The following is a 230,686-nucleotide window of genomic DNA, read 5'->3' on the forward strand; positions in this document are numbered from 1 at the left end:
AACTGGCTCGAAGTTCATACCCGACTCGTTGACATCCGGCGGCAGAACCTTGATACCCAGGTGGCGGCAGTCCGACAAGTAAATGGCCAGCTTATTCTTGTCATCCGCGACAGAGGTCAGCAGCGCGGCCATGTACTCCGCGGTGTAGTTCGCCTTCAAGTAGGCAGTCCAGTAGGACACCAGACCATAGCCTGCCGCGTGGGACTTGTTAAACGCGTAGGACGCGAACGGCAAAATGATGTCCCACAGCGTCTGAACGGCCTCCTTGGAGTAGCCGTTTTCCAGCATGCCGCCTTCGAAGTGCTCGAACTGCTTAGCCAGCACCTCGGGCTTCTTCTTACCCATGGCTTTACGGAAACCATCTGCCTGACCAGCGGTGTAGTTAGCCAGCTTCTGCGAGATCTTCATGATCTGCTCCTGGTACACGATTAGGCCGTGCGTTTCTTCCAGGATTTCCTTCAGCTGCTCATCCAACTCCGGGTGGATGGTGTTGTAGGGCTTGCGGCCGTTCTTAATATCCGCGTAGTCGAAGTGCGCGTTCACACCCATCGGGCCCGGACGGTAGAGCGCCAGGGACGCGACAATATCTTCAAAGCCCGTCGGCTGCATACGCTTTAGCAGCTCACGCATGCCGCCACCATCGAGCTGGAACACACCGAGGGTGTCACCGCGCGAGAGCAGCTCGTAGACCTTCGGGTCGTTGGTCTCCAGATCGTCGAGAAGCACTTCTTCGCCACGGTTGGACTTGATGTGCTCAATGCAGTCACCAATCACCGTCAGGTTTCGAAGACCCAGGAAGTCCATCTTCAACAGGCCGATGGCCTCACATGCCGGGTAGTCCCAGCCGGTGATAATCGCGCCGTCAGCCTGGCGCTTCCACATCGGGATGTGGTCCATCAGCGGCACCGATGCCATGACCACCGCACAGGCGTGCACGCCGGTCTGCCTGACCACGCCCTCGAGGCCGCGAGCGGTTTCGTAAATACGAGCCACATCGGGGTCGGTCTCAATGAGCTGGCGAACCTCAGCGGCCTCACCGTAGCGTGGGTGCTCCGGGTCGACGATGCCGCCCAGCGGAATATCCTTGGCCATAATCGCAGGTGGCAGGGCCTTAGTAATACGGTCCGCGATCTGGTAGCCCGGCTGGCCAAACTGCACGCGAGCAGAGTCCTTCAGAGCCTGCTTGGTTTTCACCGTACCGAAGGTGACCACCTGTGCGACCTTGTCCTCGCCCCAGCGGTCAGCGGCGTAGCGGATCATTTCATCGCGGCGACGGTCGTCGAAGTCAATATCAATATCCGGTGCGGACGGACGCTCTGGGTTCAAGAATCGCTCGAACAGTAGGCCGTGCTCAATCGGATCAATATTGGTAATCCACGTGGCATAGGCCACCAGCGAGCCGGCAGCCGAACCACGACCTGGGCCGACCTTGATGCCCACCTCACGGGCGTGGCGAATCAGCTCAGCGACGATGAGGAAGTACGACGGGTAGCCCTTACCATCAATGACCTCAATCTCATACTCTGCGCGACGGAGGTACTCCTCCGGCACCTCACGGCCCTCAAAGCGCTTACGCAGCCCCTCCATGACGTTGTGACGCAGCCACGTCGTCGGTGTCTCTCCCTCCGGCACATCGGCCTTCGGCATACGGTCGTGCGGGTGTTCCTCCCACAGCTCGTCGTAGTCCTCCACGCGCTCTGCAATCAGCAGCGTGTTATCGCACGCGCCCGGCACCAAATGATCCCAGGTAGCACGCATTTCCTCGGCCGACTTAATAAAGTAGCCGTCACCGTCGAACTTAAAGCGATCCGGATCATTGAGCGTCTTACCGGTCTGCACACACAGCATGGCCTCGTGCGCCTTGGCCTGATCCCGGGTGACGTAGTGGCAGTCATTAGTCACCAGCGGCGGAAGGTTCAGCTTCCGGCCAATCTCCAACAGCTCACTTCGCACACGGGTCTCAATATCGAGCCCGTGATCCATGAGCTCGAGGAAGTAATTTTCCTTGCCGTAGATGTCCTGCCACATGCCGGCAGCCTGCAGTGCTTCATCAAACTGCCCCAGGCGCAGGCGCGTCTGCACATCACCAGATGGGCAGCCGGTGGTGGCAATAATGCCTTCGGCACGCTCCGCCACCAGCTCTGCATCCATACGAGGGTACTTACTAATCTGGCCTTCATAGGATGCCATCGACGACAGATAAAACAGGTTCCGCAGTCCCTGCGCATTGGCCGCGAGCATCGTCTGATGCAGATAGGAACCACGGCCCGAAACATCATCCCGGCGCTGGTGCGGCTCACCCCACTGAATGCGCTTTTTATTAAAGCGGCTCTCCGGCGCCATATAGGCCTCAATACCGATAATCGGCTTGATGCCCTTGGACTTCATCTGCCGATAAAACGCGTTCGAGCCGAACATATTGCCGTGGTCAGTAACACCGACCGCAGGCATCCCCTGACGCGCAGCTTCATCAGCCAGCAAATCAATCTTCGCCATGCCGTCGAGCATTGAGTACTCAGTGTGGTTATGAAGGTGCACGAAGGAGGAGTTAGCCATGAACCCAGATTGTAGACAATCCCCCGGACTGAACAAGATTCCTTCGAACACCGCTGGTCAGAGAGGATCCACCGCCCACGCCGTCGTCACGCTTGACGACGATGACCTCGCCGCGCCCTCTATCCCCCAGCAAACGGCGGCAACACGTCAAGAGTTTCGACCCCGCTGACACTCGCAGAGGCATCGATGCGCTTGCCGTCGGCGAGGAACGAACACTGCTCCGCGACCTGGCTAAGAGTTAGCCCTGAGTCCGTGGTTCCCGGGTAGCGCTGAGATAGCTCGTCGATGACGTCAGCAACAGTGGAATAGTTATCTTCCAGCTGCACGGACTCTTTTCCAACTGCGGCCATTGCGGCGGCGTACAAGCGAACTTGGATCATTGGACTCCACTGCCTTACACAATCAGCGACGAAATATTGCGTATATTAAATACTAGTAAACTTGCGGTGGCGATGCTCCCTTTCGGCAGCCACCTTACTTGGCAGCATATAGGTAGTCTCGAAAGCGTAATTTTATCCGGATTGGCGTGAAGGACTCTGATGACAAACTCGCATGTTCCCTGTTCCTCGTCGAGCTCATCGGCGAAGAATACGGATGCGGAAAAGCGCTCAGCAATTGTCGTTGTCGCTTCTACCCGCGCCGCTGCCGGAGAATACGAAGATAAGACGGGAACCGTGCTGGTGGATTTCCTTCGAGGCGAAGGTTTTTCCACGCCAATGCCAGTGGTTGTCGCCGATGCTGACGTTTCGGATACTGTGGCTGAACTGCTGCAATCCGCCGATACTGTGCCAGATGTGTTGCTTACCACTGGTGGCACGGGTATTACCCCGGACGATCAGACAGTGGAGGCCGTTGCGCCTCATATCACGAAAGAAATGCCGGGAATTTCCTACGCTTTTTGGGCGCGCGGATTGGAATCGACACCAACTGCGATTCTTTCCCGCTGCGTGGCAGGAATTGCCGGCTCCACATTTGTCATGACATTGCCGGGCTCTTCGGGAGCAGTAAAAGACGGAATTGCGGTGCTGAGCCCCATTGTCCACCACATTGTTGACCTTGCTCACCGAGGAAACGGATAGCGCTATGAACACCCACAATTCTGGCTATATTCTCGACGTTGTGTTACACGACGATGCCCTGGAACCACTTGCAGCAGCTGCCAAAAAACAGATTGTCACTGATGAAATGGGCGCGCTGGTTACTTTCGATGGCATTGTTCGCAATCATGACAATGGTCATAGCGTGGAATCGCTGACTTATACCGCACACCCAGACGCACAGAAATTTATGGCTGAAGTCGTCCAATTCGTCGCTGATGATTTCCCCGACGTGCACCTGTGGGTCGCTCATCGCACCGGCAAATTGGCAATTGGCGAATTGGCATTCTGCGTGCTGGCCGCATCTGCACACCGAGAGAATGCATTCCGCGCGTGCAGTCGAATTGCTGACCGCGTTAAGGCCAAGGTTCCCATTTGGAAGGAGCAAGTGCTTGTCGACGGACGCTCCACCTGGGTCGGCCTCGACGAGAACATCAATTCAAATAATGCGGATTCTCAGTGAATTGATATGACTAATTCTGAAATTTCCAGCTCTGGTCTGGCACTTTCTGACAGATACCGCCGCCAGGTCTCACTGCCCGGTTTCGGGCTACGCGCCCAAAAGGCCTTGGCCAAAGCGCATGTGCTGTGCATTGGCGCAGGTGGCCTGGGTTCACCCGCGCTGCAATATCTCGCAGCTGCGGGAATTGGTCACATCACAATTGTGGACGATGACGTGGTGGAACTGAGTAATCTGCATCGCCAGATTATTCACACCACCGACGATATTGGGAAAAACAAGGTCGATTCCGCCGGCGCACATATTGCGGCAATTAATCCGGACACTGTGGTAGAAACGCATGCCCGCCGCCTGGACTGGGAATTTGCCAGGGAATTGTGCGCTCGCGCAGATGTGGTTTTTGATGGCAGCGATAATTTCGCAACCCGTCATATTGTCTCCACCGCGTGCGCACAGGCTGAGATTCCACATGTATGGGGCTCGATTCTCGGATTCGATGCACAAATGTCTGTTTTCTGGGCGGGGCATGGCCCCATTTATGAAGACCTCTATCCTCATCCACCGGCGGCAGGACAAGTTCCCAACTGCGCTCAAGCCGGTGTTTTGGGTCCGATTGTGGGAATTGTCGGCACAGCAATGGCCCTGGAGATTATCAAAATTACCAGCGGTGTTGGTACACCGATGATTGGAAAAGTCGGCTATTTCGATGGCTTACATTCGAACTGGCGGTACTTCCCTCTTGCGGCTAATCCAGAGGTCACAACCAAGGTGAAAAGCTCAGGGCCGGTAGCAAACGAAATTCCCAGTGTTCGAGACGCAGCCGAGGCGCGGGCCACGGGTCTGCCACTAATCGATGTCCGTGAACCAGAGGAATTTGCCGAAGGGCACCTCGAAGGTGCGCGCAATATTCCGCTCAGCGCAATTCGTGCAGATCAAGATTACAAATTGCCAAGCCCCGCGATTGTCTATTGCGCATCGGGGATGCGGTCGGCAGTGGCAATTGAACTTATGACGCAACGTGGAGTTACCGGAATACTCAATGTGAGAGGAGGAATACTGTGACGGAATCTGCAAATGCATCCGCCTCAGCAAATACAGTCGAACCGATGATGGATAAATTCGGGCGGACTATTCGTGACCTTCGCTTCTCGTTGACCGATCGCTGTAATTTGCGCTGTGTTTATTGCATGCCCGAAGAAGGCGCCGATTGGATTAACCGAGACGATATCCTCACCGACGAGGAAATTATCCGTCTCATTCGAATTGCCACCTCGCGGCTCGGCATCACCATGGTGCGGTTTACCGGCGGTGAACCGCTACTTCGCAAATCGCTGGAAAAGCTCATCGCAGCGACACCAGTCTCCACCGCCATTACCACTAACGGGCTCGGCCTGGTGCACCGAGCGCAGTCGCTGAAAGATGCTGGCCTGGATCGCGTCACAGTATCGCTGGACTCGGTAAATCCAGCGGTATTTTCTTCGCTGACCAGGCGTAATCGGCTTGACGACGTTCTCGCAGGCCTCGATGCCGCAGTTACAGCCGGGTTGCAGCCCGTGAAGGTAAATTCCGTCGTCATGCCCGGCGTTAATGATGGCGCTGAGCTTAACGAACTGGCCAATTATTGCCTGGCTAAGGGGTTAGAGCTGCGTTTTATTGAGCAAATGCCGCTTGGCCCACCGGCGCAGTGGAATCGCGACATTATGGTCAAGCGCGAAGATATTTTGGCGACGCTGGAAGAGGAATTTGAGCTTGCCCCAGCGGAAACTCCACGGGGTTCTGCGCCAGCGGAAGTGTGGCAGGCAACCAGCCGCAAGAATTCCGAGCTCAACGGAAAAATCGGTGTCATCGCATCTGTGACGCAGCCATTTTGTGGAAATTGTGACCGCACACGCATCACTGCGGATGGCGCTGTTCGAAATTGTCTTTTTGCCAATTCGGAGGTGTCGCTGCGCAATGTCATGCGCGCTGGCGGCACGGATGATGAGGTTATTGCCGCATGGCGCCAGAATACGTGGGCAAAACTGCCAGGTCATGGCATTGATGAGCCCGGGTTCTTGCAGCCGAAGCGAAATATGTCAGCAATCGGAGGTTAATCAGTGAAGCCCATCGAAGAGTATTTGCGCGACGTGGTCTCCCATTGTCGGCCACGTGCAACTGTCACACTCCCCATTGCTGATGCGGCCGGATTGGTGTTGGCCGAAGATGCCGTCGCCGGCCTTCCGGTTCCGCCATTTTCCAATTCGGCGATGGACGGCTACCTGGTGAATAAAGCCGATTTGGCCGGCGAGGGGCCGTGGACTCTGCCCGTATCGGGTGATACTCCCGCAGGTGATTCGCCCAAGCCGGTTGCTGCCGGCACTGCGCAGCGCATCATGACTGGTGCCCCCGTCATTGATGGCGCTGACCTTGCTGTAATTCCGGTGGAAGACACCAATATTGCACCAGGTCCGGTACCACTGCCGAGCGAAATTACCGTTCATTCTTATAATCCCGAGCGCGATCATATTCGTCGTCGGGGCACGAATATTGCTCCGGGCGCGATGACTGCTCCCGCCGGTACCGTCATCGATGCCGGAACTACAGCTGCTCTTATTTCTACAGGCGTGAAGAAGGTACAGGTTGTCGCACCGCTTCGCATTGCCGTGATCAGCACTGGTGATGAGGTGGTTTCACCAACGGCGGATCTACAAGCTGGTCAGTTGCCGGATTCCAACTTGCCGATGATCGCGCAGTTGTGCACCCAGTACATTGCTTCCCCTCTGACGCCGACTGTCGCACACTGCTCGGATAATCCCGAGGCTTTCGCCGAGCTGCTCGACCGACTGTCAGCCGACCACGACCTCATCATTACAACTGGTGGTGTCTCAGTGGGCGCTTTTGATGTCACTCGTGATGCCGGTGAAAAGCGCGATATTTGGTTTGGGCCTATCAATATGAAGCCGGGCAAACCGCAAGGTGTCGGAAAGTGGAATGACGCTGTGCTGCTCTGTCTGCCAGGTAATCCCGTTGCCGCTTGGGTGAGTTTTCAGCTTTTCTGCAAGCCCGCAATCGATGCCCTGCGCGGATTGACTCCGGCAACTTCGCTGTTCGATCGCCCATTTGTGGACGCCATCGCCAGCGCAGACTTCCCTATCCCACGCCCATTCGGCCGCAATGTCGCAATCCCAATTCGCATGAGCTACTCCGCTGACGGTGCCCTGGCGACACCATATTCCGGCACGACTCTCGGGTCTCACTTCGTCGGCTCGCTTGTCGCACTCGATGGGCTCTGCCTCATTAACCAGGAAGACCAGCTGCACACTGGCGATACCGTCCGCGTCCTCCTCGCCTAAACCTTTTACGATTTTTCTGACAGGAATTCCTCACCATGACCGACAGCACTAAATCCACCGCCCCCGCTCTCACCCACCTCGACTCCCGCGGTGAGGCACACATGGTCGATGTCACAGAGAAGAAGCCGACCATCCGAACCGCCACCGCCATCGGCGAAGTCGCCTGCTCGCCGGAAATTCTCCGTGCGCTTAACGACGGCTCCGTTCCCAAGGGAGACGTTCTGGCAGTTGCCCGCATTGCGGGCATTTCCGGCGCAAAAAAGGTACCCGAATTGCTGCCGCTGGCACACACCATCGGTGTTCATGGTTGCTCCGTGGACCTAGAAATTTGCGAAGACCATGTCGCTATCAAGGCCACGGTTCGCACGGCCGATCGCACCGGCGTGGAGATGGAAGCGCTGACGGCTGTCTCCATTGCCGCGCTCAATGTCATTGACATGGTCAAGGGCGTTGACCGATCGGCGTACATCCGCAAGTGTGGCATTGTCGCCAAGTCCGGTGGCCGCTCCGGCGACTGGTCGCGGACGCTATAGCGAGAGCACCATGCCAGGCACCGAATCATTCGCGACACCGAACTCGGGTTTTCGTTGTGATGCCATTGTCCTTGCCGGTGGTGAGAGCCGTCGCATGGGCGCAGATAAGGCGCAAGTTCGCATTGGCGAGCACACGATGACTGACCTCTGCCTGGCTGAACTTCGGACTCAGCCCACCGTAGGCCGTGTTGTGGTGGTTACGCCAAAGGATTTATCCGTTCCGCCTTCTGTGCGAGTAACGTGTGAAAACCCACCATTTGGTGGCCCGGTTGCAGGCATTGAAGCTGGCCTGGCATCCCTGCGAGCTGCGGGCGCTGGCACCGCGAGTGCTGAATGCGACTTTGTGTTTGTCACCGCTGTGGACGCGCCATTTACCTCACGGCTGTTAGAGGTGCTGTGGCACAACTGGCAACAAGTTGACTTAGAGGCAGAAACGACGTCGCAAAGCACTGGCGTCGTTGTCGTTGACGGCGAACCACTTTGTGCGCTGTGGCGAAAGAGTGCGCTGAGGCGTGCCCTTCGGTTGCTTTCGAGTACTCGCGATGTGTCGGTTCGACGGCTGATTCGTGGCGCGTCGGCAAAATATATCCAGCTGACCAGCGCCGAGCAGCACTGGTGCGCACAAGACTACGACACGCCAGCGGATGTGGCGCAGTTGCGCGCAAGACTACTTGGTGCTGGGTCAGCTGATCAGTAGATTTGCGGCGAGCTAGTCAGTTTCATCGAGCTGATCGAAAATTGGCTCCAGCAGCGGAATAACTACGCCGAGCGTGTCCTTGATACCGCCGCTGCTGCTGGGGCAATTGACAATGAGTTTTCCGGTATCGGTGGTGCCGATGACTGCACGCGAAAGGCCCGCGCGAGAAGTGTTTTCCAGTCCGACCAGCAGAATCTGTGTTTCCAGTCCGGTCAGCTCTTTGTCGATAAATTCCTCCGTGACATCAGGGACTCGATTGGCAGCGCGCAGTCCTGTTCCGCCAAGGGTGAGGATGATGCGAGCCTGTGAGCTAAGCGCCTCAGTCAATGCTGCACGGAACTTTTCCTCGTCTTCTTCTATGACTGTGTAGCTCACGGCATTGAGAGGATAGTCCGATATACGCAAGGCGAATTTATCTGTTCTTTCCCCGCTTTTAATACGATCGTCATAGACAATTACGGCGGTGTTGAATTGCTCTCCACTCAGACCTGCTGCACTGGACTTATGCATCGTTAACCCTTTCGAACATTGTTCAATGACTCCGACAGTTCTTTATTGTGCTCAATAAAGAACCTCAACACATAGACCGACATAAACACACACCCCCGTTCGTAGGCAGAAAACCTTTCCTGAACAGGTGATTTAGTGCCATACTTAAGCGTGTAGGCAAATTGCAGCCCACCGGCTATAATAATTATCCTAGATACGCATTACATTATTTTTCTATTTTCACATCTAGATTCCCTACGTTTCTCAATATAAAAACGATGCATTTACACAACAACTTTGTTGCTTAATTCCCTATATTTCTCAATTCTTCACTTCGCAAGGAAGAGGTAAGGAAAATTTCTACACCAAATGCGGCCGCAAAGCTGGAGCCTCTGGACACAAGCGGCAAAGTCATCAAGGGTTGGGATCCCGAAGATCCGGCACACTGGGATTCCAAAATTGCGTGGAAGACGCTGACAATCTCCACCATCGCCCTGATCATCGGGTTCGCAACCTGGTATTTGGTCTCCGCGATTGCACCGATGCTCAACCGGATCGGCTTCGATCTCACTGCTGGCCAGCTGTATTGGTTGACCTCCATCGCCGGCCTATCCTGCGGTCTTTTCCGCCTGGTATTCATGTTCTTGCCACCGATTATCGGTACCCGCAAATTGGTCACACTGTCATCGTTCCTATTCGTTATTCCAATGCTGGGCTGGTACTTCGCAGTCCAGAACACTGACACTCCGTACTGGTGGCTGCTGACACTGTCCTTCCTCTCCGGTATCGGTGGCGGTGTCTTCTCCGGCTTCATGCCGTCAACCGGTTACTTCTTCCCCAAGCACATGTCCGGTACCGCACTGGGCATCCAGGCTGGTATTGGTAACTTCGGTATTTCCCTGATTCAGCTGGTCGGCCCATGGCTGATGGGCTTCAGCCTGCTTGGCCTGGGCTTTGTCGCACCGATGCGCACGGATGAAGGCCACGACATCTTCGTCTACAACCCAGCCATCGTGCTTGTTCCGTGGACCATCATCATGGGAATTGTCGCGTGGACCATGCTGAAGGATGTGCCGATTCGCGCGAACTTCCGCGAACAGATTGACATCTTCGGCAATAAGAACACCTGGATTCTCACCATTGTTTACCTGGTGACCTTCGGTGCCTTCTCCGGTTTTGCCGCACAGCTTGCACTGCTGACCAATGATGTCTTCGGTGCTAACTCCAAGTTCGCTGAGACCTACGCTCTCGCCGATCTGCCGCAGGGCGCCAAGTACGCCTTCCTCGGCCCGCTGATTGGTGCATTGGTCCGCGCTCTCTGGGGTCCGCTGTGTGACAAGTACGGCGGCGCAATCTGGACCTTCATCGGTTGTGCAGGCATGACCGTCTTCACCGGTGTCGCTGCTATCTTCCTGACTCCGGACAGCCCGGAAGAGTACGGCTGGTTCCTGGGCTCGATGCTAATCATGTTCTTCTTCACCGGTCTCGGTAACGCCGGCACCTTCAAGCAGATGCCGATGATTCTGCCGAAGCGTCAGGCTGGCGGCGTCATTGGATGGACCGGCGCAATCGGCGCCTTTGGCCCGTTCATCGTCGGTGTGCTGCTCTCTGCAATGGCTCCGGTGGCTTTCTTCTGGGGCTGCGTGGTCTTCTTCGCCTTCACCACAGTGCTGGTGTGGATTTACTACGCCCGCCCGAACGCTCCGTTCCCCGGTTAATTACTAATTAGGAAAATTCCCATGGCACAAGATTCCTCCCCATCTCACGCTGGTTCGGGCTCTAACCAGGCCAACTCGCTGCTGCGTTTTGGCAGCTTTCTCCGCAAGGGCGAAGTCTCTGAGTCCGGTCAGCAACTCTTTCTCCAAGGTGGCCGCGGCGCCGATGAGTTCTACCGCAACCGCTGGTCCTTCGACAAGATGGTCCGTTCCACCCACGGTGTGAACTGCACGGGTTCCTGCTCGTGGAAGGTCTATGTCAAGGACGGCGTTATTACGTGGGAGTCACAGGCAGTCGACTACCCCACCACCGGTCCAGATATGCCGGAGTACGAGCCCCGCGGCTGCCCGCGTGGTGCGTCGTTTTCCTGGTACACCTACTCTCCGACGCGCATTCGTTACCCATACGCGCGCGGTGTGCTGGTAGAGATGTTCCGCGATGCAAAGGAAAAGCTCGGCGACCCGGTGCTGGCCTGGCGTTCCATTGTGGAAGACCCGATGAAGCGCAAGAGCTACGTCAGCCAACGCGGCAAGGGCGGCCTCATCCGCATTCCGTATGAGGAAGCAATCGAGATGGCCGCCGCTGCCCACGTCTACACCATTCGTCAGTACGGCCCCGACCGCATTGCCGGATTCACCGTTATTCCGGCTATGTCGCAGGTTTCCTACGGCGCAGGTACTCGCTTCCTGCAGATGATTGGCGGTGTCGCACTGTCCTTCTACGACTGGTACGCCGACCTGCCACCAGCTTCGCCGCAGACTTTTGGTGATCAGACCGACGTTCCAGAATCCGGTGACTGGTTCAACTCCAGCTACCTGATGATGTGGGGTTCGAACATTCCGGTTACCCGTACTCCGGATAGCCACTTCATGGTCGAGACTCGCTACAACGGCACCAAGGTTGTTGTCGTCAGCCCTGACTTCGCCGACAACACAAAGTTCGCCGACGAGTGGATGCGCATCAACCCAGGTACCGACGGCGCACTGGCCTTCGCCATGGGACATGTCATTTTGAAGTCCTTCCACGTCGAGCAGAAGACACCGTACTTCCTCGACTACATGCGCAAGTACACCGATGCCCCGTTCCTGGTTGAGCTCGACGCGCGTGACGACGGCACCTTCGTGCCCGGTAAATTCCTCACTGCATCCAATATCGAGGACGCGGCACTGCACGATTCGCAGAATGCAACACACCGTCTGCTGATGATGGAAGTCGACGGCAAGGTCGTTGACCCAGGCGGAACTCTCGCTGACCGCTACGGCGAGGACGGCGAGGGCAAGTGGAACCTCCGCCTGGACAACGTCGACCCAGTGATGTCCGTGGCAGACGTGACTGACGGCTTCGAGCCAGTCGAAGTGGTCTTCCCGCGCTTTGACCTGCCGGGTCTGGGCGAATCTGAGGAAAACGGCCCAATCGGTGCCGGAATCGTCCATCGAGGTGTCCCCGCCCGGCGCGTCGGCAAGCGTCTTGTCACCACGGTCTACGACATCATGCTGGCGCACTACGCCGTCAACCGCGAGGAGCTGAATCTGCCTGGTCAGTGGCCGGCGGACTTCAAGGATGCCTCCGTGCCGGGCACCCCGGCATGGCAGGAGGAGCTCACTGGCGTACCAGCCAACGCCGCGATTCGTATTGCGCGTGAGTTTGCACAAAATGCTGCTGACTCTGGCGGCCGTAGCCAAATCATCATGGGCGCGGGTGTCAACCACTTCTTCCACGCCGACAGCATCTACCGCACCTTCCTGGCGCTGACCTCCATGTGTGGCACGCAGGGCATCAACGGTGGCGGTTGGGCTCACTACGTCGGCCAGGAAAAGCTGCGTCCGATGAATGGCTGGGCGCAGTACGCATTCGCTCTGGACTGGCAGCGCCCACCGCGCCAGATGATTACCACGGGCTTCTACTACCTGACAACCGACCAGTGGCGTTATGACAACACTCGCGCCAACCGCCTGGCCTCGCCGCTGGCCAGCCATGGCGCCGTGGACGACAAGTTCACCTCAGAGACCCTGGTCGAAGCCATGAAGCGCGGTTGGATGCCCGCATTCCCGCAGTTCGACCGCAATCCGCTGCTGCTTGCCGACGAGGCGGAGGCCAAGGGCATGGCCGTTTCGGATTACATCGTCGATGAATTGCAGTCCGGCCGGATGAAGTTTGCGGCTGAGGACCCGGATAACCCGGTGAACTTCCCGCGTATCCTGCTCAACTGGCGTACCAACCTCATGGGCTCTTCAGCAAAGGGCACGGAGTTCTTCCTGCGCCACATGCTCGGTGTGGATTCCGATGCCACCGCAACGGAGCTACCAGAGGGCGAGCGTCCAGCCTCAATTGTCTGGCGTGATCAGGCACCTGAGGGCAAGCTCGATCTGATGCTGACCACGGATTTCCGCAATACCTCAACTACGCTGGTCTCCGACATTATTCTCCCGGCGGCTACTTGGTATGAGAAGCACGATCTGTCAACAACAGATATGCACCCGTTTATCCACTCCTTCAATGCGGCAATCAATCCACCGTGGGAGGCACGCAGTGACTTCGAGGTCTTCCGCGACCTGTCGGCTTCGCTATCCGCAATGTCGGAAAAGTGGTTGGGTACGCAGACCGATGTCATCACTGCCCCACTCGGCCACGACAGCCCTGATGAGCTGAACATGCCAAACGGCATTGTCCCAGACGTGGATGCTGAGGGGCTTGTGCCGGGCAAGACAATGGCTAAGCTCATTCCAGTTGAGCGCGACTACACCAAGGTCTACGAGAAGTGGACACACTTTGGCCCACTGACGGAAAAGGCCGGTACAGGCACGCACGGCACGGCCTACGACGTATCCAAGCAGGCCAAGGAATTGGCCATCATCAACGGCACGTCGATGACGGAGTCAGCTGGTAAGCGACCGAGGCTCGACTCGGCCATCAAGGCTGCGGAGATGATTCTGCATCTCTCCGGTGTCTCCAACGGTGAGGTCGCCCTCGAGGGTTTCCGCAACCAGGGCAAGCGCGTCGGTGCAGATATGACCGATCTGGTCAGTGGCTCCGAGCAGACCCACATTAAGTGGGACTCGGTGAAGGAGCGCCCAACTGAGGTCATCACGTCTCCGGAGTGGACTGGCATCAAGAAGGACGGCAAGCGCTACACCGCGTTTTCCATCAACTTGGCCTACGACAAGCCGTGGCACACGCTGTCCGGTCGTATGCACTACTACCTCGACCACGATTGGTTCCTGGACTACGGCGAGGCGCTGCCGATTTACCGCCCGCCGCTCGACCGACTCCACCTCAATGGTGAGGTTGGCCCAGGTGAGCTGCTGAAAGGCGAATCCGGCGATCCGGAGGTTACAGTTCGCTACCTGACGCCACACAATAAGTGGTCGATTCACTCGCAGTACTTCGACAACCTGCACATGCTGTCGATTTCGCGTGGTGGCCAGGTGGTCTGGATGTCCGCCAAGGATGCCGAGAAGATCGGTGTGGCTGACAATGACTGGATTGAGCTCTACAACCGCAATGGTGTGGTCTCAGCACGCGCGATTGTCACGCACCGTATCCCTGAGGGAACGGCGATTATGAACCACGCGCAGGAACGCACCACTGGTACACCGCTTAATGAGCGCACGGGGCGCCGCGGTGGTACTCATAACTCGCTTACTCGAATCATGATCAAGCCTTTGCATGTGGCCGGCGGCTACGGGCACATCACCTACGGCTTCAACTACATCGGCCCAACCGGTAATAACCGCGATGAGGTAACCCGCATTCGTCGTCGCAGCCAGGAGGTTAAGTTCTAATGCGCGTCATGGCACAAATCGCGATGGTCATGAACCTGGACAAGTGCATCGGCTGTCACACTTGTTCTGTGACCTGTAAGCAGGCATGGACCAACCGCGAGGGCACTGAATACATTTGGTTTAACAATGTGGAGACCCGCCCTGGCGTCGGCTACCCACGCACCTGGGAAGACCAGGAAAAGTGGAAGGGCGGCTGGGAACGCACCAGCAGCGGCAAGCTCAAGCCCAAGGCCGGTGGTCGTTTGAAGAAGCTGGCCACTATCTTCCACAACCCGCTGCTGCCGGGCATCGAAGATTACTACGAGCCTTGGTCCTACGAGTACGACAAGTTGCTGTCAGCACCGCGTGGGCAGAAGACTCAGCCAACTGCTCGCCCAGTCTCGCAGCTGGACGGTCGTCCCATCGACACCGTCAAGTGGTCATCGAACTGGGATGACAACCTCGGTGGTTCGACTGCAACGATGGACAGTGACCCAACGCTGCAGCAGATGAACTTGGAGGTCAAGAAGGACATCGAAGATACCTTCATGTTCTACTTGCCTCGCATCTGTGAGCACTGCTTGAACCCGACGTGTGTGTCTTCCTGCCCATCGGGCGCGATGTACAAGCGCACGGAGGACGGCATTGTTCTGGTTGATCAGGACCGCTGCCGCGGTTGGCGCATGTGCGTCTCCGGTTGCCCATATAAGAAGGTCTATTTCAACCACAAGACCGGCAAGGCGGAAAAGTGCACGCTGTGCTACCCGCGTATTGAGGTCGGTCAACCAACCGTGTGCTCGGAAACCTGCGTCGGCAGGCTGCGTTACCTCGGTGTCATCTTCTACGATGCTGACCGCGTGGCTGAGGCCGCATCGGTGGAAGACCCACAGGATCTGTATGAAGCACAGCGCAGTCTGCTGCTCGACCCACACGATCCAGAGGTCATCGAGGCTGCTCATAAGCAGGAAATCCCAGCATCGTGGATTGCTGCCGCGCAGGAGTCGCCGATTTATGACCTGATCTTTACCTACGGTCTAGCACTGCCACTGCATCCGGAGTACCGCACCCTGCCAATGGTCTGGTACGTCCCGCCGCTGTCCCCGATTGTCGACACCATTACCGCGTCCGGCATCGATGGCGAAGACCACAAGGTGCTGCTGACCACCCTGGCAAATATGCGAATTCCGCTGGAATACCTGGCGGGAATCTTCACAGCTGGCGATACCCGACCGGTGGAACTCTCGTTGCGTCGTCTAGCGGCGATGCGCAGTTACATGCGAGACATCAACCTCGGGCGCGAACCGCAAGAGGAGATTGCTCAGGCCGTCGGCATGACGGGTGAGGACCTGTACAACATGTACCGCCTGCTCGCGATTGCCAAATACGACGACCGCTACGTCATTCCGACGACCTCGCCGGAGACGCCTCGTGGCATTGCTTCGCTCGATCCATTCGGCGACAGCACGCCGGAGAAGCTGATGAATCAGTTCCGCGATTTGGGGCCGGGCGAAGGTGCACCGGAGGCATGTGGTTCCGGTTGCGGCACGGGCAGTGGCGATACGCGCAAGGTTTCGCTGGTGTCGTGGGGCGATGAAGGCCCGCAGGCCATGTTTAAGAAACCGAACGGATAGACCATGGCCAAACGTAGTTTTCTCGGACGTATTCCGGACCACTTTGTGGAGTCCGTGTCGCTGACCAAACAACAACGCCAACTGCTGTACATGGCGTGCTCGCTGCTGTTGGATTACCCGCACGAGGATGCCGACCAGCGGTGGGAGGCAGTCGCACGAGAATTGCCCGCACTTCCGGCAGCAGTCGGCGACGAACTCGGAGCGTTTTTGACTGAGGCTGCCCAGATGCCACTGCAGAAGCTGCAGTCTCACTATGTGGAGACCTTCGACCAGCGCCGTCGGTGCTCGATGAACCTGTCCTACTACTCGGTCGGTGATACGCGTCAGCGCGGTGTAGCTCTCCTTGCTTTCAAGGAGCAACTGGCTGCACTGGGCTTTGAGCAAGAGCGCGAAGAGCTCCCAGACCACCTCTGCGTGGTGTTGGAGGCCGGCGCGCTTGCCGACGACGTTGGCCACCGCATCGTGACAGAAATGCTCGCTTCCCATCGAGACGGCCTGGAGGTTCTGCGAACCGCGCTGAATGATATCTCCCCCATGTACGCGCACGTGGTCACCGCGTTGTGCATGTCATTGCCAGAAATCGATCAGGAAACTATCGACGCCTACATCAATCTCATCCGCACAGGTCCCCCGGCTGAACTCGTTGGTCTTGGGACTCCGCTGCCGCACGTCGGCATGCAAGAAACTCAAAGGATTTAGGTCATGAATAACTTCGAGCTGTTCCTCTGGACAGCCTTTCCATGGCTGGCCGTCAGCGCGTTCGTCATCGGCATTATCTGGCGTTGGCGCACAGACCAATTTGGTTGGACCAGTCACTCATCGCAGATTTATGAATCAAAGATGCTGCGGCTGTCTTCGCCGCTGTTCCACTGGGGCATGATGTTCGTCATCATTGGTCACCTGATGGGCTTGGCAATTCCGAAGTCATGGACTCGCGCCATGGGCATCTCAGATGGTTTCTACCACCTGATTGCTACAATCCCAGGCACGATTGCCGCAGTTGCCGTCGTGTTGGGGCTTGCAGGTCTTATCTACCGACGCGTGGTCAACCGCACGGTTTTCCTGGCGACATCCACGTCGGACAAGGTGATGTACTTACTGCTGGCGCTGGCAATTCTGTCGGGCACCATTGCGACTGTGTCGCTGCAGGTATTCGGTGGTCCGCATGGTTATGACTACCGCGAAACCATTTCGCCGTGGCTGCGTGGAATTATGATTTTCAACGCACAGCCTGAGCTGATGGCCGATGTGCCATGGCAGTTTAAGCTGCACGTCTTGGCTGGCTTCACCATCATCGCCGTGTGGCCGTTTACCCGCTTGGTCCACGCATTTTCTGCGCCAATTGGCTACACCAACCGCCCCTATGTGGTCTACCGTTCTCGCGATGTCCGCACTCGCCCGGCACGTCGAGAGGTAGCCTGGGAACCAATCCGTTCCCACGCGGAGCAGTTGGATCGCCACAGCCACTAATTCGACGCTGATGGCCTGATTAAGAAAGTCTGTGTGATGAGCTCGAAGAAAGTTCTGGTGGCCGCTGCCACCGTACTGGTCACTGGCGCGGCCTGTGCCCCTGAGACGAGCTCATCACAGACTGCTGCGACGGACACTCTTACGGTTTTCGGGGCTGCTTCCACTAGGGTTCTCAATGCTGACCTGCCGCAATCGGCCAACATTGATACCCACATGACATTCATCAACGGCGGCTCCGGCTCACTGCTACAGCAGTTGGCAGACGGTGCTCCCGGGGACGTGCTCATTACGGCCGATCGCGAGACCATGGACGAGGCCGTCGAACGTGGTGTGGTAAGCAATCCAGCCAACGTCGCTACCAATTCGATGGTGCTCATCGTGCCTAAGGGAAACCCCGCCCACGTCACAGGGGCAGACGCATCCCTGTCCACAGCGAGGGTTGTCACCTGTGACCTGAAGGTTCCGTGTGGACGGGTCGCCGCAGAACTCATTTCCTCTCTTGGACTAGATTTCGTTCCCGTTAGCCGTGAGAATTCTGTCAGCGATGTCGCTGGCAAGGTGCTGTCCGGTGTCGCGGATGCTGGCTGGGTATATCGCACCGATGCACAGGCTCTCGCGGATTCTGTCGACGTCATTGACATCCCGGGCGCAGATAGCCACTCTAATGAGATTATGGCCGCTGTTGTCAACAACAGTGACACCAAAGAAGCTGCTGAGGAGTTGGTGAAGTATCTCTCCTCCGCCGATTCTGCACAGCTGTGGTCACGTCACGGTTTCACCCCAGCCACAGGCACAACGGAGGATTCCACGACTCAATAGTCGAGTTTTCACCATTATGCCCACCTCTTTTCGCCCATCTTCTCGCCCGCTGCCAGCCATTGTGTGGCTTATTGCGCTGCTGTGCCCCGTATTTTTGCTGTTTCCCGTCGCAGCGTTGCTCTTCGAAGTGCCGTGGTCTCAGTTCGTCGACATCCTCATCGAGTCCGAGACCATCGATGCGCTGAAGATTTCCCTGTGGGCTGGCATACAGGCGACCCTCATTGCGGTTATCCTGGCGGTCCCCCTCGGCGCAGTCATTCATGCCATTCCGAAGGGGCAATGGATTGTCCGTCTCCTGGTTTTTCTGCCGCTGGCACTGCCCCCAGTTGTCGCAGGCCTTGCACTCACCAGTGCCACGCGAGCCCTCAATCTTCCGCTGCCTTTTACATTTCCAGCAGTCGTCATCGCCCATGTTTTTGTCATTCTCCCCTACGCCGCCATCGCGATTGATACGTCCCTGAGCGGTCTCAAACAATCAGTTCTGATTTCTGCGGAGAGCCTCGGAATTCCAACGACCACAGTTTTTCGCCGCATCATTCTGCCGGCCATTGCTCCTGGAATTCTGTCTGCAGCAGCGTTGTCGTTTGCCCGTTCGCTTGGCGAGTTCGGCACTACCGTCACATTCGCAGGCACCTACCCCGGCATTACCCGCACACTGACCTCGAGTATCTATTTGGAGCGCGAGCTCCATCCCGATCGCGCATTTGTGCTCGCCGCATTACTAATCGGTATTTCGCTGATTTCCCTTGTCATCGCGCTACTGCCCTACGCTTTACGACGGCACCCTGCGCCCAAGCCCGTACGGCTGGAACCGATGGCCGGCCAGCGCATGAACCAACTTTGTCTACCTTCTCGCTGCCCGGAAGACCTCGAGGTGCGGTGGCAGAACCAGACCTACCAGTTCCCCGCGGGGAAAGTAACAGCTGTCATTGGGCCAAATGGGTGTGGAAAGTCGACTCTTGCCGGTCTCATTGCCGGAGCTTTAGAAGGCGCTGATGTCTACGCGGGCACGACCGAGCTTTCTGCGCTTCCACTTCGCCAGCGCGGAATCGTGATAGTGCCACAGGAACAATCGCTTCCTCCGACGACAACGCCGGTAGAAGCAATCACCATGGCACTGCCTTCTCGGTTACATTCCGCATCCTCATCGGCCACCGATAACCGCGACCGTGCCCAGGAGATTCTGGCGTCGGCGGGTCTTCGGCCGATCTCCGCCACCCCGGTACCGTCCCTTTCCGGTGGGCAGAATGCGCAGGTAGCACTTGCCCGCGCACTGGCGGTGCAGTCAGAGTTTTTGGTACTCGATGAGCCTTTTGCACCGCTGGATTCGACCAGCCGACAGTCCTGGCAGAGCCTCATCGCTGATGGCATTGGCACGCGAACCGTCGTATTCATCACGCACAGTGCTGCCGACGTGGAAAAGCTGGCTGACTGGGTTATCGTGATGAAAGATGGTGCGCTTACCGCGCAGGGCCATCCCTCGGAGGCGGAGATTCGTCGCCACATTGATGGTTTGCGTTAGCGCTATAGACACCTTTATTTCGGCATTTATATAGCAACAGACGTGTTTAACATCACTGCGGCATGTCCTTTACTTTTCAAAAGCAGTTAGAAATACTGGGCTTCACAGTTCATGAGGAAGTGCTCATGTTCTCAACTTTCCCCCACACCACCACAAAGGAGGACTGCGCAATGTTTGCACCACTGCCAGAAGATACCTACACACCTTTCCCCAAACCTGAGCTCGACCGAGTTCTCTCCGAACTCGATTGCCGCCCAGTCGCCGCCGGTTACCTCGCAGACGGCGACATCATCACCGCAGACATGGATGCCGCCCGCTACAGCTGGTTGGTATAAAAAACCACCCCTAGCAGCATTTTTTAGTAATTTCAGTTTTCTTTCTCAAACTAAAGACAATCTCCTGCGGCGCATATTATGTTTTAGAACATGAAACTTTCAGGAGGATCATCCTCGGGGTCAACAGGCACATCCCCCCTCGCCCCGCAGCCGCCACTTGCAGCCGCGACTTTGCTCGACCACACGTCGCTTCCCGCAGTCGTCATTGACCTCGACGCGGTCGAGTCCAATGCTCTCGATATGCTTCGTCGCGCAGATGGCATGCCTATCCGCGTGGCCTCTAAGTCCATTCGCATTCCGCAACTTATCTCCCACGCCCTGGCCTTCCCCGGTTTCCAGGGCGTGCTGGCATATTCGCTGGCGGAAGCCCTCTGGCTTTTCCGTGAAGGCATTAGCGACGACATTGTCGTTGCCTACCCCACCATGGACTCCCACGCTATCGCTGAGCTTGCCAGCGATGATGCAGCGCGTGCCGCCATTTGCGTCATGGTTGACCGTCGCGAGCATGTAGCGGCGCTGGTGACGTCGGCAAGCGAAGATAAGCCGATTCGCGTGTGCATGGACGTCGATGCGTCGTTTCGCCCAGTGCCGGGTGTGCATATAGGCACGCTGCGCTCCAGCTTGTTCTCGCCGAAGCAAGCGGCGGCGTTTGCACGTGAGATTGTTGCGCAGCCGGAGCTGCGCCTGGCCGGAATCATGATGTACGAAGGCCATATTGCCGGTGTTGGTGATGCCGGAAAGTCCCTGCGTGCTCGGGCAATTCGGGTGATGCAGGCAGTGTCAAAGAAAGAGCTGGCAACGCGGCGCGCCAAGGTCGTGGCAGCGGTGGAAAGAGTCGCTGGGCCCCTGGAATTTGTCAATGGTGGCGGCACTGGCTCGCTGGAGTCGACATGCGCGGAAGAAGCAGTAACTGAAGCGGCAGCCGGTTCGGGTTTTTTGGCGCCCACACTTTTTGACAGCTATCGCGCATTCACGCTGCGGCCGGCGTCGTGGTTTGTTCTTCCTGCTACGCGGCGCCCGAAGAAACACGTGGTGACGGTCTCCGGTGGTGGTCGAATTGCCTCCGGCCCTGCTGGCGAGGACCGATTACCAACTCCGTGGTATCCGACGGGGTTGCGCTATGCCGCCGAAGAAGGCCCAGGTGAGGTGCAAACTCCGCTGGTCGGAAAAGCTGCGGATTCGATTGCGCTCGGCGAACCGGTGTGGTTCCGCCACGCGAAGGCGGGCGAAACCGCTGAACATGCAAACGAGGTCATTGTCGTCCGCGGTGGCGACATTATTGCCCACTGGCCCACTTATCGAGGAAAGGGATTGATCTTCACATGACCAATTCAGCCAACACTGCTCGCAGTACGGTGTCGACGACTGAGGCTCGCGCGCCTCGGACTCGTCGTCACGCACAAGCGAAGGCGGCCAGCCAGATGCAATGGAGCAACTGGGCTCGCACACAATCGTGCACCCCGTCGTGCACGCACCAGCCACAGGACGCGGAGGGCATTGCCTCTGTGATTAGAACTGCCGCCGCGGAGGGAAGCACCGTGCGCCCGATGGGTGCCGGGCACTCTTTTACCTCGGTGGCAACAACCGATGGTCACCGCGTTCAGCTCGACCGCTGCGCTGGATTGGTGAGCCTGGATACGGACAACCAGACAGCAACTCTTCGTGCAGGCACTCGTCTGCGCGATACACCCAGCATTCTGCGCCCAATGGGATGGGCGCTACCGAACCAGGGCGATGTAGACCCGCAATCGTTGGCAGGCGCCATCTCAACCGGTACGCACGGCACGGGGTTGGGCTTCACAGGTTTTGCAGGTACTGTCAAGGGCTTCAAGATTGTCACCGCAGATGGCGTCGAAAGGCACTGCCACCCCGGCGCGGAGGGAATCGACGGTGAGCTCTACCGCCTGGGCCGCCTGGGACTGGGCATCTTCGGTGTGCTGTCGGAGGTCACGATGTCGGTTGTCCCTGCCTTTGACCTGCGCGCGGACGAGCACCGAGAGGACTTCGAATTCCTGCGCAACAGCTTCGCCGAGCGCTGTAAGTCCGCCGACCACCTGGAGTTTTTCTGGTTCCCGGGTCAGAGGGAAGCACTGGTCAAACACAACACCCGAATCCCGCCGCAGCAGCGCCGCCGCCCCAGCCGCAGTGGGCTTCGCCGTCGCATTGGCAAACTGCGCACCTACTTCAATGACGAAGTAGTCAACAACATGGGGCTTATGGCCTGCTGCGAGGTGGCCAAGGCCATCCCGGCAACCACCGATGCCATCAATCGCCTGGCCACCAACACCGTGCCCGAGCGACAGTATGAGGATGAGGCACACAAGGTTTTCGTCTCTCCCCGCCGCGTTCGCTTCGCCGAGATGGAGTACTCCGTCCCACTCGAGGCAGTCGGCGAGGTCTTGGGCGAAATTCGCTCAGCGCTGGAGCGCAAGAAGATGAAGATTTCCTTCCCCGTCGAGGTGCGTTCCGCCAGCGCCGACGATGTGCCCCTATCCACCGCTTTTGGCCGCGACAGCGCGTACATTGCAGTGCACCGCTACTGGAAGGAGAATTTCCGCGAGTACTTCCAGCTCATCGAAGATATTGTTAAAGCCCACGAAGGCCGCCCGCACTGGGGCAAGCTGCACACGCTGACCAGCGCGGACTTCGCCGAGCGTTACCCGCTCTTCGACGAAGTCGTAAGTCTGCGCGAGAAGCTCGACCCGAAGGGAATGTTCCTCAACGATCACCTTCGCGGTATCTTCACTTAATATTCAGCACGCTTGACGACGTCCGCTGCGTCTTGTTGCGCTACACCGCGTCATCGGTGACCACTGCCGGTTCAATACCTGCAGCGCGCAGCTTCTTACGACGGCGCTGCTGACGGACGAGGTTGACAACCAAGTCGCAGATAAACAGTGCCACGGCACCCCAGATGATGAAGTAGCCAATCCATCGTTCCGGCGACAGCTCTTCACCGAGGATGGTCACGGCCAGTGTCATCTGAATAATTGGCGTGATGTACTGCATCAATCCGATGGTGGCCAGCGGCAGTCGCTTTGCCCCTTCACCAAAGAGCAGCAGCGGCACGGCCGTAGCAATACCCGCACTCATCATCAGCAGCGTGTGGCCGGTGCCCTCCGCGGTGAAAGTGCTCTCACCGGTGTAGGCCAGCCATGCGATGTAAGCCAACGCAATCGGTGTAATGACAGCGGACTCCGCGGTCAGCGAGGCCGCCGACGACAGCGAGACGCGCTTTTTCATCATGCCGTAGAAACCGAAGCTAAAGGCCAGAGCCAGCGCCCACACCGGCGGATGACCAACGCCAATGGTCAGCACAATGACCGCAACGATAGCCAAAATGACACTGCCGAGCTGCAGCTTGGAGATGCTCTCACGGAAGAAAATCATCGCCAGCAGCACGCTGACCAGCGGGTTAATGAAGTAGCCCAGTGCGGCTTCGGCTACCTGTCCGGAGTTGACCAAGTAGACATAGACACCCCAATTGACGGAAATAAGCAGCGCCGCAATAAAGATTGTGCCCCAGGTTTTTGCGCTTGCTGCTTTGAGTTCTGGCCATGCGCGCATGAAACTCAGCGCAATAGCCATAAAGACAAGAGTCCAGACAAATCGGTGCGCGAGAATTTCTACCGGTCCTGCCGGTTCCAAAAGTGGGAAGTAGAGCGGGAATACCGCCCACAACAGGTATGCACCGAACGCCTGAATCACTGTCGTCCTGCTCCTAACACTTTATTTTTCTATGCTGTGCGTTGTTTATCCCTCAACAATATTCCGTATGGAGTGTGCGCATAATAGAGAACGGGAAAATTAGCCCCACCCACTAGCCCCGCACCGAAACAATAGTCGAAACCTAATTCTGGCTCAGGCCAGGAGCGAGTAGCGGATTGTAATCTGTAAATTCCGCACCGATGTACGGCCGAATGCCAAATCGCCCCCGCGCCGCATCCGAGGGCAGCGCCTGCACTGCGGCGACATATGGCAATTCACGAACCGCCACCAAAGTCTCAGAGTTGCTGTAGACAATAAAACCGTTGATTTTCAGGCTGTCGTCATCGAGCGGAACCTCGGCATACTTCGCTGACAACTCTTGCTGCTTTTTAATCAGCTCCACCTCACTGGCAGCCGGGCTCGGCTGCGGCAAATGACGAGTGACAATTCCGCCTAGAACCATCGACGCAATGCGAAGCGATGGTGCCGCCTCCGCCAACTCCGCCGCCTGACTCGCGTCCTTGGGCTCATCGAAAGTCACCAGCGCCCAAAACTTAGCATCCTCAACAATCGGTTGCTCATTTTCCAGGTCAAAGGCCTCTTTTTGGATGCGCACCAACGATTCGTCGGCACGCGTCCTATACGCATCGAAGGTTTCCCACGACTCCGGGCCGAGCGAATCGCCATTGAGGTTCTGCGGCTTACTCACACGGTCCGACGTTGCGGCGAGCGCGAAAAGCACAACTAACAAAACGACGCTGACCGCCGAGATAATCGCCATTACCGGCGAGATACTGCCGTCATTTCCAGTTTTTGTACGTGCTTGACGACGTTGCGGAGTGCCAGACTCCGGTTGTGACGATGTCATGCGCCCTGCCTTAAGACATCTAATGCGTGATTCAAATCATCCGGGTATGGACACTCGATTTCCATCCAACGCCCATCGGCCGGGTGATGGAAGCCCAGCGAGACCGCATGCAGCCACTGCCTGGTCAGCCCCAGACGCTTGGCCAATTCTGGATCGGAGCCGTACATCGGATCGCCGCAGCACGGGTGGTTGAGTGCGGAAAAATGCACACGAATCTGGTGCGTACGTCCTGTTTCCAAGTTGACCTTGAGCAGCGTGGCAGGCGCGAAAGCCTCCAGCGTTTCATAGTGCGTCACAGCATGCTTGCCATCCTGGCGCACGGCAAAACGCCAGCCTGCCGATGGGTGGCGGCCGATCGGAGCATCAATCGTGCCCGACAACGGATCTGGATGTCCTTGCACCAGTGCGTGATAGGTCTTGGTTACCTCGCGGTTTTTAAAAGCGCGCTTGAGCACGGAATAACCGCGCTCGGAGCAGGCAACAATCATGACACCGGAAGTGCCGACGTCAAGACGGTGCACAATGCCCTGGCGCTCCGGCGGACCAGAGGTGGAAATACGGAAACCAGCAGCAGCCAGCCCACCGATAACGGTGGGGCCTTCCCAACCAACAGATGGGTGTGCTGCCACCCCCACCGGCTTGTGCACTGCTACCAAATCGGAGTCGTAGTAGAGCACATCCATGCCTTCTACCAGCTCTTCCTTAGGAACCAGCGGTGTTTCCACAGGCGGCAACAGCACAGAGAGGAATGCGTTTTCCTCAAGCCGATCTGACTTTCCGGCAGTCACACCATCGAGCGTGATATCCCCCGCGACAGCCAGATCCGCCACTGCGGTGCGAGAAAGGCCCAGCAGCTTGGCCACTCCGGCATCCACACGCATACCCGCAAGTCCCGGGGGTACCGGCATCTGACGCGTCTCACGATTCGGTTGTACTGCACCGGTTGCTCCACCGGTCGTTGCATTCGATGCTGAGTTGTCCATCTCTACTGTCCTCCCTCCGTGTCGTCTACAGCGACTGAGTCGTCTACTGAGGCTGCGTCATCGCCTGCGACGTGTTCTCCTGCGGCTGCGGTATCCGCTGCACCAGCGGTTGTGTTCTGTTTGTCTGAGTTCTGCTTTTCCGATTCAATCTGTTCGGCGAAGAGATCAGGTTCTTTAGAAAAGATCATCCAGATAACGAGGAGAATAACGCCAATTGTAATAGCTGAATCGGCAATGTTAAATACGGCAAATCCCTTAACAGACAAAAAGTCAACGACGTGACCAACATAAAATCCAGGCTCGCGGAATAGCCGGTCAATGAGATTGCCCAATGCGCCACCGGCGATAAGACCTGCAGAAACTGCCGATACCGGGCTGCGCAACCAATTGGAGAAATACGCTACTGCCAAAATATAGACCAGCTGCAGCGTAGTAAATACCCACGTTGCATTTGTTCCGAAGGAGAATGCGGCACCTGGATTAAAAACGAGCCGCAGCTCGAACAGGTCACCGATTACCTGCACAGGAGGTCGACCATCGAGCGTTTTCAGCGCGATAATCTTTGAAATTTGGTCGACGACAGCGACCAGCACAATAACCGCCGCGAGCAGGCCTCGTCGCGGAAAATACTTCCTCGTTTCCTTCTTAGTCACTGTCCCATAATGACCTAATAACCACTGATTGAGCCAACTGAGAGTAAAAAGTCAACCATCGGTGGCATGCAATGGATCCTACCGGCAGGCTCGCACACCAAGCCCGGCCGCCGACCGGATGCGCCTTATTGGTCAGCAACCCGGTACGCTAACCGATGTGACTCGACGCATTTTTACCCTGCAACATACAGTCTCCTCCGCCCCGCAGCGTTCAGGACACAAGCTGTTTGCTCGGCTCGGCACCACAGCGGTTGCCGCAGCCGCTGCAGTGTCCCTGGCCGCGTGCTCGTCGGAAAGCGCGGTAGATACACAACCTGTGGATGTCGCAGCTACGACTGTTGAACTGACTGATGCCGGACATGGCGAGATGGCCAGTGTGCGCTGGAAGGACGATGGAGCCGAGCAGAACTCCACAGTCGTTATTACTCAGGGATTCGCGCAGCGCGGCGGCGATGCTGGCACCGAGCAGACATTCCCGGATACCCGGCTAGAGGTGCCGCTGACCAGCACGACTGCGGGCGACGCTGATACCCGCGCCGTGACTGCTGAAGTTGGCGAGCCGCATGGTTCCAATGCGGAACTCAATGCGGACATCGCAACTGCACAGGGATTTTTGTCCGAGTGGACAGCCAAGAACACTGGCGAGGTAACTGAGCTGCGCCTCGGTGCGCCAGAAAAGGCTACCGACACTGCTCGCGCTGGCGTTGAAACCGCGCTTCAGCAGCTGCATTCGATGCCGATAATCTTCCCCACCGAGGACATTGGTACCGATGCGACCTGGACTGTGGAGAGCAAGGTCGAAGGCCAAACTCAGATGACACAGAAGGTGACCTACACCCTGCTGAACCGCACTGGGGACATCGTCAATCTCAAGGTCGATGTCAAGCAGGTTCCCACGGTAACGGAACTTGATACCGGCGGTGACTCGCCGTTAAAGGTCATCGAGTCAACGACGGAAATGCTCTCTGACCGAGTAACCGTGGACCTGACCAAGCCGTTGCCGGTTAAGGGAAACATCGACTATGTCACCGCTGTGACCTATGGCGACGGCACCTCTGACGTGCGTATTACCCAGCAGACGCATCGCGGTGTGCAGTTCAAGGAAGATCGCGACGCTGACAAGTAACACGACTTCAACAGCGGATTAAAGCCAGCGGCTTAGGCCGGTGGCGGCGGAGGGGGTGGCGGCGGCGCGTCACCGGGTGGTGGCGGAGGCGGCGGTGGAGCCTCACCCTCTGCCGGTGGCGGAGGCGGTGGCGGCGGCACCTCACCCTCAGCTGGCGGCGGTGGTGGCGGAGGTGGTGCTTCCCCTTCAGCCGGCGCTGGAGCCGGTTCTGGCGCCGGCTCAGGTGCGGGCTCCGGTGCCGGTTCCTGCTGCGGCTCTTCTGCCGGTGCTTCCTCCGTCTCAGATTCTTCCTCTGGCGGAGGCGGCGGAGTTTCCCCTGGCTTCATACAGAAGCCCGGCTTGTGCTCCCCATCGATCATGGCTGCCAAGTTGCAGGCCCATTCCTTGCTCAGCATCCAGCGGCCGTCACGGTAAATGAAGTCAACCTGCTCAACCAGCATCGGATCTTGCTCCGGACGGTTGACGTGCACACCAGCGACAGCTTCCTTGCTGTTAAAGCCCGGTGTCACCGGATCAATAACGTCGAAGCTAATCTCCTGGTTCTCGGCACCGCCGGTGACAATGTCAAAGAAATCTCCAGCCTTGTCACCATCTTCGATGGTCTTTGCCTTTTCTTCGACTGGCAGCTCGGGGTCGATCAAGCGCGCAAGGACATCGTTGAGCTCGGCGCGCGTCGGCAGTACGATGACCGGTTCCGCCGACTTCGACGTCGATGTCTCGGATGTTGGTGCTGCGGATTCACCGCCACCGCAGGCGGCAAGTCCAAGCGCCGCGACCGTAGTCATCGCTGCGACTGTCACACCTCGCGCTGTACGCCAGCCAGTGGCGCGCGCACGCTGGTTGCAGGGGACTTTCATGTGTGTACTACTCCAATAAAATCTGCGCGAAATTTCACCGCTTTCACGCCTGTTTTAATCCTACACAAGGGCAAAACTACGCCTGGGTAAGATGGTCACCATGTCACAACAGGGTTCTTCCTCCGCTAACTCGTCTACGGCTGAAAGCGCCGTCAATCCACGCCGCATCGTCGTCATCACCACCGGCGGCACGATCGCCTGCACCACTGACCGAAATGGTGCACTGACACCGAGCATTTCGGGCACGGAATTGGTCGCAACCGTCGCACAGCGCTACCCCGAGGGCATGATGGATCTTGAGGTCCGCGAGCTTGGCACGCTGGAATCATCGACGCTGCAGTTGGACGATGTCGATCGCATCATTGCCGCTATTCACGAGGCGCTTGACGACGACTCCGTGGACGGTGTCGTTGTTACTCATGGCACGGACACGATGGAGGAAACAGCCATGGCTGCCGATGTCTTCCACGCCGACTCGCGTCCGGTTGTCTTCACCGGTGCGCAGCTGCCCTACGACCACCCGGAAACCGATGGCCCTGGAAACCTCTTTGAAGCCATCACCATCGCCTCCGATGCCTCCGCACAGGGCATCGGTGTCCTCATCGTCTTTGGCCACGCAGTGCTGCCAGTGCGCGGTGCCACCAAGTGGCACACCACCGATCCGCTGGCGTTTGCCACCAACGCACCGGAGGAGCCGCTGCGTCCGGAGCCGCTGCCAGTAAAGGCCCTGGCAGGTTCCAAGGTTGAGATTATTCCCGCCTACCTCGGTGCCGATGGCTCGCTGCTTGATGCAGCGGTTGCCGCTGGTGCGCGTGGCATTGTTGTCGAAGGCCTGGGTGCGGGCAATGTCTCTGAGTCCTTCGCCGCGGCCATTGACCGAGCCATTGCCGCAGATGTGCCCGTCGTCATGGCAACGCGCGTACCGCGCGGCGATGTCCACGCCTCCTACGGCGGCGCTGGCGGTGGCGCCACGCTTGCCCGCCACGGCGTAATTAGTGCTGGTTGCGTGCACGCTCCACAGGCCCGCATTATCTTGGCTGCGGCTCTGGCAGCCGATGTCCACCCGCAGACCCTGTTCTAGGGTTCGAGGACGCTCTTTGGCGGTATTGGCTCAGAGGGCCTAGCTAGTCAGCGGCTAGCCTGCTACTGGCCTGCTGCTAGTCAGCGTCAATAATGCGGATGATTTTCGCTGGGTTTCCGGCAACAACCACGCCCGGCGGAACATCCTTAGTCACCACAGCACCTGCGGCCACAACGGAGTTCTCGCCGATGCGAACACCGCCGAGGATGATAGCGCCGCCACCAATCCAGGCGTTGCGGCCAATTTCAATTTCATCGCCGGCCTCCAAGTAGGCCGCACGTGCCTTGGCACTGAGTGGATGCACCGGCGGCAGCAGCTGAGTATTTGGGCCCAGTTGCGCGTAATCCTCAATGGTGACCTTCACAACGTCGAGCACCGTCAGACCGAAGTTAATGAAGACATCATTGCCAATGTGCAGGTTATCGCCATAATCCAGGTGAATTGGCGGGCGCACAATGCTGTCGGCACCAAAGGAACCGAGCACACCGGCAAGAAGCTCCTGAGCTTTTTGCTGGTCTTCGTGAAATGCCCGCTCAAACTCGCCTGCAACCTGCCCAATGCGCTTATTGAGTGCCTGCGACTCCGGGTGGTCAGCGATGTACCACTGCCCCATCAGCATGCGTTGTCGGTTATCCAGGCCGTCGTCGGGAAGCGTTGTCGGCGGATTCGGATCTCGGTCTGTGTTGCGCAAGGAAGCGCGGCGTGCGGCCTCGAGCTCAGCAATACGGGATTCGGTACTCATGAGGCTCAAGTCTACGTTTTACCGGGTGCGTGCGGTGCTGTCTCCTGCAGGCCCATCAATGTCGGGGCCATCGATGTCTTCGCTTTCACGCTCGGGATTGGGCAGGTCAAGTGCGGCTTCTTCATTGGAAGCCAACCATTCGGGCCAATCCAAACTGCACACGGCAGAACACGGACGCAGGTGCTCGTCGTCTTCCTTGAGGGTAATCATGCGTCCCGGGCCACTAGTGCGGCTTTCAAAACGTACAGTCACAATACCGTGGCCAGAGCCCTGTACCCACCCATGGCCATATTCGCTGTGATGAACATCCGAGGTGGGCACCCACTTGGAATCGGAAAGCCGCACAGTTGGCAGCGCGCCGGTTCCCGCCAGCTCGACGAGGCCTGCGGGAGCGTCGGAAAGCATGGGCGACTCAGTGCGATCTTCGACGGCGATTTCGCGATCGAGCTCGGGGAAAAGTACTTCCTGCATATGCGAGTCCAGGCCCGAAAAGCCGACGCCGACCAGGCGCACCGGACCGACCTCGGCGGGTGTGAACGCAATGCGATGTGCCACGGCCATGAGAGTGTCAAAATTCTGCGTAGCATATGGCAGGGTCTCCGAGCGCGTGTGAATGCTCAAGTCCGCCAGGCGCACCTTGCATGTGATTGTGCGAGCACCGCGGCCATCTTTTTCGAGCCGTCGAAAAGCAGCCTCACCTGCGCGGTCGATGGCGGCGTGAAGCTGGGCTTGCGAATCCAAGTCCTCTGGATAGGTGTATTCCGCCGAGACGGACTTGGCGACATCGCGCTCCTTGACCGGGCGGTCATCAATCCCCTGCGCCAGCTGCCACAGCGCCACGGACGTCTTCGACGACAACGACACCTCAACATCGCGCAGAGACATCGCAGCGAAATCGCCGATGGTCTCCACACCCATGCCGTGCAGTTTTGCCGCGGTCACAGGGCCAATGCCCCACAGCTTCTCCACGGGCAACGGATGCAGCAGCTCATGATTGCGCTCGGGGTCGAGCACGTAGACACCATTTGGTTTAGCCAGGCCAGAGGCAATTTTGGCGTACTGTTTGCCGGCACCGGCGCCTATCGACGACGGCAACCCGGTCTCCTGGCGAATCTGCGCGCGCAAATCCTCCGCCCAGGCAATGACCTCGTCTTTCGTCGCACCTTGGAGCTCAGCCGGCTCCATGAACGCCTCATCAACGCTGAGTTGTTCGACGACCGGGACGCGGTCGCGAATCACAGAAAAGACGCGACGTGACACTGGACCGTAAATACCCTTGCGAGGGCTAACGGTCACGGCAGTCGGTGGCATGAGGCGGCGCGCACGCGCCATTGGCATGGCGGAGTGAGCACCGTAGGCGCGGGCTTCGTAGGAAGCACCGGCGACTACGCCGCGTCCGCCGAGCCCACCGACGAGGACAGGGCGACCTCGTAGGGTGGGACGAGTTAGCTGCTCGACGGACGCGAAAAATGCGTCCATGTCGATGTGCAGCACCCACCTCTGAGACCGCGGAGACCTCGTCGATGCGTAATCAGCCACTGACGCGCAACTACCTACTGCTTAGCAATGTCTGCCGAGCAGTCATCGGCGACATCGTAGGTCAGCGGCTCCTCGTCGGTAACAACCTCGAAGGAGGTGGCGAGCACCTCATGGGCGATGAGATCCGCATGGCGGTTAGCCCAGTCCTCGCGCTCGGCCGGAACCTGCAGCTTCACCGAGATACGGTCGGTGACCTCCAGGCCAGCGTTCTTGCGGGCATCCTGTAGACCGCGAATGCGGTCAGCTGCCCAGCCGCGGGACTCCAGGTCCTCGTCGAGCTCGGTGTCCAGAACAACCAGGCCGTTGACGCCGTCGACCTCTGCGGTGGAATCCGGGGAGATCGCCACGAGGTTTCGGGTGTACTCGCCATCCTGCAGAGCAATGCCGTCGGCCACGACAACGCCGTCGACGACCTCATAGTTGCCGGACTTCACGGCCTTGATGACCTTCTGGACATCCTTACCCAGGCGCGGACCCGCCACGCGAGCGTTAACGGAGACCTCGAAACGACCCACCGAATCAACATCGGAGGTGAACTCGACGTTGTCGACGTTGACCTCAGAGGAGATGATGTCGGTGTACTCACGCAGGCGCTCTGCATCCGGGAATGCAAGGGTCAGCTTCTTCAGCGGCAGGCGGTTGCGCAGGTGGTTGGCCTTGCGGATACGCGAAGTTGCCGAGCAGACATTGCGGACAATATCCATGGACTCGACGAGCTGATCATCGGTTGGCAGCTTGTCGACGTCCGGCCAATCCTCCAGGTGCACGGAGCGACCGCCAGTCAGCGAACGCCAGATGACCTCGGTAGCCATCGGCAGCAGCGGGGCTGCCACGCGGGTGAGAACCTCCAGCACGGTGTAGAGGGTGTTGAAGGCCTCTGGGTGCTTGACATCGCCCGCCCAGAAGCGGTCGCGGGAGCGGCGCACGTACCAGTTAGTCAGAGCGTCACAGAACTGACGCACCTCATCGGTTGCCGCAGCAATGTCCGTGTTGTCCAGATCCTCGGTGACAGCGCGGACGGTGGCTGCGAGCTTGGCCAGGATGTACTTGTCCAGGATGTTGTCGGAATCCACCGACCACTCTGCCGGCTTGGAAGCGTAGAGCTGCAGGAAGGAGTACGCGTTCCACATCGGCAGCAGCGCCTGACGAACGCCTTCGCGAATGCCCTGCTCAGTGACAATCAGGTTGCCACCGCGCAGAATCGGGCTGGACATGAGGAACCAGCGCATTGCGTCAGAGCCATCGCGGTCGAAGACCTCGTTGACATCCGGGTAGTTGCGCTTGGACTTACTCATCTTGTTGCCGTCATCACCCAGCACGATGCCGTGGGCGACAACCTTCTTGAACGCCGGGCGGTCAAACAGTGCCACGGACAAAACGTGGAGCAGGTAGAACCAACCGCGCGTCTGGCCGATGTACTCCACAATGAAGTCGGCCGGTGCGTGGTTTTCGAACCACTCCTTGTTCTCAAATGGATAGTGGAACTGCGCAAACGGCATGGAACCGGAGTCGAACCAGACATCCAGGACATCCGGGACGCGGCGCATCATGGACTTGCCGGTCGGGTCATCCGGGTTTGGACGCACCAGTTCGTCGATCTCCGGGCGGTGCAGCGTGGTGGGGCGAACGCCGAAGTCCGCTTCCAGCTCATCGAGAGAACCGTAGACGTCGACACGCGGGTACTCGTCGTTATCCGATACCCACACCGGAATCGGCGAGCCCCAGTAGCGCGTACGGGAGATGTTCCAGTCGCGTGCGCCTTCCAGCCACTTGCCGAACTGGCCGTCGCGGACGTGCTCCGGCATCCACTCAATACCTTCGTGGTTGAGCTCGACCATCCGGTCGCGGATCTTGGTGACAGAGACAAACCAGCTGGGCAGCGCCATGTAGATCAGCGGCTCGCCCGAGCGCCAGGAGTGCGGGTAGGAGTGCTCGATGGTGCGGTGCTGGACGACGCGACCAGCGGCCTTCAGGTCCCGGATGATGCCCTTGTTCGCATCAAAGACCAACTTGCCCTGGTACTCCGGCACCTGAGAGGTGAACTTGCCGTCCATGTCCACTGGAATGATGACGTCGATGCCGTACTCATTGCAGGTGTTCATATCGTCCTCACCAAAGGCCGGAGCCTGGTGGACGACACCGGTGCCGTCCTCGGTGGTGACGTAGTCGGCGACCATAATCTGGAAGGCATTCGGGTGGTCGGCAAAGTAATCGAAGATTGGCTGGTAGGTCAGGCCCTCGAGCTCAGCACCGGCGAAGGTTGCCAGCACCTCATGGCCCTTGCCCAGCTCCTTGGCATAGGAACCAATCAGAGCCTCTGCCAGCAGGAAGTTCTTGCCAGCAAACTCTGCGACCGAGCTGTCCTCGCCGACCTTGACCACGGCGTAGGTGACCTTCGGGTTGACTGCCAGACCCAAGTTAGACGGCAGGGTCCACGGCGTGGTGGTCCAGGCAATCGCCGAGGTTTCTGCGAGCACTGGGTTATCCGCCAGCGTCTTCTCGGCAGCGGAGCCCTCCTTGGCGCCGGTGAGTGGGAAGGTCACCGTCAGCGTCGGGTCCTGGCGCATCTTGTAGGAGTCATCCAGGCGGGTTTCCTGGTTGGACAGCGGGGTGTGCTCTGCCCAGGAGTACGGCAACACACGGAAGCCCTGGTAGACCAGACCCTTCTTATAGAGCTCCTTGAAAGCCCAGATTACGGACTCCATGTAGCTCATATCCATGGTCTTGTAGCCGCCGTCGAAATCAACCCAGCGTGCCTGACGAGTGACGTAATCCTTCCACTCGCCCGCATACCGCAGCACAGACTCAGCGCAGTACTTGTTGAAGTTGGCCAGACCCATTTCCTCGATCTGCCCCTTGTCCTTAATACCGAGCTGCTTTTCAGCTTCCAGCTCAGCCGGCAGACCGTGGCAGTCCCAACCAAAAACTCGGCCAACCTGGTAGCCACGCATGGTCTTGTAACGGGGGACAATGTCCTTGACGTAGCCAGTCAGTAGGTGGCCGTAGTGCGGCAGACCATTAGCAAACGGCGGACCATCGTAGAACACGTATTCATCAGCGCCATCGCGCTGATCAATCGAGGCCTGGAAAGTGTCATCCTTCTCCCAGTAGGACAGGACCTTTTCCTCCAGCTCCGGGAACTTCGGGCTCGAGGTGTACTTACCAAAATCAGCAGTGCGCGGATACGCGCCACCTGCCGGAGTGGCCTCACCAGAGGCAGTTACGTCTTTCGAGTCAGTCACCGTTTTTACGTCACTTCCGTGGTCGAACATCATGGGTACTCACCACGGGGACGCTTACCTCTACCTCGGCGCCACATACTCAGCGCCGTCACGAAAGGCTCGCGCGGTACCACCCCGCTTGGCTATCCGCTTGACGACGGCCCCTGCGACAGAAACCCTTCGACGCTACACGCGATAGCCCGCTTATTTATTACAGCTGATGACGGTGCCAAACCGTTCGGTTCTACTGAGACCAACTCACTGCCCAACAGCTAGTTAGACCGTTCTTCCGAAACGCTCCCCCGGTGATGGCCGGATCATTGCGCACATGGCAGTCAGTATAGCAGTGTCGAGCGCAATGTCGGGATCTAGACAGCCAAGAACTCCAGAAAGCAAAAACCACCGCGACGACCATCAACTGTCGATGGCCAGCGCGGTGGCTGATAATGCTTTCTAGCTACGAACTAGACGCTCTAAAGGTTTCTAGTTGTTGTAGCCGTCGGCCGGGGCAGCCGATTCGCGGGAGTTCAAGTCGTCGAGCTGAGACTCCAGGAAAGTCTTCAGGCGAGTGCGGTACTCGCGCTCGAAGATGTGCAGCTCCTCGATGCGACCCTCCAGAGCGGTCTGCTGCTCCTTGACGGTAGTCATGATCTCGTGGTGCTTACGCTCTGCGTCTTCCTGCAGGGCGGTTGCCTTCTCCTGTGCCGCGGTGATAGTGGCGTTGGAGCGGGCATCTGCATCGCTAATCATCTGCTCGCTGCGCTGCTGAGCATCGGTGATAGTGGTCTCGGACTCGTTGCGGGCGTCTGCCAGCATCTGCTCGCTGCGCTGCTTAGCGTCAGTGAGGGTGGCGTTGGCCTCGTTGCGAGCGTTGGTGACGGTGCGCTCAGCCTCAGCGTTGGCCTCGGAAACAGTGCGCTCAGCGTTTTCGCGAGCCTCGGTGACCAGCTTGGTGGCCTCTGCCTCAGCGTCGGCGGTGACGCGCTCAGCGGTGTCCTGCGCTGCCTGCAGCAAGCGGGCTGCGTGAACGCTGACTTCCTGCGGAGCAACATTGGTGTCAGCGACAGCTGCCTTCGGCTGCTCAGAGGAGGAAGTGGAAGCCTGCTGTGCAGCAGCCTCAGCCTCAGATGCGCGACGCTCCAGAGCGTCCATGCGCTCCTGGTACTGAGCCTCAATCTCCTTCTGCTGGGAGTTCAAGCGCTCGTTGTACTCAGCGCGCAGCTCCTGCTCAATCTCATTGCGGAGCTTGTCCTCATCAACGGCCGGAGCAGCGGCGGCAGCAACAGCACCGGACTCGGTGCCGTCCTGAGCCTGACCACCCTGTGCCAGCTGGTTCTCGAGCTCCTCCACACGCTGGTGCAGCTCGGCGTTTTCATCCTGGAGCTCACCCAGTGCGTCCTCTACGAGGTCGAGGAACTGATCGACCTCATCCTCGTTGTAACCACGCTTGCCAATCGGAGGCTTGCTGAAAGCCACATTATGCACATCAGCCGGAGTCAACGGCATGGTGAGTTCCCCTAACACTTTGAGCGGACAGTTCTTAAGAAATCTTAAGCGAATTATTTCCAGTAGTACTGTTTACTCGGTCAATGCTACCCGGTCTTGCCACACTACTCACCCCAATATTGTTTGGTTTTGTTGTGTTTCACGCGTTTTACTCCACCAAAATGGGCACGTAAAACATTAAACCTCGCCCTTACCCTGCACCTTTGGTCACAGAACTTTAATCCAGAAACAGGAAAAACCTGTTGGAGAATCCAATCTCCAACAGGCCTTAAAAATTGCCCCCATTTGTTACCCCCGGCGAGTATTTAACTCCGGGGAAGGACAGCGTCGGCGATGAAATCTTCTCCGACTTACGCCACCGCACCGAGAAGCATCTGCAGCACCATTCGCAGAATCATCAGGATGAAGAAAAGGACAAGCACAGACATGTCCACCATCACGTTGCCCATTGGCATGGGCGGGATGAGTCGACGCAACAGCTTCACCGGCGGGTCGGTGATGACAAAAATAACCTCACCAACTGAAGAGAACACCTTGCCTGGGCGCCAGGACCGCGAAAATGACTGAATCATCTCAATCACGATGCGTGCCAGCAGCAGGTAGGTGAAAAGCTTCAGCAGGATTAGCAGAACTAGCAAAAGTGAAGACACGATTAGACAGTCTAGCTAACTGGTAGAAATACGAAGCATTAACTAACCGAGATGCCGAGCGGGACTAGCCGGACATCCGGTCGTACTGGTTCTCATCGACTTCGCAGCCGTGCGGGTAGAGAGTAAATACCGAGCCATCGGCCTTGATACGACCGCGCAGGCCGAAAACCAGACCAGCGACGAAGTCAACGTAGCGCTTAGCCTCAGACGGATCGAGCTCGCTCAGGTCGAAGGTGACAATGTCACCGTCGCGGAAGTGCGATCCAATGTCCGGCGCCTTGGAGTACTTGTCCTGGAAACCGCTCTCCGGCTTGATGAAGACATGCTCTGGCTCCTTCGGCTCTGCAACAGAGTGCAGGCTGCCGTAGCGAGCGCCCTCTACCCCGCGATCCTCCATCGAGTCGCGGGAATCCATTGTCGGAGCCTCACGCGGGTCATCCTCGCGCAGCTCGTAGCGGCGTCGATCAGAGCGACGAGAACCTGCGTAAGTGTCCTCGTAGCGCCCCTCATCACGACGGTCGAAGTCATCGTAGTGCTCGCCGTATGCAACGTCATCATCAGTGGGGGTCAGGCCGAAGAAATTGGAAACCCCGCGGAAGAAATCAGCCATCTTCTGCTACATCCTTCTAGGTGAATGGAAAATTTGTCTGTGCTACCCACAACCTACCGGGTCGTTAAGCGTTAGGGCATAGACACGCGGAAATTAGCCACAGCAAAATTACAACTTTGAAATTTAATCCCGTTCCGGCAGCACCACGACCCCAGCCTGTCGGCCTGTTTTACCCTCGCGACGGTATGAGAAATACTGCTCGCTTTCAATCGTGCAACTCGGCTCAACGTTGACATGCGTCACACCGAGGTCATAGAGCTGCCGCATCAACCCCGCACGCACATCCACACCCGTCGTGCCCTTCTTCGTCCGGGTCTTCGCACCGGGCAAGTGCTTTTCGACGTCATCGGCCATCGACTCTGGCACCTCATAATTGTGGCCAGATGCTGCCGCCCCAAGAAGGGCATGAATATTTTCCGGGGTGGACCCAAACTCAATCATTTTCTCTACGGCCTTGGCCACGATGCCATTCCGCGCACCGGTACGGCCGGCATGCACAGCGGCGGCTACCCCCGCGTAATCGTCGGAAAGCAAAACTGGCACGCAATCGGCGACGAGGACGACGAGCGCCAGCCCAGGCGTGGTGGTGACGATGGCGTCGGTGGCTTCAACTGGCTCACTCTGCGGCTCGTTGACAACGGTGACCGTATTCGTGTGGAGCTGTTCCATATAGACGAAGCGAGCGCGGTCGATTCCCAGAGAATCTGCCAGGCGCTGACGATTGCGCTCAACTGCGGACGGGTCATCGCCGACGTGATCGCCAAGATTGAAGGAATCGTATGGCGGCAGCGAAAACCCGCCGCGCCGATTCGTCAGAATTTTACGGCTGCGGCGGGATTCAGTCATGGTTTCTTAGAAGCCCCACTCCGGAAGATCGTTGGAAGCCTGGTAGCCTCCACGGCGATCGTCGCGGTCATCGCGGTCGTCGTAACGGTGCGCACCGCGGTAGTTGCGGTTTTCCTGCGTGCGCGGGGTCGGGTTGTCGGTGAACAGCCCGCCGCTGCTCGGTGTCGTGCGCGGGACGAAGCGGTCGCGATCATCCTGCTCACGGGACACGGCGGGACGTTCTTCCTGCGTCGAAGCGTTCGTCGACGGTGCGCCGAGGTTGTCGCCACCTGGCAGGGAGCTGCTCGGGCGAGCGGTGGTGTCTGCGGCCGGACGGGATGCCGCCTGTTCTGCAGCCGAGCGGTTGCCAGCGTCTGCCCCCTGCTTATCCAGCGGGTTGCCATTGCCCTGCTCGAAGCCGGTTGCGATGACGGTCACGCGCACTTCATCACCGAGATTGTCGTCGATGATGGTACCGAAGATGATGTTGGCGTCTGGGTCAGCCTTTTCTTCGACGATGGAAGCCGCAGCGTGGACTTCCATCAGACCGAGGTCGGAGCCACCGGCGACGGAAATCAGCACACCCTGCGCACCGTCCATGGTGGATTCCAATAGCGGCGAGTTAATTGCCTGGGTCGCGGCATCCATCACACGGTCATCGCCGCGAGCGGAGCCGACACCCATTAGAGCCGAACCGGCATCTGCCATAACCGAGCGGACGTCGGCGAAGTCGACGTTAATCATGCCCGGAATGGTGATCAGATCGGTAATGCCCTGGACACCGTTGTAAAGAATCTCATCGGCGAAGCGGAATGCGTCCATCATGGACAGATCCTGCTCACCAATCTGCAGCAGACGCTGGTTTGGAATGGTAATCAGCGTGTCACAGACATCCTTGAGAGCTTCGATTCCCTCAGCGGCCTGGCGAGCGCGACGCTTGCCCTCGAAGTCGAACGGCTTGGTAACAACACCGACGGTCAGTGCACCGGACTTCTTGGCGATACTCGCCACAACCGGTGCCGCACCGGTACCGGTTCCGCCACCCTCACCTGCGGTGACGAACACCATATCGGCACCCTTGAGGGTCTCTTCAATCTCATCCTTGTGGTCTTCTGCCGAGGTGCGGCCAACCTCCGGGTTAGCACCCGCACCCAGACCGCGAGTTGCCTCGCGTCCGATGTCGAGCTTGACATCAGCGTCAGAGAACATCAGGGCCTGCGAGTCAGTGTTGACTGCAATAAATTCGACACCCTTCAGCCCCTCCTCGATCATGCGGTTTACTGCATTGACGCCACCGCCGCCGACACCGACGACTTTGATAACGGCGAGGTAGTTATTCGGGGAGGTCATTGCGCGTTTCTCGCCCTTTCCTGTAGGTCCTAAAATTTTTTATCTAGCCACGTTGCACACAAACTGTGTGGCGGCTTATGCCACCGTACTCAGCTCATCTCCCACGACAACGTACGAAAGTGTGCATCGCGGCGAAAAGCTGTTGACACCATTGTTGTCGAAAACTGGGAATAATTCAGCGACCTTTTTAGCGCGTGTCGCTACCTTAAACTTGCACTTGAGGGATAGTGTTTGGGCTCAAGAGTCGCCCACATCACTACTCTCCCTTGGTAGTTGGCATACGCGGATTCGATACGTCCCAGTTCTTCTCTCCACGGCTCAGCACAATCTCTGTCGCGCGAGCCTTTTCCGCAGCGTTGTCGGAAGAACCGAAGTACACCTGGTAGTCGTCGGTCAAGAACAAGCGCACCTCTGCAGCAGACGGTGCACTGACGCGCTCAATACGTCCGGCAATCGGCTCGGGCAATGCCTTGACGACGTCCAAAACCGCCTTGATGACAGCTGGCTCCGGGTCAATCTTGCCGTCCGCTGGCTGCTCCGTCCGTGGCGCGTCCACAACCTCAATCACGCCCTCAGGCGGCGCAGCCGTGACAAAATCTCGCCCCTGGTCGGATATGAGGTGCTCACCGTCAGTGGCGCGGATGAACAACATCGGGCGAAATTCCTTCACCTCGATGTTGACTCCCTGCGGCCAGGTACGGCTCACAGTCACGCTGTCTACCCACGGCTGACCCGCCACGGAACGTGCGGCCGCATCTGTATCCAGGCGCGCTAGCCGCTGGCCTTCGGTAATGCCGCTGGCTTCGATAATTCCGGCTTTATCACCGTGGACGACACCTTCGACTTCGATGTTCTTGACCACCAGCCACGGGGAAAACCAGACCACACCGACCACGATGGCGATAATGGCCACCAAGCCGCCGCCAATGAGCCAGCCACGGCGCGGCTTGGGTGCGGACGCAGCCGGCTTGTCGGTCGAAAGTTTTTGCTTTCCTCGGGAACTCACAGTGTTACTGCTCCGCTTGCTCATCGTTGTCACCGCTGAGCTCGCGCACGATTTCGTCGGCAAGCATCGTCACTGAGCCTGCACCGATGGTGAGAATGACATCGTGAGCGTCGGCGATTTCACGCACGCGCGCCGGCGCGCTGGTGAAATGCGGCTCATAGGTCACGGGGACGGTCATCTTGTTGGCAATCAGCGCGCCGTCGACACCCGGAATCGGTTCCTCACGGGCACCGTAAACGTCGAGGACAACGGCCTTGTCCGCCAGCGACAGTGCGGCAGCGAACTCGTCGGCAAAGTTGCGGGTGCGCGAGTACAGGTGCGGCTGGAAGACGGCGATGACGTTGCCTCGCCCGGCTTCGGTAACCAGCTCCCGGGCAGCGCCGAGGACTGCGGATACCTCGGTCGGGTGGTGCGCGTAATCGTCATAGACGCGTGCCCCTTCGAACTGACCGGTGGCGATAGTGCCGTGGTAGTCGAAACGACGGCGCACACCGGTGAACTCACCAAGACCGCGAGCCATGCGGGCAAGATCTGCACCGACGCAGTTACCGCCAACCATCGCGGCCAGAGCGTTCAGCGCCATGTGGCGCCCCGGCTGATGCAGCTCGAAGGTCACAATGGTCGAGTCGATGGTGGCCTCAACACGAGCTCCACCGCCCGACGGTGTCCAGCCGTGGAGCACGGCACCGACAGGCAGGGTCGGGTGCGCAGCCAGCGCATCTTCCCCACCGTAGGCCAGCACGTTGATACCGCGGTCAACTGCGCGCTCGCCGAGCGCAGCAGCATGCGGATCCTCCGCGCAGACCACCAGGTGGCCACCCGGCTTAATACGCTCAGCGAAGGCGTCAAAGACGGCATAGTAGGTCTCGTCATCGCCGAAGAAGTCCAGGTGATCGGGCTCAATATTGGTGATTACTGCGACCTCTGGCTGATAGGTCAGAAGCGAAGCGTCGGACTCATCTGCTTCGGCGACAAAGACATCACCACTGCCCTGGTGCGCATTGACACCGGCCTTGCTCATCAGACCGCCCACAGCAAACGACGGATCCATCCCGGCCGCCTGGAGAGCTGCAACAGTCATCGATGTCGTCGAGGTCTTGCCGTGCGTACCAGCCACCAGCAGAGCCTTGGAATCCTGCATTAACAGTGCCAGGACGTCAGAGCGCTTGAGCACTGGAATGCCCAATTCGTGGGCACCGGCCAACTCTGGGTTGGACTTCGGAATAGCCGCAAACGAAATCACCACTGCCTCAGGCAGCTGGCCGTCACCAGCAAGCTCCAAGTTGGCGCGGTCATGACCAATCGCAATAGTCGCCCCCATGGCACGCAGACCGACCACAGCGCGGGATTCCTTCACGTCCGAACCGGTGACGCGCACTCCGCGAGCCAGCAAGATGCGGGCAATGCCAGACATGCCAGCACCACCGATACCAATCATGTGGACACTGGCAGGCAGCTGTCCGGTCACCGGCTGAAAGTCATCAAAATTAACATTCATATTTTGCTCGCTTTACTGGTTAGACATCTAGTTCACGGCGTAGGACAGCACCCGGCGGGCGATGTTCTCCGCTGGATTACCGTGACCAATGTTGGCCAGGGCGCGGCGACCGTCGTCAAGCCTCTGCTTCGACGTGACAAACGGAATCACAATATCCGAGATGGAGGCTACGGTCAGTGACTCATCGGCGATGAGCACGCCGCCGCCGGCCTCGATGACATCGGTGGCGTTCAGCGCCTGCTCACCGTTGCCGTGCGGCAGCGGAACGTAGACAGCTGGCAGTCCCACAGCGGAGACCTCCGCGACGGTCATCGCGCCCGAGCGGCACAGAATCAGGTCAGCTGCCGAGTATGCCAAATCCATACGGTCGATATATGGCACAGCGACATATGGTGCATCCTCACGGGTGGATTCGACCTCCACCGTGTTCTTCTTGCCATAGGCGTGAAGAACCGACACACCAGCAGCTGCCAGCTGCGGCGCGGCCTTGCTGACGGCCTCGTTGATAGAACGAGCCCCCTGGGAGCCACCGGTGACGAAAAGCACCGGTCCCTCCTGTGGCAGGCCGAAGAATTCGCGCGCTTCAGCACGCTTGGCATCGCGATTGAGCCCCGCCAGGCTCTCACGAACTGGATTGCCGACGACTTCGCCTCTAAGGCCCGAACCAGACACCGCCGCCAAGCCAGTACCGCCGAGGGCGATGCCGAGTTTGTTAGCCAAACCAGCACGAGCATTTGCCTCATGGACAAGGAACGGAATCTTCTTACCCGCACGACATGCCAGATACGCAGGTGCGGAAACGTAGCCGCCGAAACCGATGACGGCATCGGCACCAATGCGGTTATAAATCTTGCGGGTCTCCCGCACCGCACGGGCGACACGGAACGGCAGCTTGGCCAAGTCCATTGTGGGCTTGCGCGGCACCGGCACCGGTGGAATCAACTCGAGCTCATAACCGCGAGCTGGAACCAGCGTGGACTCCAATCCCCTGCTGGTGCCCAGCGCAACGACGCGCGCTTCGGGCTGCAGCTTCTTGATGGCATCGGCAACTGCCATTGCCGGCTCGATATGACCAGCAGTACCGCCGCCAGCCACCACGATGGTCGGAGCTGAGCCATCCTTCTTCACAAACTGCTCGGCCTCCGAGGCACCATGTGCCCCAGAAGCTGCGCCCAGATTCGTCTCCGCCATGGTGTTATCGATTCCTCCTCCGCGGTGCAGGACCGCCGTACCTATCATCTCGGCCGGAGCGGCTACGACGACGTGCGTCCCCACTGCGACTCTCGCTCCGAATCCTACTGCTTCTGCTCTGGCTTACCGATGACCGGGAGGCCTGTGGCCGCCCGGACCTCGGGGCGCGCTCATGGAACTCGCGGCTACGCGATGGTTCTTCGCCACGGTATGGGTACCGCGCCTGTGGCCCCTCACCCCGCGAGGTACGAGCGCCACTGGTCACCACTGGTGGGCCAAAGCGCTGCGGATCGCGGTGGGCGCGCACCTTGAGCGCGTGACGACGGGATTCATCGTACGGAATCGGCTCTGGAATGCCCAGGAACCTATCAATTGCCGGTCGACCCGACGTCTGCATAGCGGAAACGGCTTCGGATTCGTGGCGAGCACATGTGGCAAGCAAGCCCATCGACAGCAGCGTCACCAATGCGGAGGTACCACCTGCGGAAATCAGTGGCAACTGCAGACCGGTCACCGGCAGCGCACCGACGACGTAACCGATGTTGATAAACGCCTGCACCACAGTAGCGGTAGTCAACGTACCGGCGAGCAGACGCAGGAACGGATCATGCTGCCGCCCCGCAATGCGAAGGCCAACCCACCCCAGCGCCGCGTACAGCAGAATGACTGTCAGGGCACCGAGGAAACCAGTTTCCTCACCGATAATGGCGAAGATGAAGTCATTTTTCGCCTCCGGGAGGTATCCCCACTTCGCGCTTGACTGACCGAGACCGACACCGGTCATCGATCCGTCGGCAAGCGAAAGGAAACCCTGATAGGACTGGTACGCATCGCCCTGGACGTCATTGAAATTGCCTAGCAGCGAATCCAGGTACACGCGGATTCGCGCGGAACGGAATCCTGCGGTGGCGGTGAAAACCACCATAGCCAGCGCTGAAATGCCAATCAGGCCCGTGACGATGACTCGTGGCAGACCGGCGAACCACGCCAGCGCCACGACCACGAAAGCCATCGAGCCGACCATGCCGAGGTCACGCTGCAGCATCACCAAAGTCAGCATGAGGAAGCTGACGATGCCAAAGGCCAAAAACAAGTCTTTATAGGAAACGGCGGTGCGAACCTTTTCCGCCAGCACCTTCGAACCCCACAGCGCCAACGCAATCTTGGCCAACTCCGATGGCTGCATGGTGATGCCACCAATGCTCAACCACGAGCGTGCACCCGTTTCCTCCAAGCCAATACCGATGCCTGGGATGACCACCAAAATCAGCAGCACAAAAGACAAAATCAGCGCAGGAGTCGCAAGCGATCTAATCAGCTCCACGCGCATGCGTAGCACTATCCACATCGCAATTAGTCCTGCGACCACCATAATGAGCTGACGGATAAACACCGACCACACGCTGCCCGACGTGGTACCGGAGCTGGCCATGGATGCCGAGAGCACCATAACCAGGCCTATCGACGTCAGCAGCGCGACAATAATCATCAACAAGTGGTAGTCGAACAGCGGGCGCGACTTCCAGTCATTGAAGCGCTCCACCCACACCGGTCGCCGGCGCGAGCTAGCGTTGGCGGACCGACGTGAAGCCGTGGCGTTTTCTTCCTGCTTGGCCTTCACCGCGCTTGCGCTTAAGTTTCGAGCCTTACGGGAATTATCCATCGGTGGAAGTCACCTTCTTCGCCCACTGTGCAAACAGGTCACCGCGCTCGGCCATGCCGGAGTACATATCCAGGCTGGCCGCCGCAGGTGCAAGCAGCACCACGTCGCCGGAGGAAGCGTACTCAGTCGCAGCCATGCAGGCCTTGGCCATGGCGTCGGCCTTGTCGGTGTCATCAATCTGCACCACCGGGACAGCCGGTGCTATGCGGGATAGCGCCTCGGTGACCAACGCGCGGTCAGCACCGAGGACGATTGCAGCCTGCAGACGATGGGCGTGCTTGGCCACCAACGGCGCGATATCAGCACCCTTGAGCTGACCGCCAGCAATCCATACCACGCGCTCATGACCGGACAGCGCGGCATCGGCTGCATGCGGATTGGTGGCCTTGGAATCATCGATCCAAGCAATGCCGTCGGACTCATGCACAATCTGGCCGCGGTGTGCGCGGACTTCGAAGCTGCTTAATGCCTCGGCGATATCCTCCGCGGAGGTACCGATGCTGCGAGCAAGTGCCGTGGCGGCCACCGCATCGAGAATGCCGGCACGCCCCGGAGGGGAAATGCCCGCTGCCGGTGCGATGACAATGCCCGGGCCGGACTCCCCCTGCGCGGTGTCGCCGCCGCCGAAAGCGCGGTCAACAATCATGCCGTCGCGAACACCAACCTGATGATCTTCAGGGGCGGAGTCGGTGAACCCAACAAGGTAATTGTTCAGCTCATCGTTCTTTCGCATCTCCTCGATGTAGGCGACAACATCGGCATCATCCGCGCCGTAGACCGCAACTTCGCCGCGCAGCGCGCGAGTCTTATCGCGGCCGTAGTTCTCATAGGAGCCGTGCCAGTCGATGTGGTCTTCAGCCAGGTTCAACAGCACACCGGCATCTGGGCGCAAGTTCGGAGCCCAGTGAAGTTGGAAACTGGACAGCTCTGCTGCCAGGACATCGATGCGGGGTTCTGCGGTCAATGCGTCGTAGAGAGCCACACCAATGTTGCCCACGGCGCTACCACGGTCCCCGAGCATGGCGGCCAGCATCGAGGTGGTTGTGGTTTTGCCATTAGTGCCTGTGACCACAAGCCAGGTGCGCTTCGGCCCCCACAGCTGCGCACAGTCGCCGGCAAATGCCAGCGCGACATCGCCAAAGACTGGCACGCCAGCGCTGGCGGCGCTGGTAAATAGCGGACTGGTCGGACGCCAGCCGGGTGAGGTGACGACCGCAACTGCGTCGTCAAGCAAATCGGGTGCGTCGGCGGTCGTGACATGCGAAATGGAAAAGTCCGCTGCGACCAACTCGCCGAGCGTGGAATCATCGACAACAATAATTTCCGGGCAACCAATATCCTGGAGCATCGCGATGGCACCCCGACCGGACACGCCAGCTCCAGCCACCAGAACCCGACCAGAGCGCACCGTAGCGACTAAGTCGAGGTTTCGGATATCGGTGGGATTGGTCGGATCTGGTGAGTTAATCATTGAAATACGCCTACCTGAGAGAGCCAGTCACTATAGAAGATTGCTGCGCCGATCATGTTGAAGATGCCGGCTAGCAGCCAGAAGCGGACAACAACGGTCGTCTCTGCCCAACCGCCGTTTTCAAAGTGGTGATGCAGCGGCGCCATGCGGAATACTCGCTTGCCGGTGGTCTGGAATACAGCAATCTGAATTGCCACGGATGCAACTTCCATCACGAAGATGAAGCCGATGATAACCATCAGCAGCTCGGTCTTGGTGACAAACGACAGACCAGCGACGAGGCCGCCCAGTGCGAGCGAACCGGTGTCGCCCATGAAGATCTTTGCCGGAGCGGCATTCCACCACAAAAAGCCCAAGCAGGCGCCGAGACCAGCCACTGCGATAACCGCGACATCGAGTGGGTCACGGACGTCGTAGCAGCCGCTGCCCAGCGAGGCCTCGCAAGAGTTGCGGAACTGCCAGAAGGAAATCAGCGTGTAGGTCGCCAGCAACAGCGCGGTTGCACCGGCTGCCAGACCGTCGAGCCCGTCGGTGAGATTAACCGCATTGGTCCATGCGGCAATCACAATGAACACGAAGACCAGGAACACGATCATGCCGAACCACACAGGCCCCGGCGCAAGGTTCAAGAACTGGATATCGCGAATCAGCGACAGATTGGTCGAGCCCGGGGTGAGACCGGATGCGTCCGGGAACTGCAGGAGCAGCACACCGAAGATCAGCGCGGCAGCCAGCTGACCGAGCAGCTTGGCGGTCTTATTCAGACCGAGGTTGCGACCCTTGTACAGCTTGATGAAGTCATCGGCAAAGCCCAATGCTCCCATCGACAAAACCAGGAACATCACCAGCAAACCGGAGGCCGACGGCCCCACACCGGTCTGAATGAAAGCGATTAGGTGCGAGCCAAAGTAGCCCACCACGATAGCCGTGATGATGGCGATGCCGCCCATCGTCGGCGTACCACGTTTACGCTGGTGACTCTTCGGTCCTTCTTCACGGATTTCCTGGCCCAGGCCTTCAGCGGAGAACTTGCGAATAAGCACCGGCGTCATAAAGACGCTCACCAGGAATGCAATCGCACCACTGAGAATAAGTTGAATCACTTACTTTTCCTCTTCGCTTTCACCGTCTGACATCGACCCCACCATGCTGGCCAGCGCATCTGCGACACGCCACATGCCATCTGCGTAGGAGGCCTTCACCAACACACAATCGGCCGGATTAACTTCTGCGGCCACCAGTTCGGCGGCCTCGGATGTACCCGACACTCTAGAAGTATTTAACCCCAACTCTTCCGCTTTGTCGGCAAGGGCATGCACATTGACGCTTTGTCCCACCGCAACGAGTCGGTCAATACCACGCTGGACGAGATACTCCGCCAGTGCCTCATGTTCAGACTCAGCGGAATCGCCGAGTTCACCCATCTGCCCCAGCACCGCCCACGAGGAGGCTTCCTGGTGCTTCGGGCCTGACGCGGTCCGCGCCAGCGCATCGATGCCGGCACGCATCGAATCCGGGTTTGCGTTATAGGAGTCATTAATAACCACCACATTGCCCGACAGCTGTTGGACATCCATGCGGCGCTCAGACGCAGCCACGTGAGTGTTCATTGCTTCGGCCACCTGTGCTGCATCAATGCCGGATTCAACGGCTACTGAAATAGCCGCCAACGCATTTGCCACCTGATGCGCACCGTAGACCTGCAACTGAATTGGGAAGGTTCGCCCATCCGGCACATGCAGGACAAACGATGCGCGAGCCAAGTCATCGAGCTTGACATCGCTGGCTCGGTAATCCGCGCTTGCATGACGAGGCGCAGCCTCATCCGCCGAGAAGTACACCACCTTGGCCTGCGTGCGCGGTGTCATCCCGTAGACGTAGTCATCATCGGCATTGAGCACGGCCACGCCACCCTGCTCAGCAGATGGGAGGGCTTCAACCAGCTCGCCCTTGGCCTGTGCAATGGCCTCACGAGAGCCGAACTCACCCAGGTGCGCAGTACCGACATTGAGCACCGCACCGATAGTCGGCGGAGCAATTCGCGCCAGATGAGCAATGTGCCCAATTCCACGCGCACTCATCTCCGCAACCAGGTACTTCGTCTCCGGCGTGCACTGCAAGACCGTGTACGGATGCCCAATCTCGTTGTTGAAGGATCCCTTCGGCGCCACCGTGGGACCATCAATCCGCAACAGCGTCGCCATCATGTCCTTCGTCGACGTCTTACCCGCCGAACCGGTCACGCCGACCACATGCAGGTTGTCCTTGGACAACTCATCGACGACGTACCGCGCCAGCTTGCCCAGTGCCTCAAGCACCGCCGCTCCGGACCCGTCCGGGTCATGCGCAAAGGCATCGGCGTTCGACTCCTGCTTGCCCAGGGGCTTGACGACGACCGCAGGTTGTCCAACATCACGTGCCGCCAGTGCCATAGTCGCACCTGCCTGCACGGCCTGGCCAATGAAATCGTGACCATCGACCCGTGCACCAGGCAGGGCCAAAAACAGAGAGCCGTCGCTGACCTTGCGCGAGTCAAACTCCGCAGGCTTGGTGACTTGGGCTTCCGGGTCTACATGGACGAGTTCACCTCCCACAATCTGGGAGATCTCCGCAGCGGTCAGGGCAATCATGATGTCTAAAGTCCTTGTATTAGTCGAGGTGCAGACACAAAGTAAAGTGTGAGCTCTTGTTTTTAACTACTGTTTGCAAGTTAACCGCCTCAAGGCGAATCGACGCTGTCAGGCATTGCCCTCCAACCGCGCCGACAGTGCCTCAGCCAGCTGCTCGCGATCGTCGAAGGGATGAATCACGCCCCCGACATCCTGGCCGGTCTCATGCCCCTTGCCGGCGACAACGATGCTGTCACCGCTTTCGGCCAATTCGACCACGCGCCGGATTGCCTGGCCACGATCGCCGACTTCCTCCACCAGCGTCTCCGCCGCGGCCTCGCCCTTGGCTATAGCCTCCTTGGCTCCGGCCACCACTGCTGCGCGAATTTCAGCGGGTACCTCAGAGCGAGGGTTGTCATCGGTAATGATGACCACATCGGCGCCGCGAGCTGCCTCCGCTCCCATGATGGGACGCTTGGTGGCATCGCGGTCACCACCGGCTCCAACTACGACCAGCACGCGCCCCTTGGTCTGTGCGCGCAGAGTAGCCAAAACCTCGGCCACCGCAGCGGGCTTGTGCGCGTAATCGACCACTGCGAGGAAATCCTGGCCACGGTCAATACGTTCCATGCGGCCCGGGACGCGAACCTTGGCCAAGCCAGCCTTCGCATCACAATTTGCATGACCAATCACATCTAGGACAGCCCAAGCAACAGCGGCGTTGGCCACGTTGAAGGCACCTGGCAGTGGAACATCCAGTTCAACAGGTGCGTCCTGGTTGCGAGTCAGCGTGACATGCTGCATTCCATTAGGCGTCACAGTCGCAGTGTCCGCAGACCAATCAGCGTGCATTTTCGCCTTCGGGCTGGCATCGGTGACTCGGTGCTGAGTATGCACCGTGGTAACGCGAACTTCTGGGTCACCGGCGGCAATATCCGCCATGCGGACTCCCCAGTCGTCGTCAATGCATACAACAGCCTGCGGTGCGTGCAGTGGCCTCTTTGGATCGAACAGCGTGGCCTTGGCCTGGAAGTACTCTTCCAGGGTGTTGTGGAAGTCGAGGTGATCCTGCGAGAGGTTCAGGAAGCAGCCGACATCAAAGCGGACCCCGGCCACGCGTCCCAGCGACAGCGCGTGAGAAGAAACCTCCATCACAACGTGTGTCACGCCTTCAGTCAGCATCTCGCGGAAGAGACGCTGCAGCGCAGGTGCCTCGGGCGTTGTCAGGCTAGAGGGAACCTTGCGGCCATTGATGCGGGTGCCGGTAGTGCCGATGATGCCGGTGGAGCAACCAGCGGCAAGAAGTGCGCCTTCCAGCATGTACGTAGTTGTGGTTTTACCCGAAGTGCCAGTGACACCGATGACGGTCAGCGACTCCGAAGGGTGCTCATAAATTTCTGCGGCAACGTGACCGAGAACCGCGCGGACGTCATCGACTACTACGACCGGGCGCTGCTTGTCGGTCGCACGAATAATCTCTAGACCTTCAGCATCTGTCAGGATGGCTACGGCATCGGACTGCTCGGCGTAGCGGGCACCGTGGGTGCGCGTTCCCGGCAGAGCCGCGAACATACCGCCTGCTGGAACGTCGGCGGCGTTGAGCTCGATTGCAGCAATATCCACTGATTCTGCGTCGGCGGCGGTCATGCCATCGAGGCGGCCGTGGGCGAGGTTGCACAATTTCGCAAGGGTGGCGGTCATTGGCGGTTTCCTCTTTTCAGTCAGTTGTTGGTGGACAACAAATTTTTCAAGATTCTTGGTGAAGTAACTACGGCTGAAGCAGCAGCTTGCCATCGCGCGGTGGTGACGGTGGCACGTTGTAGTGGTTCAGCGCCCAGGCGGCAATGTCCTTAAACAGTGGCGCTGCCGACTGTCCGCCTTCGCCGTGGACACCGCGCTGAGGTTCATCCAGCATGATGCCAATGACGAAACGGGGATCGTCGGCAGGCGCGATGCCCGCGAACGTGATGAAGTACTTCGAATTTGAGTATGCACCCGTGTCCGGATCGACCTTCTGTGCGGTACCGGTCTTACCAGTCAAACGGTAACCCTCGATATCGCTACCAGCGGCGGTACCAGACTGCTGCCCCGTCGAATCGGACTGCATCACGCCCTCAAACATGGCGCGTACCGTCTTGGCAGTCTCCGGGCTGATAACGCGCACTGGCTCAGGGCGCTGAGCAGCAGTCTTCACACCATCCGGGGACACGGTCGAACGCACAATACGAGGCGGAATACGCTCACCGTCATTGGCCACGGTCTGGTAAATACCCGTCATCTGCAGCAGAGTCATCGCCATACCCTGACCGATAGGAAGGTTTGCGAAAGTACCACCTGACCACTGCGGACGCTGTGGCACCAGACCAGCGGACTCGCCCGGCAACTCGATACCAGTGGACTGCCCCAGCCCAAAGAGGTGCAGCATCTCTGCAAAGCGGTCCTGGCCCAGTCGCTCAGCCAACATCAGCGTGCCAACGTTGGAGGACTTACCGAACACGCCTGTGGTAGTAAACGCCTCAGTTCCGTGCTCCCATGCATCGCGCACGGTGACTCCGGCCATATCAATACTGCCCGGAACCTGCAGAACCTCATCTGGCGTAGTCACACCATCTTCAATGGCAGCGGACGCCGTAATAATCTTCGCTACCGATCCCGGCTCAAACGGATTGGACACCGCAGAGTTGCTGATGGTGCGTCCCTCTTCGACTTCCTTGCCAATATCCTTGTTTGGGTTGGCAGTATCAGCCTGCGCCATCGCCAGCACTTCGCCGGTCTTGGCATCGAGAACCACCGCGGAGGCATCCTCAGCACCCGAGTTGGCCTTGGCCTGATTGACCTGCTGTTGGACAAAGTACTGCATGTCCAAATCCAGCGTCAGTTCATACGTCGTGCCATCGACTGCTGGGTGAACGTCACGAGTCGACCCCGGAATAGCCACACCATTAGAGGCAATATCGATGGTCTTACCACCGTTAATACCCTGCAACGTGGCATCACGGGAGGCTTCAAAGCCGAACTGGCCAACGCCGTCCATGCCGATCTTGCCAATGACATTCGCGCCCGTCGCGCCATTGGGGTACTGACGAATATCCTGTCGCTCCGACACCAGCTCCGGGTACTTTTCCACCACGGCAGCTGCCTTATCCGGGTCGACATTGCGGATAAGCACTTCATACGTGCTTTCCTCATCGCGCAGCTTGTCCAAAATCTCCTTCGAGCTCACGCGCGACGGCGCGCTCATCACCGAAGACTCGTCGGTTTCGGGTTCGGCTTGACGACGGCCGTTGGACTTAGACCCATCAGCGTCAATGTCTTCGACACCGAGAAGCTTGGGCAGGTCCTTCGCAATTTGCTCAGTGCGCTCGTCGTATTCTGCAACCTCATCCGGGCGCTGCTTGTGCGCCTCGCCGATCCACTTTCGCAATGTGGATGGATGAACAGTAATACTGCGGGCCTCCATGGTGAAAGCCATCTGAGCCCCGTTGCGGTCCAAGATGGCACCTCGACGTGCGGCATCAACAATTTCTACTGTGCGCTGATTTTGTGCGGCTGCCGACAAGTCGGGGCCGACGATGAGCTGTACCCATGCAAGCCTGGCCACCAGGACGACAACGGCGATTGCGCCGATGAACTGCAGCCAGTTGCGGCGGCGCAAAAAATCCTTGTTGGTGATGCGCATCTTTTCGCGCGGCGGCAGGCTGCGATTAGCTGCAGCGCTGCGACCTCGATGACTGTCACGACGCGAGCGATCTTCACCACGCTCACGGGGTTTAATCCTGTAAGCACGTTCGCCGAAGTCATACCCCCCTCCACGGTTGGGGTAGTCGTCTCCAGATCGAATCATGCGCTAGTGCTTTCTACTAAGTCGATTCGCCGGTGGGCGAAAACTTCTGCCGTATCGTCTGTCATCGCGACTGATGAGTATATAAGTCTACAGTCGCCTGCCTACAATGACTGGTTTTACCAGGTGGGCGACTAAATTGGCAGCACTTCCTACTCTGCAGCTGGGGCAGGTGCTGGGGCCGGAGCGCCCTCAGGTGTCGGAGCCGGAGCTGGTGCAGGAGCCGGGGCTTCAGCCTCGGGGGCAGGCGCTGGCGCTGGTGCCGGTGCAGGAGCTGGTGCCGGGGCACGATGCTGAGGTGCGTACGGAGCGGTAGCTGGCAGCCCCTCCGGACGCGGGTGCGCCTCTTCAATAGCCGGAGCCTGCATACCCGGCACGTCCTCAGTGTCCTCCGGGTTCGAGGACGGTACGTGAGGATTCGTCGGAGATGCACCATTCAAGTCGACAAGCTTGTTCTGCTTGTCATCGCCCGGGCGAACTTCGACAACCTTGCCTTCTGGGTCAGTGGTCAACACGGCCGGCTGCTCCGGGCTCACCATGCCCTCTTCAACGGCTCGCTGTGCGATTGCACCGGTGGACTTCAGATATGCGACGTCTCGCTCAAGCACCTCGAGCTCATTGCGCAGTTCTTTCTCCTTCGTCTGGGCTGCATCCAGCTCCAGCGAAGTCGAAGTCGAAATACCAGAGAGGAACATCGCGATCACAATGCCGCCTACCACCAAGAAAATCATGACGGCCGCACCGACAAACTTGCGGTTATCTCGCGTGTCCGTCGTAACGCGACGTCCACGCACTGAGATGACCTGACGAGAGCCCGTCCGCCCAAACCGCCTGCGCTGGTAGAGATCCTGCTCGGTGCGGGTGCTGCGCCCGCGCTGACGTGTTTTCGTCCTGGCGCCGGCGGTGGCGGTCGAGGTCGCACCGCGGGAGGTGCGCCGGTCGGGGGCGTGCTCCGTGATTGTCGTTGCCATTATCGAAAGTTCTCCCAGTACTTAATGTGTGAAGGTGCAGTCAGGAAAAGTGCGGTGTCAATCGGCTCGGATCCGCTCGATACAGCGGACCCTGACCGGTGCGGCTCGTGGGTTGTCTTCGATTTCGCTTGCCGACGCTTTCTCCGCGCCTCGAGTTACAAGTGCGAAGTGCGGCTCATGCCCCGGCAGTTCCATCGGCAAATCCGGTGGTGTTGTCGACTTCACGCGTTCGGCAAAGTCCTTCTTGACAATGCGATCTTCCAAGCTCTGGTAGCTCATGAACACCGCGCGGCCACCGACGGCCAATGCGCCGCAGACCTGAGGCAGGACGTTTTCGAGAGCCTCGAGCTCACGATTGACCTCAACACGCAGTGCCTGGAACGTACGCTTTGCCGGGTGACCGCCCTTGCGTCGAGAAGCTGCCGGAATGGTCTCGTAGAGCAGCTCCACGAGACGACCCGAAGTGGTGAACGGCTCCTTGTCTCGCTCCCGCAGGATTGCGGAGGCGATTTTGCCGGCGAATCGCTCATCACCGTAGGTCGACAGAATGCGTGCGATATCGCCATGTGAATAGGTATTCAAAACATCAGCCGCAGTGATCCCCTGACTGGGATCCATGCGCATATCCAGGGGCGCATCGACGCGATATGCGAAACCACGCGCCACCTGATCGAGCTGCATCGAGGAAACACCGAGATCAAACAGTGCTCCGGCAATGCCGGTCTGCGCTGCCCGATTTACGATGTCAGCACTCCGAGCACCACCGGCTGCAGCTTCAATCTCGCCACGCAGAACCTCGTCGAGCGCGTCGAAGCGCACTCGGAACCCTGCAAAGCGATCACCGAAGCGAGCCAGGCGCTCTTCTGCCCCACGCATCGCGACCTCATCGCGATCAAGCCCAATTACACACAGCTGCGGGAACTGCTCGAGCAAATACTCAGTGTGGCCACCTGCGCCGAGAGTGCCGTCAACGACCACGGCATCGTCGCCAAGCGCCTCAATGCCCGGGCGCAGCAGCTCAGTGACTCGATGAAGCAGAACGGGGACATGACCAAATTCACCGGACTTACGGTCTTCCGCAGATGCCGATTCGTTCATTTCCCCCTCCTCACCGGGACTATGTGTGCTGGTTAGCAAATTTTTTAAAGATCTTGTCCCGATTCGCTTGACGACGGTTCTCCGCGTCAGCAACCGGTCTGCGCCAATTTGTGCACTACTGGGGAATGCAAAAGTGGTACAGAAACAAAAAGCGGGGATGTTCACAGGGCCCCGCCCGACAGAACCTGGTATCGGGGAAGTACACCAGGGGCTATCAGGCAGAGTCCGTGCGGACATTCCCTCTTTTTCTTTATCCCAAGCGGTTTATAAAACGCCTTATAGAACACCGAACAGTGAGTCATCCTCACCATCGGAGAAGTCTGCTTCATGCTCCGCCTGGTAGGCCTCCCAGGACTCCTTGTCCCAGATCTCCAGAAAGTCAATCGAGCCGATAACCACGCACTCCTTGGACAAATTCGCGTACCGGCGGTGATCCTGAGACAACGTAATTCGTCCCGAACCATCCGGACGCTGCTCATCCGTGCTCGCCGCGAGATTTCGAATGAAAGCTCGCGCCTTGGCATTCGTACGAGAAGCCTTGGTGGCTCGCTGAGCTAGTTTGACGAACTCCTCTTTCGGATAAACCGCAAGTGAGTGGTCCTGCCCCTTCGTGACCATCAGGCCACCTGCGAGGTCCTCACGAAACTTAGCCGGCAAGGTCAAACGCCCTTTGTCATCGAGCTTTGGAGTGTAGGTGCCCAGAAACATGCGTTACTGGCCTCCTATCCCCGTATTCAACCTCGATGTCAACGCATCAAACGCGTCCCGGTTTAAGTCAGTGCCGAAACTCAGCGCTATCGGATATTCACTTCTGCAATGCTGACAACCTGAATCAACATCACGGCCCACTTTACCCCACTATCCCCCACTATCAACACTCAAAGGCGAAAATCTTGGCACCCCAGTCTCACTTCAACCCCGCTTCACTTGTACGTTCACACCTCTGACCTCGCATTATAAGAAATCGTCGAGGTGGAAAAATTGTGGCAGAAAAGTGGGGCGCGTTCCCGCGAGAACCCTCAAAATCCCATCACCTGCGCCGCTTTAGCCTCAATCGCCACTTTAAGTAGCTTAAATATCAGTTTGCTTCCTAAAGAAATGGACCACGAGCGCCGCTACCCTAAAACATTGCCCCCTATCAGGCCTTTTACCAATAATCGCGACAGATTCGTGCCACTTTTATAAGGCCACTCACAACAGCACAGCGCGAAATAGCGGCTAACAAACAGCAGAGTGGGAGAAAGTGGGGACTTTCGGTGGGGCGAAGTGGGTGGAATGTCGTGGGCAGGTATAGGGCGATGACGGGGCGAACTTCGTATCCCTACTCCGCACCCCACACGCGTTAAATAGGCAGCAAAAAGGGCAAGCCAGTAAATGGCTTGCCCTTTTTATCATTCTGAAGTTTTTTTAACGCCCCTCAAAGCGGCCACGGAAACGAGACTCCAAAGTGGAATCCCCAGAAGTTCCACGTCCACCAGATGCACCGCGACGCCCCTTCGGCGACCCGGACTTACCAAATCCGAAGCCCGAAGAAGAAGCAGTCTTGGAAGTTCTTCCCTTCTTACCCGCTCCCGTCAGCGCCCAAACGCCTGAGCCAAACATGAGGATGAATCCGGCCACTGAAAGAGCAATAAACCAGGCACTCACAGAAAACAGAGCCACGCCGCCGATTAGCATCAGCAGCCCTAGGAGCATGAGTGCAATCACCTGAAGGGAAAAACCACGCGGCGCACTGTTTTCCTCCGGAAAGCTGAATGCATTTCCGGCCATCGTCGAACTAAATTTAGGATCCTCAGCGTAGAGTGCAGACTCGATTTCGTCGAGCATCCGCTGTTCGTGCTCAGATAGTCCCACAATTCCTCCATCGCCTACTTAAGCATTGCCCACCGTAAAAACTGGTAAACAAAAGCCCGCCCGAAACCAGGTCAACCAAATCAACCTGCGCTACTCACGGACTAGGTGCTGCTAACACGGCTACCGTTAGCTTCATTCTTACCCTCTTAACGAGCAATCCACCTATATTGTTCCATGAATTTACGCAATTCCCCATTTCTTTGGGAAAGCTCACAATTTCTAGACGAAGTTTCTGCACTAACCGGGACTTTAAGCAACTGCAGGCAGGACACCCAACTCCACCCGAACGACCTCCAGGAACTCACAGCTGAGCTCCCACAAATCAAGCGCACGCTGAGGATCAATGCGTCGCTCAATGCCAAGACGAACACTTTCACGCAGCACACCAAACTGCTCAAACCGTGCCGCCCAACCGCTGAACTCCGGCTGCGACTTCTTCAGCCCCACCCACGCACTCTGCGGCGCAGAGCGACGCCGCTTGAGCCCCACACCGGCCCCCGACGAAGCATCGCGGTTAAGCAACGCACCAGCACAGCGCAGTGCAGCGCGATAGGACAGCTCCAGCATCTCATCAGCATCAGCCTGACGAGCACCCGCAAGAAGCGCCTCCGCTCGACCCAGCAGCGTCAGCGACTCCTTAGAGACACCAGCTGGCGCAACCGAGCTCGACTGAGAAATTGCCCTAAATTCCACCACATTCGAACCTGCCACCGCACTGCCCTCCTTCTCACTGTGAGCGCGGACCAACACACTGCCTCGTGCGTTGCTGCCCGCAATGTATCCCCGCCTCCGGATTCTTTTGGATTACCAATAGCCCTAATTTCGCACTAATGTTCGAATATGTTAGTCACGACATTTACCTGCCACCGCATCCCCGCGCGTCCGCTTTCCAGCCTGATGCCCCGTTTATCGAACCAATTCACCAACCGCTTCCAATGCAGTCGCTAGTGTTGATTGTGTGAAATACAGCGTGGTTCCGATGACGACAGGAGACTTCGATCTCCGCCTGCACGAAGCAGTGGCGCTCTACATAACCGCGATGAAGTACAACCCGGCAATTCTGCCTGGTCGCATCCGTGAATGGCAGAAACAAACAACGCAGCCCGGCTTCGCAGCGGTGGCCGCGATCGCTCATCCTGAGGGGATGTCCCCCACTGCAGCACTGAGAGATCCTCGTTGCCAGCTCGTCGGAATCGGCTACTGTCGCACAGGCACGGATACGCACTGGTGGCATCAGCAGGTCAGAGCTGGTCTCCGCGATGCGGGTGTACCACTTCCGACCGTCGTAAAGCTGCTGGGAAACTATGCGGAACTGTCCGAAATCCACATTCACCCGAGCTTTCAGGGACGGGGAATCGGCAAACGGTTGCTGCGCGAGCTGGTGGATTCAAGGGATGAGTCTCACGTGCTGCTGTCCACTCCGGAGGTTCCGCACGAGGCCAATCGAGCCTGGCAGCTCTACCGCCAATTTGGATTCCAAGACGTTTTGAGAAATTTTTATTTCACAGGGGATTCCCGCCCCTTTGCAGTTCTAGGAGTAAAGCTTCCTCGTGAAAACGCCGCCGCCTGAGACATCGACACGCCGACCGACGCGTTTGCGCATTGCCGCAGCACTGGCAAGCCTCGCCGCCATTACGCCGCTGAGCGGCTGTTTTGACGCGCAAGCGGGAATCACTATTTCCGGCGATGACAGGGTTTCCGGCGTCGTTCAGATTACGCCGACAGAGGCTTCGCGGTCGCAATTTGCCGACTGGCAAATCCCCGACGACCTCACCGACCGCGTCTCGCAGGGCATCGTCGACTCATCCACCGGCAAAATGGAGGTCGAGTTCAACAATCTGCACTTCATGGAAGTCACGGATACGCTCCGACAGCTTTCCGACGATCGCATCGATATCGACCTCGATCGCACTGGCGGTGGCCAGATTTCCATGAATGGCCACATGGATCTCTCGCACCTGCCCGGCGCGAATATTGACCTGCTCGTTGCTTTTCCGGAGGCAGTGACGGACTCCAATGGCCGTCAGACCGAACCCACCAAGGTGGAATGGCAACTTGCCAGCGGTGAAAATCACGCAGTGTGGGCCTCATCGCCGGCGGGCTCGACAAAGCGGAATCAGTTCCTTGTGTTCACCGGCGTAACGGCGGCGGCTGGTGTGCTGGCTTCCCTCCTCGGCGTGCTGTGGGCACGTCGTGTGCGAGACATGAACGATTTCTAGGCTCTAGTTTTTACAACCTCTAAAAGCCGCCGCGCAGCATGTCCTGACCAGTTCCCCATGCCGGGGCCATGCCCAGATTGTGCAGGACCTCCTGGGAGGCGCGTGCGAAGTTCATGGTCATAAAGTGCAGCCCCGGCACGCCCTCGGCGATGAGCCGCTCGGCCATATTGGTGGAAAACTCAATGCCAATCTTGCGGATATCATCCTTATTGGCCTGCTCATCGCCATTAGCAGCCTTAATCAGGCGCTCTTCCAAATCAGCAGGAAGGTGCGCGCCGGACAGCTCCACCTGCTTGCGCACAGACCGCAGCGAGGTAATCGGCATCAGGCCCGGGATGATTGGCTTTGTACCGTGCACGGAATCTGCAGCCGCCAGGCGGTCACGAAGACGCAGGTAGTGCTCGACGTCGAAGAACATCTGAGTAATCGAGTACTCCGCGCCGGCGCGCAGCTTGGCCAGCGTGTACTTCGTATCGTGCTCCAGATCTGGTGAGCGATAATGCCCCTCCGGGAAAGAGGCGATACCAATTTCGAACTTTTCAAACTCCGGCTCGGCCTTGATTAATTCAATCAACTCGCTGGCGTAGTGCAAGCCCCCTTCGGTCTCCACCCACGGTCCCAGTGGATTACCCGGCGGGTCACCGCGCAGCACCAGCAGGTTGGTCAGACCAGACTCCAGGTAGGAGCGCAGGATTGTCCGCAGCTCGTCGACGGTGTGCTCCACCAACGTCAAGTGCACCAGGGTGGTCAGCGGCTGCTTCGACACGCGCTGCGCAATGCGCAGGGTGCGGTTGCGGCTTGACCCACCCGCGCCATATGTCACTGATGCGAAGGAAGCTCCAAGATCGTGGAAGGCTTCGGCGGCGCGGAGAAGTCGAGTCTCCGCAGCGTCGTCACGCGGCGGCATGAACTCGACAGAAAACGGAATACTGCCGGCGCTCGGCATCGAGAGGGCCTGTCGAATAGTGACTTGGCGGCCCGGCGATGGTGACGTAGTTGAGGACATAGTCACTCATATTAAGTGGTGACCTATCCTTAAGGCAGCATTACCCGTCGTCGACGAGAGACCCAGATGAGCGAAAAGAAGAATTTGGCCGAGATGCAGCCCCGCGAAGTACCGGCGGCAGTGACTAAGACTCTGGAGGTTTACCTCAACAGCCGCGGTGCGGATGTCGCTGCTGTCGATGCGGTCTACACCGAGGCCATGGACTCGCTGCACGCTTTCGTCGTGAACGGCGGAAAGCGCGTGCGTCCTTCGTTTGCGTGGCAGGGCTGGCTCGGTGCCGGCGGTGCGGAGGGCAAATTTGCACCGGCCGAGGATGTAGAAGCTGTGCTCAATGCGGTCAGCTCACTGGAGCTGATTCAGGCCTGCGCTCTTATTCACGACGACATCATTGATGATGCCGACACCCGCCGCGGAGCCCCGACCGTCCACAAGGTGTTCGAGGCCAAGCACGCGGCCAATGATTGGCATGGCTCCGCGGAGCGCTTTGGTATCTCTGCGGCAATCCTCGTTGGCGATGTTGCCCTGACCTGGGCTGATGACATGTTCCACTCCTCTGGCTTGAGCACTGAAGCCCTCTCACGCGCAATCGTTCCCTGGCGGGCAATGCGTACGGAGGTACTCGGCGGACAGCTGCTGGACATCACTGCAGAGGCCAGCCGCGACTCCCGCGTCGGCACGGCAGAGAAAATCAATCGCTTCAAAACCGCTGCCTACACCATCGAGCGCCCACTGCACATCGGTGCTGCCCTCGCAGGCGCCAACGAACAGCTCATTGCCGCATACCGCAGCTTCGGCCGCGATATCGGTGTCGCATTCCAGCTTCGCGACGATCAGCTGGGTGTCTTCGGCGATCCTGCAGTCACCGGCAAGCCGGCTGGCGATGACCTGCGCGAAGGCAAGCGCACGGTCCTGGTCGGAGAGGCACTCGGCCTGTACAAGGACTCCGCTCCGGAAAAGGCCCGCTTCATCGAAGAGCATCTGGGCAAGGTCAAGTCCGCAGATGACATCGCCGAGCTGCGCGATTTGATTGCCGAGTCCGGTGCCGCCGATGCCGTCGAACGCGAAATTAATCGCCTTACTAAGCGCGCTTTTACCACTATCGAAGCTGCCAACCTGCCGGCAATCTACCGCGACAATCTCATCGAAATGGGCGTCCGCGCGACCGCCCGCCAGCACTAGATCAAGGTTTTTAAGTAGTCATGGCCGCTGCTGTCCCCGCTCATCGCCCGACAAATTCCTCTCGCCAGCGCAAAGCTCAGGCAATTTCGCCCAGCACTCACGCAGCCGACAATTCGGCTGCCCCGCATCTGACCATTGTCGGCGCAGGTCTATCAGGACTCACCGCCGCGCTCTACGCGCTCGGCGCCGGCTTTCGCGTCACCGTCCTCGACCGCGAATCATTCGTCGGCGGGCGCTGCGCCAGCGAGCCGGTCACCGTTGACGTCAACGGCCAACCGCTCACTGCCGTCTTCGACACCGGCGCAACCGTGTGGACCATGCCCTCGCTTGTCGACGACGCTCTTGCCGCCGTCGGCCTCTACACACGCGATATCGACCCGAGTTTTTCGGCCTGCCCAATCACGCCGACCTACCGCGCGGAATTTGCCACTCGCGGTGGCCTGGACGTGTACTCCGATGAAGACACCATGAGCAGCGAGCTGGAACGCTTCGGCGCTGACCGCACTGCCATTACTGGTTACCGCAAGCTGCGTGTATGGCTTCAACGACTCTTCGATGCCGCCTTTGACAACTTCATGTCCCGCAGCTTCGACCGCGTCACCGACCTCTTTACTGGGCCCGGCGCGCTGCGCGACCTCACCACGCTGGCTCGCCTCGGTGCCTTCGGCGCGTTGCAGCCAAAGATTCAGGCTTTCCTCGGAGATGACGAGCTCAGCCGCGTCTTCAGCTTCCAGGCGCTCTACGCCGGTGTCCCTCCCGCCAAGGCACGCGCGGTCTACGGCTGCATTGCACACATGGATACCTCCATGGGCGTCTACTACCCCACGTCCACCAAGTTCGGCTCCGAGATGGGCGCCATCCCAGAGCTCCTCGCTGAGGCTGTCCGCCGAGCTGGCGGCACTATTGAGCTAGGTGTCAACGTCACTGGCCTCAAGCTCGACGCCGAGGGACGTGTGCGGGAGATTGCCACCGACACCGGCGACCGCGCCACCGACGCGATTATCTGTACGACCGACTTGCCAGTGGTCAAGGATTGGCTTAACGACGCACTCCCCGCCACCGGTAACACTGCGAATAGTCGCGGTCTCCTGGACGTCGTCAAGCGGAAGTGGAAGCAGCGGCGTCTGGTTCCGTTGCGCTTTTCGCCATCGGCGGTTGTGGCCCACGGGTTGATTCCGGCATCCGCGACGGAGTCCTGGCCGAAGCGTCATCACCTGATTTCGTTTGGGGACAAGTGGGATGAGACATTCCAGGAGATATCTGCGTCGTCCGGCGGAAAATTGATGTCCGACCCGTCTCTGCTAATTACCCGCCCAGCGGTAAGCAGTCCGGAGCGACTGGTCCGGGATGAAAATGGGCAGCTCTGGGAGCCGGTCAGTGTGCTGGCACCATGTCCAAATTTGGCCTCGGCGGAGTTGGATTGGCCGACGATGGCGGAAAGCTATGTCGACCAGCTTGCAGGCGAGCTGGAACGCCGCGGGCTAACAGGCATTTCAACACAGTGGCACGTTGGGCGTATCGATACGCCGAAGCAGTGGCTGGACCGTGGGATGGGCGTTGGCTCACCATTTGGATTGGCACACCTGTTCCGCCAGACCGGCCCGTTCCGGCCACGGAATTTCTCGCCGGCAATGCCAGAGAACTTGGTGCTGGCCGGATCGACGACGGTACCAGGTGTCGGCGTGCCCACTGTGATGATTTCGGGTCGGCTGGCCGCGCAGCGGTTTGCGGACCCCACGGCATCGACGGATGCGGGTCGCTGAATGCTGACCAACTAGAATCAATGCATCAGCAATTTTTCGATTGTTTAGGTTGAGATGAAATTATCGCGGAGTGCTCTGCAGGGTGTCTACGGTGGCATCCTTATCGCTCTGGGATCGTATGGTTCCGGTGCGACTCGCTATCGTGACGGTTTGGTTCACGCCCTTGGGCTGGACTGGATTACCTACGGTCATGGTCAGATCTTCTTTGAGATCATCATCTGGGTAGGTATCGCTCTGCTGCTTACTTCCTGGCTGCGCGTTGGCCGTGAGCTGCTGTTTTCCCGGCGCTCTGTGGCCAAGTGCGTGACAAGCGCCCCGGGCGATGCCACTGACCTGCAGAAATTTAATTCGATTCTGCTTGCCTGGGCGATTCCGCTCGCGCTGTCGGGACCGCTGTTTTCCCGGGACGTCTACTCCTATCTGATGCAGGGCGCGATGGTGCGCGACGGGTTTGATCCCTACACCGAAGGCGCTGCAATCAATCCGGGACCAATGCTGCTGGAGGTCTCTGCCGACTGGCGCAATACCACCACCCCGTATGGCCCGTTGCACCTCGGCATCGGTGAGCTCATCACCAGCATCGTCGGCGACCATGTCGCACTCGGTGTCATTTTCTACCGCATTGTCTGCCTTGTTGGTTTTGCCGGCATCGTCTGGTCAATCCCGCGCATTGCCCAGGCACTGGGAGCGAATCCGGCATTTGCGCAGTGGCTCGGTGTTCTCAACCCACTGGTGCTGCTGCACTTGATTGCAGGCATGCACAATGAGGCCCTCATGGTGGGCCTGGTCAGCGTGGCGCTGGTTGCCGCACTGCAAATGCAGCGATTAACTGGCGGCATTGTCGCTGCCGTGTTGCTGGGTGTCGGCGTGGCGCTGAAGGCCACTGCAGTGATTGCACTGCCGTTTGTGGTGTGGATTGTGCTGACTCGACGTGAGCCAATCCCCTCGGTTAAGGACATGCTGCGCAAGCTTCCCGCGATTGTCGGTATCGGAATTGGGCTGGTTGCGGTATGCGTCGGCACGCTCGCACTTGTGACATGGTTGACCGGTTCGACCTGGGGCTGGATCTCCGAGATCAGTGGCAATACCAAGGTCATCAATCCCCTGGCTGCCCCTTCCGCAGTCGCTGGTGTCATTGCTGCCATCATGGGCTGGATTAACGATGAAATCGCCTTCAACATCATCGTCCACTACACCCGTATCGTCTCGTCGGTAATCATGCTCGTTGGCCTGGTGGCGACGTGGTTTTACTTCCGCGCCACCCCACGCCGCAATGTCGCGGGCATGATTGCCGCCTACACCGTAGCCTGCGTATTCAACGCCGTGGCACTGCCGTGGTACTACGCCAGCTTGCTGACTCCCATGGGCACCATCCGCCCACCGAAGTGGCTGGTGCAGGGCACTGTCCTGTTTACGTTCATCCTATCGCTGTCGTTTGCCGGTGGCGGTAATCACCGCTTCTACGACGCACCGTGGATGATCATCGTCACGGCAATCGGTTGGCTCGCCACCGGTTGGTTGGTCAACGGCACATTCGCGTGGAAGTACTCCTGGCGCGACGAGGATGAAGCGTCCGCCATCTCCACCGAGCCCGCCAAGGTTGGGTGACCTACTGTGACGTCCCCGCAAGCCTTTGAACTCTGCCATGAAATCATGGCCTCCCACGGTCATACATATGCCCTGGCCACACGTCTGCTCGCCCCGCGTCAACAGCGCGCGGTGTGGTCACTCTACGCCTGGGCACGCATCGTCGACGACTACGTCGACTGCCCCACCGTGCAGACCAGCTCCCCCGCCAAGCTCGAGGCAACAGTCGAACGCCTCAATCGACTATTTCGCACCGCTGTGGTCACCGGTTCGCTAGACGACGTCGATTGCGACCGCGACCGCGCCGTCATTTCGGCGGCAGCGCAAACTTTCCGCGACTACGACATTGATCCCCAGCTTTCAGCAGACTTCATTGATTCCATGCTGATGGATGTGCCGAATACGCCTGGACACATTGCGCACTTTGAGACTTGGGAACAACTAGATGACTACATGTGGGGCTCCGCTGCCGTCATCGGCTTGGAGATGCTCCCAGTCTTGGGCACTCGCCACGGCGTCACTCGCGCCGAGGCAGCTCCGCATGCCGAATACTTGGGCAGAGCGTTCCAGGTGACCAACTTCTTGCGTGATATCGCAGAGGATTTCCGTCGCGGACGCATCTATCTTCCCCTGGATCAGTGGGATGCCTTTGGCGTGGATACAGAGGAACTCGGCTACTGCGTGAAAAGTGGAAAAACCACAGGACCGATACGCCGCGCTGTGGCCTACTTTGTGGCGCGCAATCGAGCTTTGTATGCACAGGCCCGCCCTGGCATCGATATGCTGGATGTCCCCGGCCGCCAGGCTATTCGTGCCGCTGAGGTGCTCTATTCCGATATTCTGGGAGAGATTGAGCGCGCTAACTACAATGTGTTTGCACAGCGTGCGCATGTGGGGCGCGCCCGAAAAGCAAAAATCGCCCTGCCACTGCTGGTGACAGCAGTACCGGGGCGAGCGCGACAGCAGTTTAGCTAACGCGGGGCTAGAAGGCCGCTAAAAGGCCATAGCCTGAGCGCGGCGCATGACTTCACGAGCTAAATGACCATGGAGGGCGTCCACCGGACGCCCTGGCAGAGAATCATCCTCGGTGAAGAGCCACTCCAGAGTTTCCTCTCGCGAGTAGCCTCCGTCGCCAAGCAGCGCGAGCGCGCCGGGGACGAAACGCGCGACCTCGCTGCCCTCAAAGAAGCGCTCGGGAATTTGCGCGATGCCATCGCGGTTGATTGCAATGAGGCGTCCTTCCTGCAACAACGCATGAATGCGCGTCACGGGCACACCGATGCGGTCAGCGGCATCGGGCAGCGGGAGCGTGGGTTCATCGGAGCTCAGGACATCTGTGCACGTTGGAATCTTTCTCACACTGGTCACTTTAGCGCGTTAGGGCCCTAGGGTTTAAGTCCCCATATACTAAGTAAAGGCTGGCGCCAGGTATCGGCCGACGCGATGGTTGAGTCGACGTAATAGTTGAGCCAACGCGATGGCTGAGCCGTGGGTGCTGATTTTTAGTTACGTACTTGTGAAGTTAGAGATTGTAGAAAATAAGGAAGGCTGATTTATGTCGCAGCTTGTCGAGGGGCAGATTCTCGATGGCCGCTACCGAATTGGTGCGACCATCGCACACGGTGGCATGAGCACCGTGTACTGCGCCACCGATCTGCGACTCGATCGTGTGGTGGCGGCCAAGGTCATGGACCCGCGCTTTGTCGACGATGAATCCTTCCGTATCCGCTTTGAACGCGAGGCTCGCGCAGTTGCGCACCTCAATGATGAGTCGTTGGTCAACGTTTATGACCAGGGCACTGACCCGGCTGGGCACGTCTTCCTAATTATGGAATTCGTCGACGGCGGCACGCTGCGCGAGCTGCTGCGTCAGCGCGGCCCCATGCCACCTCATGCGGCTGCAGCGGTGATGCGCTCGGTGCTTCGCGCACTCTCCGTTGCGCATTCACGGGGCATGGTCCACCGCGATATCAAGCCGGAAAATGTGCTGATTTCCTCCGATGGGCGCGTGAAATTAGCCGACTTCGGCCTGGTGCGCGCAGCCGCTGATGCGAAGGTCACATCGAATTCGGTCATTGTGGGCACGGTGGCATACCTATCTCCGGAACAAGTCACCGGTGAGCCAATTTCCCCGGCCTCTGATGTCTACTCTGCCGGTGTGCTCCTCTTTGAGCTGCTCACTGGCACGACCCCGTTTATTGCCGACTCCTCTTTGGGAGTGGCCATGAAACGCCTCAACGAGGAGGTGCCACTTCCCTCAGACCTCATTGATGGTGTGCCAGCGGAGTTCGATGAACTGGTACTTCATGCTTGTTCCCGCAGGCCAGAGGACAGGTTTTCGACTGCGAAGGAATTCGCCCAAGCGCTGGAGGAAGTTTCCGAGGAATTGGCGCTGCCACCGTTTAAGGTTCCCTCGCCGTCTCATTCAGCAGCCGCAAATGCCGCTGTTGCAGAGGGCCTGACGGAAAACTTCCAGCGAGATCCTGGCTCACGCGCACCGCGTCCGGGAATTGCAGAGACCGCGCCTGAGCGATTCGACAACCCGGAGGCGGGGCACACTCGCACCTTCGACCGCAATGACGGCTATGACAACGCCAGCTGGGAAATGCCAGCTGCCGCACCCACGTCTACGCCTGGACAGGCACCCGGATCTGTGCCATTTGCACAGCCGGAGCCTCCGCGGGCAATGCCCTACCCATCGCCACAGACTCAGCCGCAACCAGAGCCGCAGTATCCGCCAGCTCGGACTGACTCTCCACAGCATCCCCAGCCCAGATCCGAGAGCGCACAAAAGCGCCCGAACCGTCGAGCATCACGACAGCGCACTCGCCGCGGCTGTGCGCTCTGGCTGGTCATTGCGCTTATTGCTACCCTGGGCATGGGTTTGGGTGCCTGGTGGCTGGGATCTGGTCGTTATGGCGAGGTGCCGTCAATCACCGGCCTTTCTCAGCCACAGGCAATGTCAGCAATAAGCGATGCGGGCTTTGAGCCAGTCGTTGACGAGCGCTACCACAACACGGTGGCGGCATCGAAGATCATCGGTTCGGAACCGCTGGCCGGGGAGCGCGTTGTGCGTGGCGACGATGTCCTCGTGCTAGTCAGCCTTGGTCGGCCGACTGTGCCCGCCTATCCGGCGAATCATTCGCCACAGGTGTATAGTGAGGAACTTTCCAAGCGCACCTTAAAGGAAAAGGTCGGTGAACCCGTATTCTCCGATGATGTATCTCCTGGTGATTTGGTATTCGCCAAGCCATCTCCAGGCCAGGCAGTCAATGTCGGTGCAACCGTGACGGTGCATTACTCCATAGGACCTGCTCCAGTAAAGGTTCCGCACATCGTGGGGCTTACCGAAAAGCAGGCGCGTCAGCAGCTGCGTGAAGCCGGCCTGGAGGTCGGCGATACCGTCGAGGAGTTCTCTGCATCTGCTGATGAGGACGAAGTTATCGCTGTCTCCCCCGACGAAGGTACGGGCTTGGAACGCGGTAGTTCTGTGACGTTGACCGTCAACAATGGCATCGAGGTGCCGAAGGTGGTTGGACGTACCGAAGCCGATGCGCGCAAGATCCTGCAACGCGCAGGAATTGAGGTTGCCAAGGTGCGTACCTCGGACTCCTCATCAAGCAGTTACGGCCGTGTGGATTCGGTGTCTCCGGCAGCAGGCGAAGTCATTGATCCCGATAACGCTACCGTCACACTGACGGTGTCACGTTCGGTAAAGGTGCCACAGCTGATGGGCAAGACGGTCAAGCAAGCACGTCGTGAAGCGGAAAAGCAGAACCTTGAACTAGAGGTATCTGGCTCTGCCAGCGAAAATGACCGCGTTTTGGTGCAGTCCCCGCTCCCCGGCTCACGGGCCAAGGCGGGCGACAGCATTAAGGTCAGCACTCTGTAGCTGGTCGAGTTGGTCTCCAGCTGCACAGTGCTGACCTGCGGAATACTGACCTTTGCGGCCATGGCACGCGTGGCGTAATACGTGGCCGCGCTCGTGCTAGGCCTCGCTTAGTTACGCAGCATCTCAGCGACCAGGAAGGCCAGCTCCAGGGACTGCTGAGTGTTTAGACGCGGGTCACAGGCAGATGCGTAGCGATCCGGCAGGTCGACATCGGAAATGTCCTGGGCACCGCCGAGGCACTCAGTAGCATCCTCGCCGGTGAGCTCGACGTGGATACCGCCTGGGTGTGAGCCCAAGGAGCGGTGCACTTCGAAAAAGCCCTGTACTTCGTCGACGATGCGGTCGAAGTGGCGGGTCTTGTAGCCATTGGAGGCAGCGTAGGTGTTGCCGTGCATTGGATCGCACTGCCAAATGACCTTGTGGCCCGAGGCCTCCACGGCCTCCACAATCGGAGGCAAAACGGAGCGAACCTTGTCATTGCCCAGACGGGACGTCAGGGTCAGGCGGCCTGGCTGGAAGAACGGGTCGAGCTTGTCAGCGTAGGCGACGGCTTCTTCCGGCGTGGTAGTCGGGCCAATCTTGACGCCCACTGGGTTGCCGATCATTGCGGCCAGATTGACGTGGAAGTCCTCCATGCCACGAGTACGCTCACCAATCCACAGCTGGTGTGCGGAGAGGTTGAACAGCTCCTGGCCATCTTCGTTTTCAGACAGACGCAGCATGGCGCGCTCGTAGTCAACGACCAGTGCCTCATGCGAGCAGTAAATCTGTGCGGTCTGCAGATTGGAGTCGGCAACACCGCAAGCTGCCATGAATCGCAGAGCATGATCGATTTCGCTAGCCAGGTCCTCGTATCGAGCACCTGCTGGTGAGTTGCTGACGAACTCACGGTTCCACTCGTGTAGACGATGCAGGTCAGCGGTGCCGGAACCGGTCAGTGCACGCACGAGATTCATCGCAGCCGATGCGTTTGCATAGGCGCGAACCATTCGAGCTGGGTCATGAACACGGGCTTCTTCGGTCGGTTCAACGCCATTGACCATGTCACCACGGTAGCTCAGCAGACCATCGCCATCGATGTCCTTCGAGCGCGGTTTGGCATACTGACCTGCGATACGGGCCATCTTCACCACTGGGGTGGATGCGCCGTAAGTCAGCACGACGGCCATTTGCAGCAAGGTCTTCACATTCGCGCGAATGTGTGGCTCAGTATTGGACTCAAAGGTCTCCGCGCAGTCACCGCCCTGCAGCAGGAAGGCCTTGCCATTGGCGACGTCGGCAAGCTCCTGCCGAAGCTTACGCACCTCTGGTGCGACGACAATTGGCGGAACCGTCTCAAGAATACGACGGACATTTGCGGCGGCCCGGGTGTCCCAGCTTGGCTGCTGGAGGGCGCGGCGGGAAACTACATCAGCAAAGCGCTCCGCCATCTCACCGGGAAGCGGCGGCAGATCGGGCAGGTCATCTACAGGAAGGTCAATAGTCCAACTCACAAGAGTTCATTGTAACTACCCCGCACCTCGGGTGTTAGTCAGGTCACCTAATAGCCGTAGTTTCACCGCTTACTTATCCAGTGGCATAGCCTGGGCGATGCGGTTGAACTTCACCAGATTGTGCTGGGCATCCGCCAACGCATCGTGCTTACCGGCGGTCTGACGCGGCAGCTTGGGCTTGCCCGCCATCTCCCAGTACTGCTTGAGCTCACGGGTAAAACGCGGAATGACCTGTGGCAACTTAGTCATGTCCCCCCAAAGCTGCGCTAGTGCAATGTGGTCATAGGCCCCCACCCAGGCCCACAGCTCGGGCCGTCCGGTGCCGGACTCTGTAAGAAATGCGAGGAGTTCCTTGCGAATAGTCTCGCGGTTTTTCCACAGCGGCGAAGAGGGACTGGGCAGCTGATTGAGCACATTGGCTCGTACCCACGGTCCTGCTTTGCTCGCATCAAACTCGGTTGACACCGCGTAGTACTCACGGCCGTCCTCGGCCACGACACCGATGGAGACAAGGTCAATGGTCTTGCCGTCCTCAATGAACTCGGTGTCATAGAAATAACGCACGGTGTGGAATCCTCTCCAGCTTTGACTCCAAGCAGGCAAACCGCGGCTGACAGTCAGCTTTCCCCACGGGCACAAGCATCACTGCAGCCGCAAAAACTATCTGCGTTTTATTCTAGCGACCGAGTCGGAACCACCGACGAGGGGTCGGCTTCGGGCCCGGCGCTGGTACCGTCAGTTCGCCGCCCGGCTCGGTGCCCTCTGGGTATCCGTGGCCCGCTTCCAAGGACTTCCTAACATCGCCGGCATATGCCCTGACATACTCCTGACCAGACAGTTTCTGAATTTCCTTCATCAGATCATCGGTCAGTGCCCTGGCTGCTTCACGCTCATCGGTGTACTTGCCCTTGTACTCCGCCGGATCCAGCGGATCGCCAATAATGATGCCCACGCGAACCGGACGCGGAATCCAGCTGCCAATTGGGTTCGCCTTTTCCGTATCAATCATGGCCATCGGGAACACCGGCACGCCGGTCTTCAGCGCAACGCGGGCCGCACCGGTCTTGCCGCGGTAGAGACGACCATCCGGACTACGAGTACCTTCTGGCGAGATTCCCAGCAGGTCACCGCGAGCAAGCACCTTTACGCCCGCATTCAGTGCGTCGCGAGCAGCATCGCTGGAAGTGCGGTCAATCGGCACCTGGCCGACCGAGGAGAAGAAGAACTTCTGAATACCACCCACAAAACCGGGGGTGTTGAAGTACTCGGCCTTGGCCAAGAACGTCAACTGACGATGACACACCAGCGGGAAGTAGAAGTGATCCATGACGGCCAGGTGGTTCGACACCATCAGAGCCGGCCCCTCAACCGGAATCTTGTCACCGCCGATGTAATAAGGACGGTTGTAAATCCGCAGCCACGGCCCAATGAGGATGTACTTGAAGAACTTGTACCAGCGATTATTCACGGTTTAAAACTATACAGGGTCGCATCGAAGCCAGCGCCAGGCATCGCCGGTATCCCCCACTTTCTGGGCGAGGGACAGCACTTGATACGTAAGCGCGCTTTACGACGGATCCCTGACCTCAGCAACCACGAAGCTGCGAGCAATATCTGCCACACCAATAAGGCCAGCATCAGCTCCGAGTTCTGCAACCTTCACCTCAGCCACGGGACGGTAGCCAGAACCAGTGATATTGCGCGCGAATTCCGCCTGCGCCTTTTCCAAGTACAGGTCCGATGCCGTGGCGACTCCCCCGCCGATGACCACAAGCTCCGGGTCAAAGACATCCCCGACGATGGACAGGCCACGCCCCAGCCAGGTGGCGAAATCATCCAATGCCGCCTCAGCCAGTTCATCGCCCTGACGCGCTGCTGCGACAACATCTGTACCAGTGACGGTGCCGGCAACCAGACCGTCGGTAAGCCGGGAGTAGTACTGACCGGATTCAGCGAGCTCGGCTGCGGTGGTGACCAGTGCCGTGCCCGAGCAGTAGCGCTCGAAACAACCGCGCTTGCCGCATGCGCACGCGCGTCCCTCTGGCACCACGGTCAAGTGGCCGAATTCCGGTGCGGTGCCGTACGCGCCGCGGTAGATTTTTCCGCCTTGCATCATCGCGCCGCCGATGCCGGTGCCGAGCGCGAAGAGCACCCAGTTATCCGCACCGCGCGCCGCGCCAAATCGGAACTCGCCCCACGCCGCAGAGTTGGCGTCATGCTCAAGCTGCAGCGGACGCGGAAGAAGCAAGGACAAACGCTTGACGACGTTCGCATCGCGCCACGGCAAATGCGGAGCAAAGCGAACCGTTTGGCGATCCGAATCTAGGAAACCTGCAATCGCCAAGCCAATGGCGCTGACCTCTGGAAACTTCTCAACCAATCGCTCGGATGTCTGGACAATACCGCGCTCGATGGCATCGACGCTGCCATCCGAGCTGGTTTGGACTCGGTAGAGAACTTTGCCGTCCGCACTGACAACTGCGGCCCGCAGGTTGGTACCACCGATGTCGAACCCGATGGCCGGGCTGTCTGCGACAACAGAGGCATCTACGCCAGAGGAATGCGCGATATCGGTGGACATAACAGTTAATTATAAAGGGGCTGGGCTAGTTTCCCAGAATTCGCCGAGCACGCGCAGCCATTACTTCCCAGGTCCAGTTGGCAGTCACGTGCTGACGGCCACGAATACCCATCGCGGCAGCACGCTCAGGATCGCCCAGGACAGTAAGTACACCTGCCATAACACTGTCGACTGATGCGCCGTTGACTACGATGCCGGTCTCTCCATCAATTACAGTCTCCGGAGCGCCACCGGAATTTCCAGCGACAACGGGTATGCCACAGGCTTGCGCCTCCAAGTAGACAATGCCCAAGCCCTCAACGTCGAGTCCACCGCCGCGTGTTCGCGCTGGCATTGCAAATACGGTCGCCGCATTGTAGTAGGCAGGCAGCTCATCAAAGGACACCTTACCTGCGAAAATGGTCTGATCCGCGACTCCGCACTCCTGCGCTAGCTGCTGCAATGCCTCGCCACGGGGACCGACACCGACGATGAGAAGTCGGGCATCGGGGTGCCTTGCAAGAATCTGCGGCATGCTGCGGATCAGCATGTCCTGGCCTTTTCGTCGCACCAGCCGAGAAATACAGACAATGAGCGGTTGCTCGGCCCCAATGCCATAGCGCTGGCGAATATCCTGCCCCGCCTGCGAGTTTGGTGAAAATCGTTCGATATCCACACCCGACGGAAGGCGCTCAAACGCCGCACGGGGGCCAAAAGCTGCAGCAAATCGACCTCGCGTATAGCGCGAGATGTAAGTAACTACATCAGAGCTATTGCCAATCCGGCGAAGCATCTGCCGAGCTACCGGCAGCATGGACCAGCCCACCTCATGCCCATGTGTGGTCGATACAATGCGGCTGGCGCCAGCACGACGGCATGCGTCGGCAAGCAAACCCAACGGTGCAGCGGCGCCGAACCATACTGTGTCGATGCGCTCGTCCTTGATGATTCGTGCGGCTCGGCCGGCGACGTGCGGTAGCGGCAGTAGAACCTTGTCGCGCATACGGTAGACGCGAAATGGCAGTGACTCGTCGTAGGCGCGTAAGCGTTCTGCAGACGCACGAGAGGAGGCTAAAACGACCAGGTTGGCGGGGTCGAGGCGCGCACAGAAATCTCGCAAGTAGGACTCAATACCACCGTCGCGAGGTGGAAAATCATTGGTGATAAGCAGTACGCGCGCAGACATAATGGCCGAATTGTTAACCTTCGTCGAGTTTCTTTACATACAAAACCACAGGCGGAGGCATCGACCTACCAGGGGAAAGCTCCCCTAGTAACGAACCGCACCCTGGTAAGGGCCGCCCTGGTCAATCGAGACTACCTGAACCGGGATGCCATAGTCGGAGGCGTGAATAATCTGGCCATTACCGATGTACATGCCAACGTGGGAAATGCCTGGGTAGTAGCCAATAATGTCGCCTGGCTGCAGCTGATCACGGCTGACCGGCGTGCCACCGGCAAGCTGTGCCTGTGAGGTGCGCGGAATGGACTTGCCAATCTGCTGATAGGCCCAGTACATCAAGCCCGAGCAGTCGAATTCAGACGGACCGGCAGCGCCCCAAGAATACGGGGAACCTAACTTCGACATGGCTGCGTCCACTGCGGCAGAGGAACCCAACAGTTTATCCAGCCCTTCAGTGACCGGGTTATTCTTGGTCATCCAAATGGCACGTTGCTCTGGGCTTAGTGCCTCTACCATCGACTTCACATGTTCACTGCGACCATCGAGGTCTGCGCTGCGCTTGTCCAGTTCGGCGCGGCGCTTGCCCAGGTCATCGAGCTGCTTGCGAATATCATCCTGCAGACGCAGGGCATCGGCCTTGCCGCGTTCCGCATCCTTGCGGGCAGCGACAGCTCGTGCGACAACCTCATCATTATCGCGGAACATCTTGTTGATGTAACCGGTGCGGTCAATTGCATCCTGAGCGCTGGTCGAGCCCAGTGCTGCAGACAGCGGGTCAACAATTTCACCGCGCATACGCTTCTTTGCGAAGTAAGAGATGTCCGCGGAGAGCGCCTTTAAGTCATTTTGTGCGTGGACGACTCGGTCTTCCGACACCTTGAGCTCATCTTGCGCATGCTGGAGCTCCTTTTCCTTGTCCTTAACCTGGACATCGAGGTCATTGACCTCCTCCGACACCGCTTCGGTGTCACGGGAAATCTGCTCCAACTCAGCAATGATGCCATCGGCGGTAGCAAGATCCGGAGCCGGGGCTGGGGCTGGCTCGTCCTGAGCGGCTGCTACCGGCGCGAGGCCTGCGGAGCCAAAAACTAGACCAGTTGCCACTGTCATACCAACGATGCTGCGACGTGATGCCGAAACGCAACGCGTAGCGCGAGCGTGCGAAACTACGCATCGATTTGAAACTGCCGGAAAAGCTGACAAATCAACACACTCTTTAGACTTATTCACAAGTATTTCCCCGAACATCAAGAACTTGACGCAATCGAGCAGATTGTATCACTGCCCTGCAAGAACTAACTATTCAAAAGAAAGAGACGAGCGCTACAGTGTCGAACATCATAAAAAGTCGACACAGTGGCACTCGCCTCTTTGACCCCAAAAGTTTGGGAACTGCGGGAGCTACCTCCTCCCGCGGACTTCACCCAATTAGAAACGGACGAAGTTGTGAACCGGCATGTAGTTCATCGGAGCTTCCTTGACGACATCGCCAGTCTGCGGAGCGTGAATCACGTTGCCGTTACCGGAGAAGATGCCGACGTGGGTTGCACCGGAGTAGAAGGAGACGATGTCACCGAGACCCGGGCTAGCAACCGGGGTACCCTGGGAAGCCTGTGCCTGAGAGGTGCGCGGGATGGACTTACCAACCTGCTGGTAAGCCCAGGAGGTCAGACCAGAGCAGTCGAAAGAGTTCGGACCAGTAGCGCCCCAGACGTACGGGGAACCAATCTTGGAACGAGCTGCATCGACGATTGCGGCGCCAGTGGACGGTGCGCCGACGTTAGCGAGCTTGCCGCTAACGAGGTTGCCGCCAGTGAACTTGCCGCTGAGATCGTTGATCTTGCCAGCAACATCCTGCAGACCTGCAACCTGCGGGGAATCAAAGCCGTTCAGAGCGCCCTGAATATCGGTCAGCGGATTGGCGTTTGCAGCCGGGACGGTCAGTGCTGTGACGCCAACGACGGTGGCGCCGAATGCGGCTGCGTTACGTGCGATGTTAGAACGGCGGTGGTGCTTGCCCATTGTGTAAAACTCCAAAATCTTCCTGCTTAGCCGACCGGGTTAGCTGACGGGTTCGGAAGAATGGAAGACTTCCTACCCTCCGGGATTTTCCCTTTGGGATTCACCCCAAGTTTTGAGGTGGGTCCCCGGCTCGAATTTCTTCGAAGTTCACTGTGCGTGACGCTCGAAGTTCTTCGATTAGGCTCTGTGTTTTCTTATCAATGATCGGCACCAATTCGATGGCCCCGTTTCAATGTCTCGATAAGATTACGAAACGGCATCAAGTTTTGTCTAGCCATTCGGCAAAAAATCCCCCGGGAACCGGCTTGTTACCGTTCATATACCCATTTTGTTACCAAGCCGTTATAACTGAACGATTCCCCCATAAAGAAATAATAACGGTTTGATAAATACGCATCTACCTGGCGTTTTAATCTCCGCGACGAACTTTACACTCCCGCTCAACTCTGCGCCGAAATCTCGCCAAAATTCTCAATTGTGTTTTGCATCACAGCTTCGGAAAAATGAGCACTTCCAGCCCAAAAGTCACAGCTTTAACACCCTAGTGTCTGCTCCGCATAGGATTATTGACGTGGATTTCGAACAACAGCACCTCCCTCTCGATGGCGCGAACGATGCTCCGTTGTTCAACACCACCTTCGTCGTGGTCGACCTTGAAACAACGGGCCTCAACCCGCAAGGCGATCACATTATTGAAATTGGAGCGGTCAAGACTCGCGCCGGCGAGATTGTCGAGACGTTCTCCACTTTCATCGATCCCGGCATGGAAATCCCGTCCCACATCACCAAGCTCACTGGTATCACCACGGCAGACGTCGAAAACGCGCCACAGCTTGGCACAGCTATGAACCGCTTCCTCGAATTCGCCCGGGGCACCGTCTGGGTCGCACATAACGCCAAGTTCGACATGGGGTTCCTTCGTCAGGCCTGTATAGATTTAAGGCTCGAATGGCCCAGCCCTACCACCGTCGACACGCTCACACTCGCACGGCGCACGATAAACCGCGCGCAGGTCGGCAGCTACCGACTCTCAAATCTGGCGCGCTTCGTAGGCTCCGCGCAACGCCCCACGCACCGCGCGCTTGACGACGCCCGCGCAACCGTCGATGTCCTTTATTACTTAGTGGAGAATCTAGCCGGGGAAAATGTCGAAACAGCCGCCCAGCTAGTTCATTACTCTCCCACAGTCGACCCCGAAATTCGCGCCAAGCGGCACCTCGCAGAGGACGCACCGCACGCCCCCGGCGTATATGTTTTTCGGTCTCGAAATGGCGACCCCTTATATATAGGAACGGCTCTCGATTTGCGACGTAGACTCCTGCAGTATTTCAACGGTTCGGACTCGCGCCGCAAAATTACTGAAATGGTCAAACTCGCCGACCATATTGACATCATTGAATGTCCACATGGCTTCGCCGCCGAAGTCCGCGAGGCACGACTAATCTCCGCACTTCGCCCGCCCTACAACAGGCAGCGAACGGAACCCACCCGCGGTTGGTACATCGTCCCCACCACCGCCACTCGCCCACCAAAAATCAGCCGAGTCGCATCTAGCGCCAGCAGCCTAGGCCCCTTCCGCACGCGCGACACCGCCACTGCCATTCGCGATAGGTTTTCTGCACTTAACGACGACTTTGCGATTACAACCGCACAGATTGCCAGCAGTGGCGCCGACCAGATTTCCGACATGATTGCGGAAATCTCCGCTCTCGCCGAGGCACACCGCTTCCAGCGTGCCGCTCTTCAACGCGACCGCACTGCCGAGTTTATTTTCAGCCTGGATAAACAACAGCGCCTGAGCATGCTTGCATCTATCCCGTCACTGCAAGCCGCTTTTCCCGACGGTCATGGCGGCTGGCACCTCGCCGAGATTCGTTTCGGCCGGCTAGCCGGAGCCGCCACAGCCCCACGTGGCGCAGATATGGGCTACATAATTGACCTGATGGAAAACTCCGCCCAAACGGTTAAACCCGATGACTCCTTATATAAAGGAGCATCGATTGATGAACTCAGCATCATCTGGAAGTGGCTGCAACGCCCTGAGGTACGAATAAAGCCCACTGGCGGAGAATTTTCCTATCCCAGACTAGGGGCGGGAAAATTCCTGCAGTGGGCAGTTGATGCGCAAGATGCACGTCGTCAAGCGCGACGCGAACCTTAACCCTTGACCGCAGCTGCGACGATTTCCATACACAGTCCCGACTTCAGCGTCGTCTCTACCTCGTTGATGGCATCGGCGAGTGCGTCTTTCAGCGGACGACCATCCAGACCGCGCGAAATTGCGATGGCGGCGGCGGAGTTGAGAATTACCGCGTCGCGGATCGGGCCTTCGAGTTCACCAGACCAGATGCGGCGGGCGACATCGGCGTTGTAAGCCGGATCGCCGCCACGCAATGCACCGGCTTCCGAGTACTCCATGCCGAAGTCATGCGGATCGATGACGTCTTCGGTGACTGCACCGTTTTCCACAATGAAAACCTTGGTTGGGCCAGTAACGGTGATTTCATCCAACCCGTCGCTACCACGGACGACCAACGCGCGCTGACCGCGGCGAGCAAAGGTGCCAGCCATGGTTTCCATCAAGTCTTCAAAAGCACAGCCAATCAGACTTGCCTGCGGGCGCGCCGGATTGGTCAGCGGACCGAGGAGATTGAAGACAGTGGGAACTGCGAGTTCCTTGCGAACCGGACCCGCAAACCGCATGGCCGGATGGTAGCGAGCGGCGAAAAGGAAGCGGAGGTAGAACTCCGGGTGCTCCGGAGAGGCCACTACGCCGTCCTCAATATCAATGCCGCAGGCCTCCAACATGTCGGCACCGCCGGACTTCGACGATGCCGCACGGTTGCCATGCTTGAGAACCGGCACACCACACGCCGCGATTGCCACCATAGACATAGTGGAGATATTTACAGTGTGCGCACCGTCACCACCGGTACCGACAATGTCGACCGCGCCACGCGAAATCGCGTCGGCGAGCTTCGGATCATCTACCGGACGGGCGAAGGACAACATACCTTCTGCTGCGGCTTCGAGTTCTGCGGGCGTAATGCCCTTTGCCAGCAGACCAAACGCAAAGGTTGCGGTGTGCACGTCGCCAGAGGCACCGGACATAATCTGATCCATTGCAAAACGAATGCCCTCAGGCGAGACTTCCTCGCCCGCACCAATGGTGGAGAGAACATGGCGCCAGCTCTCGGCTGCCCTCTTGTTGCCGATCATGCTCATCGCCACTCCCTTCCGATAGATAGTCAAGTCTGTATCCGTACTTCATATATATTGCGACACTTTCATATCGTCGCAGGCGGATATACCAACATTGCTGCTGTGATGTACGTAATACAACAAGATACCCACCGAGTTTGCACCGTGCATGACCAGGTCCGCTTTTAGCTCCCCGCTTTTCTGCTCACCCCCGCAGGGGCGGTGAATCGAGGGGTAGCCCTTAAAACATACGAATTACTACGCTAAACTTGCCAAAAGTAGCCGCTGGTTATGGGGGATAACCTGAGACGCAGATGCCACCAGGCTGAGAGCACGCTTGCTCGCCAGTGGTAGCGCGGGAAACAAAAACCGGGATTTTCACTCGCGTCGGAAACGACATCGAAAAGTTCCCAACAGGGGGAAAAATTAGTGAAATTCTCAGAAACCCTTGTTCACGACCTGGGATTTTAGGAATTTATTCACAAAAACGGGGGTTGCAACGTGACTACTCCTTAAGAACAGGCCATACTGTTACATGTGACGAGCGCAGTTGATAATCAAGGTATGACAGCACCACGTCGTGCTGCGACACTGAACCGACCAAATATGGTCAGTGTCGGCACGATTGTGTTCCTGTCTCAGGAATTAATGTTCTTCGCCGGCCTGTTCGCGATGTACTTCGTGTCGCGCGCGAACGGTCAGGGCGAATCGTGGGATTGGGGTACCGGCCACCTCAACGTCCCGTACGCACTGGTGATCACCGTGATCCTGGTGTCGTCTTCGTTCACTGCCCAGTGGGGCGTGTTCGCGGCCGAGCGTGGCGACGTTTTCGCACTCCGTAAGTGGTACGCACTGTCGACCGCCCTGGGTGCGATCTTCCTCGTTGGCCAGGCTTACGAGTACTACACCCTGGTCAGCCACGGTCTGACCATTCAGAACTCCATTTACGGTTCGGTCTTCTTCATCACCACCGGTTTCCACGCAGCCCACGTTCTCGCGGGTGTGCTGGCATTCGTTGTGGTGCTGATCCGTACCTCTAAGGCGAAGTTCACCCCGGCACAGGCCACTGCTGCCATTGTGGTCTCGTACTACTGGCACTTCGTCGACGTCGTGTGGATTGGCCTGTTCATCACCATCTACTTCATCCAGTAGGCCGTATCGGCCGTCCTTTGTTGAGCACGGCCTACAGCCCATCCACTTTCCACGAACAGTCTCAAAGGGAAAAAGATGGAAAACACTACCTCCGAAACCAAGGACACCACGTCCTTGGCTGCGGCCCCGAAGTCGAAGGGCCGCCGCAAGATGCGCCGTACTGCCTCCGGCATTATGGCTATGGCCCTCGCCCTCACCGGCGCGGGTTTCCTCGCGAATGCTCTGACCCCTGATGCACAGACGGCTACTGCCCAGCAGGATGAAGCCGCACTGATTCAGCAGGGCAAGGAACTCTACGACGTTGCCTGCATCACTTGCCACGGCGCCAACCTTCAGGGCGTTAAGGACCGCGGTAAGTCCCTGATTGGCGTCGGCGAGGGCTCGGTTTACTTCCAGGTTCACTCCGGTCGTATGCCGATGCTCCGCAACGAGGCTCAGGCAGCCCGTAAGACCCCGCGTTACTCCGAAGAGCAGACGCTGGCTATCGCAGCCTACGTCCAGGCAAACGGTGGCGGCGCTGGCATTGTCCGCGACGAAGACGGCTCCATTGCAATGGAGTCCCTCCGTGGCAAGAACGCTGGCCCGAACGGCGAGCTGGACAAGGCTGACGTTGCCCGCGGTTCCGAACTGTTCCGTCTGAACTGTGCTTCCTGCCACAACTTCACTGGTCGTGGTGGCGCACTGTCCGGCGGTAAGTACGCACCGGTTCTGGATCCTGCAAATGAGCAGGAGATTTACCAGGCAATGCTGACCGGCCCGCAGAATATGCCGAAGTTCTCTGACCGCCAGCTCTCCGCTGACGAGAAGAAGGACATCATCGCCTACATCAAGAACGCTAAGGAAACTCCGACCCCAGGCGGTTGGGGCCTTGGTGGCATCGGCCCGGTTACTGAGGGTCTTGCTATGTGGATTGTAGGCATCGTCGCTCTCGTAGCGGCCGCTCTTTGGATTGGATCCCGCCGATGAGTAATAACAACAACAAGAAGTACAGCTCCGAAGAGCTGTCGAAGATGAGCAATGCGGATCTCGCTCGTCTGGGTGCTGAACTCGATGACGTGACCATTGCTTACCGCAAGGAACGCTTCCCGATTGCCAACGACCCGGCTGAAAAGCGCGCGGCACGTGGCGTCGCTATCTGGCTTTCGCTGTCGGTCATTCTTGGCCTGGCATTCATCGCCATCTACCTCTTCTACCCATGGCACTACAAGGGCCACGGCGAAGAGGGTCTGTGGCTGTACACCATGTACACCCCGCTGCTGGGTATCACCCTCGGTGGCTGCATTGTCACCCTGGGTATCGGTGCAGTTAAGTTCACCAAGCGTTTCATTCCGGAAGAGATTTCGGTTCAGCGCCGCCACGACGGCCCGTCCGAAGAGGTCGACCAGAAGACCATCGTCGCTCTGTTGAACGACTCTTGGCAGACCTCCACCCTGGGGCGCCGCTCCGCTATCAAGGGCCTCCTGGGCACCGGTGCGGTTCTGGCTGGTATCGGCATGATTCTGCCGATTGGTGGCATGATTAAGAACCCGTGGAAGCCACGCCACGACGTGGACGTCACTGGTGACGGCACCCTGTGGACCACCGGTTGGACCCTCGTCGAAAAGGGCGAGAAGGTTTACCTGGGTCGCGACACTGGTGCTATCGCTGAAGAGGGTGCAGAGGGTTACACCACCAAGGGTGTCTCTCGCCTGGTTCGCCTGCGTCCGGAGGACCTGTCCGCTGGCGCAATGGAGACCGTCTTCCCGCTGCCGGAGAAGGACGTCAACGACGGCGACCGCTACAGCAAGGACGCCGATGTCTACGAGCACCATATGCACTCGATTCACGGTTCCCGCAACTCGGTCATGCTGATTCGTCTGCGTTCTCAGGATGCTGCTAAGGCAGTCCTGCGCAAGGGTCAGGAAGACTTCCACTACGGCGATTACTTCGCATACTCGAAGATTTGTACGCACATCGGTTGCCCGACTTCTCTGTACGAGCAGCAGACCAACCGCATTCTGTGCCCATGCCACCAGTCGCAGTTCGATGCACTGCACTACGGCAAGCCGGTCTTCGGCCCCGCTGCCCGCGCTCTTCCGGAGCTGCCAATCAGCGTTGACGAAGAAGGCTACATGTACGCAAAGGGCAACTTCGTTGAGCCCGTCGGTCCGGCATTCTGGGAGCGTCAGTCATGAGCAATCCAACAAAACTAGCAACCGCTGCTAAGAATATGGATGACCGCTACACCCTGTCTGGCGGCATGCGTAAGCAGCTCAACAAGGTATTCCCTACCCACTGGTCCTTCCTGCTGGGTGAGATCGCACTCTACTCCTTCGTAGTGCTGCTCTTCTCGGGTGTTTACCTGACTCTGTTCTTCGACCCGTCCATGTCGAAGGTCATCTACGACGGTGCATACGCACCGCTTAACGGCGTCGAGATGTCTCGCGCCTACGAGACCGCACTGCAGATCTCCTTCGAGGTCCGCGGTGGTCTGTTCATCCGCCAGGTCCACCACTGGGGTGCTCTCCTGTTCGCCGTGTCGATCATGGCGCACATGTTCCGCATCTTCTTCACCGGCGCATTCCGCAAGCCGCGTGAAGCTAACTGGGTCATCGGTTCGATCCTGCTGCTGCTGTCTGTGGCAGAGGGCTTCATGGGTTACTCCCTGCCGGACGACCTGCTTTCCGGTGTTGGTCTGCGTATTATGTCCGCCATCATCATCGGCCTGCCGATCATCGGTACCTGGCTGCACTGGATGATGTTCAATGGCGACTTCCCGGGTGACCTGATCATCCCGCGTCTGTACATCGCACACGTGCTGATTCTCCCGGCTCTGCTGCTGGGTCTAATCGCCGCTCACCTGGCTCTGGTCTGGTACCAGAAGCACACCCAGTTCCCTGGCGCCGGTCGTACCGAGAACAACGTTGTCGGTGTCCGTATTCTGCCGATCTTCGCGGTTAAGTCCGTTTCCTTCGGCCTGATTACCTTCGGCTTCCTGGCACTGTTCGCTGGTATCTTCCAGATCAACGCAATTTGGAACCTGGGTCCGTACAACCCGTCGCAGGTCTCCGCTGGTTCCCAGCCGGATATTTACATGCTGTGGACTGACGGTGCTGCCCGTGTCATGCCGCCGTGGGAGCTCTACCTGGGCAACTACACCATCCCGGCAGTCTTCTGGGTTGCACTTCTGTGTGGCATCCTGGTCGTCCTGCTGTTCGCTTACCCGTTCATCGAGGCTAAGATCACGGGCGACACTGCTCACCACAACCTGCTGCAGCGTCCGCGCGACGTTCCGGTCCGCTCCGGCCTGGGTGCCATGGCTCTGGTGTTCTACACCCTGCTGACCCTGTCCGGTGGTAACGACCTGATTGCTTACCACTTCCAGATCTCGCTGAACGCTATGACCTGGATTGGCCGCATCGGTCTGATCATCCTGCCTCCGATTGCATACTTCATCACCTACCGAATCTGCATCGGCCTGCAGCGCTCCGACCGCGCTGTGCTGGAGCACGGCATCGAGACCGGTGTTATCAACCAGCTGCCTGATGGTTCCTTCATCGAGGTCCACCAGCCGCTGGGCCCGGTCGACGAGCACGGCCACGCCGTTCCGCTCGAGTACCAGGGTGCTTACGTTCCGAAGCAGATGAACGAGCTGGGCGCCGCTGGCCGTCCGGGTCGTGGTAGCTTCTTCTCCCCGGATTCCCCGGAGATTACTGAAGAGGCAAACCGCATCGAGCAGGAGAACCACGAGCAGCAGACTCAGATGTTCCGCGACCTCGAGGCTCAGAACGCCGAAGAGCGTCGCCAGCTTGAGAACTAAATCGTCGCGGTAGATATCTACTGCGCTCTCAGTTAAGGCCACCCCGCCGACATCCACTTAAAAGGAATGTTGACGGGGTGGTTTTTTATGCCTTAAAACTCGCGCCACAATCCTTGCAATTTTCTCCGTCGCTTCCCGACCCCTTTGCTCCCCTCATCTGCTCATCGCGGATAGCAGAGCTGCTGGCCATCGGTAGTAAAATAGATACATGTCTACTAGCCCCTCCCCCACTAGCGACGTCTCAGGCAAGGCCACGCAGCTTGTCGCCAACGGTGTCAATTTCGATTACGAGGCAACGCCGATTCTCCGCGATGTCTCGCTCACGCTTTCCGACGGCGATGTCCTCGGCCTCGTCGGAGACAATGGGGCCGGCAAGTCCACCTTGCTCTGGGTGCTCTCGGGTCGTCGGAAGCCCACCAGCGGTACTGTCACGCACGTGGGCACCCGTGTCATTGGCTCTCAGGAGTTGGAGGCACCGTATGACTCGACGGTGCAAATGCTTATCGATGAAGCGTTAGGCCCTTCCAAGCGCCGTTTGGCGGATCTGGAGGAGGCTGCGGAGGCCTTGTCTACCGCGGATACTCCAGAGGCGTCAGCAGCCGCCGAGAAGGAGTATTCCAAGATCTTCTCCGATGTCATGGCACACGATGACTGGAACGCCGAGCACAACGCTGAGATTGTTCTTGACCATCTCGGTCTGACTGGTACCGCACCCGATGGCGCTCCCCTCACCGAGCAGCTGACGACGGAAATCTCCGGCGGTCAGCGCGCGAGGTTGGGGCTGGCAATTACGCTCATCCGCAAGCCGGAAATTCTGCTTCTCGACGAACCGACTAACCACCTCGATGAGAGAGGTCGCCAGCTTGTGATTGACACGATTGTCAACCACCCCGGCGTTGTCGTGGTCGCAACGCACGACCGTGATTTTCTCGACGCAGTATGCACCGTCATCGGCGACCTTGTCCCCGGGCGTCCCGGCATCGGTCTGTTCCGCGGCAACTACTCCGACTACGCGAAGCATCGTCGCCATGAACGCGACCTGTGGGAGCACCAGTGGCGCACAGAAGAGCATGAGCGTAATCGTCTGGAAGACACCATTGAAACCGGTGCTCGTCAGGTCTCCCCCGGCCGCGACATGACCGATAACAACAAGATGGCCTATGACCGCCGTGGTGGTCGCGTGGAGCGCCAAATTGCCCGTCGTGTGCGCTCTGCTAAGCAGCGGCTCGAAGAGCTCCAGGAAGAGGGCGTCGAAAAGCCCCCAGCGCTCCTTGGCTTTGATGCGCCACTGACGGCGCCGCTGCCGACGAAGCGCGCGGCGTCGGGAAGCGATGAGGACTTCCACATCAAGATGCGCGGCGTTGTGGTTCCCGATCGGATCCGCGTGGGTTCTTTGACTATTCGCCCGGGTGACAAGGTTGTGATTACCGGTCCGAACGGTGCGGGTAAATCGACGCTGTTTAAGACGATTATGGGGCAGATTGAGCCTCAGGCCGGCGAGGTTCGTGTCAACGAGGATGCGCGCATCGCAATGTTGGCGCAGGAACAGAATTGGGCTAATCCCAAGAAGTCCGCTCGCCAGCTCTACGATATGGCGCCTAATCCGCGTGTGCCGCTGGATGATCTCGGTCTGTTGAGTCCTGAGGATGCTAATAGGCCCGTAGGCGACCTCTCCGTCGGTCAGCAGCGCCGTGTAGCACTCGCGCTAGTTGTGGCGAATCCGCCGGAGATTCTGCTTCTTGACGAGCCGACGAACCATCTGAGCGTGGATCTCATTGAGCAGGTTCAAGATGCAATTGCCGCAGCAGAGGGCACTATTTTGGTGATTACGCACGATCATCGCATGGTCAATTCGCTAGAGGCCCGACACCTGCAGGTCAATGAAGGCGAAGTCATTGAGTTGCCCAAGGGCCAGAAGCCAGTGGAATTTGTCTAGCGTCTGCTCAGTAGGTACCTACACAAAAAGGTCTCTCCCACCAACTGCGTTGTTGGTGGGAGAGACCTTTCGGTTATCTACGACTGTGTCTCAGCCAGATTGCACTTAGATTAGTGCTTCTCCGGCGGAGTGATGTACTGAGTGTTGAGCTTCGTGGTAGCCAGGATCAGGATGACAGCACCGAGGACAATCAGCCAGTAGGCCATGAATGCGATGCCGTAGCCCATGAGCAGGATGCCCATGGTCATCACGAACGGCCAGATCGAGCTAGCGGAGAAGAAGCCGAGGGTACCAGCGCCGTCAGCGATCTCTGCTTCTTCGAAGTCCGACGGAGTGATGTCGGAGCGACGCTCAGTGAAGTGGAAGTAACCACCGAGCATCAGGGTCATGAGGGCTGCGATAACCAGACCGGTTGCGCCAGCCCACTCGAGGCGACCGTGGCTTTCGTTGATGACGTTACCGGTGTCCTGGAGGTACTGCGTGCCGAAAATGTAGACGACAGCCATGAACGCCAGGAACACGGTAAGTCCGTAGAAGAGCTTTGCTGCAGACTTCATTTGAGAACTTCCTTAAGTTACGAAACTTGGTGTGTTTACTTTGCGGTAGCGTTCAGGTCAACCGTGTTAGCACCGCGGTCACCCATATCGCGGGTGTCGGTACGACCGGAGTTGAACGGCGAAGTGGAGACTGCGAATGCCGGCTCACCGATGTGCTTCAGCGCATCAGCGTTGGTGGCCTCCGGGTTCTCCTGGCGGAACTTGATGTACTCGGTGAATGCCTCGCGGGAGACAGCACGAATCTCGAAGTTCATCATTGCGTGGTAGGTACCACACATCTCGGCGCAACGACCAACGAAGGCGTTCTTAACCTTGGAGCTCGGGTTGTCCTCCGGACGGTTAGCAATCTTGTCCGAGTCAATCTTCTCAATCTGGAAGACGCGGTTGGACTTGTTAGCTTCCGGGTGCGGGAAAGCATCGCGCTTGAAGAGGAACTCCGGGACCCAGAAGGAGTGGATCACGTCAGCGGAAGCGAGGTCGAACTGGATTGCGGTGTCTTCCGGAACAACGAGAACCGGAACCTCTTCGGTGGTACCGAGAGTCTCAATCTCGTCGTAGTGGAGGTAAGACAGGCTCTCCTTGGAGAAGCCGTGAACCGGGTGCTGCTTCTGCAGTGCGCGGTCTTCCTCGGACGGAACGTGGTGGCCGCCCTCGGTGAAGAACTGCTCATCCTTCGGCTTGTCAATACGACCGTTGTACTCTTCGCCGCCCATCAGGTCAGCGGAGATCTTGCCGTAACCGAACTTCCAGTTCCACTGGAAACCGGTGACGTCAACGGTAACCTCTGGCTCCTTATCCAGAGCCGTGACCTTGTCCTGAGTCTGAACGGTGAAGAAGAACAGAGTCATCACGATCAGAATCGGGATAATGGTCAGGACCAGCTCAACTGGGACGTTGTAAGCGGTCTGACGTGGGAACTCACCCTTACCCTTCTTCTCAGCCTTCTTGGCCGTGAAGTTGGTCATCGAGTAAATGGTCAAGCCCCAAACGATGATGCCGATAATCCAGGCGGCAACCCAGACCCAAACCCAGAAGTTCCCCATAGCCTGGGCCTCCGGGGTCACGCCTTCTGGCCAACCAAAGCGGAGCAGCTTGAAAAAGCCATTCTCCGGCGGATTAACGTCACAGCCTGCAAGCAGGGCTGCGCTACCGGCGGCAACGCCGAGGACGCCGAGCTTACGGGCGACTCCGAACTTTCTACGCTGATTCACGTGTGTCTGCCTTCCTGATCCACACAATTTTCGATAACCGATTAAGGTTTCGTCCTACCCAAGCAGAGTAGTCGATTCTTAAGCTTTCTCCACAATAAATATGGTTGTGGGGTGCTCTTGAGTATATCTGCCCTAATAAAATACTGAGAAAGACCCGCCTATCGGGGGTGGTAATAACAGTACTCACTCCTAGATAGTGTCCTCAACCCTTTGAATTTTTAATCTCACGAGCCCCGCGCACTGTGCTTCACGACGACTCCCGGCAACAGTATCCCACCCGTGCGATGACCTTGCTGCCCGCAACTTATCTCGGACACTGATGGTGTCGGCATTCCTCCTTTGCCTCATTAGGCATTAAAGTAGGTGCAGCATTTGATGGTGGCGCTATCCCAGTGGCGCTACCTGCTAGCGCTACTACCGCCAACTAGAAAGGTGCGCACACGAAGCATGTGTGGTCTTCTCGGAATCCTGACTGCCAATTCTGACGCTGCGGAGCTGGTCCCGGTCGTCGAAAGGGCTCTGCCATGCATGCGGCACCGCGGCCCGGACGATGCAGGCACGTGGCACGACGCGGATGCCGTATTCGGCTTCAACCGACTGTCCATTATTGATATTGCGCACAGCCACCAGCCACTGCAGTGGGGACCTGAAGGACAGCCAGATCGCTACGCAATGACCTTCAATGGCGAAATCTACAACTTCGTCGAACTTCGCAAGGAGCTGAAGAAGGAAGGCTACACCTTCAATACCTCCGGCGATGGTGAACCTATTCTCGTTGGGTTCCACCACTGGGGTGCTGACGTCGTAAAGCATCTGCGCGGCATGTTCGCCATTGCTATTTGGGACACGGTCGAGCGCAAGCTGTTCCTGGCGCGCGATCCGTTCGGCATTAAGCCGCTGTACTACGCCACTACCCCGCGCGGGACCATTTTCGGCTCCGAGAAGAAGTCGCTGCTGGAAGCTGCGCCGGAGATGGGTATTGATGACAAGAGTCTCGACAAGCGCGCGCTGGAGCACTACGTCGACTTGCAGTACGTTCCGGAACCGGAGTCGCTGCACACCGATATCCGTCGTATTGAGTCCGGCTGCAGCGCCTTTGTTACTCCGGGCGGCGAGGTCACACAGACTCGCTACTTCAAGCCGACCTTCCCTATCCAGCCAGTCGCTAAGGGCGCCGAACAGGACGTTTTCGATCGCATCGCCCGTGCGCTGGAAGACAGCGTGGAAAAGCACATGCGTGCCGACGTCACGGTGGGCTCGTTCCTGTCGGGCGGTATCGACTCCACTGCGATTGCGACCTTGGCAAAGCGCCACAATCCGAATCTTCTGACCTTCACCACCGGCTTCGAACGCGAGGGCTTCTCGGAGGTCGATGTGGCAGCCGAGTCCGCGGCCGCCATTGGTGTCGAGCACATTGTCAAGGTGGTCTCCCCGGAGGAGTTCGCCGGTGCTATCCCGAAGATCATGTGGTACCTCGATGACCCAGTGGCTGACCCAGCGCTGGTTCCGCTGTACTTCGTGGCGGCGGAGGCTCGCAAGCACGTCAAGGTCGTGCTGTCTGGCGAGGGCGCTGATGAACTCTTTGGCGGCTACACCATTTACAAGGAGCCGCTGTCACTGAAGCCGTTTGAGAAGGTCCCCTCTCCCCTGCTGCGCGGTCTGGCCAAGCTCGGCGAGGCACTGCCGGAGGGCATGCGGGGTAAGTCGCTGCTGCAGCGTGGCACCACTCCGCTGGAGCAGCGTTACTACGGCAACGCGCGGTCCTTTAATTTCGAGCAGCTGCAGGAAGTTCTGCCGTGGGCAAAGAAGGAATGGGACCACAGCGATGTCACTGCGCCGATTTACGCGCAGTCTGAGGGCTGGGATCCGGTAACGCGCATGCAGCACCTGGATTTGTTTACCTGGCTGCGTGGCGACATTCTGGTCAAGGCCGACAAGATCACCATGGCCAACTCCCTGGAGCTGCGCGTGCCTTTCCTCGACCGCGTGGTCTTCGATGTCGCGCAGACGCTGCCGGTGGACATGCGTGTCTCGCACGGCACCACCAAGTACGCACTGCGTCGCGCAATGGAGCAGATTGTTCCGGCTCACGTGCTCAACCGCCGCAAGCTGGGCTTCCCGGTGCCGATTCGCCACTGGCTGGCAGGCGACGAGCTCCACGGTTGGGCCGAGGACATCATTCGCGAGTCCCAGACCGACCACCTCATTAATAAGGATGCCGTACTGAAGATGCTTGCCGAGCATCACCCAACCGAGCGCGACCACTCCCGCCGCCTCTGGACCATCCTGGCCTTCATGGTCTGGCACGGCATCTTCATCGAAAAGCGCATTACACCAGACATCGAGGAGCGCGACTACCCAGTCGAGCTCTAAGGCGCTTTACGACGGCCCCTGCGACCGGTGGCCTCAACCTGGCTGTGGTTGTCGTTCAGTCCAGGGCAGCTATGGCTCAAAACTGACATATGGCTCAAAATTCAACATATGGTCGCGTATATGCGACCAAACGTTAGTCTCGAGCCATACGTCATCTTTGAGCCATAAGTCGCCCATGGCCATTCGCCCCATCAGCTCCAACCGACCCACCAGCCCCACTGATTCCGCCAGGCCTACAAGGCTCCACTGAGCCCCACCAAGGTGACCACCAAAACTGAGGCAACAAACAAAAAGTCGCGGGCCCCGCTCCATTAATAAGGAGCGGGGCCCGAGACTTTTACTATCCGGCGCTTTAACGCGACTGCCAAACCTCCGACTTAGTTGAAGGAGTCACCGCAGGCGCAGGAACCAGTTGCATTCGGGTTATCGATGGTGAAACCCTGCTGCTCAATGGTGTCAGCGAAGTCAATGGTGGCACCGGACAGGTACGGAACCGACTGACGGTCGACGACCAGCTTGACGCCGCCGAATTCCTCGGAGACATCGCCATCGAGGCTGCGGTCATCGAAGTAGAGCTGGTAGCGCAGGCCGACACAGCCGCCCGGAGCAACGGAAATACGCAGCGACAGGTCAGTAGCGCCTTCCTGGTCCAGAAGTGCCTTTGCCTTGGCGGCCGCAGCTTCGGTCAGGGTAACGCCAGTGCTCTGAGCAGTAGTCATAGCGCGTGTCCTCCTTGTTGAAGTATTAAGTCTTGCGAGTCGACCCCAAGGTCGGCTACGTCATTACTTATCACAACCTTACCGGCCAAACTTTAATTCCCAATCTTTGGTTCCTCTTTTTTAAATTTCAGTCACTGCTACTCCGAACCGCCCCCACCCAAGACTCCCAAATACCACCACCCCACATCACGGCCCCGCCCAAACGAAATCACGGCCGTCACGCAACCTAATTAGGGAAGCGAACTTAACCCCCTATAATCTGGGGTCGTGGATCTACCGTGGAAAAAGAATGACAAGAAGTCCAAGGCCGCAGCTAGCGCGGACACATCGACAGCTGAGGCAGCCAAGGAATCTGCAGCACACGCAGATAACGCTGCAGGCTCAGCCGACAAGGCCGCAGAGCCGAAGCACGGCAGCGCTTACACCCCGAAGAAGGGCCGCCCAACGCCTAAGCGCAACGAGGTCGAGCGTGAGCGCGGCATCCGCCGTGGCCCCGTCGAGGCACCCCTGACTGCGAAGGAAGCTCGCCAGCGCCGCAAGGAGCTCAAGGCTTCCATGTCCAAGGAGGAGCTCAAGGAGGCCAAGGCCCGCGAGCGTAAGGAGCGCCGCGAGCAGCGTCGTATAGCAGACGAGCGCATGGCAGCTGGCGACCCGCGCTACATGCTGCCGCGTGACCAGGGGCAGGAGCGCAAGTTCGTCCGTGACTGGGTGGACTCCCGCCGCTTCATTGCCAATATCTTCCTGCCGTTCGCGCTGGTTTTGCTGTTCATCATGATGATCGGCACTTCCCTGCCACGACTGGCCAACATTGCCTCGCTCATTGCGATGGTCCTGATTATCGCCCTGGTCATTGAGGGCATCTACATTGGCCGTCGCGCAAACAAGCTGGTCCGCGAGAAGTTCCCGAAGACCAACGAGGGCAAGTGGGGTCTGGGCTTCTACGCCTACTCGCGTGCATCCCAGCCTCGTCGCCTGCGCACTCCGCGTCCGCAGGTCAATATTGGCGACGAGATTAAGTAGTCGCTAGGCAGAGTCATGCGCACTCTCGTCTTAGGCGGCGCTCGCTCCGGCAAGTCTTCGTGGGCAGAGCGCGAGTTGCTGGCCACCGCTGGGCACGATTCCGTGCTGCATTACATCGCGACAGCACGGCCATGGCCCGGTGATACCGACTTTGAAGACCGCGTGGCCGAGCATCGGAGCCGTCGTCAAGCGCAGGGCGTGCAGTGGCGCACGATTGATGATGTCGACGCCGCCATCGTCCTCGCCGCCCCGGAGCAGCTCGACGCGCACCCAAGGGTGCTGCTCGATGATGTCGGCACGTGGCTGACGCATCAATTCGACGCGCAGGGTCTGTGGGAGGCGCCGCGCGGCAGTGTCGCGCCGTGGACGCGCCCGCTTGTCGACGCCGTGAGCAACTGGCCCGCGAGCGCTGACCTTTTTATTGTGTCGCCCGAAGTGGGCTTCGGTGTCATTCCCGAACACCGCTCGGGGCGGCTCTTTCGCGATGAAATTGGACTGCTGAATCAGCAGCTCGCCGCCGAATGTGACCGCGTTGTCCTTGTCGTTGCGGGATGCCCGCTTGAGGTCAAGGCGGCTTCCTAGACGGGCGCAAGTAAGCGGGGGCATTCAGCCTATCCCAATGGCTAATCGATATCGCGTTTCGGGTAGCGTTTGAGGTTATGAACGCGGATTTTTTTGCACCGGTAGCACGCCCCGATGAGCAGTCTGAACAGGCCGCTCGTGCGCGCCATGAACAGTTGACAAAGCCTGCCGGTTCGCTGGGCCGGTTGGAAGAACTTGGCATTTGGGTCTCTGCTTGCCAGGGCGAATGCCCTCCTCGGGAACTCAATGATTGCCGAGTCTTTGTTTTTGCCGGTGACCACGGTGTTGCGCAAAATGGCGTGTCCGCGTATCCATCTGAGGTTTCCATTCAGATGCTTGCCAATATCGAGGCCAAGGGCGCAGGTGTCAATGCCATCGCCGAGGTGTCCGGCGCCAGTGTTACGGCTGTTGATATCTCGCTTGACCACGAGGCCGAAGGTCCGTACCACGTGCGCCGCAGTTGTGGCTCCATTGACCGCGAGGACGCCATGAGCGAGGAGGAGCTGGACCAGGCAATTCGCGCTGGTATCACCATTGCTGATACCGCCGTCGACGAAGGCGCCGACCTGCTCATCGCTGGTGACCTCGGCATTGGTAACACCACTCCGGCCGCAGCTCTGATTGGCGCTGTGACTAACTCCGAGCCAGTTGTCGTGGTCGGTCGCGGTACCGGTATCGACGACGAGGGCTGGAAGCTCAAGGTCGCCGCTGTGCGCGATGCCATGTTCCGCGTCCGCCGCCTGCGCAATGAGCCGTTGGAGGTTTTGCGTCGCATTTCCTCGCCTGACCTGACTGCGATGGCTGCATTCCTGGCGCAGGCCGCTGTTCGTCGCACGCCGGTTATCTTGGACGGCGTTGTGGTGACTTCCGCTGCCCTGCTGGCAGATCAGCTCGCCCCGGGCGCGCGTGACTGGTGGGTCGCCGGTCACCAGTCCGCAGAGCCTGCGCATGCGATTGCGTTGCGCCACCTGGACAAGCAGCCGCTTTTAGAATACGGCATGCGCCTCGGCGAAGGCTCCGGCGCCGTTGCTGCACTCCCGCTGGTCAAGTCCGGTGTTTCCATCCTGCGCAACATGGCGACCTTCGCTGATGCAGGCGTGAGCACCAAGGACTAATCGCATTGTCCGACAAGGCCGGCCCCACTCACCAGAACAACCTCGACGGCGACCTCTCCGCCCACGGCAATGCCATCATCGAAGCGGTCAGCACCGCCCTGTCCTGGCTTACCGTCGTGCCTCTAAAAGGCGCACAAGTCTTTGACCGCATCACCGGCCGCCGCGCCATCGCAGCCGTGCCCATCGCCGGTCTCGTCCCGGCCGCCGGGGCCGTCCTGATCACCGCTGTCGTGTATTGGACGGCGTCGTTACGCACGTCCACGCTTTACGACGTCACTCCGTTGCTCGGCGGCGCCCTGATTATGGTGGCAGCGCAAATGCTGACCCGCGCGATGCACCTGGACGGACTGTCCGACGTGGCCGATGCGCTGGGTTCCTATAAGCCGCCGGAGGGGGCTCGGGAGGTGCTGCGCGACCCGAATGTGGGGCCTATGGGCGTCGGCGCGATTGCCCTGTCGTTGCTATCGTCGGCGGCTGCGTTCGGTGCACTTTCAGCGACTGCTGTGGACTTATGGGCCGACGGCCAGCTGTGGCGTGGCATTGTGGCGCTGGCCTTGCCTTTTGTCATTTCTCGAGCTGGTGCTGTCCTTGCTTGCTGGCGCGTCTTTCCGCCGTTTTCGCAAACTGGCTTTGGTGCGTTGGTTGCTGGCACGCAGTCCATTGGGACAGCAGCTTGCTGGTGGATTGGGCTGATTGCTGTGGCTGGCTGGGCAATTGGGCTGGTGGGAGTGATTGCTTGTCTGCTGAGTCTGATAGTTGCACTTCTGCTGACGAGGCACTGTGTGAGGAGGCTCGGCGGCGTTAATGGCGATGTTTTGGGAGCCGTCATTGAGACGACTTGTGCCGTGTCCGCTGTAGTGCTGGCACTGGGTTTCTGATGGCCTCTGAACTGCAGTTTTGACACTATTGCCCCCATTAGGGCTGTCTATAAAAAGAACTATTGACGGGGCTTTGAAAGCGGACGTATTCTGAGGTCACACCGCCGGGAAGGCGGAGTACAGGAGGCTCGTTTCGGGGCTCGCCCAAATTATTTTGCGTCGACCGTTTGCCGGGGCGCCATTAACGAGCACACCTTCTAGCCTCCCGCTAATTAAAAAAGCGCGTCTCGCTGCACCCTATGCGCGGGGCGCGCTTTTCTGTGTTGTGGGTTATTGCTGTGCTGGTGGTTTGCGAGGCGGCTGATTTTGAGTTCGATGGCCTGCATCGGAGATGAGCAACCGGACGAGCAACAAAAAAACTCACTGAGCGGTGTGCGATTGCTGACCACTCAGTGAGTTCTTGTTATGTGGTTGCGGCGGAGGGTGACGCAGCGAAAAACGTAACCGCTCCCCTGCCCGGCGCGAATTTCACGAGGTCCTAGTTGGTGCTAGGAATCCTGTGAGTGCTTGCCCTTTTTGTTCTGGTACACGATTGCACCGGCGACTCCGATAAACACCAGAATCACTACGACAACTGTGCCGATGACCAGCGGGCTCATTCCGTCTTCCGAGGAGTCAACAGCCTGCTGAGTGGAGTCTGCTCGGCTTTCGGAAGATTCCGCGCTCTGTTCTGAACTCTCGTCTGCGGACTTCGAATCATCCTTCTTCGGAGCCCCCTTTGCCAGAATTGGCTTATCCGACGGGGTCGGGCCATTCTTTTCAGTCGGACGCCAGGCAGGCCCCTTTGTAGGTTTGCCGTCAAGGAAGAAAGCCAACTCGAATGGCTGATCAATGCCGTGGTTTTGCTCATCAGAACGGTAGTTAGCCATTCGGACTGACACGTAGTAATAGCCAGCGTTAGCTTCGTCTCCGCCGGTTTTTTCTCGATTGTTGTATTCAATCGGGCGTGATGTCGACATGTTGAAGTCATCTGAATCCCGCCAGAAGCTTAGCTGCCCACTTTCGACTCTCATCTGGAACGGGTTCATGATGATGGCACCAATTGTGTCCACATCATCGCGCTCCGAATTACCAGTGCGTCCTGCAACGACCGGTCGCTGACCCCACTCGACTGGAATCTTGTAGAACTTCTGTTCACCAGGAACGATAGAATCGGAAATCGTGTCCCCGGACTTAACCTCTGGTGCCTGGGCGGCATTGGCACCGCCACTTACTGGCTTGGCTTCACCAAATGCTGCCTTCTTGTAGGAGTCTTCTCCTCCCGTGGAGTTCCAGCCCTCGTGGAGATTTTCCGCGTCGAGCTTTTTCAGCACCGGCTCGAATTGAACTTCGACTTCGACTTTGACAGGTGTATCGCGGAATTCTGCTTTTTGGTCACTTTGATAGACCCATACATTGTTGTTGACAAGCCACTTGGTCTGATCACAGCTTGAGTCGATACGATCACTTTCCCACGGGAGAAAACCTCCGGCGGCTGCTGTCGGATTCCAGGACTCTGCACTTGCCTCGCCACCGAATAGCGACCCCATAGATTTATCATCCTGGCACTGCCCGCCAGATTCATTTTGGATTTCCTCAACTGTCGCTCGGACATCCTGCTGGCCTTTACCGTCAGCGCTAATATTCGGCAGCACCTTAGTAGTAACGATTGCATTATGCCCTTCCGGTACCGCAATGCGGTAGTACAGCGGGGTGCGATCATCGCTGGCCACCTCAGGTACCAATGTGGTCTGGTAGCGCCCGGCGCCTAACCACTTAGCGTCTTCCTTGGTTTTAGAGAATTCGAACGGGGTGCCTGTGGTCTCATATCCCTTAACCGAACGCTGCGTCAAAAACTTCATATGATCTGCCAGCTGGGCAGAATCGTCCGCGGTCATGCTCTGGCCGCCGGTCGCCTGTGCAACACATTCCAACTCGGCACGAGCTTCATCGTCGACCTTGAAACCAACGGTGTGAATAGTCAGGCCAAGCCCCTGGCCAGCCAGTTCCTTGGCAACCTCACACACCGGAGGAGGCGCACAGGTATCGATGCCATCGGACACCAGGATGATTGACCGCTCACCGTTAGGCCCCAGCTCTTCAGCGGCCTTGCGCAGTGCGTTACCAATTGGCGTGTAGCCCTTGGCCTGCAGGCCAGCAATCTTGCTCTTCAGCCCTTCCTTATCAACCGGCTGAACCGGTGAGAGGACCTCAATGTCCTGACAACCTCGCTCACGGTTGGCCTCATCATTGGACTCACGCTGGCCGTACACCAGCATGCCCAACAGCGCATCATCCGGGAGGGAGTCAATGAGCTCCGTCGATGCCCGCTTCGCCGCATCCAGGCGGGTGCCATCGGCATCGTCGTTAAGCATTGAGCCTGACAGATCCATGATTAGTTCTGCCTTGGCCTCCCCGGAACCGCCTTCAGCGGGCGCGGGAGCGGGAGCGGGCGGGGCGTCGCCCTCTACCGGATTCGGCGCTGGGGCAGGCGCCGGAGCTTCCTGCGCGGCAGCCGTTGGCGTAGGAATGGCGGCAAAACCAATGGTCCATGCAGCAATCAGAAGTGCAGCAATGACTCCTGCTGCGGTGCGCTTAATTTCGACTCGCTCTTCCCCACTTGCTCCTGCGGGCTCATGGGGAATCCGACCTTTATAAAATAAATAATTTGTGAACATTACAGCGCCTCAAACTAATTTTCCATGAAAAAGAAACTTAATCGACACTGAATACATTGGCACACTGTGATTTAGGCGACAATAGAATATTTCGTCCGGTAAACGAACGTTATATGAACGATTGATGAACAATCCTGCTGCTGCCGGCTCGCAAGTGCCGTCGTAACGCCCCGCCACCAGCAAAAACAAAACCCCGGCCAGGAAAACTGACCGGGGTTAAAACCATATTTAATTCTTCAGCGCAACCACGCTCACGCCGATTGCGTCATCGTCAACCTTCTAGGCGCCGACTTCTTAGGCCTCAACCAGCTTGTAGATCCAGCCGTGAGTGTCCTCGACCTCGCCGTGCTGGATGCCGGTCAGGCGCTCGCGCAGCTTCATGGTCCACTCGCCGGTCTCGCCACCGTTGATTTCGAACTCGCCCTCAGCGGACTTCACAAAACCAACCGGAGTAATCACAGCAGCGGTACCGCAGGCAAAGGCCTCGCTCATAGCGCCGGACTCAGCATCGTTCTTCCAGTCCGCGGTAGAAATACGACGCTCTTCGACATTCATGCCCATATCCTCAGCAGCCTGCAGCAGCGACTTGCGGGTAATGCCCGGCAGCAGCGAACCGGACAGCGCCGGGGTAACCAGGCGAACGCCGGCGTCTGCGGTCTCATCCGGGTAAATGAACGCCAGGTTCATGCCGCCCATTTCCTCGATGTAGGTGCGCTCGACAGCATCCAGCCACACGACCTGGTCGCAGCCCTTTTCCTCCGCCTGCTGCTGAGCGGCCAGGGAGGCAGCGTAGTTACCGGCGAACTTCGCAGCACCGGTACCACCTGGTGCGGCGCGCACGTACTCGTGGGAAATCCACACGGTCACCGGGTTGATGCCACCGGAGAAGTAAGCGCCTGCCGGCGAAGCCATCAGCAGGAAGGTGTAGGAATTCGACGGGTGAACGCCCAGGGTGCTCTCGGTGGAGAACATCAGCGGGCGCAGGTACAGCGACTCCTCGCCACCGGCTGGCGGAACCCAATCGGCATCTGCCTCGACCAGCAGGCGGATAGCCTCCAAGAAGGTGTCTTCCGGCAGCTTCGGCATGGCAATGCGCTCTGCGGAGTCCTGAAAACGGCGAGCGTTCTGCTCCGGGCGGAAGGTAACAATCGAGCCGTCCGGCATGCGGTAGGCCTTCAGGCCCTCGAAGATTGCCTGGCCGTAGTGAAGCACGGAGGTCGACGGCTGGAGCTCAATCGAACCGTAAGGCTGCAGCTTGGCGTTGTGCCAGCCCTTGTCTACCGACCAATCAATTCGGACCATGTGGTCAGTGAAGTACTTACCAAATCCCGGGTTAGCAAGAATTTCTTCACGCTCAGCATCAGAGAGTGGATTCGGGTTACGTTCGATTGCAAATTCCAAAGCAGACATGTATTTCATCCTAAACCGTCTAGGAGCGCGCTGTAATGCAGTACGCCCCCATAAGGCCGTGGTTAGCGGGCCTTAAAAAGAAGCGTCACAGGCGCATGTCGCATGGTGACGGCATAAGTCGCGGCGCTGTATGAAGTCGATGCGCTATCCAGGGGTGTCGGACACGAACCAACAAATGGGGATACGGTGGTGTACCACATACTACGACTACAAGGAGATGCAATTTCATGTCAGTCCCCGCTAACTCCGATTCGGCGCAGCTGGCTCAGTCGCCCAACGCCGCAATTTTGACCGACCACCTCCCGGCGATCGGCACGCGCGTCCTCATCGAGGGCGCAGAGTCGCTGCCCGCCGACGCGGACTCGGTGCTGGTCGCGCTTATCGACGGCGAAGATGGCCTCGAGCTTGTCGCTCCTGAGGCGATCGGTTCGGTTGCTGAGGAATTGCTCACCGCTTTTGAAGCAGTCTCGGCCAGCGCTAAGGCTGAGTCCGTCACCACCATCCCAGCCCCGGCTGGAATCAACGCCGCAAGCGTTACCGGCGTTGGCGTTGGTTCCGAGGATCTGGACGCGGAGGACATTCGTCGCGCTTCCGGTGCCGCTGCCCGCCGCCTGTCCAAGGCAGAGGTCGTCTTTAACACGCTCGGCGCCATCGATCCGCAGGCGGCAGCTGAGGGCTTCGCACTGGGCGCTTACTCCTACTCCGGCCAGAAGAGTGCTGAGGACTCCGATAAGGCCGCCCAAAAGGTGGTCGTGTTGGGCGCTGACGAAGACGTCGTAAAGCGCGCTGCGGCGATTGTCGATGCCGTCAATACCGCACGCGACCTCGTCAATACGGCGTCGTCGCACCTCTACCCCGAGACATTCGCCGACGTCGCTGCCGCATTGGGCCGCGACGCTGGACTTGAAGTCGAGGTGCTTGACGACGAAGCCCTGCGCGCCGGCGGTTTCGGTGGACTCAATGCCGTTGGTGGTGGATCTTCGCGCGGGCCGCGCCTGGTGCGCCTGGCCTGGAAGGGCGATGAGAAGGCCGAGAAGTCGCTGGGCCTGGTCGGCAAGGGCATCACTTTTGATACCGGCGGCATTTCGCTGAAGCCGGGCGCAAACATGGAAAACATGATTTCGGACATGGGCGGCGCTGCAGCAGTTGTGGCAACCACCGTTCTGGCCGCTCGCCTGGGCGTTTCCACACCGGTGACGGCAACCGTGCCGATGGCCGAGAACATGCCGGGTGGCAAGGCATACCGTCCGGGTGATGTCATTGAGCAGTACGGCGGTAAGACCATTGAGATTCTCAACACCGATGCCGAGGGTCGCCTGGTACTGGCTGATGCAATTGTTCGCGCTTGCGAAGACAAGCCAACTCATTTGATTGACACCGCCACCCTGACCGGCGCACAACTGGTTGCACTTGGTGAGCGCACTCCTGGTGTACTGGGCACAGATGAGTTCCGCGACCGTGTTGCTGAGCTGTCCCAGGGCATTGGCGAAAATGGTTGGGCAATGCCGATTCCAGAGGAATTGGCCAAGGCTCTGCAGTCGCCAGTTGCCGACCTTCGCAATGTCACTGGCTCCCGTTTCGGTGGCATGAGCGTTGCTGCGGCATACCTGCGCGAGTTTGTCGCCGATGATGTTGAGTGGGTGCACATTGACGTTGCCGGCCCGGCCTTCAATACGACTGGGGAGTATGGTTATACCCCGAAGCGGGGCACCGGCGTTCCTGTTCGAACCATGTTCTCCGTGATTGAGGATTTGGCAACGAATTAGCCGGTCACACTACCGGGGGATTCGCTTTGTCGGCGAGGTGCATAGCGCGCCTCGCCGACAGCGGAAACTGCCCACGCGCAAGCTAAGTTTTCAACCTGTAAGCTTGTTTGTAATAACCGTCTTATAACGAGATTTCTTACTTTCGAGGAGTGCACAAACATGGCGACCTCTATTGAGATGCCCGAGCTCGGTGAATCAGTAACCGAAGGCACCATTACTACCTGGCTGAAGAAGGTCGGCGACACCGTCGAGGTCGACGAACCTTTGCTCGAGGTTTCCACCGACAAGGTCGACACTGAAATTCCATCTCCGGTCGCCGGTGTTCTCACCGAGATTCTCTTTGAAGAAGACGACACCGTAGATGTCGGCGAGGTCATCGCCAAGGTCGGCGAACCTGGTGAGGCCAAGGATTCCGGTGACTCTGATGACTCCGCGGAGGAAGCTCCAAAGGAAGAGTCTGAAGAGCCGAAGAAGGAAGAGGCCCCAAAGAAGGCCGCTTCCGGTTCCGCTACCGATGTTGAGATGCCGGAACTCGGCGAGTCCGTCACCGAGGGCACCATTACTACCTGGCTGAAGAAGGTCGGCGACACCGTCGAGGTCGACGAGCCTCTGCTGGAGGTCTCCACCGACAAGGTCGACACCGAAATTCCTTCCCCAGTCGCAGGCACCCTGCTTGAGGTCCTCTACGACGAGGACGACACCGTTGACGTCGGCGAGGTCATCGCCCGCGTTGGTGACGCTGACGCTGCACCGGCTGCTGAGGATGCCACTGAGAAGGACGAGGCTCCGACTGAGAAGGCTGAAGAGCCGGCAGCTGAGGCTGACGACGCTGATGAGACTGCTGACTCTAGCGATGCCACCGATGTTGAGATGCCGGAACTCGGCGAGTCCGTCACCGAGGGCACCATTACTACCTGGCTGAAGAAGGTCGGCGACACCGTCGAGGTCGACGAGCCTCTGCTGGAGGTCTCCACCGACAAGGTCGACACCGAAATTCCTTCCCCAGTCGCAGGCACCCTGCTTGAGGTCCTCTACGACGAGGACGACACCGTTGACGTCGGCGAGGTCATCGCCCGCGTTGGCAGCGGCAAGCCAAAGGCTGCGAAGAAGAAGGAAGAGCCGAAGGCCGAGGCTAAGCCGGAACCGAAGAAGGAAGCTCCGAAGAAGGAGGAGCCGAAGGCTGAGGCTAAGCCAGAGCCGAAGAAGGAAGCTCCGAAGGCACAGCCTAAGAAGTCCGCAAACCAGGATGTTCCGTACGTCACCCCGCTGGTTCGCAAGCTGGCTGAAAAGTACGGCGTTGACCTGACCAAGGTCGAGGGCTCGGGAATCGGTGGCCGCATCCGCAAGCAGGACGTTCTGCGTGCTGCTGAAGGTGGCCAGGACGCTGGTTCTGAGAAGTCTGGCTCCAACTGGTCCACCAAGGGCGTTCGCCCAGAGCTCGCTGAGCTGCGTGGCACCACCAAGCGTGTCAACCGCATCCGTGAGATTACCGCCGCCAAGACCCTTGAGTCGCTGCAGACCTCTGCACAGCTGACCCAGGTCCACGAGGCAGACATGACTGAGATCTGGGACCTGCGCGCTGCTAAGAAGGCAGAGTTCGAGCGCAAGCACGGCGCTAAGCTGACTTTCCTGCCGTTCTTCGCCAAGGCAATTGTTGAGGCTCTGGTTAACCACCCGAACGTCAACGCTTCCTGGAACGAAGAGACCAAGGAGATCACCTACCACGACGAGGTCAATCTGGGCATCGCCGTCGACACCGAGCGTGGCCTCCTCTCCCCGGTCATCCACAACGCACAGGACATGTCTCTGCCGGAGCTGGCTAATGCAATCGCGGACATCGCAGACCGCGCTCGCAACAACAAGCTGACTCCGAACGATCTGTCCGGTGGCACCTTCACCATCACCAACATTGGTTCTGAAGGCGCCCTGACCGACACTCCGATTCTGGTTCCGCCGCAGGCTGCAATGGTCGGCACCGGCGCAATCAAGAAGCGTGCTGTTGTCATCACCGATGACGGCTCGGATGCAATTGCAGTCCGCGCAATGGTCTACCTGCCGATGACTTACGATCACCGCCTGATTGACGGCGCCGATGCGGGTCGCTTCATGACGACCGTTGTTGACCGTCTCCAGGTCGCTGACTTCGAGTCTGATCTGCAGCTCTAAGGTCGCCCCGCCCCGCCTATCGGTAAATCCCCCATACCGGGGATATTGATTGGGAAGGACAGCGGTACGGCAGCTACTTCGGCTAGCTCCTGCTCAATAAACCGCCCTTATCGCACAGAGCGATTTGGGCGGTTTATGCTTTTCTATGGGCGTTTTACGGTTCAGCAACAGAATTCTCAGATTCACAAACTGCCAATCTGTAAATTCATTTCCTGTTAACCTTTTGGCTACTTTCTTTGAGGTTTCACGTTACCAATCTAAGAAACCATGAGAAAGCAGGCTCATTTTGTGCGCCTAATTTTGCCCTCAGTACGTAAATTAGAAAGGTGGAGCATGTCCTCGGCTCCAGCAGATTCGAGTACGTCGACAGGGGCCACAAATACTGAGCAATCACAAGCTCAGGACAAGTGGTGGCATCTGTTCTTCGGCGGCCTACTCGCAATCAACATCGTCATCTTTGTCTTCTGGGCGTACGACTTCGTCGGCCCACAGGCAAACACAGCAATTTTGCTAATCACCATCGCATTCGCCATCTTTATGGCGTTCAATATCGGTGGTAATGACGTCGCTAACTCCTTCGGTACCTCGGTCGGTGCTGGCACTTTGAGCATGAAGCAGGCGCTTGTTGTGGCTGCAGTGTTCGAGGTCTCTGGTGCCGTTCTGGCCGGTGGCGAAGTTACCGACACTGTCCGTTCCGGCATTGTGGACCTCGACGCTATTGAGGGCCTCAATCCCATGGAATTCGCCTTCATCATGATGTCCGCACTGCTTGGTGCGGCTATCTGGCTGTTGGTGGCAACCCGCAAGGGTTGGCCGGTGTCCACTACCCACTCCATCGTCGGCGGTATCGTCGGCGCTGCCCTGTGCGTTGGTTTTGTCACCGGCAAGGGCGGCTGGAGCATGGTCCAGTGGGGCCAGATCGGTCAGATTGCCATCTCTTGGGTCCTCTCCCCTGTTCTGGGTGGCGTTGTGGCATTCCTGCTTTTCGGCGGTATTAAGAAGTCCATTCTGGTCTACAACGAGCGCGCTGAGAAGCAGCTTCAGCAGATTCGCAAGGAAAAGGCTCAGCTCAAACAGGAGCACCGCGAATCCTTCGACAAGCTGTCGGATCATGAGCAGATTGCATACACAAACGCAATGCTGCGCGACGCAACCACGATGCGTGAGAATGACTGGACTCCGGATGACCTCGAGTCTCCATACTTCCGCAACCTCGTTCACATCGAGTCCAAGGTCGACGACGTAAACTCCCACCGCGCGCTAGAGGCCTGGGTCCCAGGTCTGGCTGCACTGGGCTCAGTTGTCATTTCGGCAATGATGCTTTTCAAGGGGCTGAAGAACCTCCACCTGGGTCTCTCCAGCCTCGCCAACTACCTGATTATGGGCATGATTGCGACTGCCGTTTGGTTGGCCGTCTACATCTTCGCCCGCACCTTGAAGCGCCAGGATCTGGATCGCTCGACCTTCCTGTTGTTCAGCTGGATGCAGGTCTTCACCGCTGCGGCATTCGCCTTCTCGCACGGTTCGAATGACATCGCAAACGCGCTCGGCCCGTTCGTCGCTATTCTCGATGTTCTGCGTACTAATGAGATTTCTTCCGAGTCCGCAGTTCCGCTCGCGGTCATGGTCACCATGGGTGTTGCCCTGGTCGCTGGTCTGTGGTTCATCGGTCGCTTCGTTATTAAGACCGTCGGTTCGGGCCTGACTGAGATCCACCCGGCATCCGGCTTCGCTGCAGAGCTTTCCGCCGCCGCCGTCGTGATGATTGCATCGATCATGGGTCTGCCGGTCTCCTCGACCCACATCCTGATTGGTGCCGTCCTCGGCGTCGGTATCGTTAACCGCGCTGCTAACTGGAACCTGATGAAGCCGATTGCTCTGGCTTGGGTCATTACCCTTCCGGCCGCTGCAGCAATCTCCGCTGTCACCGTGGCCATCCTGCGTGCGGTGTTCGGTTAAAACCGGAGGAGCCATTCACTAGAGCATCCGCTCTCCCGGCTCCCCTACTCCACCTCTTTCTCCGCCCCGGCGGTCACACGAAAAGTGACTGCCGGGGCGTTTTTATATCGGCTGATTACCTGCTCCGCTTCACCGAACTATTCCAAAATCTGAGACCGCATCGAATTCGGCGTATCCTATGAACCACCATGACTGCCCCAAGAAAACCTTTCACTCGCGCAGATAAATCCATCAGGGATTCCGCAGGTGAGATTGAAGTTCAGCATCTCGGATTAGTCGACTACATGGACACCTGGCATCTCCAGGCTGACCTGGCCGCTAAGCGTGCAAAGGACGAAATTCCAGATCAGATTCTCGTCCTTGAGCATCCCAGCCTCTATACGGCGGGCAAGCGCACGCAACCGGAGGATCGCCCGATCAACGGACTCCCGGTGGTCGACGTGGACCGTGGTGGCCGAATCACCTGGCACGGCCCAGGACAGCTAGTGATGTATCCCATCATTAAGCTCGCCACACCTGTCGATGTCGTGGATTACGTTCGCCGACTGGAAGAAGCCCTCATCCAGGCTGTTCGGCGCGCAGGTGTCACAGCAGCCGGCAGGATTGATGGCCGCTCTGGTGTGTGGGTGCCAGAGTCCAATGGAAAGCAAGACCGCAAGGTCGCCGCACTTGGCATTCGCGTCACTCACGGTGTGACCATGCATGGCCTCAGCCTGAACTGCGATAACACGATGGAGTTCTACGACTACATCGTCCCGTGTGGCATCTCGGATGCGGGCGTGACCACCTTGTCCAGCGAGCTTGAGCGAGATGTTACCGTCGCTGACATGACAGAACCACTGCTGGCGGATCTGCGTGATGCATTGGAGGGGCGTCTGACTGTCGCGGACCATTCATTTGGTTCGGCACCGGACCCGACTAAGGGGCTGCCACACCGTAGCCACCATGACCAGGTGAAGCACAACTCTGCCACCGGCATATTCGAGTACTCATCAACTAACAAGTAGGGTGAACCTGTGACTGTTAAGCCAGAAGGACGTAAGTTGCTGCGGGTCGAAGCACGAAATGCTGAGACCCCTATCGAAAACAAGCCTCGGTGGATTCGTAACCAGGTCCGCCCGGGCCCTAGCTACAAGGACATGAAGAACCGTGTCTCTGGGGCATCGCTGCATACGGTCTGCCAGGAGGCCGGTTGCCCGAATATCCATGAGTGTTGGGAAGACCGCGAGGCCACCTTCCTCATCGGCGGTGACAAGTGCACTCGCCGCTGCGATTTCTGCCAGATCAACTCAGCAAAGCCGGATCCGCTGGACAAGGACGAGCCTCGTCGTGTCGCAGAGTCCGTCCGCGAGATGGATCTTCGCTACGCCACCATCACCGGCGTTGCCCGCGATGATTTGCCCGATGGCGCTTCTTGGCTCTACGCAGAGACCTGCCGCCAGATTCATGAGCTCAACCCGAACACCGGCGTTGAGCTGCTGGTCGATGACTTCCGCGGCGACGAAGAAGCTGCTCAGCAGGTCTTCGATGCCAAGCCAGAGGTTTTCGCACACAATTTGGAGACTGTGCCGCGCATCTTCAAGCGCATTCGCCCCGCATTCCGCTACGAGCGCTCGCTGGAAATGATTACCCGCGCTCGCGAGGCCGGCTTGGTCACCAAGTCCAACCTCATTCTGGGCATGGGCGAGACGTACGACGAAATCATCTCCGCCATGGGGGACCTTCACGGCGCGGGCTGCGACATCATCACGATTACGCAGTACCTCCGCCCGACCCCGCTGCACCACCCCATCGACCGCTGGGTCAAACCGGAGGAGTTCGTCAAACTCTCCGAGGCCGCCGAAGAGATGGGCTTTGCCGGTGTCATGGCCGGTCCGCTGGTTCGCTCCTCCTACCGCGCAGGCCGTCTCTACGCCCGCGCGCTCGCACACCGTGGTCAGGAACTTCCAGCTCATCTCGCATCGCTTGCCGACGACAATGGCAGCGACCGCGCGCTACAGGAAGCATCCACTCTGCTGGATCGCTACGGTGCATCGGAGGACACTCCAGTGACGTCGTCTGCCCCTGTTTCTTAGAAAAAAGTGGCCTTTGGGTCCGTCGTAAAGCGAAACGAGCGTTGCTCGGCGCTGTCTATTGCCTAAAAGCGCAACGCATGCCCTAAAGTTGGTGATTATGGCGACCAATGATGCGAAAGAAATGAAGAAGGCGGAACGCGCCGCCAAGCGCGCAAAGCGTAAGCAGACTCGTAGCCAGATGTGGCAGGCGTTTAAGCTGCAGCGCTCGCGCGATAAGAAGCTCGTGCCGTACATGGCGCTGGGCTTTTTCGGCCCCATTATCCTGCTGCTGATTCTGGGCCTGCTGATTGGTGGCGCATGGGCATGGGTGCTGCCGATTATCGGTATCTCCATCGGTTTTATGGTCGCGATGTTCATTTTCTCGAAGCGACTGGAAAACTCCTTCTACGACGAAGCTGAAGGTCAGGCCGGTGCGGCGGCGTGGACACTGGACAATATGCGCCAGGGCGTCGGTTATGTCTGGCACGTTAAGACCGGTGTTGTTGCCAACCAGCACATGGACGCTGTCCACCGTGTGATTGGCAATGCCGGCATTGTGCTGGTCGGTGAGGGCGACCCGAACCGCGTCAAGCAGATGATTGGCCGTGAGAAGAAGTCGCTGGCTCGTATTGCGGGTGACGCTCCGATTTATGACATGATCGCCGGCAGCGAGGAGGGCCAGATCCCACCGAAGAAGCTGCAGCGTGAGCTGATGCGCCTGCCACGCAACCTGAATAAGGAGCAGGCTAACTCTCTCAATGAGCGCATTCAGTCGATGGACCGCATCCGCGATGCCCGAGCAAATATGCCGAAGGGGCCGATTCCACGCGGTGCCAACCCGCAGGCTGGTATGAACCGTCGCGCTCGTCGTGCAGCTAACCGCGGTAAGAAGCACTAACGCTTTCGCACGTTTGATTGAGGGGCCTTCGGGCCCCTTTTTTGTATCTTCTTAACCGTTCTCACCACTGCATTTGGTTACGCTCTAAATCGGTGGATAGGTGAAGATTTAGCCCAGTTATGCCACGATGGGGAGCGTGGCACTTTTGGCTGATAATGAACTCCTCGCACTACTTGTGATCATGTGTCTTGGCCTGGCAATTGGCCAGGTCAAGATTTTTGGCTTCAAACTCGGTGTGGCCGCCGTGCTCTTTGTGGGCCTCATTTTGGCGACAATCGAGCCGGCGATTCAGATTCCACCGCTTATCTACATCGTCGGTTTGGCGCTATTCGTCTACACCATCGGTTTGGAGGCGGGCCCAGAGTTCTTCAGCTCACTTCGCTCGCGCGGCATTAAGCACAACCTCTTTGGTATCGGCGTGCTGGTTGTCATTACCGCAGAGTCGTACTTGCTGATTAAGTTCCTGCCTATCGACGCAGTGGAGGGCGCAGGTGCCTTCACCGGTGCGCTAACAAATACGCCGGCCATGGCCGCTGTGGTGGATGCGCTGCCCAGCCTGATTAGTGATAAGGATGAGCTGGCTGCCGCTGCAGACATGCCGGTCATCGGTTACTCGCTGGCCTACCCCATCGGTGTGCTGGCCGTGATTGCCTCCATCGGCATCATGTCGAAGGTCTTCCGCATCGACCACCACCAAGAGGCTATTGACGCCGGTGTGGCTGCACTGCCGCTGCACACTCGTGACATCAAGGTCATGCGCAATGATTTGCCGACTGTCACGGAAATTCCACGCGAATACAAACTGGATATTACGGTGTCTCGCGTGGAGTACAAGGGTCACCTCTATATCCCGGAGCCGGGTGACTCTATCTCAGCCGGTGACATTATTTCCGTGGTTGGCACTGAGGACGAAATTGCGCGTACCGCAGAGCTGCTCGGTGAGCTTCTGCCGGGTAACCCCACCCACGACGAACGTCTGGATTTCCGCCGCATCTTCGTCTCCGCCACGGATGTTGTCGGAGTCCCGATTGCAGAGCTCCACGGCCGCATGGACGGCATGATTATCACCCGTATCCGCCGCGGCGACTTGGATATGGTCGCCGAGCCGGACATGCGCCTTGAACTTGGTGACCGCGTCCGCGTTGTCGCACCGCCGGAGATAATCAAGGCCGCAACAAAGTTCTTCGGAGACTCCTACAAGAAGCTTTCCGACGTCAACCTCTTGCCGCTCACCATCGGCCTGACGCTGGGCGTCCTGGTTGGTCTTATTAAAATCCCGCTGCCAGGCGGCAGCTCGTTGTCGCTGGGCTCGGCGGGTGGCCCGCTGGTCGTGGCACTGATTCTGGGTGCGCTTGGTCGTTCAGGTCCACTGGTGTGGCCTATTCCCTACTCGGCGAACTTGGCGTTTCGCACCATGGGCCTGGCTCTGTTCCTAGCCGGTATTGGTACCACTGCAGGTAAGGGCTTCCAGGCAGCACTGTCTGACCCGGCTTCGCTGACCGTGCTGGGAATCGCAGCCATCATCGCGTTTAGCTCCGCACTGCTGACACTGATTGTTGGTTACAAGGTCATGAAGATTCCGTTCGGCCAGACTGCGGGTATTCTCTCTGGTCTGCAAACGCACCCAGCTGTGCTGTCTTACGTCAACGACCAGGCTAAGAATGAGCTGCCGGCTATGGGCTACACCACGGTGTATCCGATGGCCATGATTATGAAGATCATTCTTGCCCAGGTTCTGGTCGTCATGGTGCTGTAGGGCTGGAGATAACTCGTTAAAACTGGCTAGAACCCGTTAACACGAGCTAAAGGGGGCTGGTTGCTTTCGCAACCAGCCCCCTTTTTCGCTAACTAAAAAAGATCTAGCCCAGGATTACTGCCGTGCCGGTGGCGCGGTCATGCATGCCGCGCATATCGGAATCGGTAATTGCCGGCGGCAGCAAGAACAGCGTCAGTAGACTGCGGAAGAAGGCGCGGACAAAGCCGACACGCTCGCCCGGCTTATCCACACGAGCAACGCCCATCTTCATCATCCACTGCCCTGGGGTGCGGGCAAACAGCCATACAGACACCGTGCCAATGACCAGGAAGACAACTGGCGTGTAGGTCGCCAGGAATGACTGCCAGGCGATAAACGAATCGCCGAACTGGTCAATCTGCTCCTGGCTCGGGCCGAAGAACATCGAGAACACGCCGGCGATCATCAGGGAGATAATCCAGTCAATAAGGATGCCGCCAACACGGCGCATGAGCGTCGCCTGCGATCCGGGCCCTTCAGGTGCAAGGCCCAATGCCTGGCCAGGATAGTCCGACAATTTATCCGGATTGTCGAACTGGCCTGGGATTTGAGGGCCATCGAGCCAACTGTGCTTTTCTTCCATGGCTCCATAGTCTAATGCAGCGATTCGGTAATCAATTCACCAACGAGAATCAGTGGAGACGCCATGCGGGGGTAAAACGGGGGCGAAGTTGCGCTGCCTTTTCCAATTTTTCTCGAGCGCAGGGGCCAAAGGAACGTCGTTAAGCAAGCGTAAAGCGAAAGCCCTGCGTATCCCGTACTTTTTCCGCCAACACAATATGCTCCCTATTTACGTAATCCCCTTCGTATTAGTGAAGCGTTAATAAGAGGGGGTCAAAAAAATGCGGTTCTAATTCCAGAATGATTGCGCGTTTCGTTAAGCTAGAGTTCGTCAACCGGCCAGTCCTTGACACCGTGGCAGGAGTGCGAAAAATCGCACAAAGTCCCCTGCGGCGAACAAAACAAGGCCAACTAAGGAGACCGCACATGTCCTTCAAAACTCCCGAGGAAGTAGTCGCGTTTATTAAGGAAGAGGGCGTCGAATTTGTTGACGTTCGCTTCACCGACGTCCCCGGCACCGAGCAGCACTTCACCATCCCGGCATCCGCGTTCGACGAGGACGCAATGACCGAGGGTCTGGCATTCGATGGCTCTTCGGTTCGTGGCTTCACTTCTATCGACGAGTCCGACATGGCGCTGCTGCCCGACTTGAGCACCGCGCGCATTGACCCATTCCGCAAGGCGAAGACCCTGAACGTTAAGTTCTTCGTCCACGATCCATTCACCTTGGAGCCGTTCTCGCGCGATCCGCGCAACGTCGCCAAGAAGGCGGAGGAATACCTCATCTCGACCGGCATCGCCGACACCTGCTTTTTCGGTGCTGAGGCAGAGTTCTACATCTTTGACAACGTGAAGTTCGAGACCGACACCAACCGCGGTTACTACGAAGTTGACTCTGTCGAGGGCTGGTGGAACCGCGGCAAGGACGAGAACCCGGACGGTTCTGCAAACCTGGGTTACAAGACTCGCTTGAAGGGCGGCTACTTCCCGGTCGCTCCGTATGACCATTACCAGGATCTGCGCGACAAGATGTGCCTGAACCTGAACAACGCCGGCTTCGAGCTCGAGCGCGCCCACCACGAGGTCGGCACTGGTGGTCAGCAGGAAATTAACTACAAGTTCAACACGATGCTGCATGCTGCAGACGACCTGCAGTCCTTCAAGTACATCATCAAGAACACCGCCTGGGAAGAGGGCAAGTCGGTCACCTTCATGCCGAAGCCGCTGTCCGGCGACAACGGTTCTGGCATGCATGCTCACCAGTCGCTGTGGAAGGACGGCAAGCCACTGTTCCACGATGAGGCTGGTTACGCAGGTCTCTCCGACATCGCTCGCTGGTACATCGGCGGTATCCTCCACCACGCTGGCGCTGTTTTGGCCTTCACCAACCCGACACTGAACTCCTACCACCGCCTGGTCAAGGGCTTCGAGGCTCCGATTAACCTGGTCTACTCGCAGCGCAACCGCTCCGCCGCTGTTCGTATTCCGATTACCGGCTCGAACCCGAAGGCAAAGCGTATCGAGTTCCGTGCTCCGGACCCGTCCGGCAACCCATACCTGGGCTTCGCCGCAATGATGATGGCCGGCATCGACGGCATCAAGAACCGTATCGAGCCGCACGCTCCAGTGGACAAGGACCTCTACGAGCTCCCGCCGGAGGAGGCAGCCGACATCCCGCAGGCTCCGACCTCCCTCGAGGCCGCTCTTGAGGCTCTAAAGAACGACCACGAGTTCCTGCTCGAGGGCGACGTCTTCACCGAGGATCTCATCGAGACCTACATCGCCTACAAGTACGAAAACGAAATCGAACCGGTCCGCCTGCGCCCGACTCCGCAGGAATACGAAATGTACTACGACTGCTAAAGTTTTCGCTTTACGACGGCCGCAGCGAGCAAACCTCCAACTCCTAGCGGCAACTTAGAAACCGCCTGACCACAGTTCAATGTGGCCAGGCGGTTTTGGCATTTGCAGCCTCGACCACGCTTGCAAACTTGCCCAGGAAAACCAAAAAGGCACCAACACTTAATGCTATGTGACTAAGTTCACAGATATTTATTTATAGCCCGCTAAATCACTCTTCGAGATTGGTTTTCAATAAGTAACGATTGCGCATGTCGATGTGGTTATTACGGGTAGCTTATTGACGCAAAAAGGGCTGTGTCGCTATGGCCGTCGTAAAGCGTAAACCTTGTCCCTAAGACGACGTAAACGCCCCTACGCTGTGGTTTTTCCGTATGGTTGAACGACATAACCCCTCGGGTGTTACGGGTCGGGAGACCATGCCGAGGCGTTTTATTGATGATTCTGGAGAGCATGCATCTGGAATTTCTTAAGCGCAGTCACCGAATCGGTGGCCGATGATTTTTAAGAAGGATTTGAGCATTCTTGACTAACGACAACGCTGCCAACCCAGAAAACTCCACTCGCATTGATTTTCTCTACCTCAGCGAACCGGACATGATTGCAGCCGGTGTCACCGACTCCGCCAAGTGCGTTGACACGATGGAAGAGACCCTGATTCTGCTGGCCAACGGTGATTACCGCATGGCGGGCGCATCGGCTAACTCCCACGGCGCACAGATCAACTTCCCGGACAATCCGGTTCACGAGGGCATGCCGGCCAATGGCCCGGACCGCCGTTTCATGGCGATGCCGGCCTACCTCGGTGGCCGCTTCAATGGCGCTGGCGTGAAGTAGTACGGCTCCAACGCGGAAAACCGCAAGAATGGTCTACCGCGTTCGATTCACCTGTTCATCCTGAATGATGCAATTACGGGCGCTCCGAAGGCTGTGATGTCGGCAAACCTGCTGTCGGCATACCGCACTGGCGCTGTCCCAGGTGTTGGTGTCAAGCACCTGGCTGTCAAGGACGCTGAGGTCGTTGGCATCATCGGCCCGGGTGTCATGAGCCGCACTATTCTGGGCTCCGCTCTGAGCCAGCGTCCGTCGATTAAGAAGGTCAAGATCAAGGGTCGCTCAGCTGAGTCCACGCAGAAGGCAGCGGACTGGATCAAGGAGCAGTACCCGCAGCTGGAGGAAGTGCGCATCGTCGACACTGAGGAAGAAGCGATCCGCGACTCCGACATCATCATCGCTGGTACCTCCACTTCCTCCGATGGCCCGTCGGCTTTCCCGTACTTCAAGCAGGAATACCTCAAGCCCGGCGCGCTGCTGCTGATGCCAGCTGCAGCACGTCTGGATGACGAGTTCGTGCAGTCCGACGATTGCCGTCTGGTTGTTGACTACAAGGGCCTCTACGAAGAGTGGTTCAACGAAAACGGCCCGGATGTCACCTACGAGCGCCTGCTGGGCATCCCCGGTAACCGCTGGTGGGACATGAAGGAAGAGGGCATTCTGCCGGAAGAGAAGCTGGTCAATATCGGTGACATCGCATCCGGCAAGGCCCCGGGCCGCCAGAATGATGACGAAATCTTCTGCTACTCCATCGGCGGCATGCCGGTCGAGGACGTCGCATGGGCTACCGACCTCTACGACACTGCGCTGGAAAAGGGCATCGGCACCAAGCTGAACCTGTGGGACACTCCGTTCCTGAAGTAGCGCTGTAAGCAGAGCGCTGTAGGCAAGGCGGTGCGAACAGAGCGCCGCAAACAGCCTGGCCCCGCGCGCCAGGCGGCACAAACTCCACAACTGAATACCACCGCGATGTAATCCGGAGCCCGGTTCCAACCGGCAATCGGCTTTAACCGGCAATCGGTTCCAACCGGGGACCGGAACGAATCGCAAAAAGAGCTAGCTACATTACGCGAAGTAGGCGAATTAATACTCATGGGTAAGTTCAAACCCGGCAGCGAAGAGACCACCCCAGAAGGAATCCAACGATTCATTCGGGATAATGACATCCGCTGGGTGGACGTCCAGTTCACTGACGTTCCCGGCATCGAACAGCACCTGACCGTCCCCGCATCCGAGTTCGACGAAGACGCAATCCAGGAGGGCCTCGCATTCGACGGTTCATCCATCGCCGGTTACACCTCGGTGGATAACTCCGACATGATGCTACTGCCGGACTTGGACACGGCTTTCATCGATCCGTTCCGCAAGTCGAAGACCCTGAACGTCAAGTTCTTTGTCCACGACCCGCATACGCGCGAGCCGTTTAGCCGCGACCCACGCAACATTGCCCGCAAGGCGGAGAACTACCTGTCCGAGCTCGGTTTCGCCGATACTTGTAATTTCGGCGCCGAGGCAGAGTTCTACATCTTCGATTCCGTCCGTTACGACTCCACCTCCAACAAGTCTTTCCACGAGGTTGACTCCGTGGAGGGCTGGTGGAACTCCGGTGTGAAGGAAAACCCGGATGGAACTCGCAACTTGGGCCACAAGGTGCGCACCAAGGGTGGCTACTTCCCTACCGCTCCGTATGACCACATGCAGGATTTGCGTGATGAAATCGGCGAGTACCTGCAGGATGTCGGTTTCCACGTCGAGCGCTCTCACCATGAGATGGGCTCGGGCGGTCAGCAGGAGATTAACTACCGATTCAACACCCTGCTGCACGCCGCCGACGATATGCAGACCTTCAAGTACGTGGTGAAGAACACCGCCAAGTTCAACCAGAAGTCGGCTACTTTCATGCCGAAGCCTCTGGCTGGCGATGGCGGTTCCGGTATGCACATCCACCAATCGCTGTGGAAGGACGGCAAGCCGCTGTTTCACGATGAAAACGGCTACGGTGGTTTGTCCGATATGGCGCGCTACTACATCGGCGGCATCCTGAAGCACGCCGGTGCGGTCCTGGCTTTTACCAACCCGACGATGAACTCCTACCACCGCCTGGTCCCGGGCTTTGAGGCTCCGGTCAACTTGGTCTACAGCCAGGAGAATCGCTCTGCTGCCATTCGTATCCCGATTACCGGCGCAAACCCGAAAGCCAAGCGCATTGAGTTCCGCGCTCCGGATCCGTCGGGTAACCCATACCTCGCTTTCACCGCTGCGATGATGGCTGGCCTGGACGGCATTAAGAATCGCATCGAGCCGGGCAAGCCGATTGACAAGGACCTCTACGAGCTGCCACCGGAGGAGCTCAAGGATGTTCCGACTGTGCCGGCGTCTCTCGACGGCGCACTCAAGGCGCTGGAAGAAGATCACGAGTTCCTGCTGGCGGGTGATGTCTTCACTCAGGATCTCATCGACGCGCACATCCGCTACAAGTTCGAGCAGGAGATTCTGCCGGCTCGCCTCCGTCCGACGACGCAGGAGTTCGAGCTCTACTACGACTGCTAGCAGCTAGCAATCGCGCTTCTCGCTTGACGACGCCCACACCGCCACTCCATTTCCAACCGCTCTGGGGTAGCGGTGTTTTAGTCATTTATCTGGGAAATTGCCCGCGATTGACCTAGGCGACCGTCATACGCGAATCAAGCCAAAAGTAGTGTCAGCACTACTGCGGGCACTTTCAAACGCAACTACCATTGAGGGTATGAACAACAAGTCACTCACCCGTTCCGCCAATAACAAGATGGTTGCCGGTGTGCTCGGCGGTTTTGCTGAGTACTTCAACTGGGATGCGACTCTCCTGCGCGTTGTGTTCGTTGCATCCTTCCTGATGCCCGGCCCACAGCTGCTTCTCTACATTGCTGCTTGGATCATCATGCCTAAGCAGGAATACATGTAATTCGCGCGCCAGCGCGCTATCTTCATTGGCCCCTCACTGCCGCCCCAATGCGGCTGGTGCGGGGCCAGATTTATGAGCACACAACGGCAGTGTCACCGCGACGCATTACACTTTTTTCTCTTCCCCCGCACGAGGGTACTCAGCAGGCTACCCCAGCGTGGTCTTCTGGGAGTCGACGACAAATAGCCGCTGACCTTAGGCTTCTCCTCGTCAACATCCGTTCGACATCAGACCAATATCAGCTCGATATCGGTTCGAGTTTTCCCACCAAGGAGTTTTGTATGAAGATGAAGTTCGCGGCTGGCCTGGCTTCCGCAGCAGTTGCCACCACCCTGTTTGCTCCGGCAGCTTTCGCACTGGACGAAGATTCTGCTACCGCAGCAACCGAGCAGGCCACCACCACTACCGCTCCGGCTGTCGATCCGGAGTTCTCCGTCGCACCGACATCGGAGCCGACCTCCGACGAGGCTGCTGATGCCGCTGAGTCCGCTGAGGCTACCGAGTCCACCGAAGCTGAGGAGACCACGGCACCTGAGGCCAAGCCAGAAAAGCCGGCAAAGCCGACTCTGGAGGAGCAGAAGCAGAAGGCCGACCTTACCACCCAGCGCCTCGACAACGCCCAGAAGGGCATCGGCGCCGCCAAGGACATCATGGATATCCTCGGTCACATCGGCGGCATCTTCGGCCTGGGCGGAAAGTAAAGCACCCCTCTCTACTTTGCTATTCTTTCTCGTCGCGTCACAATTCCATTCTGATTCAGCCTGACGCACATACCGGTTTTACGAAGCAGCGCTATCCCCCGAATTCCCGAACAGCACAGCGGGATTCGGGGGATAGTTCCATTTCTGGGGAACAATCCACGCCTACCCCATTTGGCTACCCTCCATCAATGGCAAGAATCTTCCGTCAATCCCCGCCGCGAATAGCCATTTGACCACCATATAGGCTTTTCGGCTACGTTCAGATATGCGCCTTTTCACCACTTTTTAGTGTCCAGCCATATGGTCAACGACAACCTGTAACAATGGGGTTTGCGACTCGGCATTGAGTGATAACACTTAAAGAAGAAGCAAACGAAGGATGTCCATCAGTGACTGAACCAAACCACACCTCCAAGTCCCGAAAAATCGCGCGCTCGCGCAATGACCGCATCATTGCCGGTGTTCTCGCAGGTCTGGCTGAAAGCCAAGGATGGGACGTCGGCTTCACACGCACTGTCTTTGTCGTCCTCCCCATCGTCGGCTCACTGATCGGCTGGGAAATCGGTGTCGGCTTCCTCGCCATTTATCTTCTCGCTTGGTTCGTTCTGCCCAATGGCAAGTACACGCTTGACGACGACTCCAGCGACAAAAACAGCATCGAAAATATAAAACGGGAAGCTAATCGCAGCTGTAATTAGATTGATACCATTCCGTAACCCTTATTCCCACTACTAGGGATTTTGCTGAAAATCGGCGCTGCAAACTTGATAACAAAAGGTGCAAATTGGGCTACTAATTCCAATTTAAACTTGCATGCTTTACAGAACTCTCTAACGTGTTTTTTGAACGGCTTTCGAGTCGATTCAGCTGCTTCTGATGCCTGCCGAAAGGCATTAGCAGGAGATTCAGATAATCGAATAAGTAGATTACTTAGCTCGACAGAAGGTGAATTTCGTAATGCAGAACAAGAAGATGACCCGGATTGCAACCGCAATTGTTGGCTCCACCGCACTCCTTAGCGGTCTGGCTGCTTGCTCTTCGGACGATGCTCAGAATGCCGCCGAGAACGCCACGGACCAGGCAAGCCAGGTGGCAACCGATGCCACCGATAAGGCTGGCGAGGCCGCAGAGGGCGCAAAGGACAAGGCCGGCGAGGCTGCTGACAGCGCCAAGGACAAGGCCGGCGAAGCAACCGACACCGCTAAGGAAAAGGCTGACGAGGCCAAGGAGGGCATGGGCCTGGGCGACGGTGCCGGTGAGGACGTTGCTGAGGCAGATTTGCCAGCATCCATTACTGATGCTGCTTCCTCGTACACCTCTCCCTACGGCTCTGACGCTGGCGCCTTCGTCTCCGCTAAGAAGGTCGGCGATGCAGTGGCAGCTGAGTACGAAAACGTCACCTTCGTTGAGTCCCCAGAGACCAATGGCGCGCAGCCGCTGATTGGTAAGATTCGCGAGACCTGGGTTGCCAACGGTGCCCTGGAAAATGAAATCGGTCTGCCGACCGCACCGGAGTCCGAGATTGACAATGGTTGGGAGCAGCCGTTTACCAAGGACACCATGAAGTGGACTTCTGAGGACGGTCAGGAATACACCGACTCCTACGAGAACAAGTAAGTTCCACTGCTTACACAGAAAGCCTGCGCAGCCAGTCGGCTGTGCAGGCTTTTCACGTCTTTATGTCAACAGGCCTATTCAAAGACACCCGATGCACCGCGACGGTGAGCGCCGACAATATTGATGTCCACAATTCCCACTGCTGCCATGGAGGCAAAGACAGTAGTCGGTCCAACGAACTTGAAGCCGGCCTTCTTCAGCGCTTTCGCCAGGGCCTTTGATTCTTCAGAAGTATTTGGTACCTCCTCGATAGAGTGCGGCTCTGGGGTCTTATCTGGTTTATAGGACCACATCAGCTCTGCCAGGCCACCCTGCTCACGAAGAGCAATAGTCGCCTCCGCATTATTAATGACCGCATTGATCTTCCTGCGATTGCGAATAATGCGTTCATCATTCATGAGCCGTTCTACATCATTGTGGTCAAAATCAGCGACAACATCGGGATTGAAGTTTGCGAAGTCTTCCCGGAAAGCTGGTCGCTTCTTCAAAATTGTTTCCCAAGACAGACCAGCTTGAAAGGCTTCGAGACTGAGGCGTTCAAACAGCCCCTGCTCATCACGAACCGGCATCCCCCACTCGGTGTCGTAATACTCTCTAAGAATTTCGCTTGACGCTGCCCAAGCCGGCCGGGCAAGCCCGTCATCGCCAATGATGAGTCCGTTATTCTCTGTGTAATCCGATCCAGTTTTCATCAGTCTTCCTATCCCCCAATTAACGGTATGACTACGGTGTGATTGGAAAATTCTCACGGGGGCAACCAGCGCCCAAAAGAATTAACTACTCGCGGTTTTCTTGGCGCCCGACAAGCGCACCATGAACAACATCGAGCACCGGTGTCTCCACCGATGCCTTCTGCCCCATCCTGCGGATGGCACCAATCTGCGCATCGAGCTCATTTGTCAATCCCGCCGCATAGTCACGCTGCATGGACGAGGTGCTTTCATAGCTCTGCGCATCCGTAAAGTCCAAGGTGCTCGAGACAATATCCTTCGGCAGAGCCACGCCACTGGCACGGCCCACTGCCTCGGTTTCCTCAAACATGCGCGTGAGGCTGTCCCGCATTTGTTCACGCAGGTACCCAAATGGGCTTTCAGCCAGAGCACCCAGCGCACCCAGGTTTGCCACGAACATGGCCTTGGCCCAGATATCCACCCAGATATCAGGCAGCTGCTCGCCACCGAGTCCTGCCTTATGCAAAGCCTCAATGACATCGGCGACCAGCTGACTGTGGGAGCCATCGAAGGTACCGATGTTCAGGCTCATCGGCCCTGGTCGGAACTCCACCTCAGCTGGGCCAGTGTGAATAAAGAACCCTCGAATAACGCCTGGGAATACCCTGTCCTCACCAAAACGCTGAGCGGCGAGGTACGGAATCTCCACCGAATTGTGAGTAGTAATAACCGCAGCTCCTTCCGGAATCTGCGGGAAGGGATCATCTCCCGGCAGTGCCTTAGTCGCTGCAATCACCACATCGATATCAACGCCATCGGCTGCGAGTTCATCCCAATTATCCGCTGCCTTAACGGGGATGATGCTGCGCTCTCCGTTTTCGTCGATAAGCGTCAGCCCTACCTCACGAAGGCGGGCGAGCGTTTCACCGCGCGCGAGAAAGACGACATCATAACCAGCTTCAACGAGGCGACCGCCGAACCAACCGCCGACGGCTCCTGCTCCTAGAATTCCGATTCTCATATTCGCCATGTTACGGGTTCAGCAACGTGCTACTTGTGGATTTATGACTTCCATCCACAGCCCAGGAGATGAATTCACAACCGGCCCAGGAGAGCCTGTTTTTTCCTCTTACAAACTGGTATCCTTCGACGCCTGGTTCGCTGAGACTCTCGCGTCATTGGAGTCCACGGAGATGTTCCCTCGCGTGATTGCTGTGGACGGCCGGGGTGGGTCTGGCAAGTCCACACTCGCAACGAAGATGGCTGCTGCATCCGAGAATGCAGTTATCATTCACACCGATGACATCGCTTGGCATCATTCTCGCTTTGACTGGGATACCGAGCTTGCGGAGCATGTCCTAAAGCCGCTTTTGGCTGGCGAACCCGTTGATTACATTCCTCCGGGCTGGGCTTCGCACGGCCGCGAAGGCTCCTTGAGCTTCTCGCCTGCTCCTTTAATCATTGTCGAGGGCAGCGGCTGCATCCGACCCTCCCTCGCTCCTTATTACGGTGCTACGGTTTTTGTCCAATCCGATCTGGTATTGGCTAAAGCCAGAGGTGTCGAGCGAGACGTGGAGCTGGGAGTCAATGGTGACCGTGAACAAGCCGAGGCTTTCTGGGATTCTTGGGCGATTGAGGAGATTTCGTTCTTGCAAAAGACTCGTCCTTGGCAGGAAGCAGATTTTGTGGTGGTGGGGCATGCACCACGCGAGCTGCCTGAGGGGATAGTCAAGGTCGACGAAATAGGGCAACGCTTACTCGACCAGCCTGGTGACGAGTGCTTAGTAATTGCGAACACCGACGAATAGTTCTACCTGCTCAAGAGCAGGGTGAATTACTAACCACTACGTCGAAAGCCCACCTCCTCCCACTGCTCCCCCGTTCAGGGTAAATACTTCCACCCTGCCACTTACTTCATTATCATCGGAAGCAGACATATCAACCCAGGGTTGTTACTCTTTTTGAGGCAAGACCTGAGGCCCACGATTCGTGGTGCCTCGGGTCTTTTTTGCGTTTAACGGCCCTGTCTACCGCGAAAGAAGGTCACGATGGGATCGTCAAAGGATTCCAGCGCGAGGGCAATTGTTGAAAACCTCGGTGGACCTGGAAACATCACCAGCCTAACGCACTGTGCGACACGTCTGCGCTTTGAACTGGGCGATATTTCCAAGATCGACGAGGACAAAATTGATAAGGTGCCGGGCGTCCTCGGCGTCGTCCACCAGGGCGATAACCGCTACCAGGTCATCTGCGGTGGCGGCGTTGAGTCGATGTACACCGCCATCAAGCACCTGCCGGAAATGCAAAACGCAGGCGTTGCCACCAAGTCCGACGCAGACGTCAAGGCTGAGGCACGCTCCAAGGCACGTGGCAAGTACTCCTGGTTGGATGACTTCTTCGAGTACCTCTCCGATTCGTTCCGCCCAATCCTGGGCGTGCTGCTCGGCGCATCACTGATTATCGCCATTGCCGCAGTTCTCGACGGCCTGAAGATCGTCGACTTCCGCGCTGAAGACAAGTCCGCCACCTGGATTTTCGTCGATGCCATGTGGCGCAGCGTCTTCTACTTCCTGCCAATCATGGTCGCCTACAACGCAGCGAAGAAGCTGCGAGTCGATCCATGGCTGGGTGCAGCGATTATGGCTGCACTGATGACGCCGGAATTTATGAGTCTGCAGGATACCGAGCGCTTCACTGACACCATCAAGACAGTGAACGAGGAACTGGGTACCGAGGCTTTCACCGCCAACATCTTCGGCCTGCCAATGCAGCTCAATGACTACGGCGGACAGGTCTTCGTGCCACTGATCATGGTCGCAATCCTGGCAGTGGTCTACCACGGTCTAAAGAAGATCTTCCCGGAAAATGTCCAGATGGTCTTCGTGCCGTTTATCTCCATGCTGATTATGATTCCGCTGACCGCCTTCCTAATCGGCCCGCTGGGCATCTGGTTGGGTAACGGTATCGGCTCTGGCCTGGCATGGATGAACTCGCACGCACCGTTCGTGTTCGCAATTCTCATCCCGATGCTCTACCCGTTCCTGGTGCCGTTGGGTCTGCACTGGCCGCTCAACGCTCTGATGCTGGTCAACATTCAGACTCTCGGTTACGACTTCATTCAGGGCCCAATGGGTGCTTGGAACTTCGCCTGCTTCGGCGCCACCGCTGGTGTCCTGGCGCTGTCCATCCGCGACCGCGACACCCAGATGCGCCAGACTGCAACCGGCGCACTTGCCGCAGGTCTGTTCGGCGGTATTTCCGAGCCGTCCCTCTACGGTATTCACCTGCGCTTTAAGAGGATCTACCCGCGCATGCTGCTCGGCTGTTTCGCCGGTGGTCTGACCATCGCAATCCTCTCCGCCCCGTACGGTGGCGTGACTACCAACGCCTTCGTCTTCACCTCGCTGATTACCACTGTCGTGTTCAAGCCGATGTGGGTCTACCTGATCTCCATCGCCGTGGCGTTCTTCGTAGCCATGTTCGCCATCATTCTCACCGACTACCGCACGCCGGAAGAGAAGGCTGAGGCCGCCGCACGCGCTGCAGAGCGTGACGACGAACCCAGCGAAGATACCCCGCGCGCTGGCTCCAGTAGCTCCGATTCCGCTCCGGCTCCGACCAGCGCTGATACGGATGCCTCTGCTGAGGCTGCAGCCCCGGCTGCCGCAGCTGCCGGTGGTGTCGCCACTGCCGTGGCCACCAAGCCGGTCCACGTTCTGGCTCCGCTTGCCGGTGAAGCTGTCAGCCTTACTGAGGCCGGTGACAAGGTCTTTGCCTCTGGCGCCCTCGGTGACGGTGTCGGCATCAAGCCGACTAGCTCCACTGTCGTCGCACCGGTTTCCGGCACGCTGATGACGGTGGCCAAGACTGGTCACGCCTTCGGTATCAAGACCGATGACGGTGTGGAAGTGCTGGTTCACGTCGGTATTGACACAGTCAAGATGGCCGGTGAGGGCTTTGACGTCAAGGTTGCCAAGAAGCAGCATGTCGAGGCTGGAGATGTCCTTGCTGAGGTCGATTTCGACAAGGTCAAGGAAGCTGGTTACTCCACCACGACACTGATGACTGTCACCAACACCAAGAAGATGGCCAAGGTCGACCCGGTGACATCCGGTTCCGTCCGCGTCGGCGACACGGTCATCGAAGTTCAGCCATAATCGATTTCTAGAAGGCATACCGGCCTCAGCACTCAGCACGTCGAGGAGTTCACGGTTACCGCAATGGAAATCCTGAGAGTATTCAATAACAACGTGGTCCTCGCCAAGGACGCGACCGGTGAAAAGATCATCACCGGTCGAGGAATTGGCTTCCAGGCCCGTCCGGGACAGCAGGTTGATCCTGCGAAGATTGTCCGCATTTTTGTCCCGACCGACGGCCGCGACCCGGACTACATTGCATCGATGCTCACAGAAATTCCACTGGCTCACATCAATCTGGTGACGGATGCGGTGACCGCGGCCGGGCTGCCGGAATCGATGATTCACAACGCTTCCCTGCTCATGGCGTTGGCCGACCACATTGGATTTGCCATCACCAGAGCAGCTAACGGGCAGCGGGTTGATTACCCGTTGCTGGCGGAAGTCAGCCAACTTTATAGTGAAGAATATGCGCAGGCGCAGGCGATTTTGTCGCATATAAACCGCGCTCTGGGTGACCGTCGTATAGCACCGCTTCCCCGCACAGAAGCGATTGCGATTACGTTGCACCTAGTCAACGCTGGGTTTGCTACGGGCGACTTGAGCTTCACCTACACCATGACGGGCGTGTTGCAGCAACTGATGAACATTATCGAAAGCGATTTTGAGATCAAACTGCACACCGAAACCGTCAGTGTGGGACGTTTTATTACGCACTTGCGCTATCTATTCGTCCGCATCGCTAAGCATGAGCAGTTGGAAGACCACCGCTCCGCTATTGGCGAGGCAATCCGCAGCTCCTACCCCGAGTCCTATCAATGTGCACAGCGCATTGCCGCTGTCATTGAACTGCGCCTGGGGTCAGGCCTGACGGAGGACGAGATTTCCTATCTCACCCTGCACATTGCCCGTATTGTGCAGGCAACGGCTGTATCTCCCACCGCATCTGAGCAATCTGCGCACAGTGGCACTGCATCAACGCAAGATGCTCCAGTGGCGGTGGGGCGTACAGGCGCTGTTTCTGAGCCTAAAAATGAGAAAACTTCGATTCGAAAGGATTCCACCATGATTACTCGTACCGCTACCATCGGTTCTTCTGTCGGTCTGCACGCTCGTCCGGCTTCCCTGTTCACGCAGGCTGCCGCTGAGTACGACTACGACATTGTCATCTCTTTCGATGACGAAGAGGCAGATGCCGCCTCCATCTTGGAGGTCATGACTCTGGGCGCTAAGCACGGCGACGTTGTCACCCTGAGCTGCGAAGACGACGCTGCAGCCGAGGCTCTGGACAAGCTGGCTGCCATGCTCGAGCGCGACCTGGATGCCGAGTAGTTTTCCGGCCCCCGATTCGGGTCTGTCCGCTCAATAACGCCCCTCAAAGGAGATGGGAAAGCAATGGTAGAGCAGCACACCGTCATCTACGGCATCGGTGTTTCCACTGGTACGGCAAATGCTGAGGTAGTTAAGGTGCTTCCAGCACCGGGAGTCGACAAGGACGAGCCCGCTTCCACCGACCCCACCGCCGACGGCCAGCGCGTCCGCGAGGCCATGGCCGCAGTCGCCGATTCGCTAAAGCAACAGGCGGAAACAGCCAACCCTAAGGCCCGCCCCATCCTGGAGGCGACAGCGCAGCTGGCAAGCGACCGCGCGCTAGCAAAGGCCGTGGTCAAAAAGCTGAAGGCCGGTTCCGGAGTCACCCAGGCCGTCCATGATGCCGTCGAGGACTACGCGCAGCTGCTCGCAGGCCTGGGTGGCTACATGGCCGAGCGTGTCACCGATCTCTACGATGTTCGCGACCGCACCATCTGTGAGCTGCGCGGACTGCCGAAGCCGGGCGTACCGATGGTCTCGAAGCCGACGATTCTGCTTGCCGACGATCTTGCGCCCGCCGAAACCGTCGGTCTCGACCCCAAGATGGTGGTAGGCATTGTCACCGCCGGTGGCGGCCCCACCAGTCACACGGCCATTTTGGCTGCCCAGCTGGGCATCCCTGCAGTGGTTAAGGCACAGGGTGTCATGGACATCGACGAAGGCACCATCGTGGCTATCGATGGTGGTGCTGGCGAGGTCATCATCCACCCGACGGATGCCGAAATTGCCGAGTTGGAGGAGCGCACTGCACGTCGTGAAGCAGCCTTGGCAGAATCCTCCGGTGCCGGTAAGACGGCGGACGGCTACCCGGTGAATCTGTTGGCGAACATCGGCACGGCTGACGACGGCGAGTCAGCGGCAGCCGAAGACGTCGAGGGCACCGGTCTGTTTAGGACCGAGTTTTTGTTCCTCGACCGCGAGTCCGCCCCGAGCCTGGAGGAGCAGACGGAGACCTACAAGCGCGTGCTTGCGGCCTTTGGCACGCGACGCGTGGTTGTGCGCACCTTGGACGCCGGTGCGGATAAGCCGCTGCACTTCGCTGACCTGGGCGAAGAGGAGAATCCGGCGCTGGGACGGCGCGGGCTGCGCCTGTCTCAGGCTCGCGAGGACCTGCTGGATACGCAATTGGACGCGCTGGCCGCAGCTTTCGAGGCAACAGGAAAGAAGCCTGACCTGCGGATTATGGCGCCGATGGTCGCCACCGTGGAAGAAGCAACCTGGTTTGCGGACAAGGTACGAAGCCGCGGCTTGCCAAAGGTCGGCATCATGATTGAGGTGCCAGCTGCCGCAATTCGCTCCAAGCAGTTGCTGTCCGTGGTGGATTTCGCCTCAATTGGTACTAACGACCTGTCGCAGTACACCATGGCTGCCGACCGTATGCAGGGCGCACTGTCTGACCTGCTCTCCCCTTGGCAGCCTGCGGTTTTGCAGATGATTAAGGAGGCCTGCAAGGGCGGTAATGCCACGGGCAAGCCAATTAGTGTCTGTGGCGAAGCAGGCGGCGACCCGCTGCTGGCACTGGTGCTAGTGGGACTGGGAGTCAGCTCGCTGTCGATGGCTGTGAAGAAGGTTCCGGCCGTGCGTGCTGCACTGCGCCTGCACGATCGCGCCACCTGTCAGCAGATGGCTGCATACGCCGTTGATGCGGTCACCGCCGCTGATGCCAAGGCAGCTGTAACCGCGCTGGTGAACCCGAAGGCGAAGGCTTTGCTGTAGGGTCAAGCCCCTGAATCGGAAAATGACCTATGGCTGCAGTGTCCGGCCGTAGGTCATTTTTATGGTCACTGATAGGTTAATTCAGCGACTGAGGTTTATGGTTTCCGCCAATTTTTCGAATTTGCCCAACTACGGTGGGCCCGGATTTGGTTTCGGGATTTGGTTCCCGGATTTGCTCCGCCACTTATCGATGGATTCTCGTGACCTTTCAATGGATTCCCGCGAGTTATGCGCACGATATTGGCTATGCCTGTTCGCTTGTCGATGTGCTGTTCGCTGATGGCCACGCTCCACCCTGCAAGACCATGCCTTCCCCTAGCTACACAACCAATCGAAGAATTTGCTTAATAAATTCTTGATTTTCCCTCACCATATGCGCCCTACTACAATAAATAGAGAGTCTTTGTCGGCACCACCATCGCCGCCGAAGCCCTTGTAAAAATACAGAAAGGCCGGCTCATACAGGCCGCTACTTAGTTCACGAATTCGGCTCCACCCAGCCCGTGAAAGTTCACAACTACATACTGAAAAGTGTCAATCTCGATGCAGCGCTCCCTTCACTCATAAGGGCACATGGCCTGCATTCTCGCTACAGCGACGCACAACGTCGTCGCAAGCGCGCACTAACGCCCTGACCTTTTGGGCGTAGCAAATCTAGAAAGAACACAATTCTCATGACTAAGTCGAGCGGAGTGGAGTCCTCGAAGTCTTTCGCTTCCATCATCGTTGTCACGGCATTGATGCTGTTTTCAATGTTCTTCGGAGCGGGCAACCTCATTTTCCCGCCGAAGCTGGGAGTGGATTCCGGCACTAACTTCGGACCTTCCATCACGGGCTTCCTTCTCACTGGTGTTGCCCTGCCAGTGCTTGCAATTATCGCTATTGCGATTTCGGGTAATAACTTGCGAGACCTGGCATTTCGCGCCGGTCGAGTTTTCTCGCTGACATTCCCGGTCATCGCGTACCTGTCCATTGGCGCGTTCTACGCGCTGCCACGTACTGGTGCTGTGTCCTATGAGACCGGAGTACAGCCACTCTTCAACACCGATTCCCTGGTTGTTGCAGCGATTTTCTACTTTGTTTTCTTCGCAATCGCCCTGGCGCTGGCCTGGAATCCAAACGAAATCGTGGCCAAGCTGGGCAAAATTCTCACCCCAGCCCTGCTGATTTTGCTGGTCCTGCTGGTCACTTTGTCGGCAGTAAAGTTCAGCGCTGACCCGGCGGAGCCAATTGAGAAGTACGCCGATTCTCCATTTGCCTCGGGCTTGGTCGAGGGCTATCTCACCATGGACTCGATTGCTGCACTGGCCTTCGGCATTATTGTCATTTCGGCGCTGCGCGTCAGCGGTGTCCCGGAGGGCAAGCGCATGGTCCGCGGCACCATGATTTCCGGTCTCCTGGCCGGTGCTCTGCTGGCAATCATCTACCTGGGCCTCGGCTACATCGGACAGGTTCTGCCGAACGCCGCCACCTTCGATAACGGCTCCGGTATTCTCGCCGAAGCCTCCGGCCAGGCCATGGGCCAGGTCGGCCAGATTGTCTTCGGCCTGATTGTGCTGCTGGCGTGCATGACCACCGCAGTCGGCCTCATCGCCGCTACCAGCGAGTTCTTCAACCTGCTACTTCCGGGTATCAGCTACAAGACCTGGGCCGTCATCTTCTCTCTGATGTCCTTTGCAATGGCAACGCAGGGCCTCTCCCAGGTCCTGGCAATCGCGGCACCGATCATCACCTTCATCTATCCCCCGGCCATTGCACTGATTGTGCTGACTCTGCTGGACCCAATCATCGCCCGCAATTTCAAGCTGCACTTCACTTACCGCTTCGGCGTGTGGATGGCCGCTATTTGGTCCGCCATCTCCGTCCTGTCCAGCCTGGGCGTTGGCGGCAGCGCACTGGAAAGCTTCCTCAGTCTGGTTCCGGGTCACGCAGATCAGTTCGGCTGGTCCCTGCCGACGCTGGCAGCTGTCGTGGTCGGGTACGCAATGGACGTCGTCACGCGAAAGCGCCGTGAACATCGCACGCCAACCGTGCTTGACGACGTCAAACCCGTGGCCACTCAGGGTTAATGTCACACCCGGTTATTTGCGTTTAGCGGGCTAAATACCGCACGCTTTAGAGGTAAATTACGTCCCAAAAAGGATTCACTATGAGTACCCCCACGCGTTTCACACAGACGCTGCTATTCCGCGTCATTGTCGCGATTATTCTGGGCATCATCTGCAGCTTCTTCTTCCCGGAGTGGCTGGCCAGGATTTTTGTGACTTTCAACGGCCTGTTCGGCAACTTCCTGGGCTTCTTTATCCCGGTTCTGATTTTTGCTCTCATTACGCCGGCGATTGCCAGCCTGGGCCGCGGTGCCGGTAAGTGGCTGGGTATCACCACCGCAATTGCCTACGGTTCGACGGTGTTTTCCGGTCTGATTGCCTACGCGGCAACGCAGGGCCTCTACCTCTGGCTGCTGGGTTCGGACCAGGCAGGTAAATCGGTGGATATTGAAAAGGGCGCGCTGGAGGGCTTCTTCAACGTGGAAATGCCACCGCCCTTTGACGTCATGACGGCGCTGCTGCTGGCCTTCACCGTCGGTGTGGCTATGACCAGCGTGAAGTCGGATTCGCTGTACCGCGGTGCGGCCCAGCTGCGCGACGTGATCATGAAGATCATTGAGTCCTTTATCATCCCACTGCTGCCGGTCTACATTTTCGGCATGTTCCTGGCCATGGGCATGAACGGCAACCTCACCACTACCCTGTCGATGTTCTTCAAGGTCCTCATTCTGGCCATCATTGGCACGGTAGTTCTGCTGGCTATCCAGTTCTCCATCGCAGGTGCTGTCGCCGGTCGCAACCCGTGGACTTCGTTGAAGAACATGATGCCGGCATACGCCACCGCACTGGGCACCTCTTCCTCGGCTGCCACCATTCCGGTGACCTACAAGGCCGCGGTGAAGAACGGCGTGTCCGAGAAGGTCGCGGGCTTTACCGTGCCACTGTGTGCGACCATTCACCTGGCTGGCTCGATGATGAAGATCACCCTGTTCGCCTTTGCTGTGATGTTCATGGCGGACAAGCCGGTGTCCCCGGGCATGGCTATCGGCTTCATCCTGACGCTGGGCATCACCATGATTGCCGCACCGGGTGTTCCGGGTGGCGCAATTATGGCGGCCGTCGGTGTCCTGCAGTCCATGCTGGGCTTTGACCAGGAGCAGGTCGCGCTGATGATTGCGGCCTACATCGCCATCGACTCCTTCGGCACCGCTTGTAACGTCACCGGTGACGGCGCAATTGCCATGATTGTCAACCGCTTTGCAAAGGATGACGTCATCGACCGCTCCGAGGACTTGACTTTCGACCCAACCACGGCCGAATCCACCTCTTCGAAGACCGAGGGCTAACTCGGATCACCGAGTGTGTAAAAATTAAATAGAAGACATCCATCGGCCAACTCCCGTCGCGTGCTTGCAAAGAGTCTTCGCGGCGGGTGTTGGCATACATGTAAGGGGCCCGTCTTGGACTTCATTTCGACCCGCGACCCAAAGCGCACGCCGCACAAATTCTCGGACATTCTGCTGGGAGGTCTCGCTGACGACGGTGGTCTGTACCTGCCCGTCGAGTACCCTCAGGTCGACGATGCCACTTTGACGCGTTGGCGCTCCGTGCTTGCCGACGACGGTTACGCCGCCCTGGCTGCGGAAGTCGTCAGCCTCTTTGTGGATGACATTCCGCTGGAAGATCTGCGCGGTATCTGCGCACGCGCCTACACCTACCCGAAGTTCTCCGACCCGGATATCGTGCCGGTAACCAAGCTGGAAAATCAGCTCTACATCGGTCACCTGTCCATGGGCCCAACTGCGGCGTTCAAGGACATGGCCATGCAGCTGCTCGGCGAGTTCTTCGAGTACGAGCTGGCGCGCCGCGGTGAAACCCTGAACATTCTGGGCGCTACCTCTGGTGATACTGGCTCTTCTGCTGAATACGCCATGCGCGGTCGCGAGGGCATCAGCGTGTTCATGCTGACCCCGGCTGGTCGAATGACTGCATTCCAGCAGGCGCAAATGTTTGGCCTGCAGGATGCCAATATTCACAATGTGGCTCTTGATGGAGTCTTCGACGACTGCCAGGACATTGTCAAGGCGGTCTCCGGCGATTTGGAGTACAAGGCCAGCCGTCACATCGGCGCGGTCAACTCCATCAACTGGGCTCGTCTGATGGCGCAGATTGTCTACTACGTCTCCTGCTGGATTCGTGTCACTGGCTTAAACGGTACCGATGCCGACAACTCGCAGAAGGTCAGCTTCAGCGTGCCAACCGGCAACTTCGGCGACATCTGTGCTGGTCACATTGCGCGCCAGATGGGTGTTCCAATTGACCGTCTCATCGTTGCCACCAATGAAAACGACGTGCTGGACGAGTTCTTCCGCACCGGCTCCTACCGCGTGCGCAGTGCAGCTGAGACTCAGGCGACCTCTTCGCCATCGATGGATATCTCCCGCGCATCGAACTTCGAGCGTTTCATCTTTGACCTGCTCGACCGCGATGCCGAGCGCACCGGCGAGCTCTTCGGCGTCAAGGTCAAGGAGGGCGGATTCTCGCTGACCGGTGACCCGGCCTTCCCGGCGGCCTCTGCCACCTACGGTTTCCTGTCGGGCAGCTCCACACACGCCAACCGCATTGAGACCATCAAGGACTGCTGGGAGCGTCTGGGAGTCATGGTTGATCCGCACACCGCCGACGGCATCCATGTGGCCCGCGGTCTGGTCGAGCAGGTTGCCTCCCCTATCGTCTGCCTCGAGACCGCCCTGCCGGTGAAGTTCTCCGAGACCATTTTGGAGGCCACCGGCCGCGAGCCCGAGTGTCCGGAGCGTTTTGCCGACATTATGAACGCACCTCGTCGCGTCACTGATCTTCCAAACGATGTCGACGTGGTGAAGAAGTTCATCGACGACAACGTCGCTTAAGGCAGCGAGCCTACTCGGGGGGGGGGCTGCAAAGCAGGGGTAACGCGACCAGCGGGAAATGTTGGAATGTGCCCCATTTTCTTAGGGCAAACAGCGTTTTCTTCGCCTCGGGGGCTGTTTTTACCCCCGTAAACGCCTCACAATTGTCCCCATGAGTATCACTCGACTTAAAAATGGCACGCCCTTCCACGACGTACCAGCCACCAAAACCACGCGGGCCACAGACCCCGCCCAAAGCCCAACCACCGTCTCGCGCGTATTGGCCAATGCACTGGCAGAGCAATGCAACCACTGCTTTGGGCTGGTCGGCAATGCCAACTCCCATTTCACCTCCGCGCTGACAGAGGCTGGTTTTGGCTATTCCTCGGTTCGTCATGAGTCAGGTGCCGTCGGTGCCGCCGATGCCTTCTACCGGGCCGGTGGTGGACTCGCCATTGCCACCGCCACCTGCGGTGCGGGTTTTACCAACGCGCTGACCACGCTCGCTGAGGCCCGAGTTGCTCGCATTCCGCTAGTTTTCGTTGTCGGGACGCACCCGGCGCGCCCGCGCCCCTTCGACCTCGACCAAGCAGCACTCCTCGACGCACTGGATATCTGTCACCGCACTATCTCCCCAACATCCGTGCTTGACGACGCACACTTTGCGGTCGCACACGCCCTGAGCACTCGGCAGCCTGTTGTGCTGCAGCTTCCCTACGATCTTCAGGAGGCACCCGCGGAGCTCAGTTCGGCGAACAGGCGCGAGACATCCGAGACACAGCCCGATAACCACCTCGACCAGCACCAAGACGAGCGCTACCAGCGCAAAGCCGCATCGCTAGCGCACACCTTGCAAGACGCGCAGCGGCCACTGATTATCGCCGGTCGCGGTGTACTGCTTTCCGATACAGCCGAGCTGGTACACAAAATTGGTGACCAGGTCGGAGCACTATTCATGCACTCAGCAATGGCGCGACATGTCATTGCCAGCCCCTGGACAATTGGGACGGTTGGCGGCTTTGCGCACACATGGCAGGTGGAGCTTGCCCGGCAGGCCGATGTGGTGGTGTTCCTAGGCGCCAGCTTCAATGCATTCCAGAACCGCGGCAGCAACATGTTTTCACCGTCCGCGGAAATCATCCAGATTGTGGATGAGCCGCACCCAGCATCGCAACCATCGGTTACTCCCCTGCTGGCTCGGCTGGAGGATTTTCTGCCGCACCTCTTAAGGCAGCTGAAGGAACTGGAGGGCAAGTCGCAAGAGACGTCGTCAAGCACATGGCGCGCACGTGTGGGCAACTTGCCTACGACCCCAGCGGAAGCGCTGATCTGCGAGGATGGTCGGCTCGATCCGCGCGCGTGCCTACAGTATCTGGATGCGGCGATGCCGAAGAAGCGCGCCATTTGTACTGATGGCGGGCACTTTTTGGGATGGGTGCCGAAGTATCTCGATGTGCCCGGCCCGCAGCAGCAGGTGATAGTGGGAACGGCGATTCAGTCGATTGGTATGGGCATGGGTTCACTGGTGGGGCTTGCGGCAGCGAGGCCTAAGGATTACTGCGTGCTCGTGGCCGGCGATGGCGGCGGCACGATGGGCATGGCTGATCTGCCGGCAGCGATTGAGCAGCTGCGGCGCGGCCGTGGTGGTCTGATTGTGTTTATCAACGACGCCGCGTACGGCGCTGAGCTGCATCAGTTCGGCGGTGTTGGGCTGGATACGTCCTCGATGGAGATTGCTGACTACGACTTCGCCGCACTTGGCAAAGCTTTCGGGGCGGACGGCTTTAGCGTGAGTGGACCGGAGGATTTTACGCAGCTGGACACGTACTTCGCGGCCATTGCGGAGGATAAGTCAGATAGCGGGGCAGCTCCGGTTGCGGTCATTGATTTCAAGGTGTCAAGGCTGGTGGTCGCGGACTTTGTGAAAGAGGTGCTGGCTCGTTCCACGCGCTAACGGGGGCATTCGCGCCTTATTGCATTATGCATAGTTGTTGCCGTCTACAATGTTCGGAGTGGAACAGCAGCGTAACAGTATTGAAGATGGTGCAACGACGAAGCAAACGGCCAACGGGTACAAGGACCCGCGGGAGCAGGTAACTGGCCGTGCGATTGCCGTCTGGCTCGCCGCGCTGGTGACCTACATCGTCGCCATTGTGGGCCGTACGTCGCTGGGTGTTGCCGGTGTTGAGGCGCTCGACCGCTTCCAGATCAACGCCTCGCAGCTCGCCGTTTTCACCGCTGTCCAAGTCGGGGTCTACGCACTGGCACAGATTCCCACCGGCATCATCATCGACCGCATTGGGGCGAAAAAGACCATGGTCGCCGGTGCTCTTATCATGGCGCTCGGCCAGGTCATCATCGCCTTTACCACGTCCTATCCCCTGGCCGTGGCTGCGCGCATTTTCATCGGCGCCGGCGATGCCACCGCGTTCCTCGGCGCTATGCGACTTCTCCCCGCATGGTTCCCGCTCCGCGTCACCCCACTGTTTACACAGCTGACGGCGGGGCTCGGGCAGCTGGGCCAGTTCATCTCTGCCGTGCCATTCCTCGCCATCCTCCACGCCGCTGGCTGGGTTCCGGCGTTTCTGTCGCTGTCCACCGCAGGTCTGATCATCGCCATCGTGGGGTTGATCGCGCTTGCCGACGTTCCGGAGGACACCAACGCGGTCAAGATGACCCGCAGTGAGCGTCGAGCCGCAAAGAAGGCTGCGAAGGAAGCAGCGAAGGCCAACCCAGCTGCGGCTGACGCGCGCCTCACCATCGGCCAGACACTGAAGATTGTCACCACTCACCCGGTGTGCTGGCAGGGCTTCTTCACACACTGGACAGGTCTGATGCACCAGTGCATTTTCACTCTGCTCTGGGGCATGCCGCTGATGACGCTGGGTCTGGGATTAGAGCCAGCACAGGCCAGTATTGTGCTGGTCATCAATACGCTGTCGGTGATTGTGGCCGGTCCGCTGATGGGCATGGTGTCGGCACGCACGGGCCGCGGACGCATCAAGGTTGTCGTCGCCATTGCAGCGATTGACATGCTGATCTGGATTGTCTTCCTGCTACCGTCGAACCCGCCGGCGCTCTGGGCCATCATTGTGGTCAACATCCTGATGGCCGGCCTCGGTGCGATGTCCAACTTCGGCTTTGACTCCGTGCGTGAAGAGGTCGACCGCAAGGTCCTTGCCACCGGCACTGGCCTGGCCAACATGGGCGGCTTCGTCGCCACCATGCTGGCGGCCCAAGGCGTTGGCTTCCTGCTGGACATCTCCTCCACAGATGGCAACTACACCTGGGAGTCCTTCCGGATTGGCTGGTTGGCCGTCATCGCTGTGTGGGCCATTGGGTTCATCGGCCTGCTGGTGGCCAAGCGCGCAGCTGCTCGCTTCGTTGAAAACCAGAAGCGCTTCGAGCTCGATCCAGTCGACTAAAACCTAGAACAGCGCCAACTGCTGCGGATCGTCCGGGTCATCGGGATCATCGGAGTTGTCCTGAGCCGCCGAGTTCTCCGACTCGGCTGCGTTCTCGGTGCCGTCGTCACGCGAAGTGCGCTCTGAATCCGGCTCGAATGCCTCGCGCTCGTAGATTTCCTGGAGCTTTTCGGTCTTGGTGATGCGGACGAGCTCGGCGTAGATAACCAGCTTCATAGAGCTGTTGACAAGTGGCCCAAGCTGCGAAAACAGCACTTCGACATCACCGTCGACGGCAAGGACTGCGCGGCGAAGGCTGTCTTCGGAGATAATCCAGCGGGAGGTCTCGGCGCACTTTTCACGGTCGCCGATAAAGTCCAGCGCCAGTGCGACCTGATTGCTAGCGACGCCCTCCAATGTGGCAGAGAGACGCTCGTTGGGAGCGGCATCTTTAAACAGACGGGCAATCTGAACGGCCTCGGCAGTAGCTACCTTGCCAGCGGCGTACTCAGCGATGAGCTCAGCCATCCTTTGTGCACCGATGTGCTGGTCGGTCAACCAGATATCGTGCAGCGCGTACATGACTGCCATGGCCTGCCAGGACGCATGTCCCCGGTAGAGAATTCCCAGGATACCGGCCTGTTCCAGCAGCCAGCCGACCATCGCCTCGCCATCGGCGCCATTGCGGGCACAGAGGTTTTCCACCTGCCATGCCATGTGGCTTTCCACGCAGCAGCCGTAGAACTTCTGGTCCTCCTCCAGCTGGGCGGCAAGTGAGACCACCTCGCAAGCGGCATACGGGTAGCCGTAGGCCAGTGTGGCGTGCGAAAAATCATCAACGCCCATAGTCACCCACGGGAATTCGCCGTGCCAGGGACCTCGACCGACAAGGAAACCAGCCACCAGATACGCCCAGCGCGTCGAGGCATCCGCGTTGTACCAATGCTCCAATGCCCGTGGAGTCGGGTGCCCACTGTCAGCGTAAATCAACCCAGCGTTGACCAGCATTTCCACAATCCACGGCGCTGCAAAGGCACTCGCACCAATCGACGCTGCGAAGTCCTGAATCCACAACAAACTGGACTCTTCATACATGTGCAGCGGGTCTTTCAGACGGCCGTCATCGCTACCTGCGGCATCCATGAACGCCGACGCAAAGGCCACCGCGGCGACGGAGGCGTCGTCAAGCTCCTTCGACTCCAACGTTGCCGGGAACGGCTCTGTCGGATGAGGCTTGCGGATCGTCCACATATCCTCCTTCAGAGCAAGCGCGACCGCGCCGACAATACGAGCAATCTCCGGCGGAGCGGCCTCGGCCATCTCTTCAGTGGCAAACGCCGACATCGACGGCGACTCGACGATGGCCAACAGCAACCGCTCCTCTGCCCAACGAACTGCATCGATGCGCAGTTCCGACCACATTGTCGACGGCAGAAACTTCTCATCAATAGCCATCCACCGCAGCTCATTGCGAATATCCACCGGCGCGGTGGCAATAAGCGCGCGCACCTTGCGAGGATCACACAAAAAGCCCGCGAGCCGCTCAATACGCTGCTCCGTCGTGCCCTCCGGATCTAGCCCTAGGCGCTCCATGCGCCGAGCGAGCATGTCCTCCGGCAGATTCGCCACCAAGTCCGCAACGTGGAAATCCAAGCTCGGCTCAGTCGGAAAAATCCGCGAAATATGCGACGGCACATGCCATACGCCCGCCGGCTCCTCCCACACCAGGCCCTGGCGCTGGCCACGTTCCAGCACTCTTTTCAGCTGCTGCTTGCCGACGGGATACCTCTTGCGGTCCACGCCCTTTGGAGTGTCGTGGGCCATGACGTCAGCATCCGAGGCCCAGTACGCGACCTCCGCGAGAGTCTCGAGCGTGGCGGAGTCTGCCAAAATATGAATCAAATGAGCAACGTCGAGCACATCGGGCTCACAAAAAGATAGCGCCGTGTGTGCGGACTCCTGCGACATCAATAGCTCCACCGCGTCCTTGCCCGCGGCGGAGGAATCGGCCGAGGGGCAAGTGCGGCTCAGCAAAAAACGCAGGTCAGTGCCGTCCAGGTTGAGAATGAAGTCCTCATACCTGGGGCGAACCGAGTAATCGACGTTGCGTTCCATAGCCCACCATTATGCCCGGCCTTTCCGCCAGGGCAAAGGCACACCGAAATTTTTTACAAAGAGTTGGTTTTCCCTCAGCCGTGGTCAGGATTTTCCTCTCCCCAGAACACCTTGTTCACTACGCGCTCCGAATGGCGCGTTAGCCGCAGGTAATGCTCAATGAAACCATTGGAATCTGCAGGATCCCACCCGGCGGCACCTGCGACCTGCGTCAGATGACGTCCCGGCTGCGGCAGCTGGTCCGTGCGCTTTCCGCGCGTGAGCACCAGCGCATTTCGAGCCTTCGTAGCCATCAGCCACGCATCGCGCAGTGCATCGGCATCTTCCGCGTCCAGAATCTCGTGGGATTTCAGTACCTCGAGTGTCTCGAGCGTAGAAGTATTGTGCAGCTCAGGTACTTCGTGGGCGTGCAGCATAGTCAGCAGCTGCACCGTCCACTCAATATCCGTCAGTGCACCAGAGCCGAGCTTGGTGTGCGTGCGACGATCAGCACCATGTGGCAGACGCTCGGAGTCCACGCGCGCTTTCATGCGGCGAACCTCACGCACCATCTTGGTATCAGCACCACCCTGCGGGTAACGCAGTCCATCGATGCCGTGGAGGAAACGCAGGCCCAAGTCCTTATCCCCAGCAATCCAGGTAGCACGCAGGAGCGCTTGAATCTCCCAGGTCTCGCCCCAGCGTTCGTAGTAGGTCAGGTACGAGTCCAGTGTTCGCACAATGGGACCCGAACGTCCCTCCGGACGCAGGTCCACATCGACTTCCAGCGGTGGGTCCTGGCTGGGCTTCGCCAGGCGACGCCGCAGCGAGTCACAGATGCGCGTTGCCCACTTGACCACCGCAGCATCGTCGACAAGCGGATTTCCGTCGGCGTCCTTGCGCGGTTCACAGATGAACATCACATCAGCATCCGAACCGTAGCCCAACTCCGCGCCACCGAGGCGTCCCATGCCAATGACGGAGATGATCCCTGGGATCTCACGGTCCGGATGCGCCAGCTGCCAGCCACGAATTTCAGCGGATAGCGCTGCTTCCAGCACGTTATCCCACACCATGGACAGCGAATGGCAGACCTCGCGCACATCCATCAGCCCAAACAGGTCGGCAGAGGCAATACGCGCGAGCTCAGCCCGACGCAGCGAGCGAGCCACCGAAATGGCCTTGGCCGGATCATTGTGCCGCGACGCAGCCGCGACCAGGGCCTTGCCAACGGTCTGCGGATCGGTATCCAGCAATTTCGGCCCCGAAGCACCATCGCCAAAACGCTTAATAATCTCCGGCGCGCTCATCAACAGATCCGAGGCATACGGCGACGACCCGAGAACACGCATCAACCGCTGGCCGACGATTCCTTCATCCCGCAGCATTCGAAGGAACCAGGACTGGGCATATAGTTTCTCCGACAACTTGCGATAGTTCAGCAGGCCCGCGTCGGGGTCTGGGGTTGTCGACAACCACTCCATCAATGTCGGTAGCAGCATCGCCTGGATGCGCGACTTGCGCGAACTACCGGCAGCCAGCGCCGACAGGTGATCATAGGCGCGATCTGGGTATTGATAACCGAGTGCGGCCAGCTGACGCTTGGCGGCATCTGCCGACAGCTGCAGCGTCCCGATGTCCTGCTCGACAACGAAGTTGAGCAGCGGACGGTAGAAGAGCTTATTGTGCAGCGAACGAATCTGAGAGCTAGCCAGGCGAACCTGGCGCGCCAGTGTCTTGCTGGCATCCTTGCTGCCCTCCCCTGTCAGACCAGCTGCGCGGCCGAGCCACTGCAACGCGTCGGTGTCATCTTCCGCGGGCAGCAAGTGCGTACGTCGCATCTTCTGCAGTTGGAGTCGGTGCTCAAGCAGACGGATGAACTCATAGGCATTAATCAGTGCGGCACCATCTTCACGGCCGATGTAGCCGCCCTCCACCAAGGCGTCGAGTGCCATCACCGTTGGCAATACTCGCAGGCTATCGTCATAGCGGCCATGGACCAGCTGAAGTAGCTGCACCGCGAACTCAACGTCACGCAGGCCACCGCGACCGAGCTTTAACTCACGCCGACGCAAGTCCTCCGGCACATTCTGCACCACGCGTGCGCGCATGCGCTGGACATCGTCAACAAAGGACTCACGCTGCGAGGCATTCCACACCATTGGTGAGAGTGCATCGACGTATTCGTGCCCGAGCTCTACATCGCCAGTCATCGGCCGTGCCTTCAGCAGGGCCTGAAACTCCCAGGTCTCAGCCCAGCGCTTGTAGTAGGCGACATGGGAATCGACAGTGCGCACAAGGGCACCGGACTTGCCCTCTGGGCGCAGATTGGCATCGACCTCAAAGAAGCAGTGACAGGAGATGCGGATAAATTCGCTGGCCAGGCGCGTCGCACGGGCATCTGCGGGCTCAGCGACAAAGATGACATCGACATCAGAGATGTAGTTGAGCTCTTCGGCACCGCACTTGCCCATGGCGATAACCGCCAGCCGTGTGGATACCGGAGAGGAAGGAAAGACCTGCTGGACTGCAACGGCCAGCGCTGCGGTCAGTGCTGCATCGGCCAGGTCACTAAGCGCTTCGGAGACCTGAACAAAAGACACTTCCGGCTGACCAGGACGCCGCTTTCCGCGTGGGTAAGTGCCGGCCAAGTCAGCTGCGGCAATACGCATAATCAAATCGCGGTACGCACATTGCATGGCCACTTCTGCTTCGCGGCCGGTGAGCTCTGCACGATAGAGACCCGGTCCTTCCAGCGTGGATGGGGCAACAACTGGTTTGCGGTACTCGGGGTCTTTCGCCTTTTCCAGGCTCGCTTCATCGGTGAGCTCAATGACTTCTGGCTTAGCCCCAACGCTGGACAGCATCTCGCGGAACATATCGGCCTCGGTGGGAAAGTCCGCCTGCAGCAGCACCCACTTATCAGGATGCGCCACTAAGTGGTCACCCAACATGCTTGAACCACCGAGCAGTGCGAACAGCCGAGTGCGAAGCGGCACCTGCTCACGCATGGCAGCATCGAGGCCGGACCAAGTGGCCCAATCCTCCAGCTTTCCATCGTTTTCCAGCTCATCCAGTGCGCCTTTCAAACGCACCAGCGCCATCAGCGCCAGATTGGGATCGCTGGCACCGGCAAGTCCCCACAACAGCTGGAGAGATCGCTCGTTATACCACCCCAAATCTTCGAGGTCGGTGCGCGTTCGTTCGTCGTTACGCAGCCCTAGCGCAGCCGGACGTGGCACCGACTGACGAGTAGTGCGCGGTCGATTCATCATTGGAAAAGGTCACCCGTTAACAAACGTTTCGAAATTAGTAGTCCAAAGTTGTGCGCAGCTCCCACTGCGTTACCTGACGCTGGAAGTCGCGCCATTCCCGCCACTTGTTAAGAAGGAAGAATTCGTAGACGTGGTCGCCCAGTGCATCGGCGACGAGGTCGGAGCGTTCCATTTCCTGCAATGCCACTTCCAGTGATGTCGGCAGGTCGCGGTAGCCCATCGCACGGCGTTCACGCCTGGTCAGCTCGGAGATGTTGTCTTCCGCCTGCTCGGGCAGTTGGTAGCCTTCCTTGATGCCCTTGAGACCAGCGGCCAAAATCACCGAGTAAGCCAGGTAGGGGTTACAGGCGGAATCCAGCGAGCGAATCTCCACTCGACGGGAATGTGCCTTGCCCGGCGAGTACATGGGTACACGCACGAGAGCTGAGCGGTTAGCCATGCCCCAGGTGGCCGACGTCGGCGCCTCGTCGCCGAATGCCGTGCGCTTGTAGGAGTTGACCCACTGATTGGTCACGGCGGAGATTTCACTGGCGTGTGTCAGGATGCCGGCGATGAACCCCTTAGCGGTATCCGACAGCTGGTTTTCATCATCGGGGTCGTGGAATGCATTGGTGTCGCCCTCAAAGAGCGAGATGTGCGTGTGCATGCCATTGCCCGGCTGGTTTTCAAACGGCTTCGGCATGAACGTCGCCTGGACACCGTTTTTAATAGCAATCTGCTTAATGATGTAGCGGAAGGACATCACGCTGTCCGCCATGGTCAACGGATCTGCGTAACGCAGGTCAATTTCCTGTTGTCCCGGCGCATTTTCGTGGTGGGAAAACTCCACCGGAATGCCCATGTCCTCCAAGACGGTGATGGCCTCCTGGCGGAAACGTGGTGCACGGTCGTAGACCGCCTGGTCAAAGTAGCCGCCATTGTCAGTCGGCACCGGTGGCTTACCGTCCGTGTCCAAGCTCTCTACCAGGAAGAACTCAATCTCCGGGTGGATGAACGCGTGGAAGCCTTCGTCGGCAAGCGCCTTCATCTGACGACGCAGCACCTGACGCGGATCCGCCCACGACGGCTGACCATCGGGCATGACAATGTCGCAGAACATGCGAGCAGAAGTAATCGTGTCATCGTTGTGCAGGTTGGGCATGACCTGGAAGGTGGAGGGGTCCGGCTGGGCGATGGTGTCTGCCTCAGAGACGCGTGAGAAGCCCTCGACTGCAGAGCCGTCGAAGCCAATGCCCTCTGCGAAAGCTCCCTCCAGCTCAGCTGGTGCTACCGCAACCGACTTGAGATAACCCAAGATATCGGTGAACCAGAGGCGAATGTAGCGAATATCTTGTTCTTCAATTGCGCGAAGGACGAATTCCTGCTGACTGTTCATACTTTCCAACGTTACCCAGGCGGGCGGACTCGCGGTGTGCAATCGCCCCTTCTAAGAAGGCGTGCACCGAACTTCCGCGGCAATAAGTGCGTAACGACGGCACTGAGCAAGTGCCCCTTGCTACTTCGTATCCTCCGAGGTCTGTGGCATGCTCTATTGGCATGAGCGGAAAAAAGATTCGTCTGAACAATCTTGCCGAATGGAAGGCTGAGTCCCGCCCCTGGGCAATGCTGACCTGCTACGACTACTCAACTGCGCGGGCATTTTCCGCCGCTGGCATTGAGCTTCTGCTGGTGGGCGACTCCGCGGCAAACGTGATCTACGGCTATGACACCACCACTGAAATCACTCTGGAAGAGATGATTCCGCTGGTCCGTGGCGTGGTGCGCGGCGCTGGCAATGCTCTGGTGGTCGCCGACCTGCCCTTTGGCACCTACGAGGCCTCCGATGAGCAGGCAGTCATGTCCGCTGCGAAGATGATGCGCGAAACTGGCGCACACATGGTCAAGATCGAAGGCGGCGTACGCATCGCACCGCGTATCCGCGCACTGGTCAACGCCGGCATTCCGGTCATGGCACACATCGGCTTTACCCCGCAGTCCGTCAACGCGCTGTCCGGTTTCAAGGTTCAGGGACGCGGCAGTGGCGCCGAGCAGCTGCGTGCCGACGCCCAGGCGGTGGCCGAAGCTGGTGCCGCAGCCGTTGTCCTGGAGATGGTCCCGGCTGAGCTGGCAACCGAAATTACTCGTGAACTGCCTATTCCAACCTGCGGTATCGGCGCTGGCAACCAATGCGATGGTCAGGTGCTGGTGTGGCAGGATGCCTTTGCAGTGCCGGCCGATGGCCGTAGGCCGTCGTTCAGCTCGGTGTTCGGCGAGGTCGGCGAGATGCTGACCAATGGTGCAAAGCAGTACATCGACCAGGTTCACTCCCGCGAATTCCCGACCGAGGCGCAGAACTTCTCCGGTTAGTTACTGCTTTTTAGTAGACAAAGTCGCCCAGGCGCCCAGCCTATGGGCGCCTGACTGGAAGCCTCCTGGTTGCCCCTGAATTAGCAGTTATCTCCCACCCCGTGACCGATTCGGACACTTGTGTATGAAAATTTCTGCAGTTCGGGGGTAGAATCAAGACCCATGGCATCAAAGTCTGGTTCTCAGTCCAAAACTCCAACAGCAGCGTTGGAAGTGGAATCGAAGTTCTCCGCAGCTCCTGAGGTAGTAGCTCCGTCCTTCGATTTCATCCCACAGGTGGGCTCCACCACCACTGAGGTGCGGAATCTGTCCGCAATTTACTTGGATACTGCGGATTTACGTCTGACTCGTTCCAAGCACACGCTGCGTCGCCGAACGGGCGGCCCTGATGAGGGCTGGCATTTGAAGGCCCCTAGCACCGGCGGTCGTCTTGAATACGGCGTTGGCCTGGAAGAAGGGTCTGTTAACGGCGAAGGGCGCGACGCTGAATACGTCGTTCCCACAGAGCTGCTCGCCCCGGTTCGCGCCATCGTTCGCAACCATCCACTCCAGCCCATCGCACAGGTCGATAACGAGCGCCACGTCACCACGGTGTTCGCTGAAGACGGCTCACCAATGGCGGAATTTGCCGATGACCACGTGACGGCTACCTCTTTCCTTGAAGGCGGTGAAACCACGCAGTGGCGCGAGTGGGAAATTGAGCTGCTCGGCGAGTGGGCAGAAATGCCAGAGGGCAAGGCTGTAATGGCAGCCATGTCCAAGGTCGCTGAAGTGGCTGGCGCTGTTCCGTCGGAAAGCCCGTCGAAGCTGGCAACGGCTCTGGGGGACTCCATTAACTCCGCTCCCCTGCCGCCGCAGCCGGCAACGCTGCCGAAGGGCACTCCGGGGCGCACGGTAATTGACGCGCTGGCCGCCAACGTGGCCAAGATGGTCGAGTACGACCCGAAGGTGCGCCGCGATGAATTCGACTCGGTTCACCAGATGCGCGTAGCTACCCGTGAGTTGCGTAGTCATATGCAGACCTTCCACGGCATTGTTGTTGGCGACAAGGTCGCAGAGCTGGAGGATAACCTCAAGCAGCTTGCTGGTGTGCTCGGCGTTGCTCGTGACGCTGAGGTTGTTGCCATGCGCTGGGAAGAGCTGCTGGCTAACCATGAGAGCGCCGCACTTGGCGAAGAAATCCGCAACAACCTCGTTGAGGATGTTCAGAAGGACTATGAGCGGGCTCACCGCCACGTCGTGTTCGCCCTGAATTCCGGCGAGTACCTGCAGCTTCTGGATGACCTCGACGAGTTCCTCGCTAACCCGCCAATTGCGGCTACCGCTGAGGAAGCAGCCGAGTTTGAAAAGCCCGCCAAGAAGAAGGCCGCCGAGGCGCCTGCCGACGGTGCGGAGAGCGAGACCTCCGAGGAGTCCGCTGCAGAGTCTGCGGCCGACACCACGGATGCAGAAGCCGCGAAGGAAGAAACGACTGAGGAGAAGGAGCTCGACACCACTGCGGTGCTGCTCTCCCACCTCCGCAGCGCTTTTGCCAAGTTCGAGCGTCGTCACAACCAGGTGCTTGATGGCCGCGAGGATCCGGATTTGGCCGAGGCCGATTTGGATGAGCGATACCACGACGTGCGTAAGGCAGCAAAGAAGCTGCGCTACAGCGCCGAAGCCGCTCAGAATGCCGATCTACCAACGGAGAAGCTCTACGCAGCCTGCAAGAATCTGCAGTCTGAGCTCGGTGATTTCCAGGACACCTGCACCGCGCGTGACTTCGTGCTCAACCGCGCTCAGCGCGCAGCGCGAGCTGGCAAGGACACATTCGGCTACGGCGTGCTCTACCAGATGGAGTACTACGACGGCTTGGAGGCTCTTGAAGAGTACGACGAGGCAGTAGCCAAGGTCTTCAAGGCATTCCGCAAGATGGAAAAGAAGATTAAGAAGGGCAAGAAGTCGAAGAAGGACGAGTCCTAAAAAAAACTTGATTCCTGCTCTAAACTGCGCATTCCCGATTTTTGGGAGTGCGCAGTTTTTATTTTGATGACATATACCCGTTGACGCAGGATTGTAATCCCCTTAACATTTTTGGAGTACACATCAACAACATGAACTCTTAAGGAGCTGCGCCTCGAATGCCCTCTGCCTATCGCGATATCATCGGACTTCTCGCTCGACTTTCCATTGGTGCAGTGCTCATTGCACACGGCTACCAGAAACTGTTCGACTACGGCATGACGGCTGCCGGCCAATCATTTGCTGACATGGGCGTACCTGCCCCAGAACTTGCCGCCTGGGTGGCCGCTCTCATCGAGTTTGTCGGCGGCATTCTCCTGTTCATCGGCCTGTTCCAGCCCATTGCAGGCATCCTGGTCACTCTGAATATGTTGGGCGCAGTCTTCCTCGTCCACATTTCCAACGGTGTGTTCGCGGATAACAACGGCTTCGAGCTGCCGCTGACGATTGCTGCGGGTGCTGCGCTGATTTCCGCATTTGGCTCCGGCCGGTTTGCGCTGGACACCGTGGTGGGTAAAACGAATAAAGCTGCCATCAACCCCTAATCGGTGGCAGCGCGGCGAGGCTTTATTCGTCGTCAAGCAACGGCATTGAGCCAACTGGCCTAGTTGCCCTCGCCCCAATCATCGTCTTCCTCATCCCAGTCGTCGGCCGCTTTATTGCGTTCGGCGACTCGCTGCATTGCAGCACGTGCCTCTGCCTCAGAGCCATAAGGCCCCATGCGGTCATCCCAACCGGTGGCCTTTCCTTGAAAAACCTTGCCAGTCGACGGCTGGTAGTACCACTTGCCAGTGCTATCGCTCATAATCTTCTCCTCCGATTGAAACGGATTGGTTGGAATGGATGTGCCAAAAAGCACTCGTTTTTCCTGCCCACGAGCCCTGCGGCCCCGTAAAATCCCAGTATAAAGGTTTGGCACCACCCCCTACCCCGGGTATTATCGACGGAATTGCGCATGCCAGCGGGAAACAGGCGGCTGCCCGCCGCATTTGGTTTCCGCCCCGCTCCCCTGGGAGTATCGTGCGTTGTCCCCATTGTTCGTCTGCGCTGTTTTCGCGACGGCGCCACTTGAGTCGAGTTCTTGGAGAGGTTTCATCCCATGCCCGCCGCACCCGCTGTAGTTAACGACGTCTTTGAAGCCGTCGGTTCCGATGCTTCAGTTGCCTACGCTCCGGGTGCGATTAACCTACTCGGCGAAGACTGCTCCTGCTCCGGTGGCATGCTGCTGACCACCGCTATTCCTGTATACGCGGCTGTGGGCGTCGAGGAGATCGACGAGCAAAAGCTGATTATTACCTACAAGCGCGAAACCACCACCATGGATTTCCCGGACAGCGTGCCCACTGCATTCTCGCCGGTACCGACTGCCGTCGCGGCGGCCGTTGTGGCGCTGCAGCACTCGCTGCACCTGGTGCCGCGCAACAGCGGTGGCTTGAAGGTCACCATCGCCTCTACCATCGCGCCTCGTCGCGGTTTTGCTGAGATTCCAGCTATCCAATCGGCACTGGCACTAGCACTCAACGCCCGTTTTGGCGACCGCGACGATGTGCCGACGCGCACTCGCATCGCCACTGCTCTGCACGAGACGATGCAGCGTATTAAGGGGCAGTCCTGGCCGCTGTACCCGTACACCACGGCGCTGCGCAGCCGCCCGGACAGCCTGCTGTGCATCAACCACTCCGATGATGCCGTGACGCAGACGGCTCGCCCGCAGTCGCTGGCTCTGACTATCGCCTACTCCCCGGATGTCACGGGCGGCTCGCCAACTGAGGAGCGTTACGAGTTCTTCCAGGAGGCCTGCACTGCCTTTGGCGTACCGACGCTGGCCAGCCTCCCCGATGCTCAAGAGCGCGTCGCCGACTGGGTGCGCGCACGCCACGAGGTTCACCCGGACGACGAGAACATCCCCACCATCGGCCGTGCAGTTCAGTGGCTCGATGATGCCGACGCATCCTCCGACCGCGCCCGCGCAGTCATTGGCCACATCCGCCACAGCGATATCCAGGCAGCCCTTGCCGGGGTTAATCGCGATGTGAGCCAGCGTGGCTCCGCGCCGTCGACAAGCTCTGCACTGGGTCAGCTGGCAGCATCGACCGAACAGATTGGCGCCGATAAGGTCGTGCGTTGTGCCCCGTGCCCAGGTGCGTCGCTGGTGACGTGGTCTCATGTCGACAACGCCGATGCGATTGCCGCTGCGCTTAACGACGCAGGTGCGGAGACCTTCCGCGTTGCCGACACGGCAGCCGGCGCGGTTGTGGAATAAGTGGAATAGCCTGCTCGTCGCGGGATAGAGGTATTTAAGGGAGCGAGTCGGCCTGTAAGCCGGATTCTGTCCCGCCATGTCCCTTGCGGGCGCATACGGTGGCGATCATCCATCTCGGTCTGCCATTGCTGACAGGCTCAAGCAGCACACCCACGAGTATCGGGCGGGCAGCCCTCAAACACTCGCGCACGCACACGACAAGCATGCGCGCTTTTGCCTTGCTCCTGGTGGGGTTTACCTAGCCGGTGCAATCACTTGCCCCGCTGGTGCGCTCTTACCGCACCTTTTCACCCTGACCGAGTCTGCCGCGGCAGACGGTAAAACCTCGGCTGCGTGCTCGGCGGTCTATTTTCTGTGGCACTATTCCCGCAGGTCACCCTGGGTTGCTGTTAGCAACCACCATGCCCATATGGAGTCCGGACTTTCCTCGACAGCGGCCTTGAATGCACCAAAAGATGCACCTGGTTCCGTTTACTGACGCAATCGCCCGGCCGGCTCGCTCGACAAATTAGTGTACCCGCCACAGGCCCAATTCAAATAACCCGTGGTGGAGCGCCTCCTTGCTGCCTAGCCACGAAGGTAACTGGTGTCATTGACCAAGCGCACCGAGGTAGGCCCATCGGCGTAGAACTCCACAATGGACAAGCTGGCGAGATCCAGGTGGAGGCGGGTGAAGATTTCAAAGCCGCACCCAAGCCCCTGACGCAGCAGCGCCTTGATTGGGGTGACGTGACTGACCACCAACACATCAGAAGCCCCGAACTGGTCTGCAATACGCCCGCGAGCGGCAGCTACTCGCCTATCGACGGTATGGAAATCCTCCCCCTCCGGCGGTGCCACGGACGGGTCAGCCAGCCACGCACTGTGCAACTGCGGCGTAGCTGTGTGCGCCTCGGAGAAGGTCAGTCCCTCCCAGTTGCCGAAGTCGGTCTCCCGCAGATCCTCATCGACAACAATGTCTAAGCCCAGTGCCTCAGCTGCTGCCTCCGCAGTCTGCTGCGCGCGCCGTTGTGGGGAAGTCACGATAGCGGCGAAATTCACCTGCTCGGCATCTGCGAGGTCTCGCAGATGCCGAGCTGCGGCGTTGGCCTGCCGCCGACCGAATTCAGTGAGATCCGGGTTGGAACGGCTGCCCGAGTACTCCCGACGAATCGACATCGGTGACTGCCCGTGGCGCAGCAGTACCAGCCGAGTCGGGTCTGTTGTAGCCCCTGTCCAGCCCGGCGCGCTATCGCGCTTGTCCGAAGCCGTGCTCATTTACTTGTCCTTTGCTGCCCCGAGGGTTTCTGCCCGCACAATCATCGCTCCACACTCCGGGCAGAATGTGACCACGTCTGCGGCCAGGGTGGAAAATTCGTGCACCGATCCCACGTCCAGTTCCATGAAGCAGGAACCGCAGGTGCGGCCGTTTACGCGGGCGACCGGAATGCCATTGGCCTCCTCAAGGCGCTTGTAGAGCTTGGCGGCCGGACCAGTAATGTTCTTGGCCGCTTCTTCAATCTTTGTCTCCGCGATGGCGACTCGCGCAGTGAGGTCACGTTCGGCGTCGGCAAGCCGTTGCTTGGCAGCGACGATGTCCTCGTGTGCCTCGTCGGCGTCGTATTCCTGCTTGGCGTCGATGGTGTAGGCCTGCTGCATACGCATGAACTGCTGAAGTTCCTGCTCAGCGCGCTCACGACGGCGCTTCGTCGAACGCAGGTCATGCTGCAGATCGCGGCGGGTGTGCGGGTCTTCCGCTGCGCCGAGGGAAAGGCGGTTTGCCTTCTCACGGGCCTTGAGCTTGTTGATGTCCGACTCGAGCTTTGCAATGTCGCTGCCGAGATCGGAAGCCGTGAGCTTGGAACGCGCTGCATCACTTGCCTGCTGGCTGTGCTTCTTACGCAATTCCTGGAGTTCGGCGCGCTCCGGCAGACAATTTTTGCGGGCAATCAGACCGTCGAGCACAGTCTGGTTCTCCGCCTTTTCCAGCATTGCGACCTGAATCTGGGGACTGAGCTTCATTGTGTTATTGCTTCCTTGCGTCGGTTGCTGATTACTTCTCTGTCTCGGCTGCGGTTGCGGCCACGGTCCACGGATCGGTGCGGACTTCCAGCACTTCCGTCGGCACACCCAGCTTGTCACTGAGCATGTCGGCGGCCTGGTAGCACCACGGAAATTCGCTAGCCCAGTGCGCGGTGTCAACGATGCAGAAATCCGCAGTGCGCAGTGTCTCGTCGACTGGGTGATGACGCAGGTCAGAGGTAACAAACGCGTCGACGCCCATCTTTGCCACGGTGTCGAGGAAGGAATCTCCAGCGCCGGAAGCCACGGCCACCGTGCGAATCATGCGCTCTGGGTCGCCGGCACCGCGCACGCCCCATTCCGTTGCAGGCAAGCGCTCTGCCACGCGAGCGACAAAGTCCTTAAACGGCATCGGCGTATCCAGCGTGCCGACGCGACCAATGCCGACTGCTTCCTTGGGGTCAAGGCCGGTGGCCTGGTTATCGACAATGTCGAAGGCCGGCTCCTCATAGGGATGCGCATCCTGCAGTGCCGCGAAAATTGCCGAGCGAACCGAACGCGGCGCAACCATTTCCAACCGCACCTCATCGACATACTCAATGTCGCCAACTGCACCGATAAACGGGTTCGCACCATCAAGCGGGCGGAATTGACCACGACCATTGATGCGGAATGCGCAGCTGTCGTAATCCCCAACCTTGCCCGCGCCAGCATCGAACATCGCCTGCGCGACAGCATCGACGTGATCTGCCGGTACCTTCACCGTCCAGGTATCCAGTCCCGGTGCCGACTGCGGGGCAAGTGGTGCTCCCGGCTCCACGCCGAGAACCTTCGCCAGCTGGTCATTGACTCCCGGACGAGCGCTATCGGCGTTGGTATGCGCCGCAAAGAGTGCGACACCAGCACGGATGAGCTTGTGGATAATCCTGCCCTTCGGCGTATCCGCCGCCACCGAGTTGACTCCCCGCAGCAGTAGCGGGTGATGCACGACGAGCATTTGTGCGCCTGCGGCAATCGCGCGGTCTGCCACCTCATCCGTGCAGTCCAACGCCAGCGCAATGCGGCGTACCTCATCATCTGGATCACCGCAGATCAGGCCGACTTTGTCCCAGCTCTCCGCCAATGCCGGCGGGTAGGCCGCGTCCATCGCCGCACGCACGTCGGCAACGGTCACTGCCACATCACTGTTTTCTGAACGCGTCTGCACAGAATCCGTCATACATCCATCCCTTTCAACACGTATGTGTCTCCCAGCGTAGTGAACTCGCGACTACTGCATCAGGTCTGCGGCTGCCGCAGCTTCGGTCTCAGCGATAAGCGAACGTACACTTGCGCCGTCGCGCACCGCCAATCTCCACCACGATTCATCGAGTCCGGTGAAGGTATCGCACCGCCGCACCGCCACACCGCGCTCAGAGAGCCGCTCACGCAATTGCTCATGCTTTACGACGTCACACTCTCCTGCGCGCTGATCCTGCTGGAGCTCCTGCAGTGCTGGTGGGCGGGCCAGCACAAACGGCGCCGCGGACGGCTGAACCTGCCAGCCTGCGGCTTGTAGCAGTGTGGTCATGGCCTCCCGCTGGTGGCGGATCTCCCTGCGAATTTCTGGCAACAGCTCCGCCTCCCGCGCGGTGATAGCTGCCATGGCGGTGAGCTGTAGTGTGCCCAGCGGCCAATGCGGACGCATTCGTGCCAGTCGTTCAAGGAGCGTTGGGCTGCCCAGTGCGTACCCACAGCGCAGACCAGCAATCGCCCAGGTCTTGGTCATGCTGCGAAAGACAATGACATTATCCAAGCGCTCCCCAGCGACCGAGCACTGTTGAATAGTGGCCTCGTCGCAGACATCCATGAACGCTTCATCGACAACAAGGACGTCACAATAGCTGGCCAGCGCTCGGATGTGCTCGGCAGAATGCGCGACTCCGGTGGGGTTGGTGGGATTGCCGATGACCACCACCCTGCCGTTAAGCTGCCGAGATAGCTGTTCGGCTGCGCCACTCGAGACGTCGTCAAGCAGCGCCGACAGCGTGTATGGCGACGGCAGGACGAGCGAATCGACCTGTGCGCCCGCGGCGCGGAATGCGGCTTCGGGTTCGGTGAACTGCGGCTGAATGATGATGGCGGGGAGTTCCAGGTGCGGCAGGAGCGAGAAACCTTCGGCGACGCCGTGGAGCAGAAGTACTTCGTCGGCGCTGCGGCCGTGGCTGGCTGCAATTGTCCTGCGAACCTCGGCATCGAACTGCGCGGAGGGATAGGCGGCGAGTTCGCCAAGGCCGGCGGCGAGTTCGTCCTGTAGCCACTGCGGAGTTCGGCCGCGGACATTGACGGCAAAGTCGAGGTCAGCATCAAAGGCGGCCTGATCACCGTGGTAGCGCAGCGGGTCGTTCAACATGCCATTAACACTAATGACCTTTTAGGATGAACAATATGTCCACTGGCCACAGCCCCACAGTTCTCATTGATGTCGACGGCACCATCGCTGATTCCCTGCCGGCAATTGCGCATGGTTTCCGTCTGGCGCTCGAGGCAATTGACCACCCGATTCCACCGACGAGCTTCATTAACACGATTCCGGGTCCGCCGATGGTGGAGACGCTGGCATCGCTTGGGCTTTCCGACGAGCAGGTTGACCGCGCCTTTAGCGTGTATATGGAAAACCAGCACGCCGGTGCGTGGAAGCGAGCAGAGATGTTCCCTGGCTGGCCGGAGCTACTTCACAACTGGCGCGAGGCCGGGGTGCGGCTGGCAACAGCGACGTCCAAAGGCGAGTACTTTGCCCGCAAGACGCTGGACAATTTTGGTCTGCTAGACGCGTTCGACTTCATCGGTGCGGCCAGTGACGATGGCACGCGACAGCAGAAAGTCGATGTCATTGCGCACACGCTGGACAGCTTAGGTATCGCTCGTAACGCAGCTGATCGCCCGAAAGGCGCGGTGGTGATGGTGGGCGACCGCATTCATGATTTCGAGGGCGCGGCACAATTTGGGATTCCAGCCATCGCAGTGGAATGGGGCTACGGACAGAAAGCGGAATTGGATCAGGCAGCTGCCATTGCTGCTTCCCCGGAGGAGCTGGACAGAGTGGTCCGAGAAATGTTGTATCTTTAATACTCGTTAACGAATGTTGACAACCCTATCCTTATCTTCTGAGAAGTTTGGTATTGCCTATTATGCTTATGAACTCGTCGCACCGTACTGAGTCCGTGTATGTCGTGTTTGTCTGCTCCGGAAATATCTGCCGCTCGCCCATGGCGGAAATCATCGTCCGCGACGCCGTAGAAACCGCCGGGCTTGCCGACGATGTCCTGCTCGCCTCCTGCGGCATCGGTGGCTGGCATGTCGGCGAGCCCGCTGATGAGCGCGCTCAGGCCGAGCTGGAAGATGCTGGCTACGACCCCTCGCACACCGCAGCACAACTCGGTGGTGAGCACATGGATGCCACCCTGTTCGTCGCCATGGATGAAGGCCATGTCAACAGCCTGCTGCGTGCCGGCGTGCCGAATGAGAAGATTCGCCTCATGCGCTCATTCGACCCGTCCTCCCCCAAGGGTGCGGTCGTTGCCGATCCGTACTACGGCGGTCCGGAGGGGTTTGTCCGGACTCGCGAGGAAATTGAGGCTGCTACCCCAGGGATTATCACCTGGATACGGGAGACCTTGGATCTGGTCTCCGAGCGTTAAATCGGCATTCGCCGCCTAGCGCCGGCTCAGGCGCTAATTTGGCATTTCCTCCGCTGGGTGAAGCACGTACTTTTCCGGCTTTTGCTTGCGGGCACGGAATGTCCAAATCTTGTTCAATATGAAGTTCGCTGGTGTGCCCAGGATGACACCAATCAGGTTTGCCCAGTACAGACGATTCCTGAAACCGGTGGAATCATCGAAGATGTCGGTGGGCAGCGCCAGCGGCGATGTCGGGTTTGTCAGCAGCGTGATGACAATCAGGTTGACAATCAGCGCCGACAAGCCGGCGAACAGGAACGGGAAGAACTGCTTAAACCAGTTCGGGCGGTTCTTGGTCCGGAAGGTCCACGAGCGGTTGAGCTGGAAGTTCCAGATATTGGCTACCAGGAACGCCAGGGTTGCATAGACGTGGGAGTAGCGGATATTCCAGCGTGTCCCCAAAAGATTTAAGAACACATCATGCTCATTGGTGTCCAGGCTCAGACCGACCTTGCGGGCGATAATCACCACGATGAGGTTGACAATCACACCGGTGCCGCCGACGAGTCCGAACTTGATGAACTGACGTGACACAGTACCGAAGCGACTCGACGCCGAGGTTTCCGCTGTTTGCGTGCCCACCACGGCACCTCTCTCTCCCAAAATCATACCTAGTTTTCCGATGACTTCCCGACTGTTGGCATTCCAATTTCGGACCAATGACGGGCCGATTACGGATTTTTATGCCAAATGTGCCCGCATAACTTTACCTGAAGTTAACTGCTATACCGTGTGAACGTTATCTCGTGGCAACGAGATATCGCCCACATACCTTAGGCTTCACTGCCCAACTGCACATGCAAAGGCGCGCCCTGAGTGCCTTCTGTGCTATCCGCTCTACCAGGTAAGCTCAATGACTGTGTTTAAGAATGTGCGCCAATTTCTGACCCCTGGATGGGTTCTCACCGCCGTTGTCGCCATTGCGTTTTCGTACCTCGCGTTTACTGTCTTGGCTCCGTGGCAGCTGGGCAAAAACACTGCGACGAAGCACCGCAACGAGCAACTTGAGCACTCATTCGAGCTAGACCCCGTTGATGTTAACGAGTTGATGCCCAAGGGCAAGGGCTTTACCGAGGGCAATGAGTGGCGTCGTGTCACCGCGCAGGGATCATTCCTGCCAGATGGCCGAGTCCTGCTGCGCAATCGCCCGGTCAATGGTGCCCCTGCCGTCCAGGTGCTGGATGTCTTTGCCGCCAACAATGGCGAAAACTACCTGGTCAACCGAGGCTTTGTTCGCCCCACTGACTCCGAAGCCCCCGATGTTGCCTCAGCTCCAAAGGGGACATTGACAATCTCCGCGGTGACTCGGCGCAATGAGATTCCCGCCGAAACCGCACCTATCCCCGGCAATCCACCGCAGGTCTACGGAATCAACACCAAGGAGATTTCGAAGCTCGTCGGAACGGAACTCAACCCGGATTGGCTGCAACTATCCGACAAATCAGAGGCGGTCATTGAGGCCATCCCACTGCCCACGTTGGAGTCAGGCCCCTACCTCTCCTACGGCATTCAGTGGATTTTCTTCGGTATCGGCGTGCCGCTAGCGGTCGTCTGGTTTATTCGCGCGGAAGTCGTTGAGCGACGCCGCGACCGTGCAGAGCAAGAGGCGATGGCGCACAACCTCCGCGACGCCGAAGCCGCAGAACCCGTTTCACAGGATTCAGCGAAGTCCGATAGCACCTCGGCGTCTGACGCCACAGAAACCGCCACGCCCAAGCCAGCACAATCCGATGCCGACCGCGCCGCCGAGCTGCGCCAACAGCGCATGGCGCAGCGCTACGGCAACACGGGCCACCGCGCGGCGGGATACCGCGATAACCGTTACGACGAACGCTTCTAGTCGGCCACGCAACCAGCAATGATTACGGCCAGCACACAGCTGGCCGCCACAATATTTTGCACACGCCTGCTCAAATCCGTGGCGCATCGCACATCCGCGACCACCGGCGCAGGCCCACGCCCCAACACCGGCCGCATCTCCACGCCACTGGCATATACAGTCTTGCCGCCGAGCTGCACGCCCAGCGCGCCCGCCGCGCTCGCTTCCACGATGCCGGCGTTCGGACTCGGGTGGTTGCCCGCATCTTTTCGCCACGCCGCAATTGCTTTACGACGGTCCGGGCCTGCAACCACCGTCGCCGCCGCAGTTAGCCGGGCGGGGAGGAAACCCGCGACGTCGTCAAGCCGTGCACTCGCCCACCCAAAGCGGTGATATCGATTGCTGCGGTAGCCCACCATTGCGTCGAGCGTATTGATGGCGCGATGCGCGACCACGCCCGGCGCGCCTGCGATCGCACCCCACAGCAGCGTGCCGGTGACAGCGTCGGAGGTATTTTCCGCGAGTGATTCCACGGTGGCTCGAGCGATGCCATCAGCGTCCAGCGAATGTGGATCGCGGGAACAGAGCCAGGGCACCAGCTCGCGAGCGGCCTCGATATCACCTGCTGTAAGACGGTCAGCCATCCGCTCGCCTGTGCGACGCAACGTCGTGCCGCCGAGACTTGCCCAGGTCGTGGCAATCAGTGCGAGGTTTGGGGCGATTTTACTGACTGCCGCAGTAATCGCGACGGGCGTACTGACAGCAATAACGGTGAATGCAACACCGCGCGCTTTCGAATTCGCGTAGATGCGCTTTTCGAGCTTGCTGACCGCTTGCCCGTAGACCGCCACGGGATGGTGCTTGGTGGGATCACCAAGGATACGGTCGAGTGCGTACCCCACCGCGATAGCTCCGCCGCGTCGCAGGAGGCGGCGGCACCTGGGCTTGGTTTTCACATTAATCAAACTGTCCTTGCAGGACGGCTGCCACGTCCAGTGGAGTGATATGCGTTGCCTGGTGGCGGTGCCTAGATGCTGCCATCAGAGTGTTGTCGCAGGTATGACGAATACCTAGCAGGTGACCGAACTCGTGCGCCAGCGTTCTGCGAATGGCATCTGGGTAGTCTGCAGAAGCGATGAAGACCACCATGTCCTTGCGTGGAACCGATGCGGCTGCCAGAGTCTGCGAGTTCGGATCCGGGGCGTAGCGAACAGTCACGGTGTCGTCATCGGCATCGGCCTTGCTGACTTCCCGCAGCACAACTTTGCCATCCAGAGCCTTATTCCACTCCTTAGCGGCGGTTTCCAACTGATCGCGATACGGGAAATTTGGCTCGACGACGTAGTCCAGCGTGCCATCGACAATGTAGGACGGCATTTCATCGTAGGTGTGGAGGATGCTCGGATCCTCCACCGGCTTACCTGCGTTTGCTGCGCTGACCATTGCCTTACAGGTGGAATTGTCAATCATCGGTTTGCCATCGCCACCAATGGCGTAGGCGGTAGGACCCGAAAGAAGTGATCCAGCAAGGACAATGGCGGCAAGCGATTTGGTAAAACGCATAAGGCAGTATCCGGCTTTCTTTTGAGTTACTGTCAGGTTCCCAGTTGAGGAATTCGTGACAGATTGTTGAATTGTGACAACCGGAATCTTAGCACCGGCTAGACTACGCGCAACGGATTCTGGCGGACTTTTGACGGTGTTACTTAACGCAACCGTAGGTGACCTTGGCGTATGCAAAACTTCTGCGCAAACAAAAAGTCCGTCCAGCCTCTTTACAAAGAAACCGGACGGACTTTTGACTGTGCGGCGAGAGGGTTTCGAACCCCCGACCGCTGGTGTGTAAAACCAGAGCTCTACCGCTGAGCTATCGCCGCGCTGCTGCGAAACTTTAACACACGAGAATCACAGACCGCCAATTTCGCACCATACAGGGCGAAAATTGCCCCTTTGCACTCTGGCTTTGACGTGAAAAGTTAGATACCACTAACCAGTATTAGCTGCTGCGCTGAACCAGGCAGTTACCCTGCCAGTCCCCCAACCGCAGTGCCGAGGTATTGGAAAAGCCAGCCAGCTGAGCCGACTCATCCACCACGCCCGGATCAATAGCACCCGGACGACCAGCGCCCGGAGTCAGCAGCCACACGCGGCCTTCATCCTCGAGTGGACGGGAAGCGTCTACAAGACCGTCAACCAAATCGCCGTCTTCTTCGCGCCACCACAACAAAACGACGTCAACAACCTCGTCCGTGTCCTCATCAAGCAAATCAGCGTCCAGGAAATTTTCTACGGACTCACTGATTTCAGAGTCACAGTCCGTATCCCAGCCAACTTCCTGTACAAGCTGACCTTCCTTGATGCCGAGCCTGCTCGCATAGTCACGAACAGCGCCTGTGGCGTTGACCACTTCCCTTTTCCTCCTTCAACAGATTTTCAGCTCGAGATTTCAAGCTATCTCGTGGAATTTTACCGCCCAAATACATTTTGCACAGCACGTAAGAAAGAAAATTCCCCAAAAAGGTGCAGTTTTCACTGCAACCGTCGTAAAGCCGAAGGAGCAAACAGGGCGCAAATGGAGTCGAGTAATCTGCACGGGCACAATGCGTAATTGAGAAGTAGACTGGAAAGATATAACTCTGCCTTTCCTCAGTACCGAAAGGAGCTCACAATGTCAGGTACGCCAAAAGCCCACTCTGATGAGTCGAACTTCGCACTTATTCGCGATGGTGTCGCCTCTTATCTCCAGGATGCAGATCCAGAAGAAACCCGTGAGTGGCTAGAGTCTCTCGACGGACTGCTGGAAGAGGCTGGCCCGGAACGCGCCCGCTTCCTCATGCTACGTCTGCTGGAGCGTGCTACTGCAAAGCGCGTTGCACTGCCGCCGCTTACTTCGACCGACCATGTCAACACCATTCCTACTGAGATGGAACCCGAATTTCCGGGTGATGAGGACATTGAGCGCCGCTACCGCAAGTGGATGCGCTGGAATGCCGCCATCATGGTGCACCGAGCGCAGCGCCCCGGCATCGGCGTCGGTGGCCATATTTCTACTTACGCCAGTGCAGCTCCGCTCTATGAAGTCGGCTTCAACCACTTCTTCCGAGGCAAGGACCACCCAGGCGGCGGCGACCACATTTTCTTCCAGGGGCACGCATCGCCGGGCATGTACGCTCGTGCATTCCTCGAAGGCCGCCTTACTGAGGAGGACCTGGATGGCTTCCGCCAGGAAGTCTCCCGCGGTGAAGGTAAGGGTCTTCCCTCCTACCCGCACCCGCACGGTATGCCTGACTTCTGGGAATTCCCGACAGTCTCCATGGGCCTTGGCCCGCTTAATGCCATCTACCAGGCACGCTTTAACCGCTACCTGCATGACCGCGGTATTAAGGACACCTCGCAGCAGCACGTCTGGGCATTCCTCGGCGACGGCGAGATGGATGAGCCGGAGTCGCGCGGCGCCATTCAGCAGGCTGCGCTGAATAACCTGGACAACCTGACTTTTGTCATTAACTGCAACCTGCAGCGCCTCGACGGCCCGGTGCGCGGTAACACCCAGATTATCCAGGAGCTGGAGTCGTTCTTCCGCGGTGCCGGCTGGAACGTCATCAAGGTCATTTGGGGCCGCGAGTGGGACGAGCTGTTCGAAAAGGATAAGGACGGTGCGCTGGTCAACCTAATGAATGAGTTCAGCGATGGTGACTACCAGACGCTGAAGGCTAACGACGGCGCATGGGTCCGAGAGCACTTCTTCGGTCGCGATCCACGCACTGCCAAGCTGGTTGAGGACATGACCGATGAGGAGATTTGGAATCTCCGCCGCGGCGGTCACGACTACCGCAAGATTTACGCTGCCTACAAGAAGGCCCTGGAGACCAAGGATCAGCCGACGGTCATTCTGGCGCACACCATTAAGGGCTACGGTCTTGGCCACAACTTCGAGGGCCGCAATGCAACGCACCAGATGAAGAAGCTGACACTGGATGATCTAAAGCTCTTCCGCGACAAGCAGAACATTCCAATTTCCGATGAGGAACTGGAGAAGGATCCATACCTGCCGCCGTACTACAACCCCGGCCCGGAGTCGGAGGAAATCAAGTACATGCTTGAGCGCCGCAAGGAGCTCGGTGGCTTCCTGCCAGAGCGCCGCTCGACCTATGAGCCGCTGAAGGTGCCTGCAGCAACCGAGCTCAAGGGCATGCTCAAGGGCTCTGGAAAGCAGAAGGTCGCCACCACTATGGCGACGGTGCGTGTGTTCAAGGAGCTCATGCGCAACAAGGATCTGAAGGACCGCTTCGTCCCAATCGTGCCGGATGAGGCACGTACCTTCGGTATGGACTCCTGGTTCCCGACTCTGAAGATTTACAACCCGCACGGTCAGCACTACACCCCGGTCGACCATGAGCTGATGCTGTCCTACAAGGAGGCCAAGGACGGCCAGATTCTCCACGAGGGCATCACCGAGGCCGGCTCGATGGGTTCCTTCACCGCTGTCGGTTCGGCATACGCCACCCACGGTGTGGCCATGATTCCGCTGTACATCTTCTACTCGATGTTTGGTTTCCAGCGCACCGGTGACTCCATGTGGGCTGCCGGCGACCAGATGTCCCGCGGCTTCCTGCTGGGCGCCACCGCCGGTCGCACGACACTGACCGGCGAGGGTCTGCAGCATATGGATGGCCACTCCCCACTGCTGGCGGCTACTAATCCGTCGACCATCTCCTTTGACCCGGCGTTTGCCTACGAGCTGGCGTACATCATCTGCGACGGCATCGACCGCATGTACGGTCCGGAGCGCGGCGAAGATGTCATGTACTACCTGACCATCTACAACGAGCCGACTCCACAGCCGGCTGCACCGGAGGACCTCGACGTTGAGGGCCTGCTGGCAGGTATTTACCGCTACCGCAAGGCAGAGGGCGACAAGCACGTCAACCTCATGGCATCCGGCATTGGCATGCAGGAAGCATTGCGTGCAGCGGAGATCCTGGAAGACTACGGTGTCGCATCCTCGATTTACTCTGTCACGTCGTGGAATGAGCTCGCTCGTGATGGCCACAAGCGCGATACCGAGCGTCTGCACAACCCGACCGCCGAGGTGGAAGACGCATTTGTCACTCGCCAGCTGGCTGACACCGATGGCCCATTCATCGCTGTCTCTGACTTCCAGCGCGCAATTCCGGAGCAGATTCGCAAGTGGGTTCCGGGCGACTACACCGTGCTGGGTACCGACGGCTACGGCTTTTCGGATACTCGCGCTGCTGCTCGCCGCTTCTTTAACTCCGATGCAGAATCTGTGGTTGTAGCTGCGCTGGCTGCACTGGCACGCGAGGGCAAAATTGACGCAGAGGTTGCGCAGGAGGCAGCCGACGAGCTGCAGATTACTGATCCGACCGCAACAGTCGAGGAAGATTAGTAAATGACCTCTAGTCTTGGAGATCAGCTAAGCGCTCTACTGGGCGCTCAGGCTGGCGATGGCGACAAGGCGGCCGATGCCAATGCCGCAGCCGCCGGGGCAGCCGGCAAGGGCGATGCCGCCGAGAACCTACCCGACGGTGTCCACGGCGAGGTCACGGCCATTGTGAAAAAGATGGCGGGCGACGAGGTACCGTCTCTCGAACTGTCCACCCCGCTGGCTAGTTACGGCTTTGACCGCCTCAGCGTGGTGGAGCTGGCAGTTCGCTGCGAGGAGGAAACCGGCGTCCGCATCGAGGATGAGGACATCCCCTCGTTTAAAACTCTTGGCGATGTCGTCGACTACATCGCCGCGCGACGCGACTGACGTGGGTAGAGCTGCAGCACATCAGCTGCCTCTGCCCCACTAGCACTATTGTCACCGACTGCGTCATCGCTGGCGTCGATGTTGTAATCTGCGGCGTCGAAACCAGCGGTGACCAATCGCATAGGCTCTAGCACGCGATCCCAGGGACCACCCACGGCAGCGTCCAATTCCTCGGCAATAGCGTTGCCATTTCCGCTGCTACGCGCCATGATTGCGCGCAGCGCATCCTCATTGACGACGATATTTCCGGCAGCATCTGTCTGTCCGGCAAAAGTTCCCAGTTCGGGGACATGGCAATACCGCATGCCGTCAATGGCGCGGCCAGATGCATCTACGGCCGGATCTTGAGCCAGCTCGAAAAACAGATGCGGCCACCGCCCCAGATCGTCGACAAGCGTGCCGACGGTCCCTGCTTCAGCAATGAACGGAACCTCGGCGCACAGCGTCGCGTCGTGGCCAGTCGCACGCCAGATTTCCCGGCCTGGCTTAGTGCCATCGGGCATGCTTAGTCGGGCCAGCGCCCACGTGATGTGTGGTTGCAGCGGCCCTGGCATGCTGTGAATCCACAGCACACCTGTAATTTGGGTGCGCATAAGCGAAGGTCCTCGGAAAAATTGTTGCGGTCAGTTGGTGTAAGACGAGATTCGTCTTCCCCTACGAACTCATCCAACGACTCTTGCCACATTGCGCATTTGCTCTGCGGTGAAACAACACTTCTGAGGTTTGCGTTGCACGTGTTTACGATTGTTATTTGTGTGAACCCGTGCTGGCAACCCTCAAGTAGTGCTTAATCCCCCAGATGTGATTTAGCTGCTCTTAGGCGTTTTCAGCCAAATACTAGTCTGCGTGCTCGGCCAATTCGCGCCACAGCGCATCGTTGAAATCGGTCCACAGTGGCTTGGCCCAATCACCAAAAGCACGGTCTGTCAGGGCAATTGCTGCGCGTCCAGTTGGACGATGCAGCCAGACAAACGTGCCTGCCTGACCAAAGTGCCCCGCGACATCCTCGGGCATCGAGGCACCAAACCACAGTCCCTGCTTGGAATCAGGCTTCCCAAAAATTTCAAAGCCAAGCCCCCAATCGGCAGGGCGCTGCATGCCATAGCCCGGCACTACGCCATCCAGCCCTGGGAACTGCACGGTGAAGGCTTCATCGACCGACTCCGGATGCAGGATGGTCGGAGCCAGGACTTCATCAACAAACGCCATCAGATCATCGACGCTGCTGCGCGCCCCGTGACCAGCCGAACCATCCAACACCGAACTGGCCATGCCAAGCGGCTGAAACACCGCCTGATCAAGGTATTCACTAAACGGCATCTCCGCCTCTGCGGCAATGGCATCGGCAATGATGTCAAAGCCAGCAGATGAGTAGATACGCCGCTTTCCCGGTTCACGCTCGAGCTCACGGCTATCAAATCCCACGCCGCCCGCGTGCGCGAGCAGGTGGCGAACCGTCGCGCCACCACCCGGAGGCGTCAGCTCTTGATCCAGCTCAACAGCGCCCTCCTCCACAGCCACCAGCATGCCGACTGCAGCCAGCAGCTTAGTCACACTGGCCAATTCAAAAATGCGACTGCTATCACCGTGGGTGTGCCAGCTGCCATCGTCGGCACGCACGGCAGCCGCGACGGTGTCGACGGGCCAGTCAGAAACTTGCGCAAGTGTAGAGGGGGACCAGGAAGAACTCATGCCCCCCAGACTACGCAAGCGACGTGGCTTCAGCAGGCTCTCCGGACTTCTCCTCCGCTGGCGCGAGGTCGGCGTTAGCACTGACATCCCACTCGTCCTTGTCCCAAATGCCGGCGCGCTTTGCGACGACCAACGGGACCACAGCCTGGCCGGTGACATTGACGGCCGTACGGCCCATATCCACAATCGGCTCCACTGCCAGCAGGAGGCCCACACCGGCGAGTGGCAGTCCCAGCGTCGACAGCGTCAAAGTCAACATCACCGTCGCACCTGTGGTGCCAGCCGTTGCGGCCGAGCCAATGACAGAGACGAAGATAATGAGCAGGTAGTCAGTGAAATCCAGTGGCACGCCGTAGAACTGCGACACGAAAATAGCGGCGATAGCTGGGTATATGGCAGCGCAACCGTCCATCTTCGTCGTCGCGCCCAGTGGCACGGCGAAAGAGGCGTACTCATCCGGCACCGCTAGACGACGGGACACTACTCGCTCGGTAACTGGCATGACGCCCATGGACGAACGGGAGACAAAGCCCAAGGAGGTGACCGGCCAGACGCGGCGGAAGAAGTCCATCGGGCTGATGCCGTGAGCCTTCAGAACAATTGGGTAGACCACTGCGATGACCAGGAAAAGACCGACGTAGATGGCAATGGCGAACTTGCCCAGACTGCCGAGGGCTTCCCAGCCGTATTCTGCGACAGCGTGGCCAATCAGCGCAGCGGTACCAATTGGCGCCAGGCGAATGACCCACCACAGCACCTTCTGGACGATAGTCAACAGCGAGCCACAGAATTCAATAAATGGCTCGGCCTTGGAGCCAACCTTGACGGCGGCGATACCAAACACGATGGCAATGACCAGCAACTGCAGGACGTTGAAGTTCAACGCCGCATCGGTGACACCGTCGGTCTCACTGACCTTGACCCCCAGGCCCAGGAAGTTTTCCGGGACAATGCCCTGGATAAAGGCCCACCACGAGCCCACGGTATCCGGCTCTGCCGCCGCCGAGGCGTCAACTCCCGAGTTCACACCGGGCTTGATGACCAGCCCCAGCACAATGCCAATAACCACTGATGCAAAAGCGGTAATTGCAAACCAGATCAGCGTGGAAATGGCGAGCTTGGCAGCACCTGCAACTTTACGCAGGTTAGCAATTGAGACCACCACAGCGGTGACCACCAGCGGCGGGATAAGCAGCTTCAGCAGAGTGACGTAGGTACTGCCGACCTCGTCCAAAACAGTGCGGAACGTGGAGTCCTCGCCCGTATTGCGGGCCATAAAGCCAAGAATCAGACCAACGATGAGGCCGTAGACGACTTGGGCACCAAAACCGGTCGCCCATTTGAATTTATTCACTTTTCCTCCTGCGATTCATGCAGTTATTCCTGCAATTTTGTTTTCGTTACACACGTGCGGCGCGGTCACACCTGCGCGCCTGGGCGTATTGATGCCACAGAGTGGTTACAGACAGGAGGAACTGAAAATTCGGCCGTAATCAAGCCAACGTCGCTTTGTGAGCATCTTCATGTTGGTCAATCTTCTAACTAGTAAGTCCGGGTAATAGACAGATGTTAAGACTGCCACGGTTGGTGTTGTGACACCAATTTCCAACACGTGCACTCAGAGTTATATTCCGAATTCTTAGTTCGTTTTATTCTCGTTTTATTCGGAGCCCTCTTTTTCAGCCTTCCGGCGTAGCTGCAGCACTTTCAAGGAGCCCAGGAAACCAACCGCCAGTGCCGCGACTGCGGAGTACAGCGCGGTTTGGGTCGCATGGGCAAAGGCATTGGTCAGTGGCCCCAGGACATCATCCGGCGCGCCCTGCTGACGCAGCCCAACCAGCATCGAACCTGCAGACTCCTTCAGCCCCTGCCCCAACCGACTGAGCTCCGGCGGGAGTTTCCCAATTTCGCGGTCGAGCCCAATTGTCAGCGCCATACCGCCAAGTGCAGCACCAAGCGCCGACCCCACCTGACGAATCGTCGACTGTGTTGCTGATGCCTGACCGGATAGTCGCACAGGAATGTCCCCCAAGACCAGCGAAGTCAACTGCGCCGAAGCCAGGCCAAGCCCCAGACCGTAGACAATCAACGCGAACACTACAAGCCACAGCGGCAAGTCAACGCGCTCCTCTGCCGCCAGCTGCAACGAGCCGAATACTTCCAGGCCAAGGCCCAAAATAACCACACCGGCCGGCGTGATCCAGGCAGCCAGATGACGCGCCATCGCACCGGCGAAAAACGCGCCGAGGGCCATTGCTGCCAGGACGAGGCCCGTCGCAATCGTCGACAAGCCAATCGCCGAGACGAGATAGAGCGGTAGCACGAAAACCAGCGCGAACTCACCGACTGCGACGAGCATTGCCGTCGTATTTCCCCAGCTAAACGTCGCGTACGAGAACATTGAAACATCGAGCAACGCCGGATCTTGCACCCGGCGCCGACGGTTCTCCCACAGCACGAAGGCGACGAGCACCACGGCTCCAATTACCAGCGTGACGACGGGCACGGAGGGAAAGACAAAACCAATCTTGGCACCCTGGATGATGCCGTAAACCACGGCACCGAATCCGATTGCGGACAAGATGAGACCGAGGACATCAAAGCCCTCCTCATCGATATCGCCGGAGGTATTGGGAACCCAGCGCAGTGCAAGGATGAATAGCACGACCGCAATCGGCACATTGACCCAGAAAATTGCTGGCCAACCTGCGTATTCAGTAAGAACACCGCCAAGCAGCGGGCCGACTGCAGCAGCACCTGACATAACCGCGCCCCAAATGCCGAAGGCTGCAGCGCGGTCCTTGCCACGAAAGAGTGCATTGACGCTAGACAGAGTGGACGGCAGAATGCACGCGCCACCGACACCTTGGATAATACGCGCGACCAGCAACGGCAGCAGCGCCGTGGATAGGGCCGCGACGATGGAGCCAAGGGTGAAAACCACGAGGCCAACAAGGAAAACTGTGCGGCGGCCAACGCGATCCCCGACCCTTCCCGCCGTGAGAAGGAGAGCTGCGAAGACCACCGAATAAATGGTGGTGATCCACTGTGCGCCGACGATGTCGAGGCCTAACTCAGAGATGATGGTCGGCAACGAAACGCCAACAATGGTGCCGTCGAGGACAATCATTCCGAGACCAATAGCAAGCACGAGCAGCCCCCACCAGCGCTGTGGTGAGGATGCAAACTCTGTAATCACTGTGCTTGCAGCGCTTTTCGCGCTGGATTCCGGGTTGCCTGTGGCACCCGTTGTCGGAGTTGTTGTCATAGCGCTGATTTTAAGAGCAACCCCGGATTGGCTCATCAACCAAAAGTCGTAACTTCTGAAGACTTTGGTCATGAGTGGAGTTGAATGCCTGGTGCCAAGCTTCGGTGCGGGCCTGGTGCCAAGCTTCGGTGCCGTTTTCCCCCCAGTGCGGGTTCGTTATCACTGCCAAGCGACCGATTGCTATGATGTTGCGAGGCCTTGAGCACTAACGTGCTTGCTGCATTTTTGCTGCAAAACTCACATTGTTCATGCCTTGCCCCTATAGCTCAGTCGGTTAGAGCAGAGGACTCATAATCCTTTTGTCGCAGGTTCGAGCCCTGCTGGGGGCACTAATCCCACTTTCCCGACATGCGGTTATAGCAGCTGGCGCACAGCGAAATGTACTTCGGCGCTTCCAGCTCCTCGATGTCCACGGTCTCGCCGTCGAGAATGATGCTGCCATCTGGATTCAGCCGGGCGGTAAAAATGGCCTTTTGACCACAGGTGCAAATGGTCTTGATTTCCTCAATGGTGTGGGCGACTTCGAGCAGTCGCTGAGAGCCGGGAAACGCGTGGGTGCGAAAATCGGTACGCAGGCCATAGCAGAGTACCGGAGTACCGCGAAGGGTAATGCCGAGCAGCTGATCGACCTGGTCAGGGGTGAGAAACTGTGCCTCATCGATGATTAGGCAGTCGTAGCCGTCGGCAAGCGTACTCAGGTCATCTTCCGGATGAATGAGATGTGCGCGCTCGGCAATGCCGATGCGGGAGTGCACGTCGCCTTCGGCGAGCGTGTCGATTACCGGTTTTGCAATCAACGGCCGCATATCGCGCTCGCGGTAGTTGTATGCGACGCGCAGGACCTCGATGGATTTTCCGCTGTTCATGGTGCCGTAGCGGAAGTACAGTTTTGCCATAGCCATCGATTCTAGGAGCCAATGGCCTGGCCTCGAAATGCGACTATGGCGGGCGCATGCGTGTTCAACGCATGCCACGGGCACAGATTTCGAATCCCGACTATTCTATAAATTTATGCAGGCACGTACTTCACTGAATGAGACTCCCACTGTTGTCGTTTGCGGCTCAATCCATCTAGATACGCTGGTCAAGGTCGATAGTGTGCCAGCAGACGGCGGAACTCTCATCGTTGATGACGGTACTGATTCTCTCGGCGGCAAGGGCGCAAACCAGGCTGTTGCCATCGCTTATGACGGCGTTCGTGCGGTCATGGCCGGCACGGTCGGTGAGGACCGCGCGGCTGATGTTGTGATAGAGGAGCTCACCGCGCACGGGGTGGATGTCCACTCCATCCGTACTTCCTGGGACATGCCCACTGGCAGCGCTTTTGTGGCGACGAATAAGAAGGGCCGCCCGGTTATCTTCGTCCAGCGCGGTGCCGATAAGCTGACGGATCCGACGGATTTCGTCGACGAATTCGCCACTGCGGATATCGTGCTGGCACAGGGTGAGCTACTCCCCCAGGCCACTGAAGCGATCGCTGCAGTCGCTTCCATGCACAACGCCCGTTTGGTGCTGAATCTCAGCCCGGTCACTGTCGCCACGCCAGCGCTGATTGACCACGCAGATCCGCTGATTGTGAACATGAAGGGCGCATGGGAGACGCTGCGTCGCCTCGACATCGCAGAAGGCATTCTCGCCACCGACTACCGCGCACAGATCGAGGCACTACTGCAGTACTGCCCGAGCGTCATCATGCTGCGCGGCGATCATGGCTGCCTCTACGCTGAGCACGCGACCGGCCTCGAAGATCAGCCGACGATTTACGAGCAGCCAGCGCTTACACTGCCAGAGGAAAAGGTTGTCGACGGCACCGGTTCTGGCGACGCGTTTGTCGGCACGCTCACCGCAGAGCTCGCAAAGGGGTCTTCGCTTGCCGACGCCGTCACCCTGGCCACCGCAGCGGGCGCTGCAGCCGTCCAGGCAATGGGTGCCTGCGCCGCCTTTGCCCCTCGTGCTCAGCTGCTGGAGATGATTGAGGACCCAGACTTCCCTGCCGCCCGCGAATTCAAGGGCTAATTAGCAGGTTACCCAGTTGCAACAACTGCACGGAGCTCGCTTGCCTTAGGCAATGCGGGCTCTACTGCTAGTTGCACCAAGTACCAGCTCATCGCTCGGCCAATTAGTGCCCAATAAGTCACGATGGCCCACAGATGAGTCGGGAAAAAGAAGATGGCAAGAGGCACGATAGCCATTGCCAATACCGCGAGCGCTGTGCGTGGCAGATGCCGGATGGCAAGGCCGGCTGCCGTAGCGAGAGTGCGGCCGAGCGGCATGTGATCGTCGTCAAGCGCGCACAGTGGAAAGAACCATGCGGTGATTCCAAGCAGAATCAGCGCGCCGGAGATGACGCCGGCGTTGAAAATCATGCCCGTGGTGCCGAGGTCGGCGCGAGAGATGACGTACAACTCGTAGCTGATGCCGCAGGTCAGAAGCAATAACAAGAGCCACCAGATAGTCGGCGTGCGCCAGTTGCGCGTCAGTGATTGGAAGTAGGTGCGGGTGGCGTTTGAGCCTTCGTCACGCACCATGTTGCGCGTGACCACTGCGCCTGTACGCGTGGCGATGCCACCTGTGAGAACAGGAAAAGACGTGGCAATCATCAAAATATTGATGATTACTAAATCCGCCAGCAACGACCACGCTGCATAGAACTTGGTATCTGTGCTGAAGAATTTATCCACGTCTTGTCATTCTCCTGTTTTGTTATGAGCTAAGCGTCTTAGCTGCGCCCCTTAGCCCTTGACAGCACCGGCAGCGACGCCTTCGATGATGTGCTTCTGCGTTGCAATGTAGAAAATCACGATTGGGATAATCGCGAGGACCAGCATTGCCATCATCGCGCCCATGTCGCGATTACCATTCGAGCCCACGAAGCTCTGAACGACAACCGGAATGGTCTTGTACTTGGTCGACAAACCGATGACCAGGTACGGCAGGAGGTAGTCGTTCCACACCCACATGGCATTGAGGATTGCCACGGTCACGGCAGTCGGTTTGAGCATTGGCAGCACGATGCGGAAGTAATTTTGCATCGGACTTGCGCCGTCAATCATGGCAGCTTCTTCAATATCAATGGGGATGGACTTGATGAAGCCGGCAAACATGAACACCGACAAACCTGAGCCGAAGCCGAGATACAGAACCACAATGCCGATTGGGTTATTCAGGTGCAGCATGTCGGCGATCTTGACCGTCGGGAACATGACCATCTGGAATGGGATGACCATGGAGAAGACGAACAGGTAGTACAGCAGCGATGTCCACCAGGTCTTCACTCGCGTGATGTAGTAGGCGGTCATTGCAGAGAAGAACACGATGGCTATGACGGAAAGAATGGTAATCACGAACGACCAGACGATTGCCCAGCCGAACCCTTCCTTCATAAGGCCAACGCGGTAGTTTTCAAAACCGACCCACATGTCCCCCAGCGGCAGCTGGAAGGGGTTGTCCGAAATGGCGAACTTGCTCTTAAAGGAGTTGAAGAGGATAAACGCGATGGGCCCCAAGAAAACAACAGTCAGGAAAACCAGGATGGCATAGATGATGCCCTTGGAAATGCCATGGACCTTTGCCTCATCCGACTTCTTTGCAGCCTTCGGGGCCTTAGTTGTCTGGGTAGCTTTAGCATCGACAGACATTTTTATGCCTCCACTTCCTTGTTGCGAGTCAGTCGCAACTGCAGCATCGCGATTACAACAACCACGACGACAAAGATGACTGCCTTAGCCTGGCCAACACCCTCGACACCGATGCGGTTGAACATAGTGTTGACGATGTTGAGGGCAACCATTTCCGTCTGCGAACCCGGCGCGCCATTGGTCAGAGCCAGGTTCTGGTCGAAGAGCTTGAAGGTGTTCGACAGCGTCAGGAACAGGCAGATGGTAATCGATGGCATCACCATTGGAATGGTCACGTGCCGCAGGATTTCCCAGCGACCAGCACCATCAATTTCAGCGGCCTCAATCAACTCCGGAGGCACATTTTGCAGACCGGCAATGTAGATAATCATCATGTAACCGACCAGCTGCCAGTTAATAAGGATGATCAAGCCGGCGTAACCAAACTTCCAGTCCGAAACAATGGTTGTGCCATAGTTTGCCAACACCGCATTAATCATGGACTGCCAGGTGTAACCCAGAACAATGCCACCGATGAGGTTTGGCATGAAGAACACGGTACGGAAGAAGTTTGTGCCCTTGAGCTTGCGCGTCAGAATCCACGCAATCCAGAAGGCAAACAAGTTAACCGTAATGATCGACACCACAACGACAAGAGCCGTGAAGCCGAAGGAGGCCACAAATCCTTCGCGCTCGCTAAAGGCTTGCTTGTAATTTTCAATGCCGACCCACTGAGCGTCCGTAATCGTAGTGAAACTGGTGAACGAGAGGAAAAAGCCCATTACGAACGGCACAAGAAACGCAATTGCGAATGCAATAAGCGTAGGCAGTACGAAAATTGGGAAATACTTTTTCAAGGTGGCTTGCATTTACAACACCGCTTTTCAAGCTAAAGGCGGGGCGTACCCCGACTAGACGCGTACCGAACCAGCAACTTTATGGCCTTGAACGCGGCCATCTATGGATGCGCCCCGCCTTGCTAATGGGTGCGACCGTGGAGATACCGTGGTCGCACTATGTAGTTACTTGGTGGGAGACTCCGCGGCCCAGCTGTCCGTGAAGGTCTTCACCACGTCGTCCCACTTCATCTTGCCGGAGGCGTACTGTGCCAAAGCGGCACCGAAATCATCCTTGAACTGCTGCGATGGGAAGTACTGGAAGTCCCACGGGATGGTGGCGACGTCCTTGTTCGCAATAGCTGCAGCAACTTCCTTTGCCAACGGGTCATTCGGGGTATCAGCATCGGTGAAGTTCTTGAACGGAGCGATGAAGTTGAGTTCTTCGACGACGTACTTCTTACCCTCATCCGTGTTGAACAGCCAGTTGATGAAGTCCTTCGTAGCCTTCTGCGATGCCTCAGAAGCCTTGGCGTTGACAGTCAGGTAGTTCTCCGTACCGACGGAAATACCAGTCTTGTCTTCATCCTTCAGCCCCATGTACATCGGCATAAACTTGATCTTGTCTTCCTTGACCACGTTGCCGGAGACTTCGCTGATCTGAGACCAGGCCCAGTTACCGTTCTGCACCATTGCGGCCTTGCCCTGTGCAAATTCGGCCATCGAATCAGAGACAGCCTTCGACGGTGCAAGAGTCTTTTCCACGGTGGAGTTGTTCAGGTACAGATCAAAGAGGTTCTTGAACTCCTTGTTGTACTTGAACTTCACATCTGGGGTTTCCTTGGTGCCCAGGTCTTCAAATTCGTAGTGAACCGGGCTATTCGCCAAGTGAGTCTGCCAGCGCCAATCCTCCCCGGAAGCAAGCGAGGTCGAAGCAAAGGTGCCGGTGATGCCCAGCTTGTCCTTCTTCGCCTGCATGTCTTCAGCAACTTCCTTGAGCTTGCCGAAGTCCTTGATTTCATCAACGCTCTTAGCCTTGGCGTCTGGCAGAGCGAAGTACTTGTCCATGATCTCTTCGTTGTAGATCAGGCCATAGCCCTCGACGGCGAATGGGACGCCGTAAATTTTGCCGTCTTCGCCCTTCAGCGGCTCAATATCCGGATTCAGGTTCTTGGCAATTTCTGTGTCCGACATATCAGCCATGTACTGCTGCCAGGTGCGCAGACCGGTTGGGCCGTTGACCTGGAACATCGTCGGCGCATCCTTCTTGCCAATCTCGGCCTTCAGGGTTTGCTCGTAGGAACCAGAGGCGGCAGTGACCACCTTGACGTTGACACCGGTCTTGTCTGTGTAGGCCTTTGCGATCTTCTGATAAGCCGCATCCTGTTCCGGCTTAAAGTTCAGGAAGTAGACACCGCCGTCAGCAGTAGCGTCATCGCTTGAGCAAGCAGCCAGACCAGTTGCCATCAAGAAACCTGCCGTGAGCAGAGCAGTTGTGCGCTTGAATTTCCTCACTATTTTCTCCCTTTACGAAGAAGGCAGACTCACCACACAACAATCCTTGCCAAGGTCAGTCTCGCCTCTATCGGATTGCCCATCGCAGACATTTACTGACTAAAAGGCTTTACTTTTGTGCTTTGCAAACCGAGCAGGTTAAGCAAAACCCCTGTCAATCAACATCTTGGGCACTGTCTCGTTATCAGATTTAGCAGGATTCACTGAGACAAAGGAACAAAAACCAAGGACCCTCTTAACAAATGGAAAGAGATGCGGGCAAAGACCAGCACTATCGGCCAAACCCGGAAGCATATAGGCAGGTCACAGCGCAAAACCGACCGCGCTCGACTTAATGTTGCCACCTCAGCAGAGACTAAACCGGTTAAGAAAGTACCCCCGTTCGCCCCATAGTGCTTTCTTTATAATCACTTTCAGAGCAGCCCGCCCTACCAGCGAAAAGTCACTCAAGAGCGGTATCCAAGAACACCGACTCATCTCGATGCTGAGGCAAAACCTTATCAACATAGCTCTGCGTCGCTTCCGCCAAAGGCACATCCGCCTGGCGGTTTTCCGCCATGTACCAGCGGTGTTCCAAAATCTCGTGAAAAATCTGCGCAGCCTGCAACTTATTCCGCAAATCACCAGGCACCGCGGAAATTGTTGCCTCAAACTCCTCGATGAGCCACTTATGAGCCACCTGCTCCAGCGGGGCATCCTCCAACCCCTGTGACAGCCGGAATGTCTGCATACTGTTGAGCATGCGACGTGCCTGCTGCTCCCCCACATCCAAGCCAGTCAACCGCATCAACTGCCGATGATGATGCCCTGCATCAACCACGCGCGGACGGAAAATAACCTTATTATCCTCGCTGGTCAGCTTCAGTTCACCGACATCAAATCCCAGCTCATTGAGCCGACGAATGCGTTCATCTACCTTCCACGCTTCGGCAAGCCCAATGGCCTCCTCCCCTGTCAGCTCCTCCCACAGGCTCACGTACCTCCGCTCAATGCGAGTCCCGATATCAATCACATCAAGTCCAGAGTCTAAAAATCCCCCGGCCTGGAGATCCATCAACTCTCCGATGATATTGGTACGCGCAACGTCTACGTCGTAAAGCCGGCGACTTGTCGAGAGCTTTGTCTGCAGATCCCCTGTCTCCGCGTCCACGAGATACGCGGAAAAAGCATCGGCGTCGCGCCGGAAGAGCGTGTTCGACAACGACACATCGCCCCAATAAAAGCCCTGCAAATGCAGGCGCACGAGCAGGACGGCGAGGGAATCAATAAGCCTGACGACGGTCTCAGGCGTGACCTGCTGCGAAAACATTGCCCGATACGGCAATGAATACTCCAAATGCTCGGTCACCAGTGCGGCTGTTAGCGACTCCCCCTCATCGTCTTTGCGACCGGTGATGACGGCAAGCGGGCGTACTGCGGGAACACCAAGACTGCCGAGCTCGCGGAGCATTTGGTACTCATGATGGGCCGTGTACTCACCAATCTCTTTGACTGCAATGACGCGGTCATCGAGATTGACAAAGCGCACAACGTGACGCGAGATGCCCTGCGGCAGAGCTGCCAGCTACTTCATGGGCCACTGCTCCAGCGGCAGATGCCACGGCAATTGAAGAAGCTGTGAAGCCACAGTGGTTGCAGCAATTTTCATGCTTCTCGCCATTGTTTGACCTCCAATTGCCGTGAGGGTTGGCCCTTTCCCCGCACTCTAGCTGGGCAGACGCAGCCCAGTGGACTTTGCAAACAGGTGCAGCTTACCCGGCAAAACCTTTGCATACACGGTGGAACCCAGCTTCGGTGCCGTGCGCGGAGCGGTACGGATGACCACCTGGCCGTGCTCTTCCTCATCCGGATTAGATGCGGAACCGGAGCTCAAGGCGCCACCGCCGACCAAGTCGCCGTACATGTAAGCATCCGAGCCCAGTTCCTCGACCAAGTTAATCTTCACCGGGATGACGTCGTCCCCAGGACCGTCGACAAGCTCGAGGGCCTCTGGCCGGAAGCCGATGATGACCTTGTTGTTGTCCTCCGGCGACATCGCGTCGAGTGCAGCCTGCGGCATCTTAATTCGGGCCTCGCCGAGCGCGGCGTAGCCATTGGCGACATCGAAGGTGCCCAGGTTCATAGCCGGCGAGCCGATGAAGCCCGCGACGAACTCATTAGCCGGGGTCTCATACAGTTCTTCCGGGGTACCCACCTGCTGGAGCACACCGAAATTGATGACCGCAATGCGGTCGCCCATGGTCAGGGCCTCCGTCTGATCGTGGGTGACATACATCGTGGTCACACCCATTTCACGCTGCATTTTCGCGATTTGGGTACGAGTTTGCACACGCAGCTTGGCATCCAAGTTCGACAGTGGCTCATCCATGAGGAATACCTGCGGCTTACGCACAATTGCGCGGCCCATTGCCACACGCTGGCGCTGACCACCGGACAGGGCCTTTGGCTTGCGATCCAGGAACTGCGTCAGGTCCAGAGTCTTTGCAGCCTCTTCAACGCGGCGGTTGATCTCTTCCTTGTCAACGCCTGCGATCTTCAGTGCAAAGCCCATGTTTTCCCGCACGGTCATGTGTGGGTACAGAGCGTAGTTCTGGAAGACCATGGCGATGTCACGATCTTTTGGTGACACGTTGGTCACATCTCGATCGCCAATAAAAATCTTGCCCTCGTTGACCTCTTCCAAGCCGGCCAGCATACGCAGCGTGGTGGACTTACCACAGCCGGAAGGGCCGACCAGAACCAGGAACTCACCGTCTGCAATCTCGAGATTGAACTTATCTACAGACGGCTTCGTGGCCCCTGGGTAGATACGAGTGGCATTAGAAAATGTCACGGTAGCCATGTGAAATTACACCTTTCATCGGCAGGTACGTGCCGAACGATCCGAGTGAAAGATAGGCGCAGGAAATGCTGCGTATCCGCTACCGAATTCTACTCTTAATCCAGCAAGCTGGTTACCAGCTCCGCAATCTTCGAGCGCTCCGAGCGCTTCAGCGTGATATGTGCGAAAAGCTCATGCCCTTTGAGCTTTTCAATTACTGCCTGAACGCCGTCGTGCCTGCCCACTCGCAGGTTGTCACGCTGCGCCACATCGTGGGTGAGAATCACGCGCGAATTCGTGCCGAGCCGCGACAGCACAGTCAGCAGCACATTGCGCTCCAACGACTGCGCCTCATCGACAATGACAAAGCTGTCATGCAGACTTCGACCGCGGATATGCGTCAGTGGCAGGACCTCCAGCATGTCGCGGGAAGCGATTTCATCCATCACGTTGTCGGAGACCAACCCTTCCAACGTGTCATAGACAGCCTGTGCCCAGGGGTTCATCTTCTCATCCTCACTACCGGGCAGGTAGCCGAGGTTTTGCCCGCCGACAGCGTAGAGCGGACGGAACACGACAATCCGGCGGTGCTGACCACGCTCCAACACCGACTCCAGGCCGGCGCACAGAGCAAGCGCCGACTTACCAGTACCGGCGCGCCCACCGAGAGAGACAATCCCCACCGACTCATCCAGCAGCAGATCAAGGGCGACGCGCTGCTCTGCCGAACGCCCCTTCAGGCCGAACGCCTCCGCATCGCCTCGCACAAGCTTGACGACGCCCGGAGCGCTCACTCGGCCCAGCGCAGATTGGCTACCAGAGCTGAGCTGCACCCCACAGTGCAGTGGCTGATCTTGAACCTGTTCGAGCTCCAGGAAACCATTGGCAAATAGACGGTCAATCTCCTCCGGATCGACGTCTACTTCCACCATCCCGGAATACCCAGTCAGGACAACGTCTTGCGCGCGGTAATCGTCGGCAGGCAAGCCGACCGCACCGGCTTTGACGCGAAGCGGGATGTCCTTGGTGACCAGCACGACATCGTGCCCGTCATGCTGGAGGTTGAGTGCACATGCGAGGATTCGGTGGTCGTTTTCGTCGTTGCGGAAGCCGGCTGGGAGGATCGATGGATCGGAGTGGTTGAGCTCAATATGCAAAAGCCCGCCAACATCATTGGCGGGCACAGGCCGGTCCAAGTGGCCATGGCGGTAGCGCAGTTCTTCCAGGAAACGGAGCGCTTCCCGAGCGAACCACCCCAGTTCCGGATGGTGGCGCTTGGCCTCCAACTCACTCACCACCACCAGCGGAAGCACGACTTGGTGCTCATCGAACTTCTTTATGGCGTGGGGATCGGACAGCAGGACCGATGTATCAAGCACGTAGGTACGCATGCCCTCAGGCTAAGAGCCAGAGGTAGAAATTACGTGGTTGTGAGATGAATGCTTGGTTATCAAAGTGCTTACAAACGGTTACAGGCTCTAAGCCTCAAGTTGAACCTAATCATTACGACGCACCTGGCGACCCAGCAGCTTACGACGCAACGGATCCACAGCAAAAGTCACAGCACCAACCGCCACCACGGCCGCGACATAACCGACTGCCACAACAACAGAGCGGCCACTAAAGATGACACCATCAACACTAGAGCCGAACATGACCACGCCCAAAAATGCGCCGAGGAGGAAACCAAGAATGCTGGTAGCGAGCATCGGGAAAAATGTCTGTTTAAAAGCGACTGTGCGGTGGAAAGCAATGGGCGTACCAATGTAATCCAGCGCCTTCGTCAGCGATGCCTCCTCATAAACTGCGGACGCCTGAGTCAAAACCGTGGATACCAGCAGGAGAATGAATCCAATCACAAACGTGATAAAGACACCCACCGTAATATCACTGACAAGAGTGTTGTCCGAATACATTTCAATCTGTTCTGCTGTCGGCATCAGCAAAGTGAAGCCGAGCAAGAATGATAGAAATGTCATCGCACTGACTCGCCGCCACGTTTCCTTGGCATTTGCTGCAACTCGTCGAGTGGCCACAAAATCACTCGGCGCACCAAAGATGCTGGACATACGTGCAATTGTCTGAATCAAAAATGGCGCTACCAGGCCAATGGCCATCACCATTAGGTACATCATTGCTGCAATACCGAGGGTGCCGCCGATAGTCTCATTCACAATATTGGTGTTGGAAATTGCGAAATAGACACCGATACCAATTGCGATTGCCACAATTGCACGCCACCATTTAGCTGACTCGGGATTTTCTCGTCGGGCGACACCCAACGGAGAAATCATCACTCTGGTCAGGCCAAGAACCGCAGCAATGAGCGCGAGGAGAATGACAGCTCCCCAGACCAGCGGATATCCCCACCAGGGCAACAGCATGTCCCACGTATCCAGGTATTCATTGTTGAACTTCACCATCGCCCAAAACGGCGCGGTAGCAATGGACAACAGTGTCCCCAGCACAATGCCAATTGCGGCAAGCACGAGAGTCTCGATAATGACCATGCGAGCAACAGCCCCGTTGGACAAGCCAAGCAAACGCAATGTGGCCAATCGTCGCTCGCGCCCGGCGGCACCGAGCACCGCCGACTGAGCTACTAGCGACACCATCGCCGGAATCACAAAGACACAGGCAACCAGCGCTAACTGCAGGTACATCTCCCCTGGCCCCTGATTCATATAATCCTCAGAAGTCGGGTTCGGCGGCAGTGGCGGTTCAGCCTGCATACGTCGGTAAAACATCATCGTGCCACCGACAACTACAAGTGCCAACCAGGTACTGACTGTCATGGCTATGACCGACAGCGTTGACAGCCAGCCATTTCCTGAGCCACTGTCTCGCCCGGCGCGCTGGAGTCTCGTGCTGAGGTCCACAAGTGCACTGGTCGGAATTCGCCGTAGGTTCACCGATTGTTTCGCGGTGGTCACTTGTTTGCCTCCGTTCCAGACAGCAGGCGGTCATCGTGGATGAGGCCGTCGCGAATTTCAACGCGCCGACGACACCAGGCAGCCACCTTTACATCGTGAGTGACCATGACCAACGTGGTGCCAGCCTGTTCCACCACTGCGGTCATCTGTTGCATGACCTCATGGCCGGTCGCTTGATCCAACGCGCCGGTTGGCTCATCGGCAAAGATCACATCCGGCTCCCCTGCCATCGCGCGGGCAATGGCCACGCGCTGCGCTTGGCCGCCCGACATCTCGCCGGGGCGACGACGTGTCAAATCCTTCAGGCCAAGGCGGCTCAGCACATCGTCGGCAAGCGATAATGACTTTGAGCGTTTCTTTCCCTGCAGGATCATTGGTAATGCGACGTTTTCCCTGGCAGTGAGCTCGGGCAGGAGCTGGCCGTCCTGGAAGACGAAGCCGAAGTGATTCAGGCGGAGGGCGGAGCGATCGGCGTCGGAAAGCTTATCGACGCGCGTGCTCCCCAAAAGCACCTCGCCGTCATCAGGCGGGAGCACGCCCGACATGCAGTGCAGCAGCGTGGACTTACCCGAGCCGGACGGCCCCATCACAGCGACGGTCTCACCGGCTTCGATATTCAACGAAATGCCAGTCAGAACAGGTGCGGAATTGTAGGACTTGGTGATGTCACGAATGCGGAGTCGTGCATTTTCGCTGTTGTTCTCTCTCATGACTCTCATTTCACTCGTCCGAGCGCTTTTTCAACACAGTGTCGACATTGCTCTTGTGGTAGTGCTAGCACTACCTTTGCCGCGAAATAGTGCCGTGCCATCGTTGCTTTTCTACCATGGGAAACTATGGGGATGAAGGACAATTTCCGCAAGGCTATGGCGGCCGTGATGGGGCGTCAAAAGGCACAGGATTACAGTTACGAGGAATCTGCCGCCGCTCGCATCGCTGAACTTACCGCTTCACGACGCACAATTGCCGAAGCCTTCGAAATTGAACGTCGCCGAATTGAAAATGACCTCCACGACGGAGCACAACAATACATTGTTGCGGCGTCGATGAAATTGGGACTGGCGGAGTTAGAGGCCGCCGACATAAATAACGAGGAATTGCTGCGGTTATTGGCAGAAACCCGCCAGCATCTCGACGATGGCTTACGTGCTTTACGACGGACTGTTCACGGTATCCACCCGCAGGTTTTACGTGACCGCGGTCTCCAGGAGGCAGTGGAGGAAATCGCGGAAGGATACGGTCCGCATGTGGTTGTGCACACGCCATATCCATTGCCGGAATTGAATGAAAGCGTCCTGGCGTCAGCATATTTTTTCTGTGCTGAAGTATTGACCAATGCGGCCAAATATGCACCGAATGCCCCGGTTTCAGTGCTTCTTACATCCGATCAGACATTAAATATTTCAATTACTGACCAGGGACTCGGCGGCGCTGTTTTGGGCCGCGGGCTAAAAGGGATGAAAGAACGATTAGCGGCATTTGACGGCGAAATGACGCTGCACTCCCCTGTCGGCGGCCCGACCCAGGTCGTGGCGCGCATTCCTTTGTTACTTAATCGCGGAGAATCGGGAATCGGTGATTAGAGATGAAAATTGTCATTGCGGATGACTCAGCACTCCTCCGGGAAGGGGTCGCGGGGATCGTCGAAAAGCGTGGGCATGACGTCATTTCCAAGGTTGACACTGCCCACGGCCTGGTGGCGGACATTGATGATCGTTTCGATGCCACCGGCGAGCTGCCTGATGTGGTGATTACAGACGTACGCATGCCTCCGAAAATGAGCGATGACGGGCTGCGCGCGGCCGTGGAATTGCGGGAGCGCTATCCGCAGCTCAATGTGATGGTGCTGTCGCAGTATGTGGCGCCGGCGTATGCGCGGGAGCTGTTTTCGCGAGACCGCGCGGATGGCGCCGAGGCTGGCGGTGGCACCGGGTATTTACTGAAAGATCGCATTGGTCAGGTGCTGGACTTTCTGGGGTCTTTGGAAGTTGTGGCCGGCGGTGGCGTGGTCATTGACCCGGAGGTCGCGACGGCGTTGATGCAGTCGGGCAAGTCTGGGCTTGCGAGCCTGACTGCTCGTGAGCGCGAAGTCCTGGAGCTGATGGCGCGAGGTAAATCGAATTCCCAGATTGCCGATGAGCTGGTGCTTTCCGGTGCGGCGGTGGCGAAGCACGTGTCCAATATTTTTGTGAAACTCCACCTTGAGCCCGGCGAGGAAAACCGCCGCGTGCGCGCAATTTTGGAGTTTCTCACTGCGACGACGGGGCAGATTTAGGGAATTAGACCGCCCTACCTTTAGTTACAAAAAGAGCATAGACAGTGATGCGAATCACAGACTATCGTTGAAGGAACTTATTGTTCACACAACGAAAGGACTCGTCGACATGGCTGTCTATGCGAATCCCGGCACCTCAGACTCAATTTTCACGTACAAAGAGCAGTACGAAAACTTCATCGGCGGCACCTGGACCCCACCGGTCGACGGCCAGTACATGGAAAACCGCACACCAATCACGGGCGAAGTCTTTTGCCGCGTCCCACGCTCAAACGAGAAGGACATCGAGCTCGCTCTCGATGCCGCACACCGAGCAAAGGATGCGTGGGCGAAGGTTCCTACCGCTGAGCGTGGCACAATTCTGCTCCGCATCGCGGATCGCCTCGAGGAAAATCTAGAGAAAATTGCCGTCGCCGAAACCTGGGAAAACGGCAAGGCCATCCGCGAAACGCTCGCCGCCGATATTCCGCTGGCGATTGACCACTTCCGCTATTTCGCAGGAGTCGTCCGCACTCAGGAAGGGCGGATTTCACAAATCGACGACAACACTGTGGCCTACCACTTTCATGAACCACTCGGTGTCGTCGGGCAAATCATTCCGTGGAACTTCCCGTTGCTCATGGCCGCATGGAAAATTGCCCCTGCCCTCGCTGCCGGCAATTGCATCGTCCTGAAGCCGGCCGAGCAGACACCGGCATCGATTCTCATGCTCGTCGAGCTAATCGCCGATTTGCTTCCCGACGGTGTACTGAACATCGTCAACGGTCTTGGAACGGAAGCCGGTGCTGCCTTGACCGCAAGTAACCGTATCTCCAAGATCGCATTTACTGGCTCAACTGCTGTTGGCCAGGTTATTAATAAGGCGGTATCGGACAAGATTATTCCGGTCACCCTCGAGCTCGGCGGCAAGTCACCGTCAATCTTCTTCCCCGACGTGATGGACACTAATGATGCGTTCCGTGAAAAGTGCATCGAAGGCCTGGCGATGTTCGCCCTCAATCAGGGCGAGGTGTGCACATGCCCATCACGCGCACTGGTTCATGAGGATATTGCCGATGAATTCTTAAAGCTCGCAGTTGATCGAGTAAAGAAAATTCGTACCGGCAATCCATTGGACACATCGGTGCAAATGGGCGCACAGTCTTCGCAGGAACAGATGGATAAAATCACCGGCTATCTGGCCTCGGGCCCGAAGGAGGGCGCAGAGGTGTTGACAGGCGGAAATGTTGCCAATATCGACGGCCTTGAGGGTGGGTACTACATTGAGCCGACTATCTTCAAGGGCGATAACTCGATGCGCTTCTTCCAGGAGGAAATCTTCGGCCCAGTGTTGGCTGTGACCACTTTCAAGACATTGGATGAAGCCCTCGATATCGCCAATGACACGATCTACGGTTTGGGCGCTGGCGTCTGGAGCCGCAACCAGAACAATGCTTACCGCGCTGCCCGGGGCATTCAGGCCGGTCGCGTGTGGGTGAATAACTACCACAGCTACCCAGCTCACGCAGCATTTGGTGGCTACAAGCAGTCTGGCATTGGCCGCGAAAATCACCTCATGATGCTCGATCATTACCAGGAGACAAAGTGCATGCTCGTCTCTTATGACGAAAATCCGACCGGACTGTTCTAATTTCCTGGTGTTGGGTACTTAAATACCAGTGCGTTAACAGTCAAATATGAGCTTCCCACCAGGTGCCTCGGAATAGTTGCCCGCGGAGTGTCGTTGCGATAACCGTAACGACACTTACGCTTCATCGGAAGGTGAAAAATGACAAAGGTACTCATGGTCGTCAGCGGTTCTGCTCACTGGACTCTCAACGATGGCACGAAGCACCCAACCGGTTTTTGGGCCGAGGAGCTCATTACTCCGCACGACATTTTTGAAGATGCCGGCTTCGACGTTGATTTCGCCACCCCGGGTGGTGTCCGCCCGACTCTTGATGAAAACAGCATGAAAGTCACCAGTGGTGTCATGCCGAACGCTGCAAAGGCCATGCGCAAGCGTCTGAAGGAGCTCGACGAGGAGCTCTCACACCCGCTAGCTCTGGCTGATGTCAACCCGGATGATTACGACATTGTCTTCTACCCTGGCGGCCACGGACCGATGGAGGACCTGGCTCAGGACAAAACTTCGGGCAGCATTCTCAATACCTTCCTGACCAGCGATAAGATTGTCGGCGTGCTCTGCCACTCCCCAGCCTCTCTGCTGGCCACGGTTGATGAGAACGGTAAATCGCCTTTCTCTGGTCGCAAGGTCACCAGCTTCTCCACCCGCGAAGAGAAGCTGCAGTCCTTCGGTCGTAAGGCCAAGTGGTTCCTGGAGGAGGAGCTCGAGCGCATGGGCATGGACTACTCCAAGGGCCTGCCGTTTACCTCGCACGTTGTCGTCGACGGCAACCTGTACTCTGGCCAGAACCCGCAGTCGTCCAAGAAGCTGGCTGAGACCATTGTTGAGGCCGTCAAGGGCAAGTAAGTGTTTAATCAAGAAGATTTCTATATCTCCAGCGACCTGCATCTAGGCCATCCGCTGGTCTCTGAGCTCCGTGGTTTCAAGACCACGGACGAACATGATGAGATCATTCTCCGCCAGCTCCACGACCTGCCAAACGGCTCTACCTTTATCTGTCTTGGCGATATTTCGGTTCACAAAGATGCCTACGCGCTGGAAAAGCTGGCTGAGGTCAAGGCCGCCCGCAACCTCACCATGATTCTGACTCCGGGAAACCACGATCAGATTCACCCCAAGTTCCAGCCTGCAGTGCAGATGGAATGGATAAGCGCCTATCAAAGTGTCTTCGACCTCATCAGCCTGAATCTCCAAATCAAGCGCGGCAAAAACGCCTACCTGTTCAATCACTACCCCGCGCTCATGGATCGGACCGCGTCCAAGAACGCCGTCCGCTGGGCTCCGCATGCCAATCGCTGGACTGGCATCGTCCACGGCCACACGCATTCGCCCGTGGCACTCATGCCGGGCCACGTCAATGTCGCCCCAGAGGCTCACGACCTGCACATTATTCACAGTTCGAAACTCTGGGACCTGATGGATCAGGCCTAAGCTTTACGACGGCTCCAGCGCCCCAGCCTGTTTGCGTCACTTGCGCTCTAGGAGGGGAAACCCACAGCCCCCCCTAGAGGCACCCAGGTACTGGCTAGTCCGGGCTACCCTGCGCCAGACCACCTATTCCCTCGCCAGACCACTTATGGCTGAAAAGTGACCTATGGCTCAAATGTGTACATATGGTCGCGTATACTGAGCCAAACGTTAGTGTCGAGCCATACGTCATTTTCAAGCCACATGTGGTGAGCTACTGCGCTGCAACAATGGCCTCGCCCCCACACACATAGCAATAGCGGGCGATACAGTGCATATCCCAATTCGGCACTCGAGCTAAGATGCTAAGATGCCAAGATACAAAAAACCAGGCCAGAGAAATCTCTCTGACCTGGTACTTTGGCTCCTCCAGCTGGACTCGAACCAGCAACCCTTCGATTAACAGTCGAATGCTCTGCCATTGAGCTATGGAGGAATATCCACCGCCTAAGAGCGACTCAACCGAACCCCGGCTGCGCCGTTCCCCTGCGACGGATAGATACTTTACCCAGACCCCCTGAAAGTCACAAATCGCCAGGTCAAAGGTGAATTTAGACATCTTCTACCCATGCTTCATGACATGACTGTGAGTTCATCGGCCCCGCAGTCCACCCAACCGCCTACAAGCACACACAGGCCCACAATTGAAAACCTTTTCCATCATGCAGTTATGTAGCAGCCTTTCTACGATGGGGCATATGTCTGAGCAAAATGAGCAAGCTGAGCGAACCGAAAACACTGCAGCTGAGAACACAGCACGCATCGTGCGCGGCGTCATCGCCCGCGAAAAGGGCGCGCCTGTAGAGCTAGCCGAAATCCACATTCCTACCCCGGGCCCAAACGATGTCATCGTTGACATCCAAGCCTGCGGTGTCTGCCACACCGACCTGGCTTACCGTGACGGCGACATCACCGACGAGTACCCGTTCTTCCTCGGCCACGAGGCCGCAGGCGTGGTCTCCGAGGTCGGCGAGGATGTCACACACGTTGCCGTCGGCGATTTCGTCATCCTCAACTGGCGCGCCGTCTGCGGCGAATGCCGCGCCTGCAAGCGCGGTGAACCGCAGTACTGCTTTAGCACCTTCAACGCCTCCAAGCCGATGACGCTTGCCGACGGCACCGTCCTCACCCCAGCCCTGGGAATCGGCGCATTTGCGGATGCCACCCTTGTCCACGAGGGACAGTGCACCAAGGTCGATAAGGATGCGGACCCAGCCGTGGCCGGCCTGCTCGGCTGCGGTGTCATGGCGGGCATTGGTGCGGCCATCAACACCGGTGACGTCAAACGCGGTGAGTCTGTGGCTGTTATCGGCTGCGGCGGCGTTGGCACCGCAGCCATTGCCGGAGCCAAGCTGGCTGGCGCAAGCACGATTATCGCTATTGATATCTCGGATGAGAAGCTGGAAACCGCGAAGAAGTTCGGCGCAACCGAGACCATTAACTCCGCGGAGCTGGCGAAGACCGATAAGAGCACCGGTGAAGCCGATCCCGTCGTCAAGCGTGTGCGTGAGCTGACCGGTGGCTTCGGCGCGGACGTTGTGATTGAGGCGGTCGGCCGTCCGGAGACCTACAAGCAGGCGTTTTACGCGCGTGACCTGGCTGGTCGCGTGGTGCTGGTCGGTGTGCCGGCCCCGACGATGCAGTTGGATATTCCGCTGGCAGATGTCTTTAGCCGTGGCGGTGCGCTGAAGTCCTCCTGGTACGGCGATTGCCTGCCAGAGAGTGACTTCCCAATGCTGGTGGACCTGTATTTGCAGGATCGCCTGCCGCTGGCAGATTTTGTCTCTGAGCGCATCGGTATTGAGGACGTGGATGAGGCCTTCGAGACGATGAAGGCCGGTAAGGTTCTGCGATCGGTGGTGACGCTGTGAACAAGGAATTGAGGGTTGACCACGTTGTCACGTCTGGCACGTTTTCGCTGGACGGTGGCACGTGGGATGTCGACAACAATGTGTGGGTGCTCGGTGATGACCGCGAGGTCATTGTCATCGATGCCGCCCATGAGGCGCAGCCAATTATCGATGCCGTAGATGGCCGCAAGGTCAAGGCAATCGTATGCACGCACGCGCACAATGACCACATCACGGTGGCACCTGAGCTGCAGGAAAAGCTCGATGCTCCCCTGCTGGTACATCCGGGTGACCAGATGCTGTGGGAGCAGTCCTGGCCGGATTTGGCACATGAGGACCTCGCGCATGGGCAACGGCTGGAGATTGCGGGCACGGAGGTTGTCATTATCAATACGCCGGGCCACTCCCCTGGTTCGTGCTGTCTGTACGTCCCGGAGGCCGCAGAGCTGTTCTCCGGTGACACGCTGTTTTCCGGCGGACCGGGAGCAACGGGGCGATCCTACTCGGACTTCGACACGATTATTAACTCCATCCGCGACAATCTGCTGACTCTGCCTGCGGAAACCACTGTGCGCACCGGTCATGGTGACCACACCACAATCGGCCGCGAGGCTCCGCACTTGGAGGAGTGGATCCGCCGCGGCTACTAGCCTGGTAGCCGCTACTCAAACACGACCTTGACCGCCTCCGCCTGCAGTTCGCGGCGGTACTGCTCCATCGCGAGCAAGTCCGCGAACAGCGAGCGGTAGGCGGTTTCGTCGTCAGCCGGGCGCATCCGCGACAGCATCGCTTTCAGCTGCGCAATCTGGTCGCCCACCCAGACCTCCTGCAAACGTGCCAAAATCGCCTGTGCATACGGGCGCAGCGCCTCCGCATCCACGGCAATCTGTTCCACGCCCAGCTCAGTTACGAGATGCTTGACGACGTCTGCCCGCGCCTGATCCATAATTGCGGTCGCCCATCCATGCGGCTGCGCGGCCGCTTCACCACATGCGCCACCGGCGGCCATGATGGCATCGAATACCGCGCGGTACGTCGGGTGCCCAAAGGTCTCCGGTGCCAATGCATCAAAGACCGGGCCTGTCGTGGCTGGCTCCTGGATTGCGAGCTTCAGTGCCTCCCGCTGAGCGTAGAGCACCGGATCGCGAGGATTCGGATACGGCAGCGCCGGATTGTGCCGACGACGTGCTTCCTCAGCTTCCGCACGGGCACGGGCCTCCTCCTGGCGACGCTGATAGGACGTGCGCTTTTCCTGTTTCGGACGGCTGGCCTCCTCGCGAACGCGCTGCACCAGTTCGGCCTCGTCGTTCCAGCCAATCCAGCCTGCGACTTCGCGGGCGTACTCATCACGCAGCGCGGCATCTTTGAGCTGTGCCAGGACCGGAACCACGCGACGGATACCGGAGACTCTGCCATTGGCCGTGGTCAGATCGTAGTCAGCCAGAAGTGTGCGCAAGACAAATTCCACCAATGGCCGTCGTGAAGCGACAAGATCGCGCACTGCGGCCTCGCCCTTCTTCTGGCGCAAATCGCACGGATCCATGCCGTCGGGTGCGACGGCGACGTAGGACTGACCGGTGAAGTTCTGCTCGCCCTCGAAGGCGCGCATGGCGGCCTTCTGCCCCGCCTCATCGCCGTCGAAGGTATAGATGAGCTCGCCGCGGAAGAAGTTGTCGTCGAGCATGAGACGACGCAGCAACTGCAGGTGCTCTTCGCCAAACGCGGTACCACAGGAGGCGACGGCTGTGGTCACGCCTGAGGCGTGCATGGCCATCACGTCGGTGTAGCCCTCGACGATGACCGCCTGGTGCCCCGCCGCAATATCCTTCTTGGCCAGGTCAAGGCCGAAAAGTACCTTCGACTTCTTGTACAGCATGGTCTCGGGCGTGTTCATGTATTTGCCCAGGTTGTCATCGTCAAAAAGTTTGCGCGCACCGAAGCCGATGACATCGCCGGACATATTGCGAATCGGCCACATAAGGCGGCGGTGGAACCGGTCGATCGGCCCCATGCGCCCCATCTTGGAAAGGCCCGCCTTGTCCAGCTCCTCGAAACTAAAGCCCAGGCGCTGCAGGTGCTTGGTCAGGGTGTCCCAGCCTGCCGGCGAGTAGCCGCAGCCGAACTGTTCCGCATGCTCGGCGGTGAAGCCGCGATTTTCCAAAAACTCACGCGCGGGCGCTGCCTCGGGCGTGGAAAACTGCTGGCGGTAGAACTTCTGCGCCTCACGGTTGGCGGCGATTAGGCGCTGCCTGGTTCCGGGCTCTTCCCGACGCCCCGTGCCACCGCCTTCATAGTTGATGTGGTAGCCAATCTTTTCCGCACATGCCTCGACGGCCTCCGGGAATGACAGGTGCTCCATTTCCATTAAGAAGCTGAAGACATCGCCGCCCTTGCCGGTGGAAAAGCAGTGGTAGTAGCCGTGATTGGGACGCACGTGAAATGACGGCGTGCGCTCGTCCTTAAACGGCGACAGCCCCTTCAGCGAGTCCGCACCCGCCGGTTTGAGGTTCACGTATTCCGCAACGATCTCCTCAATCGGAGTCCGCTCGCGGATTGCCGCGATATCGGAGTCCGGAATTCTTCCCCTAGCCATGAAAATAACCTTACCCAACCCGTCCAATCGGGCTTTGGGCATCGCATTTTCGCTTTACGACGGTTGCCCCTCGCACCAGCCCATAACGTGCCACCAGTGGCCGATGTGGAAAAATACAGGCCATGGCTGAGTGGAAGAAGATTGCAGGCGGCATTGGCGCTGCCGCCCTGGTGTTGGCTGGTAGTTATTTCGGTCTCGATGCCGGAGGCGACAGCGGCGATTCGAATGGTGCTGGCAGCCCCGACACCCCTGACTCAACTGCGACTACCACCAGCACCTCTGGCGACACCTGTGCCGTCGATACGCTGCCAGAGGAAGCCGATGAGGTCATCGATCGAATCCTGACTGACCAGGATCATCTCTATGCCACGCACGACGGCAAGCACTTCGGTAATTATGAGGGCCGCTTGCCGAGACAAAGCGGTGACTATTACCGCGAATACACTGTGGTCACACCGGGGGATTCCAGCCGCGGTGCCCGCCGCATCGTTGTCGGTGGTGGCACGGAAAACGATCCCGATGTTTGGTACTACACCGATGACCACTACGAGAGCTTCTGCTCCATTCCCGACGCTGAGGACTAACCCGCGGCTTTAGTGGTAGTCCTCGCTGCTAGAGCACTCCGAGCAGCACCAGACTGTGCACAATCATGTACGCACCGACCAAGGCGGCAATCCACAGCACTGCAATCTTTGTTCGGTATTCCAGCATCGGCATGAGTTTGACCGTCCGCTCGAAAGCGCGGTCACCGTAAGCCATGAAGAAAACACCGACCAGGATTGCGGGCAGGATCATCACCAAGCAGTAGATGGCCAGTACCATCAGATGCATTGCCACTGGAATTGACAGTGTTTCAATGATTCCGACAGCTGCGATGTACGGCAGCATGGAGGCTGCCTCAATAAGTGCGGCGCCAAGCGCCAGGCCAATCATCGCCAGACTGCCAGCAGAACTTTTGGCCGCCTCCTTCGAGCGTTCTGAGACGATTTCCTCGATGGTGCGCTCTTTCGGTGTCGGCGAGAAAATGCCATAGAGCAGCAGCAAAATGCCCATGGCGAGCATGGCCCAGCAAAACCATGGTGAGGATGTAGCGCCACCGATGATGTGGAAGACCTCTCGCATGCCAACGTAGAGCGCCACACCGATACCAAAATATGCCAGCGTGATGGTGGTCAGATAGGTGGCAAACGGCGCAAGCCGCATCTTGCGCCAGACAATCAACAGGACCATGGGAATCAGTAGTGTTCCAACGCTGATGCCATCAATTAATGCCAGGCCCGTCAGTACTAGGTAATCCATGTTTAATTACCCTCGACGCTACTTATCCCCACGATGCCGACACACCGGCAATATGACGGTCAAGCCGCGCCACACGCGACTCCGTCATCGATGCCAGCTGGTCGACAATGACACGCAGCCGACCCGCATCGGAATCCGCGCGGTTGTACATCCACTGGAACATCGGATCTAGCGTGCCCGGCGCGCCCACCTGCAGGTATTCGGCCACTCGGAACAAGCGGTCACGTTCTCGTTCCTGCCGACGGATATGCCGCGGCAGGTCCATGACATAGAGCACGGCAATGGTTTTCAGCATGGTGACCTCTGCCAGGATGGAGGCGGGCACGGCGAGGTCTGCGTCGTAACGCCCGAGCGGAAGCGAGGATCCGGAGGCAGCACGTGTGCCCGCGACGGAGGCGGTGACGAAGCGGCCGACCAGTTCGGATGTCATGCGTTTCAAGGCGACCATGGCGCGCAGGGAACCGTCGTAGGAGGCAGCGGTGGCGACAACGGGCAAGCTGGCCAGGCGGCCGGCGGCCTCGACAAGTTCTGCGGGATCTCCGCCGAAGGCGGCGGCACCCTTGTCAGCAAGTGCGGCGAGCTCAACGGTATCCCACAGAACACCGAGATCAATGCGGCCGGAAACAATGCCATCTTCCACATCGTGGACGGAGTAGGCGACATCATCGGCCCAGTCCATAATCTGCGCCTCCAGGCACTGCTTGCCATGCGGCACGCCTTGGCGAATCCACTGCAAAATCGCAGCGTCTTCCTGGTAAGCACCGTACTTGTGGCGGCGCTGCCCGTCCGGACCAACAGCTGTCCACGGGTACTTACACGCAGCATCCAGAGCCGCACGCGTCAGATTCAGCCCGCAGGGCTCGCCTGTGCCGTCCAGCACCTTCGGCTCTAGCCGGGTGAGAATACGCAGCGTCTGCGCATTGCCTTCAAAACCACCACAGCCAGCGGCGATCTCATTGAGCGCGCGCTCGCCATTGTGACCATACGGCGGATGGCCAATGTCGTGGGTCAGCCCTGCGAGCTCCGCCAAATCCTGGTCAGCGCCCAGCTCACCGGCAATTCCGCGCGAAATCTGCGCGACCTCCAATGAGTGCGTCAAACGGGTGCGTGGCGTATCTCCTTCGCCAGGTCCCACGACCTGCGTCTTATCGGCCAGTCGGCGCAGCGCTGCCGAATGCAGAACGCGCGCCCGATCCCGTGAAAACGCCGCGCGATGTGATTCCAGAGATTCCACTCCGGGCAGCAGGGATTGTTTCGGAGACTCCTCCACAATCCGGGCGAGTTCATAAGATGAATACGAAAATGTACCAGCCACGTAATTATTGTTACGTATCCTGGAGGATATGTCTGACAGGAATCGCGTGTTTCGCCCGCTTTGCTTAGCTGCGTCCGGGGTTTTCCTCGGTCTGAGCATGCCGCTCATCACCGCTGTTACCCCAACACAGCTCCCCGCTGAGGCCCCGTCCTCGCTGCGGGCACTCGCACCGTCGGTCCCCGCCGCACGCGCCGAGGCACCGACGGATGTCTCCGGCGATGTTGAGGATCTCGCTGGCGTGCTTAACGACGATGAAGTCGCCCGCCTCCAGGAGCAAATTCAGCAGCTTAAACAAGACAAGCGGCTCCTGTTCTCAGTGTTTTACATCAAGAGCTTCGACGGCATCCAAGGGCAGCAGTGGGCTCAGCAGGCCTGGCAGAGCATCGGTGCTGCCAACAACCGCGGTGTGTTGGTCATCGCTGTCGAAGACCGCAACTTGAGTGCCTTTGTCGGTGAATCCTTCCCCGGCTCCGCAGAGAGCATTAATAGCGCAGCGCAGGAGCAGTTGCTCGCCGATGACAACTGGGCTGCTGCGGGCGAAGCAGCCATCACCAAGGCCGGTGGCGGCAATGGTTCCGCTGGCGGTTGGGCACTCGGTGCCGGCGTGGGCGGTGCCGCTGCCATCGGTGGCGCCACCTGGGCTATTAGCCGTCGAAATAAGAAGAAGCGCAGCGAGGAGGAGATTGCTCGCGGCCGCAATATCAACCCGGCCGACATCACCTCGCTGGATTCGCTGACCACCAGCTCGCTGGATGTCCTCGCACACGATGAGATTGTCAGTACCGATGAATCCATTCGCAAGGCCGTCACCGAGCTCGACCTCGCCCGCGCGGAATTCGGCGCCGACCGCGTACGCAGCTTCGACAGCGCGCTGAAGCACTCCCGCTCGACTCTTGAGCGCGCGTTCATGCTCCGCCAAAAGCTTGACGACGGCTCCGTGCAGGACGAAATCGAGCGCCGCAGTATCCTGCTGGAGATTGTCTCCACCTGTGGTGTTGCCGACGATCAGCTCGATGCCGAAGCCGAGAACTTCCAGAAGCTTCGCCGCGAGCTGATGAATGCGGAAGACACCGTCTCTAAGCTCACGCAGCGCAGCGTTGACATCCGCTCCCGCATGCCGCAGGCAAGCGAGCTCCTCGATGGTCTGCGCGCGCGTTACGACGACCAGATGTTGGCCTCTATCACCGACAACATCGATATGGCCACGGAGCACCTCAACCAGGCTGAGCAGGCGATGGGTGACGCTCGTCGGCTGGCGAAACTTCCCGCTGGCCAGCAGTCGGGTCTTATCGATGCTCTGTCGACCACTGACTTTGCATTGACACAGGCCAATCAGTTGCTCGAGGCCATTGAGCACGCAGAGACCAATATCCGTGCGGCAACCAATGGTCTGTCCGCACTTGTCGCCGAGGTCCGCGGTGAGATTGATGAGGCCACTAATCTCATCTCTGCACCGCAGGGTGCCAAGATTGACCGTGAGCGTCTCAATGCAGCGATTGAGGCCGGCCGCGAGGCACTCGGTGTTGCGGCAAACAATGGCGACACCGATCCGCTGGGGTCGTGGACGCGGCTCACTGATGCTGATGAGTTGTTGGATGAGGCATTGGACTCCGCTCGTGATAAGGCAGCTTCATATGCTCGGGCCGCCGCTACTCTGCAGCACAGCATGCAGGATGCGGAGAACCATATTCGTTCTGCAGCGGACTTGATCAATACCCGCCGTCGCGTTGTGGGGGCGGAGGCACGTACTCGCCTTGCGGAGGCACAGCGCGCCTACGATACCGCTCGCCAGATGGGTCCTGATGATCCGCGACGGGCACTGTCCTTTGCTCGCCGTGCGCGCAAGCTGGCGGCGGAGTCTGCGAACTTGGCACGCCGCGATATTCGTCGCTATGAAGACCAGCGACGTGGCGGCGGCAGCAATGGTGCCATGATTGCCGGCATGGTGCTCGGCAGCATGCTCAGCAACAACAGTGGTTTCGGCGGCAGCATCGGTGGCGGTGGCTTCGGTGGCGGCTCCGGTGGACCGAGTGGTTCCGGCAGCACCATGGGCTTCTAATGGCCTGCTAAGGGCCCTCACCGCAGGGCTCAAAAAGCCTTTTAAATGTGAATTTGGCGGGGTCCGTCTACCGACCACGTCGCCAATGCAGCGGCAATCAGCCAGTCTTCACAACCAGTGTTGAGGATTCCCTCCCTGGCGTAGACCCCGAAGATGGAGCGTCCCAGCGAATCTTCCCGAATAATGCGCGCCAGCTCATAGCCCGGTCGATGAACATCAAAGACTGTGCGAATGCCACGGCCCTCGTTGACCAGAACATATGAATGCTCCTCATCGGGATCTGTCAGCACCAGGACATTGGTGCTGAAAAACCGGGTTTTGACTTCCCACTGTCGCCCATTCGGACAACGAAGCCAGAAAGCACTCAAGACCCCATCCTTACGGCTCCAGCCGTCGGACAGGGTCTTTTTTGCGTCGTCATAGACGACTCCATCTGCAATAGTTGCTACGCGATCCACACCCAAATCATATAGGCAATGAGCAGTAGCAGGCAGACGGTGAGAATCCAGGTGGTCGACACCATGCGTGATTCCAGCACGCGACGGGCACTGTAGACCAGGAAGATTTTCTCCTCTTCTGGCAGCGCACGCCCCTCATCGGTGTCGAACTGCACCTCAGCGTGACGGACACCGCGGGAGGCACCAGTAAACTGGCCCCACTTGTCACCGGTCTTCGCATCTTCGATGACATAGTTCGTCGAGCCTTCGCACACCAGCTTGGCGGCGGGGCGCTCCGGGCCAAAGGTCACCGAGAGCTGCTTGGCTCGCGAAATCTTGTCACGGTCAGAAGCGACGGTGGTGAAGACGCGACCGTCGGGAAGCGTGGCGGAGATGCGGTGATCAGCCGAGGCGTCGATGACCCACTCCCCTTCCGGGGTGTTGAGGCGATCGCCCTGTTCATCACGGATGTACGTGCCGATCTCCGTGCTTTCCTTCAGAATCGGCCATGTCTGCTCAGAGTGCTTCTGGCTGACATCGCCGAGACTGTAGGATTCCCAAAAAACTTCGTCGGCCATTAGCAGCCCACCAGGCGAGCTGCGAGGTAGCCTTCCAGCTCGTCAATCTTGACACGCTCCTGCTCCATGGTGTCGCGGTCGCGAACGGTCACGGCATCGTCTTCCAGCGTGTCGAAGTCAACGGTTACGCAGTACGGAGTACCAATCTCGTCCTGGCGACGGTAACGACGGCCGATAGCGCCAGAGGTGTCGTAATCGATGGACCAGTGCTTGCGCAGACGGTCTGCAACAGCCTCTGCCGTCGGGGTCAGGGTGTCCTTCTTCGACAGCGGCAGCACAGCAACCTTCACTGGCGACAGGCGCGGATCCAGCTTCAGCACGGTACGAGTATCGGTGCCGCCCTTGGCGTTCGGAACCTCTTCCTCGGTGTATGCGTCGCACAGGAAGGCCATCAGCGCACGGGTCAGACCGAACGACGGCTCAATGACGTACGGAATGTACTTCTCGCCGGTGACCTGGTCGTGGTAGCGCAGGTCTTCCTTGGAGTGCTCGATGTGGCAGCCGAGGTCGTAGTCGGTGCGGTTTGCAACACCCATCAGCTCGCCCCACTCGTTTCCGGCGAAGCCGAAGCGGTACTCGAAGTCGATGGTGGCTGCGGAGTAGTGAGCGCGCTCATCTTCCGGAACGTCGAACTGACGCATGTTCTCCGGGTTAACGCCGAGGTCGATGAACCAGTTCCAGCAGGCGTCGACCCACTCCTGGAACTTCTCCTCTGCCTGCTCCGGCGGAACGAAGTACTCAATCTCCATCTGCTCGAACTCGCGAGTACGGAAGATGAAGTTACCTGGGGTGATCTCGTTGCGGAATGCCTTACCGGTCTGGCCGATACCAAATGGCGGCTTCATGCGAGCCGTGGTCATGACGTTCTTGAAGTTGACGAAGATACCCTGGGCGGTCTCCGGGCGCATGTAGTGCAGACCCTGCTCATTGTCCACCGGGCCGAGGTAGGTCTTCATCAGGCCCGAGAACATCTGTGGCTCAGTCCACTTACCCGGCTGGCCGGTCTCCGGATCCGGAACATCTGCCAGACCATTGGCCGGCGGGTGGCCATGCTTGGCCTCATAGGCCTCCAGCAGGTGGTCAGCGCGGTAGCGCTTGTGGGTGTGCAGCGACTCCACCAGTGGGTCGGTGAAGGTGGCAACGTGGCCGGATGCTTCCCAGACCTGGCGCGGCAGAATAATGGAGGAATCGAGGCCGACGACATCCTTGCGACCGGTGACGAAGGTCTTCCACCACTGGCGCTTGATGTTTTCCTTCAGCTCCACGCCCAGGGGACCGTAATCCCATGCCGAGCGTGTACCGCCGTAGATTTCACCACACGGGTAAACGAATCCCCTGCGCTTACACAGGTTGGCGACGGTATCGACAACTGACTTAGGTGCCACGGTCTAGACCACTCCTTATAAATGGCTTTGCACCGTCTACTGCGCGCCACGCCAATAGCTCCACACTCAGTAAACGATGGATGAAAAGCAAAAATGTACCGACTGGATGGCCGGTTAAAAAAGTTCCCCTATACTCTAGCGCATCTTGTCCAACCGATACCGGGTAGTGTCGGTGTCATGGTTGGCGGACACACACATGACGACAATTCTGGTACAGGCTCCAATTCTGAAGCTAGTGCAACTCGTAGTAGTGCAAACTCCAAAACTCGGCCGACTGCCACGCGCATCGGTCAGCGCAACACTCGTCAACGACGTGCCGTTGTGGAAATCATGAGCGAGAATCCACATTTTCGCACTGCCGCCGATATCCACCGAATGCTCACTGAGCGCGGTGAAAAAGTTGGATTGACCACGGTCTACCGGACACTACAGTCACTGGCGGAACTCGATGTCGTGGACATGCTGCACAATTCCTCCGGTGAGGCCTACTATCGCCTGTGCGGCGATCATCACCATCATCACTTGGTATGCACAAATTGTGGTGAAACGGTCGAGGTCACCGGTGGGCCGGTTGAGCAGTGGGCTCGCGATCTCGCGCAGGAGCACGGCTTCAGTATGACTGGTCACTCCGCAGAGGTCTTTGGTCTCTGCGGCAACTGCCAGCACAAAGCGGACGCGAAATAAAAGTCAGCGACTACAACTTACGCCTTGCCGAACCTACGGTCGCGCTGGGCGTACTCCACCACTGCGGCACGCATGTCGTCGCGGCCAAAATCAGGGAATAGCTTGTCCTGGTACACCATCTCGGCGTAGGCCGACTGCCACAGCAGGAAATTCGAGGTTCGCTGCTCACCGGATGGACGCAGGAACAGGTCCACATCCGGCATTGTTGGCTCATCGAGGAACTGCGAGAAGGTCTTTTCAGTCAAGTCATATTCACTGAGCTCACCCGCTGCCGCGCGGCGCGCAATCTCCTTGGCCGCATCGACAATCTCAGCGCGACCGCCGTAGTTGACACACATATACAGCGTCAGCGCGTTATTGTCCTTCGTCTGTTCCTCGGCGATTTCGAGCTCCTTAATCACCGAGCGCCACAGGCGCGGACGACGGCCAGCCCACCGCACGCGGACGTTCTTCGAATCCAACTCATCACGACGACGGCGCAAAACATCGCGGTTAAAGCCCATCAGGAAGCGCACCTCATCTGCCGAGCGACGCCAATTTTCCGTGGAAAACGCGTACGCCGACAGGTGTTGCACGCCCATCTCCAGGCAGGCATCGACGCACTCCATCAACACGGCCTCGCCGCGCTTATGTCCCTCAGTGCGCTTGAGCCCGCGCTGCTTGGCCCATCTGCCATTGCCGTCCATGACAAGAGCGATGTGATTGGGCACGAATTGCTGTGGTACAGGAGGATTCAACACGCCTCCTATTGTGCCCCACCGATACTATCTACTGCCAAAACGCATCGACGTGTTCCAGCGCCGGCACACGCCGCCCCAGGTAGTACTGCAAATACTTCGCCGTCAGAATGCGCGCCGTGGTCATCCGTCCTTCGAATTCGCTTGACGACGTATCGATGCCCGCCCACTTTTCATGTGCTAACTGCCACATCAAATGGAGAACTTCCGTCGGTGGCGTATCGGCACCCGGCGGCCTGCAGTTGGTGCACACTGCCCCACCCAGCGCTGGCGAAAACGCGTGATGCGGCCCAGCTTTGCCGCAACCTGCGCATTCAAACAGACTCGGCTGCCAGCCAGCTTCTGCCATTGCCCGCAGAATGTAAGAGGTCAACAGCAAATCGGGGCGATGCCGGCCAGCGGCGATATCGTCCAAAGACTGTGTTGTTAGGTCCCACAGTTCAGGAGCCGGTACCTGCTCCTCGCCGACAATGCGTTCAGCCACGTCGAGGACAGCACATCCACAGGTGTAGCGCGCATAGTCGTCGACAAGCGGCGCTGCCCACGTGCGAACGGTATCCGCGCCCGCGATGGTGGACAGCCCACGGCGTGGGTAGATGTTGACATCGACATCAACGAAGGGAGACAGCCGGGAGCCGAAGCGACTCTTGGCGCGGCGGACGCCCTTGGCGACTCCACGGACAATTCCGTGCTCGCGGGTGAATAGGACAATGATGCGGTCGGCCTCGCCCAGGTCGTAGCGGCGCACGACCAACGCGCGGTCGCGATAGGGCTCGACCAATTCTTAGAACCCCAGACGTCCCAGCTGCTTCGGGTCCGACTGCCAGTCCTTGAGCACCTTAATGCGCAGATCCAGGTAGACATTCTGACCCAACAGGGCAATCAATTCCTTGCGAGCCTTGTGAATGGTCGTGCCCATTCGCCTGCCGTCACGCCCCATGAGGATCGCCTTCTGGCCTGGACGCTCCACGTAGATGACCGCGTGGACATCGAGCACGCCCTCGCGCTCCCTGCTGGGAATTACCTCATCGACCTGCACTGCCACCGAGTGCGGCAGTTCATCGCGCAGGCCGCCGAGTGCGGCTTCACGAATGAGCTCTGCAATACGCGTATCGCGGTCCTCATCAGTGATGTGATCGGTTGGATACAACCGTGGCCCCTCCGGCAGCTGGGAGGCCATGACATCAATCAGCGTGTTGATGTTCTCACCGGACTTCGACGACAGCGGAACCAGCTCAGCGTCAGGGCCGAGTAGCTCCTGCAACTCAATCAGGCGCTCGATGATGGTGTCACGGGAGACCTTGTCCACCTTGGAGACAATGCCCATGATGTTCTTGCAGCTCTTGGCGACGCTTTCGTAAATCCACCGGTCACCGGGGCCGATCTTCTCATCGGCCGGAACGACAAGTGCCACCAAATCAACGTCGGAGTAGGTCTCCTGCACCATGTCATTGAGACGCTCACCGAGCAGCGTGCGGGGCTTGTGCAGACCAGGGGTGTCCACTACCACAATCTGGCAGTGATCACGGTGGACGACACCGCGCACTGGATGACGCGTGGTCTCCGGCTGGTTAGCAGTGATGGCGATTTTCTCCCCGACCAGAGCGTTGGTCAGCGTGGACTTACCAGTATTCGGACGTCCCACAATGGAGACGAAGCCAGAGCGAAAGCCCTCTGGCGCGCTGTAATCGTCGGCCTCGCCGCCCATTCCGGCGCCTGCCAGCATGTCATCAAGATTGCCCATCGTTTTCTTCTTCCTCGGAGTAGAACTCCGCAGTCGGCTCCACCACCACGGTGCGAACGCGCATACGACCACGGCGGTCACGCTCACCCTCAGCGGTAAACTTCAGTCCTGCATAGTTTACGTGGGAACCCGGCAAAGGCACACGTCCCAACTCATATGCCAGCAAACCGGAGACAGTTTCGACCTCTTCCAGGATGTCATCATCAAAGATGATTTCACGCCCGTGGGCTTCGTCGTAAAGCTCGCTGATCTCCCCGAGACTCAGACGCGCCTGCACGCGGTAGGCGGCATCGCCCAGCGGTTCGATGGGCGCTTGCTCTGCCTCGTCGTATTCATCGGCAATCTCACCGACAATCTCTTCCAAAATGTCCTCGATGGAAATCAGGCCTGCCACCGAGCCGTACTCGTCAATGAGAATGGCGATGTGGTTGCGGTTGCGCTGCATCTCATCCAGCAGGTCATCCAGCGGTTTAGAGTCCGGCACAAAGACGCAATCGCGCATGACCTCGGAGACACTGACGCCACGGCCGCCGTCGGTACGCGAGTACGTCTCCTGGACGATGTCCTTCAGATAGATGACACCAACGATGTCCTCGACGCTCTCGCCGATAACCGGCAGGCGCGAGTGGCCCGACTTCACGCACAGCGCCACGGCCTGGCCGCAGTGCTTATCGGCCTCGATCCAGACCATCTCCGGGCGGGGAACCATCACAGAGCGTGCCGACGTCTCTGCGAGGTCGAACACAGACTGAATCATGCGACGTTCATCGTGCTCAACAATGCCGCGCTCCTGCGCGATATCGACCATCTCACGCAGCTCAACTTCCGTTGCGAACGGACCGTCCCGGAAGCCGCCACCTGGGGTGATGATGTTGCCGGCCCAAATCAGCAGCTTTTCCAGCGGACCGAGCACCTTGGCCAAAAAGCTCAGGACTACTGCGCTGCCGAGCGAAATTGAGTACGGATTCTTTCGGCCCATCGTGCGGGAAAACACGCCGAGGACCAGGAAGGTAAACAGGGCAAGGACGGCGACGGCGGCAACAATCGCCCATCGCTCTGGCTCAAAAAGCCGCAGGCACAATGCGGCGATGGTCACCGCCCCGATGGATTCGCACAGCGTGCGCAGAATCACCAGAACGTTGACATGACGGGCACGATTTTCCACAACCTTCAGCAGCGCGGTGGCGCCAGCGACCTCATCGCGCTGCAACTCCGCCACTCGCGCCCTGGAGATGGCAGAAACTGCTGTTTCAACCGTGTTCAGTCCGCCCGCGCAGACCATCGCCACAATGGCGATTACTACCAACGTAATCATCGCTCGTTAGAACGCTCCGGAAACGCATTGGGAGTAATTGGCTTCGGAGAAAAAGTCACGCCACGGCGATCGATGTCGTCGTACCAGTCAGCGAGCAGACCATTTTGCAGGGAGAACATCTGGCGTTCTTCCTCGGCCGTGACATGGTCATAGCCCAGCAAGTGCAGGACACCGTGAACAGTCAGCAGCACCAGCTCGTGGCTGAGTGGGTGTCCTGCGCGCTCTGCCTGGCCCGCAGCGAATTCAGGGCACAGTACGATGTCGCCCAGCATGGCTGGGCCCGGATCTGCCGCATCTGGACGACCAGAGCCCGGAGTGAGCTCATCCATGGGAAAACTCATGACATCAGTGGGCCCTGGCAGGTCCAGCCAGCGCACGTGCAGATCCTCAATTGTCTTGAGATCGACAATATGAATGCTCAGCTCAGCTGCCGGATGCACGTCCATGCGGCTGAGCGCATAGCGGGCAACGTCGATAAGCGACTCTTCGTTGACGCCCTGACCTGACTCGTTGAAAACTTCAATGCTCATGTGAAATTCAGCGTCCTTTTACCGCGTCTTCGCGGACTTCTTCTTAGCTGGCTTGGCACCCTGCTCAATGCCCTCGTTGTAGGCATCGTAGTCATCGTATGCCTCGACAATTGCGGTGACCAATGGGTTGCGTACCACGTCAGCCGAGCCCAGCGCTGGAAACGCAATGCCGGGGACTCCGCGCAGGACTTCACGGGCGACGGCAAGCCCCGACTGCTGCCCACGTGGCAAGTCAACCTGGCTGGCATCACCGGTGATGACCATCTTGGAACCGAAACCGAGGCGGGTGAGGAACATCTTCATCTGCGCTGGAGTGGTGTTCTGAGCCTCATCGAGAATGATGAAGGCGTTGTTCAACGTGCGACCGCGCATATACGCCAGCGGTGCGACCTCCACTACCCCAGTTTCCATCAGCTTCGGAATCAGGTCCGGCTCCAGCATCTCGCGCATGGCATCATGCAGTGGCCGCAGGTAGGGGTCAATCTTCTCATGTAGCGTACCGGGCAAGAAACCCAGGTTCTCGCCGGCCTCCACCGCAGGGCGAGTCAGGATAATGCGCTCGACTTTCTTACTCTTGAGCGCAGCCACGGCCTTTGCCATGGCCAGGAAGGTTTTACCAGTACCGGCAGGACCGATGCCGAAGACCACATTAAAGCGGTCGATGGCATCGACGTAATTTTTCTGACCCTCCGTCTTTGGTCGGATGGTTTTGCCGCGGTGCGTGACAATGCCACCGCCGAGCACCTCACTGGCGGATTTTTCGCCACGGTCCACGATGCCCACTGCGTGGCGGACGGACTCCGGCGAGAGCTCATGGCCACGGCGGGCCATTGACTCCAGTTCCTTGAAGGCACGAACTGCCAGCGAGACGTCGGCGGGCTTTCCCTTGATTGTCACCACACCGCCGCGAACATGGATGTCCGCTGCCAGCATCGACTCCAGCAGGCGCAGATTCTGATCCGCCTGCCCAACCACAATGGGTGCAAGTGCATCATCGAGCTCGACTACCGCGCTGGTGCGAGCGGTTACTGAATACTTTGTCATTATGTATCTATCCTACTGACCGCGCGGATCAATTCCCCTTAGGAAGCGTCTTCGGTATCTACGGCATCGGAATTGTCGGCGCCATCAGTCGCCCACCGCCCTGTCAGTGGCCCCAGCGCGCTAATCGCGGCAGCACCTGCCAGGGCACTGCGAAGCACGGTCGGACCCAACACAACCGAGCTGGCACCGGCTGCAGTAAAGGCCTCCAGCTCAGCGGGGCTGACTCCACCTTCCGGGCCGACGATGAAAAGTACCTTGGATGCATCGGCAGCCTTGGCAGCAAACTCCACAAACGGCGCCGTTTCTTCTTCATGCAGCACCGCTGCTACCCCGCCATCGGCCACGGTGCTCTCAATAAGCTGCTCAATATCGGCGGAGCTGTGCAGTGCGGCTACCGGCGGAATCCACGCGCGACGCGCCTGCTTAGCCGCCTCGCGTGCAGCGGCCTGCCACTTCGCCCTGGCCTTGGTCTCTTTGGCTGAGCCATTCCATCTGGCGACGCAATTGAGCGCAGCCCACGGAATGATTTCGTCCACGCCAATCTCGGTCATCAAATCCACCGCGAGCTCTGCACGGTCCGACTTCGGCAGCGCCTGAACCACTGTCACATGCGGCAGTGGCCGCGGGCGCTTTTCAGCGTGCAACACCTGTGCGTGCACTTCACGCGGGTCAACGTGCATGAGGCGGGCACGCACTACTAAATCCGCACCATTTGCAAGTAGAACTTCCTGGCCTTCCTTCAGCCGGCGGACGCTGATGTGCTTTGCCTCCGGCCCGTGAATTCGCAGGACTTCTTTTACCCGTGGAAGCTCGGAGAAGTCCCCGAGGAAGACAGGCAAACTCATCTATCGCTCACACTCACAAGTTTTGGTGACAGTTAATATGCGCACGTCTTACCGTCTAGCGGCGACGGAAACGGGAGAAGAATCCGTGCCCCTCGTGGGCATCGGCCACCTTCGCATCATCATTGCGGTGCTCACGCAGCTTCTCCAGCAGTTCGCGAGAGCGGCGGTCCAGCTTGGTCGGCACCGTGACATTGACGTGGGCGACAATGTCGCCGTTGCCCTCACCGCGCAGGTGCGGCATGCCCTTGCCTTCCAATCGAACCTCTTCAGTCGGCTGCGTGCCGGCATCGACCTTGATGGTCATTGGCTCACCGAGCAGATCATCGACCTCAAATTCGGTGCCCAGTGCAGCATCGGCCATCGGCACATCGACGTTCACGTGCAGGTCATCGCCCTCACGTTCAAAGACCGGATGCTTTTCCATCTCGACTTCCACGTAAAGGTCACCAGCTGGGCCGCCACCCGGGCCTACCTCGCCCTGTCCGGCCATGCGGATGCGCATGCCGTCGGAAATACCGGCAGGAACATTGACAGTCAGGTCACGGCGTGCGCGAACACGACCGTCACCGGCGCAGTTGCTACACGGATCCAGGATGACCTCACCGGTGCCCTCACAGGTTGGGCACGGACGCGAGGTCATAACATTGCCCAGGAAGGAGCGCTGGACCTGCTGAATCTCGCCCGTTCCGTTACAGCTGGTACACGGCTTCGGCTTCGACTTGGACTTCGAACCAGTGCCCTCACACTTGTCACAGAGAACCGCGGTATCGACGGTGATTGGCTTGCGGACACCAGTAAAGGCCTCATCCAATCCCAGCGAAATACGCAGCAGTGCATCAGCACCCGGCTGTACGCGCGAACGACGCTGACGGGTGCCACCGGCACCGCCGAAGAAAGCCTCGAAGATATCGCCGACGCCACCGCCGCCGAAACCACCGAAGCCGCCGCCCATGCCGCCCTGCGGATCTAGTGGGTCACCGCCCATATCCACAATCCGACGCTTTTCAGGATCTAGCAGAACCTCATTTGCCTCAGAGGCTTCACGGAACTTCTCTGCAGCCTCTTCATCACCCGGATTACGGTCTGGGTGGTACTTGAGCGCCAGCTTTCGGTACGCCTTCTTAATCTGAGCGTCCGTAGCGTCCTTGTCCACTCCGAGGATGCCGTAATAGTCGCGTGCCAACTTTAGCTACTTCCTTTCAATACCCGGCCAACGTACTGTGCAACAGCAGCAACCGAGGAAATTGTTCCCGGATAATCCATAAATGTTGGGCCAACTACTCCCATGCCGCCCAAAATCTCAGTGCCGGTGCCATATCCGGTCGATACCACTGAGGTTCCGCGCAGCTCCTCGTCTTCGTTCTCTTCGCCAATGGACACCTGAACTCGATCCAAGTCCTGTGCCGCCGACAGCAGTTTGAGCACAACGACCTGCTCCTCAAGTGCCTCGAGGACCATGGGCAGCGTGGAAGGTAAGCGACCGTGCATATTACCACGTGTCAGATTCGAAGCACCCGACAGGATGAGCCTGTCATTGGGCTTTTCAATCAACGATTCCACCAGCACCGTGGAGCAACGAATAATGGCATCGCGCAGGTCACGCGGCGCATTCGCCGCCAAATCGGATATCGCGATCGAAGCGTCGGAAAGCGTGTGCCCCGCCATTGCCCGGTTGAAATGGTCGCGCAGCAGCGGCACCAGATCGGGATCGATTGGTGCGGGCAGCTCGACGTTGCGCTGTTCCACTCGGCCGGTGTCGGTGATGACCACCAGGAGCAGACGCACGTCCGCAAGCTGGACCACCTCGCAGTGGCGCACACGGGAGACCTCCAGCGTCGGCACCTGCACCACCGCCACCTGGCGAGTTAGCTGGCTGAGCAGCTGCACACTGCGTCGCAGCACGTCTTCGAGATCAACACCGCCTTCGAGAAACTCCAAGATTGCGCGCCGCTCCGCTCGGGACAGCGGCTTGATCTGCGAGATGTTGTCCACAAAGAGGCGGTAACCCTTCTCAGTCGGGATTCTCCCCGAGGAGGCATGCTCCTGCTGGATATACCCCTCGGCTTCCAGCACCGCCATGTCATTTCTAATGGTCGCTGAGGACACGCCCAGATTATGGCGCTCCACCAGAGCCTTCGAGCCGACGGGCTCCTGGGAGGCTACGTAATCCGAGACAATTGCCCGAAGAACTTCCTGCCTGCGCTTATCCGTCTGAGATGACATGCGGATAGTTTAACTAAGGATGTCAACAATAATTGCGTCGGCCAGCAAACGCCCACGATCAGTCAACTGAATCCGCTGGCCAGCGCCGGTCTCCACGAATCGCAACATGCCAGCATCCGCTTGCCGACGAGCCTTGCGAATCTCCCCCTCAGTAAGCACGGTCGCCTCAATGCCCTCGGCCAGCCGCAGCCCCAGCATGATTTTTTCCGTGTGGCGGTCCTCGGCGGTCAGCTCCTCCGAGTCCTTAATCGGCAACTCCCCCGCGGACACCATCGCGGCATACCGTGCGGGATGCTTGACGTTATAGAAACGCGTGCCATCTAAATGCGAATGAGCACCGGGACCTGCACCCCACCAGTTGCCGTCGCGCCAGTAGACCATGTTGTGACGGCACTGACCGCCCGGCTTAGACCAGTTGGACACTTCGTACCAGGAAAAACCGGCTTGCGACAGTGCGGCATCGATGCGCTCGTAGCGGTCGGCGAGGTCATCGTCGTCAGGCATGGGCAGCTCGCCGCGACGCACCTTGCGCCCCATCGCGGTGCCGGGCTCGACGATGAGTGAGTACGCCGAAACGTGATCGACGTCCGTGGCCAGCACGGCATCCAAGGTGGTGTCGTGATCCGCCATGGATTCACCGGGCGTGCCGTAGATGACATCGAGGTTGATGTGCTCAAATCCAGCAGCGCGGGCTTCCGCCACGGCAGCGGCGGGGCGTCCTGGCGTATGCGTGCGGTCGAGAGTGGCCAGCACATGAGGTACGGCTGACTGCATGCCAAGGCTCACACGGGTAAAGCCGGCCTCCTTCAAACCAGCGAAAAATTCTGGTGAGGTCGACTCGGGATTCGATTCGGTTGTCACCTCGGCGCCGTCGGCAAGCCCGAAGGAATTGCGCACTCCGTCTAGGAGTCGGCGCAGACCACTTGCGCCCAGCAGTGACGGCGTGCCGCCGCCGACGAAGACCGTCTCAGCGCCGCCGCTGGCTTGCTGTGCGAGTTCGGGATGCTTTTCGACGGCCATCTCAAGCTCCCGCACGATGGCGTCGAGGTAATCTCCCTGCGTTGCGCCACTTCCTAGCTGACCTGCGGTGTAGGTGTTGAAATCGCAGTAGCCACAGCGGGTGGCGCAGAAGGGGACGTGCAAGTAGACACCGAAGGAATCGGTGTGTGGCTCAGTCACAGTCACGCATGCTCCTTGGCGCGGCGCTGCTTGACGCGCCGGACAATCTCATCAATGCGGGCTCGTTCCATCAAAAACTCCGGTGGCCTGCGACCGCGAAGCGCATTGGCAACTGCCGGATGCGTCTCCGGCACCGCAACGCACCAGGCGGCAGCGGCAGACAGCGCGCGTCGACCGGACTGCGCGTAGAGCTGTGGCAGGACGACGGCGCCGAGCTTTTCCACTCCCCGGATGTTTTCGGCCGAGACCCAGTCGGCGAGTTCCTCCAGGTAGGAGGCGACGGCATCCGAGCGGGCAATCATCGCCTGCGTGACAGTCGGCACTGCCACTGGGGGCTTCAACGGCGCTGGAATCAGCGACAGCGACTGCACGTCCAGCGACTTTGGCACTGGGTGCGGGTGCTGGCACGCCGAGGAATTGGCGGAGATGTTTCCGATGCGCCCCGAGCGGATGCCGGAGGTAAAGGCCTGCCGCAGCCCATCGAGTTCACCGATGAGCGGACGGCAATCTTCCACCGCCTCATCGACGATATCGGCAAGTTCCAGCACGCATTCATCGACCAGCTCGCGGTCTACATCCGCCACTGCTTGGGCGAGATGTTCAATGTGCTCGGCAACTTCATCGCCGATGTCGTAGAGCTCTTGTGTCACTTCGCGCAGGCGTAGCCGAGCATCGAAGTGGTTTATCATCGCCCAGCCCTCCCGCGGCCTACTCGGCAGACTCCGGCCACACTTATGTCAACGGGTTTGTGCCTTGTGGCATTGACGCGTGGTGTAGGTGGAATCTGAAAACACCGTAAAAATTTCTAGCGCCCCTCACCTTAATTGGGTGAGGGGCGCTAGTGGCGCAGCAACACGCTGCCGATTGCGGTGGCGATCGTCGTCGCGCGACTACTTCCGCAGCTCCACACCAGGATTAGCGCTGGTAGAGAGCCTCAATCTCACGGGAGTAGTTATCCAGCACAACGTTGCGCTTGACCTTCATGGTCGGGGTCATCTCGCCGCTGTCCTCGGTGAACTGATTTTCCAGGATGTGGAACTTCTTAATAGACTCCGCGTGGGACACCAACTCGTTGGCGGCATTGACTGCGTCCTGAATTTCAGCGCGCAGCACAGCGCTGGAGGCGGCCAGCTCGCGGATCGAGGTGTGCTCTGGAATGGAGTGCTCAATCTTCCACTTGGTCAGCGCCTCTGGGTCGAGAGTGACCAGCACCGAGACAAACGGACGACCATCGCCGATAACCACGGCTTCGGAGACCAGCGGATGCGAGCGCATGCGGTCTTCCATTGGGCCTGGGGCGACGTTCTTACCGCCGGCGGTGACAATGAGGTCCTTCTTACGGCCGGTGATTTTCAGGTGCCCCTCGTCAGTCAGCTCACCGAGGTCACCGGTCTTGAACCACTCGCCGTCGATGAAGGCTTCCTTGGTGGCCTCTTCGTTCTTCCAGTAGCGGTCAAAAACAACTGGCCCCTTGAGCAGGACTTCACCGTCATCGTTGATGGCGACGGAGCAGCCACCGACCGGACGGCCAACGGTGCCGATAATCTGGTGGCTCGGGTTATTAACAGTAAACGCAGCGGTGGACTCAGTCAAGCCATAGCCTTCATAAACGGTGACACCGAGACCGCGGAAGAAGTGCCCCAGGTCAGAGGACATAGCCGAGCCGCCAGAAATGGTGTACTGAACGGCCTCGCCCATAGCCTCACGAATCTTTGCAAATACCAAGCGGTCATACAGCTTCAGGCGCAGCTTCAGTGCCCGCGACGGCCCCTCTGGCGTATCCAGGGTCTTGGAGTACTCGATGGCGGTGGCCTCAGCACGTTCGAACATTGCCTGGCCGAAAGCACCCTTTTCCTTGGCGGAAGCGTAGGCAGCGTCGCGGACCTTTTCAAACACGCGCGGCACTCCGAGAATCAGGTGCGGGCGGGAACGCTGGAACTCGAGGGTAACGGTCTTGGTGTCAGACCAGTGCGACTGCGTTGCACCGGCAATCATCGAAGCCAGGGAGACGGCGTGTGCCAACACGTGTGCCAGCGGCAGGAAGGTCAGGATGCGATTGCCTGGGCGGGCAATAAGACCAATCTCGTTGGTGAGGATGGCGCGGGCCTCTGCCAACCAGTTGCTGTGCAGCAGGACGCAGCCCTTTGGACGGCCAGTGGTGCCGGAGGTGTAAATGACGGTAGCCAGGTCATCAGCCTTGGTGTCGTCGATGATGTTCTCGACGACCTCGTCCTCGATGTCGCGGCCTTCGTAGCTAATGGTGTCGACGCCGGAAGCGTTGATTTCCAGCACGCGGCGCAACTGGGACTCCCCCTCAGAGCCGTTCCCGCCCTCCTTGACAATGAGCGGCTTCATGCGATCGGTGTGCTCGCGCGACTCAGTGAATGCGAAGACTGCACCGGAGTTTTCAATAATCCAACGAATCTGGCCGGAGGAGGACGAACCATAAATTGGAACGACGGCGGCACCGGCCATCCAAATACCGGTGTTGAGAAGGTTCCACTCGTAGCGGGTTTCACTGAGCAGTGCCACTCGGTCACCCGGCTTAATACCGTTTGCAATCAGACCCTTGGCGACGGCACGGGCCTCGTCATAAAACTCCTGCGCGGTCACATTGACCCACTCGAAGTTCTTCGGCCGAGTAAACAGAACGAGTTTCGGGCGCTTGCGCACCAGCTCCCGCAGCGAGGTAATGATGGTTTCATCCTCGCCGATGACGTATTTCGCCTCAGTAGTGTATTCACGCATCGAGTTACAAGCTCCTACTTTCCGTCGTTGGCTTTGTTAGAAAACAACTTAGAACATCAGACCGGGCGCCGTTGTGATTTCTCAAAATATTTCGATAACGAAGTGATGTGGCTTACTTCTGGCAAAGTTTTTCGAAACTGGCATTATTGAAAGAGTGACACAGGCAGCATCCAATCCTCCCGTACCCTCTCCTCTTGCTGACCTCGCTAAAGACGTCGGCGTAGGGGTCTCCTACTACTCCACCGAGGGCGAACTCGTCCACGTCTCACGTGAGACGATTTTGAAAACCCTCGCCGCTCTCGACATCGATTTGGGCGACAACCCAACTGATGACGACATCAATCAGGCCCGCACAGAATGGGCCGATAAGCAGTGGTCCCGGCTTCTACCACCAGTAGTAGTTGCACGTCAGGGCGAATTTAAACAGATATTCGTCCACGTCCCACATGGCAGTAGCGTGAGCGTTTCGGTCAAGCTCGCCGATGGCGCCGAGTGGCCGTGTGCCCAAGTTCACCACCTTACCGCGCCGCGTCAGGTCGGCGATCAGCTGATCGGTGAAGCCTCTTTCGCAATCCCGGAAGATCTGCCACTGGGCTGGCACCGTCTCCACGCGGTCAATGGTGACAATGTCGCGGAGTGCGATTTGGCGGTGACTCCCAATCGCCTGTCCACTGCGGACAAGTACGTCAAAGATCCCGCTCACGGCGTGATGGCGCAGTTGTACTCCGTGCGTTCCCGGCGCAGCTGGGGTATCGGCGACTTCGCTACTCTCGGCGATTTGGCGCAGGTCAGCGCCGAGCACGCAGGCTCCGACTTCGTGCTGATTAACCCACTCCACGCCGCCGAGCCACTGCCGCCTGTGGAGGATTCTCCGTATCTGCCGACGACGCGTCGCTACGTCAACCCGATCTACGCTCGCCCGGAGCTTATCGACGAATTCGGATACCTGGACAAGGACGAGGCAGATGAGGCCCGTGAGTTGGCGGCCTCGTTCCACGCCCTTAATCACAGCTCCGAGGAGATTGACCGCAACCCCATCTACGCTGCGAAGCTGAAGGTGCTGCGGGCAATTCACAAGGTGCCGCTGTCCAGTGCACGCCAGGCGGAATTTGAGCGCTGGTTGGAAGCCGAAGGTCGCGGTATCTATGACTACGCAGCCTGGTGCACTGACCGAGAAATGGCAGATCGCGCCGCTGCCCGTGACGCCCTCCGCAATGGCGAGGCCCAGAATTCAGAACTGGTGCCGCCGCTGGGCAACCACACCAATGTCGAGTCCTTGCGGGAGGAAATCTTCCACTTCCACCTGTGGGTGCAGTGGATTCTGGATCAGCAGCTGGGAGATGCGCAGCAGGTCGCACTCGATGCCGGTATGCGTATTGGCATCATGGCCGACCTAGCCGTTGGCGTGCACCCCGGTGGCTCCGATGCTGAGAACCTGGCTGACTGGCTGGCCCCGGACATTTCGGTCGGTGCTCCGCCGGATGGTTTCAACCCGTTTGGCCAGGACTGGTCGCAGCCGCCGTGGAATCCTCACAAGCTTGCAGAGGCGGGTTACCGCCCGTGGCGTGACATGCTGCGCACGATTCTCCGCCACGCCGGTGGTATTCGTGTGGATCACGTTCTCGGTATGTTCCGCCTGTGGGTGATGCCACGCATGGAATCGCCTGTCAACGGCACCTACCTCTACTTCGACCATGAGGCCATGGTCGGAATTCTGGCTCTCGAAGCGGAACTCGCAGGCGCTTTGGTTGTAGGCGAAGACCTGGGCACGTTTGAACCGTGGGTACAGGATTACCTGGCTTCCCGCGGCATCATGGGCACCTCGATTGTGTGGTTTGAGTCCAACGGCGAGTGGCCGAAGGCCCCGAGCGATTACCGCAGTCTGTGTCTGTCCTCTGTCACCACTCATGACTTGCCGCCGACGGCCGGTTACCTCGCTGGTGAGCACATCACGTTGCGGGAGCGCCTGGGCATTCTGGTGTCCGATGTCGACGAGGAAGATCGCCGCGACTTCGAGTGGATTCGCAAGGTCATCGGTGCCGCCAAGGATGCCGGATGCTATGAGGGCACCGCTGTCGCCGACATGGATGTGCAGTCGCTTACCCGTGACAACCTGCCGGATATCGATGCTCTGGTCGACGGCCTGCACCGGTTCCTGGATAAGACGCCATCGGCACTCAAGTGTTTGGCGCTGGTGGATATGGTCGGTGACCGCCGCACCCAGAATCAGCCGGGCACGACGCATGATCAGTACCCGAACTGGTGCATTCCGCTGACGGATGCCACCGGCAAGGCCGTCGTGGTCGAGGACCTTCCTAATTACCCGACCTTCTGCCGGTAATTTTTAGCCGCCACTAAACCAAACTGGGGGCGTGTATGAACGAAACGGCAAAATAAGCCGAAAAAATTCATACGCGCCCCCAGTTTGGAATACGCGTGGACTGGCGCGAGTCAGGCGAGCTAGCACACCGAGTGCTAGCGCTAGAACTCGAAATCAGTGACTCCGCCAGCAACGAGGATAATAATGAGAAGCACGATTAAGGCGAGCAGAACCTTCGAGTGCCTCGACCGACGCATGCTTGCTCAACTCCCTACTGCGAAATTTTGCGGACTATTCAACCTTAGTCCTTTAACACGATTTTCCTAATACATATCGGCGAAACGGCTCATCACGCTTCACGACGTGCTTGCCGACGAGCCCGTGAATGCTGCGACAACCTGCGAATGCGACCGCCGACAATATCGACAGCGCCCACCAGCGCGAAGGCGACCACACCGCCGACAAGCAGCAGAACCACGCACAGAACACTTATCTGCGCGAGCAGGGGCAGCTGAATTAGCCACTGCCCCATGTTGTCGAATGCTTCTGCCATGAGTGTCAACCTACACTGTCGGCCACGTTAACTCCTAGCAGGCGACGGTCGCAGGCGTCGTCGTCAAGCATTAAGCGTCGGTGCCGAGCAGACCGCGGCGAGCCAGCAGCGGCTGGATGTCCTTGTCGCGACCGCGGAAGGCGCGGTAGGCCTCGGTGAAATCGATAGCGCCGCCACGGGAGAGAATCTCCTCGCGGAAGTGGCTGCCACCGGCGATCGTGGCGCCGCCGTTGTCGACGAACCAACCGAAGCCGTCGGCGTCGAGCACCTCTGCCCACAGGTAGGAGTAGTAGCCCGCCGAGTACCCGCCGGCGAAGATGTGATTGAAGTAGCGAGAGCGGTAGCGCGGCGACAGGTGCTCGACGTCGAGCCCCAGTTCAGCCAGGGCATCGGCTTCAAAGGCATCGACATCGGTGACCTTGTTCGCTTCCTCCTCTGTGAGGCTGTGCCAGGCCAGATCGATGGCGCAGGCGGCGAGGTACTCGACAGTCGCAAAGCCCTCACCTGCAGTGCGAGCCTTCTTCACCGACTCCACCAGTTCTGCCGGAATGGGCTCGCCGGTGCGCACGTGGAAGGCGTAGTTGGCCAGAATCGACGGCTCCAGCGCCCAGTTCTCATTGATCTGCGAGGGGAATTCCACAAAGTCACGCGGCACATTGGTACCAGAGAAGGTCGGGTACGTGACATCGGAAAGCAGGCCGTGCAATGCGTGGCCAAACTCGTGGAAAGCGGTGGTGACCTCATCCAGCGTCAGCAGCACCGGAGTGCCGGGCTCAGTCTCCGCGATATTCATGACGTTGACGACCACCGGCAGGCGACCGAGCAGACGTGACTGATCTCTAAAGGAGCTCATCCACGCGCCACCGCGCTTGGTCGGGCGTGAGAAATAATCCGTGATGATCAGACCGATAGTCTCGCCACCGCCCTGGCGCACCTCCCACACTGTCGTGCCCGGCGCGTACCCCTGCAGGTCATCGCGCTTGACCACGTCGATGCCGTAGAGTTTGTGCGCCGCGTAGAAAACGCCATCTTCAATCACACGGTGCAGCTCGAAGTAGTTCTTCAGCTCCTCGGTATCGACAGCGAGTTCTTCCGCTTTACGACGGCGCCCCCAGTACGGCCAATCAGCGCCAGTGACTTCCTCATCGCCTGCCAAATCTGCTACTCGCTTGTACTCGCCCTGTGCGTTAGCGATGGCCGCCGGTGCCAGGTCGGCAATGAGCTTGCGTGCGGCCTCAGCCGTCGTCGCGGTTTCATTGGCAATCACATAGTCCGCGTGGGTGTCATAGCCAAGCAGGCGGGCGCGCCGGGCACGCAGTCGCACAATTTCGAGCACGATATCGGTGTTGTCGAACTCGCCGGAATCCGCACCGGCACGTGCCAGCGAGGCTTCGTAGAGCTTGGCGCGAGTAGCTGGATTGTCCAGATCAGCCAGCTGCGCCGGGGTCGACGGCAGGTCCAGCGGGATCAGCCACGGCGCATCGGTGTCCGCCTTTTTGGCGTAGGCGGCAAAGGACGCAATGGCATCGTCGGAAAGCCCGGCAAGCTCCTCGCGATTGTAGATTGCGACGGCGCGCGCGGCGGTGTCCTTCAGCAGGTTTTCACCGAAAGCCGTGGACAGCTCTGACAGGCGTCCGTTGATGCGGCTGAGCTCTGCCTTGTCTTCATCGCAAAGCGATGCACCGGCGCGCTGGAAATCCTCGCGAACCTTCTTCAGCAGCAGCTTCGCCTCTGCTGGGTCAGCGGTATCCTCGACGCTGTCGATGGCGTTGATGCGCTGCCACAGGTCACTGCGCATGCGAATGCTATCCAGGTGTGCAGACAGCTTCGGCGCGATTTCAGCTTCGATTTCCATACGGACATCGGTGGCATCCGTACCTGCGACGTTAAAAAAGTACGCGGCCACGCGCTCTAGATCTTGGCCTGCCCTCTCCAGCGCCTCGATGGTGTTGACAAAGGTCGGCGGCTCCGACGACGTGGCAATTTCATCAATCTCGCGGGCATGGCGCTCCATGGCCTCGCTGAATGCCTCTCGGACATGGCTGTCTTCGATTGCTGAAAAATCTGGCAATTCGCAGAACAATTCCGACGGTGTCAACAATGGGTTTCGTGCATCATTGGTCATAGTGAACTCAACTGTAGCCTGACGAAAATTATCGTGTGACTGCAACGGGGCTCATGAGAAAAGGAGACGTGTCCGCCTATGACTACGACGACCATTTCCGCACCGTGCGGCGACCTGACCGGCCGGATTCGCGATGGCGTGTTCCAGGTCTTCAACATTGACTACGCCGATGCCGCGCCGTTTGGCCAGGCCTCGCCGGTTGCCGATGGTCCGCAGTCAGGCACCAAGCGCACTGAGCCCGAGCGCGAACTGGTTGTCACCGTCACCGCCCCTGCCCCGTCGCATCCGACGCATGTCCCCTACCCCGTCTTGCTGTGGATTCACGGGGGCCGCTATGAGTTCGGGCACCCCTCCGAGCCATGGACTGATGCCAGTGCCTTCGCCAAGGCGGGAATCGTCACCATTTCACTCGGTTACCGCAAGGGGCTGGAGGGCTTTTGGCGCGATAGTCAGGCCGAAAACTTCCGAGCCATCGATGATCTCTTCCTGGCTTTGCAGTGGGGCCGTCGTAACGCACCGGCCTTCGGCGGCGATATCGACAACATCACCATTTCCGGTCAGTCCGCAGGCGCCGCACTCGCGCTCACTCTGGCCAGCGACCGACGCACACGCGGTCAGATTCAGCGCATCATCGCCATGTCACCGGCATTTTCGCTGCTGGCAGGCGCACCGCTCCGCCGCGTCCTCGCCGCCGTCGGCGTCGGGCGTGCACCCTCGTCGGAGGTTTTTTCGCGTGCCGACGAAACCAGGGTTGCCCTGGCCCAGAAACTAATTTCGGCGGCCTCGCCGTCGGATCCGGCGGTGGGACCTCGATTCGACAGTTTTACCCCGACGCTTCCGACAATGGTGACGACAACTAGCGAGGAGTTTTTCGCCGAACCGCCGGTGGTGGCGATGGATGATATGCCTTTCAACATGTGGTTGGCCAAGCGCTATGCCCGCACTCATCAGGGCACTGGCATCTTCCCCACGGCCGCTTATGTAGATCGTCCGATGGGGCATGTGATTTCGGACTCGGCAGTTCGCTCGTATGCGGTGAAAGTTGCGGAGCGGTCTGTGGCAGCTGGGCTGGATGTGTGGGCGGCGCAGTTCGAGCCTGGTGAAGGGCTTGGTTACGCGCCAGCGGGGCGCACCAGTGGTGCGCCGCATTGCATTGATATTGCTCGATTCTTTGGCGGCATGGAGCCTAATCATCCATTTCATCAGGTGGCCATTGACTTCATCCGCGATGGTTCATCACGGTTGCCGCGCTATAACCAGGGCAAACCGGTAACAACCTTCGCCGGTGCCGATGCAGCTGCTGTCGAAGGGCTAACTGATGATGCGTGGGCTGCCCCACGTCAGCTTTTCGGCGCTTAGCACGCGGTAAGCTGCAGGGCGGTACGCAGCAGGTACTTTACGCGGGCAAACTATGCGGGCAGCGATTGGAAGAAGTTGTAGAGCTGCACGCAGGACAAAATAGTGATGAGTGTGATGAGTACGGCAATGATTTTCCTGCGGTCCATAGCCACTGTTGTATCCGAACCGGCTGAACAGGCGCAAACTTTTTGGTGACTGTAATAAACCAGTTCTCCGCATGAATCCATATCTCACGACCATGCGTTCCACTTTTACACAATATGTTTAACTATCGACCATGGAGCCCATCGATTTACTACGCCCAGAAAATCCGGCGCTACATCCAGTCGACCCCGCTCTAGCGAAGGCGCGACGCATTAGTGCCACTATTGTCCTGGCACCGCTGGCAATAGCAGCTGCTGTTATTGCAGTGGTATGGAATTCATGGATGTGGCTTGGATTCGCTGCCTGCGTGCTCATCTACGCATGGCTGTATTGGTTGATTGGCCGTCAAGTCAGAGCGCACCGTTATCTCGAGGGAGACACTGATTTCTTTGTTGCCTCTGGTCGTTGGTGGCGCTCGGTCACCGTAGTCCCCTACGGTCGCATCCAATTTATCGATATTGATGAAGGACCTCTGCTGCGCGCATTTGGGTTGGCAAAGCTCAAGCTCAATACGGCATCTGCCAGCTCGGATGCAGCAGTTAACGGTTTGCCGAGGCAGGAAGCACTGGCGCTTCGCGACCGACTGTCCAAGCGTGCTCATGACCGAATGGCAGGTCTGTAATGAGGCACCAAGTCCATCCGCTGACGCCCCTTCTCAAGAGCTTTGCTGCAATAGCGGCGGTTATCGCTTTCGGCCTTGCCAATATGTGGCAACTGGTCACCGAAGTTGGCACGCTCCTATATGAAATGGCCTGGCTCGGCCTGGTAATTGGCATTGGCGCAGTATTAGTCACCATTGCCCTCATTGCTTTCTTTTCCTGGCTGTCCTGGAAGTTTACGTTTTACGAGCTCACCGATGACGAGGTCCGCTACGGCTCGGGCTGGTTAATACGCTCGCGCCGGGCAGCACGCCTTGACCGCGTCCAAGCGGTGGATATCAACCGACCACTTTTGCCTCGCATTTTTGGCCTGGCGGAAATTGTCATTGAAACCGCAGGTGGCAAGGACTCTCACTTCAAGATTCAGTATCTAACGCCGGAGCAGTGCGAGGAATTCCGCGCTGAGGTTTTAAAGGAAGTGGAGAACCTCGATACCGAGCTGTCGCAGGAACTCTACAGTCAGGCAGACGCTGCAGGTTCGGTAGGCGCCACGGGGCAGACTGACACCTCGCATCCAACTGTTACCGCCAATGCTGGCGCACCTGGGCTGCGTCCGGCTGCCGATACCAGGACCATCTTTGGCCCCATCGAGGTTGGGCAGCTGGCCGCATCCATAGTTGTCGGCCCTGCGCTTTTCATCATTCCGACCATCATCGTTGTCGCTATTGTTGCAGCAATCTTTCCTGACTTTGTGTTGGAAATCCTCGCCGGCATCTCCGTCACCACGCTGATTGTTATCATCACCTTTGCCGTCGGCCTTTTTGGTGTCCTGAATCAGTCATGGGATTTCACGCTGAAGACATCGTCGATAAGCAGGCGCCTATCGATTACGGCGGGCCTGCTGTCCACGCGCGCGCAGACGATTCCGATTGATCGTGTCCACGGCATCAAGATCGTTCAGCCGCTGTGGTGGCGGCACTGGAAGTGGTCACGCGCGGAGGTGTCCGTGGCTGGCTATGACATCGGGGATTCGGCTGGGCACAACACTCTCGTGCCGGTGGCGGGAAATGACCAGCTGCGTGGAATTACTGAGTATCTGATGACGGAGATCGCCGGGGTGGCGCCGCAGGATGACCTGCTGGGGACCTGGGAGACTCCGCGGGCGGCGTGGTGGCTGAGCCCCATCGATTGGAAGTACCAGAAGGTTGAGGCCCGGCACCGCGGTCTGTTAGTGACGAAAGGCCGATTCTGGCATACGCAATATATCGTTCCCTGGCAGCGGATTCAGGGCCATACGCTGTCAATTAATCCGTTTGAAAAGGCGGCCGGGGTAGGCTGCGTCAAAATCGATATGGTGCCGGGTGCGGTCACTCCGGTGGCGGCGCAGTTGGAGTTGGATGATGCGTACGAATTGGCTGGTGTAATCGAAGACCACAAGGTGGTTTAGCCGCTTTCTTCGACGGCACCGGGGAGCCAACTTGCAGGTCGTTTCGCCGGAGTAGCGCACAATTTTCCCCTGCACACCTGCAGCCGAATCGTTACTCTGGGTTTTATGACTACAGCCAAGACAGACTACGAGTGGTACCGCAGCGCGGTGTTCTACGAAGTGCTTGTCCGCGCCTTTTTCGACTCGGACAACAACGGCTCCGGCGACTTACAAGGGCTGACCGAAAAACTCGATTATCTGCAATGGCTGGGCGTCGACTGCCTGTGGCTGCCGCCTTTTTATGACTCACCACTGCGCGACGGCGGCTATGACATCCGCGATTTCCGCGCAGTGCTCGATGAGTTCGGAACGGTCGAGGATTTCAAGGCACTCCTCGACGCTGCCCATGAGCGCGGTATCCGCGTTATTACCGACCTGGTGATGAACCACACCTCGGATACTCATGAGTGGTTCCAGCAGTCGCGCACAGACCCGGATGGACCATACGGAGATTTCTATGTCTGGACCGATGATCCGGATACTTACTCCGGTGCGCGCATTATCTTCGTCGACACCGAGGACTCCAACTGGACTTATGATCCGGTGCGTGGCCAGTACTACTGGCACCGCTTCTTTTCTCACCAGCCGGATTTGAACTACGACAATCCAGCTGTTCAGGAAGCAATGCTGGATGTGCTGCGCTTCTGGTCTGACCTGGGCATCGACGGTTTCCGCCTCGACGCGGTTCCCTACCTCTTTGAGCGCGAAGGCACGAACTGCGAAAATCTGCCGGAAACCCACGCGTTTCTCAAGCGCTGCCGCAAAGTCATGGATGAGGAATACCCTGGCCGCGTGCTGCTGGCTGAGGCCAATCAGTGGCCCGCCGATGTTGTCGAATACTTCGGGGATCCGGAAGTCGGTGGAGATGAGTGCCACATGGCCTTCCACTTCCCACTCATGCCGCGCATCTTCATGGCGGTGCGCAAACAGTCCCGCTTCCCTATTTCGGAAATCCTGGAATCCACGCCACCAATTCCCTCGTCCGCGCAGTGGGGTATCTTCCTGCGCAACCATGACGAGCTGACGCTGGAAATGGTCACCGACGCCGAGCGCGACTACATGTACGCCGAGTACGCGCACGATCCGCGGATGAAGGCCAATATTGGTATTCGCCGTCGTCTAGCGCCCTTGCTTCAAAATGACCGCAACCAGCTGGAACTCTTCAATGCGCTCCTGCTGTCCCTGCCGGGTTCACCTGTGCTCTACTACGGCGATGAAATTGGCATGGGCGACAACATCTGGCTCGGCGACCGCGACGGTGTGCGCACTCCAATGCAGTGGTCACCTGACCGCAATGCTGGTTTTTCCAAGGCCGATCCAGGACGGCTCTACCTGCCAACCATTCAGGATGCGACCTACGGCTACCAAGCGGTCAATGTGGAAAACCAAGCGAGCTACTCAAATTCCCTGTTGAATTGGTTGCGTCGTCTGATTCAGGTTCGGAAGCGCTACTCGGCCTTTGGTCTTGGTGATTTCCGTGAGCTCAACAGCGACACCGCCTCTGTCCTTACTTATCTGCGCACACACGGCGATGAAGTTCTGCTGTGTGTCAACAACCTATCCGCCTATCCAGCTGCCGTGTCGTTGGATCTGTCCGAGTTCGCCGGTGCCACTCCTGTGGAGCTGACGGGTTCGGTGCCATTCCCAACAATCGGCTCCGACAATTACCAAATCACCCTGCCCGGCCACGGCTTCTACTGGTTTGAAATTCAAGTGCCACCGGAGACCACTGGTGAAGCAGGTGCCTCGATGGCGGCACCGACGATTCCGGTTGCGCAAGCAATCTCGGATGCACCAGTTGCTTCCACGCAGAAGAAATAGCGGCACAACTCTGACAAGTCACGAAAGGCGAACAAACGACATGAGTACTCCCACCGCTGATCTTATTGCCACGGAATTGGCGCAAACGCTGCCAAAGATGCGCTTCTTCGCGGACAAGGCCTCTGATATCGACCATGTGGAAATCCTCGCGCTCGACTCCGTCCTGCGCAATATTCCGGAGACCCCCGACGTGGATATCGCGCTAATTCGCGTGCACACCGAAGATGCCACGCCGACTTACCAGCTTCCCATCGCCTGGGCCGACGAGGTCCCCGACGGTCACGACCAGGCAATTCTCGTCCGCGCCGAGGGCGTTGTCGGCTACGACGCACTCGTCGATGCCGATGCCATCACCGCGCTTGGCAAGGTGCTTGCCGACGAAGGCAAGTTGGGCAGCATGGAATTGCACACGGTGCCCGGCACTGAACTGCCCCACCCCGAAGTCGGCCGCCCGATGGGGGTCGAGCAATCGAATACTTCCGTCATCTTCGATGACCGTGTGATGTGCAAGTTCTTCCGTCGCCTCTACCCCGGCACCAACGCCGATGTGGAACTGCTGGCCGCTTTGTCGCAGGCGGACTGCAAGAATGTGCCGGAGCTCTACGCCTGGGTGGAAACCACCATTGGTGAGGATTCCTACACCACTGCGATGCTGCAGGAATTTGCGCCGAATTCGGTGGATGGGTGGGAGCTGGCTCTCGGCGCCGTCCGCGATGCCATCCGCGAAATCGATGTTCCGCTGGCGGAACTGGGCACTGACTTCGCCTCTGAGTCCAAGGCTCTGGGCGAGGCCGTCGCCGCGGTCCACAGCAGCCTCGCCGCAGCAGTCGCAGTAAAGAAGCGCTTGACCGGCGCAGAGCTGGTGGCACCGCTGCACGCTCGCCTTGACTTCGTCGCTGAGGTTGTCCCGCAAATTGCGCAAGTCAAGGATCGTGCGCGAGAAGTCTTTGACCGCGCGGAGGCCGCAGTGCCGGAAGGTGGCGCCGTCGTCCAGCGAATCCACGGTGATTTGCACTTGGGACAGGTCCTGCGCACACCGCGTTCCTGGCGTTTGATTGACTTCGAAGGTGAGCCATCGCGTCCATGGGAGGAGCGCCGACTGCCGGATCATCCACTGCGCGATATTGCGGGCATGATTCGCTCCTTCGACTATGCGGCGCACTATCCCCTTTTGACTGGCCGTGAGGACACACAGGCTGCCACAGAGCGCGTCGGTAAGTGGGCGCGTCGCAATATCGATGCTTTCCTCGAGGGCTATGGCGATGCCGGCGACGAAGCACTGCTAGAGGCGTTTGTGCTGGATAAGGCTATTTATGAGTGTCTGTATGAGGCTCAGAATCGACCCAACTGGCTGGCTCTGCCACTGGGTGCCGTGGAAAAGTTGTTAGGATAGGACTTTTCTAAACGTATAAGGGTTGCGCGGTGTCATCCCGCAAGCAAGATAGAGGTCTTTCGTGCATCTGCTGAGCAGAATTCTGTCCACCACTAAAGTGCTTTGGCCTTTCTACATCGGGGTGATTATCTGTTCGCTGGCAACCGCCGCAGCAGCCCTGATTAGCCCATTTTTGGTCCGCGATGCCACTGACGCGATTGTTGGCACCATCTCCGGTGGCGATGGCGTCAGCGACGCGGTGATGTCCGACACCATGCGGACAGTCATCTGGCTGGTCATTGGCCTATTAGCTGCGGATCTGACACAGACGATTGTCCACAATATCGGCGGTTATCTCGGCGATGTGATGACCGCGCGCATGCGAGAAATTCTGTCGACTCGCTACTACGCCAAGCTGCTGTCACTGCCGCAGCGCTACTTCGACAGCCAAGTCACGGGCACGATAATTGCGCGCCTGGAACGTTCGATTACCAATATCACGCAGTTCCTCCAGGCGTTTTCCAATAACTTCTTCCCGATGCTGCTGACCGTCGGTGCCGTACTGGTCATTACCGCGTGGCACTATTGGCCGCTGGCGATTTTGCTGATCATCATCTTCCCGGTCTACACGCTGCTGACCGCGCTGACGTCCAAGCGCTGGCAGAAGATTGAGGCGAAGAAGAACCAGCAGATTGACACCGCCGGTGGCCGATTTGCCGAGGTCATCGGCCAGGTCAAGGTCGTTCGTTCCTTCACCGCAGAGCTTCGCGAGATTGCGTTTTTCGGTTCCCGCTTCCGTCGCACCATTTCGCTGACCCGCGAGCAGTCCTCCTGGTGGCACCGCATGGACGCGCTGCGCGGCGGCATTTTGAATGTCATCTTTGCCGGTATTTACCTGGTACTTTTCCTGCGCACGCTGTCGGGCGATTTCTCCATCGGCACCATGGTCATGCTTATTCAGCTGATTAATATGGCTCGCCAGCCAGTCCAGATGATGAGCTTCCTCGTCGATGCCTCGCAACGCGCAGTGGCCGGTTCCCGCGACTATTTCAAGACCATGGCGCTGATCCCCGAGCCACGCACCGACGCGGTGCTCATTGACGCCGCCAGCGCCAATAGCGGAGAGATTGAGGTCTCGGATTCCAACCAGCACGCCTACGAAGCGGCCCAGGCGCACGCCGCCGCACAGCAGGCCGCAGGCAAGCCGATTGTGGATTTCGACGGCGTGGACTTCGCCTACGAAGAGGGCAAGCCAGTGCTTACCGACGTCTCCTTCCAGGCCTATTCAAATCAGAAGATTGCCCTGGTCGGTGAGTCCGGCGGTGGTAAGTCCACCATTGTGAACCTGCTGCTGGGCTTCTACGCTCCGACGAACGGTCGCCTGAGCGTGCTGGGCTCGGATGTCTCTGAGGTCTCCGGTGCAAACCTGCGCGCCGGCTCTGCAGTGGTCTTCCAGGATTCCTCGCTGTTTTCCGGGACTATCCGCGAAAACATCGCTTACGGCAAGCCCGATGCCACCGACGAGGAGATCATCGCTGCAGCTAAGAAGGCCAACGCGCATGATTTCATCTGCGGTTTTGCCGAGGCCTATGACACCACCATTGGTGAGCGTGGCCTGAAGCTCTCCGGTGGTCAGAAGCAGCGCATTGCCATTGCGCGCGCCATTTTGAAGGACGCTCCGCTGCTCATTCTCGACGAGGCCACCTCTGCGCTGGATACCAAGGCCGAGCGCGAGGTGCAGCGCGGCCTGGACAAGCTGATGGAAGGCCGCACGACCGTCATTATCGCCCACCGCCTGTCGACGATTTCCGATGTGGACACCATCGTCACTCTGCGCGATGGTCATGTCGACGAGGTCGGCGCGCCTGCCGAGCTGGCGCAAACTGACGGCATCTACGCCGAGCTGCTGCGTCTGACGGCCTCGGCCTCTGCGGCGGACAGGATGCGCCTGAAGAAATACGGCATCGAGGGGTAGTGCGCGTCGTCAAGCATGAATATGCACGCTTGACGACGGCTCCCCTGCCGCTGTGTCCTACTAGGGACGCGGCACGATGTAGCGACCGGCGGACGGCACGATTTCCACGGTGACCGGCATCGGGAACATCAAGTCGCCGTCGGCGTAGGCGTTCATCGTGCGCTTAGGACCGATGTATTCAACATGGGCCTTCTTGGCGCGGTAGGTCTGGACTTCGCCAATCTTCTCGATGGTGCCATCGAAGACGGACTTGAAGGCTAGGGCCGCCTTGACGCGACCGGCCTTACCGATAACGGTGATGTCCATCAGACCGTCGGAGTGATCGGCCTGCGGGCAGATCTTCATACCGCCACCGTAGGAACGAGTGTTACCGAAGGCGGCCAAGGTGATTGGATCTTCCAAGACGCGGTCATCATCGAGAGTGATGCGGAACGGCAGCGAGTGGAATGCCAGGAACTCGCGGACAATGGCAAGGTTGTAGCGATTGCGGCCGTGCGGCCACTTCATCTGATTGACGCGGTCGGAGACGATGGAGTCGAAACCGGCGCACATGATGGTGCCGAACCAGCGCTGATCGCCGTCTGCGCTCGTGATTCGGCCGAGATCCGTGGTGGTCCAGAAGCCATCGGCGATGACGTGTGCTGCATCCCGGGCGTCATCGCGCGGGAGGTTGTATTCGCGACCGTGATCGTTGCCGGTGCCCGCCGGAATGATGCCCAGTGGAATACCAGTCTGGGCCTGTTCCTGCAGGGCAAGGTTAATCATGCCGTCGCCACCGCACACGGCCAATGCATCAATGCGGCCGTCTGCGATAACCTCGCGGATGAGCATGCGGGCATCCTCAGGGTTTGCACCTTGCAGAGCAATGACGTCGATGCCGCGATCTGCGAACACACGGCTTGCTCGATTTGAGGCAAACTGGGAGGCACCATGCCCTGCATGCGGGTTGGTGACTAGTGCGAGGGTGCGAATCTCGGTTGTCCCGAGGGGGTAATCAAGATTCTTATCTTTAGCATTCATTACTGAAATACCTACTCTTGCGTGCAGTTGTGGGAGAGGTAGGCGCTGTGCTTAGCGCTCCTATAACAAAGCTTATCAAGAAGATTTGACGAATTTGGCGAAAACGTAACGACTTTACGCTATGATTACAAGTGTAAACCAAAATACTCGGTGAAAAACACGTCCACTACGTCCCTTGGGAGGACTTTCTTCATGGCTAACAAGACCGCAATTCCATACCGTATGCGCTGGTGGGGCTGGGGTGTCGATGGCAACGACAAGCCCATCACCGAATCCAGTGAAAAGCTGCTGCAGCGCGAAATTGGCATGTCCCTTCAGGCCAACAATCCTCCGCGCCGGCTTTCTGAGGTCGAAATTCCGGAGAGCCGCCTGAGCGAAGATGACATTGCAGCGCTGCGCAAGATCCTGGGCGAAGATGCCGTCGCCGTCGACCACGACACCCGCGTAAAGCACGCTGTCGGCCGCTCCTACCCAGACTTGGCTCGCCTGCGCGCAGCCAAGCTCGACATCGCACCAGATGCTGTCGTGCTGCCGAAGACTGAAAAGCACATCGAGGACCTCTTCACCCTGTGTGCAGAGCGCAAGATTGCCATCGTGCCATTCGGTGGCGGCACCTCGGTCGTCGGTGGCGTCGAAGCTCTCGACGGCGGCATGGGCAAGGCCATCGCAGTTTCCATGACCGCGTTCGACCGCATCCTGGAGATTGACCCGATCGCCGGCACCGTCACGGTTGAAACCGGTGTCTTCGGCCCAGATTTGGAAAAGGCACTGAAGACTGAGGGCTTCACCGCCGGTCACTTCCCGCAGTCCTTCGAGTACTCCACCGTCGGTGGCTGGGTTTCCTGCCGCTCGGCAGGCCAGGAATCCTCCGGCTACGGCCGCATTGACCGCAACGTGATTGGCATGCGCGTCGTCACGCCTGCCGGCACCATGGAGTTCCGCGACATGCCGTCGTCGGCGTCGGGTCCGAACCCGCGCGAGATTTTCCTCGGCTCCGAGGGCACCTTCGGCATCATCACGCATGTCACCATCGCCCTGAACAAGCGTCCGGAAAAGCAGATGCTGTTCGACACCTACTTCTTCAACTCCTTTGAGGAAGCTGCTGAAGAGCTGCGCATTCTGGAGCAGAACGGCGACATTCCGCACCTGGCTCGTCTCTCCGATGAAAAGGAGACACTCTTCGGCCTGACTCAGCTGGGCTCGGCAAGCCTGTACGAGAAGGTCACTAAGTACCTGAAGTTCCGTGGCATCGACACCCCATGCATGGTCATCTTCGGCTTTGCACAGACCGACCCGGTCAGCGCCCGCGTCGCCCGTGAGCGCATGGCCGCTCGCCTGCTGACCAAGAAGTGCGTCCGCATGGGCTCGATCCCGGGCATGACCTGGGTCAACCACCGCTTCTCCTCGCCGTACCTGCGCGATGTCATGATGACTCGTCGCGTCGGTGTCGACACCTTGGAGACCGCAACGACCTGGGACAACGCCGTCAAGCTGCGCCGCGAAATCGCAACTGCAATGGAAGCTGCCGGCGAGAAGCACGGCACCCCGGTGTACGTCTTCTGCCACATCTCCCACATGTACGAGTCCGGTTGCTCGCTGTACTTCACGTACTTCTTCCGCGAGACCGAGGGCGAGATCCTGCAGCAGTGGATGGATATCAAGACTGCCGCTTCGGATGCCATGATGGAATTCGGCGGCACCATCACGCACCACCACGGTGTCGGCCAGGACCACAGCCCGCAGTACTACGAGGAAAATACCGAGCTGTTCACTAAGGTCATGCACGCCATCAAGAAGGAGCTCGACCCGGCGGGCATCCTCAACCCGGGCAAGCTCGCCACCGGCCCGCACGCTCTGTCCGAGCGTTACGACGGAAAGATGATTTAACTTTCATCTTCTTTCCGTCAGCAGCGTCGGTAGCCCGACTGGTCGAGCCTGGCAGGCCCTAGCTGGCAGTCGCTAGCGAGCCAGGCTCACCAGTTCACTGGCATAGATTTCCGGCGACGTTGGGCCATCATAAATGAACAGGGAAACGTAGTCGTCGAGAGTAAAAGATTCAAGTGCTGCGGTCATTTTCGCTGTCGCTTCTTTACTGATAAGACGCTGGAAAGTGGCAATATCTGCATTTCCAAGCGGAGGCTGGTCGGCTTATACGAGGCGATGTCGTCCGTGCGACCAACAAACAGCGTGACGGTTCTAAGATGACCGAGTGCTTTTTCTAATTTCGACCTGTCTGCGGCGGCACGGACTGGAGACAGCAGCAACACATCTGCAGCGATGGTGCAATATCAGCGAGCGCTGGGTGCATAGCCATCGATGTGTCTCCTTCCTAGAATTTTCGGAATACTATCCGCGCCTGTCATCGATAATGAACAACTTAGTCTATTTCTAAGAGCGCTGCAATGAAATGATGAAAATCTTCTCTGCATGGCTCTGCCTACACCGCCACACCGCCCATAACTTCACACCAATTTCATAACTCCATCGCCATCCACCTCTTGGGAAAGTCGAGGAAGAATCACTATGTACGCCACGAAAGCACCACACCGAGACGCTTCCGCTGCCGTGCTGAATAAGGCACGCCGCCAATCGGACCTCAATCGACTGCGTGAGGAGGTGTCGAAGGGCGATATTCCTGACCTCCTGGTAGTCGGTGCTGGTATCACCGGCGCTGGCATCGCACTGGACGCTGCCTCCCGCGGGCTCAAGACTGTCATCGTCGATGCCCACGACCTGGCGTTCGGCACCTCCCGCTGGTCGTCGAAGCTGGCTCACGGTGGCCTGCGCTACCTGGCAACCGGCAACGTCGGCATCGCGCGCCGCTCCGCAATCGAGCGCGGCACCCTGCTCGATGTCACTGCCCCGCACCTGGTTCACAACCTGCCGCAGGTTGTGCCGGTGATGAATGTGTTCGCACCGCTGACCCGCATTCTGCCGCGTATGGGCTTCCTCGCTGGCGACTTCCTGCGCATCATCGCAGGTACCTCCGCTACTACCCTGCCGCTGTCGCGCACTGTCGGCCGCAACCGCGTGGCGCAGTTGTCCCCGACTGTGCGCAAGCGCGACGTGAAGTTTGGCTACGTCAACTACGATGGTCAGCTCCGCGATGACGCTCGCCTGGTCACCGCCATCACTCGCACCGCAGCTAGCTACGGCGCCACGGTGCTGACCCGCGTGCGCTGTGAAAACGCCAATGGCACGGGTGCCACTCTGATTGACGAGCTCACCGGCGAGTCCTTCGAGCTGCCAGCTCGCGCGGTTGTCAACGCCACGGGTGTCTGGGCTGCCGACTTGGCAACCAACATCAAGATTCGCCCATCCCGCGGTACTCACCTAGTTCTCGACGCTGAGAAGCTGGGTAACCCTACCGGTTCGCTGACCGTGCCGGTGCCGGGTTATACCAACCGCTTCTGCTTCGTCCTGCCGGCCGAGCACAACCGCGTGTACATCGGTCTTACCGACGAGGACGCCCCAGGCCCGATCCCGGATGTGCCGGAGGTCCCGGAAGAGGACATCACCTTCCTGCTCGATGTCATCAACCAGGCGCTCGAAACACCGCTGACCCGCGATGATGTCGCCGGTGCATTTGCCGGTCTGCGTCCGCTAATCGATGCCGGTGAGGGCAACACTGCTGACCTCTCCCGCGAGCACGCACTGTTGGAGGCTCCAAACGGCCTGATTTCCATCACTGGCGGCAAGCTCACCGAGTACCGGCTGATGGCCGAGCAGGCCGTGGACAAGGTCGTGGAAAAGCTGGGTGTGCACACCGCGCCGTGCAGCACTCGCACTATTCCGGTGCTGGGCTCCGAGCCCGAGGCCCTGGATCGCGCACGCACCGCTGCCGCTGCCGGTCGCATTCCTATGCCGCTGTTTAACCGCTACGGTGGCGAGTCCTTCGAGGTTATTGAATCCTGCAAGCTGGACCGCCCGCTCGATCCGGTGGCGGAAGGTCTCGATGTCACTCGGGCAGAGTTTGCCTGGCACGTCACCCACGAGGGTGCACTGAGCGTTGACGATATTCTCGATCGCCGCACACGCCTGGGCATGGTCGAGGCTGACCGCAAGGCAGCCATGCCTGCCGCTGAGGAAGCACTGAAGCTGGCATAATCCCAACCAGTTAATCAACAAGTGGGCAGTCTCCCCGACTGCCCACTTTTGTTGTATAGAGGGGACTATGACTGTAACTAACGACGCTGTCACATTCCCCGCCCTCGAACAGCTCCGCGCTCGCGGGACAGTCAAATGGACTGCCTTTGACCAGGACGTTTTACCGCTGTGGGTCGCCGAATCCGACGCCACCACCTGCCCTGCCGTCAGAACCGCCATTGCGGAGGCCTGTGAGAAGGAGCAATTCGGCTACCTCTCCCAGGACATCTCGGCGCTCACCACCGCCACAGCGGACTTTTCCGCCGCCCGTTACGGCTGGCGCCCCAAGCCGGAAAACATCTTCGCCATCGCCGATGTCGTTCGCGGCGTCAGCCTAGCCGTCGAGCATTTCACGCGCCCGGGCTCCGCAATCGTGGTGCCAACCCCCGCGTACATGCCGTTCTTCCAGCTGGGCCCAGCGCTCGGGCGGGACACGGTGTGCATTCCTACGCTTGACGACGGTCCGGAGATGAGTGCCCTGGAACGTGCTTTCGCTGACGGCGCTGGATGCCTTATCCTGTGCAATCCCAACAATCCGCTCGGCTTTACCTACTCAGCTGACACGCTGCGTGAGATTACCGACCTCGCCTCCCGCTACGGCGTTCGCGTTATCTCCGATGAAATTCATGGCCCTGTCGTTCTCGATGGCACGCATACTCCCACAGCATCGGTATCGGAGACCGCCGCCGCGGTGACGATTACCGTAACTGCCACATCGAAGGGCTGGAACACCGCTGGTCTGAAATGCGCTCAGATTCTTTTCAACGATGAGGATGCTGCCACATGGCAAGGGCTGCCCTTCATTGTCCGGGAAGGAGCGTCCATCCTCGGTGTGGCTGCCGCCACCGCCGCGTATCGCGACGGTGTGGCTTGGCTGGATAATTTCATTGAGGTTTTGCGCAATAATCGCGACACGCTGAGCACTCGCCTTGCCGAAATTGCGCCGCAAGCTCGATTCACTCCGCCGGCAGCATCGTTCTTGGCATGGCTGGATCTAACTGATGTCCCTGGCATAGATGCTGAAGATCCAGCAGCTTGGCTTGTCAAAAACGCCAAGATAGCACTCAACCCCGGCTTCGCATTCGGCGAAGGCGGGGCTGGTCATGTGCGACTAAACTTTGCGACCTCACCAGAGATTCTCAATGAGGCCTTGGACCGCTTTGCAGCGGCCCTTCCAGCTAGCAATTAGTTGATAACGGTGACACTTCCGTCGGCGTTAACGGTGACGTCGGCGGCCAGTGCACGAGCCAGGTTCATGCGAACGTGCTGGCCCTCACCGTCGGTGCGGTCAAGCGGGTAACCAGATGCAATAGCGGTCTGCGCCAAGATGGAGTTGCGCTGCTCTTCAGTCAGGTCTGGGAACTTGGTCTCCAACAGGCCTGCGTAGCGCTTCGGAACGATAACAGGCTGATCCTTCGGGCCGATCTGCTTGAAGTCATAGGTCATGCGCTCGGTGTACTGCTTCACTGCAGCAGCGGTGCTCATGTACGGGGTGTCCTTGGCAACGCAGTTGGCGATGGTGTCGCCACAGCGGTATTCCAGCTCAGAGCGCAGCTCGTCCATAGCTTCTTCAATGAGCGGACGGAACTCCGGGTCAGCCCAGCGGTCTGCAGCAGCCTGGTTACCCATCATACGGCCACCCATGACGTCCAGCGGGAAGTGAACGCCCATGACGAGGCGGGAGTGACCAGCCTCAGATGCACGTGCCTCAATCTGCGGAGCCAGCTCCGGCAGCATCATGGCGAGCATGGTGGCAGTCCATGCGGCCTTGTTGGTGTGACCCGACGGGTAAGCCGGCGAAGTGGTGTATGGATCATCCTGCCCCTCGCGGTAGTAACGCTCGATGCGATCCGGGGCCTGGACAAACGGACGGTCGTAGCCGTAGGCGTACTTCTCGAAGAAGGTGGAGCTGACCAAGCCACCGCCACGAGCGAGGTTGCCGGACAGAAGGGTCTTCACCTTTGGCAGACGGCCCTCCTCCAGGGCTTCGCGGAAGTGCTTGCCCAGGTTCTCACCGAATGCGGACGAAATGTTGACCACTGGGTCGAGGTAGTCGTCGTCAAGCGCGATGCTCTGTGCTGCCGGGTCGTTCTTAGCAGCGTTGTTGATGCGAACCACGGTTTCCATGTTCTGGTCCATGACTTCTGGGTGGTTCTGTTCGAGGTCCACGAACGGGTGCACAACGTAGAAGTAGAACCACTTATCGGTGGCTACGTCCGACTGGTAGAAACGTGCAACCTGGTCCGGGCGATACGGTGAGCGCTTCGGAGCATTCGGATCAGCGGACTCATCAGAGATCAAATCCGGGATGGAAGCGGAATCCGGAATATCGATGCCGCCGCCCGGAGTACCCGGGGTTTCGATGCCTTCCGGCAACTGTGGCAGCGTTTGGCTCAAACTATCGCTAGAACCCAGGCGGTTGCCAATCTCTCCCAGCGGATTTACTGGTGCTGCCGCAGCCGTCGCCGGAGCAAGTCCCAGAACAATTGCCATAGCTGCGGTAGCGGCACCAACACGCGTTGCAGTGCGCTTTTGCGGCTTAGAAGACGACACGGCGTTCCTTTCACATAGCTACTTTTCCAGTGTGTTCACCGTGCGGAGCGCGAACCACGCACTTTTTCGGTGGACACATCCTGACAAATTCCTGATTTATGTTAAGGGCATTATGAGGATTCGGCGCGTTGAAAGGACCAAAACGACAAAAATAAGGCCCTCCCACCACGAGTATTCGAGGCTGGAAGGCCTTAACGACTATTGCCATCCGCAGAAATACATACTGCGTAACTGCAATAATTAAATAATTTTGTCAGGTTTCGGAGGGCCGAAAGATACATCTACCTTTACCCCTAAGTTGGGGGTAAAAGGCATTACTTCGAGTAGTCGTAGAAACCGCGGCCGGACTTACGGCCAAAGCGGCCCGCTTCAACCATGCGGTTCAGCAGCGGCGGTGCGGAGTAGGTCGGCTCCTTGTATTCCTCAAACATGGCATCAGCAATGAACTTGATGGTGTCGAGCCCAACCATGTCTGCCAGGGTCAGCGGACCCATCGGGTGTGCGCAGCCATTGACCATGCCTGCATCGATGTCCTCTGCGGTGGCAATGCCGTCCTGCAGCATACGGATAGCGCCAATGATGTACGGGACCAGAAGTGCGTTGACGATGAAGCCAGAGCGATCCTTCGCACGAATCACGGTCTTGCCGAGCGCCTCAGAAGCGTACTCGTAAGCGCGCTCTGCCTGAACCTCACCAGTCGACAGCGTGACAACGTGCTCAACCAGCGGTAGAACCGGCACCGGGTTGAAGAAGTGCAGCCCCATCACGCGCTCCGGGCGCTTGGTGGCTGCAGCAATCGACTGAATCGGCAGCGAAGAAGTGTTGGATGCCAGAATTGCGTCCTCAGATTCGACAACTGCGTCGAGCTGGGAGAATACGCTTGCCTTTACTTCTGGGTTTTCGACGATGGCCTCGATGACCAGCTCACGGTCAGCGAAGTCCTCGAGGTTGGTGGTGTAGCTAATACGACCCAAGATCTCATCGCGTGCAGACTCCTCCAGCTTGCCACGGGAGACTGCCTTGTCCAGAGACTTTTCGATGCGGGCGCGACCGGACTCGAGGAATTCTTCCTTCGCTTCCCAGACCTTGACATCGCTGCCGGCCTTTGCGCAGACCTCAATAATGCCAGAACCCATCTGACCAGCGCCGACGATACCTACTCGCGAGATGCTATTTGCCATTGGCGTTAATTCCTACCTTCTACTGTGCTTATCGGTCAGGATGTATTTTTCTTTCCGGCGAAAAGCAATGCGGCTTGGTCCCACAAGAGTGGCGGGAAAACCAGCGACTTCACCGGCTGTATCTACACGCTACTAATTTCATGGGCACCTCGCGGGTGCTTTGCAGTACTTTTCACCCGATTTGCCCGAATCTCGTGTTAGAAAATTCAGGCCGATAGGTATTCCGGAAACCGCCTAGTACTGCATACGCTTTTCCAGCGCCTTTTGGATATCAGTGAGTTCTTCGCGCGAAGAACTAGCGAATTCGCGCAGCTCATGCCCACCGTTATTTTCGAGTTCTTCCCACTGACCGAGAACCTTTTCCAGGCCGCCCTCCATCAGTGTCAGGTACGCCATGTCCGCGTGCGGGCCTTCCTCGTTTTCCAGGCGGGTAATCGTCTCACGGTCGAGTCTGGACTCCGAAGGGTCGACATCGACGCCCAGGGCCTTGACAAGCTGAGCCTCTTGTTTAGCACAGACAGGCTCGGCCTCCTGCGCAATCTTGCGGGTTTCATCGGAGACCGTCTCCTTCGAGATCAAAGTCTCCGATGCCTGCCGAAGTGCCGCCGTATCTGCGGCTAACTGAGCCAAATTGTCGCGGATAGCGACGCTGGAAGTGGCTGCCCCAGTAGCTTGACCTACGCGCCCGTTGTCATCTTCCATGGCTGCCTCATCACCGTCGCTGCAGGCGCTAAGGCCCACTACGAGCACAGCGGCAAGCGCCAATGACCCTAGGCGCAGCTTGTGGCCCCAGGAAGAAGACACAGTTCCCTCCTGTAAGTCAGCTGCCCTCTCGCTTACTGAGTGCGTGAGCATTAATCCACCTGCAGCTCACCCATGCGATCCCAGTCCTGCTTGTCCGGCAAAACCTGCGACACAATCTTCGGAGTCTCAACGAGCAGCGGCTTCATGGCCTCCAGGCCCTTGGCAAAGTGCTCGGAGTTGACGTGTGCCTCACCAGCATCGTCATCGAATGCCTCGATAAGGATGTACTGGTTGGGATCCTCGACACTGCGAGACCACTCAAACCACTTGTTACCAGGCTCTGCACGCGTTGCGGCAGTGAACTCGGCGACGTGGTCCATCCATTCGTCAGCAAACTCCGGCTTTACTTGGTAATTCACAACGATAAAGATCATGCCGACCACTGTAGGCGCGTCATGTTCGATTTGCACCCCTGCTCAGACCGTGTCTTGCCACAAAATTCCAAATATCGGCACAACTAGACATAAAGATAATGTCGAGTGAATTTTTCCTTCAGCTTCTCCTTAGCTGACGGTTATATTGGGTCTCATGATGAACGCTCCGCTCATTTTGTCCTACGGCGATAAGACCCCACGCATTCACTCCAGCGCTTGGATTGCACCGGGCACCATCATCATCGGTGATGTGGAAATCGGTGCCGATAGTTCTGTCTTTTATGGTTCCGTGCTCCGCGGTGATGTCGCGGAAATTCGTATTGGCGAGCGCACCAATATTCAAGATAACTCCACTGTCCATGTTGACCGGGGTGTGCCGACCATCCTGGGTAACGATGTCACTGTCGGCCACATGGCCCTCGTCCACGGCACCACAGTCGAAGACGGCTGTCTCGTTGGCATGAAGTCGACACTGCTATCACGCTCCCGCATCGGCACCGGCAGCCTCATTGCCGCAGGTGCTGTGGTGCTGGAAGACCAGATTATTGAGCCTGGTTCGCTGGCTGCAGGTGTCCCAGCCAAGGTCCGCCGTCAGCTCACAGCCGAAGAATCCGAAGGATTTATCGCTCACGCCGGCCGCTACGTCGACGCTGCTTCCCAGCACCGATTCCTAGACCCAGTGAACTTGGACATGGTGACTTTTAA

187 protein-coding genes, 3 tRNA genes, 1 other RNA gene, 4 pseudogenes and 1 riboswitch (2 of these 196 cut by a window edge) are annotated in these 230,686 nt (G+C 58.5%); of the genes and pseudogenes, 93 read left to right on the forward strand and 102 right to left on the reverse strand.

Features of this window, described 5'->3' with window-relative positions; all coding sequences use genetic code 11:
- Positions 1-2,556 carry the 5' portion of a DNA polymerase III subunit alpha gene (dnaE, locus tag Q4E11_RS03345; RefSeq protein WP_303163668.1) on the reverse strand. It extends 1,002 nt beyond the left edge of the window, so only the first 2,556 of its 3,558 coding nucleotides appear in the window; the start codon lies at positions 2,554-2,556; its stop codon lies beyond the left edge, outside the window.
- Positions 2,557-2,675: 119 nt separating this feature from the next.
- Complete coding sequence (locus Q4E11_RS03350; RefSeq protein WP_303163670.1) at positions 2,676-2,936, reverse strand: MoaD/ThiS family protein; 261 nt, start codon at positions 2,934-2,936, stop codon at positions 2,676-2,678.
- Positions 2,937-3,095: 159 nt separating this feature from the next.
- On the opposite strand from Q4E11_RS03350, the gene Q4E11_RS03355 reads away from it, so the two are divergent.
- Genes Q4E11_RS03355 through Q4E11_RS03385 form a run of 7 tightly spaced genes read left to right on the forward strand, consistent with a single transcriptional unit; the run spans position 3,096 to position 8,675 of the window.
- Complete coding sequence (locus Q4E11_RS03355; protein ID WP_303163672.1) at positions 3,096-3,635, forward strand: MogA/MoaB family molybdenum cofactor biosynthesis protein; 540 nt, start codon at positions 3,096-3,098, stop codon at positions 3,633-3,635.
- 4 nt (positions 3,636-3,639) lie between these two features.
- Entirely contained in the window at positions 3,640-4,116 is a 477-nt protein-coding gene (locus tag Q4E11_RS03360; RefSeq protein ID WP_303163674.1) for a molybdenum cofactor biosynthesis protein MoaE, read from the forward strand.
- 6 nt (positions 4,117-4,122) lie between these two features.
- Complete coding sequence (locus Q4E11_RS03365; protein WP_303163676.1) at positions 4,123-5,175, forward strand: ThiF family adenylyltransferase; 1,053 nt, start codon at positions 4,123-4,125, stop codon at positions 5,173-5,175.
- Positions 5,176-5,219: 44 nt separating this feature from the next.
- Complete coding sequence (gene moaA / locus Q4E11_RS03370; protein WP_303163976.1) at positions 5,220-6,206, forward strand: GTP 3',8-cyclase MoaA; 987 nt, start codon at positions 5,220-5,222, stop codon at positions 6,204-6,206.
- A gap of 3 nt (positions 6,207-6,209) precedes the next feature.
- Positions 6,210-7,445, forward strand: coding sequence for a gephyrin-like molybdotransferase Glp (glp, locus tag Q4E11_RS03375; RefSeq protein ID WP_303163677.1), 1,236 nt, complete (start codon positions 6,210-6,212; stop codon positions 7,443-7,445).
- A 35-nt stretch (positions 7,446-7,480) separates the two neighbouring features.
- Positions 7,481-7,978 (forward strand): cyclic pyranopterin monophosphate synthase MoaC, encoded by a 498-nt coding sequence (gene moaC, locus Q4E11_RS03380; protein ID WP_303163679.1) that lies wholly within the window; start codon positions 7,481-7,483, stop codon positions 7,976-7,978.
- A gap of 10 nt (positions 7,979-7,988) precedes the next feature.
- Entirely contained in the window at positions 7,989-8,675 is a 687-nt protein-coding gene (locus Q4E11_RS03385) for a molybdenum cofactor guanylyltransferase (RefSeq protein WP_303163681.1), read from the forward strand.
- Between the two features lie 12 nt (positions 8,676-8,687).
- Here the strand turns inward: Q4E11_RS03385 and Q4E11_RS03390 are convergent, their stop codons facing one another.
- Positions 8,688-9,185 (reverse strand): molybdopterin-binding protein, encoded by a 498-nt coding sequence (locus Q4E11_RS03390; protein WP_303163682.1) that lies wholly within the window; start codon positions 9,183-9,185, stop codon positions 8,688-8,690.
- A gap of 362 nt (positions 9,186-9,547) precedes the next feature.
- On the opposite strand from Q4E11_RS03390, the gene Q4E11_RS03395 reads away from it, so the two are divergent.
- The 10 genes from Q4E11_RS03395 to Q4E11_RS03440 all read left to right on the forward strand — a co-directional run bounded on the left by Q4E11_RS03395 (position 9,548) and on the right by Q4E11_RS03440 (position 23,168).
- Positions 9,548-10,882: a NarK/NasA family nitrate transporter gene (locus Q4E11_RS03395; protein ID WP_303163978.1), complete on the forward strand. Its 1,335-nt coding sequence runs from the start codon at positions 9,548-9,550 to the stop codon at positions 10,880-10,882.
- Between the two features lie 21 nt (positions 10,883-10,903).
- Positions 10,904-14,662: a nitrate reductase subunit alpha gene (locus Q4E11_RS03400; RefSeq protein WP_303163683.1), complete on the forward strand. Its 3,759-nt coding sequence runs from the start codon at positions 10,904-10,906 to the stop codon at positions 14,660-14,662.
- Positions 14,662-16,272 (forward strand): nitrate reductase subunit beta, encoded by a 1,611-nt coding sequence (gene narH, locus Q4E11_RS03405; protein ID WP_303163684.1) that lies wholly within the window; start codon positions 14,662-14,664, stop codon positions 16,270-16,272. The genes Q4E11_RS03400 and narH overlap by 1 nt, the downstream gene beginning before the upstream one ends.
- Before the next feature lie 3 nt (positions 16,273-16,275).
- Positions 16,276-16,971, forward strand: a complete 696-nt coding sequence (gene narJ, locus Q4E11_RS03410) for a nitrate reductase molybdenum cofactor assembly chaperone (RefSeq protein WP_303163686.1) — start codon at positions 16,276-16,278, stop codon at positions 16,969-16,971.
- Positions 16,972-16,974: 3 nt separating this feature from the next.
- Positions 16,975-17,742 carry a respiratory nitrate reductase subunit gamma gene (gene narI / locus Q4E11_RS03415; protein WP_303163689.1) on the forward strand — a complete coding sequence of 256 codons (768 nt, stop codon included), beginning with the start codon at positions 16,975-16,977 and terminating at the stop codon, positions 17,740-17,742.
- 36 nt (positions 17,743-17,778) lie between these two features.
- Entirely contained in the window at positions 17,779-18,561 is a 783-nt protein-coding gene (gene modA / locus Q4E11_RS03420) for a molybdate ABC transporter substrate-binding protein (RefSeq protein WP_303163690.1), read from the forward strand.
- Positions 18,562-18,577: 16 nt separating this feature from the next.
- Complete coding sequence (locus Q4E11_RS03425) at positions 18,578-20,083, forward strand: ATP-binding cassette domain-containing protein (RefSeq protein ID WP_303163691.1); 1,506 nt, start codon at positions 18,578-18,580, stop codon at positions 20,081-20,083.
- A gap of 170 nt (positions 20,084-20,253) precedes the next feature.
- Positions 20,254-20,418: a hypothetical protein gene (locus Q4E11_RS03430; RefSeq protein WP_303163692.1), complete on the forward strand. Its 165-nt coding sequence runs from the start codon at positions 20,254-20,256 to the stop codon at positions 20,416-20,418.
- A 90-nt stretch (positions 20,419-20,508) separates the two neighbouring features.
- Positions 20,509-21,744 carry an alanine racemase gene (locus Q4E11_RS03435; RefSeq protein ID WP_303163695.1) on the forward strand — a complete coding sequence of 412 codons (1,236 nt, stop codon included), beginning with the start codon at positions 20,509-20,511 and terminating at the stop codon, positions 21,742-21,744.
- Positions 21,741-23,168 carry a D-arabinono-1,4-lactone oxidase gene (locus tag Q4E11_RS03440; protein WP_303163697.1) on the forward strand — a complete coding sequence of 476 codons (1,428 nt, stop codon included), beginning with the start codon at positions 21,741-21,743 and terminating at the stop codon, positions 23,166-23,168. Before Q4E11_RS03435 ends, Q4E11_RS03440 begins: the two co-directional genes overlap by 4 nt.
- A 40-nt stretch (positions 23,169-23,208) precedes the next feature.
- On the opposite strand, the gene rarD is transcribed toward Q4E11_RS03440, so the two are convergent.
- From rarD to lspA, 4 genes are all read right to left on the reverse strand, one after another.
- Positions 23,209-24,126 (reverse strand): EamA family transporter RarD, encoded by a 918-nt coding sequence (gene rarD, locus Q4E11_RS03445; RefSeq protein ID WP_303163699.1) that lies wholly within the window; start codon positions 24,124-24,126, stop codon positions 23,209-23,211.
- A 142-nt stretch (positions 24,127-24,268) separates the two neighbouring features.
- Entirely contained in the window at positions 24,269-24,994 is a 726-nt protein-coding gene (locus Q4E11_RS03450) for a hypothetical protein (RefSeq protein WP_303163700.1), read from the reverse strand.
- Positions 24,991-25,977, reverse strand: a complete 987-nt coding sequence (locus Q4E11_RS03455; protein ID WP_303163701.1) for an RluA family pseudouridine synthase — start codon at positions 25,975-25,977, stop codon at positions 24,991-24,993. The genes Q4E11_RS03450 and Q4E11_RS03455 overlap by 4 nt, the downstream gene beginning before the upstream one ends.
- Before the next feature lie 2 nt (positions 25,978-25,979).
- Complete coding sequence (gene lspA, locus Q4E11_RS03460) at positions 25,980-26,630, reverse strand: signal peptidase II (protein WP_303163703.1); 651 nt, start codon at positions 26,628-26,630, stop codon at positions 25,980-25,982.
- Between the two features lie 157 nt (positions 26,631-26,787).
- Between lspA and Q4E11_RS03465 the strand changes: the two genes are divergently transcribed.
- Positions 26,788-27,756, forward strand: coding sequence for a DUF6263 family protein (locus Q4E11_RS03465; protein ID WP_303163704.1), 969 nt, complete (start codon positions 26,788-26,790; stop codon positions 27,754-27,756).
- A gap of 32 nt (positions 27,757-27,788) precedes the next feature.
- Here Q4E11_RS03465 and Q4E11_RS03470 read toward each other — a convergent pair whose 3' ends face one another.
- The gene (locus Q4E11_RS03470) at positions 27,789-28,613 is read right to left on the reverse strand and encodes a hypothetical protein (RefSeq protein WP_303163705.1); all 825 of its coding nucleotides are present in this window, start codon (positions 28,611-28,613) and stop codon (positions 27,789-27,791) included.
- 91 nt (positions 28,614-28,704) lie between these two features.
- On the opposite strand from Q4E11_RS03470, the gene Q4E11_RS03475 reads away from it, so the two are divergent.
- Positions 28,705-29,694, forward strand: a complete 990-nt coding sequence (locus Q4E11_RS03475) for an asparaginase (protein ID WP_303163706.1) — start codon at positions 28,705-28,707, stop codon at positions 29,692-29,694.
- 76 nt (positions 29,695-29,770) lie between these two features.
- On the opposite strand, the gene Q4E11_RS03480 is transcribed toward Q4E11_RS03475, so the two are convergent.
- The 22 genes from Q4E11_RS03480 to Q4E11_RS03585 form a co-directional block, all read right to left on the reverse strand.
- Positions 29,771-30,436: a sugar O-acetyltransferase gene (locus Q4E11_RS03480; protein WP_303163708.1), complete on the reverse strand. Its 666-nt coding sequence runs from the start codon at positions 30,434-30,436 to the stop codon at positions 29,771-29,773.
- 18 nt (positions 30,437-30,454) lie between these two features.
- Positions 30,455-31,975, reverse strand: a complete 1,521-nt coding sequence (locus Q4E11_RS03485) for a DNA polymerase IV (RefSeq protein WP_303163710.1) — start codon at positions 31,973-31,975, stop codon at positions 30,455-30,457.
- A 14-nt stretch (positions 31,976-31,989) separates the two neighbouring features.
- Positions 31,990-35,250 carry an isoleucine--tRNA ligase gene (gene ileS / locus Q4E11_RS03490; protein ID WP_303163712.1) on the reverse strand — a complete coding sequence of 1,087 codons (3,261 nt, stop codon included), beginning with the start codon at positions 35,248-35,250 and terminating at the stop codon, positions 31,990-31,992.
- Between the two features lie 429 nt (positions 35,251-35,679).
- On the reverse strand, positions 35,680-36,702 hold the full coding sequence (locus tag Q4E11_RS03495) for a DivIVA domain-containing protein (protein ID WP_303163714.1): 1,023 nt from the start codon (positions 36,700-36,702) through the stop codon (positions 35,680-35,682).
- Between the two features lie 350 nt (positions 36,703-37,052).
- Entirely contained in the window at positions 37,053-37,352 is a 300-nt protein-coding gene (locus tag Q4E11_RS03500; protein WP_303163716.1) for a YggT family protein, read from the reverse strand.
- A 64-nt stretch (positions 37,353-37,416) separates the two neighbouring features.
- A complete protein-coding gene (gene sepF, locus Q4E11_RS03505) occupies positions 37,417-37,962 on the reverse strand; it encodes a cell division protein SepF (protein ID WP_303163719.1) in 546 nt (181 codons plus the stop codon).
- Between the two features lie 123 nt (positions 37,963-38,085).
- Positions 38,086-38,808 carry a peptidoglycan editing factor PgeF gene (pgeF, locus tag Q4E11_RS03510; RefSeq protein WP_303163720.1) on the reverse strand — a complete coding sequence of 241 codons (723 nt, stop codon included), beginning with the start codon at positions 38,806-38,808 and terminating at the stop codon, positions 38,086-38,088.
- A 6-nt stretch (positions 38,809-38,814) separates the two neighbouring features.
- Positions 38,815-40,137, reverse strand: a complete 1,323-nt coding sequence (gene ftsZ / locus Q4E11_RS03515) for a cell division protein FtsZ (protein WP_303163721.1) — start codon at positions 40,135-40,137, stop codon at positions 38,815-38,817.
- A gap of 256 nt (positions 40,138-40,393) precedes the next feature.
- Positions 40,394-41,143 carry a cell division protein FtsQ/DivIB gene (locus tag Q4E11_RS03520; RefSeq protein ID WP_303163723.1) on the reverse strand — a complete coding sequence of 250 codons (750 nt, stop codon included), beginning with the start codon at positions 41,141-41,143 and terminating at the stop codon, positions 40,394-40,396.
- A gap of 4 nt (positions 41,144-41,147) precedes the next feature.
- Positions 41,148-42,641 (reverse strand): UDP-N-acetylmuramate--L-alanine ligase, encoded by a 1,494-nt coding sequence (gene murC / locus Q4E11_RS03525; protein ID WP_303163725.1) that lies wholly within the window; start codon positions 42,639-42,641, stop codon positions 41,148-41,150.
- A gap of 27 nt (positions 42,642-42,668) precedes the next feature.
- A complete protein-coding gene (gene murG, locus Q4E11_RS03530) occupies positions 42,669-43,769 on the reverse strand; it encodes an undecaprenyldiphospho-muramoylpentapeptide beta-N-acetylglucosaminyltransferase (RefSeq protein ID WP_303163979.1) in 1,101 nt (366 codons plus the stop codon).
- Between the two features lie 67 nt (positions 43,770-43,836).
- On the reverse strand, positions 43,837-45,495 hold the full coding sequence (gene ftsW, locus Q4E11_RS03535; protein ID WP_303163727.1) for a putative lipid II flippase FtsW: 1,659 nt from the start codon (positions 45,493-45,495) through the stop codon (positions 43,837-43,839).
- On the reverse strand, positions 45,488-46,966 hold the full coding sequence (gene murD, locus Q4E11_RS03540; protein WP_303163729.1) for a UDP-N-acetylmuramoyl-L-alanine--D-glutamate ligase: 1,479 nt from the start codon (positions 46,964-46,966) through the stop codon (positions 45,488-45,490). The genes ftsW and murD overlap by 8 nt, the downstream gene beginning before the upstream one ends.
- On the reverse strand, positions 46,963-48,069 hold the full coding sequence (mraY, locus tag Q4E11_RS03545) for a phospho-N-acetylmuramoyl-pentapeptide-transferase (protein ID WP_303163731.1): 1,107 nt from the start codon (positions 48,067-48,069) through the stop codon (positions 46,963-46,965). Before mraY ends, murD begins: the two co-directional genes overlap by 4 nt.
- On the reverse strand, positions 48,070-49,596 hold the full coding sequence (gene murF / locus Q4E11_RS03550) for a UDP-N-acetylmuramoyl-tripeptide--D-alanyl-D-alanine ligase (RefSeq protein ID WP_303163734.1): 1,527 nt from the start codon (positions 49,594-49,596) through the stop codon (positions 48,070-48,072).
- A 108-nt stretch (positions 49,597-49,704) separates the two neighbouring features.
- Positions 49,705-51,276: a UDP-N-acetylmuramoyl-L-alanyl-D-glutamate--2,6-diaminopimelate ligase gene (locus tag Q4E11_RS03555; RefSeq protein WP_303163736.1), complete on the reverse strand. Its 1,572-nt coding sequence runs from the start codon at positions 51,274-51,276 to the stop codon at positions 49,705-49,707.
- Between the two features lie 67 nt (positions 51,277-51,343).
- Positions 51,344-53,419 carry a penicillin-binding protein 2 gene (locus tag Q4E11_RS03560; RefSeq protein ID WP_303163738.1) on the reverse strand — a complete coding sequence of 692 codons (2,076 nt, stop codon included), beginning with the start codon at positions 53,417-53,419 and terminating at the stop codon, positions 51,344-51,346.
- A gap of 149 nt (positions 53,420-53,568) precedes the next feature.
- Complete coding sequence (locus tag Q4E11_RS03565; RefSeq protein WP_303163739.1) at positions 53,569-54,387, reverse strand: hypothetical protein; 819 nt, start codon at positions 54,385-54,387, stop codon at positions 53,569-53,571.
- A gap of 57 nt (positions 54,388-54,444) precedes the next feature.
- The gene (gene rsmH / locus Q4E11_RS03570; RefSeq protein WP_303163741.1) at positions 54,445-55,485 is read right to left on the reverse strand and encodes a 16S rRNA (cytosine(1402)-N(4))-methyltransferase RsmH; all 1,041 of its coding nucleotides are present in this window, start codon (positions 55,483-55,485) and stop codon (positions 54,445-54,447) included.
- 276 nt (positions 55,486-55,761) lie between these two features.
- Positions 55,762-56,193: a division/cell wall cluster transcriptional repressor MraZ gene (mraZ, locus tag Q4E11_RS03575; protein ID WP_303163743.1), complete on the reverse strand. Its 432-nt coding sequence runs from the start codon at positions 56,191-56,193 to the stop codon at positions 55,762-55,764.
- A 699-nt stretch (positions 56,194-56,892) separates the two neighbouring features.
- Entirely contained in the window at positions 56,893-57,339 is a 447-nt protein-coding gene (locus Q4E11_RS03580) for a DUF3040 domain-containing protein (RefSeq protein WP_303163745.1), read from the reverse strand.
- Between the two features lie 249 nt (positions 57,340-57,588).
- Positions 57,589-58,050, reverse strand: a complete 462-nt coding sequence (locus Q4E11_RS03585; protein WP_303163747.1) for an SAV_6107 family HEPN domain-containing protein — start codon at positions 58,048-58,050, stop codon at positions 57,589-57,591.
- A 247-nt stretch (positions 58,051-58,297) separates the two neighbouring features.
- Here Q4E11_RS03585 and Q4E11_RS03590 point away from each other — a divergent pair, with 247 nt between their 5' ends.
- Complete coding sequence (locus tag Q4E11_RS03590; RefSeq protein WP_303163748.1) at positions 58,298-58,909, forward strand: N-acetyltransferase; 612 nt, start codon at positions 58,298-58,300, stop codon at positions 58,907-58,909.
- Positions 58,890-59,558 carry a DUF3153 domain-containing protein gene (locus Q4E11_RS03595; protein WP_303163749.1) on the forward strand — a complete coding sequence of 223 codons (669 nt, stop codon included), beginning with the start codon at positions 58,890-58,892 and terminating at the stop codon, positions 59,556-59,558. The genes Q4E11_RS03590 and Q4E11_RS03595 overlap by 20 nt, the downstream gene beginning before the upstream one ends.
- Before the next feature lie 19 nt (positions 59,559-59,577).
- Here the strand turns inward: Q4E11_RS03595 and metF are convergent, their stop codons facing one another.
- On the reverse strand, positions 59,578-60,504 hold the full coding sequence (metF, locus tag Q4E11_RS03600; RefSeq protein WP_303163981.1) for a methylenetetrahydrofolate reductase [NAD(P)H]: 927 nt from the start codon (positions 60,502-60,504) through the stop codon (positions 59,578-59,580).
- Positions 60,505-60,630: 126 nt separating this feature from the next.
- Here metF and Q4E11_RS03605 point away from each other — a divergent pair, with 126 nt between their 5' ends.
- The 4 genes from Q4E11_RS03605 to Q4E11_RS03620 are packed head-to-tail and all read left to right on the forward strand — an operon-like array spanning position 60,631 to position 66,068.
- Positions 60,631-61,743, forward strand: a complete 1,113-nt coding sequence (locus Q4E11_RS03605) for a polyprenyl synthetase family protein (protein ID WP_303163751.1) — start codon at positions 60,631-60,633, stop codon at positions 61,741-61,743.
- A gap of 20 nt (positions 61,744-61,763) precedes the next feature.
- Entirely contained in the window at positions 61,764-63,506 is a 1,743-nt protein-coding gene (gene crtI / locus Q4E11_RS03610) for a phytoene desaturase family protein (protein WP_303163753.1), read from the forward strand.
- A gap of 54 nt (positions 63,507-63,560) precedes the next feature.
- Entirely contained in the window at positions 63,561-65,114 is a 1,554-nt protein-coding gene (locus Q4E11_RS03615) for an alpha-(1->6)-mannopyranosyltransferase A (protein ID WP_303163755.1), read from the forward strand.
- Positions 65,115-65,120: 6 nt separating this feature from the next.
- Entirely contained in the window at positions 65,121-66,068 is a 948-nt protein-coding gene (locus tag Q4E11_RS03620) for a phytoene/squalene synthase family protein (RefSeq protein WP_303163757.1), read from the forward strand.
- 18 nt (positions 66,069-66,086) lie between these two features.
- On the opposite strand, the gene Q4E11_RS03625 is transcribed toward Q4E11_RS03620, so the two are convergent.
- Entirely contained in the window at positions 66,087-66,461 is a 375-nt protein-coding gene (locus Q4E11_RS03625; protein ID WP_303163758.1) for an Rv2175c family DNA-binding protein, read from the reverse strand.
- Positions 66,462-66,648: 187 nt separating this feature from the next.
- On the opposite strand from Q4E11_RS03625, the gene Q4E11_RS03630 reads away from it, so the two are divergent.
- Positions 66,649-68,985, forward strand: coding sequence for a PASTA domain-containing protein (locus Q4E11_RS03630; protein ID WP_303163759.1), 2,337 nt, complete (start codon positions 66,649-66,651; stop codon positions 68,983-68,985).
- A gap of 107 nt (positions 68,986-69,092) precedes the next feature.
- Here the strand turns inward: Q4E11_RS03630 and Q4E11_RS03635 are convergent, their stop codons facing one another.
- From Q4E11_RS03635 to Q4E11_RS03665, 7 genes are all read right to left on the reverse strand, one after another.
- Positions 69,093-70,478 carry a class II 3-deoxy-7-phosphoheptulonate synthase gene (locus Q4E11_RS03635; protein ID WP_303163760.1) on the reverse strand — a complete coding sequence of 462 codons (1,386 nt, stop codon included), beginning with the start codon at positions 70,476-70,478 and terminating at the stop codon, positions 69,093-69,095.
- A 69-nt stretch (positions 70,479-70,547) separates the two neighbouring features.
- Positions 70,548-71,042, reverse strand: a complete 495-nt coding sequence (locus tag Q4E11_RS03640) for a polyadenylate-specific 3'-exoribonuclease AS (RefSeq protein ID WP_303163762.1) — start codon at positions 71,040-71,042, stop codon at positions 70,548-70,550.
- Between the two features lie 112 nt (positions 71,043-71,154).
- A complete protein-coding gene (locus tag Q4E11_RS03645) occupies positions 71,155-71,946 on the reverse strand; it encodes a 1-acyl-sn-glycerol-3-phosphate acyltransferase (RefSeq protein WP_303163763.1) in 792 nt (263 codons plus the stop codon).
- A 99-nt stretch (positions 71,947-72,045) separates the two neighbouring features.
- Positions 72,046-73,059 (reverse strand): ROK family protein, encoded by a 1,014-nt coding sequence (locus tag Q4E11_RS03650; RefSeq protein WP_303163764.1) that lies wholly within the window; start codon positions 73,057-73,059, stop codon positions 72,046-72,048.
- A gap of 25 nt (positions 73,060-73,084) precedes the next feature.
- Positions 73,085-74,224, reverse strand: a complete 1,140-nt coding sequence (locus tag Q4E11_RS03655) for a glycosyltransferase family 4 protein (protein ID WP_303163765.1) — start codon at positions 74,222-74,224, stop codon at positions 73,085-73,087.
- Between the two features lie 84 nt (positions 74,225-74,308).
- On the reverse strand, positions 74,309-75,331 hold the full coding sequence (locus Q4E11_RS03660) for an NlpC/P60 family protein (protein ID WP_303163766.1): 1,023 nt from the start codon (positions 75,329-75,331) through the stop codon (positions 74,309-74,311).
- A gap of 318 nt (positions 75,332-75,649) precedes the next feature.
- On the reverse strand, positions 75,650-76,243 hold the full coding sequence (locus Q4E11_RS03665; protein WP_303163767.1) for a C40 family peptidase: 594 nt from the start codon (positions 76,241-76,243) through the stop codon (positions 75,650-75,652).
- 13 nt (positions 76,244-76,256) lie between these two features.
- Positions 76,257-76,437: riboswitch (cyclic di-AMP (ydaO/yuaA leader) on the reverse strand.
- Between the two features lie 377 nt (positions 76,438-76,814).
- On the opposite strand from Q4E11_RS03665, the gene Q4E11_RS03670 reads away from it, so the two are divergent.
- The gene (locus Q4E11_RS03670; RefSeq protein WP_303163768.1) at positions 76,815-78,404 is read left to right on the forward strand and encodes a DEDD exonuclease domain-containing protein; all 1,590 of its coding nucleotides are present in this window, start codon (positions 76,815-76,817) and stop codon (positions 78,402-78,404) included.
- On the opposite strand, the gene trpD is transcribed toward Q4E11_RS03670, so the two are convergent.
- Positions 78,401-79,468, reverse strand: a complete 1,068-nt coding sequence (gene trpD, locus Q4E11_RS03675) for an anthranilate phosphoribosyltransferase (RefSeq protein WP_303163769.1) — start codon at positions 79,466-79,468, stop codon at positions 78,401-78,403. The two genes, Q4E11_RS03670 and trpD, sit on opposite strands and share 4 nt — an antisense overlap.
- Positions 79,469-79,981: 513 nt before the next feature.
- Here trpD and Q4E11_RS03680 point away from each other — a divergent pair.
- The 5 genes from Q4E11_RS03680 (at position 79,982) to Q4E11_RS03700 (ending at position 86,331) form a co-directional block, all read left to right on the forward strand.
- Entirely contained in the window at positions 79,982-80,596 is a 615-nt protein-coding gene (locus Q4E11_RS03680) for a heme-copper oxidase subunit III (RefSeq protein ID WP_303163772.1), read from the forward strand.
- A gap of 75 nt (positions 80,597-80,671) precedes the next feature.
- Entirely contained in the window at positions 80,672-81,562 is an 891-nt protein-coding gene (locus tag Q4E11_RS03685) for a c-type cytochrome (RefSeq protein ID WP_303163774.1), read from the forward strand.
- Positions 81,559-82,770, forward strand: coding sequence for a ubiquinol-cytochrome c reductase iron-sulfur subunit (locus tag Q4E11_RS03690; RefSeq protein ID WP_303163778.1), 1,212 nt, complete (start codon positions 81,559-81,561; stop codon positions 82,768-82,770). The genes Q4E11_RS03685 and Q4E11_RS03690 overlap by 4 nt, the downstream gene beginning before the upstream one ends.
- Complete coding sequence (locus Q4E11_RS03695) at positions 82,767-84,395, forward strand: cytochrome bc complex cytochrome b subunit (protein WP_303163780.1); 1,629 nt, start codon at positions 82,767-82,769, stop codon at positions 84,393-84,395. Before Q4E11_RS03690 ends, Q4E11_RS03695 begins: the two co-directional genes overlap by 4 nt.
- Before the next feature lie 208 nt (positions 84,396-84,603).
- Positions 84,604-86,331: an ABC-F family ATP-binding cassette domain-containing protein gene (locus tag Q4E11_RS03700; RefSeq protein ID WP_303163782.1), complete on the forward strand. Its 1,728-nt coding sequence runs from the start codon at positions 84,604-84,606 to the stop codon at positions 86,329-86,331.
- A gap of 110 nt (positions 86,332-86,441) precedes the next feature.
- Here Q4E11_RS03700 and Q4E11_RS03705 read toward each other — a convergent pair whose 3' ends face one another.
- Both Q4E11_RS03705 and Q4E11_RS03710 read right to left on the reverse strand, forming a co-directional pair.
- Positions 86,442-86,888: a cytochrome c oxidase subunit 4 gene (locus Q4E11_RS03705; RefSeq protein ID WP_303163784.1), complete on the reverse strand. Its 447-nt coding sequence runs from the start codon at positions 86,886-86,888 to the stop codon at positions 86,442-86,444.
- Positions 86,889-86,923: 35 nt separating this feature from the next.
- Positions 86,924-88,099, reverse strand: a complete 1,176-nt coding sequence (locus Q4E11_RS03710) for a cytochrome c oxidase subunit II (protein ID WP_303163785.1) — start codon at positions 88,097-88,099, stop codon at positions 86,924-86,926.
- A gap of 447 nt (positions 88,100-88,546) precedes the next feature.
- Here Q4E11_RS03710 and asnB point away from each other — a divergent pair, with 447 nt between their 5' ends.
- Entirely contained in the window at positions 88,547-90,472 is a 1,926-nt protein-coding gene (asnB, locus tag Q4E11_RS03715) for an asparagine synthase (glutamine-hydrolyzing) (RefSeq protein ID WP_303163786.1), read from the forward strand.
- A 377-nt stretch (positions 90,473-90,849) separates the two neighbouring features.
- On the opposite strand, the gene Q4E11_RS03720 is transcribed toward asnB, so the two are convergent.
- A complete protein-coding gene (locus Q4E11_RS03720; RefSeq protein WP_303163787.1) occupies positions 90,850-91,191 on the reverse strand; it encodes an iron-sulfur cluster assembly accessory protein in 342 nt (113 codons plus the stop codon).
- A 267-nt stretch (positions 91,192-91,458) separates the two neighbouring features.
- Between Q4E11_RS03720 and Q4E11_RS03725 the strand changes: the two genes are divergently transcribed.
- The 4 genes from Q4E11_RS03725 (at position 91,459) to Q4E11_RS03740 (ending at position 94,786) form a co-directional block, all read left to right on the forward strand.
- Complete coding sequence (locus tag Q4E11_RS03725; protein WP_303163788.1) at positions 91,459-92,211, forward strand: DUF3043 domain-containing protein; 753 nt, start codon at positions 91,459-91,461, stop codon at positions 92,209-92,211.
- Positions 92,212-92,226: 15 nt separating this feature from the next.
- The gene (locus Q4E11_RS03730; protein WP_303163789.1) at positions 92,227-92,793 is read left to right on the forward strand and encodes a bifunctional adenosylcobinamide kinase/adenosylcobinamide-phosphate guanylyltransferase; all 567 of its coding nucleotides are present in this window, start codon (positions 92,227-92,229) and stop codon (positions 92,791-92,793) included.
- 77 nt (positions 92,794-92,870) lie between these two features.
- Positions 92,871-93,908, forward strand: a complete 1,038-nt coding sequence (gene cobT, locus Q4E11_RS03735; RefSeq protein ID WP_303163790.1) for a nicotinate-nucleotide--dimethylbenzimidazole phosphoribosyltransferase — start codon at positions 92,871-92,873, stop codon at positions 93,906-93,908.
- A 5-nt stretch (positions 93,909-93,913) separates the two neighbouring features.
- Positions 93,914-94,786 carry an adenosylcobinamide-GDP ribazoletransferase gene (locus Q4E11_RS03740; RefSeq protein ID WP_303163791.1) on the forward strand — a complete coding sequence of 291 codons (873 nt, stop codon included), beginning with the start codon at positions 93,914-93,916 and terminating at the stop codon, positions 94,784-94,786.
- A gap of 488 nt (positions 94,787-95,274) precedes the next feature.
- On the opposite strand, the gene Q4E11_RS03745 is transcribed toward Q4E11_RS03740, so the two are convergent.
- Both Q4E11_RS03745 and Q4E11_RS03750 read right to left on the reverse strand, forming a co-directional pair.
- Positions 95,275-97,443 (reverse strand): VWA domain-containing protein, encoded by a 2,169-nt coding sequence (locus Q4E11_RS03745; protein ID WP_303163792.1) that lies wholly within the window; start codon positions 97,441-97,443, stop codon positions 95,275-95,277.
- Between the two features lie 294 nt (positions 97,444-97,737).
- A complete protein-coding gene (locus Q4E11_RS03750) occupies positions 97,738-98,853 on the reverse strand; it encodes a branched-chain amino acid aminotransferase (protein ID WP_303163793.1) in 1,116 nt (371 codons plus the stop codon).
- A gap of 227 nt (positions 98,854-99,080) precedes the next feature.
- Here Q4E11_RS03750 and Q4E11_RS03755 point away from each other — a divergent pair, with 227 nt between their 5' ends.
- The 7 genes from Q4E11_RS03755 to Q4E11_RS03785 all read left to right on the forward strand — a co-directional run bounded on the left by Q4E11_RS03755 (position 99,081) and on the right by Q4E11_RS03785 (position 109,452).
- A complete protein-coding gene (locus Q4E11_RS03755) occupies positions 99,081-100,619 on the forward strand; it encodes a leucyl aminopeptidase (RefSeq protein WP_303163794.1) in 1,539 nt (512 codons plus the stop codon).
- Positions 100,620-100,778: 159 nt separating this feature from the next.
- Entirely contained in the window at positions 100,779-102,785 is a 2,007-nt protein-coding gene (sucB, locus tag Q4E11_RS03760; protein ID WP_303163795.1) for a 2-oxoglutarate dehydrogenase, E2 component, dihydrolipoamide succinyltransferase, read from the forward strand.
- 333 nt (positions 102,786-103,118) lie between these two features.
- Positions 103,119-104,744, forward strand: a complete 1,626-nt coding sequence (locus tag Q4E11_RS03765; RefSeq protein WP_303163797.1) for an inorganic phosphate transporter — start codon at positions 103,119-103,121, stop codon at positions 104,742-104,744.
- Positions 104,745-104,932: 188 nt separating this feature from the next.
- Positions 104,933-105,751 carry a lipoyl(octanoyl) transferase LipB gene (lipB, locus tag Q4E11_RS03770; RefSeq protein ID WP_303163798.1) on the forward strand — a complete coding sequence of 273 codons (819 nt, stop codon included), beginning with the start codon at positions 104,933-104,935 and terminating at the stop codon, positions 105,749-105,751.
- A gap of 9 nt (positions 105,752-105,760) precedes the next feature.
- The gene (lipA, locus tag Q4E11_RS03775) at positions 105,761-106,819 is read left to right on the forward strand and encodes a lipoyl synthase (protein WP_303163799.1); all 1,059 of its coding nucleotides are present in this window, start codon (positions 105,761-105,763) and stop codon (positions 106,817-106,819) included.
- Between the two features lie 97 nt (positions 106,820-106,916).
- The gene (locus tag Q4E11_RS03780; protein WP_303163801.1) at positions 106,917-107,696 is read left to right on the forward strand and encodes a DUF4191 domain-containing protein; all 780 of its coding nucleotides are present in this window, start codon (positions 106,917-106,919) and stop codon (positions 107,694-107,696) included.
- A 136-nt stretch (positions 107,697-107,832) separates the two neighbouring features.
- On the forward strand, positions 107,833-109,452 hold the full coding sequence (locus Q4E11_RS03785) for an aspartate:alanine exchanger family transporter (protein ID WP_303163802.1): 1,620 nt from the start codon (positions 107,833-107,835) through the stop codon (positions 109,450-109,452).
- A 103-nt stretch (positions 109,453-109,555) separates the two neighbouring features.
- Here the strand turns inward: Q4E11_RS03785 and Q4E11_RS03790 are convergent, their stop codons facing one another.
- A complete protein-coding gene (locus tag Q4E11_RS03790) occupies positions 109,556-110,074 on the reverse strand; it encodes an RDD family protein (protein ID WP_303163803.1) in 519 nt (172 codons plus the stop codon).
- 404 nt (positions 110,075-110,478) lie between these two features.
- On the opposite strand from Q4E11_RS03790, the gene glnA (Q4E11_RS03795) reads away from it, so the two are divergent.
- From glnA (Q4E11_RS03795) to Q4E11_RS03825, 7 genes and pseudogenes are all read left to right on the forward strand, one after another.
- Positions 110,479-111,915, forward strand: coding sequence for a type I glutamate--ammonia ligase (glnA, locus tag Q4E11_RS03795; RefSeq protein WP_303163805.1), 1,437 nt, complete (start codon positions 110,479-110,481; stop codon positions 111,913-111,915).
- Between the two features lie 594 nt (positions 111,916-112,509).
- Positions 112,510-113,610, forward strand: a pseudogene (locus tag Q4E11_RS03800) (tyramine oxidase subunit B).
- A 228-nt stretch (positions 113,611-113,838) separates the two neighbouring features.
- Entirely contained in the window at positions 113,839-115,296 is a 1,458-nt protein-coding gene (gene glnA / locus Q4E11_RS03805) for a type I glutamate--ammonia ligase (protein ID WP_303163806.1), read from the forward strand.
- Positions 115,297-115,492: 196 nt separating this feature from the next.
- Positions 115,493-115,687 carry a PspC domain-containing protein gene (locus tag Q4E11_RS03810; protein ID WP_303163807.1) on the forward strand — a complete coding sequence of 65 codons (195 nt, stop codon included), beginning with the start codon at positions 115,493-115,495 and terminating at the stop codon, positions 115,685-115,687.
- Positions 115,688-115,968: 281 nt separating this feature from the next.
- The gene (locus tag Q4E11_RS03815; RefSeq protein WP_303163808.1) at positions 115,969-116,388 is read left to right on the forward strand and encodes a hypothetical protein; all 420 of its coding nucleotides are present in this window, start codon (positions 115,969-115,971) and stop codon (positions 116,386-116,388) included.
- A gap of 389 nt (positions 116,389-116,777) precedes the next feature.
- Entirely contained in the window at positions 116,778-117,086 is a 309-nt protein-coding gene (locus Q4E11_RS03820) for a PspC domain-containing protein (protein WP_303163809.1), read from the forward strand.
- Between the two features lie 259 nt (positions 117,087-117,345).
- On the forward strand, positions 117,346-118,005 hold the full coding sequence (locus Q4E11_RS03825; protein ID WP_303163810.1) for a YtxH domain-containing protein: 660 nt from the start codon (positions 117,346-117,348) through the stop codon (positions 118,003-118,005).
- Positions 118,006-118,079: 74 nt separating this feature from the next.
- Here the strand turns inward: Q4E11_RS03825 and Q4E11_RS03830 are convergent, their stop codons facing one another.
- The gene (locus Q4E11_RS03830) at positions 118,080-118,697 is read right to left on the reverse strand and encodes a DNA-3-methyladenine glycosylase I (RefSeq protein WP_303163813.1); all 618 of its coding nucleotides are present in this window, start codon (positions 118,695-118,697) and stop codon (positions 118,080-118,082) included.
- 85 nt (positions 118,698-118,782) lie between these two features.
- On the reverse strand, positions 118,783-119,697 hold the full coding sequence (locus Q4E11_RS03835) for a 2-dehydropantoate 2-reductase (protein WP_303163814.1): 915 nt from the start codon (positions 119,695-119,697) through the stop codon (positions 118,783-118,785).
- 43 nt (positions 119,698-119,740) lie between these two features.
- On the opposite strand from Q4E11_RS03835, the gene Q4E11_RS03840 reads away from it, so the two are divergent.
- From Q4E11_RS03840 to Q4E11_RS03885, 10 genes and pseudogenes are all read left to right on the forward strand, one after another.
- The gene (locus tag Q4E11_RS03840; protein WP_303163817.1) at positions 119,741-120,484 is read left to right on the forward strand and encodes a uridine kinase; all 744 of its coding nucleotides are present in this window, start codon (positions 119,741-119,743) and stop codon (positions 120,482-120,484) included.
- A gap of 240 nt (positions 120,485-120,724) precedes the next feature.
- Positions 120,725-122,833 carry a glucose PTS transporter subunit IIA gene (locus tag Q4E11_RS03845; RefSeq protein WP_303163818.1) on the forward strand — a complete coding sequence of 703 codons (2,109 nt, stop codon included), beginning with the start codon at positions 120,725-120,727 and terminating at the stop codon, positions 122,831-122,833.
- Positions 122,834-122,896: 63 nt separating this feature from the next.
- Positions 122,897-123,712 (forward strand): annotated as a pseudogene (locus tag Q4E11_RS03850) (PRD domain-containing protein); the annotation flags it as partial.
- 165 nt (positions 123,713-123,877) lie between these two features.
- The gene (locus Q4E11_RS03855; protein WP_303163983.1) at positions 123,878-124,144 is read left to right on the forward strand and encodes an HPr family phosphocarrier protein; all 267 of its coding nucleotides are present in this window, start codon (positions 123,878-123,880) and stop codon (positions 124,142-124,144) included.
- Between the two features lie 63 nt (positions 124,145-124,207).
- Positions 124,208-125,899, forward strand: a complete 1,692-nt coding sequence (gene ptsP / locus Q4E11_RS03860) for a phosphoenolpyruvate--protein phosphotransferase (protein ID WP_303163819.1) — start codon at positions 124,208-124,210, stop codon at positions 125,897-125,899.
- 674 nt (positions 125,900-126,573) lie between these two features.
- Positions 126,574-127,968 (forward strand): branched-chain amino acid transport system II carrier protein, encoded by a 1,395-nt coding sequence (brnQ, locus tag Q4E11_RS03865; RefSeq protein WP_303163821.1) that lies wholly within the window; start codon positions 126,574-126,576, stop codon positions 127,966-127,968.
- An 80-nt stretch (positions 127,969-128,048) separates the two neighbouring features.
- Positions 128,049-129,293 (forward strand): dicarboxylate/amino acid:cation symporter, encoded by a 1,245-nt coding sequence (locus Q4E11_RS03870; protein ID WP_303163823.1) that lies wholly within the window; start codon positions 128,049-128,051, stop codon positions 129,291-129,293.
- Positions 129,294-129,407: 114 nt separating this feature from the next.
- Entirely contained in the window at positions 129,408-130,856 is a 1,449-nt protein-coding gene (gene thrC, locus Q4E11_RS03875; protein ID WP_303163824.1) for a threonine synthase, read from the forward strand.
- Between the two features lie 151 nt (positions 130,857-131,007).
- Entirely contained in the window at positions 131,008-132,789 is a 1,782-nt protein-coding gene (locus Q4E11_RS03880; RefSeq protein WP_303163825.1) for a thiamine pyrophosphate-binding protein, read from the forward strand.
- Positions 132,790-132,838: 49 nt separating this feature from the next.
- The gene (locus Q4E11_RS03885) at positions 132,839-134,260 is read left to right on the forward strand and encodes a nitrate/nitrite transporter (RefSeq protein ID WP_303163826.1); all 1,422 of its coding nucleotides are present in this window, start codon (positions 132,839-132,841) and stop codon (positions 134,258-134,260) included.
- Positions 134,261-134,263: 3 nt separating this feature from the next.
- Here Q4E11_RS03885 and Q4E11_RS03890 read toward each other — a convergent pair whose 3' ends face one another.
- The 3 genes from Q4E11_RS03890 to Q4E11_RS03900 all read right to left on the reverse strand — a co-directional run bounded on the left by Q4E11_RS03890 (position 134,264) and on the right by Q4E11_RS03900 (position 140,983).
- Positions 134,264-136,354 (reverse strand): hypothetical protein, encoded by a 2,091-nt coding sequence (locus Q4E11_RS03890; protein WP_303163827.1) that lies wholly within the window; start codon positions 136,352-136,354, stop codon positions 134,264-134,266.
- A gap of 74 nt (positions 136,355-136,428) precedes the next feature.
- A complete protein-coding gene (locus Q4E11_RS03895; RefSeq protein WP_303163828.1) occupies positions 136,429-139,608 on the reverse strand; it encodes a bifunctional [glutamine synthetase] adenylyltransferase/[glutamine synthetase]-adenylyl-L-tyrosine phosphorylase in 3,180 nt (1,059 codons plus the stop codon).
- A 34-nt stretch (positions 139,609-139,642) separates the two neighbouring features.
- On the reverse strand, positions 139,643-140,983 hold the full coding sequence (locus Q4E11_RS03900; protein WP_303163829.1) for a glutamine synthetase family protein: 1,341 nt from the start codon (positions 140,981-140,983) through the stop codon (positions 139,643-139,645).
- A gap of 161 nt (positions 140,984-141,144) precedes the next feature.
- On the opposite strand from Q4E11_RS03900, the gene panB reads away from it, so the two are divergent.
- The 3 genes from panB to Q4E11_RS03915 all read left to right on the forward strand — a co-directional run bounded on the left by panB (position 141,145) and on the right by Q4E11_RS03915 (position 144,500).
- Positions 141,145-141,954 (forward strand): 3-methyl-2-oxobutanoate hydroxymethyltransferase, encoded by an 810-nt coding sequence (gene panB, locus Q4E11_RS03905; protein WP_303163831.1) that lies wholly within the window; start codon positions 141,145-141,147, stop codon positions 141,952-141,954.
- Positions 141,955-142,116: 162 nt separating this feature from the next.
- Positions 142,117-143,916 (forward strand): CYTH and CHAD domain-containing protein, encoded by a 1,800-nt coding sequence (locus tag Q4E11_RS03910; RefSeq protein ID WP_303163834.1) that lies wholly within the window; start codon positions 142,117-142,119, stop codon positions 143,914-143,916.
- A 158-nt stretch (positions 143,917-144,074) separates the two neighbouring features.
- On the forward strand, positions 144,075-144,500 hold the full coding sequence (locus Q4E11_RS03915) for a DoxX family protein (protein ID WP_303163836.1): 426 nt from the start codon (positions 144,075-144,077) through the stop codon (positions 144,498-144,500).
- A gap of 59 nt (positions 144,501-144,559) precedes the next feature.
- On the opposite strand, the gene Q4E11_RS03920 is transcribed toward Q4E11_RS03915, so the two are convergent.
- Positions 144,560-144,760, reverse strand: coding sequence for an SPOR domain-containing protein (locus Q4E11_RS03920; RefSeq protein WP_303163838.1), 201 nt, complete (start codon positions 144,758-144,760; stop codon positions 144,560-144,562).
- Positions 144,761-145,054: 294 nt separating this feature from the next.
- On the opposite strand from Q4E11_RS03920, the gene Q4E11_RS03925 reads away from it, so the two are divergent.
- The gene (locus Q4E11_RS03925; protein WP_303163840.1) at positions 145,055-146,218 is read left to right on the forward strand and encodes a hypothetical protein; all 1,164 of its coding nucleotides are present in this window, start codon (positions 145,055-145,057) and stop codon (positions 146,216-146,218) included.
- Positions 146,219-146,257: 39 nt separating this feature from the next.
- Here Q4E11_RS03925 and rnpB read toward each other — a convergent pair.
- The 5 genes and pseudogenes from rnpB to cobC form a co-directional block, all read right to left on the reverse strand.
- Positions 146,258-146,717, reverse strand: an RNA gene (gene rnpB, locus Q4E11_RS03930) — RNase P RNA component class A.
- A 68-nt stretch (positions 146,718-146,785) separates the two neighbouring features.
- Positions 146,786-147,451, reverse strand: a pseudogene (locus tag Q4E11_RS03935) (histidine phosphatase family protein); the annotation flags it as partial.
- Positions 147,452-147,475: 24 nt separating this feature from the next.
- The gene (locus Q4E11_RS03940) at positions 147,476-148,219 is read right to left on the reverse strand and encodes a zinc ribbon domain-containing protein (protein ID WP_303163844.1); all 744 of its coding nucleotides are present in this window, start codon (positions 148,217-148,219) and stop codon (positions 147,476-147,478) included.
- 31 nt (positions 148,220-148,250) lie between these two features.
- Positions 148,251-149,438 carry a Nif3-like dinuclear metal center hexameric protein gene (locus Q4E11_RS03945; RefSeq protein ID WP_303163845.1) on the reverse strand — a complete coding sequence of 396 codons (1,188 nt, stop codon included), beginning with the start codon at positions 149,436-149,438 and terminating at the stop codon, positions 148,251-148,253.
- 51 nt (positions 149,439-149,489) lie between these two features.
- Positions 149,490-150,611, reverse strand: a complete 1,122-nt coding sequence (cobC, locus tag Q4E11_RS03950) for an Rv2231c family pyridoxal phosphate-dependent protein CobC (protein WP_303163847.1) — start codon at positions 150,609-150,611, stop codon at positions 149,490-149,492.
- Positions 150,612-150,646: 35 nt separating this feature from the next.
- Between cobC and Q4E11_RS03955 the strand changes: the two genes are divergently transcribed.
- Complete coding sequence (locus Q4E11_RS03955) at positions 150,647-151,327, forward strand: HAD hydrolase-like protein (protein ID WP_303163849.1); 681 nt, start codon at positions 150,647-150,649, stop codon at positions 151,325-151,327.
- 62 nt (positions 151,328-151,389) lie between these two features.
- A complete protein-coding gene (locus tag Q4E11_RS03960; RefSeq protein ID WP_303163850.1) occupies positions 151,390-151,899 on the forward strand; it encodes a low molecular weight protein-tyrosine-phosphatase in 510 nt (169 codons plus the stop codon).
- Positions 151,900-151,932: 33 nt separating this feature from the next.
- On the opposite strand, the gene Q4E11_RS03965 is transcribed toward Q4E11_RS03960, so the two are convergent.
- Positions 151,933-152,520 (reverse strand): GtrA family protein, encoded by a 588-nt coding sequence (locus Q4E11_RS03965; RefSeq protein WP_303163852.1) that lies wholly within the window; start codon positions 152,518-152,520, stop codon positions 151,933-151,935.
- Between the two features lie 271 nt (positions 152,521-152,791).
- Between Q4E11_RS03965 and Q4E11_RS03970 the strand changes: the two genes are divergently transcribed.
- Positions 152,792-153,778: an SURF1 family protein gene (locus tag Q4E11_RS03970; protein WP_303163854.1), complete on the forward strand. Its 987-nt coding sequence runs from the start codon at positions 152,792-152,794 to the stop codon at positions 153,776-153,778.
- On the opposite strand, the gene Q4E11_RS03975 is transcribed toward Q4E11_RS03970, so the two are convergent.
- The 4 genes from Q4E11_RS03975 to Q4E11_RS03990 all read right to left on the reverse strand — a co-directional run bounded on the left by Q4E11_RS03975 (position 153,775) and on the right by Q4E11_RS03990 (position 156,164).
- Entirely contained in the window at positions 153,775-154,713 is a 939-nt protein-coding gene (locus Q4E11_RS03975; protein WP_303163856.1) for a cobalamin biosynthesis protein, read from the reverse strand. The genes Q4E11_RS03970 and Q4E11_RS03975 overlap by 4 nt on opposite strands.
- A gap of 1 nt (position 154,714) precedes the next feature.
- Positions 154,715-155,320, reverse strand: coding sequence for a hypothetical protein (locus Q4E11_RS03980; protein WP_303163858.1), 606 nt, complete (start codon positions 155,318-155,320; stop codon positions 154,715-154,717).
- Between the two features lie 242 nt (positions 155,321-155,562).
- A tRNA-Val gene (locus Q4E11_RS03985) sits at positions 155,563-155,634 on the reverse strand.
- A 119-nt stretch (positions 155,635-155,753) separates the two neighbouring features.
- Entirely contained in the window at positions 155,754-156,164 is a 411-nt protein-coding gene (locus Q4E11_RS03990) for a DUF3052 domain-containing protein (protein WP_303163860.1), read from the reverse strand.
- 261 nt (positions 156,165-156,425) lie between these two features.
- On the opposite strand from Q4E11_RS03990, the gene aceE reads away from it, so the two are divergent.
- Together aceE and Q4E11_RS04000 are read left to right on the forward strand one after the other, a co-directional pair.
- Positions 156,426-159,167, forward strand: coding sequence for a pyruvate dehydrogenase (acetyl-transferring), homodimeric type (aceE, locus tag Q4E11_RS03995; RefSeq protein WP_303163862.1), 2,742 nt, complete (start codon positions 156,426-156,428; stop codon positions 159,165-159,167).
- Positions 159,168-159,170: 3 nt separating this feature from the next.
- Complete coding sequence (locus tag Q4E11_RS04000; protein WP_303163863.1) at positions 159,171-159,533, forward strand: acyl carrier protein; 363 nt, start codon at positions 159,171-159,173, stop codon at positions 159,531-159,533.
- On the opposite strand, the gene Q4E11_RS04005 is transcribed toward Q4E11_RS04000, so the two are convergent.
- The 4 genes from Q4E11_RS04005 to Q4E11_RS04020 all read right to left on the reverse strand — a co-directional run bounded on the left by Q4E11_RS04005 (position 159,509) and on the right by Q4E11_RS04020 (position 164,493).
- The gene (locus Q4E11_RS04005; protein WP_303163865.1) at positions 159,509-160,126 is read right to left on the reverse strand and encodes a DUF3145 family protein; all 618 of its coding nucleotides are present in this window, start codon (positions 160,124-160,126) and stop codon (positions 159,509-159,511) included. The two genes, Q4E11_RS04000 and Q4E11_RS04005, sit on opposite strands and share 25 nt — an antisense overlap.
- A gap of 244 nt (positions 160,127-160,370) precedes the next feature.
- The gene (locus tag Q4E11_RS04010) at positions 160,371-161,225 is read right to left on the reverse strand and encodes a serine hydrolase (RefSeq protein ID WP_303163866.1); all 855 of its coding nucleotides are present in this window, start codon (positions 161,223-161,225) and stop codon (positions 160,371-160,373) included.
- 10 nt (positions 161,226-161,235) lie between these two features.
- Complete coding sequence (locus Q4E11_RS04015) at positions 161,236-162,579, reverse strand: dicarboxylate/amino acid:cation symporter (protein WP_303163867.1); 1,344 nt, start codon at positions 162,577-162,579, stop codon at positions 161,236-161,238.
- A 306-nt stretch (positions 162,580-162,885) separates the two neighbouring features.
- Positions 162,886-164,493: a DHA2 family efflux MFS transporter permease subunit gene (locus Q4E11_RS04020; protein ID WP_303163868.1), complete on the reverse strand. Its 1,608-nt coding sequence runs from the start codon at positions 164,491-164,493 to the stop codon at positions 162,886-162,888.
- A gap of 255 nt (positions 164,494-164,748) precedes the next feature.
- Here Q4E11_RS04020 and Q4E11_RS04025 point away from each other — a divergent pair.
- A tRNA-Ile gene (locus tag Q4E11_RS04025) sits at positions 164,749-164,822 on the forward strand.
- On the opposite strand, the gene Q4E11_RS04030 is transcribed toward Q4E11_RS04025, so the two are convergent.
- Positions 164,823-165,389 (reverse strand): thymidine kinase, encoded by a 567-nt coding sequence (locus Q4E11_RS04030; RefSeq protein ID WP_303163869.1) that lies wholly within the window; start codon positions 165,387-165,389, stop codon positions 164,823-164,825.
- A gap of 115 nt (positions 165,390-165,504) precedes the next feature.
- Between Q4E11_RS04030 and Q4E11_RS04035 the strand changes: the two genes are divergently transcribed.
- Complete coding sequence (locus Q4E11_RS04035) at positions 165,505-166,509, forward strand: PfkB family carbohydrate kinase (protein ID WP_303163872.1); 1,005 nt, start codon at positions 165,505-165,507, stop codon at positions 166,507-166,509.
- An 8-nt stretch (positions 166,510-166,517) separates the two neighbouring features.
- Here Q4E11_RS04035 and Q4E11_RS04040 read toward each other — a convergent pair whose 3' ends face one another.
- From Q4E11_RS04040 to Q4E11_RS04080, 9 genes and pseudogenes are all read right to left on the reverse strand, one after another.
- Complete coding sequence (locus Q4E11_RS04040; RefSeq protein ID WP_303163873.1) at positions 166,518-167,174, reverse strand: DUF624 domain-containing protein; 657 nt, start codon at positions 167,172-167,174, stop codon at positions 166,518-166,520.
- Positions 167,175-167,225: 51 nt separating this feature from the next.
- Complete coding sequence (locus tag Q4E11_RS04045) at positions 167,226-168,131, reverse strand: carbohydrate ABC transporter permease (RefSeq protein ID WP_303163875.1); 906 nt, start codon at positions 168,129-168,131, stop codon at positions 167,226-167,228.
- A 2-nt stretch (positions 168,132-168,133) separates the two neighbouring features.
- Positions 168,134-168,979 (reverse strand): carbohydrate ABC transporter permease, encoded by an 846-nt coding sequence (locus tag Q4E11_RS04050; protein WP_303163878.1) that lies wholly within the window; start codon positions 168,977-168,979, stop codon positions 168,134-168,136.
- 153 nt (positions 168,980-169,132) lie between these two features.
- Positions 169,133-170,413 carry an ABC transporter substrate-binding protein gene (locus Q4E11_RS04055; protein ID WP_368410409.1) on the reverse strand — a complete coding sequence of 427 codons (1,281 nt, stop codon included), beginning with the start codon at positions 170,411-170,413 and terminating at the stop codon, positions 169,133-169,135.
- 490 nt (positions 170,414-170,903) lie between these two features.
- Positions 170,904-172,121, reverse strand: a pseudogene (locus Q4E11_RS04060) (DUF4032 domain-containing protein).
- A 45-nt stretch (positions 172,122-172,166) separates the two neighbouring features.
- Positions 172,167-173,303, reverse strand: a complete 1,137-nt coding sequence (locus Q4E11_RS04065) for an ABC transporter ATP-binding protein (protein ID WP_303163881.1) — start codon at positions 173,301-173,303, stop codon at positions 172,167-172,169.
- Between the two features lie 95 nt (positions 173,304-173,398).
- A complete protein-coding gene (locus tag Q4E11_RS04070; RefSeq protein WP_303163883.1) occupies positions 173,399-174,673 on the reverse strand; it encodes a PhoH family protein in 1,275 nt (424 codons plus the stop codon).
- 105 nt (positions 174,674-174,778) lie between these two features.
- The gene (locus tag Q4E11_RS04075) at positions 174,779-176,077 is read right to left on the reverse strand and encodes an FtsX-like permease family protein (protein ID WP_303163885.1); all 1,299 of its coding nucleotides are present in this window, start codon (positions 176,075-176,077) and stop codon (positions 174,779-174,781) included.
- Positions 176,078-176,211: 134 nt separating this feature from the next.
- On the reverse strand, positions 176,212-176,925 hold the full coding sequence (locus Q4E11_RS04080) for an ABC transporter ATP-binding protein (protein ID WP_303163887.1): 714 nt from the start codon (positions 176,923-176,925) through the stop codon (positions 176,212-176,214).
- A 126-nt stretch (positions 176,926-177,051) separates the two neighbouring features.
- Here Q4E11_RS04080 and Q4E11_RS04085 point away from each other — a divergent pair, with 126 nt between their 5' ends.
- From Q4E11_RS04085 to Q4E11_RS04105, 5 genes are all read left to right on the forward strand, one after another.
- Positions 177,052-177,798 (forward strand): sensor histidine kinase, encoded by a 747-nt coding sequence (locus Q4E11_RS04085; RefSeq protein ID WP_303163889.1) that lies wholly within the window; start codon positions 177,052-177,054, stop codon positions 177,796-177,798.
- A gap of 2 nt (positions 177,799-177,800) precedes the next feature.
- Positions 177,801-178,490 (forward strand): response regulator transcription factor, encoded by a 690-nt coding sequence (locus Q4E11_RS04090; protein ID WP_303163890.1) that lies wholly within the window; start codon positions 177,801-177,803, stop codon positions 178,488-178,490.
- A gap of 109 nt (positions 178,491-178,599) precedes the next feature.
- On the forward strand, positions 178,600-180,120 hold the full coding sequence (locus Q4E11_RS04095; RefSeq protein ID WP_303163891.1) for an aldehyde dehydrogenase family protein: 1,521 nt from the start codon (positions 178,600-178,602) through the stop codon (positions 180,118-180,120).
- Positions 180,121-180,258: 138 nt separating this feature from the next.
- Positions 180,259-180,963 carry a type 1 glutamine amidotransferase domain-containing protein gene (locus Q4E11_RS04100; RefSeq protein WP_303163892.1) on the forward strand — a complete coding sequence of 235 codons (705 nt, stop codon included), beginning with the start codon at positions 180,259-180,261 and terminating at the stop codon, positions 180,961-180,963.
- The gene (locus tag Q4E11_RS04105; RefSeq protein ID WP_303163893.1) at positions 180,964-181,548 is read left to right on the forward strand and encodes a metallophosphoesterase; all 585 of its coding nucleotides are present in this window, start codon (positions 180,964-180,966) and stop codon (positions 181,546-181,548) included.
- Positions 181,549-181,945: 397 nt separating this feature from the next.
- Here the strand turns inward: Q4E11_RS04105 and Q4E11_RS04110 are convergent.
- Positions 181,946-182,020: transfer RNA gene (locus tag Q4E11_RS04110), tRNA-Asn, on the reverse strand.
- Between the two features lie 262 nt (positions 182,021-182,282).
- Between Q4E11_RS04110 and Q4E11_RS04115 the strand changes: the two genes are divergently transcribed.
- Entirely contained in the window at positions 182,283-183,455 is a 1,173-nt protein-coding gene (locus tag Q4E11_RS04115) for an S-(hydroxymethyl)mycothiol dehydrogenase (protein WP_303163894.1), read from the forward strand.
- Entirely contained in the window at positions 183,452-184,084 is a 633-nt protein-coding gene (locus tag Q4E11_RS04120) for an MBL fold metallo-hydrolase (protein ID WP_303163896.1), read from the forward strand. Before Q4E11_RS04115 ends, Q4E11_RS04120 begins: the two co-directional genes overlap by 4 nt.
- 11 nt (positions 184,085-184,095) lie before the next feature.
- Here Q4E11_RS04120 and dnaG read toward each other — a convergent pair whose 3' ends face one another.
- Positions 184,096-186,027, reverse strand: a complete 1,932-nt coding sequence (gene dnaG, locus Q4E11_RS04125) for a DNA primase (protein WP_303163897.1) — start codon at positions 186,025-186,027, stop codon at positions 184,096-184,098.
- Between the two features lie 122 nt (positions 186,028-186,149).
- Here dnaG and Q4E11_RS04130 point away from each other — a divergent pair, with 122 nt between their 5' ends.
- On the forward strand, positions 186,150-186,611 hold the full coding sequence (locus Q4E11_RS04130; protein ID WP_303163899.1) for a ribonuclease domain-containing protein: 462 nt from the start codon (positions 186,150-186,152) through the stop codon (positions 186,609-186,611).
- A 28-nt stretch (positions 186,612-186,639) separates the two neighbouring features.
- Here Q4E11_RS04130 and Q4E11_RS04135 read toward each other — a convergent pair whose 3' ends face one another.
- On the reverse strand, positions 186,640-187,326 hold the full coding sequence (locus tag Q4E11_RS04135) for a GAP family protein (RefSeq protein WP_303163901.1): 687 nt from the start codon (positions 187,324-187,326) through the stop codon (positions 186,640-186,642).
- Positions 187,327-187,348: 22 nt separating this feature from the next.
- The gene (locus tag Q4E11_RS04140) at positions 187,349-188,641 is read right to left on the reverse strand and encodes a deoxyguanosinetriphosphate triphosphohydrolase (RefSeq protein WP_303163902.1); all 1,293 of its coding nucleotides are present in this window, start codon (positions 188,639-188,641) and stop codon (positions 187,349-187,351) included.
- A 28-nt stretch (positions 188,642-188,669) separates the two neighbouring features.
- On the opposite strand from Q4E11_RS04140, the gene Q4E11_RS04145 reads away from it, so the two are divergent.
- Positions 188,670-190,700: a TPM domain-containing protein gene (locus Q4E11_RS04145; RefSeq protein WP_303163903.1), complete on the forward strand. Its 2,031-nt coding sequence runs from the start codon at positions 188,670-188,672 to the stop codon at positions 190,698-190,700.
- Positions 190,701-190,741: 41 nt separating this feature from the next.
- Here the strand turns inward: Q4E11_RS04145 and Q4E11_RS04150 are convergent, their stop codons facing one another.
- The 3 genes from Q4E11_RS04150 to Q4E11_RS04160 are packed head-to-tail and all read right to left on the reverse strand — an operon-like array spanning position 190,742 to position 193,100.
- Positions 190,742-191,158 carry a hypothetical protein gene (locus tag Q4E11_RS04150; protein WP_303163904.1) on the reverse strand — a complete coding sequence of 139 codons (417 nt, stop codon included), beginning with the start codon at positions 191,156-191,158 and terminating at the stop codon, positions 190,742-190,744.
- Positions 191,146-191,715, reverse strand: a complete 570-nt coding sequence (locus Q4E11_RS04155) for a hypothetical protein (protein ID WP_303163907.1) — start codon at positions 191,713-191,715, stop codon at positions 191,146-191,148. Before Q4E11_RS04155 ends, Q4E11_RS04150 begins: the two co-directional genes overlap by 13 nt.
- Positions 191,715-193,100, reverse strand: coding sequence for a glycine--tRNA ligase (locus Q4E11_RS04160; protein WP_303163908.1), 1,386 nt, complete (start codon positions 193,098-193,100; stop codon positions 191,715-191,717). Before Q4E11_RS04160 ends, Q4E11_RS04155 begins: the two co-directional genes overlap by 1 nt.
- 177 nt (positions 193,101-193,277) lie before the next feature.
- On the opposite strand from Q4E11_RS04160, the gene Q4E11_RS04165 reads away from it, so the two are divergent.
- A complete protein-coding gene (locus Q4E11_RS04165) occupies positions 193,278-193,784 on the forward strand; it encodes a Fur family transcriptional regulator (protein ID WP_368410403.1) in 507 nt (168 codons plus the stop codon).
- Positions 193,785-193,801: 17 nt separating this feature from the next.
- Here the strand turns inward: Q4E11_RS04165 and Q4E11_RS04170 are convergent, their stop codons facing one another.
- The 12 genes from Q4E11_RS04170 to Q4E11_RS04225 all read right to left on the reverse strand — a co-directional run bounded on the left by Q4E11_RS04170 (position 193,802) and on the right by Q4E11_RS04225 (position 206,149).
- Entirely contained in the window at positions 193,802-194,533 is a 732-nt protein-coding gene (locus Q4E11_RS04170; protein ID WP_303163985.1) for an isoprenyl transferase, read from the reverse strand.
- A 19-nt stretch (positions 194,534-194,552) separates the two neighbouring features.
- On the reverse strand, positions 194,553-195,302 hold the full coding sequence (gene recO, locus Q4E11_RS04175) for a DNA repair protein RecO (protein ID WP_303163910.1): 750 nt from the start codon (positions 195,300-195,302) through the stop codon (positions 194,553-194,555).
- A gap of 3 nt (positions 195,303-195,305) precedes the next feature.
- The gene (gene era / locus Q4E11_RS04180) at positions 195,306-196,229 is read right to left on the reverse strand and encodes a GTPase Era (protein ID WP_303163986.1); all 924 of its coding nucleotides are present in this window, start codon (positions 196,227-196,229) and stop codon (positions 195,306-195,308) included.
- A gap of 22 nt (positions 196,230-196,251) precedes the next feature.
- Positions 196,252-197,580 (reverse strand): hemolysin family protein, encoded by a 1,329-nt coding sequence (locus Q4E11_RS04185; RefSeq protein ID WP_303163911.1) that lies wholly within the window; start codon positions 197,578-197,580, stop codon positions 196,252-196,254.
- Positions 197,577-198,110, reverse strand: coding sequence for an rRNA maturation RNase YbeY (gene ybeY / locus Q4E11_RS04190; protein WP_303163912.1), 534 nt, complete (start codon positions 198,108-198,110; stop codon positions 197,577-197,579). The genes Q4E11_RS04185 and ybeY overlap by 4 nt, the downstream gene beginning before the upstream one ends.
- Positions 198,111-198,128: 18 nt before the next feature.
- Positions 198,129-199,154 carry a PhoH family protein gene (locus Q4E11_RS04195; protein WP_303163913.1) on the reverse strand — a complete coding sequence of 342 codons (1,026 nt, stop codon included), beginning with the start codon at positions 199,152-199,154 and terminating at the stop codon, positions 198,129-198,131.
- 38 nt (positions 199,155-199,192) lie between these two features.
- Positions 199,193-199,999, reverse strand: a complete 807-nt coding sequence (locus Q4E11_RS04200; protein WP_303163914.1) for a 16S rRNA (uracil(1498)-N(3))-methyltransferase — start codon at positions 199,997-199,999, stop codon at positions 199,193-199,195.
- Between the two features lie 55 nt (positions 200,000-200,054).
- Entirely contained in the window at positions 200,055-201,182 is a 1,128-nt protein-coding gene (dnaJ, locus tag Q4E11_RS04205) for a molecular chaperone DnaJ (protein WP_303163916.1), read from the reverse strand.
- A gap of 2 nt (positions 201,183-201,184) precedes the next feature.
- Complete coding sequence (gene hrcA / locus Q4E11_RS04210) at positions 201,185-202,222, reverse strand: heat-inducible transcriptional repressor HrcA (RefSeq protein ID WP_303163918.1); 1,038 nt, start codon at positions 202,220-202,222, stop codon at positions 201,185-201,187.
- 9 nt (positions 202,223-202,231) lie between these two features.
- A complete protein-coding gene (gene hemW / locus Q4E11_RS04215) occupies positions 202,232-203,401 on the reverse strand; it encodes a radical SAM family heme chaperone HemW (protein WP_303163919.1) in 1,170 nt (389 codons plus the stop codon).
- A 2-nt stretch (positions 203,402-203,403) separates the two neighbouring features.
- A complete protein-coding gene (locus Q4E11_RS04220) occupies positions 203,404-204,090 on the reverse strand; it encodes a hypothetical protein (RefSeq protein ID WP_303163920.1) in 687 nt (228 codons plus the stop codon).
- A 226-nt stretch (positions 204,091-204,316) separates the two neighbouring features.
- Positions 204,317-206,149, reverse strand: coding sequence for a long-chain fatty acid--CoA ligase (locus tag Q4E11_RS04225; protein WP_303163921.1), 1,833 nt, complete (start codon positions 206,147-206,149; stop codon positions 204,317-204,319).
- Positions 206,150-206,303: 154 nt separating this feature from the next.
- Here Q4E11_RS04225 and malQ point away from each other — a divergent pair, with 154 nt between their 5' ends.
- A complete protein-coding gene (gene malQ, locus Q4E11_RS04230; RefSeq protein WP_303163922.1) occupies positions 206,304-208,490 on the forward strand; it encodes a 4-alpha-glucanotransferase in 2,187 nt (728 codons plus the stop codon).
- Positions 208,491-208,818: 328 nt separating this feature from the next.
- Here the strand turns inward: malQ and Q4E11_RS04235 are convergent, their stop codons facing one another.
- Both Q4E11_RS04235 and Q4E11_RS04240 read right to left on the reverse strand, forming a co-directional pair.
- The gene (locus tag Q4E11_RS04235; protein ID WP_303163923.1) at positions 208,819-209,022 is read right to left on the reverse strand and encodes a hypothetical protein; all 204 of its coding nucleotides are present in this window, start codon (positions 209,020-209,022) and stop codon (positions 208,819-208,821) included.
- 70 nt (positions 209,023-209,092) lie between these two features.
- Positions 209,093-211,147 carry a M3 family metallopeptidase gene (locus tag Q4E11_RS04240; RefSeq protein WP_303163924.1) on the reverse strand — a complete coding sequence of 685 codons (2,055 nt, stop codon included), beginning with the start codon at positions 211,145-211,147 and terminating at the stop codon, positions 209,093-209,095.
- Between the two features lie 78 nt (positions 211,148-211,225).
- On the opposite strand from Q4E11_RS04240, the gene Q4E11_RS04245 reads away from it, so the two are divergent.
- The 6 genes from Q4E11_RS04245 (at position 211,226) to Q4E11_RS04270 (ending at position 219,903) form a co-directional block, all read left to right on the forward strand.
- Positions 211,226-212,506 (forward strand): carboxylesterase family protein, encoded by a 1,281-nt coding sequence (locus tag Q4E11_RS04245; RefSeq protein WP_303163925.1) that lies wholly within the window; start codon positions 211,226-211,228, stop codon positions 212,504-212,506.
- 277 nt (positions 212,507-212,783) lie between these two features.
- Positions 212,784-213,272: a PH domain-containing protein gene (locus tag Q4E11_RS04250; RefSeq protein WP_303163927.1), complete on the forward strand. Its 489-nt coding sequence runs from the start codon at positions 212,784-212,786 to the stop codon at positions 213,270-213,272.
- Entirely contained in the window at positions 213,272-214,696 is a 1,425-nt protein-coding gene (locus tag Q4E11_RS04255) for a PH domain-containing protein (RefSeq protein ID WP_303163928.1), read from the forward strand. Before Q4E11_RS04250 ends, Q4E11_RS04255 begins: the two co-directional genes overlap by 1 nt.
- Before the next feature lie 105 nt (positions 214,697-214,801).
- Complete coding sequence (gene treS / locus Q4E11_RS04260; RefSeq protein ID WP_303163929.1) at positions 214,802-216,556, forward strand: maltose alpha-D-glucosyltransferase; 1,755 nt, start codon at positions 214,802-214,804, stop codon at positions 216,554-216,556.
- A gap of 40 nt (positions 216,557-216,596) precedes the next feature.
- Positions 216,597-217,949 carry a phosphotransferase gene (locus Q4E11_RS04265; protein WP_303163930.1) on the forward strand — a complete coding sequence of 451 codons (1,353 nt, stop codon included), beginning with the start codon at positions 216,597-216,599 and terminating at the stop codon, positions 217,947-217,949.
- A gap of 61 nt (positions 217,950-218,010) precedes the next feature.
- Entirely contained in the window at positions 218,011-219,903 is a 1,893-nt protein-coding gene (locus Q4E11_RS04270) for an ABC transporter ATP-binding protein (protein ID WP_303163931.1), read from the forward strand.
- Between the two features lie 60 nt (positions 219,904-219,963).
- Here Q4E11_RS04270 and Q4E11_RS04275 read toward each other — a convergent pair whose 3' ends face one another.
- Complete coding sequence (locus Q4E11_RS04275; protein ID WP_303163932.1) at positions 219,964-220,923, reverse strand: diacylglycerol kinase; 960 nt, start codon at positions 220,921-220,923, stop codon at positions 219,964-219,966.
- Positions 220,924-221,115: 192 nt separating this feature from the next.
- On the opposite strand from Q4E11_RS04275, the gene Q4E11_RS04280 reads away from it, so the two are divergent.
- The 3 genes from Q4E11_RS04280 (at position 221,116) to Q4E11_RS04290 (ending at position 226,258) form a co-directional block, all read left to right on the forward strand.
- Positions 221,116-222,810, forward strand: coding sequence for an FAD-binding oxidoreductase (locus Q4E11_RS04280; RefSeq protein ID WP_303163933.1), 1,695 nt, complete (start codon positions 221,116-221,118; stop codon positions 222,808-222,810).
- A gap of 636 nt (positions 222,811-223,446) precedes the next feature.
- Positions 223,447-225,030, forward strand: coding sequence for a glycerol-3-phosphate dehydrogenase/oxidase (locus tag Q4E11_RS04285; protein WP_303163934.1), 1,584 nt, complete (start codon positions 223,447-223,449; stop codon positions 225,028-225,030).
- A 67-nt stretch (positions 225,031-225,097) separates the two neighbouring features.
- On the forward strand, positions 225,098-226,258 hold the full coding sequence (locus Q4E11_RS04290) for a MalY/PatB family protein (RefSeq protein ID WP_303163935.1): 1,161 nt from the start codon (positions 225,098-225,100) through the stop codon (positions 226,256-226,258).
- On the opposite strand, the gene Q4E11_RS04295 is transcribed toward Q4E11_RS04290, so the two are convergent.
- The 4 genes from Q4E11_RS04295 to Q4E11_RS04310 all read right to left on the reverse strand — a co-directional run bounded on the left by Q4E11_RS04295 (position 226,255) and on the right by Q4E11_RS04310 (position 229,981).
- Positions 226,255-227,622 carry a phosphatase PAP2 family protein gene (locus tag Q4E11_RS04295; protein WP_303163936.1) on the reverse strand — a complete coding sequence of 456 codons (1,368 nt, stop codon included), beginning with the start codon at positions 227,620-227,622 and terminating at the stop codon, positions 226,255-226,257. The genes Q4E11_RS04290 and Q4E11_RS04295 overlap by 4 nt on opposite strands.
- 314 nt (positions 227,623-227,936) lie before the next feature.
- On the reverse strand, positions 227,937-228,803 hold the full coding sequence (locus Q4E11_RS04300; RefSeq protein WP_303163938.1) for a 3-hydroxybutyryl-CoA dehydrogenase: 867 nt from the start codon (positions 228,801-228,803) through the stop codon (positions 227,937-227,939).
- A gap of 234 nt (positions 228,804-229,037) precedes the next feature.
- Positions 229,038-229,607 carry a hypothetical protein gene (locus tag Q4E11_RS04305; protein ID WP_303163939.1) on the reverse strand — a complete coding sequence of 190 codons (570 nt, stop codon included), beginning with the start codon at positions 229,605-229,607 and terminating at the stop codon, positions 229,038-229,040.
- A 50-nt stretch (positions 229,608-229,657) separates the two neighbouring features.
- Positions 229,658-229,981 carry a putative quinol monooxygenase gene (locus Q4E11_RS04310; protein WP_303163940.1) on the reverse strand — a complete coding sequence of 108 codons (324 nt, stop codon included), beginning with the start codon at positions 229,979-229,981 and terminating at the stop codon, positions 229,658-229,660.
- Positions 229,982-230,135: 154 nt separating this feature from the next.
- On the opposite strand from Q4E11_RS04310, the gene Q4E11_RS04315 reads away from it, so the two are divergent.
- Positions 230,136-230,686, forward strand: partial view of a gamma carbonic anhydrase family protein gene (locus tag Q4E11_RS04315; protein WP_303163941.1) — the 5' portion only. The gene runs 4 nt beyond the window's last position; only the first 551 of its 555 coding nucleotides appear in the window; its start codon is at positions 230,136-230,138; its stop codon lies beyond the right edge, outside the window.

The organism is Corynebacterium sp. (genome assembly GCF_030532195.1).
Lineage (GTDB): Bacteria > Actinomycetota > Actinomycetes > Mycobacteriales > Mycobacteriaceae > Corynebacterium.

What these genes read in the sequence shown, in the direction of transcription:
- Q4E11_RS03845 (WP_303163818.1), top strand. Translation starts at nt 120,725, where the DNA reads ATGGGATCGTCAAAGGATTCCAGCGCGAGGGCAATTGTTGAAAACCTC.
- Q4E11_RS03660 (WP_303163766.1), bottom strand. Translation starts at nt 75,331, where the DNA reads ATGACAGTGGCAACTGGTCTAGTTTTTGGCTCCGCAGGCCTCGCGCCG.
- Q4E11_RS03810 (WP_303163807.1), top strand. Translation starts at nt 115,493, where the DNA reads ATGAACAACAAGTCACTCACCCGTTCCGCCAATAACAAGATGGTTGCC.
- moaA (WP_303163976.1), top strand. Translation starts at nt 5,220, where the DNA reads ATGATGGATAAATTCGGGCGGACTATTCGTGACCTTCGCTTCTCGTTG.
- Q4E11_RS04250 (WP_303163927.1), top strand. Translation starts at nt 212,784, where the DNA reads ATGGAGCCCATCGATTTACTACGCCCAGAAAATCCGGCGCTACATCCA.
- Q4E11_RS03615 (WP_303163755.1), top strand. Translation starts at nt 63,561, where the DNA reads ATGAAATTATCGCGGAGTGCTCTGCAGGGTGTCTACGGTGGCATCCTT.
- Q4E11_RS04035 (WP_303163872.1), top strand. Translation starts at nt 165,505, where the DNA reads ATGCAGGCACGTACTTCACTGAATGAGACTCCCACTGTTGTCGTTTGC.
- mraZ (WP_303163743.1), bottom strand. Translation starts at nt 56,193, where the DNA reads ATGTTTCTGGGCACCTACACTCCAAAGCTCGATGACAAAGGGCGTTTG.
- Q4E11_RS03425 (WP_303163691.1), top strand. Translation starts at nt 18,578, where the DNA reads ATGCCCACCTCTTTTCGCCCATCTTCTCGCCCGCTGCCAGCCATTGTG.
- panB (WP_303163831.1), top strand. Translation starts at nt 141,145, where the DNA reads ATGAGCGGAAAAAAGATTCGTCTGAACAATCTTGCCGAATGGAAGGCT.
- narJ (WP_303163686.1), top strand. Translation starts at nt 16,276, where the DNA reads ATGGCCAAACGTAGTTTTCTCGGACGTATTCCGGACCACTTTGTGGAG.
- Q4E11_RS03915 (WP_303163836.1), top strand. Translation starts at nt 144,075, where the DNA reads ATGCCCTCTGCCTATCGCGATATCATCGGACTTCTCGCTCGACTTTCC.
- Q4E11_RS03630 (WP_303163759.1), top strand. Translation starts at nt 66,649, where the DNA reads ATGTCGCAGCTTGTCGAGGGGCAGATTCTCGATGGCCGCTACCGAATT.
- cobT (WP_303163790.1), top strand. Translation starts at nt 92,871, where the DNA reads ATGAACGCGGATTTTTTTGCACCGGTAGCACGCCCCGATGAGCAGTCT.
- Q4E11_RS04285 (WP_303163934.1), top strand. Translation starts at nt 223,447, where the DNA reads ATGTACGCCACGAAAGCACCACACCGAGACGCTTCCGCTGCCGTGCTG.
- Q4E11_RS04100 (WP_303163892.1), top strand. Translation starts at nt 180,259, where the DNA reads ATGACAAAGGTACTCATGGTCGTCAGCGGTTCTGCTCACTGGACTCTC.
- Q4E11_RS03900 (WP_303163829.1), bottom strand. Translation starts at nt 140,983, where the DNA reads ATGAACAGTCAGCAGGAATTCGTCCTTCGCGCAATTGAAGAACAAGAT.
- Q4E11_RS03390 (WP_303163682.1), bottom strand. Translation starts at nt 9,185, where the DNA reads ATGCATAAGTCCAGTGCAGCAGGTCTGAGTGGAGAGCAATTCAACACC.
- Q4E11_RS04050 (WP_303163878.1), bottom strand. Translation starts at nt 168,979, where the DNA reads ATGCAAGCCACCTTGAAAAAGTATTTCCCAATTTTCGTACTGCCTACG.
- Q4E11_RS04235 (WP_303163923.1), bottom strand. Translation starts at nt 209,022, where the DNA reads ATGGCAGAAGCATTCGACAACATGGGGCAGTGGCTAATTCAGCTGCCC.
- Q4E11_RS04155 (WP_303163907.1), bottom strand. Translation starts at nt 191,715, where the DNA reads ATGGCCGACGAAGTTTTTTGGGAATCCTACAGTCTCGGCGATGTCAGC.
- Q4E11_RS04065 (WP_303163881.1), bottom strand. Translation starts at nt 173,303, where the DNA reads ATGGCTACCGTGACATTTTCTAATGCCACTCGTATCTACCCAGGGGCC.
- Q4E11_RS04095 (WP_303163891.1), top strand. Translation starts at nt 178,600, where the DNA reads ATGGCTGTCTATGCGAATCCCGGCACCTCAGACTCAATTTTCACGTAC.
- ybeY (WP_303163912.1), bottom strand. Translation starts at nt 198,110, where the DNA reads ATGAGCATTGAAGTTTTCAACGAGTCAGGTCAGGGCGTCAACGAAGAG.
- Q4E11_RS03450 (WP_303163700.1), bottom strand. Translation starts at nt 24,994, where the DNA reads ATGACATCGTCACAACCGGAGTCTGGCACTCCGCAACGTCGTCAAGCA.
- treS (WP_303163929.1), top strand. Translation starts at nt 214,802, where the DNA reads ATGACTACAGCCAAGACAGACTACGAGTGGTACCGCAGCGCGGTGTTC.
- Q4E11_RS04240 (WP_303163924.1), bottom strand. Translation starts at nt 211,147, where the DNA reads ATGACCAATGATGCACGAAACCCATTGTTGACACCGTCGGAATTGTTC.
- Q4E11_RS04055 (WP_368410409.1), bottom strand. Translation starts at nt 170,413, where the DNA reads ATGGCAACTGGTCTGGCTGCTTGCTCAAGCGATGACGCTACTGCTGAC.
- Q4E11_RS03655 (WP_303163765.1), bottom strand. Translation starts at nt 74,224, where the DNA reads ATGTCTGCGCGCGTACTGCTTATCACCAATGATTTTCCACCTCGCGAC.
- Q4E11_RS04005 (WP_303163865.1), bottom strand. Translation starts at nt 160,126, where the DNA reads ATGCGCACCCAAATTACAGGTGTGCTGTGGATTCACAGCATGCCAGGG.
- crtI (WP_303163753.1), top strand. Translation starts at nt 61,764, where the DNA reads ATGGCCGCTGCTGTCCCCGCTCATCGCCCGACAAATTCCTCTCGCCAG.
- Q4E11_RS03920 (WP_303163838.1), bottom strand. Translation starts at nt 144,760, where the DNA reads ATGAGCGATAGCACTGGCAAGTGGTACTACCAGCCGTCGACTGGCAAG.
- glnA (WP_303163806.1), top strand. Translation starts at nt 113,839, where the DNA reads ATGGGTAAGTTCAAACCCGGCAGCGAAGAGACCACCCCAGAAGGAATC.
- Q4E11_RS03700 (WP_303163782.1), top strand. Translation starts at nt 84,604, where the DNA reads ATGTCTACTAGCCCCTCCCCCACTAGCGACGTCTCAGGCAAGGCCACG.
- ptsP (WP_303163819.1), top strand. Translation starts at nt 124,208, where the DNA reads ATGGTAGAGCAGCACACCGTCATCTACGGCATCGGTGTTTCCACTGGT.
- Q4E11_RS04225 (WP_303163921.1), bottom strand. Translation starts at nt 206,149, where the DNA reads ATGCGTGAATACACTACTGAGGCGAAATACGTCATCGGCGAGGATGAA.
- cobC (WP_303163847.1), bottom strand. Translation starts at nt 150,611, where the DNA reads ATGTTGAACGACCCGCTGCGCTACCACGGTGATCAGGCCGCCTTTGAT.
- Q4E11_RS03815 (WP_303163808.1), top strand. Translation starts at nt 115,969, where the DNA reads ATGAAGATGAAGTTCGCGGCTGGCCTGGCTTCCGCAGCAGTTGCCACC.
- Q4E11_RS04310 (WP_303163940.1), bottom strand. Translation starts at nt 229,981, where the DNA reads ATGATCTTTATCGTTGTGAATTACCAAGTAAAGCCGGAGTTTGCTGAC.
- Q4E11_RS03870 (WP_303163823.1), top strand. Translation starts at nt 128,049, where the DNA reads ATGAGTACCCCCACGCGTTTCACACAGACGCTGCTATTCCGCGTCATT.
- moaC (WP_303163679.1), top strand. Translation starts at nt 7,481, where the DNA reads ATGACCGACAGCACTAAATCCACCGCCCCCGCTCTCACCCACCTCGAC.
- Q4E11_RS04265 (WP_303163930.1), top strand. Translation starts at nt 216,597, where the DNA reads ATGAGTACTCCCACCGCTGATCTTATTGCCACGGAATTGGCGCAAACG.
- Q4E11_RS03970 (WP_303163854.1), top strand. Translation starts at nt 152,792, where the DNA reads ATGACTGTGTTTAAGAATGTGCGCCAATTTCTGACCCCTGGATGGGTT.
- hrcA (WP_303163918.1), bottom strand. Translation starts at nt 202,222, where the DNA reads ATGTCATCTCAGACGGATAAGCGCAGGCAGGAAGTTCTTCGGGCAATT.
- ftsZ (WP_303163721.1), bottom strand. Translation starts at nt 40,137, where the DNA reads ATGACCTCCCCGAATAACTACCTCGCCGTTATCAAAGTCGTCGGTGTC.
- Q4E11_RS03435 (WP_303163695.1), top strand. Translation starts at nt 20,509, where the DNA reads ATGAAACTTTCAGGAGGATCATCCTCGGGGTCAACAGGCACATCCCCC.
- Q4E11_RS03685 (WP_303163774.1), top strand. Translation starts at nt 80,672, where the DNA reads ATGGAAAACACTACCTCCGAAACCAAGGACACCACGTCCTTGGCTGCG.
- Q4E11_RS03825 (WP_303163810.1), top strand. Translation starts at nt 117,346, where the DNA reads ATGCAGAACAAGAAGATGACCCGGATTGCAACCGCAATTGTTGGCTCC.
- Q4E11_RS03745 (WP_303163792.1), bottom strand. Translation starts at nt 97,443, where the DNA reads ATGTTCACAAATTATTTATTTTATAAAGGTCGGATTCCCCATGAGCCC.
- Q4E11_RS04145 (WP_303163903.1), top strand. Translation starts at nt 188,670, where the DNA reads ATGTCTGACAGGAATCGCGTGTTTCGCCCGCTTTGCTTAGCTGCGTCC.
- Q4E11_RS04090 (WP_303163890.1), top strand. Translation starts at nt 177,801, where the DNA reads ATGAAAATTGTCATTGCGGATGACTCAGCACTCCTCCGGGAAGGGGTC.
- sepF (WP_303163719.1), bottom strand. Translation starts at nt 37,962, where the DNA reads ATGGCTGATTTCTTCCGCGGGGTTTCCAATTTCTTCGGCCTGACCCCC.
- Q4E11_RS03365 (WP_303163676.1), top strand. Translation starts at nt 4,123, where the DNA reads ATGACTAATTCTGAAATTTCCAGCTCTGGTCTGGCACTTTCTGACAGA.
- Q4E11_RS03400 (WP_303163683.1), top strand. Translation starts at nt 10,904, where the DNA reads ATGGCACAAGATTCCTCCCCATCTCACGCTGGTTCGGGCTCTAACCAG.
- Q4E11_RS03885 (WP_303163826.1), top strand. Translation starts at nt 132,839, where the DNA reads ATGTTCGGAGTGGAACAGCAGCGTAACAGTATTGAAGATGGTGCAACG.
- Q4E11_RS03455 (WP_303163701.1), bottom strand. Translation starts at nt 25,977, where the DNA reads ATGGACAACTCAGCATCGAATGCAACGACCGGTGGAGCAACCGGTGCA.
- Q4E11_RS03560 (WP_303163738.1), bottom strand. Translation starts at nt 53,419, where the DNA reads ATGATTCGATCTGGAGACGACTACCCCAACCGTGGAGGGGGGTATGAC.
- Q4E11_RS04080 (WP_303163887.1), bottom strand. Translation starts at nt 176,925, where the DNA reads ATGAGAGAGAACAACAGCGAAAATGCACGACTCCGCATTCGTGACATC.
- Q4E11_RS03830 (WP_303163813.1), bottom strand. Translation starts at nt 118,697, where the DNA reads ATGAAAACTGGATCGGATTACACAGAGAATAACGGACTCATCATTGGC.
- era (WP_303163986.1), bottom strand. Translation starts at nt 196,229, where the DNA reads ATGGGCGGCGAGGCCGACGATTACAGCGCGCCAGAGGGCTTTCGCTCT.
- narH (WP_303163684.1), top strand. Translation starts at nt 14,662, where the DNA reads ATGCGCGTCATGGCACAAATCGCGATGGTCATGAACCTGGACAAGTGC.
- Q4E11_RS04115 (WP_303163894.1), top strand. Translation starts at nt 182,283, where the DNA reads ATGTCTGAGCAAAATGAGCAAGCTGAGCGAACCGAAAACACTGCAGCT.
- dnaG (WP_303163897.1), bottom strand. Translation starts at nt 186,027, where the DNA reads ATGGCTAGGGGAAGAATTCCGGACTCCGATATCGCGGCAATCCGCGAG.
- trpD (WP_303163769.1), bottom strand. Translation starts at nt 79,468, where the DNA reads ATGAGCATGATCGGCAACAAGAGGGCAGCCGAGAGCTGGCGCCATGTT.
- Q4E11_RS03835 (WP_303163814.1), bottom strand. Translation starts at nt 119,697, where the DNA reads ATGAGAATCGGAATTCTAGGAGCAGGAGCCGTCGGCGGTTGGTTCGGC.
- Q4E11_RS04130 (WP_303163899.1), top strand. Translation starts at nt 186,150, where the DNA reads ATGGCTGAGTGGAAGAAGATTGCAGGCGGCATTGGCGCTGCCGCCCTG.
- asnB (WP_303163786.1), top strand. Translation starts at nt 88,547, where the DNA reads ATGTGTGGTCTTCTCGGAATCCTGACTGCCAATTCTGACGCTGCGGAG.
- Q4E11_RS03720 (WP_303163787.1), bottom strand. Translation starts at nt 91,191, where the DNA reads ATGACTACTGCTCAGAGCACTGGCGTTACCCTGACCGAAGCTGCGGCC.
- Q4E11_RS04200 (WP_303163914.1), bottom strand. Translation starts at nt 199,999, where the DNA reads ATGAGTTTGCCTGTCTTCCTCGGGGACTTCTCCGAGCTTCCACGGGTA.
- Q4E11_RS03945 (WP_303163845.1), bottom strand. Translation starts at nt 149,438, where the DNA reads ATGACGGATTCTGTGCAGACGCGTTCAGAAAACAGTGATGTGGCAGTG.
- Q4E11_RS03765 (WP_303163797.1), top strand. Translation starts at nt 103,119, where the DNA reads ATGTCCTCGGCTCCAGCAGATTCGAGTACGTCGACAGGGGCCACAAAT.
- narI (WP_303163689.1), top strand. Translation starts at nt 16,975, where the DNA reads ATGAATAACTTCGAGCTGTTCCTCTGGACAGCCTTTCCATGGCTGGCC.
- Q4E11_RS03780 (WP_303163801.1), top strand. Translation starts at nt 106,917, where the DNA reads ATGGCGACCAATGATGCGAAAGAAATGAAGAAGGCGGAACGCGCCGCC.
- Q4E11_RS04075 (WP_303163885.1), bottom strand. Translation starts at nt 176,077, where the DNA reads ATGACAGTCAGTACCTGGTTGGCACTTGTAGTTGTCGGTGGCACGATG.
- Q4E11_RS03955 (WP_303163849.1), top strand. Translation starts at nt 150,647, where the DNA reads ATGTCCACTGGCCACAGCCCCACAGTTCTCATTGATGTCGACGGCACC.
- Q4E11_RS03355 (WP_303163672.1), top strand. Translation starts at nt 3,096, where the DNA reads ATGACAAACTCGCATGTTCCCTGTTCCTCGTCGAGCTCATCGGCGAAG.
- Q4E11_RS03840 (WP_303163817.1), top strand. Translation starts at nt 119,741, where the DNA reads ATGACTTCCATCCACAGCCCAGGAGATGAATTCACAACCGGCCCAGGA.
- Q4E11_RS03925 (WP_303163840.1), top strand. Translation starts at nt 145,055, where the DNA reads ATGCCCGCCGCACCCGCTGTAGTTAACGACGTCTTTGAAGCCGTCGGT.
- Q4E11_RS04000 (WP_303163863.1), top strand. Translation starts at nt 159,171, where the DNA reads ATGACCTCTAGTCTTGGAGATCAGCTAAGCGCTCTACTGGGCGCTCAG.
- Q4E11_RS04280 (WP_303163933.1), top strand. Translation starts at nt 221,116, where the DNA reads ATGGCTAACAAGACCGCAATTCCATACCGTATGCGCTGGTGGGGCTGG.
- ileS (WP_303163712.1), bottom strand. Translation starts at nt 35,250, where the DNA reads ATGATGTTCGACCACGGAAGTGACGTAAAAACGGTGACTGACTCGAAA.
- Q4E11_RS04085 (WP_303163889.1), top strand. Translation starts at nt 177,052, where the DNA reads ATGGGGATGAAGGACAATTTCCGCAAGGCTATGGCGGCCGTGATGGGG.
- Q4E11_RS03555 (WP_303163736.1), bottom strand. Translation starts at nt 51,276, where the DNA reads ATGACCGCCACCCTTGCGAAATTGTGCAACCTCGCCCACGGCCGCCTC.
- Q4E11_RS04020 (WP_303163868.1), bottom strand. Translation starts at nt 164,493, where the DNA reads ATGACAACAACTCCGACAACGGGTGCCACAGGCAACCCGGAATCCAGC.
- Q4E11_RS03895 (WP_303163828.1), bottom strand. Translation starts at nt 139,608, where the DNA reads ATGATGAATCGACCGCGCACTACTCGTCAGTCGGTGCCACGTCCGGCT.
- Q4E11_RS04185 (WP_303163911.1), bottom strand. Translation starts at nt 197,580, where the DNA reads ATGATTACGTTGGTAGTAATCGCCATTGTGGCGATGGTCTGCGCGGGC.
- Q4E11_RS04070 (WP_303163883.1), bottom strand. Translation starts at nt 174,673, where the DNA reads ATGCGTACCTACGTGCTTGATACATCGGTCCTGCTGTCCGATCCCCAC.
- Q4E11_RS03650 (WP_303163764.1), bottom strand. Translation starts at nt 73,059, where the DNA reads ATGTCCACCGATATCGCGCATTCCTCTGGCGTAGATGCCTCTGTTGTC.
- Q4E11_RS03980 (WP_303163858.1), bottom strand. Translation starts at nt 155,320, where the DNA reads ATGCGTTTTACCAAATCGCTTGCCGCCATTGTCCTTGCTGGATCACTT.
- Q4E11_RS03730 (WP_303163789.1), top strand. Translation starts at nt 92,227, where the DNA reads ATGCGCACTCTCGTCTTAGGCGGCGCTCGCTCCGGCAAGTCTTCGTGG.
- Q4E11_RS03960 (WP_303163850.1), top strand. Translation starts at nt 151,390, where the DNA reads ATGCTTATGAACTCGTCGCACCGTACTGAGTCCGTGTATGTCGTGTTT.
- Q4E11_RS03690 (WP_303163778.1), top strand. Translation starts at nt 81,559, where the DNA reads ATGAGTAATAACAACAACAAGAAGTACAGCTCCGAAGAGCTGTCGAAG.
- murF (WP_303163734.1), bottom strand. Translation starts at nt 49,596, where the DNA reads ATGATTGCCCTGACCGCTGCGGAGATCTCCCAGATTGTGGGAGGTGAA.
- aceE (WP_303163862.1), top strand. Translation starts at nt 156,426, where the DNA reads ATGTCAGGTACGCCAAAAGCCCACTCTGATGAGTCGAACTTCGCACTT.
- Q4E11_RS03890 (WP_303163827.1), bottom strand. Translation starts at nt 136,354, where the DNA reads ATGGAACGCAACGTCGATTACTCGGTTCGCCCCAGGTATGAGGACTTC.
- Q4E11_RS03695 (WP_303163780.1), top strand. Translation starts at nt 82,767, where the DNA reads ATGAGCAATCCAACAAAACTAGCAACCGCTGCTAAGAATATGGATGAC.
- Q4E11_RS03755 (WP_303163794.1), top strand. Translation starts at nt 99,081, where the DNA reads ATGTCAGTCCCCGCTAACTCCGATTCGGCGCAGCTGGCTCAGTCGCCC.
- Q4E11_RS04290 (WP_303163935.1), top strand. Translation starts at nt 225,098, where the DNA reads ATGACTGTAACTAACGACGCTGTCACATTCCCCGCCCTCGAACAGCTC.
- Q4E11_RS03565 (WP_303163739.1), bottom strand. Translation starts at nt 54,387, where the DNA reads ATGGCAACGACAATCACGGAGCACGCCCCCGACCGGCGCACCTCCCGC.
- Q4E11_RS03605 (WP_303163751.1), top strand. Translation starts at nt 60,631, where the DNA reads ATGAGCGAAAAGAAGAATTTGGCCGAGATGCAGCCCCGCGAAGTACCG.
- Q4E11_RS03880 (WP_303163825.1), top strand. Translation starts at nt 131,008, where the DNA reads ATGAGTATCACTCGACTTAAAAATGGCACGCCCTTCCACGACGTACCA.
- Q4E11_RS03475 (WP_303163706.1), top strand. Translation starts at nt 28,705, where the DNA reads ATGGTCACCATGTCACAACAGGGTTCTTCCTCCGCTAACTCGTCTACG.
- Q4E11_RS03665 (WP_303163767.1), bottom strand. Translation starts at nt 76,243, where the DNA reads ATGGGCAAGCACCACCGCCGTTCTAACATCGCACGTAACGCAGCCGCA.
- Q4E11_RS03910 (WP_303163834.1), top strand. Translation starts at nt 142,117, where the DNA reads ATGGCATCAAAGTCTGGTTCTCAGTCCAAAACTCCAACAGCAGCGTTG.
- Q4E11_RS04220 (WP_303163920.1), bottom strand. Translation starts at nt 204,090, where the DNA reads ATGATAAACCACTTCGATGCTCGGCTACGCCTGCGCGAAGTGACACAA.
- Q4E11_RS03350 (WP_303163670.1), bottom strand. Translation starts at nt 2,936, where the DNA reads ATGATCCAAGTTCGCTTGTACGCCGCCGCAATGGCCGCAGTTGGAAAA.
- Q4E11_RS03790 (WP_303163803.1), bottom strand. Translation starts at nt 110,074, where the DNA reads ATGGAAGAAAAGCACAGTTGGCTCGATGGCCCTCAAATCCCAGGCCAG.
- Q4E11_RS04195 (WP_303163913.1), bottom strand. Translation starts at nt 199,154, where the DNA reads ATGACAAAGTATTCAGTAACCGCTCGCACCAGCGCGGTAGTCGAGCTC.
- Q4E11_RS04045 (WP_303163875.1), bottom strand. Translation starts at nt 168,131, where the DNA reads ATGTCTGTCGATGCTAAAGCTACCCAGACAACTAAGGCCCCGAAGGCT.
- Q4E11_RS03360 (WP_303163674.1), top strand. Translation starts at nt 3,640, where the DNA reads ATGAACACCCACAATTCTGGCTATATTCTCGACGTTGTGTTACACGAC.
- murD (WP_303163729.1), bottom strand. Translation starts at nt 46,966, where the DNA reads ATGATTAACTCACCAGATCCGACCAATCCCACCGATATCCGAAACCTC.
- lipB (WP_303163798.1), top strand. Translation starts at nt 104,933, where the DNA reads ATGACTGCCCCAAGAAAACCTTTCACTCGCGCAGATAAATCCATCAGG.
- sucB (WP_303163795.1), top strand. Translation starts at nt 100,779, where the DNA reads ATGGCGACCTCTATTGAGATGCCCGAGCTCGGTGAATCAGTAACCGAA.
- Q4E11_RS03470 (WP_303163705.1), bottom strand. Translation starts at nt 28,613, where the DNA reads ATGAAAGTCCCCTGCAACCAGCGTGCGCGCGCCACTGGCTGGCGTACA.
- Q4E11_RS04010 (WP_303163866.1), bottom strand. Translation starts at nt 161,225, where the DNA reads ATGAGTTCTTCCTGGTCCCCCTCTACACTTGCGCAAGTTTCTGACTGG.
- brnQ (WP_303163821.1), top strand. Translation starts at nt 126,574, where the DNA reads ATGACTAAGTCGAGCGGAGTGGAGTCCTCGAAGTCTTTCGCTTCCATC.
- rsmH (WP_303163741.1), bottom strand. Translation starts at nt 55,485, where the DNA reads ATGAACGAATCGGCATCTGCGGAAGACCGTAAGTCCGGTGAATTTGGT.
- murC (WP_303163725.1), bottom strand. Translation starts at nt 42,641, where the DNA reads ATGAATGTTAATTTTGATGACTTTCAGCCGGTGACCGGACAGCTGCCT.
- pgeF (WP_303163720.1), bottom strand. Translation starts at nt 38,808, where the DNA reads ATGACTGAATCCCGCCGCAGCCGTAAAATTCTGACGAATCGGCGCGGC.
- Q4E11_RS03430 (WP_303163692.1), top strand. Translation starts at nt 20,254, where the DNA reads ATGTTTGCACCACTGCCAGAAGATACCTACACACCTTTCCCCAAACCT.
- metF (WP_303163981.1), bottom strand. Translation starts at nt 60,504, where the DNA reads ATGCCGAGCGCCGGCAGTATTCCGTTTTCTGTCGAGTTCATGCCGCCG.
- Q4E11_RS03495 (WP_303163714.1), bottom strand. Translation starts at nt 36,702, where the DNA reads ATGCCGTTGACTCCGGCTGATGTGCATAATGTGGCTTTCAGCAAGCCT.
- Q4E11_RS04135 (WP_303163901.1), bottom strand. Translation starts at nt 187,326, where the DNA reads ATGGATTACCTAGTACTGACGGGCCTGGCATTAATTGATGGCATCAGC.
- Q4E11_RS04030 (WP_303163869.1), bottom strand. Translation starts at nt 165,389, where the DNA reads ATGGCAAAACTGTACTTCCGCTACGGCACCATGAACAGCGGAAAATCC.
- Q4E11_RS03750 (WP_303163793.1), bottom strand. Translation starts at nt 98,853, where the DNA reads ATGTCTGCTTTGGAATTTGCAATCGAACGTAACCCGAATCCACTCTCT.
- ftsW (WP_303163727.1), bottom strand. Translation starts at nt 45,495, where the DNA reads ATGGATAATTCCCGTAAGGCTCGAAACTTAAGCGCAAGCGCGGTGAAG.
- Q4E11_RS03385 (WP_303163681.1), top strand. Translation starts at nt 7,989, where the DNA reads ATGCCAGGCACCGAATCATTCGCGACACCGAACTCGGGTTTTCGTTGT.
- Q4E11_RS03480 (WP_303163708.1), bottom strand. Translation starts at nt 30,436, where the DNA reads ATGAGTACCGAATCCCGTATTGCTGAGCTCGAGGCCGCACGCCGCGCT.
- Q4E11_RS03855 (WP_303163983.1), top strand. Translation starts at nt 123,878, where the DNA reads ATGATTACTCGTACCGCTACCATCGGTTCTTCTGTCGGTCTGCACGCT.
- Q4E11_RS03705 (WP_303163784.1), bottom strand. Translation starts at nt 86,888, where the DNA reads ATGAAGTCTGCAGCAAAGCTCTTCTACGGACTTACCGTGTTCCTGGCG.
- Q4E11_RS04275 (WP_303163932.1), bottom strand. Translation starts at nt 220,923, where the DNA reads ATGAATGCTAAAGATAAGAATCTTGATTACCCCCTCGGGACAACCGAG.
- Q4E11_RS03440 (WP_303163697.1), top strand. Translation starts at nt 21,741, where the DNA reads ATGACCAATTCAGCCAACACTGCTCGCAGTACGGTGTCGACGACTGAG.
- Q4E11_RS04165 (WP_368410403.1), top strand. Translation starts at nt 193,278, where the DNA reads ATGGTTGGCGGACACACACATGACGACAATTCTGGTACAGGCTCCAAT.
- Q4E11_RS04300 (WP_303163938.1), bottom strand. Translation starts at nt 228,803, where the DNA reads ATGGCAAATAGCATCTCGCGAGTAGGTATCGTCGGCGCTGGTCAGATG.
- Q4E11_RS03940 (WP_303163844.1), bottom strand. Translation starts at nt 148,219, where the DNA reads ATGAAGCTCAGTCCCCAGATTCAGGTCGCAATGCTGGAAAAGGCGGAG.
- Q4E11_RS04245 (WP_303163925.1), top strand. Translation starts at nt 211,226, where the DNA reads ATGACTACGACGACCATTTCCGCACCGTGCGGCGACCTGACCGGCCGG.
- modA (WP_303163690.1), top strand. Translation starts at nt 17,779, where the DNA reads ATGAGCTCGAAGAAAGTTCTGGTGGCCGCTGCCACCGTACTGGTCACT.
- glnA (WP_303163805.1), top strand. Translation starts at nt 110,479, where the DNA reads ATGTCCTTCAAAACTCCCGAGGAAGTAGTCGCGTTTATTAAGGAAGAG.
- Q4E11_RS04255 (WP_303163928.1), top strand. Translation starts at nt 213,272, where the DNA reads ATGAGGCACCAAGTCCATCCGCTGACGCCCCTTCTCAAGAGCTTTGCT.